This is a genomic window from Aeromonas sp. DSM 116730, assembly GCF_046581335.1.
Classification (GTDB): Bacteria; Pseudomonadota; Gammaproteobacteria; order Enterobacterales; family Aeromonadaceae; genus Aeromonas; species Aeromonas rivipollensis.
In genome coordinates this window covers 3,827,501-4,051,359 of sequence record NZ_CP144265.1, presented here as the reverse complement: position 1 = coordinate 4,051,359, position 223,859 = coordinate 3,827,501, and the positions used below count along the sequence as shown (strand labels likewise).

At 61.1% G+C, this 223,859-nt stretch carries 224 protein-coding genes, 7 tRNA genes and 2 pseudogenes (2 of these 233 running past the window's edge); 145 read left to right on the top strand and 88 right to left on the bottom strand.

The genetic code is table 11. The annotated features are described in order from the left end of the window. From cstA to Aeroheme_RS18650, 4 genes are all read left to right on the top strand, one after another. Positions 1-548: the 3' portion of a pyruvate/proton symporter CstA gene (gene cstA, locus Aeroheme_RS18665; protein WP_411166347.1), read on the top strand. 1,579 nt of this gene lie to the left of the window's left edge; 548 of the gene's 2,127 nt are visible here — the last part of the coding sequence; its start codon lies off the left edge, out of view; it ends in the stop codon at positions 546-548. Between the two features lie 61 nt (positions 549-609). Next, a complete protein-coding gene (locus Aeroheme_RS18660) occupies positions 610-807 on the top strand; it encodes a YbdD/YjiX family protein (RefSeq protein ID WP_025325546.1) in 198 nt (65 codons plus the stop codon). A 163-nt stretch (positions 808-970) separates the two neighbouring features. After that, complete coding sequence (locus Aeroheme_RS18655; protein ID WP_411166346.1) at positions 971-1,984, top strand: CobW family GTP-binding protein; 1,014 nt, start codon at positions 971-973, stop codon at positions 1,982-1,984. 13 nt (positions 1,985-1,997) lie between these two features. Beyond that, on the top strand, positions 1,998-2,216 hold the full coding sequence (locus tag Aeroheme_RS18650) for a DUF6500 family protein (RefSeq protein WP_411166345.1): 219 nt from the start codon (positions 1,998-2,000) through the stop codon (positions 2,214-2,216). A 77-nt stretch (positions 2,217-2,293) separates the two neighbouring features. Here Aeroheme_RS18650 and Aeroheme_RS18645 read toward each other — a convergent pair whose 3' ends face one another. After that, complete coding sequence (locus Aeroheme_RS18645; protein ID WP_411166344.1) at positions 2,294-3,688, bottom strand: PepSY-associated TM helix domain-containing protein; 1,395 nt, start codon at positions 3,686-3,688, stop codon at positions 2,294-2,296. 259 nt (positions 3,689-3,947) lie between these two features. Here Aeroheme_RS18645 and Aeroheme_RS18640 point away from each other — a divergent pair, with 259 nt between their 5' ends. Further along, positions 3,948-4,355: a hypothetical protein gene (locus Aeroheme_RS18640; RefSeq protein WP_139744103.1), complete on the top strand. Its 408-nt coding sequence runs from the start codon at positions 3,948-3,950 to the stop codon at positions 4,353-4,355. A 33-nt stretch (positions 4,356-4,388) separates the two neighbouring features. On the opposite strand, the pseudogene Aeroheme_RS18635 reads toward Aeroheme_RS18640, so the two are convergent. The 3 genes and pseudogenes from Aeroheme_RS18635 to dbpA form a co-directional block, all read right to left on the bottom strand. Next, positions 4,389-4,481: pseudogene (locus Aeroheme_RS18635) on the bottom strand (YkgJ family cysteine cluster protein); the annotation flags it as partial. 51 nt (positions 4,482-4,532) lie between these two features. After that, positions 4,533-4,823 carry a YkgJ family cysteine cluster protein gene (locus Aeroheme_RS18630; RefSeq protein ID WP_139744102.1) on the bottom strand — a complete coding sequence of 97 codons (291 nt, stop codon included), beginning with the start codon at positions 4,821-4,823 and terminating at the stop codon, positions 4,533-4,535. Between the two features lie 90 nt (positions 4,824-4,913). Beyond that, entirely contained in the window at positions 4,914-6,293 is a 1,380-nt protein-coding gene (gene dbpA / locus Aeroheme_RS18625; protein WP_411166343.1) for an ATP-dependent RNA helicase DbpA, read from the bottom strand. 531 nt (positions 6,294-6,824) lie between these two features. On the opposite strand from dbpA, the gene Aeroheme_RS18620 reads away from it, so the two are divergent. Beyond that, on the top strand, positions 6,825-8,030 hold the full coding sequence (locus tag Aeroheme_RS18620; RefSeq protein ID WP_411166342.1) for a NupC/NupG family nucleoside CNT transporter: 1,206 nt from the start codon (positions 6,825-6,827) through the stop codon (positions 8,028-8,030). Between the two features lie 215 nt (positions 8,031-8,245). On the opposite strand, the gene Aeroheme_RS18615 is transcribed toward Aeroheme_RS18620, so the two are convergent. Continuing rightward, a complete protein-coding gene (locus Aeroheme_RS18615) occupies positions 8,246-8,695 on the bottom strand; it encodes a YaiI/YqxD family protein (RefSeq protein ID WP_106885102.1) in 450 nt (149 codons plus the stop codon). Positions 8,696-8,834: 139 nt separating this feature from the next. On the opposite strand from Aeroheme_RS18615, the gene zntB reads away from it, so the two are divergent. Next, positions 8,835-9,800: a zinc transporter ZntB gene (zntB, locus tag Aeroheme_RS18610; protein WP_411166341.1), complete on the top strand. Its 966-nt coding sequence runs from the start codon at positions 8,835-8,837 to the stop codon at positions 9,798-9,800. 9 nt (positions 9,801-9,809) lie between these two features. Further along, positions 9,810-10,328, top strand: coding sequence for a mechanosensitive ion channel domain-containing protein (locus tag Aeroheme_RS18605; protein WP_139744098.1), 519 nt, complete (start codon positions 9,810-9,812; stop codon positions 10,326-10,328). Positions 10,329-10,368: 40 nt separating this feature from the next. Here Aeroheme_RS18605 and Aeroheme_RS18600 read toward each other — a convergent pair whose 3' ends face one another. The 8 genes from Aeroheme_RS18600 to Aeroheme_RS18565 all read right to left on the bottom strand — a co-directional run bounded on the left by Aeroheme_RS18600 (position 10,369) and on the right by Aeroheme_RS18565 (position 20,937). Further along, the gene (locus tag Aeroheme_RS18600; RefSeq protein ID WP_025325558.1) at positions 10,369-10,617 is read right to left on the bottom strand and encodes a hypothetical protein; all 249 of its coding nucleotides are present in this window, start codon (positions 10,615-10,617) and stop codon (positions 10,369-10,371) included. 84 nt (positions 10,618-10,701) lie between these two features. Next, a complete protein-coding gene (locus tag Aeroheme_RS18595) occupies positions 10,702-12,489 on the bottom strand; it encodes a cation:proton antiporter (RefSeq protein ID WP_411166340.1) in 1,788 nt (595 codons plus the stop codon). A gap of 124 nt (positions 12,490-12,613) precedes the next feature. Further along, a complete protein-coding gene (locus Aeroheme_RS18590) occupies positions 12,614-13,135 on the bottom strand; it encodes an MltR family transcriptional regulator (protein WP_025325560.1) in 522 nt (173 codons plus the stop codon). A gap of 114 nt (positions 13,136-13,249) precedes the next feature. Continuing rightward, entirely contained in the window at positions 13,250-14,395 is a 1,146-nt protein-coding gene (locus tag Aeroheme_RS18585; RefSeq protein ID WP_163148016.1) for a mannitol-1-phosphate 5-dehydrogenase, read from the bottom strand. 37 nt (positions 14,396-14,432) lie between these two features. Next, positions 14,433-16,361: a PTS mannitol transporter subunit IICBA gene (locus tag Aeroheme_RS18580; protein WP_411166339.1), complete on the bottom strand. Its 1,929-nt coding sequence runs from the start codon at positions 16,359-16,361 to the stop codon at positions 14,433-14,435. A gap of 673 nt (positions 16,362-17,034) precedes the next feature. Next, the gene (locus Aeroheme_RS18575) at positions 17,035-19,071 is read right to left on the bottom strand and encodes an exoribonuclease II (protein WP_234677402.1); all 2,037 of its coding nucleotides are present in this window, start codon (positions 19,069-19,071) and stop codon (positions 17,035-17,037) included. A gap of 100 nt (positions 19,072-19,171) precedes the next feature. Beyond that, positions 19,172-20,071: a LysR family transcriptional regulator ArgP gene (locus Aeroheme_RS18570; RefSeq protein ID WP_111913447.1), complete on the bottom strand. Its 900-nt coding sequence runs from the start codon at positions 20,069-20,071 to the stop codon at positions 19,172-19,174. Positions 20,072-20,310: 239 nt separating this feature from the next. After that, positions 20,311-20,937: an acyl-homoserine-lactone synthase gene (locus tag Aeroheme_RS18565; protein WP_290029443.1), complete on the bottom strand. Its 627-nt coding sequence runs from the start codon at positions 20,935-20,937 to the stop codon at positions 20,311-20,313. A gap of 64 nt (positions 20,938-21,001) precedes the next feature. Here Aeroheme_RS18565 and Aeroheme_RS18560 point away from each other — a divergent pair, with 64 nt between their 5' ends. The 3 genes from Aeroheme_RS18560 to Aeroheme_RS18550 all read left to right on the top strand — a co-directional run bounded on the left by Aeroheme_RS18560 (position 21,002) and on the right by Aeroheme_RS18550 (position 24,776). After that, positions 21,002-21,784 carry a LuxR family transcriptional regulator gene (locus Aeroheme_RS18560; protein ID WP_106885094.1) on the top strand — a complete coding sequence of 261 codons (783 nt, stop codon included), beginning with the start codon at positions 21,002-21,004 and terminating at the stop codon, positions 21,782-21,784. A gap of 264 nt (positions 21,785-22,048) precedes the next feature. Next, positions 22,049-22,669: an L-lysine exporter gene (gene lysE / locus Aeroheme_RS18555; RefSeq protein WP_106885093.1), complete on the top strand. Its 621-nt coding sequence runs from the start codon at positions 22,049-22,051 to the stop codon at positions 22,667-22,669. A 127-nt stretch (positions 22,670-22,796) separates the two neighbouring features. After that, a complete protein-coding gene (locus Aeroheme_RS18550; protein WP_411167262.1) occupies positions 22,797-24,776 on the top strand; it encodes a bifunctional 2',3'-cyclic-nucleotide 2'-phosphodiesterase/3'-nucleotidase in 1,980 nt (659 codons plus the stop codon). 64 nt (positions 24,777-24,840) lie between these two features. On the opposite strand, the gene lpxL is transcribed toward Aeroheme_RS18550, so the two are convergent. Continuing rightward, positions 24,841-25,764, bottom strand: a complete 924-nt coding sequence (lpxL, locus tag Aeroheme_RS18545; protein ID WP_411166338.1) for an LpxL/LpxP family Kdo(2)-lipid IV(A) lauroyl/palmitoleoyl acyltransferase — start codon at positions 25,762-25,764, stop codon at positions 24,841-24,843. A gap of 253 nt (positions 25,765-26,017) precedes the next feature. Between lpxL and hldE the strand changes: the two genes are divergently transcribed. Next, on the top strand, positions 26,018-27,445 hold the full coding sequence (gene hldE / locus Aeroheme_RS18540) for a bifunctional D-glycero-beta-D-manno-heptose-7-phosphate kinase/D-glycero-beta-D-manno-heptose 1-phosphate adenylyltransferase HldE (protein ID WP_106885090.1): 1,428 nt from the start codon (positions 26,018-26,020) through the stop codon (positions 27,443-27,445). Between the two features lie 109 nt (positions 27,446-27,554). On the opposite strand, the gene tolC is transcribed toward hldE, so the two are convergent. Then, on the bottom strand, positions 27,555-28,880 hold the full coding sequence (tolC, locus tag Aeroheme_RS18535; RefSeq protein ID WP_106885089.1) for an outer membrane channel protein TolC: 1,326 nt from the start codon (positions 28,878-28,880) through the stop codon (positions 27,555-27,557). A gap of 307 nt (positions 28,881-29,187) precedes the next feature. Between tolC and nudF the strand changes: the two genes are divergently transcribed. From nudF to parC, 10 genes are all read left to right on the top strand, one after another. Next, the gene (gene nudF, locus Aeroheme_RS18530; RefSeq protein WP_025325572.1) at positions 29,188-29,829 is read left to right on the top strand and encodes an ADP-ribose diphosphatase; all 642 of its coding nucleotides are present in this window, start codon (positions 29,188-29,190) and stop codon (positions 29,827-29,829) included. An 84-nt stretch (positions 29,830-29,913) separates the two neighbouring features. Continuing rightward, on the top strand, positions 29,914-30,360 hold the full coding sequence (locus tag Aeroheme_RS18525) for a DUF1249 domain-containing protein (RefSeq protein WP_025325573.1): 447 nt from the start codon (positions 29,914-29,916) through the stop codon (positions 30,358-30,360). 27 nt (positions 30,361-30,387) lie between these two features. Next, entirely contained in the window at positions 30,388-31,206 is an 819-nt protein-coding gene (cpdA, locus tag Aeroheme_RS18520; protein WP_111913459.1) for a 3',5'-cyclic-AMP phosphodiesterase, read from the top strand. Between the two features lie 13 nt (positions 31,207-31,219). Then, complete coding sequence (locus Aeroheme_RS18515) at positions 31,220-31,807, top strand: YqiA/YcfP family alpha/beta fold hydrolase (RefSeq protein WP_139744088.1); 588 nt, start codon at positions 31,220-31,222, stop codon at positions 31,805-31,807. A 2-nt stretch (positions 31,808-31,809) separates the two neighbouring features. Continuing rightward, positions 31,810-32,433 (top strand): NUDIX hydrolase, encoded by a 624-nt coding sequence (locus Aeroheme_RS18510; RefSeq protein ID WP_411166337.1) that lies wholly within the window; start codon positions 31,810-31,812, stop codon positions 32,431-32,433. A gap of 96 nt (positions 32,434-32,529) precedes the next feature. Continuing rightward, a complete protein-coding gene (locus Aeroheme_RS18505) occupies positions 32,530-32,772 on the top strand; it encodes a DUF1656 domain-containing protein (RefSeq protein ID WP_106885084.1) in 243 nt (80 codons plus the stop codon). Beyond that, complete coding sequence (locus Aeroheme_RS18500; RefSeq protein ID WP_163135731.1) at positions 32,765-33,631, top strand: HlyD family secretion protein; 867 nt, start codon at positions 32,765-32,767, stop codon at positions 33,629-33,631. The genes Aeroheme_RS18505 and Aeroheme_RS18500 overlap by 8 nt, the downstream gene beginning before the upstream one ends. A 1-nt stretch (position 33,632) precedes the next feature. After that, on the top strand, positions 33,633-35,645 hold the full coding sequence (locus Aeroheme_RS18495; protein WP_411166336.1) for an FUSC family protein: 2,013 nt from the start codon (positions 33,633-33,635) through the stop codon (positions 35,643-35,645). A gap of 261 nt (positions 35,646-35,906) precedes the next feature. Then, the gene (parE, locus tag Aeroheme_RS18490; protein WP_098982074.1) at positions 35,907-37,802 is read left to right on the top strand and encodes a DNA topoisomerase IV subunit B; all 1,896 of its coding nucleotides are present in this window, start codon (positions 35,907-35,909) and stop codon (positions 37,800-37,802) included. A gap of 160 nt (positions 37,803-37,962) precedes the next feature. Next, the gene (gene parC / locus Aeroheme_RS18485) at positions 37,963-40,257 is read left to right on the top strand and encodes a DNA topoisomerase IV subunit A (RefSeq protein WP_411166335.1); all 2,295 of its coding nucleotides are present in this window, start codon (positions 37,963-37,965) and stop codon (positions 40,255-40,257) included. Between the two features lie 31 nt (positions 40,258-40,288). Here parC and Aeroheme_RS18480 read toward each other — a convergent pair whose 3' ends face one another. Then, positions 40,289-42,046, bottom strand: a complete 1,758-nt coding sequence (locus tag Aeroheme_RS18480) for a hypothetical protein (protein WP_411166334.1) — start codon at positions 42,044-42,046, stop codon at positions 40,289-40,291. A 556-nt stretch (positions 42,047-42,602) separates the two neighbouring features. Here Aeroheme_RS18480 and Aeroheme_RS18475 point away from each other — a divergent pair. Then, complete coding sequence (locus Aeroheme_RS18475; RefSeq protein ID WP_111913395.1) at positions 42,603-42,815, top strand: hypothetical protein; 213 nt, start codon at positions 42,603-42,605, stop codon at positions 42,813-42,815. Between the two features lie 114 nt (positions 42,816-42,929). Here Aeroheme_RS18475 and Aeroheme_RS18470 read toward each other — a convergent pair whose 3' ends face one another. The 9 genes from Aeroheme_RS18470 to Aeroheme_RS18430 form a co-directional block, all read right to left on the bottom strand. Next, positions 42,930-43,727, bottom strand: a complete 798-nt coding sequence (locus Aeroheme_RS18470; protein WP_411166333.1) for a type II CAAX prenyl endopeptidase Rce1 family protein — start codon at positions 43,725-43,727, stop codon at positions 42,930-42,932. A 233-nt stretch (positions 43,728-43,960) separates the two neighbouring features. After that, the gene (locus Aeroheme_RS18465) at positions 43,961-44,404 is read right to left on the bottom strand and encodes a GNAT family N-acetyltransferase (protein WP_106885077.1); all 444 of its coding nucleotides are present in this window, start codon (positions 44,402-44,404) and stop codon (positions 43,961-43,963) included. A gap of 69 nt (positions 44,405-44,473) precedes the next feature. Further along, entirely contained in the window at positions 44,474-44,848 is a 375-nt protein-coding gene (locus tag Aeroheme_RS18460; protein ID WP_411166332.1) for a hypothetical protein, read from the bottom strand. Positions 44,849-44,919: 71 nt separating this feature from the next. Next, entirely contained in the window at positions 44,920-45,171 is a 252-nt protein-coding gene (locus tag Aeroheme_RS18455) for a hypothetical protein (RefSeq protein WP_162520044.1), read from the bottom strand. Positions 45,172-45,367: 196 nt separating this feature from the next. Next, positions 45,368-45,544: a glycine zipper 2TM domain-containing protein gene (locus Aeroheme_RS18450; protein ID WP_338888817.1), complete on the bottom strand. Its 177-nt coding sequence runs from the start codon at positions 45,542-45,544 to the stop codon at positions 45,368-45,370. A 378-nt stretch (positions 45,545-45,922) separates the two neighbouring features. Then, positions 45,923-46,825 carry a cold adaptation protein AtcC gene (atcC, locus tag Aeroheme_RS18445; protein WP_411166331.1) on the bottom strand — a complete coding sequence of 301 codons (903 nt, stop codon included), beginning with the start codon at positions 46,823-46,825 and terminating at the stop codon, positions 45,923-45,925. Between the two features lie 10 nt (positions 46,826-46,835). Further along, positions 46,836-47,597 (bottom strand): cold adaptation protein AtcB, encoded by a 762-nt coding sequence (atcB, locus tag Aeroheme_RS18440; RefSeq protein ID WP_106885072.1) that lies wholly within the window; start codon positions 47,595-47,597, stop codon positions 46,836-46,838. Between the two features lie 13 nt (positions 47,598-47,610). Beyond that, the gene (gene atcA / locus Aeroheme_RS18435) at positions 47,611-48,141 is read right to left on the bottom strand and encodes a cold adaptation protein AtcA (protein ID WP_139744075.1); all 531 of its coding nucleotides are present in this window, start codon (positions 48,139-48,141) and stop codon (positions 47,611-47,613) included. 7 nt (positions 48,142-48,148) lie between these two features. Further along, positions 48,149-48,433 carry a J domain-containing protein gene (locus tag Aeroheme_RS18430; protein WP_106885070.1) on the bottom strand — a complete coding sequence of 95 codons (285 nt, stop codon included), beginning with the start codon at positions 48,431-48,433 and terminating at the stop codon, positions 48,149-48,151. Positions 48,434-48,793: 360 nt separating this feature from the next. On the opposite strand from Aeroheme_RS18430, the gene Aeroheme_RS18425 reads away from it, so the two are divergent. Beyond that, positions 48,794-49,213 (top strand): EF-hand domain-containing protein, encoded by a 420-nt coding sequence (locus Aeroheme_RS18425; RefSeq protein WP_111913413.1) that lies wholly within the window; start codon positions 48,794-48,796, stop codon positions 49,211-49,213. Positions 49,214-49,292: 79 nt separating this feature from the next. Here the strand turns inward: Aeroheme_RS18425 and Aeroheme_RS18420 are convergent, their stop codons facing one another. From Aeroheme_RS18420 to Aeroheme_RS18405, 4 genes are read right to left on the bottom strand one after another with little or no spacing between them, the layout of a single operon-like run. Next, complete coding sequence (locus Aeroheme_RS18420; protein WP_171275363.1) at positions 49,293-49,820, bottom strand: protein disulfide oxidoreductase; 528 nt, start codon at positions 49,818-49,820, stop codon at positions 49,293-49,295. Between the two features lie 3 nt (positions 49,821-49,823). Continuing rightward, the gene (locus Aeroheme_RS18415; protein WP_005331039.1) at positions 49,824-50,555 is read right to left on the bottom strand and encodes a DsbA family protein; all 732 of its coding nucleotides are present in this window, start codon (positions 50,553-50,555) and stop codon (positions 49,824-49,826) included. Next, positions 50,552-52,594, bottom strand: coding sequence for a protein-disulfide reductase DsbD family protein (locus tag Aeroheme_RS18410; RefSeq protein ID WP_411166330.1), 2,043 nt, complete (start codon positions 52,592-52,594; stop codon positions 50,552-50,554). The genes Aeroheme_RS18415 and Aeroheme_RS18410 overlap by 4 nt, the downstream gene beginning before the upstream one ends. A gap of 50 nt (positions 52,595-52,644) precedes the next feature. Beyond that, positions 52,645-53,022 carry a hypothetical protein gene (locus tag Aeroheme_RS18405; RefSeq protein WP_234691312.1) on the bottom strand — a complete coding sequence of 126 codons (378 nt, stop codon included), beginning with the start codon at positions 53,020-53,022 and terminating at the stop codon, positions 52,645-52,647. Between the two features lie 176 nt (positions 53,023-53,198). Here Aeroheme_RS18405 and Aeroheme_RS18400 point away from each other — a divergent pair, with 176 nt between their 5' ends. The 5 genes from Aeroheme_RS18400 (at position 53,199) to pspG (ending at position 56,315) form a co-directional block, all read left to right on the top strand. Beyond that, on the top strand, positions 53,199-53,927 hold the full coding sequence (locus Aeroheme_RS18400; RefSeq protein ID WP_106885064.1) for a 1-acylglycerol-3-phosphate O-acyltransferase: 729 nt from the start codon (positions 53,199-53,201) through the stop codon (positions 53,925-53,927). Between the two features lie 114 nt (positions 53,928-54,041). Continuing rightward, positions 54,042-55,004 carry an IS1595 family transposase gene (locus Aeroheme_RS18395; protein WP_411166329.1) on the top strand — a complete coding sequence of 321 codons (963 nt, stop codon included), beginning with the start codon at positions 54,042-54,044 and terminating at the stop codon, positions 55,002-55,004. A 172-nt stretch (positions 55,005-55,176) separates the two neighbouring features. Continuing rightward, positions 55,177-55,839: a phage shock protein PspA gene (gene pspA, locus Aeroheme_RS18390; protein WP_163147997.1), complete on the top strand. Its 663-nt coding sequence runs from the start codon at positions 55,177-55,179 to the stop codon at positions 55,837-55,839. A 2-nt stretch (positions 55,840-55,841) separates the two neighbouring features. Then, positions 55,842-56,048, top strand: coding sequence for a PspC domain-containing protein (locus Aeroheme_RS18385; protein WP_005331055.1), 207 nt, complete (start codon positions 55,842-55,844; stop codon positions 56,046-56,048). 48 nt (positions 56,049-56,096) lie between these two features. Further along, a complete protein-coding gene (pspG, locus tag Aeroheme_RS18380; protein ID WP_163147996.1) occupies positions 56,097-56,315 on the top strand; it encodes an envelope stress response protein PspG in 219 nt (72 codons plus the stop codon). 56 nt (positions 56,316-56,371) lie between these two features. Here pspG and Aeroheme_RS18375 read toward each other — a convergent pair whose 3' ends face one another. Together Aeroheme_RS18375 and rarD are read right to left on the bottom strand one after the other, a co-directional pair. Then, entirely contained in the window at positions 56,372-56,716 is a 345-nt protein-coding gene (locus Aeroheme_RS18375) for a GIY-YIG nuclease family protein (RefSeq protein ID WP_411166328.1), read from the bottom strand. Further along, entirely contained in the window at positions 56,713-57,606 is an 894-nt protein-coding gene (rarD, locus tag Aeroheme_RS18370) for an EamA family transporter RarD (protein WP_408848232.1), read from the bottom strand. Before rarD ends, Aeroheme_RS18375 begins: the two co-directional genes overlap by 4 nt. A 101-nt stretch (positions 57,607-57,707) precedes the next feature. Between rarD and Aeroheme_RS18365 the strand changes: the two genes are divergently transcribed. Beyond that, on the top strand, positions 57,708-58,289 hold the full coding sequence (locus Aeroheme_RS18365; protein ID WP_411166327.1) for a uracil-DNA glycosylase family protein: 582 nt from the start codon (positions 57,708-57,710) through the stop codon (positions 58,287-58,289). Between the two features lies 1 nt (position 58,290). Here the strand turns inward: Aeroheme_RS18365 and Aeroheme_RS18360 are convergent, their stop codons facing one another. Continuing rightward, on the bottom strand, positions 58,291-59,148 hold the full coding sequence (locus tag Aeroheme_RS18360) for a DMT family transporter (RefSeq protein ID WP_005331061.1): 858 nt from the start codon (positions 59,146-59,148) through the stop codon (positions 58,291-58,293). Between the two features lie 91 nt (positions 59,149-59,239). On the opposite strand from Aeroheme_RS18360, the gene Aeroheme_RS18355 reads away from it, so the two are divergent. Beyond that, on the top strand, positions 59,240-60,130 hold the full coding sequence (locus Aeroheme_RS18355; protein WP_025325605.1) for a LysR substrate-binding domain-containing protein: 891 nt from the start codon (positions 59,240-59,242) through the stop codon (positions 60,128-60,130). Positions 60,131-60,227: 97 nt separating this feature from the next. Here the strand turns inward: Aeroheme_RS18355 and znuB are convergent, their stop codons facing one another. Together znuB and znuC are read right to left on the bottom strand one after the other, a co-directional pair. Continuing rightward, entirely contained in the window at positions 60,228-61,007 is a 780-nt protein-coding gene (gene znuB, locus Aeroheme_RS18350) for a zinc ABC transporter permease subunit ZnuB (protein ID WP_025325606.1), read from the bottom strand. 20 nt (positions 61,008-61,027) lie between these two features. Continuing rightward, complete coding sequence (gene znuC, locus Aeroheme_RS18345) at positions 61,028-61,792, bottom strand: zinc ABC transporter ATP-binding protein ZnuC (protein ID WP_025325607.1); 765 nt, start codon at positions 61,790-61,792, stop codon at positions 61,028-61,030. Positions 61,793-61,886: 94 nt separating this feature from the next. On the opposite strand from znuC, the gene znuA reads away from it, so the two are divergent. Further along, positions 61,887-62,825 carry a zinc ABC transporter substrate-binding protein ZnuA gene (gene znuA, locus Aeroheme_RS18340; RefSeq protein WP_411166326.1) on the top strand — a complete coding sequence of 313 codons (939 nt, stop codon included), beginning with the start codon at positions 61,887-61,889 and terminating at the stop codon, positions 62,823-62,825. Between the two features lie 76 nt (positions 62,826-62,901). Next, positions 62,902-63,576, top strand: coding sequence for a transglutaminase-like cysteine peptidase (locus tag Aeroheme_RS18335; RefSeq protein WP_106885056.1), 675 nt, complete (start codon positions 62,902-62,904; stop codon positions 63,574-63,576). Here Aeroheme_RS18335 and Aeroheme_RS18330 read toward each other — a convergent pair. Continuing rightward, positions 63,571-64,512, bottom strand: a complete 942-nt coding sequence (locus Aeroheme_RS18330; protein ID WP_411166325.1) for a TAXI family TRAP transporter solute-binding subunit — start codon at positions 64,510-64,512, stop codon at positions 63,571-63,573. The genes Aeroheme_RS18335 and Aeroheme_RS18330 overlap by 6 nt on opposite strands. Further along, positions 64,509-65,807: a LapD/MoxY N-terminal periplasmic domain-containing protein gene (locus Aeroheme_RS18325; RefSeq protein WP_411166324.1), complete on the bottom strand. Its 1,299-nt coding sequence runs from the start codon at positions 65,805-65,807 to the stop codon at positions 64,509-64,511. The genes Aeroheme_RS18330 and Aeroheme_RS18325 overlap by 4 nt, the downstream gene beginning before the upstream one ends. A 270-nt stretch (positions 65,808-66,077) precedes the next feature. On the opposite strand from Aeroheme_RS18325, the gene mepM reads away from it, so the two are divergent. Continuing rightward, positions 66,078-67,415 (top strand): murein DD-endopeptidase MepM, encoded by a 1,338-nt coding sequence (gene mepM, locus Aeroheme_RS18320; protein ID WP_139744064.1) that lies wholly within the window; start codon positions 66,078-66,080, stop codon positions 67,413-67,415. A 65-nt stretch (positions 67,416-67,480) separates the two neighbouring features. On the opposite strand, the gene Aeroheme_RS18315 is transcribed toward mepM, so the two are convergent. Next, the gene (locus tag Aeroheme_RS18315) at positions 67,481-68,425 is read right to left on the bottom strand and encodes a D-2-hydroxyacid dehydrogenase (protein WP_411166323.1); all 945 of its coding nucleotides are present in this window, start codon (positions 68,423-68,425) and stop codon (positions 67,481-67,483) included. 161 nt (positions 68,426-68,586) lie between these two features. Here Aeroheme_RS18315 and Aeroheme_RS18310 point away from each other — a divergent pair, with 161 nt between their 5' ends. After that, positions 68,587-69,168 (top strand): YjaG family protein, encoded by a 582-nt coding sequence (locus tag Aeroheme_RS18310; protein ID WP_106885051.1) that lies wholly within the window; start codon positions 68,587-68,589, stop codon positions 69,166-69,168. A 65-nt stretch (positions 69,169-69,233) separates the two neighbouring features. Here the strand turns inward: Aeroheme_RS18310 and Aeroheme_RS18305 are convergent, their stop codons facing one another. Further along, complete coding sequence (locus Aeroheme_RS18305; protein ID WP_025325615.1) at positions 69,234-69,713, bottom strand: MarR family winged helix-turn-helix transcriptional regulator; 480 nt, start codon at positions 69,711-69,713, stop codon at positions 69,234-69,236. A 163-nt stretch (positions 69,714-69,876) separates the two neighbouring features. Here Aeroheme_RS18305 and Aeroheme_RS18300 point away from each other — a divergent pair, with 163 nt between their 5' ends. Together Aeroheme_RS18300 and Aeroheme_RS18295 are read left to right on the top strand one after the other, a co-directional pair. After that, positions 69,877-70,404: a hypothetical protein gene (locus Aeroheme_RS18300; RefSeq protein WP_025325616.1), complete on the top strand. Its 528-nt coding sequence runs from the start codon at positions 69,877-69,879 to the stop codon at positions 70,402-70,404. A gap of 9 nt (positions 70,405-70,413) precedes the next feature. Next, positions 70,414-72,012, top strand: a complete 1,599-nt coding sequence (locus Aeroheme_RS18295) for a BCCT family transporter (RefSeq protein WP_106885050.1) — start codon at positions 70,414-70,416, stop codon at positions 72,010-72,012. A gap of 78 nt (positions 72,013-72,090) precedes the next feature. Here Aeroheme_RS18295 and mutS read toward each other — a convergent pair whose 3' ends face one another. Next, positions 72,091-74,661: a DNA mismatch repair protein MutS gene (mutS, locus tag Aeroheme_RS18290; RefSeq protein WP_411166322.1), complete on the bottom strand. Its 2,571-nt coding sequence runs from the start codon at positions 74,659-74,661 to the stop codon at positions 72,091-72,093. A 270-nt stretch (positions 74,662-74,931) separates the two neighbouring features. Then, positions 74,932-75,339 (bottom strand): Spy/CpxP family protein refolding chaperone, encoded by a 408-nt coding sequence (locus tag Aeroheme_RS18285; RefSeq protein ID WP_411166321.1) that lies wholly within the window; start codon positions 75,337-75,339, stop codon positions 74,932-74,934. A gap of 249 nt (positions 75,340-75,588) precedes the next feature. Here Aeroheme_RS18285 and pncC point away from each other — a divergent pair, with 249 nt between their 5' ends. From pncC to Aeroheme_RS18225, 12 genes are all read left to right on the top strand, one after another. Beyond that, a complete protein-coding gene (gene pncC / locus Aeroheme_RS18280) occupies positions 75,589-76,080 on the top strand; it encodes a nicotinamide-nucleotide amidase (RefSeq protein ID WP_106887795.1) in 492 nt (163 codons plus the stop codon). An 80-nt stretch (positions 76,081-76,160) separates the two neighbouring features. Beyond that, on the top strand, positions 76,161-77,222 hold the full coding sequence (gene recA / locus Aeroheme_RS18275; protein WP_106885048.1) for a recombinase RecA: 1,062 nt from the start codon (positions 76,161-76,163) through the stop codon (positions 77,220-77,222). Between the two features lie 40 nt (positions 77,223-77,262). After that, positions 77,263-77,763 carry a regulatory protein RecX gene (locus Aeroheme_RS18270; protein WP_163135674.1) on the top strand — a complete coding sequence of 167 codons (501 nt, stop codon included), beginning with the start codon at positions 77,263-77,265 and terminating at the stop codon, positions 77,761-77,763. Positions 77,764-78,039: 276 nt separating this feature from the next. After that, positions 78,040-80,664 (top strand): alanine--tRNA ligase, encoded by a 2,625-nt coding sequence (gene alaS, locus Aeroheme_RS18265; protein ID WP_307765342.1) that lies wholly within the window; start codon positions 78,040-78,042, stop codon positions 80,662-80,664. A gap of 16 nt (positions 80,665-80,680) precedes the next feature. Then, positions 80,681-81,928 carry an aspartate kinase gene (locus Aeroheme_RS18260; protein WP_139744991.1) on the top strand — a complete coding sequence of 416 codons (1,248 nt, stop codon included), beginning with the start codon at positions 80,681-80,683 and terminating at the stop codon, positions 81,926-81,928. Positions 81,929-82,021: 93 nt separating this feature from the next. Continuing rightward, the gene (csrA, locus tag Aeroheme_RS18255; RefSeq protein WP_005315760.1) at positions 82,022-82,210 is read left to right on the top strand and encodes a carbon storage regulator CsrA; all 189 of its coding nucleotides are present in this window, start codon (positions 82,022-82,024) and stop codon (positions 82,208-82,210) included. Between the two features lie 213 nt (positions 82,211-82,423). Beyond that, positions 82,424-82,516 (top strand) — tRNA-Ser (locus Aeroheme_RS18250). Positions 82,517-82,519: 3 nt separating this feature from the next. After that, positions 82,520-82,596: transfer RNA gene (locus Aeroheme_RS18245), tRNA-Arg, on the top strand. A 98-nt stretch (positions 82,597-82,694) separates the two neighbouring features. Continuing rightward, positions 82,695-82,771: transfer RNA gene (locus Aeroheme_RS18240), tRNA-Arg, on the top strand. Positions 82,772-82,797: 26 nt separating this feature from the next. Further along, positions 82,798-82,874: transfer RNA gene (locus Aeroheme_RS18235), tRNA-Arg, on the top strand. Between the two features lie 26 nt (positions 82,875-82,900). Beyond that, a tRNA-Arg gene (locus tag Aeroheme_RS18230) sits at positions 82,901-82,977 on the top strand. A gap of 25 nt (positions 82,978-83,002) precedes the next feature. Next, positions 83,003-83,079, top strand: a tRNA-Arg gene (locus Aeroheme_RS18225). 380 nt (positions 83,080-83,459) lie between these two features. Here Aeroheme_RS18225 and Aeroheme_RS18220 read toward each other — a convergent pair. From Aeroheme_RS18220 to pepA, 7 genes are all read right to left on the bottom strand, one after another. Next, a protein-coding gene (locus Aeroheme_RS18220; RefSeq protein ID WP_411166122.1) for an IS3 family transposase occupies positions 83,460-84,679 on the bottom strand; the annotation gives its coding sequence in 2 pieces (ribosomal slippage) (positions 83,460-84,331 and positions 84,331-84,679; 1,221 coding nt in all). A gap of 104 nt (positions 84,680-84,783) precedes the next feature. Beyond that, a complete protein-coding gene (gene pbpG / locus Aeroheme_RS18215) occupies positions 84,784-85,611 on the bottom strand; it encodes a D-alanyl-D-alanine endopeptidase (protein WP_106885045.1) in 828 nt (275 codons plus the stop codon). A 137-nt stretch (positions 85,612-85,748) separates the two neighbouring features. Further along, positions 85,749-86,414, bottom strand: coding sequence for a DedA family protein (locus tag Aeroheme_RS18210; RefSeq protein ID WP_106885044.1), 666 nt, complete (start codon positions 86,412-86,414; stop codon positions 85,749-85,751). Between the two features lie 18 nt (positions 86,415-86,432). After that, the gene (locus tag Aeroheme_RS18205; protein ID WP_025325627.1) at positions 86,433-87,725 is read right to left on the bottom strand and encodes a hemolysin family protein; all 1,293 of its coding nucleotides are present in this window, start codon (positions 87,723-87,725) and stop codon (positions 86,433-86,435) included. 252 nt (positions 87,726-87,977) lie between these two features. Continuing rightward, complete coding sequence (locus Aeroheme_RS18200; RefSeq protein WP_411166320.1) at positions 87,978-90,830, bottom strand: valine--tRNA ligase; 2,853 nt, start codon at positions 90,828-90,830, stop codon at positions 87,978-87,980. 65 nt (positions 90,831-90,895) lie between these two features. Further along, positions 90,896-91,351, bottom strand: a complete 456-nt coding sequence (locus tag Aeroheme_RS18195; RefSeq protein ID WP_411166319.1) for a DNA polymerase III subunit chi — start codon at positions 91,349-91,351, stop codon at positions 90,896-90,898. 249 nt (positions 91,352-91,600) lie between these two features. Then, on the bottom strand, positions 91,601-93,112 hold the full coding sequence (gene pepA / locus Aeroheme_RS18190; protein WP_041206455.1) for a leucyl aminopeptidase: 1,512 nt from the start codon (positions 93,110-93,112) through the stop codon (positions 91,601-91,603). 172 nt (positions 93,113-93,284) lie between these two features. Here pepA and lptF point away from each other — a divergent pair, with 172 nt between their 5' ends. Then, the gene (gene lptF, locus Aeroheme_RS18185) at positions 93,285-94,397 is read left to right on the top strand and encodes an LPS export ABC transporter permease LptF (protein WP_404839920.1); all 1,113 of its coding nucleotides are present in this window, start codon (positions 93,285-93,287) and stop codon (positions 94,395-94,397) included. A 135-nt stretch (positions 94,398-94,532) separates the two neighbouring features. Then, the gene (lptG, locus tag Aeroheme_RS18180) at positions 94,533-95,603 is read left to right on the top strand and encodes an LPS export ABC transporter permease LptG (protein ID WP_106885041.1); all 1,071 of its coding nucleotides are present in this window, start codon (positions 94,533-94,535) and stop codon (positions 95,601-95,603) included. 281 nt (positions 95,604-95,884) lie between these two features. Here lptG and Aeroheme_RS18175 read toward each other — a convergent pair whose 3' ends face one another. Beyond that, positions 95,885-96,403: an RDD family protein gene (locus tag Aeroheme_RS18175; protein ID WP_162520007.1), complete on the bottom strand. Its 519-nt coding sequence runs from the start codon at positions 96,401-96,403 to the stop codon at positions 95,885-95,887. A gap of 142 nt (positions 96,404-96,545) precedes the next feature. Between Aeroheme_RS18175 and Aeroheme_RS18170 the strand changes: the two genes are divergently transcribed. Continuing rightward, positions 96,546-96,630 (top strand) — tRNA-Leu (locus Aeroheme_RS18170). Positions 96,631-96,694: 64 nt separating this feature from the next. Here Aeroheme_RS18170 and Aeroheme_RS18165 read toward each other — a convergent pair. After that, positions 96,695-97,063, bottom strand: coding sequence for a VOC family protein (locus Aeroheme_RS18165; RefSeq protein WP_411166318.1), 369 nt, complete (start codon positions 97,061-97,063; stop codon positions 96,695-96,697). Positions 97,064-97,623: 560 nt separating this feature from the next. Between Aeroheme_RS18165 and amt the strand changes: the two genes are divergently transcribed. The 3 genes from amt (at position 97,624) to Aeroheme_RS18150 (ending at position 101,266) form a co-directional block, all read left to right on the top strand. Continuing rightward, complete coding sequence (gene amt / locus Aeroheme_RS18160; protein WP_139436913.1) at positions 97,624-99,051, top strand: ammonium transporter; 1,428 nt, start codon at positions 97,624-97,626, stop codon at positions 99,049-99,051. Positions 99,052-99,285: 234 nt separating this feature from the next. Continuing rightward, positions 99,286-100,635, top strand: a complete 1,350-nt coding sequence (gene rlmD, locus Aeroheme_RS18155; RefSeq protein ID WP_411166317.1) for a 23S rRNA (uracil(1939)-C(5))-methyltransferase RlmD — start codon at positions 99,286-99,288, stop codon at positions 100,633-100,635. Positions 100,636-100,756: 121 nt separating this feature from the next. After that, the gene (locus tag Aeroheme_RS18150) at positions 100,757-101,266 is read left to right on the top strand and encodes a GNAT family N-acetyltransferase (RefSeq protein WP_411167261.1); all 510 of its coding nucleotides are present in this window, start codon (positions 100,757-100,759) and stop codon (positions 101,264-101,266) included. Between the two features lie 233 nt (positions 101,267-101,499). Here Aeroheme_RS18150 and tppF read toward each other — a convergent pair whose 3' ends face one another. Beyond that, complete coding sequence (gene tppF, locus Aeroheme_RS18145; RefSeq protein WP_411167260.1) at positions 101,500-102,117, bottom strand: type IVa pilus pseudopilin TppF; 618 nt, start codon at positions 102,115-102,117, stop codon at positions 101,500-101,502. 40 nt (positions 102,118-102,157) lie between these two features. Here tppF and Aeroheme_RS18140 point away from each other — a divergent pair, with 40 nt between their 5' ends. From Aeroheme_RS18140 to deoD, 7 genes are all read left to right on the top strand, one after another. Next, positions 102,158-102,949: a TatD family hydrolase gene (locus tag Aeroheme_RS18140; protein ID WP_411166316.1), complete on the top strand. Its 792-nt coding sequence runs from the start codon at positions 102,158-102,160 to the stop codon at positions 102,947-102,949. Between the two features lie 209 nt (positions 102,950-103,158). Beyond that, positions 103,159-104,433 (top strand): NupC/NupG family nucleoside CNT transporter, encoded by a 1,275-nt coding sequence (locus tag Aeroheme_RS18135; RefSeq protein WP_106885034.1) that lies wholly within the window; start codon positions 103,159-103,161, stop codon positions 104,431-104,433. 123 nt (positions 104,434-104,556) lie between these two features. After that, a complete protein-coding gene (locus Aeroheme_RS18130; RefSeq protein WP_005332215.1) occupies positions 104,557-104,727 on the top strand; it encodes a XapX domain-containing protein in 171 nt (56 codons plus the stop codon). 390 nt (positions 104,728-105,117) lie between these two features. Continuing rightward, on the top strand, positions 105,118-105,891 hold the full coding sequence (gene deoC, locus Aeroheme_RS18125) for a deoxyribose-phosphate aldolase (RefSeq protein WP_106885033.1): 774 nt from the start codon (positions 105,118-105,120) through the stop codon (positions 105,889-105,891). Between the two features lie 83 nt (positions 105,892-105,974). Beyond that, the gene (gene deoA / locus Aeroheme_RS18120; protein WP_025325641.1) at positions 105,975-107,306 is read left to right on the top strand and encodes a thymidine phosphorylase; all 1,332 of its coding nucleotides are present in this window, start codon (positions 105,975-105,977) and stop codon (positions 107,304-107,306) included. A 14-nt stretch (positions 107,307-107,320) separates the two neighbouring features. Beyond that, positions 107,321-108,529: a phosphopentomutase gene (locus Aeroheme_RS18115; RefSeq protein WP_111912109.1), complete on the top strand. Its 1,209-nt coding sequence runs from the start codon at positions 107,321-107,323 to the stop codon at positions 108,527-108,529. Positions 108,530-108,605: 76 nt separating this feature from the next. Continuing rightward, positions 108,606-109,322 carry a purine-nucleoside phosphorylase gene (deoD, locus tag Aeroheme_RS18110; RefSeq protein ID WP_111912111.1) on the top strand — a complete coding sequence of 239 codons (717 nt, stop codon included), beginning with the start codon at positions 108,606-108,608 and terminating at the stop codon, positions 109,320-109,322. A gap of 287 nt (positions 109,323-109,609) precedes the next feature. Here deoD and Aeroheme_RS18105 read toward each other — a convergent pair whose 3' ends face one another. The 3 genes from Aeroheme_RS18105 to Aeroheme_RS18095 all read right to left on the bottom strand — a co-directional run bounded on the left by Aeroheme_RS18105 (position 109,610) and on the right by Aeroheme_RS18095 (position 113,368). Continuing rightward, positions 109,610-110,551 carry a DUF2950 domain-containing protein gene (locus tag Aeroheme_RS18105; protein WP_411166315.1) on the bottom strand — a complete coding sequence of 314 codons (942 nt, stop codon included), beginning with the start codon at positions 110,549-110,551 and terminating at the stop codon, positions 109,610-109,612. Next, complete coding sequence (locus Aeroheme_RS18100; protein ID WP_411166314.1) at positions 110,551-112,221, bottom strand: DUF3300 domain-containing protein; 1,671 nt, start codon at positions 112,219-112,221, stop codon at positions 110,551-110,553. The genes Aeroheme_RS18105 and Aeroheme_RS18100 overlap by 1 nt, the downstream gene beginning before the upstream one ends. A 508-nt stretch (positions 112,222-112,729) precedes the next feature. Then, a complete protein-coding gene (locus Aeroheme_RS18095; protein WP_411166313.1) occupies positions 112,730-113,368 on the bottom strand; it encodes an AhpA/YtjB family protein in 639 nt (212 codons plus the stop codon). Positions 113,369-113,495: 127 nt separating this feature from the next. On the opposite strand from Aeroheme_RS18095, the gene serB reads away from it, so the two are divergent. Together serB and Aeroheme_RS18085 are read left to right on the top strand one after the other, a co-directional pair. Continuing rightward, positions 113,496-114,500, top strand: coding sequence for a phosphoserine phosphatase SerB (gene serB, locus Aeroheme_RS18090; RefSeq protein ID WP_411166312.1), 1,005 nt, complete (start codon positions 113,496-113,498; stop codon positions 114,498-114,500). A gap of 29 nt (positions 114,501-114,529) precedes the next feature. Next, a complete protein-coding gene (locus Aeroheme_RS18085; protein ID WP_106885027.1) occupies positions 114,530-115,435 on the top strand; it encodes an alpha/beta fold hydrolase in 906 nt (301 codons plus the stop codon). A gap of 91 nt (positions 115,436-115,526) precedes the next feature. Here Aeroheme_RS18085 and Aeroheme_RS18080 read toward each other — a convergent pair whose 3' ends face one another. After that, on the bottom strand, positions 115,527-117,896 hold the full coding sequence (locus Aeroheme_RS18080; RefSeq protein WP_411166311.1) for a PilZ domain-containing protein: 2,370 nt from the start codon (positions 117,894-117,896) through the stop codon (positions 115,527-115,529). Between the two features lie 100 nt (positions 117,897-117,996). On the opposite strand from Aeroheme_RS18080, the gene radA reads away from it, so the two are divergent. Next, positions 117,997-119,361, top strand: a complete 1,365-nt coding sequence (radA, locus tag Aeroheme_RS18075; protein ID WP_111912119.1) for a DNA repair protein RadA — start codon at positions 117,997-117,999, stop codon at positions 119,359-119,361. Between the two features lie 60 nt (positions 119,362-119,421). On the opposite strand, the gene Aeroheme_RS18070 is transcribed toward radA, so the two are convergent. Together Aeroheme_RS18070 and rsd are read right to left on the bottom strand one after the other, a co-directional pair. Further along, positions 119,422-119,805 (bottom strand): PilZ domain-containing protein, encoded by a 384-nt coding sequence (locus Aeroheme_RS18070; protein WP_106887790.1) that lies wholly within the window; start codon positions 119,803-119,805, stop codon positions 119,422-119,424. A 110-nt stretch (positions 119,806-119,915) separates the two neighbouring features. Further along, positions 119,916-120,389 carry a sigma D regulator gene (gene rsd / locus Aeroheme_RS18065; protein WP_106885024.1) on the bottom strand — a complete coding sequence of 158 codons (474 nt, stop codon included), beginning with the start codon at positions 120,387-120,389 and terminating at the stop codon, positions 119,916-119,918. Between the two features lie 338 nt (positions 120,390-120,727). Here rsd and hupA point away from each other — a divergent pair, with 338 nt between their 5' ends. Continuing rightward, positions 120,728-121,000 (top strand): nucleoid-associated protein HU-alpha, encoded by a 273-nt coding sequence (gene hupA / locus Aeroheme_RS18060; RefSeq protein WP_005305063.1) that lies wholly within the window; start codon positions 120,728-120,730, stop codon positions 120,998-121,000. Positions 121,001-121,113: 113 nt separating this feature from the next. After that, on the top strand, positions 121,114-121,539 hold the full coding sequence (locus tag Aeroheme_RS18055) for a hypothetical protein (protein WP_106887789.1): 426 nt from the start codon (positions 121,114-121,116) through the stop codon (positions 121,537-121,539). Positions 121,540-121,613: 74 nt separating this feature from the next. Here Aeroheme_RS18055 and Aeroheme_RS18050 read toward each other — a convergent pair whose 3' ends face one another. Together Aeroheme_RS18050 and dusA are read right to left on the bottom strand one after the other, a co-directional pair. Further along, positions 121,614-121,763 carry a hypothetical protein gene (locus tag Aeroheme_RS18050; RefSeq protein ID WP_106885023.1) on the bottom strand — a complete coding sequence of 50 codons (150 nt, stop codon included), beginning with the start codon at positions 121,761-121,763 and terminating at the stop codon, positions 121,614-121,616. A 2-nt stretch (positions 121,764-121,765) separates the two neighbouring features. Next, on the bottom strand, positions 121,766-122,752 hold the full coding sequence (dusA, locus tag Aeroheme_RS18045) for a tRNA dihydrouridine(20/20a) synthase DusA (protein WP_411166310.1): 987 nt from the start codon (positions 122,750-122,752) through the stop codon (positions 121,766-121,768). A gap of 136 nt (positions 122,753-122,888) precedes the next feature. Here dusA and zur point away from each other — a divergent pair, with 136 nt between their 5' ends. From zur to Aeroheme_RS18030, 3 genes are read left to right on the top strand one after another with little or no spacing between them, the layout of a single operon-like run. Continuing rightward, positions 122,889-123,347 carry a zinc uptake transcriptional repressor Zur gene (gene zur / locus Aeroheme_RS18040; RefSeq protein WP_025325656.1) on the top strand — a complete coding sequence of 153 codons (459 nt, stop codon included), beginning with the start codon at positions 122,889-122,891 and terminating at the stop codon, positions 123,345-123,347. After that, positions 123,337-123,798: a chemotaxis protein CheX gene (locus Aeroheme_RS18035; RefSeq protein WP_025325657.1), complete on the top strand. Its 462-nt coding sequence runs from the start codon at positions 123,337-123,339 to the stop codon at positions 123,796-123,798. The genes zur and Aeroheme_RS18035 overlap by 11 nt, the downstream gene beginning before the upstream one ends. A 5-nt stretch (positions 123,799-123,803) precedes the next feature. Continuing rightward, entirely contained in the window at positions 123,804-124,031 is a 228-nt protein-coding gene (locus tag Aeroheme_RS18030; protein WP_163135628.1) for a hypothetical protein, read from the top strand. A gap of 87 nt (positions 124,032-124,118) precedes the next feature. On the opposite strand, the gene brnQ is transcribed toward Aeroheme_RS18030, so the two are convergent. Both brnQ and Aeroheme_RS18020 read right to left on the bottom strand, forming a co-directional pair. Continuing rightward, on the bottom strand, positions 124,119-125,381 hold the full coding sequence (brnQ, locus tag Aeroheme_RS18025; RefSeq protein WP_234569036.1) for a branched-chain amino acid transport system II carrier protein: 1,263 nt from the start codon (positions 125,379-125,381) through the stop codon (positions 124,119-124,121). 236 nt (positions 125,382-125,617) lie between these two features. Beyond that, positions 125,618-126,328 carry a tRNA1(Val) (adenine(37)-N6)-methyltransferase gene (locus Aeroheme_RS18020; protein ID WP_411166309.1) on the bottom strand — a complete coding sequence of 237 codons (711 nt, stop codon included), beginning with the start codon at positions 126,326-126,328 and terminating at the stop codon, positions 125,618-125,620. Between the two features lie 128 nt (positions 126,329-126,456). Between Aeroheme_RS18020 and srmB the strand changes: the two genes are divergently transcribed. Continuing rightward, positions 126,457-127,680, top strand: a complete 1,224-nt coding sequence (gene srmB, locus Aeroheme_RS18015) for an ATP-dependent RNA helicase SrmB (protein WP_106885020.1) — start codon at positions 126,457-126,459, stop codon at positions 127,678-127,680. Positions 127,681-127,863: 183 nt separating this feature from the next. On the opposite strand, the gene yaaA is transcribed toward srmB, so the two are convergent. The 3 genes from yaaA to tapT are packed head-to-tail and all read right to left on the bottom strand — an operon-like array spanning position 127,864 to position 130,840. After that, positions 127,864-128,637 (bottom strand): peroxide stress protein YaaA, encoded by a 774-nt coding sequence (gene yaaA, locus Aeroheme_RS18010; protein ID WP_408782122.1) that lies wholly within the window; start codon positions 128,635-128,637, stop codon positions 127,864-127,866. A gap of 32 nt (positions 128,638-128,669) precedes the next feature. Further along, positions 128,670-129,779 carry a PilT/PilU family type 4a pilus ATPase gene (locus Aeroheme_RS18005; protein WP_395949018.1) on the bottom strand — a complete coding sequence of 370 codons (1,110 nt, stop codon included), beginning with the start codon at positions 129,777-129,779 and terminating at the stop codon, positions 128,670-128,672. 26 nt (positions 129,780-129,805) lie between these two features. After that, positions 129,806-130,840, bottom strand: coding sequence for a type IVa pilus ATPase TapT (gene tapT / locus Aeroheme_RS18000; RefSeq protein WP_111912129.1), 1,035 nt, complete (start codon positions 130,838-130,840; stop codon positions 129,806-129,808). Between the two features lie 39 nt (positions 130,841-130,879). Here tapT and Aeroheme_RS17995 point away from each other — a divergent pair, with 39 nt between their 5' ends. The 5 genes from Aeroheme_RS17995 to Aeroheme_RS17975 all read left to right on the top strand — a co-directional run bounded on the left by Aeroheme_RS17995 (position 130,880) and on the right by Aeroheme_RS17975 (position 133,796). Then, complete coding sequence (locus Aeroheme_RS17995; protein WP_411166308.1) at positions 130,880-131,581, top strand: YggS family pyridoxal phosphate-dependent enzyme; 702 nt, start codon at positions 130,880-130,882, stop codon at positions 131,579-131,581. A gap of 83 nt (positions 131,582-131,664) precedes the next feature. Further along, entirely contained in the window at positions 131,665-132,489 is an 825-nt protein-coding gene (gene proC / locus Aeroheme_RS17990; protein ID WP_411166307.1) for a pyrroline-5-carboxylate reductase, read from the top strand. Between the two features lie 23 nt (positions 132,490-132,512). Continuing rightward, positions 132,513-133,064 (top strand): YggT family protein, encoded by a 552-nt coding sequence (locus Aeroheme_RS17985; RefSeq protein WP_025325667.1) that lies wholly within the window; start codon positions 132,513-132,515, stop codon positions 133,062-133,064. Then, positions 133,064-133,372 carry a DUF167 family protein YggU gene (yggU, locus tag Aeroheme_RS17980; RefSeq protein WP_111912133.1) on the top strand — a complete coding sequence of 103 codons (309 nt, stop codon included), beginning with the start codon at positions 133,064-133,066 and terminating at the stop codon, positions 133,370-133,372. Before Aeroheme_RS17985 ends, yggU begins: the two co-directional genes overlap by 1 nt. A 4-nt stretch (positions 133,373-133,376) precedes the next feature. Next, positions 133,377-133,796, top strand: coding sequence for a DUF4426 domain-containing protein (locus tag Aeroheme_RS17975; protein ID WP_025325669.1), 420 nt, complete (start codon positions 133,377-133,379; stop codon positions 133,794-133,796). A gap of 78 nt (positions 133,797-133,874) precedes the next feature. Here the strand turns inward: Aeroheme_RS17975 and Aeroheme_RS17970 are convergent, their stop codons facing one another. The 3 genes from Aeroheme_RS17970 to Aeroheme_RS17960 all read right to left on the bottom strand — a co-directional run bounded on the left by Aeroheme_RS17970 (position 133,875) and on the right by Aeroheme_RS17960 (position 135,621). Then, entirely contained in the window at positions 133,875-134,705 is an 831-nt protein-coding gene (locus Aeroheme_RS17970; RefSeq protein ID WP_411166306.1) for a CPBP family intramembrane glutamic endopeptidase, read from the bottom strand. Positions 134,706-134,899: 194 nt separating this feature from the next. Next, positions 134,900-135,196 carry a hypothetical protein gene (locus Aeroheme_RS17965; RefSeq protein WP_005332293.1) on the bottom strand — a complete coding sequence of 99 codons (297 nt, stop codon included), beginning with the start codon at positions 135,194-135,196 and terminating at the stop codon, positions 134,900-134,902. A gap of 50 nt (positions 135,197-135,246) precedes the next feature. Continuing rightward, complete coding sequence (locus Aeroheme_RS17960) at positions 135,247-135,621, bottom strand: YacL family protein (protein ID WP_025325672.1); 375 nt, start codon at positions 135,619-135,621, stop codon at positions 135,247-135,249. 209 nt (positions 135,622-135,830) lie between these two features. Here Aeroheme_RS17960 and Aeroheme_RS17955 point away from each other — a divergent pair. From Aeroheme_RS17955 to Aeroheme_RS17920, 8 genes and pseudogenes are all read left to right on the top strand, one after another. Then, positions 135,831-135,932 (top strand): annotated as a pseudogene (locus Aeroheme_RS17955) (sugar diacid recognition domain-containing protein); the annotation flags it as partial. Positions 135,933-135,966: 34 nt separating this feature from the next. Continuing rightward, on the top strand, positions 135,967-137,082 hold the full coding sequence (locus tag Aeroheme_RS17950; RefSeq protein WP_411166305.1) for a sugar diacid recognition domain-containing protein: 1,116 nt from the start codon (positions 135,967-135,969) through the stop codon (positions 137,080-137,082). Between the two features lie 119 nt (positions 137,083-137,201). Next, positions 137,202-138,464, top strand: coding sequence for a GntP family permease (locus Aeroheme_RS17945; protein WP_025325674.1), 1,263 nt, complete (start codon positions 137,202-137,204; stop codon positions 138,462-138,464). A gap of 9 nt (positions 138,465-138,473) precedes the next feature. Next, positions 138,474-139,607 (top strand): glycerate kinase, encoded by a 1,134-nt coding sequence (locus Aeroheme_RS17940; protein WP_106885011.1) that lies wholly within the window; start codon positions 138,474-138,476, stop codon positions 139,605-139,607. Positions 139,608-139,809: 202 nt separating this feature from the next. Next, a complete protein-coding gene (locus Aeroheme_RS17935) occupies positions 139,810-140,373 on the top strand; it encodes an NnrU family protein (protein ID WP_411166304.1) in 564 nt (187 codons plus the stop codon). 59 nt (positions 140,374-140,432) lie between these two features. Next, entirely contained in the window at positions 140,433-140,969 is a 537-nt protein-coding gene (locus Aeroheme_RS17930; RefSeq protein ID WP_025325677.1) for a glutathione peroxidase, read from the top strand. Positions 140,970-141,051: 82 nt separating this feature from the next. Continuing rightward, positions 141,052-141,987, top strand: coding sequence for a LysR family transcriptional regulator (locus tag Aeroheme_RS17925; protein WP_041204171.1), 936 nt, complete (start codon positions 141,052-141,054; stop codon positions 141,985-141,987). A 182-nt stretch (positions 141,988-142,169) separates the two neighbouring features. Further along, positions 142,170-143,366, top strand: a complete 1,197-nt coding sequence (locus tag Aeroheme_RS17920; RefSeq protein ID WP_289986423.1) for a NupC/NupG family nucleoside CNT transporter — start codon at positions 142,170-142,172, stop codon at positions 143,364-143,366. Between the two features lie 596 nt (positions 143,367-143,962). Here Aeroheme_RS17920 and Aeroheme_RS17915 read toward each other — a convergent pair. Then, on the bottom strand, positions 143,963-144,457 hold the full coding sequence (locus tag Aeroheme_RS17915) for a methylated-DNA--[protein]-cysteine S-methyltransferase (RefSeq protein WP_411166303.1): 495 nt from the start codon (positions 144,455-144,457) through the stop codon (positions 143,963-143,965). Between the two features lie 27 nt (positions 144,458-144,484). Then, the gene (gene arfB / locus Aeroheme_RS17910; protein ID WP_408752014.1) at positions 144,485-144,901 is read right to left on the bottom strand and encodes an alternative ribosome rescue aminoacyl-tRNA hydrolase ArfB; all 417 of its coding nucleotides are present in this window, start codon (positions 144,899-144,901) and stop codon (positions 144,485-144,487) included. Between the two features lie 201 nt (positions 144,902-145,102). Between arfB and glnK the strand changes: the two genes are divergently transcribed. From glnK to Aeroheme_RS17885, 5 genes are all read left to right on the top strand, one after another. Then, positions 145,103-145,441: a P-II family nitrogen regulator gene (gene glnK, locus Aeroheme_RS17905; protein ID WP_005332325.1), complete on the top strand. Its 339-nt coding sequence runs from the start codon at positions 145,103-145,105 to the stop codon at positions 145,439-145,441. 242 nt (positions 145,442-145,683) lie between these two features. Next, a complete protein-coding gene (locus tag Aeroheme_RS17900) occupies positions 145,684-146,691 on the top strand; it encodes a Fe(3+) ABC transporter substrate-binding protein (protein WP_411166302.1) in 1,008 nt (335 codons plus the stop codon). A 39-nt stretch (positions 146,692-146,730) separates the two neighbouring features. Beyond that, entirely contained in the window at positions 146,731-148,356 is a 1,626-nt protein-coding gene (locus tag Aeroheme_RS17895; RefSeq protein ID WP_411166301.1) for an ABC transporter permease, read from the top strand. Between the two features lie 234 nt (positions 148,357-148,590). Further along, complete coding sequence (locus Aeroheme_RS17890; protein ID WP_411166300.1) at positions 148,591-149,625, top strand: ABC transporter ATP-binding protein; 1,035 nt, start codon at positions 148,591-148,593, stop codon at positions 149,623-149,625. Positions 149,626-149,706: 81 nt separating this feature from the next. Continuing rightward, the gene (locus tag Aeroheme_RS17885) at positions 149,707-150,612 is read left to right on the top strand and encodes a Dyp-type peroxidase (RefSeq protein ID WP_168236390.1); all 906 of its coding nucleotides are present in this window, start codon (positions 149,707-149,709) and stop codon (positions 150,610-150,612) included. 78 nt (positions 150,613-150,690) lie between these two features. On the opposite strand, the gene argR is transcribed toward Aeroheme_RS17885, so the two are convergent. Further along, positions 150,691-151,161, bottom strand: a complete 471-nt coding sequence (gene argR, locus Aeroheme_RS17880) for a transcriptional regulator ArgR (RefSeq protein WP_005308670.1) — start codon at positions 151,159-151,161, stop codon at positions 150,691-150,693. A gap of 200 nt (positions 151,162-151,361) precedes the next feature. Between argR and Aeroheme_RS17875 the strand changes: the two genes are divergently transcribed. The 6 genes from Aeroheme_RS17875 (at position 151,362) to Aeroheme_RS17850 (ending at position 156,350) form a co-directional block, all read left to right on the top strand. Then, entirely contained in the window at positions 151,362-152,102 is a 741-nt protein-coding gene (locus Aeroheme_RS17875) for an ATP-binding cassette domain-containing protein (protein WP_106885004.1), read from the top strand. Between the two features lie 24 nt (positions 152,103-152,126). Further along, the gene (locus tag Aeroheme_RS17870; protein ID WP_025325686.1) at positions 152,127-152,864 is read left to right on the top strand and encodes a transporter substrate-binding domain-containing protein; all 738 of its coding nucleotides are present in this window, start codon (positions 152,127-152,129) and stop codon (positions 152,862-152,864) included. 3 nt (positions 152,865-152,867) lie between these two features. Further along, positions 152,868-153,518, top strand: coding sequence for an arginine ABC transporter permease ArtQ (gene artQ, locus Aeroheme_RS17865; RefSeq protein WP_025325687.1), 651 nt, complete (start codon positions 152,868-152,870; stop codon positions 153,516-153,518). A gap of 2 nt (positions 153,519-153,520) precedes the next feature. Continuing rightward, a complete protein-coding gene (gene artM, locus Aeroheme_RS17860; RefSeq protein ID WP_408752019.1) occupies positions 153,521-154,183 on the top strand; it encodes an arginine ABC transporter permease ArtM in 663 nt (220 codons plus the stop codon). Between the two features lie 242 nt (positions 154,184-154,425). Then, positions 154,426-155,361, top strand: coding sequence for a malate dehydrogenase (gene mdh, locus Aeroheme_RS17855; protein ID WP_111912157.1), 936 nt, complete (start codon positions 154,426-154,428; stop codon positions 155,359-155,361). Positions 155,362-155,771: 410 nt separating this feature from the next. After that, on the top strand, positions 155,772-156,350 hold the full coding sequence (locus Aeroheme_RS17850; RefSeq protein ID WP_234690161.1) for a tetratricopeptide repeat protein: 579 nt from the start codon (positions 155,772-155,774) through the stop codon (positions 156,348-156,350). A gap of 86 nt (positions 156,351-156,436) precedes the next feature. Here Aeroheme_RS17850 and hmpA read toward each other — a convergent pair whose 3' ends face one another. Continuing rightward, on the bottom strand, positions 156,437-157,630 hold the full coding sequence (gene hmpA, locus Aeroheme_RS17845; protein WP_408752020.1) for an NO-inducible flavohemoprotein: 1,194 nt from the start codon (positions 157,628-157,630) through the stop codon (positions 156,437-156,439). 111 nt (positions 157,631-157,741) lie between these two features. Here hmpA and Aeroheme_RS17840 point away from each other — a divergent pair, with 111 nt between their 5' ends. Then, positions 157,742-158,209 (top strand): Rrf2 family transcriptional regulator, encoded by a 468-nt coding sequence (locus Aeroheme_RS17840; RefSeq protein WP_106885000.1) that lies wholly within the window; start codon positions 157,742-157,744, stop codon positions 158,207-158,209. Between the two features lie 30 nt (positions 158,210-158,239). Here the strand turns inward: Aeroheme_RS17840 and Aeroheme_RS17835 are convergent, their stop codons facing one another. After that, entirely contained in the window at positions 158,240-159,520 is a 1,281-nt protein-coding gene (locus Aeroheme_RS17835; RefSeq protein WP_106884999.1) for an HlyC/CorC family transporter, read from the bottom strand. Between the two features lie 40 nt (positions 159,521-159,560). Continuing rightward, complete coding sequence (locus tag Aeroheme_RS17830) at positions 159,561-160,352, bottom strand: inner membrane protein YpjD (protein WP_041204421.1); 792 nt, start codon at positions 160,350-160,352, stop codon at positions 159,561-159,563. Between the two features lie 286 nt (positions 160,353-160,638). Here Aeroheme_RS17830 and ffh point away from each other — a divergent pair, with 286 nt between their 5' ends. From ffh to rplS, 5 genes are all read left to right on the top strand, one after another. Then, complete coding sequence (gene ffh, locus Aeroheme_RS17825) at positions 160,639-162,018, top strand: signal recognition particle protein (RefSeq protein ID WP_139436841.1); 1,380 nt, start codon at positions 160,639-160,641, stop codon at positions 162,016-162,018. A 179-nt stretch (positions 162,019-162,197) separates the two neighbouring features. After that, positions 162,198-162,446 (top strand): 30S ribosomal protein S16, encoded by a 249-nt coding sequence (gene rpsP, locus Aeroheme_RS17820; RefSeq protein ID WP_025325696.1) that lies wholly within the window; start codon positions 162,198-162,200, stop codon positions 162,444-162,446. Between the two features lie 24 nt (positions 162,447-162,470). Next, positions 162,471-162,992: a ribosome maturation factor RimM gene (gene rimM, locus Aeroheme_RS17815; RefSeq protein WP_005332346.1), complete on the top strand. Its 522-nt coding sequence runs from the start codon at positions 162,471-162,473 to the stop codon at positions 162,990-162,992. Between the two features lie 34 nt (positions 162,993-163,026). Further along, entirely contained in the window at positions 163,027-163,776 is a 750-nt protein-coding gene (gene trmD / locus Aeroheme_RS17810) for a tRNA (guanosine(37)-N1)-methyltransferase TrmD (RefSeq protein ID WP_011704631.1), read from the top strand. A 32-nt stretch (positions 163,777-163,808) separates the two neighbouring features. Next, the gene (gene rplS / locus Aeroheme_RS17805) at positions 163,809-164,156 is read left to right on the top strand and encodes a 50S ribosomal protein L19 (RefSeq protein WP_005313505.1); all 348 of its coding nucleotides are present in this window, start codon (positions 163,809-163,811) and stop codon (positions 164,154-164,156) included. Between the two features lie 129 nt (positions 164,157-164,285). Here the strand turns inward: rplS and Aeroheme_RS17800 are convergent, their stop codons facing one another. Together Aeroheme_RS17800 and mutH are read right to left on the bottom strand one after the other, a co-directional pair. Next, a complete protein-coding gene (locus Aeroheme_RS17800; RefSeq protein WP_005332348.1) occupies positions 164,286-164,609 on the bottom strand; it encodes an isoamylase early set domain-containing protein in 324 nt (107 codons plus the stop codon). A gap of 83 nt (positions 164,610-164,692) precedes the next feature. Continuing rightward, complete coding sequence (mutH, locus tag Aeroheme_RS17795) at positions 164,693-165,367, bottom strand: DNA mismatch repair endonuclease MutH (RefSeq protein ID WP_005332349.1); 675 nt, start codon at positions 165,365-165,367, stop codon at positions 164,693-164,695. Between the two features lie 732 nt (positions 165,368-166,099). Between mutH and rppH the strand changes: the two genes are divergently transcribed. From rppH to Aeroheme_RS17755, 8 genes are all read left to right on the top strand, one after another. After that, positions 166,100-166,627: an RNA pyrophosphohydrolase gene (gene rppH, locus Aeroheme_RS17790; protein ID WP_106884997.1), complete on the top strand. Its 528-nt coding sequence runs from the start codon at positions 166,100-166,102 to the stop codon at positions 166,625-166,627. A gap of 13 nt (positions 166,628-166,640) precedes the next feature. Then, positions 166,641-168,920, top strand: a complete 2,280-nt coding sequence (gene ptsP, locus Aeroheme_RS17785) for a phosphoenolpyruvate--protein phosphotransferase (RefSeq protein WP_106884996.1) — start codon at positions 166,641-166,643, stop codon at positions 168,918-168,920. Between the two features lie 67 nt (positions 168,921-168,987). Then, positions 168,988-169,815 (top strand): prolipoprotein diacylglyceryl transferase, encoded by an 828-nt coding sequence (lgt, locus tag Aeroheme_RS17780; RefSeq protein ID WP_041207083.1) that lies wholly within the window; start codon positions 168,988-168,990, stop codon positions 169,813-169,815. After that, on the top strand, positions 169,812-170,606 hold the full coding sequence (thyA, locus tag Aeroheme_RS17775; RefSeq protein WP_408752027.1) for a thymidylate synthase: 795 nt from the start codon (positions 169,812-169,814) through the stop codon (positions 170,604-170,606). Before lgt ends, thyA begins: the two co-directional genes overlap by 4 nt. Before the next feature lie 295 nt (positions 170,607-170,901). Continuing rightward, a complete protein-coding gene (nhaA, locus tag Aeroheme_RS17770; RefSeq protein ID WP_106884995.1) occupies positions 170,902-172,092 on the top strand; it encodes a Na+/H+ antiporter NhaA in 1,191 nt (396 codons plus the stop codon). A 20-nt stretch (positions 172,093-172,112) separates the two neighbouring features. Further along, positions 172,113-172,493 (top strand): hypothetical protein, encoded by a 381-nt coding sequence (locus Aeroheme_RS17765; RefSeq protein ID WP_411167259.1) that lies wholly within the window; start codon positions 172,113-172,115, stop codon positions 172,491-172,493. Then, positions 172,480-173,412, top strand: coding sequence for a transcriptional activator NhaR (gene nhaR / locus Aeroheme_RS17760; protein WP_005332358.1), 933 nt, complete (start codon positions 172,480-172,482; stop codon positions 173,410-173,412). The genes Aeroheme_RS17765 and nhaR overlap by 14 nt, the downstream gene beginning before the upstream one ends. A 49-nt stretch (positions 173,413-173,461) precedes the next feature. Next, positions 173,462-173,764, top strand: coding sequence for an ArsR/SmtB family transcription factor (locus tag Aeroheme_RS17755; RefSeq protein WP_106884992.1), 303 nt, complete (start codon positions 173,462-173,464; stop codon positions 173,762-173,764). 49 nt (positions 173,765-173,813) lie between these two features. Here Aeroheme_RS17755 and rpsT read toward each other — a convergent pair whose 3' ends face one another. Next, positions 173,814-174,077 carry a 30S ribosomal protein S20 gene (gene rpsT / locus Aeroheme_RS17750; protein WP_033129187.1) on the bottom strand — a complete coding sequence of 88 codons (264 nt, stop codon included), beginning with the start codon at positions 174,075-174,077 and terminating at the stop codon, positions 173,814-173,816. A 191-nt stretch (positions 174,078-174,268) separates the two neighbouring features. Between rpsT and murJ the strand changes: the two genes are divergently transcribed. From murJ to Aeroheme_RS17690, 12 genes are all read left to right on the top strand, one after another. Further along, on the top strand, positions 174,269-175,831 hold the full coding sequence (murJ, locus tag Aeroheme_RS17745; protein WP_111913481.1) for a murein biosynthesis integral membrane protein MurJ: 1,563 nt from the start codon (positions 174,269-174,271) through the stop codon (positions 175,829-175,831). 120 nt (positions 175,832-175,951) lie between these two features. Continuing rightward, positions 175,952-176,926, top strand: coding sequence for a bifunctional riboflavin kinase/FAD synthetase (gene ribF / locus Aeroheme_RS17740; protein WP_234676016.1), 975 nt, complete (start codon positions 175,952-175,954; stop codon positions 176,924-176,926). Continuing rightward, positions 176,926-179,787, top strand: coding sequence for an isoleucine--tRNA ligase (gene ileS / locus Aeroheme_RS17735; protein ID WP_411166299.1), 2,862 nt, complete (start codon positions 176,926-176,928; stop codon positions 179,785-179,787). The genes ribF and ileS overlap by 1 nt, the downstream gene beginning before the upstream one ends. Further along, positions 179,787-180,299, top strand: a complete 513-nt coding sequence (gene lspA, locus Aeroheme_RS17730) for a signal peptidase II (RefSeq protein ID WP_025325712.1) — start codon at positions 179,787-179,789, stop codon at positions 180,297-180,299. Before ileS ends, lspA begins: the two co-directional genes overlap by 1 nt. Further along, the gene (gene fkpB, locus Aeroheme_RS17725) at positions 180,296-180,748 is read left to right on the top strand and encodes an FKBP-type peptidyl-prolyl cis-trans isomerase (protein ID WP_303808367.1); all 453 of its coding nucleotides are present in this window, start codon (positions 180,296-180,298) and stop codon (positions 180,746-180,748) included. The genes lspA and fkpB overlap by 4 nt, the downstream gene beginning before the upstream one ends. 79 nt (positions 180,749-180,827) lie before the next feature. Beyond that, entirely contained in the window at positions 180,828-181,763 is a 936-nt protein-coding gene (gene ispH / locus Aeroheme_RS17720; protein ID WP_411166298.1) for a 4-hydroxy-3-methylbut-2-enyl diphosphate reductase, read from the top strand. Between the two features lie 110 nt (positions 181,764-181,873). Next, on the top strand, positions 181,874-182,281 hold the full coding sequence (gene tppA / locus Aeroheme_RS17715; protein ID WP_163135572.1) for a type IVa pilus pseudopilin TppA: 408 nt from the start codon (positions 181,874-181,876) through the stop codon (positions 182,279-182,281). A gap of 3 nt (positions 182,282-182,284) precedes the next feature. Beyond that, positions 182,285-182,848, top strand: a complete 564-nt coding sequence (gene pilV, locus Aeroheme_RS17710) for a type IV pilus modification protein PilV (protein WP_163149515.1) — start codon at positions 182,285-182,287, stop codon at positions 182,846-182,848. Then, complete coding sequence (locus Aeroheme_RS17705) at positions 182,845-183,840, top strand: PilW family protein (RefSeq protein ID WP_411166297.1); 996 nt, start codon at positions 182,845-182,847, stop codon at positions 183,838-183,840. The genes pilV and Aeroheme_RS17705 overlap by 4 nt, the downstream gene beginning before the upstream one ends. Further along, a complete protein-coding gene (gene tppD, locus Aeroheme_RS17700) occupies positions 183,837-184,280 on the top strand; it encodes a type IVa pilus pseudopilin TppD (protein WP_106884984.1) in 444 nt (147 codons plus the stop codon). The genes Aeroheme_RS17705 and tppD overlap by 4 nt, the downstream gene beginning before the upstream one ends. An 11-nt stretch (positions 184,281-184,291) precedes the next feature. After that, positions 184,292-187,870, top strand: a complete 3,579-nt coding sequence (locus Aeroheme_RS17695; RefSeq protein WP_411166296.1) for a pilus assembly protein — start codon at positions 184,292-184,294, stop codon at positions 187,868-187,870. Continuing rightward, complete coding sequence (locus Aeroheme_RS17690) at positions 187,867-188,151, top strand: TapY2 family type IVa secretion system protein (RefSeq protein ID WP_411166295.1); 285 nt, start codon at positions 187,867-187,869, stop codon at positions 188,149-188,151. Before Aeroheme_RS17695 ends, Aeroheme_RS17690 begins: the two co-directional genes overlap by 4 nt. A 13-nt stretch (positions 188,152-188,164) precedes the next feature. Here the strand turns inward: Aeroheme_RS17690 and Aeroheme_RS17685 are convergent, their stop codons facing one another. Then, on the bottom strand, positions 188,165-188,674 hold the full coding sequence (locus Aeroheme_RS17685; protein ID WP_289986588.1) for a GspH/FimT family pseudopilin: 510 nt from the start codon (positions 188,672-188,674) through the stop codon (positions 188,165-188,167). Positions 188,675-188,812: 138 nt separating this feature from the next. Here Aeroheme_RS17685 and Aeroheme_RS17680 point away from each other — a divergent pair, with 138 nt between their 5' ends. The 4 genes from Aeroheme_RS17680 to luxS all read left to right on the top strand — a co-directional run bounded on the left by Aeroheme_RS17680 (position 188,813) and on the right by luxS (position 191,965). Next, entirely contained in the window at positions 188,813-190,435 is a 1,623-nt protein-coding gene (locus Aeroheme_RS17680) for an NAD+ synthase (RefSeq protein ID WP_106884980.1), read from the top strand. Positions 190,436-190,444: 9 nt separating this feature from the next. Further along, on the top strand, positions 190,445-190,783 hold the full coding sequence (gene glnB / locus Aeroheme_RS17675) for a nitrogen regulatory protein P-II (RefSeq protein ID WP_025325723.1): 339 nt from the start codon (positions 190,445-190,447) through the stop codon (positions 190,781-190,783). 61 nt (positions 190,784-190,844) lie between these two features. Continuing rightward, positions 190,845-191,438, top strand: a complete 594-nt coding sequence (locus Aeroheme_RS17670) for a transglycosylase SLT domain-containing protein (protein WP_163149504.1) — start codon at positions 190,845-190,847, stop codon at positions 191,436-191,438. Positions 191,439-191,455: 17 nt separating this feature from the next. Next, the gene (luxS, locus tag Aeroheme_RS17665) at positions 191,456-191,965 is read left to right on the top strand and encodes an S-ribosylhomocysteine lyase (protein ID WP_106884978.1); all 510 of its coding nucleotides are present in this window, start codon (positions 191,456-191,458) and stop codon (positions 191,963-191,965) included. 60 nt (positions 191,966-192,025) lie between these two features. Here luxS and Aeroheme_RS17660 read toward each other — a convergent pair whose 3' ends face one another. Beyond that, on the bottom strand, positions 192,026-193,048 hold the full coding sequence (locus Aeroheme_RS17660; RefSeq protein WP_162520008.1) for a GGDEF domain-containing protein: 1,023 nt from the start codon (positions 193,046-193,048) through the stop codon (positions 192,026-192,028). A gap of 133 nt (positions 193,049-193,181) precedes the next feature. Between Aeroheme_RS17660 and rnr the strand changes: the two genes are divergently transcribed. The 5 genes from rnr (at position 193,182) to Aeroheme_RS17635 (ending at position 198,314) form a co-directional block, all read left to right on the top strand. Beyond that, complete coding sequence (gene rnr / locus Aeroheme_RS17655) at positions 193,182-195,548, top strand: ribonuclease R (RefSeq protein WP_106884977.1); 2,367 nt, start codon at positions 193,182-193,184, stop codon at positions 195,546-195,548. Then, positions 195,545-196,294: a 23S rRNA (guanosine(2251)-2'-O)-methyltransferase RlmB gene (gene rlmB / locus Aeroheme_RS17650; RefSeq protein WP_111913152.1), complete on the top strand. Its 750-nt coding sequence runs from the start codon at positions 195,545-195,547 to the stop codon at positions 196,292-196,294. Before rnr ends, rlmB begins: the two co-directional genes overlap by 4 nt. Before the next feature lie 7 nt (positions 196,295-196,301). Then, a complete protein-coding gene (locus Aeroheme_RS17645; protein ID WP_411166294.1) occupies positions 196,302-196,871 on the top strand; it encodes a Crp/Fnr family transcriptional regulator in 570 nt (189 codons plus the stop codon). A gap of 56 nt (positions 196,872-196,927) precedes the next feature. Then, entirely contained in the window at positions 196,928-197,380 is a 453-nt protein-coding gene (locus Aeroheme_RS17640; RefSeq protein ID WP_290029335.1) for a GNAT family N-acetyltransferase, read from the top strand. 97 nt (positions 197,381-197,477) lie between these two features. Continuing rightward, positions 197,478-198,314 (top strand): EamA family transporter, encoded by an 837-nt coding sequence (locus Aeroheme_RS17635; RefSeq protein ID WP_368169226.1) that lies wholly within the window; start codon positions 197,478-197,480, stop codon positions 198,312-198,314. Positions 198,315-198,341: 27 nt separating this feature from the next. Here Aeroheme_RS17635 and Aeroheme_RS17630 read toward each other — a convergent pair whose 3' ends face one another. Together Aeroheme_RS17630 and Aeroheme_RS17625 are read right to left on the bottom strand one after the other, a co-directional pair. After that, on the bottom strand, positions 198,342-199,190 hold the full coding sequence (locus Aeroheme_RS17630; RefSeq protein WP_411166293.1) for a hypothetical protein: 849 nt from the start codon (positions 199,188-199,190) through the stop codon (positions 198,342-198,344). 113 nt (positions 199,191-199,303) lie between these two features. Further along, on the bottom strand, positions 199,304-200,527 hold the full coding sequence (locus Aeroheme_RS17625; protein ID WP_411166292.1) for an Nramp family divalent metal transporter: 1,224 nt from the start codon (positions 200,525-200,527) through the stop codon (positions 199,304-199,306). A gap of 236 nt (positions 200,528-200,763) precedes the next feature. Here Aeroheme_RS17625 and rpsF point away from each other — a divergent pair, with 236 nt between their 5' ends. The 4 genes from rpsF (at position 200,764) to Aeroheme_RS17605 (ending at position 202,767) form a co-directional block, all read left to right on the top strand. Next, complete coding sequence (gene rpsF / locus Aeroheme_RS17620; protein WP_005331771.1) at positions 200,764-201,150, top strand: 30S ribosomal protein S6; 387 nt, start codon at positions 200,764-200,766, stop codon at positions 201,148-201,150. A gap of 32 nt (positions 201,151-201,182) precedes the next feature. After that, positions 201,183-201,413 (top strand): 30S ribosomal protein S18, encoded by a 231-nt coding sequence (gene rpsR, locus Aeroheme_RS17615; RefSeq protein ID WP_005313392.1) that lies wholly within the window; start codon positions 201,183-201,185, stop codon positions 201,411-201,413. 50 nt (positions 201,414-201,463) lie between these two features. Then, a complete protein-coding gene (gene rplI, locus Aeroheme_RS17610) occupies positions 201,464-201,910 on the top strand; it encodes a 50S ribosomal protein L9 (protein WP_005331773.1) in 447 nt (148 codons plus the stop codon). Positions 201,911-202,023: 113 nt separating this feature from the next. Further along, positions 202,024-202,767: a ferredoxin--NADP reductase gene (locus tag Aeroheme_RS17605; RefSeq protein ID WP_163156684.1), complete on the top strand. Its 744-nt coding sequence runs from the start codon at positions 202,024-202,026 to the stop codon at positions 202,765-202,767. Between the two features lie 16 nt (positions 202,768-202,783). On the opposite strand, the gene Aeroheme_RS17600 is transcribed toward Aeroheme_RS17605, so the two are convergent. The 3 genes from Aeroheme_RS17600 to Aeroheme_RS17590 all read right to left on the bottom strand — a co-directional run bounded on the left by Aeroheme_RS17600 (position 202,784) and on the right by Aeroheme_RS17590 (position 203,965). Beyond that, a complete protein-coding gene (locus Aeroheme_RS17600; RefSeq protein ID WP_163156682.1) occupies positions 202,784-202,981 on the bottom strand; it encodes a hypothetical protein in 198 nt (65 codons plus the stop codon). Between the two features lie 286 nt (positions 202,982-203,267). Further along, the gene (locus Aeroheme_RS17595; RefSeq protein ID WP_411166291.1) at positions 203,268-203,648 is read right to left on the bottom strand and encodes a hypothetical protein; all 381 of its coding nucleotides are present in this window, start codon (positions 203,646-203,648) and stop codon (positions 203,268-203,270) included. A 26-nt stretch (positions 203,649-203,674) separates the two neighbouring features. Further along, a complete protein-coding gene (locus Aeroheme_RS17590; RefSeq protein WP_171275434.1) occupies positions 203,675-203,965 on the bottom strand; it encodes a hypothetical protein in 291 nt (96 codons plus the stop codon). Between the two features lie 246 nt (positions 203,966-204,211). Between Aeroheme_RS17590 and Aeroheme_RS17585 the strand changes: the two genes are divergently transcribed. Then, entirely contained in the window at positions 204,212-205,210 is a 999-nt protein-coding gene (locus Aeroheme_RS17585) for a Preprotein translocase subunit SecY (RefSeq protein ID WP_411166290.1), read from the top strand. Positions 205,211-205,255: 45 nt separating this feature from the next. On the opposite strand, the gene Aeroheme_RS17580 is transcribed toward Aeroheme_RS17585, so the two are convergent. Further along, positions 205,256-205,423: a hypothetical protein gene (locus Aeroheme_RS17580; protein ID WP_162472074.1), complete on the bottom strand. Its 168-nt coding sequence runs from the start codon at positions 205,421-205,423 to the stop codon at positions 205,256-205,258. A gap of 56 nt (positions 205,424-205,479) precedes the next feature. Here Aeroheme_RS17580 and Aeroheme_RS17575 point away from each other — a divergent pair, with 56 nt between their 5' ends. From Aeroheme_RS17575 to gshA, 4 genes are read left to right on the top strand one after another with little or no spacing between them, the layout of a single operon-like run. Beyond that, complete coding sequence (locus tag Aeroheme_RS17575; RefSeq protein ID WP_393935107.1) at positions 205,480-206,454, top strand: NADP-dependent oxidoreductase; 975 nt, start codon at positions 205,480-205,482, stop codon at positions 206,452-206,454. Beyond that, positions 206,451-206,888 carry a YqaA family protein gene (locus tag Aeroheme_RS17570; protein WP_106884967.1) on the top strand — a complete coding sequence of 146 codons (438 nt, stop codon included), beginning with the start codon at positions 206,451-206,453 and terminating at the stop codon, positions 206,886-206,888. The genes Aeroheme_RS17575 and Aeroheme_RS17570 overlap by 4 nt, the downstream gene beginning before the upstream one ends. A 27-nt stretch (positions 206,889-206,915) precedes the next feature. Then, entirely contained in the window at positions 206,916-209,729 is a 2,814-nt protein-coding gene (locus Aeroheme_RS17565; protein ID WP_411166289.1) for a M16 family metallopeptidase, read from the top strand. A gap of 60 nt (positions 209,730-209,789) precedes the next feature. Next, positions 209,790-211,385 (top strand): glutamate--cysteine ligase, encoded by a 1,596-nt coding sequence (gshA, locus tag Aeroheme_RS17560; protein WP_411166288.1) that lies wholly within the window; start codon positions 209,790-209,792, stop codon positions 211,383-211,385. 128 nt (positions 211,386-211,513) lie between these two features. Here the strand turns inward: gshA and Aeroheme_RS17555 are convergent, their stop codons facing one another. After that, on the bottom strand, positions 211,514-212,833 hold the full coding sequence (locus Aeroheme_RS17555; protein ID WP_411166287.1) for an anaerobic C4-dicarboxylate transporter: 1,320 nt from the start codon (positions 212,831-212,833) through the stop codon (positions 211,514-211,516). Between the two features lie 128 nt (positions 212,834-212,961). Then, a complete protein-coding gene (aspA, locus tag Aeroheme_RS17550; protein WP_106884964.1) occupies positions 212,962-214,404 on the bottom strand; it encodes an aspartate ammonia-lyase in 1,443 nt (480 codons plus the stop codon). Positions 214,405-214,853: 449 nt separating this feature from the next. Between aspA and Aeroheme_RS17545 the strand changes: the two genes are divergently transcribed. Beyond that, positions 214,854-215,330, top strand: a complete 477-nt coding sequence (locus tag Aeroheme_RS17545) for an FxsA family protein (RefSeq protein ID WP_163135551.1) — start codon at positions 214,854-214,856, stop codon at positions 215,328-215,330. 37 nt (positions 215,331-215,367) lie between these two features. Here the strand turns inward: Aeroheme_RS17545 and Aeroheme_RS17540 are convergent, their stop codons facing one another. Then, positions 215,368-216,702, bottom strand: coding sequence for an MATE family efflux transporter (locus Aeroheme_RS17540; protein WP_289979134.1), 1,335 nt, complete (start codon positions 216,700-216,702; stop codon positions 215,368-215,370). A gap of 242 nt (positions 216,703-216,944) precedes the next feature. Here Aeroheme_RS17540 and Aeroheme_RS17535 point away from each other — a divergent pair, with 242 nt between their 5' ends. The 5 genes from Aeroheme_RS17535 to Aeroheme_RS17515 all read left to right on the top strand — a co-directional run bounded on the left by Aeroheme_RS17535 (position 216,945) and on the right by Aeroheme_RS17515 (position 221,713). Further along, on the top strand, positions 216,945-217,238 hold the full coding sequence (locus Aeroheme_RS17535) for a co-chaperone GroES (protein ID WP_005318973.1): 294 nt from the start codon (positions 216,945-216,947) through the stop codon (positions 217,236-217,238). Between the two features lie 43 nt (positions 217,239-217,281). Further along, the gene (gene groL / locus Aeroheme_RS17530) at positions 217,282-218,916 is read left to right on the top strand and encodes a chaperonin GroEL (protein ID WP_025325745.1); all 1,635 of its coding nucleotides are present in this window, start codon (positions 217,282-217,284) and stop codon (positions 218,914-218,916) included. A 95-nt stretch (positions 218,917-219,011) separates the two neighbouring features. Next, positions 219,012-219,509 (top strand): molybdopterin-binding oxidoreductase, encoded by a 498-nt coding sequence (locus Aeroheme_RS17525; protein ID WP_411166286.1) that lies wholly within the window; start codon positions 219,012-219,014, stop codon positions 219,507-219,509. Between the two features lie 25 nt (positions 219,510-219,534). After that, positions 219,535-221,466 carry a putative bifunctional diguanylate cyclase/phosphodiesterase gene (locus Aeroheme_RS17520; protein WP_411166285.1) on the top strand — a complete coding sequence of 644 codons (1,932 nt, stop codon included), beginning with the start codon at positions 219,535-219,537 and terminating at the stop codon, positions 221,464-221,466. A 58-nt stretch (positions 221,467-221,524) separates the two neighbouring features. Further along, a complete protein-coding gene (locus Aeroheme_RS17515) occupies positions 221,525-221,713 on the top strand; it encodes a hypothetical protein (protein WP_106884960.1) in 189 nt (62 codons plus the stop codon). Between the two features lie 72 nt (positions 221,714-221,785). On the opposite strand, the gene rluA is transcribed toward Aeroheme_RS17515, so the two are convergent. After that, on the bottom strand, positions 221,786-222,442 hold the full coding sequence (rluA, locus tag Aeroheme_RS17510) for a bifunctional tRNA pseudouridine(32) synthase/23S rRNA pseudouridine(746) synthase RluA (protein WP_368169234.1): 657 nt from the start codon (positions 222,440-222,442) through the stop codon (positions 221,786-221,788). A gap of 36 nt (positions 222,443-222,478) precedes the next feature. Continuing rightward, positions 222,479-223,859, bottom strand: the final stretch of a protein-coding gene (rapA, locus tag Aeroheme_RS17505; RefSeq protein WP_411166284.1) for an RNA polymerase-associated protein RapA. The gene runs 1,487 nt beyond the window's last position; 1,381 of the gene's 2,868 nt are visible here — the last part of the coding sequence; the start codon falls outside the window, past its right edge — the gene reads right to left on this strand; its stop codon occupies positions 222,479-222,481.

Genomic DNA, 223,859 nt, shown 5'->3' with positions numbered 1-223,859 from the left:
TGGCCTGGGGTTACTTCCTGCATCAGGGGGTGGTGGACCCGCTCGGCGGCATCAACACCCTGTGGCCGCTGTTCGGTATCGCCAACCAGATGCTGGCGGGCATGGCGCTGATGCTGTGCGCCGTGGTGCTGTTCAAGATGAAGCGTCAGGCCTATGCCTGGGTGGCCCTGCTGCCCACCAGCTGGCTGCTCATCTGCACCCTGTCGGCGGGTTGGGAGAAGACCTTCAGCGACAATCCCAAGCTCGGCTTCCTGGCCATAGCCAACAAGTTCCAGGCGATGATCGACAGTGGAACAATCCCGGCCCAGTACACCGAATTCCAGCTGGCCCAGCTGGTGTTCAACAACCGGCTGGATGCGGGGTTGACGATGTTCTTCATGCTGGTGGTGGTGGTGCTCGCCGCCTTCTCCCTGAAGACGGCCCTCAAGGCGCTGCAAAACCCGCAGCCGACCGCCAACGAGACCCCTTATCAGCCGATGCCGGCGGGCAAGGGGGCGGCTCAGCCCGAGTCTGATGACGACGGCGATCTGGCCCCCAGTCTCAAGTAAGCGAGTCAGCAGGCCGGCACCCCTGGGTGCCGGCCCTCATCGATAGCCCCAAGGAGCAAGCATGTTTGATACCCTGGCCAAGGCGGGCAAGTATCTGGGGCAGACCGCCAGGCTGATGGTGGGCGTACCCGACTACGACAACTATGTGCAGCACATGCGGCTGACCCACCCGGAGCAGACTCCTATGAGCCACGACGAGTTCTTTCGCGAACGCCAGGATGCCCGCTACGGCGGCAAGAATGGCGGGCGCTGCTGCTAATTAGGCCACCACCAGCGCGCACGCCTTGGCCTCGGCGCCGGCTGGATATAATCCCTCTTTCCACAGGACCTCAACATGACACAGGCTGTAGCGGTCACCCTTGATTGAACGGTTTTCTCGGTTTCGGCTAGATATACGATCCCCACCTCACAGGATGTCCAACATGACACAAGCTGTAGCTGTCACTCTGCTGACCGGTTTTCTCGGCGCCGGCAAGACCACCTTGCTCAACCACTTCCTGCGCCACCATGGCGATGCCTCCGTGGCCATCCTCGAGAACGAGTTTGGCGCCGCCAATATCGACGGTGCCCTGCTGGAGGGAGGCTCGGGGGTCAGCGTGGTGGAGCTCAGCAACGGCTGCGTCTGTTGCAGCGTGCGGGGTGAATTTCGGGCCGCCCTGAGCGATCTGCTGGCCCGGCGGACGGCGGGGGAGTTGCAGTTCGAGCGGCTGATCGTCGAGACCACGGGGCTCGCCGATCCCGCCCCCATCATCCAAACCTTCTTCGTTGAAGAAGCATTGCGGGATGCCCTGCGCCTCGATGCCGTCATCACCCTGGCCGACTGTGAACACATAGGTCGTCAGCTGGATGAGCATCCGGTGGCGGCGGCCCAGCTCGGCTTTGCCGACCGCATCCTGCTCACCAAGACGGATAGGGTGGACGGAGTGACCCGGGAGGCGGCCATAGCGCGAGTCCAGGGCATCAACCCCAAGGCGCAGATCATCGACATAGTACGGGGGGAGTGTCCGGCCGGGCTCTGGCTCGATCTGGATGCCTTCGCCCTCAGCGACGAGCTGAGCCTGAGCCAAGGCATCAAGATAGTGCGTGAGGGCGGTCAGGGCGTCGAGGCGTTTGCGCCCCTCTCGGCCCGGCCCCGCTCCTGGCAGGATGTCATCTCGGCCCACCTGTTCGAGGGGGGCGAGCTGGACTTGAAGAAGATAGGGGCCTTCATGGAGCAGTGCATAGAGCAGCATGGCAACGACATGTTGCGCTACAAGGGAGTGCTGGCCATCGCCGGGGAGCCGCGCCGGCTGATAGTGCAGGGGGTGCACAAGGTGGCGGGGTTCGATTACGGCTCTCCCTGGGGTGACGAGGTGCCCTGCTCGCGGCTGGTGGTGATCGGTCGCTACCTGCCCCTGGAGGCGCTGGAAGAGGGGTTCGCCCTGGCCCGGGCCTGAGGAAACATGACAGATGCGTGAATCACTCAAACAGAAAATCATCCAGGTCTGCCACAAGAAAATCGCGCAGAAGGGGGAGGCGGTTGGTGTCTCCTTCTATGCCTTTTTTGCCAACCGCAATGACGACCCCGAGTTGTTGATGGAGGCGGCGACCTGGTGGATCCAGACCCAGAGGCTCGACCACTTCGAGAAGGCGCGCAAGATCATCGCGCTGGTCGAGGCCATGAAATAGGGTGGGATGAAACAAGAAGGGCTCCTGATGAGGAGCCCTTCTTGTTTGCAGTGTGCAGCCATCGCCGCCGAGTGGCCTCAGCTGGCGGGTGCCACTGCGGTCCGGCGGGAGAAGAAGAGGCAGTCCAGCAGCCAGATGACCAGCATGGAAGCGCCCACCAGGGGGAAGCAGATCCCGAGCAGCACCAGCACGGCGATGGCGCCGCCCATGGGGGGCAACTTGGCGGGCAGGGGCGGGGCGGCGAGCCGGCCCTTGGGACGGCGGCTCCACCAGATCCAGAGCCCGCTCACCGAGCTTGCCAGCACCATCAGGCAGATGATCAGCATGACCAGCTGGTGGGGCCAGCCATAGATCTTGCCCATGTGCAGCATGACGCCGGTTTCCACCGTCTTGGCGACCGGACCGTAATCCTGCCAGCGCACGTCGGCCAGCACCTTGCCGCTGTATTGATCGATGTGCAGGGTGGCGTCGTTGCGCGGGTCATCGGCGAACAGGGCTATGGTATAGACGCCTGTGTCACCGACCGGCGGCGTGATGCTGTAACCCGGGTGAACCCCGCGCTCGGTGGCGATCTCCACTACCCGTTGCAGGGGGATACGGTGGCTGGCCATGACCATGCCGTCGTGTTCCCCGCCATGGTTCATGGCGCTGTGATCATGACTTTCCGGCACCGGCTGCGAGCTCGGCATGGGAGTGTTCTCGACGGCCCAGGGCACAGTCTGTTGATGGGCATGGTTGAGGGTGCGGGCGAGAGGGGCGGATTTGGGTACCTCGTTCCACATGGCGGCCGGGAAACGGTTCCAGACGTTGGCGAACTGATCGCCCCAGAAGCCGGTCCAGGTCATGCCGCTCAAGAGCAGCAGCAGCAGGAAACCCGCCCCCCAGAAGCCGACCACGGCGTGCAGATCGCGCCACCAGAGGCGTCCGCGCTGGTTCATTCTGGGCCAGAGGATGCCCCCTACGCCGGGTCCCTTGCGCGGCCACCACAGGTAGAGCCCGCTGACGAGCAGCACTATGCCCCAGCCGGCGGCCAGTTCGATCAGCCGATCCCCTGTGGTGCCGAGCAGCAGCTCCGCATGCAGGGCACGGGCCACCGCCTGCAGGTTCCACTTGTTGTCCATGGTGCCGAGCAGAGCGCCGCTGGCGGGATCCATGAAGAGGGTCAGCTCGCGCTCACCCTGATTGACGATGAGCTGGGCGCTCGCGTCACTGGCCACGGGGGGCAGGTATTTGCGCAGGCTGGCATCTGGCATGGCGATCTTCGCCTTGGCCAGCAGTTGATCGGCGCTCAGGGCCTGGGTGGCGGGGGCCACCTTCATCAACTCGGGGTAGAGCAGGTTGTCGAGCTGGGGCTTGTACAGGTACAGAATGCCGGTGAGGGAGAGCAGGATCAGAAAGGGGGCGACGAAGAGACCGGCATAGAAGTGCCAGCGCCAGATCCTTTGGTAATAACTCGCGTCTTGATTCTTCATCTTTGATCCTTGCGCCCAGGCTAAAGGTTTCAGTTGGTGGAATGTTTGGTCGGCGCGGATGATAGCAGCAACGTTTTATTAACTGCAACAGAACATGCTGGCTCCTCCTTCACTTCGTTGCGCACAGAAACTGTGCCATTTGGCGTCGATGTCTGTCGGTGATGGCCTGGGCTCGATGGACTTTTTGCATATAAATCCTTACCTTGTTGCAACATCAGGCGGCGTCGGCGCGGCGAAGAATTCAGGGGAGGAGGGGGACGTGCACTTGCAACCACACGGCCATTTCGAGATGCAGCGACAGGGGCAGGTGCTGATTTGCCGCCCGAGCGGCCCCTTCAATCTGGCGGGCGCCATGGCCTATGAGGCTGCCTTCAGCCAGCAGATCGCAGGATTGCGCGATGCACCCTGGGGGATCGTCGAGGTGGCGACCGAGTTCGAGGCCGCCGGTCCCGAGGTGCTGGCGCGTTTTCGTCGGCAGTTTGGCTGGTGCGCCGCCAATGGCTGCGCCTTTCTCGCGGTCGTGGTGGTGGGCGGGTTCAAACGCTATCTGGCGGATCAGGTCTTCAGTGAGTTGCCGTTCAGTACGGTGCGCTACTTCGAGCAGGAGGCGGCGGCCATCCGCTGGTTGGGGGAGCAGCTCGGCAGCGACGTCACATCGGTGAGTTGACCCGGCAGCCCGGGGTCGTCTTGTCTGCCCGTCTCATTCCAGCTTGATAAACCACTTGTCCCGCTCGTCGACGCAGTCGGGCTCGCCCATCTCGAACTCGCGGCAGATCAGCGGCCGCACCTCATAGAAGTTGCACATCGCTGATAGGGCAGCCCAGCGCGGCTTGCTACCTCTTGGTCAACTCAGCTTGATAAACCACTTGTCCCGCTCGTCGACACAGTCGGGCTCGCCCATCTCGAATTCGCGACAGATGAGGGGGCGCACCTCATAGATGCGGCACATCATGGTGTTGCGGTCGAGGGCCGCACACCAGCCATCTTCCAGCCGGCGCATCACGGGGATCTCCCCTTCCCTGTCGAGCACATAGCGATCCGGCACGCCGGTATCGGTAAAGAGCATCACTTCGAGGCGGCAGCAGCAGGCTTCGCAGTTCTGGCAGCTCACATCGGTTTGGATTGCTTGGGTCATGGTGCCTGTCTTGCCGCATGGCGGCATCGAAATATATGAAACAGGCGCCTGTCAGGCGCCTGTGGTCTGGCTAAGGGCTTGTGAAGAACCTTAGCCCAGTTTGCGGGCGCGGTAGGTGCGCCCCTTGATCTTGCCTTCCTGCAGCCGCTTGAGGGCGGCGCTCGCCACCTGACGCTTGACAGCCACGTAGGAGTACTGCTCGGAGATCTGGATCTTGCCCACATCGGCGCCAGCAATGCCACCTTCGCCGGTCAGGGCGCCCAGGATGTCACCGGCCCGCACCTTGGTCTTGCGACCCGCATCTATGGAGAGGGTCACCATCTGCGGTGCTATCGGCTTGATGTCGCGGCCAATGGTGTCGAGATCCTCCAGCGGCATCGGCGCCTGCTGGTACTCCTCGATCAGGTTGACGCGCTGGGCTTCGTTCGGCTGATAGAGGCTCAGGGCCAGGCCCTGCTGGCCGGCACGACCGGTACGACCGATGCGGTGCACATGCACTTCAGGGTCATAGGTCAGCTCGTAGTTGATGACGGCGCCCAGCTCCTTGATGTCGAGGCCCCGGGCCGCTACGTCGGTCGCGACCAGTATGGTGGCACTGCCGTTGGCAAAGCGCACCAGCACCTGATCCCGCTCCCGCTGCTCCAGATCGCCGTTCAGCGCCAGGGCCGAGAAGCCCTTGGCGGCCAGGTGATCGGCCACGTCGTTGCAGGCGCGCTTGGTGTTGCAGAACACCACGCAGGAGCTTGGCTGGTAGTGGCTGAGCAGCCAGGTGAGGGCGTCGAGGCGCTGACCGGCGGGCACTTCATACAGCTTCTGTTCGATGGCGCTGCCCTCGTGCAGGGACTCCACGCTCACCTCGACCGGGTTGCGCTGCACACCGCGGCTCATCTGGGCTATCCCCTCCGGATAAGTGGCGGAGAACAGCAGGGTCTGGCGGCGCTCGGGGGCATAGCTGATGACGCGGTTGATGTCTTCGCCAAAGCCCATGTCCAGCATGCGATCTGCCTCGTCCAGCACCAGAGTCTCCAGGCTGGAGAGCTCCAGGGTACCCTGCTCCAGATGCTTGAGAATGCGACCCGGGGTGCCGACGGCGATGTGGGCGCCGAAGCTCAGGGTGGCGGACTGAGGTGCGGTCGGGGTACCGCCACACAGGGTCACCAGCTTGACGTTCGGCAGGGCGCGGGCCAGACGACGGATCTCCTGAGCCACCTGATCCGCCAGCTCGCGGGTCGGACAGAGCACCAGGGCCTGTACGTCGACACGGTTGACGTTGAGGCGGGAGAGCAGGCCCAAGGCGAAGGCGGCTGTCTTGCCGCTGCCGGTTTTTGCCTTGGCGATCAGGTCTTTGCCTTCGAGTACCAGGGGCAGGCTCTGGGCCTGGATCGGGGTCATCTGCAGGTAACCCAGGCTGGTGAGGTTCTCTTGCAGGGCGGGGGAGAGATTGAGGCTGCTAAATTCGCTGTTGTTCACAAAAGGACTCTATTTCGGAGAAAACGGGGATGCGCGAGCGCTAAGGCCGCGCATCATACCAGAATGTGGCACCGGATGTGGCGGATTTTTGAACGCTTAAGCCGGTGCAATCTCAGGGCGGGTTCATCTGTCCCCATGGCGACAGAGAGGTGTAACCGGGGTGGCACCTGGTGAATGTTTGCAGTGGTTCGCTAATTATTTATCAGGGGTAAACGTTTTCTATCTTGGTTGATTAAATTTCCTGGATGAAATAGGTGCCGTGCATGAGAAGGAGTGTTGCGAAAATGATACTGGAATATCCATTGGCGCTGTCAGCGCAATCAGAATATTCCTATCGACATGTTTTATAAGGTGTTTTTAACTTGATGTCGCGCGATTAATATACCGTTAATGGTTAATTAATTTAAAAACGTTTGTATTATCTCGCATACATATTATTGAGTCAGATTGTGATGGCTATCTGATTTTTAAATATACGATTCTTTATGATGGCGCCGGTCAAAAATAACAATTCATTCAGGTGCTACAGGTATGGAATACGTTCACTTTGTGCTTGGACTCGTGATGGTCCTCGCGTTGGCGTTGCTGGCAAACCGCCGCAACTGGAAACAGATCAAGCTGCGCTATATCGGGCAGCTGTTGGTGGTGGAACTGGCGCTGGCCTGGTTCATGCTGAACTCCGAAGTGGGCCTGGCAGTCGTGGGTGGCTTCGCCGCCGGCTTCACCAAGCTGATGGAGTTTGCCAAGCAGGGGACCGACTTCGTGTTCGGTGGCCTGGTCAACGAAGGAGCCTTCTCCTTCTTCCTGATGGTGCTGATGCCCATCGTCTTCATCTCTGTGCTGATCGGCATACTGCAGTACATCCGCCTGCTGCCCATCGTCATTCGTGGCATAGGCACAGTGCTGGCCAAGATCAACGGCATGGGCAAGCTGGAGTCCTTCAACGCCATCAGCTCCATGATCGTCGGCCAGTCCGAGAACTTCATCGCGCTCAAGAACACCTTGCCGCACCTGAACGAGAAGCAGATGTACACCCTGGCGGCGACGGCCATGTCCACCGTCTCCATGTCCATCGTCGGTGCCTACATGCAGCTGATCGAACCGCGTTACGTGGTGGCCGCGCTGGTGCTCAACATGTTCAGCACCTTCATAGTGCTGTCGCTCATCAACCCGTACGAGCCGGACAACTCTGTCACCGACCTGAAGGCCATCGCCGAGGGTGACGAGCACCACACCCCGAAGAAAGAGAACTTCTTCGAGATGCTGGGGGAGTACATCATGGCCGGTTTCTCCGTTGCCGTGATAGTGGCCGCCATGCTGGTGGGCTTCATCGCCCTGATCGCCCTGGTCAACTACCTGTTCGAGGCGGCGTTTGGCGTCAACTTCCAGTACGTCATGGGCTACATCTTCTACCCGATCGCCTGGATCCTGGGTATCCCCAGTGGTGAGGCGCTGCAAGCCGGCTCCATCATGGCAACCAAGCTGGTGACCAACGAGTTCGTGGCCATGATGGATCTGGGCAAGATCGCCGCCGAGCTCTCACCCCGCACCGTCGGCATTCTCTCCATCTTCATGGTGTCGTTCGCCAACTTCAGCTCCATCGGCATCATCGCCGGTGCGGTGAAGGCGCTGAACGAAGAGAAGGGCAACATGGTCTCCCGTTTCGGCCTGAAGCTGGTGTACGGCTCCACTCTGGTGAGCCTGCTCTCCGCCGTGATCGCCGGTGTGATGATCTAATCGCCCCTCGCCATCACAATGACAAACCCCTGCTTCGGCAGGGGTTTGTTTTTTTGGGGCCGGTAACCACAGCAGCCAGCAGGGAGGTGAATACAAACGCCAGTCCCGATGGCAGGGCATGGTGCCTATCGGGTGGAGTTAGCCGGCTGTGATTTAAAAAAAACATCAGTATGTTGCGGCGATAAAATGCCGACAATGGTCCCGTTAGCGTCGGCTTACAACTTGCCTTTGAGCAGCCATTTGTCGAGGGCATTGGCGAAGCGCTGCTTGTCGGCGGCGTTGAAGGGGGCCGGGCCGCCGGTCTGAACCCCGGCCGAGCGCAGCTCCTCCATGAAATTGCGCATGCCGAGCCGGGCCTGGATGGTCTCGCGGGTGTAGATCTCGCCACGGGGATTGAGCGCCTCGCCGCCAGCATCGATCACCCAGGAGGCGAGGGGGATGTCGCCGGTGATCACCAGATCGCCGGGCTGAACCTGCTGGGCAATGACATGATCCGCCACATCGAATCCCTTCTCCACCTGCTGGGTCTTGATGAAGGGGGAGGGGGGGACCCGCAGCCCCTGATTGGCCACTAGCGTGGTGACGACCTGGGCGCGGTGGGCGGCGCGGTAGAGGATCTCCTTGACCGGAATGGGGCAGGCATCGGCATCGACCCAGATGGGCATGGCATGGTTTCCTGTAGTTGAAACGGGCATAAAACGAGAGCGGGCATGGTAGCACAGGCGCACCCTTCCCGGTGCGGGGCTGAGTCGGCCCCCGCTTTCGTGTAAGCTGGGGCCTGAGCATGAACGAGAAGGAGACGAGATGGATCGGGTGCCCAGTGACGTAATTTATGGTCTGACTCTGGATGGCAAGGGGGGCATGACCCCGCTTGCCACAGGCAGCGAGATCCCGGCAGCCCAGCCCAGCTGGGTGCATCTGGATTACGGCAATCCGGAGGCGGCCCGCTGGCTGTTGCAGACCTCCTTGCTCAATGACGCAGCGCGCGAATCCCTGCTCGGCCAGAGCAACAGGCCCAAGCTGGTGCGGATGGGGGAGACTGTGTTGCTGATCCTGCGTGGCATCAATCACAACAAGGATCACAGGCCCGAGGAGATGGTGGCGCTGCGCATCTACATCACCCCGGATTTCATCCTCAGCAGTCGCCGTCGCTCCCTGCTGTCGGAAAAAGATGTCTTCCAGCAGTTGGCGCTGGGGGGCGGCGCCATCTCTACCGCCGACTGGCTGGTAGAGATCTGCGATGCCCTGACCGACAGGGCGGGGGAGTTTGTCGAGGAGCTGCACGATCAGATCCTGGAGCTGGAAGAGATAGTGCTGATGCGTGAACTGCCCGCCAACGGCAGACTGGCGCGGATCCGCAAGCAGCTCATCATGATCCGCCGTTACCTCTCTCCCCAGCGGGATCTGGTGGCGCGCCTCGCCAACGAGAAGCTCACCTGGCTGGATGAGGATGACCGTCGGCGCCTGCTCGATATCGCCGATCGACTGCGCCGCTGGCTGGACGATCTGGACGCCGGGGTGGCTCGCTCCGCCGTGCTGGCGGACGAGATCAACAACCTGACGGCGGAGGCCACCAACCGCCGTGCCTACCAGATGTCGGTGATGGCGCTGATGTTCCTGCCCGCCAGCTTCCTGACCGGCCTGTTTGGCATCAACCTGGGCGGCATCCCCGGGGCCGAGAGCCCGACCGCCTTCTGGATCTTCTGCGGATCTCTGGTGGGGCTGGCGACCGGGCTGGCGGTCTGGCTCAAATATCGACGCTGGTGGTAAGGAGCGCGCATGACGACATGGGAATCCTTTGGTGTGACCCTGCTGCTGTTGCTGGGACACACCCTGATCCGCGGCCTCATTCACAAGAGCCTGATGGCGCTAGGACAGAGCCGACAGGTGAGCGAAAACCGGGTGCTCTATGTGGAGCATGTGTTCCACTTCCTGCTCGGCTGCGCCACCCTGCTGATCCTGGCAGGGGTGTGGGGGCTCGACTTCTCCCGGCTGGTGGTGCTCGCCTCCTCCTTCTTTGCCGTGCTCGGCGTCGCCATGGTGGCGCAATGGTCGATCCTCTCCAACATCACCGCCAGCATCACCATCTTCTTCGCCTTCCCCTACAAGATCGGCGACCGGATCCGCATCCTCGACAAGGATGACTCAGTCACCGGCGTCATCACCGAGATAGGCCTGTTCTACCTGCGGGTACGGGATGACAACGGCGATCTGGTGACCTACCCGGCCAACCTGATCCTGCAAAAGCCGGTCAGGCGGCTGGAGGGCAAGGAAGCCGAGCCACTGCAGCCGGAATGAGAAAAGGCTCCTTGTGGAGCCTTTTTTGCTGGCATAGGTCTCAACGCTCGAAGAAGCGATAGAGGTGCTCGACCTGGATGGGGCAATCGGCTACCAGGTGGATATGGTCGCGAGCCTCTTCGGTCGAGGAGAAACTCATCGGGCAACCCAGGGTGTCCGTCATCATGTAGAGATGGCCGTCCTGACCCCGAAACTCCACTACCCAGCCGGGGGAGATGATGTCATGCATGATCTCCGCCTCCCTGAATCTGTGCTGCTGGTGAAGCGCACGCAATTCGCTGACTGTCATGACATCCTCCTGTGACTCATGGCGCCACCCTCAAGTTTAGTCGCCCGCGGCGGTCGCAGGCCCGGATCACCGGATGGCGGTGCATCAAGCCGCCTGGGGCTCCCGTGGTGGCTGCAGGGCGATCAGCAGCTCCCCGGCCACTGGCGCCACCGGGCCTGTGACGACCCGGGGTTTTCCCCTGGCATCGACGATGAACAGGGGAATGGCGCCGGGATTGGCGTCCTGATACTGGGTCCAGTCGAAGGCCTCGCTCAGGCGGGTCGCCTTGATCTGGCCGCCCCGGCTCAGCAGGCCGCTCAGGCGGGCGAAATTCATCTCGGGCCCGAACAGATCCTGGCGTGCGCGGAAGGTGGCGCTCTCCCGGTTCGCCTTGCCGTGCTGCTCGCTGGAGCGCAGGGAGTGGACCTTTTCCTCCCCGTACAGGTGGGCAAAGTGCAGCACCCCCAGGGCGTTGTTGTGACGGTTGGGGGAAAGCGCCAGCACCGTATGTATGCTGGTGAGGGGCAGGTGCAGCTCGGCGTGTTCCGACTGGGGATTGCCGAAGTAGCAGGGCAGGCCGCTCATGCGGGCCAGCTTGCAATGTTCCCAGGCCGGATCGGAGAGGTGGACGGGGATGCCCTGATCCGCCAGCGCCCGGCCTATGGCGCGGGCCACCGAGTTGGCGCCGATCAGCAGCCAGGTATCGGGTGCTGGTTGGCGCATGCCGAGCAGCCTGGCCAATGGGGTCGCCGTCAGGCTCTGCAACACCACTGTGAAGATGATGACGGCAAACACCAGGGGCACCAGCTTGTCGGCATCTTCAATGCCGGCTTCGTGCATGCTGATGGCGAAAGAGGCGCTGACCGCCGCCGCCACTATGCCGCGGGGGGCTATCCAGGCGAGCAGGGCCCGGGCGCGCCAGGGGAGATCCGATCCCAGGGTCGAGACCAGGATGCAGAGCGGACGGGCCACGAACTGCACCACGCACAGCAGCACCAGCACCATGGGACCGAGCTGCCAGAGCTGCGCCAGATCGAGTCGGGCCGCCAGCAGGATGAAGAGGGAAGAGATGAGGATGACCGCCAGATCCTCCTTGAATGCCAGCACCTCCTCCAGATCCAGTCCCTCCTGATTGGCGAGCCAGATGCCGAACACCGTCACCGCCAGCAGGCCGGACTCGTGGCTGAGCCAGTCCGACAGGGTGAAGGTGACCAGCACCAGGGCCAGCACCCCGAACTTGTGCAGGCTGACCGGCAACCAGTCCTTGCGCATGATCAGAGTGGTGATCCAGCCGGCAACCACCCCGATCAGCGAACCCACCCCCACCGTCTTTGCCAGGGCCAGCAGGGTGTGATCGATGAGATCCCCCTGGCTGCCGAGGCGCACCGCCTCGAACACCAGTACCGCAAACAGGGCGCCGATGGGGTCGATGACTATCCCCTCCCAGCGCAGGATCTTGTCCACCTCCCGCACCGGCCGAATCACGCTGAGCATGGGAGCGACCACGGTCGGCCCTGTCACCACCAGCACGGCGCCGAGCACCATGGCGACCCGCCAGTCCAGCCCCAGCAACCAGTAGCTGGCGGCGCCTATAACGGCGAAGCTGACCAGCATGCCGGTGGAGCAGAGGTTGCGCACCACCTTGCCTATCCCCTTGAGCTCGGTCAGGTGCAGGGTCAGCGCCCCTTCAAACAAGATGATGGCGACCGAGAGCGACACCAGCGGAAACAGCAGCTCCCCCAGCAGTTGATCCGGGTCCAGTACCCCTGTCACCGGGCCGAGCAAGAGGCCGCTCAGCAGCAGGAACAGGATGGCGGGGACCCGCAGTGACCAGGCGAGCCACTGGGCGAGCAGGGAGATCAGGGCGATCCCGGCGAGAGAGAGTGCAATCATGCCAACCTCGGGTGGGTAATGGGGTTGGGAGTAGTGTAGCGGGGAAGGAGGGCAAATTGACACCCGGTAGAGGCGGCCTCGGGGAGGCCGGTATCCCGTGAGTAGCCTCAGCGGGCAGGCCTGATCAGATGGGGCTCTCTTTGTGGAGTTCGGTGACGCAGTCGGTCACCGCCAGCACCAGTGCGGAGCGCACCATCTGATCGAGCCGGTTGAGCTGCATTTGATAGAGGGGCCAGTCCTCCTCGTTGGCCGGGGGATCCTGCGGCATCATGCTGGTCTGATGGATGGCATGAAGGCGGCTTAGCAGGTCGCGGATCGGCTTGTCGCTGAAGCGATAATCCTTGGGGTCGCGCACCAGAAAATCGCGGATCTTCAGGTAGGCCTCGAGATCCTGGTAGTGCTCGAGGGAGATGAGGCCGAGGGCGAAGATGAGCTTGAGGCGCACCTCCAGCTGGCCGAGGGGGCCGCTCTGGTTGAGCAGGGGTTCGATGGCGTATTTGACGGCATACTCCTCCTGGCGGAACGCGCGCCGCATCAGGGAGTCGACCGCCTCTTCCAGGATGGTCACGACCTCGAGAAAGAAGCCGCGAGGGCCATCCTGCTCGTTGAGTCGCTCCAGTACATCATCTTCCTGGTGTGTGGTCATAGGTGCTTAAGGTCCGGCTGACTGGGAGAGAGAGTGCCTCTCTCCCGGTTTTTATCATATGGGGCGGCGTCACTCGCCATGCGCTCGGGCTGCCGGCGAGTGCGCCCCATGGGGTCACTTCAAGGTGTCATAACGGGCGACGATGGCGCGCACTATGTCGCTGCCTTCATCCAGCCCGGTCACCCGGGCCAGGGTCCTGGCCGGGCCCAGCTCCGCCAGCAGGGCCTGCAGCTCCACCGCCTGGGGATCATCGTCGTTGTGATAGTGCAGCGCCGCCGCTATGCCCTCCTGCAGGTGGTCGCTCGGCAGGCCGTACTCCAGGGTACCGAGCAGCGGCTTCACCAGCCTGTCCCCCGCCGCCAGCTTGCGCAGCGGCTGACGGCCGACCCGGTCGATTTCATCCACCAGATAGGGGTTGGCGAAGCGGGACAGGATCTTCTCTATGTAGGCGGCATGCAGGCGGGGATCGAAGCCGTAGCGTTTCACCAGCACGGCCCCGCTCTCCTCCATGGCGCGGCGCACCTTGCTGCGGATCAGCGGATCCTCGATCGCCTCCCGCACAGTGCGATAGCCCCGCAGCTTGCCGAGGTAGGCGGTGACTATGTGCCCTGTGTTGAGGGTGAACAGCTTGCGCTCGACGAAGGCCATCAGGTTGTCGGTGGGCTCCATGCCCGCCACCTGGGGCAACGCCCCCTTGAACTGGGTCTGGTCGACTATCCACTCGCTGAAGCTCTCCACCGTCACCTCCAGCGGATCATCGTTGGCCGCGGCGGGCGGCACTATGCGATCCACCGCCGAGTCGACGAAGCCGACGCAGTTGTCGAGGGTGGCATGATACGCGACCGGCAGGTACTTGAGTACCTCCTGCTTGAGGTGGCTGGTGCCGCGCACCATGTTCTCGCAGGCGATGACGTTCAGCGGGGTCAGGTTGCCGGCATCGAAGCGGGCCTGCAGCCCCTTGGCCAGGGTGCTGGCTATCTTGTCCAGTATGTTGGGGCCCACCGCCGTGGTCACCAGATCGGCGGTGATGATACGGGCTATTACCTCGTGCCCGGCCGAGCTGACGGCGGCCACGTTGCGCACCACGTCCAGCTTCTGATCCGTGCCCACCACGTGGACCTTGTACTCCTGGCGGTGATTGAGCTGATCGATCAGGGTCTCGTTGACGTCGGCGAAGGTGACCTGATGGCTGGCGTCCGCCAGCAGTTTTCCGATGAAGCCACGGCCTATGTTGCCGGCACCAAAATGCAATGTTTTCATGATATTAACCTCTATAACCAAAGACGATGAAGGACGATTAGGCAGCCTGTTCGGCCCCCAGCAGATCCAGGAACTCCTGGGGATCCTGGGTGCTGGCCAGCCGGTCGATGAGACCGGGTTCATCCAGTGCATTGGTCAGGCGGGTTATGACCTGCATGTGTTCGTCATTGCGGGCGGCGATGCCGATCACCAGGCGCGCCACCTCGTCGGCGGCTTCGCCAAAGGCGACCCCGGCCGGGTACTGGCAGATGACGATGCCGGTACGCTTCACGTGCTCCTTGGCGGCTATGGTGCCGTGGGGGACGGCGATGGACTCGCCGAGGTAGGTAGAGACCAGCTGTTCACGCTCCAGCATGGCGTTGACGTAGTCGGGCGCCACATAGCCCCGCTCCGCCAGCAGCTTGCCGGCAGCCCGGATGGCGGCCTCCTTGTTGTCAGCCTTGAGGCCCAGGTGCACGTCCTGGAGGCTCAGGGTGAAGACCTCGGCGGCCTGCGGCTCGTAGCTGTCGTCGTTGGCCGCCACCAGCAGTTGCGGGTTGGCCACGTCGTCGTTGGCGGCCCTGGCCAGGCTGAGGTTCTGCACCAGCTCCTGATAGAGGGCGTTGTCGAGGAAGTTGGAGAGGGAGATATGGTGAGCGTGGGGCGCGTGGCGGCGGGCCCGCTCGGTCAGATCCTTGTGGGTGATGACCCAGTCCACCTGATCGTCGAGCTGATCGATGGCGCGGTTGGTCACGCTGATGTTGAGCCCGGCGGCCTGCACCCGCTTGCGCAGCAGGCCGGCGCCCATGGCGCTGGAGCCCATGCCAGCATCGCAGGCGACCACTATATTGCGCACCGCAGTCAGCTTGGCACCCGGCTTCTTGGCCGCAGTGGTCTCGGGTTTGGCACCCTTCATGCTCTTCATCTTGCGGGTGGCTTCACCCAGGGCATCGGCCTCGTCGGCTTCCGGCTGCTGGGCACGGACGAACACGGCGGCGACCAGGAAGGAGACGGTGGCGGAGGCGATGATGGAGAGCAGCACCCCGATGAGGGAGGCTTTCGGCGTCATCAAGAGCACGGCGAAGATGGAGCCCGGGGAGGCCGGGGAGACCAGACCGGCGTTGAACAGGGTCAGGGTGAAGACCCCTGTCATGCCACCGGCGATCACCGCCAGAATGAGGCGCGGGTTCATCAGCACGTAGGGGAAGTAGATCTCGTGGATGCCACCGAAGAAGTGAATGATGGAGGCACCGGCAGCGGACTGCTTGGCGGCGCCACGGCCGAACACCATGTATGCCAGCAGCACCCCCAGACCCGGACCCGGGTTCGCTTCGATCAGGAAGAAGATGGAGCGACCCTGCTCGGTGGCCTGCTGGATCCCCAGCGGCGAGAAGATGCCGTGGTTGATGGCGTTGTTGAGGAAGAGGATCTTGGCCGGTTCGACGAAGATGGAAGTCAGCGGCAGCAGACCGTGGGCGACCAGGAAGTCGACGCCACCGGCCAGGGCGCCGGAGAGCACCTTGACGAAGGGACCTATGACGAAGAAGGCGAGGATGGCGCACAACATGCCGATGATGCCGGCGGAGAAGTTGTTGACCAGCATCTCGAAGCCGCTCTTGACCCGACCTTCCATCGCCTTGTCGAAGCGCTTGATGGCCCAGCCACCCAGCGGGCCGACCATCATGGCGCCCATGAACATGGGAATGTCGGTCCCCACTATGACGCCCATGGTGGTGATGGCACCGACCACGGCACCCCGCTCACCCCCGATCAGCTTGCCGCCGGTATAGCCAATCAGCAAGGGCAGCAGGTAGGTGATCATGGGGCCGACCAGCTTGGCCAAGGTTTCGTTTGGCAGCCAGCCGGTGGGGATGAAGAGGGCGGTAATGAAGCCCCAGGCGATGAAGGCGCCTATGTTGGGCATGACCATATTGGACAGGAAGCGTCCAAAATTCTGTATCTTGACTTTGGTATCCGGTGATAACATGTCGGGACCCCGTTTTAAGCCTGTGTGATTGAAAGTGGTAGTCGGGATGACGGGTTTTGCCGAACCCCCATCCCTGTCGTCTAAGCAACTTCAATCTACCAGCTTGTGATCAAATTAGGCTGAAAACGGGGTGTCTTGTGATCCAGCTCTCAAATACCCCGACCTCCCCCCTCCCTTCATGGTGATACCGATCACATTCAGGCGCTGTAGTTTGGCTACATTTCGATCTTTCTCGTCATGAACGGCTTTTTAATGTGACTCGGATCACCCTTTGTCGTTTGCGCAAACCCCATGTCAATGTGATTTCTATCACAAATCTTTCATTTGTAGCCAATTGGAGCATGCCTGGTGACGGCAATTCAGAGGATGGCGACGATGGATCTCGCATCATCATCGACTACTAATCAATGAATCAGTGGTTTTGTAACCCACTTTCAGTTTTGCTCCCCGCGCTTTCGGCCACTTGAGCGCTGTCCCGCCTCCTTTGGCAGGCCCTGATTGGCCTCCCTGGCGACCCCTGCCAATACCCGCTGCGAAAAACGGGAGTGTCGGCACAGCCACAAGCACAGGCCGACCCGGCCCATCCACACCCTCTGAGGCTGCTGCCCAGGTTGCCGTGCCCATAAAAAAAGCCCGCAATATTGCGGGCTCTTGGCGTGCAGGGGAGCGGGGCTTATTCCGCCTTGGGGGCCGCGTCGGCCGCAGCCTCGCTGCTCTCGCTTGCTGTGCTCTCGGCTGCCGGTGCTTCCGGTGCCGGACCCGGCACCAGGGCCACCGCCGGTTTGGCGATGAGGGAGCGGGTCTCTTCCACCGCCTCGCTCAGCTTCACCTCGATGATCTGGCCAAGCTCATAGACCACTTCTGTCTTGTCCAGGTAGACGCGACCGTTGTCCCAATTGCACTCCAGCCTGTCCTTGTTGTCCAGGATATGGCGGGCGGGCATGAAGACCACGGCGCCGTTCTCCTGCAGACGCAGCTTGAGGCCGGCCCGCATCACATCGATGATCTCGGCGTTGAACACCTGATCGGTACCGGCGGCGGCCTGGAGGTAACGGACATAGAGCCAGTCGCCGATATCGCGCTCCACCCTGCGGTGCAGGCGGCGGCACTCGGTCAGGTGTTCGGTCAGTTCCTGGCTCGGGCGCTCACCCGGGGTCTTGCCGGCGATGACGGCCTTGAGCAGACGATGGTTGACCATATCGCCGTACTTGCGGATCGGGGAAGTCCAGGTGGCGTAAGCATCCAGCCCCAGGCCGTAGTGGGCACCCGGCTCGGCGGACATCAGGGCATAGCTCTGGAAGCGGCGGATCTTGCCGTCCAGCCAGCGGGTGTCCAGGCTGTCGATCCAGCGGCGCAGGGCGCAGAAGCCGGTCAGGCTGGCGATCTCTTCCTTCTCGAACGGGGCCTCGGCACTCTTGAGCAGATCGATGGCGCCGTCGAGGGACTCTTCATCGAACCCTGTGTGGACGTTGAAGATGCCGTAGCCGACGCTCTTGCCCAGCACGCGACCGGCGCAGATGTTGGCGGCTATCATCGACTCTTCGATCATCCGGTTGGCGATGCGGCGCGGCTCCACATGGATGGCCAGCACGGCGCCGTTCTCACCCAGCTCGAAGTCGTAGTCGGGACGGTCCGGGAACACCAGGGCGTGCTCGGTGCGCCACTTGATACGCGCCTCCGTCATGGCCTTCATCAGCGGCAGCTGGGCCAGGACGCCGGCGTCTATGTCCAGCGCCTTGCCGTGCTCGGCCCAGTCGGAGACGTCGTCATAGTTCAGACGAGCGTGGGAGACGATGCGGGCGGCGAAGAATTCGGTCTCTTCCAGCAGCAGGCCATCCTCGGCGATCAGCAGACGTGCGCACAGGGTGTTGCGCTCCTCGCCCTCTTTCAGGGAGCAGAGCTCGTCGGATAGGGTGCGCGGTATCATGGGCACATTGCGGCCCGGCATGTAGACGGTGAAGGCGCGCTTGGCGGCTTCCTGGTCCAGCTCGCTGCCTTCGGCCACATAGGCGGTCGGATCGGCGATGGCGACCAGCAGCTCCCAGCCGTTGTCCAGTTTGCGGATGGAGAGGGCGTCATCCATGTCCTTGGTCTTGGCGCCATCTATGGTGAAGAAGGGCACCTGGGTCAGATCGCGACGGGGCAGCTCTTCCTCTTCGATGACGTTCCACTCGGGCAGGTCCGCCGGCTCGATCTGGGCCAGGTTGTGGCGCGCCAGCACCACCCACCAGGGCACGTTGTGATCGTCCTTGTCTGCGATGAGCTGGGTTATCTCGGCGGAGAAGTTGCCATCCACCAGGGCGTGACGCTTGAGGGTCGCCACCACCCAGTCCCCTTCCTTGAAGGACTTCTCGTCCAGACCCTTCTTGGCGCGGGCCTTGATGGCGTCCTTGATGAGGGGGTGATCAGGCACCACGTTGAGGCGGTCGCGGAACATCTTGACGCGGCCGACGAAGCGAACCACGGCCTGCTCCAGCAGGGCATCCGGCTCGGCCACTTCCTTCTCTTTCTCGGTACGGATCAGGGCGCTCACCCGGTCACCGTGCATCACCTTCTTCATGTAGGGAGGCGGCACGAAATAGCTGGTCTTCTCATCGACCTCCAGGAAGCCGAAGCCCCGATCGGAGGCGCGAATAACACCCTCTTTCTTGGGGATGTTTTCGCGGATTTGTTGCTTGAGCTGGGCCAGCAGCGGATTGTCTTGGAACATAAGTGAGGAACCTGAAGTGGAAAACCTGGGTGGAGACCTGATGAAGGATCGCCCAGCACTATACGTTTTTACCCCTCCAAAGCCAAGGTGAATGGCCCGCTCAGCGGGGTTGCAGTGCCCGGCGACCCTGCTCGATCAGGCGCAATGAGATCTGCTTGTGCAGCCCCCGCTCCAGCACCCAGCGGTGCCAGTAGAGGCGCTCGACCAGGTGGAGATCCGGGCTGAGATCGAGCAGCAGCCCCTGTGCGAGCTGCTGGCGGATCTGCAACTCGGGGATGAGACAGCAGGCCAGCCCCTGCTCGGCCATGGCGACGAAGGCCTCCGACGAGCGCACCGTGTGGCAGGGGTAACCGCCGGGGGCCAGGGCGAAGTGGCGGGCCATGAAGCTGACGTGCATATCGTCGCGCTGATCGAAGGCGACCGCCGGTGCCTTGGCCAGCGCCGCCGGGGTGAGCCCGTGGGGGAAGTGGCGGGCGACGAAGGCGGGGCTGGCGGTCAGCAGGTAGCGCATCTCGCCGAGTTCGTCGACGCAGCAACCGGCCAGGGCCTGCGGCTGCAGGCTGACTGCGCCGAACGCCTGGCCCTCGCGCACCTTGTCGAGGGTGCGGCTCTCGTCATCCACCAGCAGGTTCAGCTCTATGGGGTGCTGTTCCAGCAGGGGGGCCAGGGCGGGCAGAAACCAGGTGGCCAGGCTGTCGGCGTTGACGGCTATGCTGACCCGGATCGGCGCCTGGGGCTCGCTGGGGGAGAGTTCGCCCGCCAGCTCCAACTCCAGCTGGCGTACCTGACGGTAGTGGGCCAGCAGCTTCTGCCCGAGGGCCGTGGCCTGCAGGGGCTGGCTGCGGATGATCAGCGGCTCGGCAAACTGCTGCTCCAGCTGCTTGATGCGCTGGGAGATGGCGGACTGGGTGATGTGCAGACGCTGGGCGGCGCGCTCGAAGTTCTGCTCCTGCATCACGGCATCCAGTGCCAGCAGCAGCTTGTAGTCCAGCGTCTTCATCAGCATTCCTTATCAGAGAAGGGGATTGAGCAAGGATGCTACTGGAGCGGGGGAGGGAGAACAACCAGGCCCGACGGCGGGCACTGCGTGGGGGCATCCCGGGCTGTCACTGTGAGATGTGACAGTAGCGACAAAGTGAGATTCATAAGATACTCATTCGGTCCGTTTTTGCATGGGGTGGAAACGGGCCATAGCGAGAGTTTTGGTCCCGGGTGTCAGCCCGGGACTTTTTTATGGGGTCAGCTCATGCCGAGCAGCTCTCCGGCCGGGACGTACTCCCCCCGCAGGGGACGGTTGACGGCGCGCTCGAAGCGCTCGTCCAGCTGGAAGCGGATCCCGACTCCGCGCACCGCCCCCAGATCCACCGCCTGACGGTGGCCGAGCCGCTCTATGGGCAGGCCGAGGCGGCGGAAGATGCGCTCCACCGGCAGGCTGACCACGGCGACCAGCTCCCGGATCCCCTGTTCCCTGGCGAAGGCATAAACCTCGCGGAAGATGACGCAGGTCAGCTCGCTGATGCCGTTGTCGAGCGCGGGAGCGCGGCCGGCATCGATGGCAAGCCGGGTCAGCTCCCAGACATCGGCGCCGCGCGGGGGACGCTCGCCGGCGAGGGCACCGGGAAATATGCTGGGCAGCATGTAGTCCTGGGCGCAACTGAGTAGCCTGATGCAGCCGCACAGACCCTCTTCATCTTCAATCAGCACCCAGTGGGTATCGGGCTTGTCGAAGCTGTCCCGCTCCAGACCCCGGTGGGATTCCACGTCCCAACCGAGCCGATCGGAGAAGACGCGCTTGCGAAAGCGATAAAGCTCGTTTTCGACCTCCCATCTGGGGTGTTCTTTCAATTTTCCTTTGAAAACAAGCATTCATGTCTCTCCATTTCATGGTTAGGCGCTATAATCCAAGGCCTTGGCCAGGGGAGGCTAGCCTATGACACGCGACCAACTGCTTGAGTATCTGGAACATTTCACGCTGGTAACGGATGGAAACCGGCTGGCCGAGCTGATCGGCCGCTTCACCCTGGGCATGGGCTACGACTACTATCGATTTGCGCTCATCCTGCCCATGTCGATGCAAAGGCCCAAGGTGGTGTTGTTCAACCAGTGCCCGGACTCCTGGGTGCAGGCCTACACGGTGAACAACATGCTGGCCTGTGATCCCATCATCCAGCTCGCCCGCACACAGACCCTGCCCATCTACTGGAACCGGCTGGACGAGAAGGCGCGCTTCCTGCAAGAGGGGAGCATGGACGTGATGGGGCTGGCGGCGGAGTTCGGCTTGCGCAACGGCATCTCGTTTCCGCTGCACGGGGCGACGGGGGAGAACGGCATACTGTCGTTCATCACCCGGGAGCGGGCATCCAGTGACCTGCTGCTGGAGTCCTCGCCCATCCTCTCCTGGATGTCCAACTACATCTTCGAGGCGGCGATCCGGATAGTGCGCCAAAGCATGAGGGAGGAGGATCCCCAGGAGGCCCTGACGGATAGGGAGACCGAGTGCCTGTTCTGGGCCAGCGAAGGGAAGACATCGGGGGAGATCGCCTGCATCCTCGGGATCACCGAGCGCACCGTGAACTACCACCTCAACCAGGTCACCCGCAAAACGGGGTCGATGAATCGCTACCAGGCCATCGCCAAAGGGGTCAGCAGCGGTATCTTGCTGCCGAATCTGGAGCAGGTGGTGGTCACCAACTTCCCCAGACTGTTGCAGTGAATGCCGGCCTGGCGACGCTGTCCTGTCGCTCGGCATCTCCTCTGTCGCCATCACCCAGTGTCCCAAGCCGATCCCGTCGCTTTGGCGATTCTCGGGGCGGGCCCCCGGGGCCACAATTGTCAGATCCTGCAATTGACAGCCTGCCAGATGTCGTTTTTCGCCCCGCCTTATCAGTTTTTTGAATGCATCAGAAAATGAATGAATTTCTCTGATTACACGCCTCCCCTTATAGTGCCCCCAGATCTCCCACACAAAGGTTTGTCCATGTTTGCGACCACACTGCAGGGCTTTACCCTCGGCCTTGCCATGATCATCCCCATAGGTGCCCAGAATGCCTTCGTGCTGAGCCGAGGCATTCACCGCAACCACCATCTGCTGACGGCGACCCTCTGCTGCCTGTGCGATCTCGTGCTGATCGGCATAGGGGTGTTTGGCGGTGCCAACCTGCTGGCGGCCAGCCCCATCGGACTGGCGCTGCTGACCTGGGGCGGCGTGCTGTTTCTCGGCTGGTTCGGGGTGCGTTCCCTGCGCAGTGCCTGGCGCGGGCAGGGGGCGGCCCTGGCGGACTCTCCCCAGCTGATGGGGGTCAAGAGCGTGCTGGCCATGACGCTAGGGGTGACCCTGCTCAACCCCCACGTCTATCTGGATACCCTGATGCTGCTCGGCTCCTTCGGCAGCCAGTTTGCCGAGGATCTGCGGCCCGCCTTCGCCGCAGGGGCCATGCTGGCCTCTCTGGTGTGGTTCTACGGGCTGGCCTTCGGGGCGGCGGCACTTTCTCCCTGGCTTGCCCGGAGCAGGGTGCAGCAAGTCATTGATATGGTTGTCGGTATCATAATGCTGGTGCTGGCGGTCAAGCTGGCAAGCGGGGCTCTGCTGGCCTCATAAGGCTATTTTTGTGCCGGGCTTCATAAAAATGAGTCCCGGTGTCATCTGCTGACATATTCGTCTGTTAAATTCCCGGCGCTGGTAAAGCGTTACTCATAATAAAAGGGAAAAGACAGTGAATAACTCCATGAAGCTGGGGGCAATCGCCGCCATCGTGCTGCTGACCGCCTGCAGCAATGAAAATGACAGCAAGGCGCAGCCGGGGACAGTCTCCCTGCGCCTGATCCAGACCTCCGACATCCACTCCAACGTGCTGGGGTATGACTACTACCAGAACAAGGAAGACCGCAAGTTCGGCCTCTCCCGCACCGCCCTGCTGATCCGAGCCGCCCGCGCCGAAAACCCCAACAACCTGTTGCTCGACAACGGTGACCTGATCCAGGGCACGCCGCTGGCGGACTACATCTTCGAGCAGTCCGGTGCCGGTTACCTCGAGAAGCAGGCCCACCCTGTGTTCAAGGCGATGAACGAGCTGGGGTATGACGCGGGCAACCTCGGCAACCACGAGTTCAACTACGGCCTGGATTACCTCGGCAAGGTGCTGGCGGGGGCCGAGTTCCCCTATGTGAACGCCAACGTGTTCGAGGCGGGCGCCTTCAAGCGCGACGCCAAGGGACAGATTGACTGGAGCGGCAACAAGTTCACCCCTTATCTGCTGCTGGAGCGCCAGGTGACGGATGACAAGGGCCAGTCACAGACAGTCAAGGTCGGCATCCTGGGTCTGACGCCGCCCCAGGTGCTGCAGTGGGACAAGCGCCATCTGGAAGGCAAGGTGGTGGTGGCCGACATGGTCGAGACCGCCAACCACTATGTGCCCGAGCTGCGCGCCAAGGGCGCCGATCTGGTGATGGTGGTGGCCCACACCGGCATCAATGCCAACAGCTACGAGGCCATGATGGAGAACTCCGCCTGGCACCTGGCCAAGGTGAAGGGGATAGATGCCCTGATGCTGGGTCACGCCCACAAGAACTTCCCCGGCGACTTCCCGGACCTGCCCGAGGTGGACAACAAGGCCGGCACCCTGAGCGGTATTCCGACCGTGATGCCCGGCTACTGGGGCAACCACCTCGGCATCATAGATCTCAAGCTGGAGCAGGTGGATGGCAAGTGGCAGGTGAAGCAGAGCCAGGCCAGCCTGCGCAAGATAGATTCAAGCGAAGGCAGCGCCGTGGATCAGCGGGTGGTGGATCTGGTGCAGGCGGATCACGACGCCACCAACCAGTGGCTGGACGAGCCGCTGGGCAAGATCACCTCTCCCATTCACAGCTTCTTCGCCCTGGTGCAGGACGACCCTTCGGTGCAGCTGGTAAGCGATGCCCAGCGTCAGCACGCCGAGCAGCTGCAACGAGACGGTCTGCTCAAGGAGTCCTACCCCATACTGTCGGTGGCAGCCCCCTTCCGCGGCGGGCGCAACGGCATCAATGACTTCACCTATGTGGCCCAGGGGAACATCTCCCTGCGCAACGTCTCCGATCTCTACATCTATCCGAACACCCTGCAGGTGGTCGAGGTGAACGGGGCCACCGTCAAGGAGTGGCTGGAGATGAGCGCCGGCCAGTTCAACCAGATAGACACCGGCAAGACAGAGGTGCAGTGGCTGGTGAACGAAAGCTTCCCGACCTACAACTTCGATGTGATCGACGGTGTGAGCTACGAGGTGGACATCACCCAGCCGGCCCGTTACAGCAAGGAGGGGCTCAAGGTGAGCGACGGTCAGCGCATCAGCGGCCTTACCTTCAACGGCCAGCCGGTGGATCCGACCCAGAAGTTCTACGTGGTGACCAACAACTACCGCGCCAGCGGCGGCGGTCACTTCCCGGGCATAGATGGCAGCAATATCGTCCACGAAGATCCCTTCGAGACGCGGGAGATCATCGCCCAGTACCTCAAGTCCCAGTCTGCTGCCAACCCGGCGGGCTTCAGCCCGGCGGCCAATAACAACTGGCACATGAAGGCGCTGCCAGTGGGGGTTGACGTGCGGCTCTACTCCTCGCCGAGCGATGAGGCCAAGGCCCTGGCGGGGGCGGATCTTGAGTACAAGTCCACCCTGGCGATGGACGACGCCAAACATCCCGGTTACGCCATCTACCGCCTGATCCGCCAGTAATGGTGGTGAACCTCAGATAGCAAAAGCCCTCGTCATGCGAGGGCTTTTTCATTGGGAAGGGGCCTTAGTAGAAACCCGCGTCGTCTGGGCTGGGACGGGTCTTGAAGCGGCGATGCAGCCACATGTACTGCTCCGGGGCCTTGCGCACGGCGGCCTCAATCTCGCGGTTGGCGCGGGCGGCATCGACCAGGTCGTCGCCGCTCGGGTAGCCTTCCAGCGGCGACCCTATGTGCAGGGTGTAGCCCTCCTGGGTACGGATGTTGTAGCAGGGCAGGGTGACTGTGTTCTTGACCCTGGCCAGGGTGGCGGTGCCGGTGATGGTGGCCGCCTGCTCCACCGCGAAGTAGGGCACGAAGACACTGGCGTGGCTGCCGTAGTCGTGATCAGGCGCATACCAGAGGGCGTCGCCGTTGCGCAGCGCCTTGATCATCCCCTTCACGTCCATGCGATCCACCAGGTACTTGTTGGAGGCGCAGCGACCGTGGTACTGGGCGTACTCCAGCACCGGATTGGTGTTGGGGCGATAGACGCCGACCCCGGGCCGCACCAGGCCGAAGCAGCGGGCATTGAGCTCCAGCGTCAGGAAGTGGCAGGAGAGCAGCAGCATGCCCTGACCCTTTTCGATGGCGTCGATGACATGCTCTTCCCCTTCCACCTTCATCAGGCGGCGCATCCGCCAATCTGGCCAGAACCAGGCCATGCCCACCTCGAAGATGGCGCAGCCCACGCTCTCGAAGTTCTGTTTGAGCAGGGTTTCCCGCTGATCCCGACTGAGCTCGGGCATTGCCAGCTCCAGGTTGCGACGGGCAATCTTGACGCGGGATTTCAACACCTTGCGGGCCAGGGTGCCGAGCTGGCGACCCAGCCACATCTGGCTGCGCCAGGGCAGCAGTACCAGCAACCAGAGCAGGCACAGACCGAACCAGCTGCCCCAGTAACGGGGATGGAACAGACGGGGTTCGAGGCGGGGAGCATGTTCTTGGGCCATGAAGAGTCTCTTGTTCACAAAGGCAAAGGAGGGAGCCCAGCCGACACGGGGGGATCGGTGCCCGTGGATAGGCTGTCACTCGCAATCTGGGGATTCTATCCGAAAAACGGGGGCGGGTGCGAATCGCCATCACCTGGTCAGAGGGGTCAGACGGGATGCGCCTTGGCGGGCATGGCTGTGCTTTTTTCACGTCCCGGAAAAGAGTGTGATAAAATCGGCCGCTGAAATTTTCAGGTTTTGAGAGCCGATACAGATGAAAATCACCCTGCCCGAGTTTGAGAAAGCCCGCGTTCTGGTCGTTGGCGATGTCATGTTGGATCGCTATTGGCATGGCCCCACCGGCCGCATCTCCCCCGAGGCGCCGGTGCCCGTGGTCAAGGTCGAGCACATCGAGGAGCGCCCGGGTGGCGCCGCCAACGTGGCCCTGAACTCTGCCGCCCTGGGTGCCCAGGCCGTGTTGCTCGGGCTGACCGGTCAGGATGAGGCCGCCGATGCCCTGGCCGGCCAGATGGCAGGGGTCAAGGTCGCCTGTGATTTCGTTCGTCTGACCGACTACCCGACCATCACCAAGCTGCGGGTGCTGTCCCGCAACCAGCAACTGCTGCGCCTCGATTTCGAAGAGGCCTTCCACGACGTGGACGCCAGCCTGCTGATGGGCAAGGTGGAGCAGGCGCTGCCGGGGGCCGATGTGATGATCCTCTCCGACTACGGCAAGGGCGCCTTGAACGACGTGCCTGGCATGATTGCCCGCGCCCGCGCCGCCGGCATCCCTGTGCTGGTGGATCCCAAGGGGACGGATTTCGAGAAGTATCGCGGCGCTACCCTGCTGACCCCCAACATGTCCGAGTTCGAGGCCGTGGTGGGCAAGGTGAAGAGCGAAGAGGAGCTGGTCGCCAAGGGGCTGGAGCTGGTCAAGCGCTTCGAGCTGGACGCCCTGCTGGTGACCCGTTCCGAGAACGGCATGACCCTGATCCGCGAAGGGCAGCCCGAGCTGCACCTGCCGGCTCAGGCTCACGAGGTCTATGACGTGACCGGTGCCGGCGATACCGTCATCTCCACCCTGGCGACGTCGCTTGCCGCCGGCATGAGCCTGGACGAGGCCTGTGCCCTGGCCAACACAGCAGCCGGCATAGTGGTGGGCAAGCTGGGTACCTCCACAGTGAGCCCGGTGGAACTGGCCAACGCCCTCTACACCGAGCAGGAGACCGGCTTTGGCGTCATGTCCGAGGCCCAGCTCAAGGTGGCCGTGCAGGCCGCCCGCCTGCGCGGCGAGAAGGTGGTGATGACCAACGGCTGCTTCGACATCCTGCATGCGGGCCACGTCTCCTACCTGGCCAATGCGGGCAAGCTGGGGGATCGCCTGATAGTCGCGGTCAACACCGATGAGTCCGTGCGCCGCCTCAAGGGGCCGGGCCGTCCGGTCAACCCCACCGAGCGCCGCATGACGGTGCTGGCGGCCCTGGGTGCCGTGGATTGGGTGGTGCCCTTCGGTGAGGACACGCCCCAGCGACTGATCGCCGAGATCCTGCCAGACCTCTTGGTCAAGGGGGGCGACTACAAGCCCGAAGAGATCGCCGGCTATGCCGAAGTGACCGCCAACGGTGGCGAGGTGCGGGTGCTGAACTTCGAGGACGGCTGCTCCACCAGCGAGATCATCAAGACCATACGCGAGCGCGGCTGAGCACATCCGGCCTCGGCCGGATGTGCCTGACCACTCGCTCCTGGCGAGCGGCAAGCAGGCAGCAAAAAGGCGACCCTAAGGTCGCCTTTTTTCATGCCGTGAATCCGGCTCAGGACTTCTTGGTGACCTGGGCGGCGGGCATCAGGCCCTGGTTCACGTCTTCCAGATCCTTCTGCTCCAGTATGCCGGCGGCCTGCTTGAGGGAGAGGATGCTGAGGATGTAGTTGTAACGGGCCTCGGAGAGTTTCTGCTTGGCCTGGTACAGCTTGCGGGTGGAGTCCAGCACGTCGACTATGGTCCGGGTACCCACTTCATAACCGGCCTCGGTCGCCTTCAGGGCGCTGTCGGCGGAGATGACGGACTGGCTGTAGGCGCGCACCGAGCCGATGCTGGCGTTCACGTTGTTATAGGAGGAACGCACTGTGCTCTGCACCGAGCGGAAGCTGCGCTCCAGCTGCTCGCTGGCGGCCACGTAGTTGAACTGGGCCTGCTTGACCTGGGAGGTGGTGGCGCCCCCGGTGTAGAGCGGCAGGTTGAAGTTCAGACCGATGTTGCCCTGATTGCTGTTGCTCTCGGGGTTGCGGATCTCGTCCTTGTAGTCGTTGTAACCGGCGGTGAGGCCGGCGCCCAGATCCAGGGTCGGCTCATGGCCCGTCTTGGCCAGATCGATCTGCTCCTTGGCGATGTCCTTGCCGATGCGGGCGCTGTGCAGCTCAAGGTTCTTGTCCAGGGCCAGCTCCAGCCACTTGTCGGAGTTGAACGGGGTCTTCTGCGGGGCGAAACGCTCGGTGTTGAGCACGTCCAGCTGGCGATGATCGATGCCGGTCAGCTCGCGCAGGCTCTCGTAGCTGTTGTCCAGGGTGTTCTCGGCATTGATCTCGTCTGCCAGCGCCTGATCGCGCTCGGCCTCGGCTTCATGCACGTCCGTGATGGCGGTCAGGCCCACTTCGAAGCGCTGCTGGGTCTGTTCCAGTTGACGCTCTACCGCGGTCTTGTTGGCACGGACGAACTCCAGGGTATCCATCGCTTTGAGCACGTCGAAATAGGCCTGAGCGGTACGCAGCATCAGGTTCTGGTACTCGAGGTTGTAGGCCACGTCGGACTGGGTGGCGCTCTTCTCGGTCAGGTCCAGGTTGACCCAGTTGCTGCGACGATAGACGGACTGATCCAGGGTGACGCTGCCGCTGGCACCGCTGTTGGTCTGGGTATCGTCCTTGTTCTGCAGGTAGTTCAGGCCGGCGCCCAGATTGATCTGTGGCAAGAGAGCGGCGCGGGATTCGTTGATCTTCTCGAAGGCTTGGTCCCGCTTGGCCTTGGATTCCAGCAGCTGGGTATCCTTGATCTGGGCTTGCTGGTAGATTTCGAGCAGGTTTTCGGCATGAGCGGCACTGCTCACACCCAGCATCACCATGACTGACAAGAGTGTTCTTTTCATATGATAGTTTTAACCTTATTTATCAACCCAAAACTGTCCGCTGGATGAAGGAGGGGATTGTCACCGACCAAGCTTGATTTCAGCTTAACCACTCTACTACAAGCAGATTTCATTGCGAACTGTCTCTTTTCCAGCGACAGAAACGTCAAGAGTCAGGGCGAGTTTTCTCGGCCACGCGCCTAGCCAAATGTCCTGTGGCTGCTAAAATCCATCCCTCATCGTCGGCGAGAGCGAGTGAATGAATGTTCATTCATGCCCCCGAATATTATGGTCAAACCAAGCCAAGTCAAGCTGGTAGGAGTCTCGTATGTCACAGCAAGCCTTGCCTCAAACCAGTCACTATTCCGGTGATGATGTGAAAATCATCGATAAATCATCTGGATACAACGGCTTTTTCAAAGTGAACGTCTATCGCCTGCAACACAGGTTATTTGCCGGTGGCTGGAATGAGCCCATAGTCCGCGAGCTGTTCGAGCGGGGCCATGCGGCCGCGCTGCTGCCTTATGATCCCGTGCGCGACCAGATAGTGCTGGTGGAGCAGTTCCGCATCGGAGCCATCGAGACCAGCCCCACTCCCTGGCTGCTGGAGCTGGTGGCCGGCATCATAGATGAAGGGGAGACAGCAGAAGCCGTGGTGCGCCGCGAGGCGGTGGAAGAGGCGGGCATCGAGGTGGGTCGCTGCGAGCATGCCATCAGCTACCTGGTGAGCCCGGGTGGCAGCACAGAGCGTATCGAGGTCTATGTGGGGGAGGTGGATGCCAGCCAGGCGGCGGGGATCCACGGTCTGGCGGAAGAGGGTGAAGACATCCGGGTGCACGTGGTGAGCCGCGAGCAGGCCTACGCCTGGCTCAAGGAGGGGCGCATCGACAATGCCGCCTCCGTCATCGCCCTGCAATGGTTGGCCCTCAATCATGGCGAGCTGCAGGCCCGCTGGCTGGCGGGGCGCTAAGGTGGTGCTTGTGCACGCCAGGTGCCATGTGCCTCCTGCCTGCGAGGTCAACTCGCCATGGACCCTGATTGATGGAGTTGCGATATGCCATTAGTCCAGAGCCCGATGAAGCGTTATGTGCCTGATCTGATGTCCTTGCAGCGCACCTGCGAGGTCAATTACATGGCCTTGATGAAGCTGCTGCCCCCCGGCGGCAGCGTGGGGGCCGAGCGCCGTTATCAGGTGGGCAACGGCCTGCAGTTCCAGCTCACCGTCAGCGAAGAGAGCCGCTTCACCAGTCAGGTGATCCTGGCCCAGCACAATCCCGAGTTGCCGAGCTACTTGCAGGCTCGTATAGAGATTCGTTTGTATCACGATGTGCGGATGGCGGAAGTGTGTGCGGCGCAACAGATTTCAATGTTGCAACCACGTTATGATTATCCCAATAAAAAAATGCACCACAGGGATGAAAAAGAGCAGGTAAATCTATTCTTGGCCGATTGGCTAAGATTTTGTCTCAAACATGGCACCAGCCTGATCAACATCCTCTAGTCGAACCCATAAAAAAGAAGCGTGATTTTGGAAACAGAGCTACCTCAGGCGCCGGACGGCAGTGTGCGCCTGTTACAGATTACCGATACCCATCTCTTCGCCAGTGCAGAGGGACGACTGCTGGCCGTGCGAACCGCAGAGAGCCTGGCCGCCGTGCTGGAGCAGGTGCAGGCCAACGCGCATCCGTTCGATCTGATCCTCGCCACCGGGGATCTGTCCCAGGATCACAGCCCGGAATCCTATCAGCGGTTCGCCTCCATGATGGCCCCGCTGGCGCGCCCCATCTACTGGTTGCCCGGCAACCACGATGACGGCCCCCTGATGACGGAGTACCTCCATGCCGCCGGGATCAGCGAAGCCAAGCAGCTGGTGGGAGACCACTGGCAGGTGATCCTGCTCGATACCCAGGTGCGCGGCAAACCCCATGGGGTGCTCGGCGATCACCAGCTGGCGGCGCTGGACAGCGCCCTGCGTCAGCATCCCGAGCGCCACGCCCTCATCGCCCTGCACCATCAGGCGGTGCCGGTGGGCTGCGCCTGGCTGGATCAGCACAATCTCAAGAATGCCGACGATCTCTTCGCCGTGCTGGCCCGCCATCCCCAGCAGAAGACCATCTTGTTCGGCCATGTGCATCAGGAGTTTGACGAGGTGCACCAGGGGGTGAGGCTGATCGCCAGCCCCTCCACCTGCATCCAGTTCAAGCCGCTCTCCGACGGTTTCGCCCTGGACGAGTCCGGCCCGGGCTGGCGTTATCTCACCCTGCATCCGGATGGCCGCATTGCCAGCCAGGTGTGGCGGTTGCCGGTGGGGCAGTTCGTGCCCGACCCCAACGCCACCGGGTATTGAGGAGTCCGCCATCATGACCCCGGTTCTGCTCTATCTGCACGGTTTCAACTCATCGCCCGGCTCGGCCAAGGCGCAGCAGATGGCTGCCTGGGTGGCCGAGCACAGGCCCGACATCGAAGTGCTTATCCCGGCCCAGCCCAATACCCCGGCGGCGGCCTGGGAGGCCATCGAAGCCGTCATTGCCGAGGCCAGGGCTCGCCATGATGGCCGCCTCAGGCTAGGTGCCGTGGGCAGCTCCCTCGGCGGCTTTATGGCGACCCGGGTGAGCGAGCTGCATGGCTGCCGCGCGGCGCTGATCAATCCGGCGGTGCGCCCCCATGAACTGCTCTGCGACTACCTGGGCCACCAGGTCAATCCCTATACCGACGAGCGCTACGAGCTGCTGCCGACCCACATGGACGAGCTGCGGGCGCTGGCGGTGCCGGTGAGCGCCCCCGAGCGGCTCTGGATCCTGCAACAGCAGGAGGATGAGGTGCTCGACTATCGCAAGGCCTTGAGGGAATACGAGTTTGCCCGCCTCTCCCTGGAGTGCGGCGGCAACCACGCCTTCGTCGGCTTCGAGCGCTATCCCGCCCAGATAGTGCGCTTCCTCGGGCTCTAGCCGTGCAACCGCCGTTGGCCGCCTTTCTGGAACAGGTGCTGGCCACGGCCCAGGCCGGGCTCACCTACTCCCAAGATCCCTTCGATATCGCCCGCTTCGAGGCGCTGCGAAACGCGGCTGCCACGCTTGTCGCCAGCCAGAGCGAGCTGGATCCCGAGGCCATCGCCCACTGGATTGCTCTGGACAGCGGTTATCCCACCCCCAAGCTGGATGTGCGGGCGCTGATCCTGGATGACGCGGGCCGGCTGCTGCTGGTGCAGGAGCGCAGCGACGGACTCTGGACCCTGCCCGGGGGCTGGTGCGACATAGGCGACTCGCCAGCGGGCGCAGTGGTGCGCGAGCTGGTTGAAGAGACGGGCCTTGAGTGCCGCGCTCTGCAACTGCTGGCCCTGTTCGACAAGCTCAAACACCCCCATCCCCCGCAACTGCCCCATGCCCACAAGGCCTTCTTCCTGTGCGAGGTGACGGGCGGAGCGCTGCTCACCGAGACTGACGAGACCCTAGGCGCGGCCTATTTCCCCATCGACGCCCTACCTCCGCTCTCCCGCCACCGGGTGGTGGAGTCCCAGTTGCGCAGCCTTCACGACCATGTGCGGCAGGGACGGCGTCATACCCTGTTTGACTGACAGAGGTGACGGCATGGTGTCATCTGCTTCTGTAGCCGCCGAAATGGCTGTGTTAACCTTGGTCAGCCTGCGCTCTGGCGGGCCATTCTCCTCCTCTTGCCAACCGGGAGCCTGCCCGTGACGACTGCTTCAGCGCTGCCGGATCTGATCCTGGGGGCCTCGCTCTACTTTCCCCCCCTGTTCAAGGCGGTGCTGCTCGGCCTGCTCGGCTGGTTGCCGGTGCACCACCTGCTGAGAGACTGGCTCTACGGCGGGGACGTCTGGCACCCTCTTCTGATGGATCTCTCCCTGTTTATCCTCGCCGTCAGTGGCGCACTCTGGATACTGCTACATGGCTAAATCTCCCCTGGCAACCCTCAAATACTTCTCCACCCTGCTGGTGTGCGCCCTGGCGCTGGTGTCGCTCTGGTGGTTGTGGAACTACTACATGCAGGGCCCCTGGACCCGGGATGGCAAAGTGCGGGCCGAGCTGGTCAGCATCACCCCCGAGGTGTCGGGCAAGATAGTCAGCATCTGGATCAAGGACAACCAGCTGGTGAAGAAGGGGGAGACCCTGTTCAGCCTGGATCCCGTGCCCTACCGGATTGCCCTGGACAACGCCAACGCGGCGCTGGCCAAGGCGAAATCGGATCTCGACAAGGCGGAGCACGAGGCCAGGCGTCGCCAGGGACTGTCCCGCACCGTCATCTCCGCCGAGGCGGTCGACGAGTCCAGGCTCAATGCCCAGGCGATGAAGGCGGCCTATCAGGTGGCCCAGGCCAATCTGGAGCAGGCCAGATGGTCGCTCGCGCGAACCGAGGTGCACGCCGCCAGCGACGGTTACATCACCAACCTGCAGGCCAGGGTCGGCAACTACGCCAGCGCCGGGGTGCCCCTGGTGGCCCTGGTAGACATCCACTCCTTCTACGTGCAGGGCTATTTCGAAGAGACCAAGCTCAGGCACATAGCGCCGGGCAAGCCGGCGCGCATGGTGCTCTACAGCGGTGAGCAGGCGCTCAAGGGGGAGGTGGAAAGCATAGGGCGCGCCATTCACGATCAGAGCCTGGAGGGGAGCCAGGGGCTGCTGCTCGACGTCAAGCCTAACGTGCCCTGGGTGCGGCTGGCCCAGCGGGTGCCGGTGCGGATCCGTCTGCTGGATGTGCCGCCCGAGCTTGCCCTGATCGCGGGCACCACCTGCACCATCACCATAGGGGAATAGGGTGGCAGGCCGGGAACGCTGGCGCCAGACACCCTGGGGCCAGGCCAATGAGGGCCAGTGGCGCTATGCCCTGCGCAACAGCCTGGCCATGTGCCTGTCGCTCTGGCTGGCGTTTGTGCTGCAACTGGATGCTCCCTACTGGGCCATGACCTCGGCCGCCGTGGTGAGCTTTCCCACCGTCGGCGGCGTCATCAGCAAGAGCCTGGGACGGGTGGTGGGCAGCCTCATCGGCGCCATGGCGGCCGTGATGATCACCGGCCTTGGCATCAGCGATCCCTGGCTGTTCAGCTTCCTTATCGCGCTCTGGCTGGGCCTTTGCACCTACATCTCCAACCACTATCAGAACAACGTCTCCTACGCCTTCGCCCTGGCGGGCTACACCGCGGCCATCATCGCCTTCTCCTGCGTCAACGTGACCGAGACGGAGCACATCTTCGACATCGCCCAGGCCAGGGTGAGCGAGGTGATAGTGGGCATCCTCTGCGGCGGTCTGATGATGATGATTCTGCCGAGCCTCTCGGATGGAGAGACACTGCTGGCGTCCCTTGGCAAGAGTCAGGCCCGGCTGCGGGAGCATGCCCAGCTGCTGTGGCTGGGGGAGGCGGGGGCCGATGTGCGCGGCGCCCACGAGGGGATCATCGGCCAGATCCTCACCATGAACGTGCTGCGCATTCAGGCGGTGTGGAGTCACCACCGGCTGCGCCGCCACAACCGGCTGCTCAACTTCCTGTTGCACCGCCAGCTGCGGATGGTCAGCCTGATCTCCGGGGTGCGCCGCATGCTGCAACACTGGCCGCAGCCGCCGGACGGGTTGACCCCCCTGCTAACCTCGGTGATCCGCGCGCTGGGCGAGCCCGATTGCGACAAATACCGCATCGCCCGCCTGCTGGCCCCCTTCGTGGCCGAGTCGGGCAGCGATTTTCGCCGCCGCACCTTCTGGCTGCGCCTGCGCCATTTTTGCTGGAGCTATCTGGAGTGCCAGCGCTGGCTCGGCCGGCTGGTGCCCTATGACGGCCAGGAGTGGCCCACGCCGCCGCACCACAGCTCGCTCACCCGTTACAACGACAGCGTCGAGGCGGCCTATAACGGCGGTCGCACCTTCCTCTGCGTGGTGCTGGGCTGCGCCTTCTGGATCAACACCCAGTGGGAGTCGGGCGCCTCGGCCCTGACCCTGCTGTCCATCTGTTGCGTGCTCTATTCGGCCACCCCGACGCCGACCAAGGGAACCCAGACCATGCTGCAGGCCATCCTGCTGCTGAGCCTGGTCTGCTTCGCGGTCAAGTTCGGCCTGATGATCCGCATCGACGACTTCTGGCTGTTCTGCGCCCTGCTGTTCCCCGCGCTCATCACCATGCAGCTGATCAAGTTGCAGCGCCCCTCGTCGGCGGCGCTCTGGGGCCAGCTCATAGTGCTGCTCGGCTCCTTCCTCGCCATCACCAACCCGCCGAGCTACGACTATCAAGCCTTCGTCAACGACAGCATCGGCAAGGTGCTGGGGGTCATGGTGGCGGGACTGGCGTTCCAGATCCTCAGGCCCAGCTCGGACAGGCGCAAGAGCCGCCGCCTCATCCGCTCCCTGCGCCGCCACTTCATCGATCAGCTGGCCGCCAGGCCCCGGCAGAGCGAGAGCCAGTTTGAATCCCTCATCTATCACTGCATCAGCCAGCTCGGTCAGGGGCAGGATCAGGGCGCCCGGCTCTGGGTGCTGCGCTGGGGCGTGGTGCTGCTCAACTGCAGCCACATCGTCTGGCAACTGCGCCAGTGGCGGGGCAGGGAGCCGGCACTCTATCTGGTGCGGGACGCCTGCGTGCGCTGTCTTGAGGGGATCCTCACCGAGCAGGGGGTGCAACATGGCTCCCTCCATCAGACCCTGGCCGAGCTGGATCGCATCAGCCTCGGCCTGGCCGATCACCCCGAGCCCTCGGCCCGGGAGCTGGCGGGCCTGGTGTGGCGACTCCATTGCTCCCTCTCCCCCCTGTTGCAGGCGCAGCCTTCGGCCCTGGCGCCCGCCTGATCCCTCTCGTCCTTGTTGCAGGCGCAGCCCATGGCCCTGGCGCCTGCCTGATCCCTCTCGTCCTTGTTGCAGGCGCAACCCATGGCCCTGGCGCCCGCCTGATCCCTCTCGTCCTTGTTGCAGGTGCAGCCCAAGGCACTGACACCCGCCTGATCCCGCGGGGCCATAGCCTCTCTGGATCACCCTTTGCCACCGCCCTATTTGTCCAAGACCCTCCCAGCGAGTAAGATTCCCTCCAAACGTCAATTCGCAAGGCCCTCCATGTCCACTCAATACAATGCGGATGCCATTGAGGTCCTCAATGGCCTCGAACCGGTGCGTCGCCGCCCCGGCATGTACACAGACACCACCAGGCCCAATCACCTCGGCCAGGAGGTCATCGACAACAGCGTCGATGAGGCGCTGGCGGGCCATGCCCGCACCCTGGAGGTGATCCTGCACGAGGACCAGTCTCTCGAGGTGATCGATGACGGCCGTGGCATGCCGGTCGACATTCACCCGGAGGAGGGGGTCTCGGGGGTGGAGCTGATCCTCTGCAAGCTGCACGCGGGGGGCAAGTTCTCCAACAAGAACTACCAGTTCTCCGGCGGTCTGCACGGGGTGGGTATTTCGGTGGTGAACGCCCTCTCCGATCGGGTCGAGGTGACGGTGCGCCGGGACGGTCAGGTCTATGACATCGCCTTCGAGCGTGGCGACAAGGTGCAGGAGCTCACCATCACAGGCACCTGCGGGCGCCGCAACACCGGCACCCGGGTGCGCTTCTGGCCAGAGGCGCGCTATTTCGACTCGCCCCGCTTCTCTGTCAGCAAGCTCGAGCATCTGCTTAAGGCCAAGGCCGTGCTCTGCCCCGGCCTCACCATCAAGTTCCTCGACAAGAACACCGGCATCAAGCTGGAGTGGTGCTACGAAGATGGCCTCAAGGATTACCTCGTTGATGCGGTCAAGCAGTTCACCTGCCTGCCGGAGCAGCCCTTCGTCGGCGCCTTCAGCACGGAGCAATCGGCGGTGGACTGGGCCCTGTGCTGGTTGCCGGAGGGGGGGGAATGCCTCGCCGAATCCTATGTGAACCTGATCCCCACTGCGCTCGGCGGCACCCATGTCAACGGCCTGCGTCAGGGCCTGCTGGACGCCATGCGGGAGTTCTGCGAGTTCCGCAACCTGTTGCCCCGCGGGGTCAAGCTCACCCCGGAAGACATCTGGGATCGCTGCGCCTACATCCTCTCGGTCAAGATGCAGGATCCCCAGTTTGCCGGTCAGACCAAGGAGCGGCTGTCGTCCCGCCAGAGCTCGGCCTTCGTGTCGGGTGTGGTGAAGGATGCCTTCAGCCTTTACTTAAACAGCAACACCGAGCTGGCGGAGCAGATCGCCGAGATCTGTATCAGCAGCGCCCAGCGCCGGATGCGCGCCGCCAAGACTGTGGTGCGCAAGAAGATAACGCAAGGCCCGGCCCTGCCCGGCAAGCTCACCGACTGCAACTGCGCCGACCCCATGCAGGGCGAATTGTTCCTGGTGGAGGGTGACTCCGCGGGCGGCAGCGCCAAGCAGGCGCGGGACCGTGAATTCCAGGCCATCATGCCCCTTCGCGGCAAGATCCTGAACACCTGGGAGGTGGAGGCCGGTCAGGTGCTCGCCTCCCAGGAAGTGCACGACATCTCTGTGGCCATAGGCCTGGATCCGGACTCGGAAGATCTCTCCGGCCTGCGCTACGGCAAGGTGTGCATACTGGCGGATGCGGACTCGGACGGTCTGCATATCGCCACCTTGCTCTGCGCCCTCTTTGTTAAACATTTCAGAACCCTGGTCAACAAGGGCCACGTCTATGTGGCCATGCCGCCGCTCTACCGGATCGACATCGGCAAGGAGGTCTTCTATGCCCTCGACGAGGACGAGAAGAACGGCGTGCTGCAACGGGTCGAGGCCGAGAAGAAGAAGGGCAAGGTGATGGTGACCCGATTCAAGGGGCTGGGTGAGATGAACCCGAAACAGCTGCGGGAAACCACCATGGATCCCAATACCCGCCGCCTGGTGCAGCTCACCATGGGCGAGCTGGAGGAGGGGGACGAGACCCTGCAGCTGATGGACATGCTGCTGGCCAAGAAGCGTGCCCCGGATCGCCGGGAGTGGCTGGAAGAGAAGGGCAACCTCGCCATCATCTAAGCCGTCGGCTGGCCCTGTGCGGGCCAGCAAGCATTTAGCCGGAGTCGCCCTGTGGCGGCTCCCGAACCGAAAGAGATAATCACATGAGTGATGCTATCGAGCTCAGTCTGTTGGATGAAGTAGAGCGCCAACCAGCTCCCGAACCGAAAGAGATAATCACATGAGTGATGCTATCGAGCTCAGTCTGGACGGGGTAGAGCGCCAGCCCATGCGCGCCTTTACCGAACAGGCTTACTTGAACTACTCCATGTACGTCATCATGGATCGGGCCCTGCCCCATATCGGCGATGGCCTCAAGCCCGTGCAGCGGCGCATCATCTACGCCATGAGCGAGCTGGGGCTGTCCGCGCTCTCCAAGCACAAGAAGTCCGCCCGTACCGTGGGTGACGTGCTGGGTAAGTACCATCCCCACGGCGACAGCGCCTGTTATGAAGCCATGGTGCTGATGGCCCAGCCCTTCTCCTACCGCTACCCGCTGGTGGACGGTCAGGGCAACTGGGGTGCGCCGGACGATCCCAAATCCTTCGCCGCCATGCGTTACACAGAGGCGCGGCTGTCGCGCTTCTCCGAGCTGCTGCTCTCCGAGCTCGGCCAAGGCACTGTGGAGTGGACGCCGAACTTCGACGGCACCATGAAGGAACCCGTGGTGCTGCCCGCCCGCCTGCCTCACATACTGCTCAACGGGGTGACCGGCATAGCGGTGGGCATGGCGACCGACATTCCGCCCCACAACGCGCGGGAAGTGGCCCTTGCCTGTGCCGAGCTGCTGGACAACCCCAATGCGGGGCTGGATGTGCTGATGACGCATATTCAGGGGCCGGACTACCCGACCAATGCCGAGATCATCACCCCGCGCGATGACATCCGCAAAATCTACGAGACCGGCAAGGGCTCCATCAAGCAGCGGGCGGTGTGGAGCGAGGAGGATGGCGACATCGTCATCACGGCGCTGCCCCATCAGGCCTCGGGCGCCAAGATCATGGAGCAGATCGCCGCCCAGATGGTGGCGAAGAAGCTGCCCATGGTCACCGATCTGCGGGACGAGTCGGATCACGAGAACCCGACCCGTCTGGTGATCATCCCCCGCTCCAACCGGGTGGATGTAGAGGGGCTGATGGCCCACCTGTTCGCCACCACGGATCTGGAGAAGAACTATCGCGTCAACCTCAATATCCTGGGGCTGGACAACAGACCCCAGGTGAAGACCCTCAAGATGATCCTCTCCGAGTGGATCGTCTTCCGTCGCGAGACGGTGCGTCGCCGTCTGCAATATCGTCTCGACAAGGTGCTGGCTCGCCTGCACATCCTCGAAGGCTTGCTGGTCGCCTACCTCAACATCGACGAGGTGATCGAGATCATCCGCACCGAGGATGAGCCGGGCAAGGTGATGGTGGAGCGCTTCAACATCAGCGAGACCCAGGCCGAGGCGATCCTGGAGCTGAAACTGCGCCATCTGGCCAAGCTCGAAGAGTTCAAGCTGCGCGCCGAGCAGGAAGAGCTGGCGCTGGAGCGCGACAAACTCGAACTGATCCTGGGCTCGGAGCGTCGCCTCAACACCCTGCTCAAGAAAGAGCTGCTGGCGGATGCCGAGAAGTACGGCGACGATCGCCGCACCCCGCTGGTGGAGCGTGCCACCGCCGTGGCCCTGACCGAGAAGGAATTGACCCCGAGCGAGCCGGTGACCGTCATCCTGTCCGACAAGGGCTGGGTGCGGGCCGCCAAGGGCCATGACGTAGACGTGGCCGGGCTCTCCTACAAGGCGGGGGATGGCTATCTGGCCCACGCCTGCGGGCGCAGCAACCAGCAGGCGGTCTTCCTCTCTAGCCTGGGCCGCACCTATTCGCTGGAGGCGCACACCCTGCCTTCCGCCCGCAGTCAGGGGGAGCCGCTCACCGGCCGCTTCGCCCTGGGGGCGGGGGAAGAGGTGCGCCATCTGGTGATGGGCAATGAGGGCGAACCCTACCTCATCGCCAGTGACGCCGGTTATGGCTTCGTCTGCAAATATGACGACCTGATTGGCAAGAACAAGAACGGCAAGGCGCTGCTGACGGTGCCGGAAGGGGGCCTGGTGATGGCGCCCCAGAAGATTGGCTCGCCAGAGACCGATCTCTGCATGGCCATCTCCAACGAGGGGCGCATGCTGCTGTTCCCGCTCAGCACACTGCCGGTGCTCGGAAAGGGCAAGGGCAACAAGCTCATCAGCATTCCGTCGGCGCGGGTCAAGGCGCGGGAAGAGTTTATGGTGATGGCCGCCATTATCCCGCAGGGGCAATATGTCACCCTGTTCGCCGGCAAGCGCAAGCTGACCCTCAAACCCTCGGATCTGGACTACTACCGCGGCGAGCGCGGCCGCCGTGGCGCCAAGCTGCCAAGAGGCTTGCAGCGAGTGGACAGGATAGAGATTGAACCCGTGGCCGGAGTCGAACCGGTCGCGGAGGAAAATCAGGAAGGGTAATTAATAAGAAAGGGCGCGAAAGCGCCCTTCTTTATACATTGTACATCTGTTCTATAAGCTCATTAGTGAATCTCTGATCTTTTTTAGACAATGTGTCGCCAAGCGATTTATATGTCATTTTAGTCAGGATAAATGCCTGTTCAATACTTAATATTTTCTGTGAGTCAGAGGCTAAATCAATAATTTTTCTGATCACATGGTCTAAATAGTTGTGTATGTTTTCAATCAGCATTTCAATGTAGCTAGGTGTTGTTCCACTATGAACAATCATATTTCTTGCGCGATAAATTCGGCGAATTTGCCAACCGATTCTTATTGTATGTGATTCCAATCCATTGAGCATATTTTTAGGGCTTGAGTAAACATGCTCTAGATATTCAAATCGGTCCTTTAACAGATGAAAGTCATTAAATGAATTTTTAAATTCATTTCTTAATTCTTGATATTCATCTATAGCAAGTAGCTTGGCTAACTTTACAACCTGATTTTCGCCAGAAACTTGCTTTAAAATTCTCTTTGTTTGCCCTCTATTCCAATTAAATAGATCGCTAGTTAATCTAGCCACAAGTGTTTGATAATAACTTAAGTTTAGGAATGGTATGGTGCTATTAACTATGTGCTCAATGCTGGATATTTTTTCATCATTGCATGCTGGGATTATCGATTCTAAAGAAATCCATAGATTTAGCATTTGGTTTTCATTGGAATCACTTTTAAGTGCTAGAGAGTGAAGTTCTGCAGAGCGAGCAAAAATATTGAATGAATTTTTCTCAAGCCCAAACTCTGACAGAAAGCGATTTGCTTGTTGTGCGGCTCTGGATTTTTTTTGGTCTATGCATTTATGCATAGCATTAATGCTTACCCTAGAGCGGTTAACTATTTTATCTGTATCATCAATGATCAAGCAGTCGCTAGCCCAATTAAGTTGTTCCTTATGATGGAATAATCCAAAAATGGTACTTAATGTATCTAAAATTTTTTCAGCTTTACTTTTTGCGGAGTGTATATCTCTTGCTTTTATATCATCAACACATATGAAAACTTCATCTGTACCTTTGGTGAAGGAGTGATTAGTTAGATCTATATCTAAATTATCTATGGTTTCAATTATCTTTACTTTAAAGGTAGATAATGAGTCGCTATATAACTCTATATCTGATTTTGCTCTATAGATTAGGCGATATGACTTAACTTTATGAGAGAACATTTCAATGAAGTCGTTTATCGCTTCATTACTAGATATTCTGTTTTTGTCGTAGTGGAAAAATTTCTTTGTTGTTTCTGCAATAAACTCTGAACTATAACCAATATTCAGTAAAGTTGTTGCATAGCTTCTGGCTAATGAGCGGATAAGAGAAAAGTTCTTTTGTTCCTTGATCGCTTGGATAAGAAGATCTTCATTTTTCTTCTTATACTTCTTAAGGTAAATCTGCCGAAGGATGAGCTCTATAACTATTTTCTTATCATCAGATTTTTGTTTTGGGTCTAACAAAACTGAATTTATTTGTTTCAATTCTAGTGATAATAAAGATTTTACGACGTGATCTTTTGATAAATTTTCACATAACTCATCAATTACATGCTGTAAATTTGGTTGTTTTATATTCCCTTTGTTTATCTCCTCAATTACTTCTAATGCCTCCTCGCATAATAGACTGGTATTCATTGCAGAGGGTTTATACGTATCTAGAGAAAAATCGAAAAAAAGCTCATCAAACATTTGAGCGAAAAATAATAAGTTTTCTGTGTTTTTAATATCATCCCACTTATCTGTCTTTCGATATTTCATATTATGCCTAACCCACTGTTTTCCGAGAGGTATTGTTATTGTAAAGGCCCGGTAGGTTGGGCAAAATTGTAGGTTGGTGCTGAGTGTACAAAGCCCAACATTTTCAATCCAATGCAATTACTGGTAGCCTACCAGAACCAAATGGTTTCTTGTTGTGATCAGTATCGACCTTTGTCCAAGCCAAGTAAGTAGGGGGCAATGAACAACGTGAATTGCACCGCAATTTATATCCCGCTTGCTGCCGGTGCAATGCGCTGCGCTTATTGCACCCTACGTTAATGGCTTACTTCCCCTCATCCCTGATCCTTCTCCCGCAAGGGGAGAAGGGGGCGTGTAGGATGGCGTCAGGGATATGGAGGGCCGTAGGTTTGATTAGCGAAGCGTAATCAGACGATCGCGTAAACCGGTTGCAGCTGTTTTGCAGGCAACCTCTCTTCTTGTCCCTTTTCCACTCACCACGGTGCCGATGGTGCGGACGATTACGCTGCGCTAATCGACCCTACTCCTCCCCACTCGCTAAGCTTAAAGAAGACAGCACAGTGCCAGGAGGCCAGACATGGAAACGGAGAAAGCCATAGGGCTTATCGAGGCCCACGGGGCCTTTCACGGGGATCACTACAGCTTCAACAGCGACGAGTTCGTGCAGTGGTGTCAGCAGGATGCCCACCAGACCCTCAGCCTGGAGCAGGCCAATCACGAGCTTGCCCCCTTCTGCATCCGGGTCGGCTATGCAGAGCCGAGCAGGTCGTGGCGTTACTATCTCACCTGATGCCCATCCGACGCAGGCAAAGGCGAGGCAAGGGCCTCGCCTTTTCTATGGGCAATGGAAAAAGGAGCCGGCAAGGCTCCTTTCCTGTGATCATGCCCCGGTCTGTTGCCGGTCTTATATGCCGGCCTGGCCACCACGCAGCAGCACCATGACGGTAAACAGCAGCCAGTCATTGATGATGTGTGCGCCGGTCGATACCCAGATATTTTTGGTGATGATGTAGCCACTGAGCAGCACTATGCGGGCCGTCCCAATCACCAGAAAGCATTGCAGAAAATTCCAGTCATAAGTGGGCAGGTGCATGGCCCCGAAGATAAGGGCTGTGCAGAGCCAGGCGGTGAGCATCGCTCGCTTGCGGCTCAGGCTGAGCTTAGTGTGACAAAACCAGAGGATGGCCAGAAAAGGCAGTATGGAGACCACCTCCTCGCCGAAGAGCTGGGGCGCCGTTTTTACATAAAAGAGGATGCGCGCCGTATTGGAGGCCTCTGCCAGCATGGCGTTGACCGGGTTTTCACTCATCTTGAACAGGTGCTGCAGTACCAGTGCAACGGCGACCGAGACCAGAATGTTGACGCCGGCAATCGCCAGCATCAAGAGGACATCCCGCCCCGTCGGTGTTCGAAACAGCGATCGCCATGCCTTCCCCGCCACCATGGCGAGCACGGCCAGGGGGATGAGAGGAAACAGGATGGCGGGGACAAAGCCGCCCGCCGTGGTTTTATAAAACCCTATGTGCGCCGTCAGCACGGCAAAACCCAGCACCACCCCCAGCAGGATCAGCACCCAGCTGCGGCCAGACAAGGTATTCGGGGGCTGGCGATAGAAGGGGAAGTCTCCGGCACTCTTGCGCTCGAAACCAAAGCTATCGCCGTCGTTCAATACCGGCCTTGCTGCAGATTGATGCTCACCCATGCTGACCCCCGATAGTTCATTCAGTTGGCATGGAGACAACCCTACACCAAGTGGGGCACCCGAGTAGTCACGCCAGCCTCTTTATTTAACGGCCGATCATCAAGCTGTTATTGCGGAGCACCTGCCTTCCTGGCAGCCACTATTCTGCGGACACCCAATCTTTTCCCCCTCTTTGCCTGTGGCGACGGGAGCTGCGCCATGGTCGATGAGGCTGAGTCGCTCAACCCTGCTCGCTAAACCCGCTGGGTGTAGTGATCAAAGGCGACAACCTTTTGATATCCCTCCGATTCGTAGAGGGCTTTTGCGGGCAGATTGGATACGGCTGTGGCCAGTTTGACCGTCAGTGCGTCCGTCTCCCTGGCAAAGGTCGCTACCTGTTTTAGCAAGGCTCTCGCGACTCCTTGCTGGCGGGCCGATGCTGCGACAAACAGATCGTTGAGATACCACATCCGCTTCATCGCAACGGATGAGAAGGCGGGATAAAGCTGGGCAAAGCCAATGGCTTCACCCGTCTCACCGCGAGCCAGAAAGATAACAGACTCACTTTTGGCAAGACGTTCGGCAATGAAGGCGGCTGCGGCCATGGGCGCCGGAGCCTGTCCATAGAATTGGCGATAGGCATCAAACAAGAGGGTGAGATCGTCGATATCAACGGAGGTTGCCTGGTGAATATGCATCTAATGTCCTTATCAGTGCTCAAGAGCCGGCAGGGCGCAATAAACAAGGTGAATCGCACCGCCGAACTATTAATTATTGAAATTCCAGGCGATGGGTAGCTCAAGGTCGAAGACAAGCTCATCCCCTTCCAGGCGAAAAGGCACGCTAGTCTGGTGCTGGTCATATTCGTTGATGATGAGGCAGCTCTCGGCGAAGTTGGACTCGTAGTTGAGGTGGGCCAGCCCCTTGCTGCCATCTTCATCGAGTTCGATGCTCAGCACCCGCAGCGGGTTCTGCTGGCTCAGGTTGACTCTGGTGTCCCCCACATCCACTAGCCGCTCCAGCAGGGGGAAGAAGTCCTGCTTGTGGTGCTCTATTGCCCCGGCTATGGCCTGCTCCAACTCGGCCTGAGTGGCAAAGGGGCCCGCCAGCTGATATCGGGTCTGGATCCGCTCCTGGGTCATCTTGGTCTCCTTCTCGCTTGTGCCCGATCCGGGCCTGTCGGTCACACCTTATCAGATATGGATGCAGAGCATCAGGCGGGGATGCGGCCGCTGCGCACCAGCGCCCGGCGGATGTTCTTGCACATCTTGCCGAAGCGGTTTAGCTCGTCGAAGCTGGGCGCAATGCCGCGCTGGATCTGATATTGCCAGTAGCAGAGATCCGTATCCACCAGCTCCATCAGCTTCTTGGGGCAGCCGATGCAGCTGTTGTCGGGCCCGCATTTGAAGGTATCTGGCTGATAGAGCGGGAATTCTTGCTTCACGGCGTCGATGATCTGCTGCATGGCGGTGATCCTGTCGGGTTTTCTGCTCACGGCGCTCCCCTGCGGTCGGTATGAGGGGGCCATTATATTCCTGACAAAATGTGGGCCAATGACGCTGAGGAGGTAGTTGGCGCCACCCGGCTGGCATTGGGGGTCATGAGTCCAGGCAGAACAGCGCCCGACGGATCGGGCGCTGGATGAGAAGGGAGGGGGAGACCTATTTCTTGATCTCGTGGCCGATGACGCCACCGACGACGGCACCACCTATGGTGCCGGCCGCGCTGCCTCCGGTCAGGACGGAGCCGCCGACGGCACCTATGCCGGCACCCACGGCGGTACTCTTGCCCTGTTGCGACATGCCGGAGCAGGCTGCCAGGCCAATCAGCAGGGCCATTGCCACCGCCCCTCGTGTCAAACCATGGAGCTTGTTCATGGGGTTACCTCTTGATGTTGTGCAATGCGCCTGGGGTATGCGGCAAACCATCCCGGTGGGGTTGCCGATCCCGACCCGGACCCCGACGCATCAGCCCGGATAGTGGTTGGTTCAGGGGGCGCCAGGGCGCAGGGGATGACGCGCCAGGGGGCCGTATATCGGTCGGCGCGACCTGCGCCTGTTCGTGATGGGGGCATCTTCCCTCACCCCGGCAGGGGCGTCTGTACGCTAGCACTTATAGGGGCACTTTTTATTGGCGGCGCCTGTTCGGGGGCGCAGAGATGACAACGCCCGGCGAGCCGGGCGTTGGGGGACAAGTTCTCAAGGCAGACAAGCGCCCTAGAAGTCGTGGTAGAGGGGCCAGCCGAGCAGGGGGTGCCTGAGGCCGGCGCGCATCTCGACGTTGTCGAGCTTCTCCGGCGAGGCGTTCTCCCTTTGCTGCTGCTGGTACTGGCGCACAAACCCCAGGGTGTGCAGCAGGTTGGGCACGAAGCCCGGGCTCAGCTCCTGGCGCAGGGCGGCGGCCATGTCGGCGGGCAGCTCGGTGAGCATGAGGGCAAGCTGGGTGGTCAGATGCGCGGTGTCGTACCAGGCCTCGTCGAGCTCAATCTCCCGCCCAAGTCGGCGCTTGAGATCCTGCTTCACCTTGAGGGGCGCGGCGCCGCTGCCCTTGCCGCAGAGGATGCGGTAGAGCAGGGCCTCGGCCAGCTTGTCTTCCATAGTGGGGTGATCGCTCTCGCAGGCGAAGAAGTGCTGATCGATGAGCCCCATCAGGCGGACCTTGTTGTGCTCGGTCAGTGCCTTCTCGTACTCCAGCCACCCTTGCCACTCCTCCACATCGGGAGGGCTCGAGATCTTGTCCAGCAGACGGGCATCCACGTCCCCGTAGAGGCTGTTGCCGGTCTGCCTGGGGCTGACGGAGATGAGCATGGACCAGCCCTTCTGGAACGGCTTGATGGGGCCTTCCGGTGCCTGCAGCAGGGCCAGCGCCCGGGCCGTGTCGCGCCCGGAGAGCTCCTGCAACCCTAAGCTCACCACGCCGATGACGTCGTGGGCGGCCTGCTCCAGCAGGTGCATCTTGTACTTGTTGTAGTACTTGTCGGCGAATTTCAGGCTCATCAGCACCGCCTTGCCCTTGATGGCGGCAAGTTGCTGGGCGCTCAGGAGTTCACGCTCGGCGCCAAAGCGCAGCACCTGGGTGAGGAAGGGGCCTTCGTTGGCCTCGCGGATGACTAGTTGCATAGGGCTCTCCTCAATCCAGGAAGCTGAACATGTCGTCCACTTCGTCGTACTCGTCGCTGACCTGGTTCTTCTCCTTGGCCTGCATCACCAGCTCGTTGGCGAACTTGTTGATGATCCCCTCCCAGGTGGCGTTCTCACTGCGCAGCAGCGACTTGATGGCTTTCTCCACCTCGGGAGCCTGCTCGCGGATCAGCATCAAGAGGCTTCTCGGATCATCCAGCGGGTAGTCGTGGGCATCCTCGCTCTGCTGGCGCTCGCTGTAGGCGAGGGACTCCTCGAGATCTTCCTCTTCGGCGTGCAGGCCATCGCTATAGCCCTCTTCATCCTCGTAGCGATCGCCACGGTAGAACTCGATGAAGGGGATGGCGAGATAGAAGAGCCCGGCGGGATCCTCGGCGATGCACTCCAGGATCTCGCGCTGCTTGGCCTCGCTGTCCTGGGTGCGGATCAGGTAGTTGAGGAAGTCGAAGGTGTGCTGTTGCAGCTCCTCGGCATTGTTCTTGATGGCCTCCTCCCAGTAGAGAGGCTGCTGGCAGACGATGTCGCGGATCCGCTCCGGGGTCATCAGCTCGGAGATGATGGACGGGAAGGAGATGTCGTGCTGGCCGTTGATCTGGGTCAGGGTGACGATATCAATGTTTTCAATGACTTCGGCCAGTTGCTCGTCGGACATCGTCTTGGCGATCAGCTCGAACTTTTCGCTGGCCTGCTTGGGCTCGACCACGGCCAGCTCTTTGATCTCGATGGCGGTAATTTCTATCAGACTGTTCATGCTTTGCCTCAAATTAGAAACGCACTTCGTCGTACATGTCCTGATCGTCTTCTTCGCCATCACCGCCATGATAGTCGGCGTCGGCATCTTCCCCGTCGTCATCTTCGTCGTCGCGTAGATCAAAGTCGTCATCGGCACGACGGCCACCGCGGGGCTGGGGGTTGTCCAGCAGGTAGAGAACGGCGCAGGCTTCGATCAGCTGATCTTCGCTCTGGGCCCGTACCGCCTTGACCAGCGGCAGATCGGCGTTGTTGAAGGCCACCGACACCTTGAACTCGTCCCATGAGGGTTGTACGTCGTCGGCGAGCCACCTGGCCCACTGCGGCTTCGCCTTGGGCGGGAACTGCACCCGGCCATAGAGGGCCAGCGGCAGGTATTCGGGCATGAACTCCAGCATGCTGATGTCGGCCAGCAGCAGGGCCTTCATCTTGCCGGTGAACTGCTCGAGTGCCTTGGGCTGATCCTGATCCCGGTAGGATTCGATGTTCTCGCTGGCATCACTTTGCAGAGCCTTGAGTCGAGCCTGGTCCCATTTTTTTTGCATAGCGCCCTCAGGGGTAGAATTGGTCCCACATCTCCTGCATGGCAGCAGCGGGATCGGTCACGATGACGTTGTTGAAATCCTTGATAAAAGCGGCTCTCGCCTTGGGATCGGAAAGCACCTCGTAGGCCTTCTTCACCTGATGCAGCTTGATGGCTGCCTGCTCTCGCTCTTCATCCGTCGCCCCGAGCAGCTTGTCGGGGTGGTACTGGTTAGACAGCCGTCGATAGGCTTTCTTGATGTCGTTTTCACTGGCGTTGGACTTGACGCCCAGCACCCGAAAGTAGTTGTTCATGGCAGATCCTGCATCACTGGCATCATCAGAGTCACAATGCTGGCGCCTGATGGGGCTTGGGGAACCAGGCACGGTAAAAACCCGTCATTTTAACGGAAACCACCGGCCACCGCCATGAATAGGACGCGATATGGCAGCGACCCGGGGCGAACGGGGAGCCCGGTCGTCATTAAGCGGCTTGCCAGCCCGTCTGGCGTGGGGCCCCTGCATGGGGACTACACTGACAGAGGGTATCCGTGACGGGCGACAGTGCGCCCATGCCGGTACCAAATCGCCGGACGTGCATGTGACAAGGGACCTGCCCTGGCGATCCTCATCAGGCCTCGACAAGATCGCGGCCACCAAAAGGAATTAACCGCCATGTTCAAACTTTATCTTCTGCCTCTGGTACTGCTGGGCGGCCTCGCCATCGCCGCCGATGAGAGCCTCGATGAGCCGCTGGTGCTGCTCAAGGGGGATGTCACCAAGGCCCAGTTTATGGAGAGAGCCGAGCAGCGCTTCGCCCGGCAAGACAGCAACGGCGATGGCACCCTGTCGGTCGCCGAGAAAGAGGCCGCCATGGCCAAGATGCAAGAGGCGATGAAGCAATCGGGCAAGGCCATGCCGGGCAAGATGGGCAACATGAGGCCGATGCAGGATACGACCAAGGCGCAGTTCATCCAGCGCCATGAGAGCCTCTTCACCCGCCTGGACAAGAACGCTGACGGCGTGATCGACGAAGCCGAGCGGGCCAGCGTCAAGGCCCGGATCGGGCAGGGGGCCATGTCACCGGCGCAATAGAGGGCGCATCAGCAAGCTCGGCCTTCAGATAAAAAAAGAGCCCGGTAGTCATACCGGGCTCTGCTCATTGTGATGGGGCTCAAGCCAGCCAGCTGGCCCACAGCAGCCGCAGCTGCAAGCCCCAGCGACTGCTCCAGCCGGTGGTGCTGCTCACCACCTTGCCCTCCTTGATGATGAGGAAGCTGGGGGTGACGCTCACCTGCCAGCGGGCGGCGAGCGCCCCCTGCTCATCGTTGTGGGTGGGGAAGGTCAGCCCCTTCCTGGCCATGCCCTGTTGCAACCTGGCGTCGTCGCCGGAGCGCAGCGCCACCGTCAGCAGGTTACCGCCGTCTTGCCAGAGCTGCTCCACCGTCGGGGTAGTGAAGCGGCAGACGGCGCACCAGCTGGCCCAGTAGTAGACCAGCAGCGGCCTGTCCCGGCTCATGGCCTGCAGGTCGGCCTGGGTGCCATCTTGCAGGGTCAGCACAGGCAGTGGGCTCCCCTCAGGCAGCGCCGGGCTGCGCCACAGATCCAGCAGGGTCGAGATGATCAGGGCAAACAGCAGCAGCCAGAGTGCCTCCTTGCCCCAGCGTCGCCAGCGGGGTCTGGGGGTGACTGTCTCGGTCATTGGTTACCCCAGTTTCGCCAGTTCAGTTTTCACAAGCTGCTCGAGCTGCTCATAGGGAAGCGCGCCCGGCACCAGCTGGTTGCCGATAAGCGTCGCCGGTGTGCCCTGCACGCCCAGCAAGGTGCCGATGCGCAGGCTATTGCGCAGCTCCTCGGTGGCCTTGCCCTCAGGCTTGAGCGCCACATTGCCGGTGGCCGCCAGCGCCTTGTTGATGTCCGCCTCGGTCAGCATGCCCTGCTTGCTCATCAGCTTGTCGTGCAGGGCGAGGAAGCGGGCCGGATCCTGCTGCCACAGGGTCAGGCTGTACTGGGCCGCCTTGGCGGAGGTCTGTCCCTTGAACGGCAGCAGCTTGATCACCAGCCCCAGATCGTTCGGATAGGCCTTGAGCAGCTTGGCCACCGCGGGGTCGAACTGCTTGCAGTAGGGGCAGTTGTAGTCGGTGAAGAGCACCAGGGTCAGCTTGGGGTTCTTGGCCCCCAGGCGCGGACTGGTGGCGCTGTTGAACAGCACGTCTTTGTTGCCCTTGATGAAGTCGCCGAGCTGGGCCGCCTGATCGGCGGCGTTCTGTTTCTCCCAGGATTCGGCCGCCTCATCCAGGATCTTCGGATTCTGGACCAGGGTCTCGCGGATGAGCTCCTTGATGCGGGCCTCCTGCTCCGGGGTGAAGGGGGCGGCGTGCAGGGCCGGGGTCAAGAGTGTGCCCAGCAGGGTCAGGGCGAGCAGGGTCGGTTTCATTTGGTTTCTCCTTGAGAGGGGGCAATACCGGCTTGCGCCAGGGTGGCAAGCAGGGTCGATCGGTCCAGCAGGGGGGAGAGGATCTCGCCATCCGTCAGGCCGGGCCCGTAGATCTGGTTGAAGGGAATGGCCACGCTGCCGCGCTGGCGCAGGAAGCTGGCGATGCTATCGGAGGGGCGGCTCCAGTCCCCGCGCAGGGCCACCACATCGGGGGCGCTCAGGGCCTGTTGCACGTCATCTCGCAGCAGTACGTTGAATTTGTTGGCTTTGCAGGTGATGCACCAGTCGGCGGTCACATCGATGAAGACTCGCTTGTTCTGGGCCAGTGCCAGCGTGATGGCCTGCTCGGAGAGCGGCTGCCAGTCGACCCTGTCCTGCTGGGGCTTGCCGTCCAGGGTGAAGGCGCCGCCGAGCAGCAGGGCCCCGCCCAGCAGGCAGCCCAGTGCCAGCCCCAGGGTCAGCGCCCGTATGCCGTGGCGCCACACCACGGCCAGCAGCAGGGCCGTCAGCATCAGCGCCATCAGGATCAGCATCCAGAAGGGGCCGACGTGGTTGCCGAGCAGGCTGAGCAGCCAGAGGCTGGAGCCCAGCATCATCAGGCCGAGCAGGGTGCGCAGGCGCCCCATCCAGCGGCCCGGCTTCGGCAGCCAGAGTGCGAGGCGGGGGACGGCAGCGATGAGCAGCCAGGGCAGGCTCATGCCCAGACCCAGCGCGGTAAAGATGAGCCAGAGCTGACCCAGCGGCGCCCCGAGGGCAAAGGCGACCGCAGTGCCGAGGAAGGGTGCGGAGCAGGGGGTTGCCAGCAGGGTGGCAAAGCAGCCCTGCAGGAAGTGACCCCCCAGGCCCTGGCCGCCGCTGGTGGCCAGGCGGGTATTGAGGTTGCTCGGCAGCCGCAGCTCGAACAGCCCCAGCAGATTGGCGCAGAACAGCGCCGTCACCACCACCATGAAGCCGATAAACCAGACGCTCTGGAACTGGATGCCCCAGCCGACCGCCCCCTGGGTGGCGCGCAGCAGTGTGCTCATCAGCGCCAGCGCCCAGAAGGAGACCAGGATGCCGGCACTGGCCGCCAGGAATTGCAGGCGCACCGGGCGGCGCTCCCGGCTCTCGAGTTGCAGCACGGATCCCAGCTTGAGGGCCAGCACCGGCAACACGCAGGGCATCAGGTTGAGGATGAGCCCCCCCAGCAGCGCGGCCCCCAGCAACCAGAGCAGCGAACGGCCGCCGCTCGGCAGGGTCAGGGGCTCACCTATGCGGACCTCGCTCTGCCAGGCCTGCTCGCCGCTCGCCAGTACCAACCCGAGTGGCTGATGACGGATATCGGGGGCATCCCCCTGCCAGCCATCGCTGACCGGAATGCGGGCGATCAGGGTGTTGCCCTGCACCTCCAGGCTGGGCTCGCCAAATTCGACCCCCTCCAGGCGCTGGAGGAATACTTGGGGATCCTGCCAGCCCTGGGGGTTGTCTGCGGTCAGTTGCAACTGGTTCTGCCGGTAGCCCGCCTTGAGGGTCACAGTGTCCGGCATGGCCTGCGGCTGGGTGCTCATCGCCTTCGCATAGGCAAGGTCGAACCCCTCAGGGGCAGCGCCGTCCAGCGCGAGGGTGAAGGGGTAGTCGGTCAGGATGCAGACGTTGCTGCAGGTCGAGAGGCGCAGGGTGCCCGTCAGTGCCTCGCCGCCGCTGCGGGTGAGGCTGATGGGCAGGCTGACGTCCCCCTGGTAGCCCTGGGTCGAGATGCCGCTGACGTCGAACCGTCTGGGCACTGGCCAGTGCCACTGCGCCGCCGGCTGGGGCTGATCCCAGAGGATCTCGGGGGCTATGCCGCCCTCACCCGGGTTCTGCCAATAGGTTTTCCAGCCGGATTCAAGCTGCAGGTTGAGTAGCACCCGGGGGGCTGCGGGATCCCGGGTATCAGCTTGCAGCCGCACCTTGGCGTGATCGTTCTGGGGGCTGGTGAGCCAGCCGGTGTCGCTGGCCAATCCCATGGATTGCCACAGCAGACCGCTCAGCAACAGGGCGGTCTTGATGATGTTTGACATGTGTTTGTCTCTTGAAAATGAAAGTCAGGGTGGAGAAAACCGCCGCAGACTCATTCCCGCCAGACGCAGAGGGTGAGGTGCAGTCGCCGTTCGGGAGGCGAGATGTTGATGGGAGGAGGAAGCGCAGGGGAGCGGCGCGACAGGGGCGCCAGCAGGGCAATCACGAAGGCGATGGCAAAGAAGATCTGCTCGGCGCAGAGCAGATTGGCGGCACTGAGCCACTTGCCGTTGAGCTGGCAACTGCTGGGCTGGGGCGTCGCGGCTTGCCCCTCGTTTGCATCGGCGCTGGACGAGGAGAGGGGGAGCATCTGGCAGCTCAGGGCCTGGTCGAGCTGTGCCAGCCTGGCCAGCGGCTGGGCCGCACAGTTGAGCACCAGGATGCAGACCAGCAGCAGGAGTCTTGTCGCCACGCGTTGTCGCAAAATCATGCTCGTCCTACCCTGTTGAATGGGGCATATCCTATCGATCAATGGTGGCGTGAGCAAGCCAGCGGGATTCGATGCGACCACATGCTCCATCTGGGGTGGTCGGTTCTGTCTGGCGAACGCTTGTTCGCTAAAAGGGGGACCAGTATACTGCGCCGAGTCAAATTCCGAGGTGTTCGATGCTCAAACTTGCCCGTGTGCTGCTGCTTACCCTGCTGCTCATCTTCTGGTTCGTGTTTGGTCTGTTGCTCTGTCTGGTGCGACCGCGCCACCCCAACAACGTCTATGTTTTCGCCCGCATGTACCATGCCGTCTGCCCGCTCATCGGGCTCAAGGTCCGGGTCACCATTCCGGACGAGGTCAAGTCGGCGGGGCCTGCCGTCTATGTCTGCAATCACCAGAGCAACTTCGACATCTTCACCGTGACCGGTGCCGTGCGCCCTGGCGTGGTGGCGGTGGGCAAGAAGAGCCTGCTGTGGCTGCCCTTCTTCGGCCTCATCTTCTGGCTTTCCGGCAACGTGCTGATCGACAGATCCAACCGCTCCCGCGCCATCGGCACCATAGGCCAGGTGGTGGATCGCATCAAGCACCACGGCACCTCCATCTGGATGTTCCCGGAAGGGACCCGCTCCCAGGGCCGCGGTCTGCTGCCGTTCAAGGCCGGCGCCTTCCACACCGCCGTCCAGGCCGAAGTGCCCGTGGTGCCTATCGTCTGCTCCAGCTACTTCGGTCAGGTTGACCTGAACCGCTGGGACAACGGCGAGGTGCTGCTGGAGATGCTGCCCCCCCTGTGCAGCAAGGAGCACGGCGCCGCCGGCATCCGCGATCTGTCGGATACCTGCCGGGCCAAGATGGAAGCCAAGCTGGCGGAGCTGGATGGCAAGCTGGGCCATCGCCCGGCCGCCTGAGGTTTGAGCCCAACTGAATGAAGGGAGCAGCCGGCTCCCTTTTTTATGGCGCTGTCCCAGTTATGTGTTGAAAGGCTAACCTTGAAGTAGGTCATCACCTTGAGGGCCTCCATCATGGATACCCAAGCCTTTCAACATCTACTCTCTCTCTTCCCACAGCTCACCTTGCGCCAGCGTCGCCTCGCGCAACATGAACTCACCGCTCCTCACCCCATCACCTCTTTAGCCACCCAACTCCCCCCTTGCCAATGTTGCCCTCACTGCCAGGCCGAGGCCGCGCAGTTGGCTCCTTGGGGCTGGAGTCGAGGGCTGCGTCGCTATCGCTGCAAGCAGTGTCTGCGTACCAGCTCCGTTCTCACCAAGACGCCACTGGCCCGGCTTCGCAAGGCACAGTGCTGGGAAGACTATGCCCAGGCCCTCATTGACGGGCTGACCGTGCGACAGGCTGCCGTCCGCTGCGGGGTCTGTAAAAACACCGCCTTCTTGTGGCGTCACCGCTTCCTGAAAGCCATGGCGAGTCACCAGGCGGCACGGGAAGGGGGTATCGTCGAGGTTGATGAGACTTTCTTCCTGGAGTCGTTTAAAGGACAACGTGGTTTGCCCCGCCCGGCCCGCCACCGCGGGGGCAAAGGCCGTACCCGAGGCACAGGGTCGGATTACATCCCGGTGATGGTGGTTCAGGACCGGGCTGGCCACCATGCGGATTTTCAGTTGGAGAAAATGAATGCCGAGACGGTGATAGCGGTTTTGACACCCCTTGTCTCGCCAGATGCGGTGTTGTGTAGCGACGGCGCCGGGGTGTATGCCAGTTTCAGCAAAGCGCAGGGAGTGACCCATCAGGTCGTGCACAATCGTCAAGGCGAGCGCGTGATTGGCGCGTACCACATTCAGCATGTAAACGGATATCACCGTCGGTTGAAAGAGTGGATGGAGCGGTTCCATGGGGTAGCTACCCACTATCTGAGGAATTATCTGGGTTGGCGAAGGATGTTGGAGCGCTACGGGCGAGAAGTGAATATCCCACGTTGCTTGCAGGAGGCGCTGGGGCGCCCCATGCAACACGTAATTGGGACATAGCCTTTTTTATTGGTTAAAATCACCACTATGTTGGCCATTTTTACCAACTCATGGCCTTGAGATGACAACGTCGAATCTCCATCTATCTGTAAAACAACAATAAATTATCTTGGCACGGCTCTTGTAATGCCATGGGAAGAGATAGCCATCCCCATGAACAAGGAGCCAGACCATGAGCGTATTCAGCCGCCTGACTGACGTGATCAATGCCAACCTGCACAGCCTGCTCGACAAGAGTGAAGAGCCGGAGAAGATGCTGCGTCTGATGATCGAAGAGATGGAGCAGGTGCAGATAGAGATGAGAACCCAGGCTGCCCGCGTCATCGCCGAACAGAAACAGCTGGAGCGCCATCAGCAGGCGCTGCGCCACCAGATCCAGGAGTGGTCTGCCAAGGCCGAGCTCGCCATCCAGAAGGGACGTGAGGATCTGGCCCGTGCCGCCCTCACGGAGAAGCTGGCCGAGGTCAAGAAGTGCGAGCAACTGGAGCAGGACAAGGCCCGGGTAGCCGAGGTGCTGGCCCAGCTCACCGCCGACAGCGAGCGGCTGGCGACCAAGCTGACCGAGGCCCGCGAGAAGCAGAAGATGCTGACCCTGCGCGAACAGACTGCCCACAGCCGGATCCGTGCCCGCGCCCAGGTGGACAACCAGCGCATGCATGAGCTGATGGCCCGCTTCGACGGCTTTCAGGGCCGGGTCGATCAGCTGGAAGCCCAGCTGGAGGCGGCTACTCTGGGGCAGAATCCCTCGCTGGAGGCCCAGTTCCGCGAGCTGGAGTTGAACGATGAGATTGAGCGCGAGCTGGCTCGCCTGAAAAGCCGGAAGGCGGAGGCATAACCATGAGTCCCTGGCCCAAAGATCTGGCCCATCGCAAGCTGACCGGGGTCTGTGCCGGTCTGGCCAACGGGCTTGGGATCTCGAGGGTGACGGTGCGGGTGCTGGCCTTGCTGGCGCTTATCCTGATGCCGCCCCTGGCCCTGGCCCTCTATCTGCTGGCGGTGCTGGTCATGCCGCCCCGTCGTGAATTGAAACGCTGGCTGGACTGATCCCCGCATCAGAGCCGCCGGCCACTGCAAGCCTGTGAGGAGCACAACATGCTGGAATTTATCGTCTTGATGCTGGTGCTGGTGACCATGGCGCTGACCGGTTTTACCGTGCTGGCCATGCTGCTGGTAAGCGGGGTCTTCGTGCTGTTTGGCGCCCTGGCCGGCATGTTTGCCCTCATCATCAAGCTGGCGCCCTGGTTGCTGCTGGTGCTGGCGGTGTGCTGGTTGCTCAGCCACAGGCGCAAGCAGTCGAACACCTACCGTTAAACCTCCCTGACCCTTTACGGCCACCCTTTTGGGTGGCCTTTTTTATGGCGGCTGGTTCAGGGGGCCGGATTGATGGGGGCCGCGGCGGTGCTCAGCCAGGGTAGGCTCCAGTCGTGCCAGAGTTCGGGGTCGAGTACCAGGCGCTCCTTGAATGCCTTGCTCTGCTGCTTGAGGCGATACTCGAGGCGCAGCGCCTCGCCCTTGTCTGCCACCCCCTGGCGCCACACCAGGGTCAGCGGCCCCTTGCCACGCAGGGCGCGGGCGCCCTTGCCGCTCTGGTGCTGGTGCAGGCGCCGCTCGGGATCCGTGCTGATCCCCGCATAGAGCGAGCCCGCGCCGGTGCGCACCAGATAGATAAACCAGCGGGGGGACGGTGTATCGGCCACTATGGTCATGCTCATGTCTTGCGCCATTCGACCCCGCCGCGCCTGAGCAGGTGCAGGGGCAACAGGCTCACCAGCAGGCCGGCCCAGACGAAGGCGAAGCCCACCGACTTCACCGGATCCGGGATCTCGCCAAACCAGAAGATGGCGAGCAGGAAGGCGAGGCTCGGCTCTATGTATTGCAGCAGCCCCACTGTGCTCATGCGGGTGCGTGCCACTGCGTAGCAGAACAGCCCCACCGGCAGCAGGGTCGCGGGGGCTGTGCCCATCAGCAGCAGCTTGTCGGCCCAGTCCCCGGCCATGAACTGGCTTATCCCGTGCAGCCCCAGCCAGGCGAGGATCAGCAGGGCGACCGGAAGCTGGGCCAGGGACTCGAGATAGAGGCTGACACCGGCATCGTGGCGCACCTTCTTCTTGATGAGGCCGTAGAAGGCGAAGTTGGCCCCCATGATCAGGGAGAACCAGGGCAGCTCGCCGTAGGAGAACAGCATGTAGGCCAGCCCCGCCAGGGCCAGGGCGACCGCCAGATGCTTCTGGGGGGTGAGCCGCTCCTTGAGGAAGATCACGGCGAAGGCGATGTTGAACAGCGGCGTCATGAAGAAGGCGAGGCTGGTGGCCAGCACCTGGCCCGTGGTCAGGCACCAGGTGAACATACACCAGCTGATGGACATGACGGGGCCCGCCAGCAGGATGAGGCCAAGCTGGCGGGGCTCGCTGCGCAGGCGTGCCCAGGGGACCCGCGCCCCGAGCAGCAGGAAGAGGCCGCCCAGCAGGATGACAGACCAGAGTACCCGGTGGGAGAGCAACTCCCACATGTTGATCTCGGGCATGAACTGGTAATAGAGGGGCAGCATGCCCCAGAGCACGAAGGAGAGGGCCGCACTGCCGGGGCCCAGCCAGTTCTTCATCGCTTTCCGTTTATTAAATTAAACAAATGTGGCCGCATGATAAGTATCTGCCGCCGGTTCCACAAGCGGGATCCTGCCGGAAACTCTGTTACCATCAGGCCATGAACCGACTCGACCTGCTGTTTGAACAGATCCGGGCCTGCCGCCTGTGCGAGGCCCACCTGCCGCTAGGGCCAAGGCCGGTGATCCGCGGCAGCGAGCGTGCTCGCCTGCTGATCATTGGTCAGGCGCCCGGTACCCGCGTCCATGCCAGCGGCATCCCCTGGGATGATCCCTCCGGCGATCGGCTGCGCCACTGGCTCGGGGTGGACAAGGCCACCTTCTACGACGAGTCCAGCATCGCCATCATGCCGATGGGGCTCTGTTACCCCGGCAAAGGCAAGTCGGGGGATCTGCCGCCCAGACCCGAGTGCGCGCCCACCTGGCACGACAAGGTGCTGATGCTGTTGCCCAACATAGAGCTGACCCTGCTGATCGGGCAGTATGCCCAGCGCCACTATCTGCGTGAGGCGGGCAAGGATTCGCTTACCGAGACGGTGCGCAACTGGGCTGACTATGGCCCGGCCTGGTTGCCGTTGCCGCACCCTTCCCCCCGCAACACCTTCTGGCTCAAGAAGAATCCCTGGTTCGAGCAGGCCGTGATCCCCCATCTGCAGCAGAGGGTTGCCCCCTTGCTGCTCTGATTCAGACCGCCGGCTCGGCCAGCGGTTTTGACTTGCCGCGCGCCATGGCGACCAGCGGCAGTATGATGCACAGGCACCCCAGCAGCAGCGGCAGACCCGGTTGCTCGTCAAACAACCAGACCCCGATGGCGACCGCCATCAGCAGGCCCGTGTATTCCGCCGAGGCGATCTTGCTCGCCTCCGCCTTGCGATAGGCCACCACGCACAAGCCCGCATAGACCATGATCAGCGCCGAGGAGCCGAAGGCGGGCCACCACATCTGCCACTGCCAGGCTCCCCCTTCCCACCAGGCCAGCGCCAGTATGATGGGCATGCTCAGCACGTTGGTGAAGAACAGGGTCTGGGCTATGGGCTGCTTGAGGGGGATCCGCTTGATCAGCAGGTTGTTGACCGCCATGGAGAGCGCCACCCCGAGCGCCGCCAGGGCCGCCCAGTTCACCTCGGTCGGGCGCAGCACTATCAGCACACCGATGAAACCCACCAGGGCCGTCAACACCTTCTGGCGCGACAGCGCTTCCCCTGCTAGCCAGACCGCGAGCGGCACCATCAGCAGCGGGGCCGCATAGAAGAGGGCGTTGGCGGTGGCCAGCGGCAAGCGGGTGAGGGCGACCACCATCAGGCAGACGCCGATCGCCCAGATGTGAGCCCGCAGCAGGTGCCACTTGATGGCTACCGGCGGGTTGCGCCGCCAGGACCAGAGCAGCCAGGGTGCCAGCAGGAGGGCGGCGGAGAGCTGGCGGAAGAAGACGAACTGGAACACAGGCTGGCTCGGCTCCAGCACCTTGACCAGCGCATCGGAGAAGACCGCCACCATGTTGCCCAGCACCAGATAGAGGATGCCGATCCCGACTGCGTTCATACCACCTCCCACGTTAGATGAGGGAAGGGTAGTCTGACGCCCGTTATCCAGTAAAATGATAAAAAATCACCATCCATGAGAATTTTGGATAATGAAGCTACCTCCCCTGCGCGCCGTTCAATACTTCGAGGCGGTTGCCCGCCTGCTCAGCTTCTCCCGTGCGGCCCTGGAGCTCAATGTCAGCCAGAGCGCGGTCAGCCACCAGATCCGCCTGCTGGAGGACTTTCTGGGGGAGCGTCTGCTGCTGCGCCAGGGGCGCCTGCTGTCACTGACCGCCCAGGGGGAGAGCTATTTCGAGGGGATCTCCGCCGGGCTCGGCCAGATAGCCCAGAGCAGCGAACAGCTGCGCGGTGGCGGCGAGATGCGGCTGCGGCTCGCAGTCTACAGCTCGTTCGCGGTGAAGTGGCTGATCCCCAGGCTGGCCGGGCTGCGCCAGCTCTACCCCGAGCTGGATCTCAGCCTCGAGATGGTGGCGGAAGATCCCGAACTCTCCGATCGGGTGGCGGACTGCTTCATTACCGTCTCTCCCCACGGGCGCGGCTATTGCCACGATCTCATCTATCGGGAGCGGCTCTTTCCGGTCTGCAGCCGTCGCCTGTTGCAGCAGGTGGAGGGGGAGTGGCCTGCCGCCATCTGGCAGTTGCCGTTGCTCTCGGTGCAGTCCATCTACAAGGCGCGGGGGGAGGATTGGCAGCGCTGGGCCAAGGCGGGGGGGCTGGTCATTCCGGACGAGGCGCGGATGCACCACTTCAGTCATGTGCTGCTGGCGATGGAGGCGGCGGCCTGGGATCAGGGGGTGGCGTTTGTGAACGATTACATGCTGCGACCGGACGACCCCCAGTTGGTGGCCTTGCCGGTACACCAGCTGGAGACGGGGGATGCCTTCTACTTCACCTGCAAGCGATCCCGGGCCCATGAGCCCGCCATCAGTAGGCTGCGCCAGTGGCTGATGATGGAGACGCGCCAGAGCATGCCGCTCTAGCCGGTGGGCTGCCGGCTCAGGATAAACAAAGGGCAGGGGATGAACGAGGGGCCGAGATTCGGAGTGGCCTGATAACTAGGATCAGGCCACTCCAGGCTCAGGCTTTCTTGAACTGACTCAGGATAAAGAGGCTGGTGGCGCAGACCACGACCGAGGGGCCTGCGGGGGTGTCCTGGTACCAGGAGAGGGTCAGGCCCCCCAGCACGGCGAGACAGCCGATCAGGGCCGCGAAGCCGGCCATCTGCTCCGGCGTCTGGCTGAAGCGGCGGGCGGTGGCGGCGGGAATGATCAGCAAGGATGTGATGATCAGCGCCCCGACAAACTTCATGGCCACGGCTATCACCAGGCCTATCAGCAGCATCAGCACGCAGCGCAGCACATCGACCCGCACCCCTTCCACTCGCGCCAGCTCCTCCGAGATGGTCATGGAGAGCAGGGGATCCCACAGCCGCCACAGGGTGAGCAGCACCAGGGCGCCGCCGCCGTAGATCCAGAGCAGATCCATGGGCTGTACCGAGAGCAGGTCGCCGAACAGGTAGGCCATCAGATCCACCCGCACGTTGTCCATGAAGCTCAAGGTGACCAGGCCAAGGGAGAGGGCGCTGTGGGCCAGGATGCCGAGCAGGGTATCGGTCGCCACCTGCTGGTTGCGGCTCATGATCACCAGCAGCATGGCCATGGCGAGGCAGCAGACCACCACCGCCAGGGTAAGATCCACCTGCAGCAGTATGCCGAGGGCGATGCCGAACAGGCAGGCGTGGGAGAGGGTGTCGCCGAAGTAGGCCATCTTGCGCCACACCACGAAGCTGCCGAGGGGCCCGGCCAGCAGGGCGATGCCGAGGCCGGCCGCGAGGGCATATAACAGAAAGCTGTCCACTTGAATGTCCTTAACTGCGCTTATGGATTGCGAGACGGCAGGCGGATGACGGGGACCTGCGGCTCATGATGATGGTGTTCGCCGTCGCAGTGATGATGGTGGGTATAGACCGCCAGCACCTCCCGCTCCGGGCGTCCGAACAGGCGGGCAAATTCGGGGTGGCGTGCCACGCTCTCCGGCTCGCCGTGGCAGCAGACGTGGCGATTGAGGCAGATCACCTCGTGGGTGCTGGCCATCACCAGGTGCAGATCGTGGGAGACCATCAATACGGCGCAGTTGAACTCGGCCGCGAGCTGGCTGATGAGGGCGTAAAGCTCGATCTGGCCCGTGATATCCACCCCCTGGACCGGTTCGTCCAGCACCAGCAGCTCGGGCTTGACCAGCAGGGCGCGGGCCAGCAGCACTCGCTGCATCTCGCCGCCGGAGAGTTTCTGCATCCGGTTGTCCAGCAGCTCCTGGGCGCCGACCCGCTCCAGCGCTTCCTCGATGGAGAGGCGGCTGTTCTTGCCGAGCTGGAGGAAGCGGCGCACCGTCAGTGGCAGGGTGGGATCCAGATAGAGGCGCTGGGGAACATAGCCGACCCGCAGATCACGACGACGAATGATCTTGCCGGAGTCCGGGTTGAGCAGGCCCAGCACCAGCTTGCTCAGAGTGCTCTTGCCCGCCCCGTTGGGGCCGACTAGTGTGGTGATTTTGCCTTTGTTCAGGGTAAAGGAGACCTTGTCGAGCACGGACCGTCCGTCAAACGACAGACAGACCTCTTTCAGCTCCACCAGTTGGGTCATGACAGCTCCGGGGTTTACAGCCTGTGAGAGTTATAATATAACAGCGACGTTGGTTTGTTATATTATCACACACTCACTCCATGACGAGACCTCTATGCGAATTCTTACTCTGATCACTGCGCTGCTGGCGGTGAGTCTGCCTGTCCGCGCCCTCGAGGTGCTGACCACCATCAAGCCCCTGGGTTTTATCGCGGCGGCCATCACGGATGGCGTGAGCGAGCCCAAAGTCTTGCTGCCAACCGGCGCCTCTCCCCACGACTTCTCCCTGCGTCCTTCCGATATTCGCAGCATCAATGACGCCGATCTGGTGGTGTGGGTCGGCCCCGAGCTGGAAGGTTTCATGGCCAAGCCGCTGGCCGATCATCCCCACAAGCTGACCCTGACCCAGGTTCCGGGGATGCCGCTGTTCAACTACGCGACTCAGGGCAGCCAGGATCCCGCTCATCATGACGACCACGACCATGATCACGCCGCCCATGGGCACGATGACCATGATGAAGGTCATGAGGGGCATCACCACGAGGGGGTGGATCCCCATATCTGGCTGGGGCCGACCCATGCCAAGGTGATTGCCAAGGCGATCGCGACCGAGCTTGCCAAGCAGGATCCGGCCAATCAGGCCCGTTATGCCGCCAACCTTGCCGCATTCGATGCCAAGGTGGACGCCAAGGACAAGGTGATCGCCGAACAGATGAAGGCGGTGAACCAGAAGGGCTATTTCGTGTTTCACGAGGCCTATGGTTACTGGGAGCGTCACTACGGCATGAGCTCCAAGGGTCACTTCACCGTGAGCCCGGAGCGTCGCCCCGGCGCCAAGACGTTGGTGGAGATCCGCAAGGCGCTTGAAGAGAAGCAGGCGAGCTGCATCTATGCCGAGCCGCAATTCTCGCCTGCGGTGATCGAATCGGTCGCCCGCAACACAGGCGCCAAGGTGTTGCTGCTGGATGAAGTGGGTGAGCAGGTGACGCTCGGTCCCGATGCTTATCCGCACTTCATGCAACAGCTGGCCGACGCCTTCGCCCAGTGCCGCTGAGTCATCCCAGACTCGCCCTATGGGGCGGCCGCGGCCAACTATACTGACCTCCAGCGTCTGATATGGAGCGTCAGTTATGAAATTATTGCTTGTCCCCACCTGCACCCTGGCACTGTTCTGTGCCAGCGTGCAGGCCTCCCGCCTGTCCGAGCACATTGCCAGCCCCGAGCTGAAGGCAAAAATGCAGGAAGTCTATGGCGCCAGGGCTATCCAGCGCGCCGAGGCCTTTTCACGCCTGCTCGCGCCCAGAGCGGGCACCACGGATCAGCAGAAGCTGGAACTGGTCAATAACTACTTCAACAATCTGACCTACAGCGAGGATCCCAGGCTTTGGGGGGACGAGGACTACTGGGCCAATCCACTGGAATTCATCGGTGCCAGAGGGGGTGACTGCGAGGATTACAGCATCTCCAAGTACTACACCCTGATGGAGCTCGGCGTCGACGAGAAGAAACTGCGGCTGGCCTATGTGAAGGCGATCCGCTACAACCAGTTTCACATGGTGACGCTCTATTTCCCGACGACCAAGTCCGACCCTCTGGTGCTGGACAACATCAATGGTCGCATCCTGCCCGGCAGCAAGCGCAATGACCTGCAACCCGTGTACAGCTTCGACGCCAAGAGCATCTGGGTCATGAAGTCACGTCGTGAGGGGACCCTGGCCGGGAGTGCCGATCGCCTGACCCAATGGAAGTCGATGCAGAGCCGCTTCTCCAGCGAACATCTACGTGCCCCCCGCCGCCAGCTATAGCTTGCCTGCGGCCTTCAACTCCTCGAAATACCTTGCCGCCCCCGGATGTTGCGGGGCGTTCAGCACAGGACCAATCTTGTTGCGCGCCTTGTGGAACAGGTTGGCATAGCCATAGGTCTGCTCGTTGAAACTGGTCTGCTGGCTCAGCATAGCCTTGGTCAGGCGATAGGCGTCTTCATCCGGCGTGGCGGCATTGGTCACCAGGGTGGCGGCGATGGCAAAGGTGGGGGTGGCTTTCAGGTTGCCGGGATAGATGCGGGCCGGTACCTGGCTACGCTGGTAGAATTTGACGCCTTGCAGCAGTTGATCCCGAGTCGCACCTTCGATGGCCATGAAACGGATGGCGCAGCGCTTGGATGTCTCCAGCACGATCCGGTTCGGGTGCCCCATCACCAACCCATAGGCATCGATCTGTTTGCTGCACAAGGCTTCGGACAGATTGGCCACGCTCTTCAGATCGAGATCCTGTTCCTTTGCCCCCAAGACGTTGAACAGTGCCAGCGCCGTCTGGCGAGTGCCCGAACTCTTGAGTCCCATGTCGATGGGGGCCAGTTTGAGTTGCTCCAGGGTGGTGATGTCGCCATCGGCCCGCACCACTATGGTGAAAGGCTCAGCATGGGTGGCAAAGAGGGTTCTCAATTCGGGCTGGGGTTGCTTGGCGAAGGGTCCCGTGCCCTGGCTGGCCTGATAGAGCCAGTCAGACTGGACGAGGGCGTAGGGGATCTCTTTGGCTTGCAACTGCCGCAGATTCTCGATGGAGCCCGAACTGGCCTGCGGTTTGCATTGCAGTGTGGGGTCGCTCTTGTAAGCCAGTCGGCAGAACTCCTTGATGACCTGGTAATAGATACCCTGTTCTCCCCCCGTGCCTATGGTCATGGACACCGCATGCGAGCCGGGCTGCCACAACAGGGCAAGCAATAGGATAGGGATTCTCATGATGCCTCCTGGCTGGCATAGCCATCGATGCCCCAACTGCGCAGGGTATCCGTGTCGTTGATGTCGCCAGCTTCCGCCAGCAGGGTATAGCCGGAGGCATGCAGACACTGGGAAAGCAGGTTCCAGTAGAGGGGGGCCTGGGTCAGCTGGCAGCTGATGAAGACCGGCTTGATGGGGTCTAGCTTCGTCAGGTTGTCGTTGTTCATGGGCACATTGCTGAATGCCATCTCGACCCCCTGAGCCTGAAGCGCCCCCAGGCGCTCCTCGGCCAGAGGAGGGAAGCTTGCCAGATCCCAGCGCCAGTCTAGGGTCTTGCCCCTGGCGCTGGCCAGGGAGGAGGCGAACTGTGCCCAGTCGGGATGATTGAGCAGGCTGAGGGGGAGCTGTAGCCCTTCCGTCTTCTGGGTCAGCCAGTCGTTGAGCAGCGCCCGGATCTCATCCGGCGAGCTGTCCGTGGTAGGTGGGGTCTGGGGCAGTAGGCGGCTATAGAGGCGGATGTTTCCCTGAGTGGAGAAAAAGTGTTGCAGATACATGCCGTTGGCGATGTCGGTCAGCCCCGCGAGTTTCTGATGGGCCAGCAGGCTGTCATGTTTGCCGAGCTGGGTGATCTTGAGTCTTTGCTGCAGCAGATCCCGCTTGCGCTCGGAGACCAGCTGGTTGATGGAGACCACGACCTCCTGCAACTCGCGAAGCCATGGGGTAGGCAGATTGCCGCTGAACTGGCGTTTGCGGATCTGCACCAGTTGCAGGCTGACTTGTTCGAGGGGGCGCAGCAGGCGGCCGCATACCCAGGTGATCACCAGAGTGAATACCAGCAGCCCCGCGAGCAGTGCCAGTCCGGTGCGGCTGATGGCGTTCCAGAGGTGTTGGTAGGCGTATCCCTCGTGGCCTTCGAGGATGAGGGTGCCTAGAATGCGCCAGCCATCGGTGAGCTCCTGCTCGATCTTGACAGGTGGCATGTGGACGACAGCGGGCAGCCAGCTGGGGATATTTTGCTGGGCCGTGTGGAAGACTTTCTGGAACAGCAACTGGCCATCGGGATCCAGCAGCGTGACCGAGCTGACGAAGCCGCCATCGAACATGGCGTTGACTATGGTTTCCGCCAGCACCTTGTCATCGTTGAGCAGGGTGCCTTGCAGTACCAGACCCAGGGCCGTGATGGCCGTCTCCAGGTTGGCCGACATCTGATCGAGGATGGACTGCCGTACCGTGGTGATCTCCAGCATGAGCAGCAGAATGGCACCAATGGTGAACAGGATCAGGATGATTACATTTAACAATCTTGCCAATGACATACCCACTCCCTGGAAATGTTTTTGCAACATCTGATGGTCCGGGGGTGAACGCAACCGGACTTGGTTCTTAAAAATAGAAAAAAATGGCTGAAAAAGGCGATCATTTCTGCCCATGCAGGAAGGTTATGCATAAAATGTGAGTTTCGTGCATATCGCGATGAACTTTTTGTAAGTATTTAGGTCTAAAACCCAGATATTCGGTTTTCATAATAAAAAATCATAAAAACAGACCCACAACTACCACCCTTAGATCTAATAACAGGATAGCGGATGAAACGTCTCCGTCCCTTGGTAGCACAGGCTGCCAATTGGGAACCCCCGGTTCCCCGCAAACATTTTTACGCCATGCTATTGCTCACGGCCATGACGCTGTCAGCGGTAGCCGTATTGCCAGCTCCAGGTGACATCCTTGAGCGGCCATTGCGTCTGGAGTTGCCCATTGCCACCACTGGCACGGCAACCAACGAAGACAATACGGATTTTAACGACATCCCGGATCACGAACTGGTGGAAGCCGCGGCGCCGGAAGATGACATTCCGGCCGATGCCACGCCCCAGTGGCAGGATTACCGGGTACGCAACGGCGAGAACCTGACCACCATCTTCAACAATCTCGGCCTCTCCACCACCACCCTCTACAAGGTGCTGGATGCGGATGCCAAGAACAATCTGGCCCGCCTCAAGCCTGGCCAGACCATAGAGTTGCTGATCGATCAGGACAACATACTGCAGCAGCTGAAGATCCGCCTGAACATCAAGCAGACTCTGGTGCTGGAGCGTACCGACGACACTTACAGCGCCAACATGCTCAATGAAGAGGTGCAGTGGCAGCAGAAGAGTTATGACGGCGTCATCAATGGCAGCTTCTACGTCAGCGCCCGCAACGCGGGGATCCCGGCCAACCACATCCAGAAGATTGCCAACCTGTTCCAGTGGCGCCTGAATTTCGCCAAGGATTTACAAAAAGGCGACAAGTTCAAGGTGTTGGTGAGACAGGAGACGGTGGAGGGCAAGAGCACGGGCAACACCCAGCTGCTGGGCGTCGAAGTGTTCAGCCAGGGCAAGGCGGTATCGGCCTGGCTGTCGGAAGATGGCAACTATTATGACGGTCAGGCGAACAGCCTGGAGCGCGGCTTCCGCCGGTATCCGACCCATAGTCGCTATCGGGTCAGCTCCAACTTCAACCCGGCCCGACGCCACCCCATTACCGGCCAGGTCCGCCCCCATGAGGGGACTGACTTCGCCCTGCCGGTGGGGACGCCCGTGATGGCGACCGGTGACGGTGTCGTGCTCAAGGCGACCCGCCACCCCCTCGCGGGCACCTATGTGGTGATAAAGCACGGCCGCACCCTGATGACTCGCTATCTGCACCTGAGCAAGTTGCTGGTCAAACCCGGTCAGAAGGTGAAGATGGGGGACAAGATAGCGCTCTCCGGCAACACGGGCCGCTCTACCGGTGCCCATCTGCACTACGAGGTGCGAGTCAACAACCGCCCGGTGGATCCCATGAAGGTCAAGCTGCCGATGGCGGAGCCGCTCTCCGGCAAGGACAAGCGCCAGTTCCTTGCCAAGGTGAAGAGCTATCGCAAGGAGATGGAGGCGGGTTGAGCCCCTCTCTGCGTATACAAAAAGGCCCCGCCAATCTGGCGGGGCCTTTTTGCTGGTGGTTGGGCTCAGTAACCCTTGTCGAAGTCGATGCGGCCATCGAGTTGCTGGCCGTCGATGAAGCGGATGTAGTTGCGGATAAAGATCTGGGCCACATCTTCCGGGAAGCTGTAGGCACTGTTGTGGGGGGTGATGATGAGATTGGGCTGATGCCAGAGCGGGCTGTCAGCGGGCAGGGGCTCCTGCTCGAACACATCCAGCACCGCAGTGCCCAGCTTGCCGCCGCGCAATGCCGCCAGCAGATCCCCTTCATGGACCGCATTGCCCCGGCCGACGTTGAAGAAGATGGCCCCCGGCTTGCATTGGTTGAAGCGATCGGCGGTGAACAGATGGCGGGTCTCGCGGGTCGCCGGCAGTACGCTGACGATGACGTCGGCCTGGGCCAGCATCTTGTTCAGCGTCGGCAGCTGATACACCTGATCGAAGCCGGCGCGCTCATTGCCACTGTGGCTGATGCCGAGCACCCGCATGCCGAAGTGCTTGGCGGTGTGGGCTATGTGCTGGCCTATGCTGCCGGTGCCCAGGATCAGCATGGTGCGCCCCTTGAGCCCCTGATAGGGATGGCTCTGCCACAGTCGCTGTTGCTGCTGTTCGCGGTAGAGCGGCAACTGGCGCGACAGGTTGAGCAGGTGGCCGAACACATACTCGCTCATCAGCGGCCCGAAGATGCCGCGCACATTGGTGAGCAGGTAGTCGCGGCGGCAGCTGGCATCCAGCAGCACGTCGACCCCGGCGTAGGTGGACTGGAGCCAGCTCAGCCTGTCGGCCTTGGCCAGCAGGGGTCTGGCCCGTGCCGGTTCTGCCATCAGGATATGGGCATCACCGATCATCTTCTCGGCATCGCTCTGGTTGTCGGCCCGCAGTATGTGCAGATGGGGAAGGCGGGCGGCCTTGAGCAGGCGCTCATAGTGGTTGTTGTCCTGGCTGAGCAGAAGCAGGGTACGTTGGCTCATACTCTTGTTCCTTATCATGTTTGCGGCACGGCGGAGGAGGGGTCTGTCCTCATCTTACCCCAGTTGATCGGGCAAGATAGTCGACCAGGGCGCTTTTTCGTTTTCGCCACGCCCCTCGTGGGCTACAATCTGCCCCACATTTTGCAAAGGATCCGACTCCAGTGTTTGGTGACAAGTTTTATAAGCGACTGGCCGAGCTGCAGCCTTGGCAGCAGACCGTCTACACCCTGGCGCTGGCAGAGCGCATGTACCCCAACTATGTGCTGTTTACCCAGGCAGCCGGTTTCGGGGATGCGAAGGCGTTTCGCCACGCGCTGGATCAGATGTGGAACTACCTCACCGTGAAGGGATCCCGCGTCAATCTTGGGGCCATCCTGGAGGCGTTCGAGGTCTATATTCCCGAGCCTGGCAAGTTTGAATCCTACGGGGCCTACCCGGCGCTGGATGCCTGCGTGGCGCTGGGCTGTGCCTACAACTCGGTGATCTGCCGGGTGGGGGAAGAAGCCATGGATGCCAGCCACGCTTCGGTCGGTACAGTGGCGGGTTTCATCGAGATGCTGGAAGAGCGGGATCTCAGTGACGAAGAGCTCTACGAGCACGAATACATCGAGGCAGAACTGGAGTTCCAGGTCGAGCTGCTCAAGCAGGTCGCCCATGAGCGCGACAGCGATCGCATCCTGGCCATCCGCACCTTTGCGGCCCAGGGTGGCGTCTCCAACATAGGCATCAGCCTGGAAGAGTGATCTCCCCGCACGCTTCCCATAAAAAAAGCTCCCATTCGGGAGCTTTTTTTATGGCCGTCGTTTGTTCAGGCGCGCTCTTCGGTGAGCGGTCTGACGCTTAGCACGGGAGCCGCGTCTATGCCGTCGGCATTCATCATGGCCGAGATCCGTTGCAGGGAGGAGAGCAGCAGTCCCTGCTCCCAGTTCTCCAGGGCCTGGAAGCGCTGGATGAAGCTCTCCTGCAGCGGGGTGGGGGCCTGGGCGAGCAGGGCGCGACCCGCGTCAGTCAGTGTCGCATGCACCTTGCGCTTGTCGGTTTCGCTGCGGATGCGCTGCACCAGCTGGCGGCTCTCTAGCCTGTCCATGATGGTGGTCGCGGTGGCCTGGCTCATGTTGGTGTGATCGGCGAGCTGGCGCATGGAGATCTGGCCAAGCTCGTTGATCCCCTTGAGCAGCAGGAGCTGCGGCGACGTCAGCCCGGCCTCCTTGATCAGGCGCTTGGAGTGCATGTCGATGGCACGGATGATCTGGCGCAGAGCAATCAGCACTTCATCATGTTTTTCCATGGAGTCGGGGTCATCGCAGGGCAGTGGAGAGGCGCAAAATTCTCCGCCTAATCCCCAACAAGGTCAATATGGCTTTTGGTGTAATCATTTCTGCTCTAATGAATTTTATGTTAGGTTATTGGACAATTGCCGCATTTAAACCCGATATTTGAGGAGTGACATCATGAATGACGACCTGGATATCAAGTCCCTGGTTGCCGACCTTCGCGTGGTCAGGGTCCGCTATGAACTGCCAGATACCTCGGCTTTCGTGCGTTATCAGCCCGCCTATGACGAGGATCCCAACAACCTGCAAGTGCATCACTACGATGGTGAGCTGCCGCTCTCCTGCAGCGACACAGGTTCTTTCAGTCTAAAGGAGTTGGTGAACGAATTGCGCTACGCCTATGTGCTGGTGCACCTCTTCCCCGACGAGAGTGCCATGAACTTCTACCTGGCCGGTCTGGACAATGGCCTGGCCCAGCTCGAGTTCATCGGCGGCTCCTATGACTTCAACCGGCTCTGGATCACCAGCGGGGTCTCCAGTCTGGGGGTGCCCATGGCCATCTTCCTCGGCAAGCGTCACGCCGTGAACGGCCAGCCTTCGGTCACCCTGGTGGATCACCGCGAGCGGGTGGCGGGTCGACTGGTCTATCGCGCCATCGGTGGTGCGGGGGATCACGTGGGTGAAGATTTTTTCAACAATGACTAAGGAGGCCCGATGAGAGCAACCAAAGGGCTATTGAAAGGCCTCAATCCCACCATGGCCATGACGGCCCTCACCGTCGTGACCCTGTTCCTGTTGTTTGGCGTGTTTGACCCGGATACCGCGGGAACCTGGTTCACCGGCGCCAAGGACACCATCATTGCCGGCTTCAAGTGGTACTACATTCTGGTGGTTGCCCTGTTCCTGTTCTTCGCCGTCTACCTGATGTTCAGCCGTTTTGGCAGCATTCGACTGGGCGACGACGACCAGGTACCGGAGTTCGGCTACTTCGCCTGGTTCTCCATGTTGTTCAGCGCCGGCATGGGCATAGGCCTAGTGTTCTGGAGCATAGCCGAGCCCATGTATCACCTGCAGGGCAACCCCTTCGTCACCGAAGGGATGACGCCGGAAGCAGCCCAGATCGCCATGCGCCTCACCTTCTTCCACTGGGGTCTGCACCCCTGGGCCATCTATGTGATCGTCGGCCTGTCGCTGGCCTTCTTCAGCTACCGTCGCAAGTTGCCGCTGGCCATTCGCTCCGTGCTCTACCCTATTCTCGGCGAGCGGATCTACGGCTTCTGGGGCCACGCCGCCGACGTGCTGGCGGTGTTCGGCACAGTGTTCGGGGTGGCCACCTCCCTGGGGCTTGGTGTCTCCCAGATGAACACCGGCCTCAACCAGATGTTCGGCATGGAAGTCTCCCAGCACAGCCAGCTCTGGCTCATCGGTGGCATCAGTCTGATCGCCACCCTGTCGGCCATCTCAGGCGTGGGGCGCGGGGTGAAGATCCTCTCCGAACTCAACATCTGGCTCAGCGCCTTCATCCTCGCCCTCTTCCTGGTGCTGGGGCCGACCACCTATATCCTCAACGCCTATGTGCAGAACATCGGCGATTACCTGCAAAACATCGTCAAACTGAGCTTCTGGACCAACACCGAAGCCAACGGCACCTCGGCCTGGCAATCGAGCTGGACCGCCTTCTACTGGGGCTGGTGGATAGCCTGGGCCCCCTTCGTCGGCATGTTCATCGCCCGCATCTCCAAGGGGCGCACCATTCGTGAGTTCGTGCTCGGCGTGCTGCTGGTGCCCTCCCTGCTCGGCATGTTCTGGCTCACTGTGTTCGGCGGTACCGCCATGCATCTGGAGCTGTTCGGCGGCGGTGGCGTGGTGGCGGCGGTCAACCAGGACGTGACCCTGGCGCTCTACAAGACAGTGGAGCTGCTGCACTGGGAGACCTTCGGCTGGATTGCGAAAGGGGTGCTGACCCTGCTGATCTGCACCTACTTCATCACCTCCAGCGACTCGGGCACGCTGGTCATCACCACCCTGCTCTCCATCGGCGATCAGGATCCCCCCGTGCTGCACCGCGCCATCTGGGGGCTGGGTCAGGGGCTGGTGGCGGCCATTCTGCTGGTATCTGGCGGCCTGGCGGCCTTGCAGGCGGCCAGCATCATAGCCGCGCTGCCGTTCTCGCTGATCATGCTGGCCATGTGCTATTCGCTGATGCAGGGGCTCAAGCAGGAGAGTCAGCACCAGTTCGAATACCGGCAGAAGCTCAAGCGCCATCCCGGCTCGGTCAATCTGAGCCTGCTGGATCGCATAGGTCCGGGCTGATGGCCCAGTACCATTGAGGCAAAACGAAGGGGAACCGCGAGGCTCCCCTTTTTCATTGCCTGTGTCCCGGTGTTGCCGTCAGAGCATCTGCTTGAGGCGATAGAGTAGGTCCAGCGCCTGACGGGGGCTCAGCTCGTCCGGGCGCACCGCTGCCAGCTCTTCCACCACAGGATGGGGTTGTGGGGCCAGGGTCACCGGGGCCGGGCGGCTTTCACCGGCTGCGACCGGAGTGGCGCTTTCCAGCTCGTGCAGTTTGTGACGGGCCTGATGGATCACCGATTTTGGCACCCCCGCCAGCGCAGCCACTTGCAGACCGTAGGAGCGGCTGGCCGCCCCTTCCTGCACCGCATGCATAAAGGCGATGGTGTCACCGTGCTCGACTGCGTCCAGATGGACGTTGGCCAGCCCCGCCATCAGCTCCGGCAGCCGGGTCAGCTCGAAGTAGTGGGTGGCGAACAGGGTGTAGGCGCCGATCTTGCTCGCCAGCTGTTCGGCGCAGGCCCAGGCGAGCGAGAGGCCGTCGTAGGTGCTGGTGCCGCGGCCAATCTCGTCCATCAACACCAGACTGCGGGCGGTGGCGTTGTTGAGGATATTGGCGGTTTCGGTCATCTCCACCATAAAGGTGGAGCGGCCGGAGGCCAGATCATCTGACGCCCCGATCCGGGTGAAGATACGATCTATGGGGCCGATGCGGGCGCTGTCGGCAGGCACGAAGGCACCGATATGAGCCAGCAGCACGATCAGCGCGGTCTGACGCATGTAGGTAGATTTACCCCCCATGTTGGGGCCCGTGATGATCAGCATCCGGCGATCCCGCTCCAGCCGGATGGGGTTGGCGATAAAGGGATCGCTCATCACCTGTTCAACGACCGGATGGCGGCCCGCCTCGATCAGGATCTGATCCTCATCGATCAAGGTGGGGCAGCGGTAGTCGAGGGTCTCGGCCCGCTCCGCCAGATTGGCCAGCACGTCCAGCTCCGCCAGCGCGGCAGCGGACTCCTGCAGATCGCCGAGGTGGGGCAGCAGGGCGTCGAGCAGCTCTTCGTAGAGCCGCTTCTCCAGCGCCAGCGCCTGAGCCTGGGCGGTGAGCACCTTGTCCTCGTATTTCTTCAGCTCATCGATGATGTAACGTTCATTGTTCTTGAGCGTCTGACGGCGGATGTAGTGAGCCGGCACCAGATGGCTGTTGGCGCGGCTCACCTCGATATAGAAGCCGTGCACCTTGTTGTAACCCACCTTGAGGGTGTTGATGCCGGTCAGCAGCTTCTCCCGCTCCTCGATGCGGGCGAGGCTGGCGGTGGCGCCGTTGGCCAGATCCCGCAGCTCGTCCAGCTCCTGGTTAAAGCCGTCACGGATGACGCCACCATCGCGGATCAGCACAGGTGGTACTTCCATCACGGCGCGCTCCAGCAGGTCGAGCAGCTCGGGGAAGGTGCTGGCGCGCTCGGCCAGCTGCTGCACCGCTTCGTGCTCGTTATCCGCCAGCAGGCGCTGCAACTCGGGCTGCTGGGCGAATGCCTGACGCAGGCGGGTGAGGTCGCGCGGGCGGGCCGAGCGCAGGGCGAGACGGGCCAGCACCCGCTCCACATCCCCCACCTGACGCAGCAGGTTGCCCAGCTCGTCGTAGAGGTTCTGCTCGATGAGCTCCTTGATGGTGCTCTGGCGGCCTTTGAGGATCACCCGATCGCGGATCGGCTGGTGGATCCAGCGCTTGAGCAACCGGCTGCCCATGGGGGTGGCGGTGCGATCCAGCACATCGCTCAGGGTATTCTCATAGCCCCCCGCCAGGTTCTGGGTCAGCTCCAGATTGCGGCGGGTGGCGGCATCCATGATGACCGCATGATCGGGCTGCTCGAGGCGCACGCTGCGGATATGGGGCAGGGCGGTGCGCTGGGTGTCCTTGACGTACTGCATCAGGCAGCCAGCGGCGCACAGGGCGGTCTCGCTCTGCTCGACCCCAAAGCCCACCAGATCCTGGGTGCCGAACTGCTGGCAGAGCAGCTTGCGGGCTGTGCCCAGCTCAAACTCCCACTCCGGGCGACGGCGCAGGCCGCGGCGACCCTCGACGTGGCGCAGGAACTCGAAGGACTCCGGGTAGAGCAGCTCCGCCGGGTTGGTGCGTTGCAGCTCCGCTAGTAAAGTCTCTTCCTTGTCGAACTGGTTGATGAAGAAGCGGCCTGAGCCTATGTCCATGGTGCCGTAGCCGAAGCGGCGGCCATCGTGGTAGACGGCGGCGATCAGGTTGTCCTGTCGCTCCGAGAGCAGCGCCTCGTCGGATACTGTGCCCGGGGTGATGATGCGAATGACCTTGCGCTCCACCGGCCCCTTGCTGGTGGCGGGATCCCCCACCTGCTCGCAGATGGCGGCGGATTCACCGAGCTGCACCAGCTTGGCCAGATAGCCCTCGATGGCGTGATAGGGGACGCCCGCCATGGGAATGGGGCTGCCCGCGGACTGGCCGCGCTTGGTCAGGGAGATGTCGAGCAGTTGGGACGCCTTGCGGGCATCGTCATAGAACAGCTCGTAGAAGTCGCCCATCCGGTAGAACAGCAGGATCTCCGGGTTCTCGGCCTTGAGGCCAAGATACTGCTGCATCATGGGGGTGTGGGCGCTCAGGTTGGCGCTGGTGGCTTGGTGCTGTGCTGTCATGTTCTATTCCAGAAGGTGCTCTTGCGGGCAAGCGTCTGCCGTAATGGGTCTGAATCTGGTGGCCATTCTACATGCTCGGGCCGAGATGGTGAGGGGTTATCTCGCTTTGGGGAAGGCAGTCCTGAGGTTTCAGGGGCCGGGTGGCGTTGGCAGGCCGTCACCGGGATCAGAAGCGAAGAGGGGCGGGGGTGCGAGGCGTGGAGGGGGGGGAGGGGCAAGATCCCCGCCATCAGCGCGGGGATTTGGCGTCACAGAAACGGGAGCCGTCTCTCAATACATGGCTTCGTTGCCACTGAGCATCTCGTGCAGCTTGGTTTTCTGCTCCGGGGTCAGCACCTTGCTGACTTCGAACAGGTAATGGGCACGGTAGTAGCGGGCCTCGGCCTGCACGCTGCTGATGGTCTGCAGCTGCTTCTTGGCGGCCGCCTCGTCCCACTTGCCGGTCTTGATCATGTTGATGATGACGTCCTGACCGATGGCGTCGAGCTTGACCGAACCGAGTTCCTTGGCCGCCTTCTCACGCAGGCTCTTGATCTGCTCAACCTGTGCGTTGGAGAGGTTCAGCTCTTGCGCCAGGGTGGTTTCGCTCTGCAGCTCGGGGGCGCTCTCGGCAGCGAAGGTGTTGGTGGCAAAACAGATCGCCAGGGCAGTCATGGCGACTTTAAATTGATGCTTCATCTGCTTTCTCCAGTATCCAAAAAGATAGAAACCGCATAGATGGCGGTGCCTGCTGATTATAGGAAGCCCCCATGTACTGGAGCTTAAGCGTTGGCGACTTGCCGCTGTGGCGCATTTGCGTCTAATGTCCGGCAGGGCCATGCCGGTCGGTCGCTGACGCAGCCGGCCCCGGGTCGGTTGCTCGCGATTCGGGGCGACTGCATAATGACCCCCATGTTTCCCCCGCAAGGGGCCAGAGAGGGCATGATGATGGGGCTTGAGGCAGAGATCGACCGTTTATCCCGGGAGCTCGGCGAGGCATTGCAGGCTCGAGGCTGGTTCGCCGCCACGGCGGAGTCCTGTACCGGGGGCGGCGTTGCCACGGCCATCACGGATATTGCGGGCAGCTCAGGCTGGTTCGATCGCGGCTTTGTCACCTACACCAACGAGGCCAAGCAGCAGATGCTGGGGGTGAGCATCGACAGCCTGCTGCGCCATGGCGCCGTCAGCGAGGCCGTGGTGCTGGAGATGGCCAGAGGGGGCCTGGCCCGTTCCGATGCAGGGATCTGCGTTGCCATCAGCGGCATCGCCGGACCCGGTGGCGGCAGTGACGACAAGCCGGTCGGCACCGTCTGGTTCGCCTGGGCGGATCGCACGGGTCGCCATCAATCCCTGCTCGCCCGCTTCGATGGCGACCGCCATCAGGTGCGCCAGCAGGCGGTCAGACAGGCCTTGTCCGGACTGCTGGCCCTGCTCAGATAAATTGGGCTTGATACTGTATGCATAAACAGTATACTTAGCCCAACTTCACTTCTACATCACGATTCCCAGCGGAGATTGGCATGGATCAGAACAAACAGAAGGCACTGGCGGCTGCGCTGGGCCAGATCGAAAAGCAGTTTGGCAAAGGCTCCATCATGCGTCTGGGCGACAGCAAGACCATGGACATCGAAGCCATCTCCACCGGCTCCCTCTCCCTGGACGTGGCGCTGGGCATCGGCGGTCTGCCGTGCGGTCGTATCGTCGAGATCTACGGCCCGGAATCGTCAGGTAAAACCACCCTCACCCTGCAGGTGATCGCGGAAGCCCAGAAGAAAGGCAAGACCTGTGCCTTCGTCGATGCGGAACACGCACTCGATCCTATTTATGCTGCCAAGCTGGGAGTCAACGTCGACGACCTGCTGATCTCCCAGCCGGATACAGGTGAGCAGGCGCTGGAAATCTGCGACATGCTGGTGCGCTCCAACGCCGTTGACGTCATCATCGTCGACTCGGTGGCAGCCCTGACGCCGAAAGCGGAAATCGAAGGCGAGATGGGTGACTCCCACGTCGGCCTGCAGGCCCGCCTGATGTCCCAGGCCCTGCGCAAGCTGACCGCTAACATCAAGAACGCCAACTGCCTGTGCATCTTCATCAACCAGATCCGGATGAAGATCGGCGTCATGTTCGGTAGCCCCGAGACCACCACAGGTGGTAACGCGCTCAAGTTCTACGCCTCCGTCCGTCTGGATATCCGTCGCATCGGCGCCATCAAGGACGGCGACGAAGTGGTCGGTAACGAGACCCGTGTCAAGGTGGTCAAGAACAAGGTGGCCCCGCCCTTCAAGCAGGCCGAGTTCCAGATCTTCTACGGTGCCGGTATCTCCAAAGAGGGCGAGCTGGTTGATCTGGGCGTCAAGCACAAGCTGATCGACAAGGCCGGTGCCTGGTACAGCTACAACGGCGAGAAGATCGGTCAGGGCAAGGCCAACGTGATGAAGTTGTTCGCCGAGAACAAGGTGATGGCTGCCGAGGTGGAAGCCCGCCTGCGTGAGCTGCTGCTCTCCGGTGCCGTGCCGGTCGAGAAGCCGGTGGCCGCGGTCGCCGAAGAGTTTGAAGACGAAAGCGAACAAGAGTTCGAATAAGGAATAAGGAAGGCCGGGTTAATACCCGGCCTTGTCATTTATGGTCGATGAATCCTCCCCCGAACCCGTTGAACTCTCCTTTGAAGAACTGTTTGCCGCCGCCCGCGCCTTTGCCATGCGCAGTCTGGCTCGCCGTGAGAGCGCCGAGTCCGAGCTGGCCAAGCGGCTACGGCTGCAGGGCTTCAATGAAGAGGTGATCGAGGCGGTTGTCGAGTATTGCCGCGGCTACAACTGGGTCAATGACGATCGTTACGGCGCCATGGCGGTGCGGGCCGGTGCGACCAAGGGGCATGGTCCCATCAAGATCCGCTTCGATCTGCGCCGCAAGGGGCTGGACGATATGCAGATAGACGCCGCATTCGATCAGCCGGAGCTGGATTGGTTCGAGCTGGCGTTCGCCCTGCTGGAGCGGCGTGCCAGAGTCGCCGATCTGGGGGATTTCAAGCTGCGGATGAAATGGCTCAAGTACCTGCTTGGGCGGGGCTTTACCCAGGATCAGGCGCGTTACGCCATCTCGGCATTGCAGCAGGGGGAGGAATAAAAGGCCGGTGCTGGGCATGGGCCGTGGCGTGTTCCTGAGATGCGTGCAGATAAGAGAGGGCCTTTTCCCTGTTTTATCCTGTTTCAAATGGCCGCGGCGCCATGATCCGCCACTCAGCCGACTCCCCTTTCGGCCTGCTCCTGTACGGCGTCCTGCCGCTGCCCCGTCCATTGGGGGCTTTTTCACCCGTGACGGGCCCGCGCGTTTTACTTTACCCCGCAGAAAACTTACATTATTGCGATTAAAAGTCCGTATCCGAATCAAGCAGGATTTTCCATGTATATGTCCACGTCAGAGTTACGCGCAGCGTTTCTCGAGTATTTCCGCTCCCAGGGGCACCAGGTTGTCTCCTCCAGCTCGCTGGTGCCGCACAACGATCCGACCTTGCTGTTCACCAACGCAGGGATGAACCAGTTCAAGGACGTGTTCCTTGGCGCAGAGAAGCGTGCCTACAACCGCGCGACCACGGCCCAGCGCTGTGTACGGGCCGGCGGCAAGCACAATGACCTGGAAAACGTCGGCTATACCGCTCGTCACCACACCTTCTTCGAGATGCTGGGCAACTTCAGCTTCGGTGACTACTTCAAGCAGGACGCCATCCGTTTTGCCTGGGAATTCCTGACCGGTACCCTCAAGCTGCCCAAAGAGCGCCTGCTGGTGACCGTCTATGAAACGGACGACGAAGCTTTCAACATCTGGGCAAACGAGATCGGCGTGCCGGTCGAGCGCATAGTGCGCATCGGCGACAACAAGGGTGCCGCCTTTGCCTCAGATAACTTCTGGCAGATGGGTGATACCGGTCCCTGCGGCCCCTGCACCGAGATCTTCTACGACCACGGCGATCACCTCTGGGGTGGCCCTCCCGGCTCACCGGAGGAAGACGGCGACCGTTTCATCGAGATCTGGAACGTGGTCTTCATGCAGTTCAACCGTCAGGCTGACGGCACCATGGAGCCGCTGCCCCGTCCGTCCGTGGACACCGGCATGGGCCTGGAGCGTATCTCCGCCATCATGCAGGGGGTGCACTCCAACTACGAGATCGACATCTTCCAGGCGCTGATCAAGAAGGCCGCCGAGATCGTCGGCACCGAGGATCTGAGCAACCAGTCCCTGCGCGTCATCGCCGACCATATCCGCTCCTGCGCCTTCCTGGTGGCTGACGGCGTCATGCCCTCCAACGAAGGCCGTGGCTATGTGCTGCGTCGCATCATCCGCCGCGCCGTGCGCCACGGTCGCAAGCTGGGTGCCACCGAGATCTTCTTCTACAAGCTGGCCGCCGAGCTGGCGGTGCAGATGAAGGACGTGGCTGCCGAACTCATCGCCCAGTTGCCGCTGGTCGAGCGCGTGCTGCGCATCGAGGAAGAGCAGTTCGTCCGTACCCTGGACAGGGGCCTGCTGCTGCTCGAAGAGGTGCTGGCAAACCTGGGCGATGCCAAGGTCATCCCGGGCGAGGTGGTGTTCAAGCTGTATGACACCTACGGCTTCCCGGCGGACTTGACCGCCGACGTGGTCCGCGAGCGCGAGATCGGTATCGACGAGGAAGGCTTCAAGGCCGAGATGGAGAAGCAGCGCGCCCGTGCGAAGGAGGCCTCCAGCTTCGGCGTGAACTACAACGAGGTGTTGAAACTCGATTTCGAGACCCCATTTACCGGTTACAAGCAGCTGAGCCAAACGACTCAGGTGGTCGGCATCTACAAGGATGCTGTCGAAGTGAGTGGGCTGATCGCCGGTGAAGAAGCGGTGATCGTGCTGGCCGAGACCCCCTTCTACGCCGAATCCGGTGGCCAGGTGGGCGACAGCGGCATTCTGAAAGTGGATGACGGCATCTTCGCCGTGACCGACACCCAGTATGCGGGCAATGCCATCATTCACAAGGGCTATATGGAGCTGGGTACCCTGGAGAAGGGCGCCGAGGTGGAAGCCGTGGTCGACGGGGAGCGCCGTCAGGCCGTGGCCCTCAACCACTCTGTCACTCACCTGCTGCACGCGGCCCTGCGCCAGGCGCTGGGTGATCACGTGACCCAGAAGGGCTCCCTGGTCGGGGCGGAGCGCATGCGCTTCGACTTCTCCCACTTCGAAGGCCTGACCATGGCGACCATTCGCCGAGTCGAGGAGCTGGTCAACGCCCAGATCCGTGCCAACCACGATGTCGTCACCCAGGTGATGGATCTGGAAGCGGCCAAATCCGCTGGCGCCATGGCGCTGTTTGGCGAGAAGTACGAAGACGACGTGCGTGTCGTGCGCATGGGTGATTACTCCACCGAGCTGTGTGGCGGTACTCACGCCAAGCGTACCGGTGACATCGGCTTCTTCAAGATCATCGCCGAGAGCGGTGTTGCCGCCGGGGTGCGCCGCATCGAAGCGGTGACCGGCAAGGGCGCCATTGATTTCATGCACCAGCTGGCAGAGCAGTTTGAAGAAGCTGCGGCCCTGGTGAAAGGGGACCAGTTCTCCATCGGCAGCAAGGTGCGCCAGCTGTTGGACAAGTCCCGGATGATGGAGCGCGAGCTGGAGCAGCTCAAGGCCAAGCTGGCCGCTCAGGCTGGCAGCGACCTGCTGAGCCAGGTCATCGAGATCAAGGGCCAGAAGGTGCTGATCGCGGCGCTGGACGGGGCCGATCCCAAGTCCCTTCGCGGCATGCTGGACGAGCTGAAGAACCGGATGAAGTCCGGTGTCGTACTGCTGGCAACCAGCAGCGAGGACAAGGTCAACCTGATCGCCGGCGTGACCAGCGATCTGACCGCCAAGGTGAAGGCCGGCGAGCTGGTCAACCTGGTGGCCCAGCAGGTGGGTGGCAAGGGCGGTGGTCGTCCTGACATGGCCCAGGCGGGTGGTACCCAGCCTGATGCGGTGCCGGCGGCCCTGCAATCCGTTCACTCCTGGCTGGAAGAGCGCCTGTAAACGGGCGAGGTGATCTGTGGCACTCTATGTACAGAAGTACGGCGGCACCTCGGTCGGCACGCTGGAGCGGATCGAGGCGGTAGCTGATCGTGTTCAGCTGAGCCGCGCCCAGGGGCATGATGTGGTGGTGGTCGTGTCCGCCATGTCGGGCGAAACAAACCGGTTGCTGGGCATGGCCCAGCAGCTGGATCCGGATGCCAACCGGCGCGAGATGGATGTGCTGGTCTCGACCGGTGAACAGGTCACCATAGCGCTGCTGGCCATCGCGTTGAACAAACGGGGTTGTCCTGCGGTCTCAATGACCGGTGATCAGGTTCGTATCCACACCGATTCCGCCCATGGCAAGGCGCGTATCACCCAGATCGACACCGGGCAGGTTCAGGCCGAGCTGGGTGCGGGCAAGGTGGTGGTGATCGCCGGCTTCCAGGGCCGTGATGAACACAACGCCATCACCACCCTGGGGCGAGGTGGTTCGGACACCACGGCGGTTGCCGTGGCGGCGGCCATCAAGGCCGATGAATGCCAGATCTTTACCGATGTGGATGGGGTCTATACCACGGATCCGCGCATCGAGCCCAAGGCACGCCGCCTCTCCACCATCACCTTCGAGGAGATGCTGGAAATGGCGAGTCTGGGGGCCAAGGTGCTGCAGATCCGTTCGGTGGAATTCGCGGGCAAGTACCGCGTACCGCTGCGGGTGCTGTCGAGTTTTGTCGACGGAGAGGGAACCTTAATCACATATGGAGGTGAGAGAATGGAAGCACCCCTGGTATCCGGCATTGCGTTCAATCGCAACGAGGCCAGCCTGACCATTCTGGGTGTGCCGGACAGGCCGACGGTGGCCGCGCAGATCCTGAATCCGATCAGCGACGCCAACATAGATGTCGACATGATAGTGCAGAACACCATGGGGGATGGCACCGCCGACTTCACCTTCACGGTGAATCGCGATGACTATCGCCGGGCTCGCGCCTTGCTGGAGGAGACCGCCACCCTGTTGGGGGCAGCCTGCGTGCAGGGCAACGGGGAGATCGCCAAGGTCTCCATCGTCGGGGTCGGCATGTGGAATCATCCCGGGGTCGCGCGCACCATGTTCAAGGTATTGGGCGAGGAGGGGATCAACATGCAGTTGATCTCCACTTCTGAAATCAAGATATCCGTGGTGATTGACGAGAAGTACCTGGAGCTGGCCGTGCGTTCGTTGCACTCAGCGTTCGGGCTGGATAATGAGCCTCATGAGCAGCCCTTGGGGAACAATCCCTGATTGATTTAGTTTCAACCATTTACCATATCGGTATCTTTGTAAGATAATGGCGCATATCGATATAAATACAAAACAGGATACAGGAGCAAGCGAATGCTTATTTTGACTCGTCGTGTAGGGGAAACCCTGATGATCGGTGACGAAGTGACTGTCACCGTGCTGGGCGTTAAGGGTAACCAGGTTCGTATCGGTGTGAACGCACCCAAAGAGGTCTCCGTACACCGCGAAGAGATCTACATGCGGATACAGGCCGAGAAAGTACCGGGCCAACCGAATTTCTAAGCCATCCCATTGGCAGCTTCAAGGCGACATCTCAGGTGTCGCCTTTTGTTTTTCCGGGCCCTGCAAATCGTCTTGCAGGGCCCGAAAGCAGGGGGTAAGTGTCGATATTGCTTGAATATTCCACGCTTTGACCAAATGCTGAGCGAACACGCTGTTTTCTCCAAAAAAGTGTTTGACTAAAAATCCCTGTGAAGTATTATCAGCCCCGCAAACGGAGAGGTGGCCGAGAGGCTGAAGGCGCTCCCCTGCTAAGGGAGTATGCGGCTTATACCCGCATCGGGGGTTCGAATCCCCCCTTCTCCGCCATTTGCGCCCGTAGCTCAGCTGGATAGAGTACCTGGCTACGAACCAGGTGGTCAGAGGTTCGAATCCTCTCGGGCGCACCATATTCGACTCATGATGAGTCATGTATCGACCGTCAGCAGGTTGGTACGCTAGAAAAGGCTTACTGTTGAGTAAGCTTTTTTTATCGCTTTAAATCAGGGCGCCCGTAGCTCAGCTGGATAGAGTACCTGGCTACGAACCAGGTGGTCAGAGGTTCGAATCCTCTCGGGCGCACCATTTAAAGTGAAATCAACGATTTATGAGCGCCCGTAGCTCAGCTGGATAGAGTACCTGGCTACGAACCAGGTGGTCAGAGGTTCGAATCCTCTCGGGCGCACCATTTTAGGCAGTACCAAACGTTTGTGAGCGCCCGTAGCTCAGCTGGATAGAGTACCTGGCTACGAACCAGGTGGTCAGAGGTTCGAATCCTCTCGGGCGCACCATTTTAGCAGTACCAAAAGTTGATGAGCGCCCGTAGCTCAGCTGGATAGAGTACCTGGCTACGAACCAGGTGGTCAGAGGTTCGAATCCTCTCGGGCGCACCATACAGATAGCCTCGACGTCAGTCGGGGCTGTTTTTTTATGGGCGCTATTCCCCCGGCCGTGGGGCTCTGCTGCCCTGATGGCGGTTGATGTGCCGCCGCATTGAACGACGCTTGCCGTTCCCGCCACATCACTCTCCGTCGTCGTCCTATCTTCTCCCCGATCCCTATCAGGCTCTGCTACTCGGCGTCTTGTCATCCCCGCCCAATGTCACCTCCAGCCACACACAGGCGCTGCTGCAGGCACGCTCTGTGCCCGCGGGCATCACGAGGGCGGCATGGACCCAGGTTCTGGACGTTGAACGCCTTGGCGGCCGGCAGGGGCCTTTGGCGGTGTCTAGTCCTGAAATAGGTTTACACATTTTCGTCTAGCTTCACGTGACTCAGAACCCCCGATGCACCGCATCGGGGGTTCTGTATTTCAAGGCATGATGCGGTCGCTCCAGGTTGTAAATATCCACTGCCTCACGCACCATCTCCCGCGCTTGCGCCAGGTCCTGCGGGCTTTGCAACAACAACTCCCCTTTCAATATCCCGTTCACCCGCTCCGCCAACGCATTCTGGTAACAGTCATAGCCATCCGTCATCGAGCATTTCACCCCGTACCGTTCATGTAATGACTGATACAGCCCAGAGCAATACTGCACGCCGCGGTCCGAGTGATGGATAAGCTCCCCGCCGCCACGCCGTTGCTTCAGTGCTTTCTTGAATGCCATCGCCACCGCCTCGGCGTGCATCCCTTCGTGCACGTGATGACCCACTATCTTGCGTGAGTACGCATCCGTCACCAGGCTCAGGTACAGCGGCCCGCTCCTGGCTGGCAGATAGGTGATGTCGGCGACCCAGACCTGCTCCGGAGCCACCGGCGTGACCTGCTCTGGCCCCGCCTTGAGCAAGTTGGGATGACGGTAGAAACGGTGAAAACTGTGGGTGGTCTTGTGATACGCCCGCCTGGGCTGCACCAGCAGGCGGTGCTCGGCCAATATCTGAAACAGCCTGTCCCGCCCGACCTTGAGCCCGCCATCATCCTGACCTTGAAGCAGATAATGCAGCTTGCGGGTGCCGACCCGTGGCTGGCGTAACCGTACCTGACGCACGAAGCGCACCACCTGCAACCCCTGTGCATGGCGCACGTCTGCAACCCGATTGCGCTTGTAGTAAGCCTGACGGCTTATCCCCAGAAACAGGCAAGCCCTGACGATGGTCAGCCTCTCGACTTGCCGCTGCGAGAGGACTTGCCGGGTCGCTTTTTTACGATGGAGACGCCGTAGTCGTTCTTCAGGACATCGACGACGGCCTCAAAGAACTGGGCCTTCTGGCTCATCAGCGCCAGCTGCTGTTCGAGCTCCTTGATGCGCTGTTCGGGTGTCTGGTTGTCGGGGTCAGGCATGGTGATGCTCCTGCCGGCGCGCACAGAAGCCCCCTGGCTCCAATCTTGCCGACCATGTTTACGCAACCATACCAGAACGGTGGAGCGGCCCTGAATGCCGTATCGGGCTTGTGCCTGCTGGCAGGTGAGCTCGCCTTTTTCAATCTGCTCGACCAGTGCCAGTTTAAAAGTCAGCGAGTAATCGCGCTGTGTCCGTTTCACACCTTGTCCCATCGGGCTCTCCATTTATGTGGGGGAAAGGTGTAAACCATATTCAGGACGGGACACAGGCAACAAAAAAGGATGCCGAGGCATCCTTTTTTGTTTGAATCGTTCACTCAGCTCTTCAGCCATTTGCGAATGCGGTTGGCATCGCCGATCGGGGTGCGTTTGCCCACAGAGTTGAGCAGCACTATGGCGAGCTCCTGACGGTCAGGCTTGGCGCGCATCAGCAGGCAGCGACCCGCCTCGTCGGTGTAGCCGGTCTTGGAGAGGCGCACGTCCCAGTCCGGGTTCTTCACCAGGGGATTGGTGTTGTTGAACATCAGGCTGTAGGCCGGCGTGCTGAAGCGCATCTCCTTGTTGGTGTCCTGGGTGAACTGGCGGATCAGCGGCTGGCGATAGGCGGCTGTGATGAGCTTGGCGAGATCCCGGGCGGTGGAGACGTTGCGAGTCGACAGACCGGTGGAGTCGTAGAATCGGCTGTTGCGCATACCGAGTTGCCTGGCCTTGTTGTTCATGGCGCGAATGAAGGCCGAGCGGCCACCCGGGTAGTGGCGGGCGAGGGCAGAGGCCATGCGATTCTCGGAGGACATCAGCGCCAGGTGTAGGGCATCGCGACGGCTCACCTTGGTACCGAAACGGACCCGGGAGTAGGTGTGCTTGATGTTGTCCCTGTCGTTCTGATCTATGGTCAGGGTCTGATTGAGGTTCTGGCGGGCATCCAGCACCACCAGTGCCGTCATCAGCTTGGTGAGGGAGGCGATGGGGCGCACCTGGGCAGGGTTCTTCTGATAGAGGGTCTTGCCCGTGTTGATGTCCATGACCAGGGCACTGCCCGACTTGATTTGCAGTTTGGCCGGGTTGGGCGCCGCCAGGGCTGCCTGCGATCCGAGCAGTCCTATCAATCCACATACCAGCGCGATTGCGCGAATCCGACACCCCATACAACCGACTCCATCCACAGCGAAAAAAGGCGCTAGATTCACTCATTTTTGCCCTCTCTTTACAAGAGCGGGAGGGCGGAATTCGTCACTATTTTCCATAAAAAAGGGCCGCCTGCCGGCGACCCCTGTGATTTCTCTCAATCCCTAGAGATGTGGACCTTGCGTCTGCTCAGCCAGCGCCAGACCAGCGCTATCAAGCCGCCCACCAGCAGCACCAGCGGCAGGCAGAGGATGATGCTGAGGAACTGAGACTCATACTGCGCGGCCAGCTTGGTGTGGCTCAGGTAGTAACCCAGACCCACCAGGGGGCAGATCCACATGATGGAGCTGATGAGGTTCACCACCAGGAAGCGACCCTGGGGTATCTCGTTGGCGCCGACGATGTAGGGATAGGCGGTGCGCACGAAGGCGATGTAGCGGGCGGTGATCAGGGTGATGATGCCGTACTTGTTGAGCAGGTAGTGCACCTTCTCCTTGTGCTTCTCATCCAGGTGGGACATCAGCCTGTGGTACATCTGGGTGTGGCCGAGGAAGCGCCCCTGCATGTAGCCGAGCCAGGTGCCGACGAAGGTGGCCAGGATCAGCAGTGGGACGACAGCGAGCGGCAGTACCCCCTGATAGATGAGCACGCCGGTCAGGATCAGCAGGGTGTCACCGGGCAGGAAGGCGGTCGGGATGAAGCCATTTTCCAGCACCAGGAAGGTCAGCAGGACTATGTAGACCATGAAGACCATGTTGGGGTCGGACAGGGTCGCCAGATCCTGATTAATGAAGGCGTGAGCCAGGTGGTAAAACTGCTCCATACATGCAAACTCCGCAGGTTAGCTGGGTTGGTCGGTCAAAGGCATGGCAAGCACCTTGTCGATGCGCAGGCCGTCCATATCCACGATTTCCAGTTGCCACTGTTCCAGGGTGACCAGGTCTCCGGTCTGGGGAAGGCGGCCAAGGAGCAGCATGATAAGCCCTCCGAGGGTGTGATAGTGATGTTTTTCTTCTTCCGGCAGGCGAACCAGTTCCAGACAGTCCTTCAATTCCGGCAGCGGGATCAGGCCGTCGAGCAGCCAGCTGCCATCGGCACGCTGGAAGGCCCAGTTGTCCTCCCCGTCTTCCTGCTGGAAGTCGCCCGCCAGCGTCTCCAGCAGATCCTGCTGGGTGACCAGCCCCTGCAGCTCGCCGTATTCATCCACCACCAGCACCATGTGCTCGGCGTGGGCGCGGAAGTGGTTGAGCAGCTCCAGGCCGTTGAGGGTCTCCGGCAGCAGGCTGCCGTCCTGGGTGAGGGCCGCCAGATCGATGGGCTCCCCCTTGATGTAGGCGTGCAGCACCTTGCTGACGTTGAGTATGCCCACCAGATCAGAGAGGCTGCCGTCGCAGACCGGGAAGAAGCTGTGGCGATACTCCACCAGGCGCTGCAGGTTGGTCTCCAGCGGCAGGGAGAGATCCAGGTAGCGGATGTCGCTGCGGGGCACCATCAGGGAGGAGAGGCTGCGTTCGTCGAGGCGGAACACATTGCGCAGCATGGTGTGTTCGTGGTCTTCGATCACGCCGGCTTCGGAGCCCTCTACCAGCATGGCGTGGATCTCCTCCTGGGTGACGTTGTTGCTGTTGTTCTGATCGACCCGCAGCAGGCGCAGGCTGGCGTGGGTGGAGGCGGACAGCAGCCAGACGAAGGGACGGGTCAGGGTCGCCAGCCAGAGCATGGGGCGGGCCACCAGACAGGCGATGCGCTCGGCACTGAGCTGACCGAGGCGCTTGGGCACCAGTTCCCCCACGACGATGGAGAGGTAGGTCACCAGCACCACGACAATCACGGTGGCGAGCAGGCTGCTGCTCTTGGGAGACAGCCCCCACTCCTGCAACCACTGCGCGAAGGGCTGGGCCAGCAGGGACTCACCGTAGATGCCGTTGAGCAGGCCTATGCTGGTGATGCCGATCTGGACGGCGGAGAGGAAATGGGTCGGATTCTCCCCCAGCTTGAGGGCTATGGCGGCAGAGCGGCTCCCCTCGCTGGCCATCTTGCTGAGACGGGCCTTGCGTGCGGTGACGATGGCGATTTCCGACATGGCGAAGACGCCATTGAGCAAAATCAATCCAAGCAGGATCAATATTTCCATACTGCAGCAGCACTCCCGGTAGAAAAGATCGCTGGCAGTGTAATGAATTTGCGGGCGATGCGCTTGTGAAAGGAAGTGATTTGGCCCGTGAATTTTTCAATTTGATGGGGAGAAAAGCGCAGAAAAATGGCATCGGCCGCTGGCGGGTCCCGCTCCCGGTAACTGGTGCCAGGTCCCCTGATGCCGATCCTCCGGGGGCGGAAAATGAAAAGCCCCCGATAGACGGGGGCTTTTTGGACTGGCGATGGGCACTTAGAGCGCCGCGATCTCGGCCTGCTGGGCTTCCAGCTTGGTCAGCTGGAGACGGTAATCTTCCAGCTTCTCGCGCTCCTTGGCGATGACGGCGTCCGGCGCCTTGGCCACGAAGGCCTCGTTGCCGAGCTTGCCTTCGATACGGCCGCACTCACCGACCAGACGGGCAACCTCTTTGGCCAGACGGGCCAGTTCGGCCTCCTTGTCGATGAGACCCGCCATGGGGATCATCAGCTCGGTGGCACCGATCAGCTTCTTCACCGACAGGGGGGCCACTTCGCCGTCCGCCAGCACGCGGATGGACTCCAGACGGGCCAGGGACTTGAGGAAGGCCTCGTTGTCACCGGCGCGCTGGCTATCCTTGCCATCGCACTTGAGCAGCACGTTGAGGGCGACGCTCGGCGCCACGTTCATCTCGGCGCGGATGTTGCGGATGCCGACGATGAACTCCTTCACCCACTCCTGATCCGCCATGGCGGCATCGTCTACCTTGGCGGCATCGAATTGGGGGAAGGCCTGCAGCATTATGGTGTCGGCGTTGACACCGGCCAGCGGGGCCACCGACTTCCAGATGGTTTCGGTGATGAAGGGGATGATGGGGTGCGCCAGACGCAGCAGGGTCTCCAGCACGGTCACCAGGGTGTGACGGGTGGCACGCTGCTCGGCCTCTGAGCCCTTGCCCAGCACCGGCTTGGTCAGCTCCAGATACCAGTCGCAGAACTGGTTCCAGATAAATTCGTACAGCACACCGGCCGCGATATCGAAGCGGTAGGTATCGAGCGCGGTACGGAAGTCACGTATGGCCACCTGCAGCTGGGACTGGATCCAGCGATCCGCCAGGCTGAACTGCATCTCGCCGCCGTGCAGACCACAATCCTGATCTTCGGTGTTCATCAGCACGTAGCGGGAGGCGTTCCACAGCTTGTTGCAGAAGTTGTTGTAGCCGTCCAGGCGCTTCATGTCCCAGTTGATGTCACGACCTGTGCTGGCCAGCGCCGCCAGGGTGAAGCGCAGGGCGTCGGTGCCGTGGGCCTCTATCCCTTCCGGGAACTGCTTGGCGGTGCGCTTGCCGATCTTCTCGGCCATCTGCGGTTGCATCATGTTGCCGGTGCGCTTCTCCAGCAGATCTTCCAGCGAGATGCCGTCGATCATGTCGAGGGGATCCAGCACGTTGCCCTTGGACTTGGACATCTTCTGGCCTTCTTCGTCACGGATCAGGCCGGTGATGTAGACGGTCTTGAACGGGACCTGCGGCTGGCCGTTTTCGTCCTTGATGAAGTGCATGGTCATCATGATCATCCGGGCAATCCAGAAGAAGATGATGTCGAAGCCGCTCATCAGCACGTCGGTCGGGTGGAAGGTCTTGAGCGCCTCTGTGTTGTTCGGCCAGCCCAGGGTGGAGAAGGTCCACAGGGCGGAGCTGAACCAGGTGTCGAGCACGTCTTCGTCCTGACGCAGGGTGGTCACGGACGGGATGCTGTGCTTGGCACGCACTTCCGCCTCGTCACGGCCCACGTAGACGTTGCCGGCGTCGTCATACCAGGCCGGGATGCGGTGACCCCACCACAGCTGACGGGAGACGCACCAGTCCTGAATGTCGCGCATCCAGGAGAAGTACATGTTCTCGTACTGCTTGGGCACGAACTGGATGCGGCCATCTTCCACCGCCTCAATGGCGGTCTTGGCCATGGGTGCCACGCGCACGTACCACTGGTCGGTCAGCATGGGCTCGATGGGCACGCCGCCGCGATCGCCGTAGGGCTGCTGCAGCACGTGATCCTTGATTTCGGCCAGGAGGCCCAGCTCGTCCAGCTTGGCGACTATGGCCTTGCGGGCGGCGAAGCGCTCCATGCCGGCGAACTCGCTCGGCAGGGCGGCGTCGTAGGCGGTGCTGGGGTTGCCGTTGGTGTCGACCACTTCTGCCTCGGCGCGCACGTGGGCGTCCAGGGTGAAGATGTTGATCATCGGCAGGTTGTGGCGCTTGCCCACTTCGTTGTCGTTGAAGTCGTGGGCCGGGGTGATCTTCACGCAGCCGGTGCCCTTCTCCATGTCGGCGTGTTCGTCGGCGACTATGGGGATCAGACGGTTCACCAGCGGCAGCAGTATGTGCTGGCCGATCAGCGCCTTGTAGCGCGGGTCTTCCGGGTTCACTGCGACCGCGGTGTCACCCAGCATTGTCTCCGGACGGGTGGTGGCGACGATCAGGTGATCCTGGCCTTCGGCGGTCTTGGCGCCGTTGGCCAGGGGGTAGCGCAGGTGCCACATGTGGCCCTTGATCTCGCGGTTTTCCACTTCCAGATCGGAGATGGCGGTGTTGAGCTTGGGATCCCAGTTCACCAGACGCTTGCCACGGTACATCAGGCCATCTTCATAGAGACGCACGAAGACTTCCTGCACGGCCGCCGAGAGACCCTCATCCATGGTGAAACGCTCGCGCTCCCAGTCCACGGAGTCGCCGAGGCGGCGCATCTGGCGGGTGATGGTGCCGCCGGACTCTTCCTTCCACTGCCAGATCTTGTCGATGAAGGCATCACGGCCGTAGTCGTGACGGGTCTTGCCCTCTTCGGCGGCGATCTTGCGCTCAACCACCATCTGGGTGGCGATACCGGCGTGGTCTGTGCCCGCCTGCCACAGGGTGTTCTTGCCCTGCATGCGGTTGTAGCGGATCAGGGTGTCCATCAGGGTCTGCTGGAAGGCGTGACCCATGTGCAGGCTGCCGGTGACGTTCGGCGGCGGGATCATGATGCAGAAGGAGTCTTTGCTGGTGTCGCCGTGGGGCTTGAAGTAACCCTGGGCTTCCCAGTGCTGATAGAGCGCCTGTTCGATGGCGTTGTGATTAAAAGTCTTTTCCATGGTCTCGCCGTATTCTGGATGGATGGAGTCTGGTGTTGATTCGTCGTGGATCGAGGGTGGCGCAGTCAGGGCTGCGCCGGATCCGGTGCGGCAAGGACGGGCTGATCCCTCATTTCGAGGGTATGGCCCGCCTGGCGATAGTGCTTGTAGCGCTCGCGGGCTTGCTGCTTTTGCGTTTCGTCAGTGGGGACAAAATCTACCACTTGAGCGAAGTGTCCTGCAAACAAAGGTGTCTGCTCGGCCAGGTTGATGAGGCGGGCATAGCGCCGTTTCGGCGGCTGATGGCCTATCTCCACCGGGGCCTGGCCGCTCTCCCCCTGCAACTGGTGCGGCACGAAACGATCCGGTGGCAGTTGCCACAACAGCTCGTCCAGGCGCAGGGCCTGGGCCTCGTCGTTGCAAAACAGATAGAGGTGGCCGGCACTCCAGCTATCGGCCGCAAGCTGGCAGGCGAGCCGTTCGACCGCAGACGCCTGCGCGTCGTCCGGCTCACTCATCAGGTAAAAGGTCACTTGGCTCATCAGGTTGGTCCCGTTTGGCTGTGACGGACAGCGATTGGCCGTCTGCGGGGAGCCGTGCCAGGCACGCTCTTCCCGGATTCTCTCAATGAAACAAGGAAGAGGCAGGCCTCTTCCTTGTGGTACCACTCCCCTGATGCGGGCATCCGAAGAGAGGGGTTACTCCTTGTCTTCGACATCCGCCACGCCGGCTCGATTGAGCAGGAAAATGCTGGCTCGGCAGGGGCAACGGACTGTCGGGCAAGGATGGTTTTACTCTTTATCCTCAACGTCTGCCACGCCAGCTCGATTGAGCAGGAACTGGGTCAGCAGGGGCACGGGGCGACCGGTGGAGCCTTTATCCTTGCCGCTCTTCCAGGCGGTCCCTGCGATGTCGAGGTGAGCCCAGTTGTACTTCTTGGTGAAGCGCGACAGGAAGGCGGCGGCCGTGATGGTGCCGGCCGGACGGCCGCCGATGTTGGCCATGTCGGCGAACGGGCTCTCCAGCTGCTCCTGATACTCGTCGAACAGCGGCAGGCGCCAGGCGCGATCGCCGGCCTGCTCGGAGGCGTTGAGCAGCTCGTGGGCCAGGGGGTTGTGGTTGGCCAGCAGGCCCGAGGTGTGGTGACCCAGGGCTATGATGCAGGCGCCAGTCAGGGTCGCTACGTCGATCACGGTTTCGGGATCGTAGCGATCCACATAGGTGAGGGCATCACACAGCACCAGGCGGCCCTCGGCGTCGGTGTTGAGCACCTCGACGGTCTGGCCGGACATGGTGGTGAGGATGTCACCCGGGCGATAGGCGTTGCCGCCCGGCATGTTCTCGCAGCCCGCCAGCACGCCGATGACGTTGATGGGCAACTGCAACTGGGCCAGGGCGTGCATGGTGCCGAGCACGGAGGCGGCGCCGCCCATGTCGTACTTCATCTCGTCCATGCCGTCTGCCGGCTTGATGGAGATGCCGCCCGAATCGAAGGTCAGCCCCTTGCCCACCAGCACTATGGGCTTGGCATCGGCGTTGCCCTTGTACTCTATGATGGCCATCATGGCTTCGTTCTCGGAGCCGCGGGCCACCGCCAGGTAGGAGTTCATGCCGAGTTCGGCCATCTCCTGCTCGCCTATCACCTTGGTGGTGATGTTGTCATAGGCATCCGCCAGACGGCGGGCCTGGGAGGCGAGGTAGGCCGGATTGCAGACGTTGGGCGGCATGTTCGCCACGTCGCGGCAGATGCGCACCCCTTTGGCCACGGCCAGGCCGTGGGTGATGGCGCGCTCGCCTATGGTCAGTTCCCGACGCGTCGGCACGTTGAAGACCAGCTTGCGCAACGGGCGGCGCGGCTCGGCCTTGTTGGTCTTGAACTGATCGAAGCTGTAGAGGCCCGCCTTGGTGGTTTCCACCGCCTGACGCACCTTCCAGTAGGTATCCCGGCCCTTGACGTGCAGCTCGGTCAGGAAGCAGACGGCTTCCATGGACCCGGTCTCGTTGAGGGTGGTGATGGTCTTGTTGATGATCTGCTTGTACTGGCGTTCGTCGAGTTCCCGCTCCTTGCCGCAACCGACCAGCAGTACGCGCTCGCTGAGCACGCCCGGTACTTGATGCAGCAACAGCATCTGGCCTGGTTTGCCTTCCAGATCGCCGCGGCGCAGCAGCGAGCTGAGGTAGCCGTCGCTGATCTTGTCCAGCTGTTCGGCAACCGGAGAGAGGCGGCGAGGCTCAAAAACGCCGACCACGACGCAGGCGCTGCGTTGCTTCTCAGGACTGCCACTCTTTACACTGAACTCCATGGAATCTCCTACATCCTAAAGACAAAAGGCACCATTTATTGAATAATGCGGTGCTTGTTGGGGTATCAGAGGCGGAGCGAACAGCCACAGGCTCCGCAGTTCAAACTGGTAAAAATCCAATATAGGGCCCTATTTTTCAGGCATTCGACTAAAAACACAAGTTTACTTGGGAATGACTGTGATCGTTTTCCGATATTTGTTCAGGGAGACCCTGAAAACCCAGCTGGCGGTGCTGTTCGTACTGCTGCTTATCTTCGTCAGCCAGCAATTTATCCAGATCATTGGCGACGCCGCCGATGGCGAGGTGCCGACGCGCCTGGTTTCCACCCTGCTGCTGCTCAACCTGCCGAATATGGCCCTGTTGATGCTGCCTATCAGTCTGTTTTTAGCCATTCTGTTTGCTCACGGTCGTCTGTACGCGGAAAGCGAGATGACGGTGATGCATGCGGTGGGCTTCAGCCACCGCTTCGTGATGGGCAGCGCCCTGCTGCTGGCCTTGCTGACGGCCGCCGTGGCGGCCTTCAACACCGGCTGGATAGCCCCTCAGGCCAAGGAGCGCGAGTATCAGGTGATCGACGAGTTCAAGGCCGATCCGGGCATCTCCTTCCTGCAGGCCGGTCGTTTCATGGAGCTCGACAAGGGGCGCCTGGTGGCCTACATCCAGGATCTGAACGACAAGGGTTCCGAGCTGCAGAAGATCTTCGTGCTGCAGCGGGCCGAAGGGGGCTCGCCCCCTTCAGTGGTGGTGGCCAACGAGGGACAGGTGACGGCCGACAGCAACGGCTTGCAGTGGCTGACCCTGAAGGATGGCTCCCGCTACGAGGGCCAGTTCACCGGCAAGCAGTTCCAGGTCTCCGAGTTCAGCGAATACAGCCTGGTGATCCGTCAGCAGGAGATGGAGCGATCCAACCGCAAGGCGGCGGCCAAGCCGACCCTGGAGTTGCTCGGCACCCAGGACAACCAGCTGATGGCCGAGCTGCAGTGGCGCCTGTCGCTGCCCTTCTCCATCCTGGTGCTCACCTTCCTGGTGGTGCCATTGGCCCGGGTCAACCCCCGCCAGGGGCGTTATGCCAAGCTGCTGCCGGCCATACTGCTCTATCTCTCCTATTTCCTGCTGCTCAGTGCCGCTCGTTCGGCCATCGACAGCGGGCGTCTGCCCCACTGGCCCGGCATGTTCCTGGTGCCGCTGATTTATCTGCTGCTGATCGGGGTGCCGCTCAACCTGCAGGGCACCAGCTGGTGGAACGGGGTCAAGGGCCACTTTTTCAAAGGCAAGTCAGCATGATGCTGCAACCTGGGAGTTTCTGCTGATGTTCGGCATTCTCGATAGTTATGACAGTCGGGTCATTTTTGATGCCGATCTGGTGCACCGCATTGCAGGAGAAATCAGCATGAAGCTACAAGATAGGGGTCTCGGCTGATGTTCGGCATTCTCGATAGATACATCGGTCGGGTCATCTTCATGTCGATCCTGCTGTGCGAACTGACCCTGGTCGGGCTGGCGGCGCTCATCAAATATGTGGAGCAGCTCAGGGCCGTGGGGGAGGGCAACTACGACATGCTCAACGCCCTCTACTTCGTGCTGCTCTCCATGCCCAAGGAGGCGGTGCTCTTCTTCCCCCTGGCGGCCTTGCTGGGGGGCCTCATTGGCCTCGGCCAGCTGGCGACCAGCTCCGAGCTGGTGGTGATGCAGGCATCGGGCCGCTCCAAGATCAGCATCGTCATGGCGGCGCTCAAGACGGCCATCCCCCTGATGCTGCTGGTCGGCCTGATGGGCGAATACGTGGCCCCGGCCGCCAAGCGGATGGCGGATGACATCAAGGCGGGCGCCATGTCGGAAGGGCGGCTGACCGTCTCGGCCTACGGTGTCTGGGCGCGGGATGGCAACAACTTCGTCAACATCAACGGGGTGCGCAACGACGGCGCCCTGACCGGCATCACCCTGTATCGTTTCACCCCGTCTCGCAACCTGATCGACGTGGTCCAGGCGCAGGAGGGGGTGTTCGAGCAGCATCACTGGCTGCTCAAGCAGGTGCACATCACCCGTTTCGACGATCCCAAGCAGATCCTGGACGAGAAACATGCCGAGATGGCGTGGCAGTCCGAGCTGACCCCCAAACAGCTGGGGGTGGTGAGCATAGACCCCGAGAACTTGCCTATCTCGGGACTGCGGGACTACATCGGCTATCTGGATGCCAACAAGCAGGATGCCGGGCGCTACAAGCTGGAGATGTGGCGCAAGCTGCTGTCGCCGCTCTCCGTGGTGGCCATGATTTTGCTCGCCTCCTCCTTCATCTTCGGCCCGCTGCGCTCGGTGAGCATGGGGGCCCGGATGCTGATGGGGATCATGACTGGCTTCGCCGTCTATGTGAGCGATCGGGTATTCGGCCCCGTCAGCCTGGTGTATGCGGTGCCACCCATCCTTGCGGCCATAGCCCCCAGTCTGCTGTTTGGCGGCATCTCCTTCTACATCCTGAGCCGCAAGCAGTAGTGAGAGAAGGAGAAGTGCGGCGGTGCCAGCCCTATGCTGGCGGCCATAGCCCCCAGTCTGCTGTTTGGCGGCATCTCTTTCTATATCCTGAGCCGCAAGCAGTAGCGAGAGAAGGAGAAGTGCGGCGGTGCCAACCCTATGCTGGCGGCCATAGCCCCCAGTCTGCTGTTTGGCGGCATCTCCTTCTATATCCTGAGCCGCAAGCAGTAGCGGCCTGTATTGGCCAACAAGAAGGGCACCCAGTGGGTGCCCTTCTTGTTTCTCATCTCGTACTCACTGGGTCACTTGTTCAGCTGCTCCAGGTTCTCCTGCTTGCTCAGCACCACCACTTCACACTCGGCCCAGATGTCCTGGAAGGCGCGGGGCCGCTCGCGATTGAACACGCACATCAGGTTGCCGAGGCCGAAGGCCGAGGTCGCGAGCCGGATCAGGGCCTGGGTGATGCGAATGTTGCTGCCGTCCAGATTCTGGATGCGCAGGCGCCAGGCACGCATGCCTATGGTCTGGCCGGCACGGGTCCAGAACCAGGTGTAGAAGCCGCAGATCACCAGGGCGAGCCAGGCGCTGTAGAGGGGGCTGGTCAGCAGCCAGGCCGCATCCTTGCCCTCGGGGACTGTCGCCATCCCGGTGGCCAGCAGCAGGTAGGCTACCCCCATGCCGATGAAGCCGGCGATGATCAGCAAGGCGATGACCACCAGGTAGTCATAGAGCAGGGCACCCAGGCGCCGCAGCAGGCCGGCCGAAGGGTGCTGGTGCTGGGGGGGAGGCTGGAGAGAGGAGGGGGTCTTGCGCTTGGCCATGATGATTATTCCATTAATATGATGCGGGCATTCTATGTAACTGGCCGAACATCGGCAAGGCGTTGAATAATTGAGCAAACGGTGGCCGCGCAAGAAAAACACCTTGCATGCCAAAACGCCATTCGTATAATCCCTCGCAGTTGCCCGGGTGGCGAAATCGGTAGACGCAGCGGATTCAAAATCCGCCGTTGCAAGACGTGTCGGTTCGAGTCCGACCCCGGGCACCATCAGATTCCATGACAAAAGGCCATCCTCGCGGATGGCCTTTTGTTTTTCTGCGCTCGCGGCCCTTCAGTCGATATTTTGTGCGATGCGCCACAGCACGCCTGAGGGGTCGTACAGGCAGAACTCCTTCATGCGCCAGGGCTGGGTGGCGATCTCGGTCACCCTGACGCCGTAGTGAGAGGCGACCTGGCTCGCCTCCACCTGGGCCCGCCAGGCGGTCAGGTCCTCCACCAGGATATGCATCATGAAGTGCTCGGCCAGCGCCTCGTGGTAATAGTCCTGCAGCAGGAAGCTCACCTCCCCGAAATGGAAGTAGGCCACCCCGTCGCCGTCGGAGGCCAGGGTGAACCCGAGATTCTGATAGAACTGCCTGGAGAGGCTGAAGTCGCGGGCAGGCACGAATGCCTTTATTTCGGTCACGGTGAGATTGGGCATGGGTTCCTCGTTCGGGTGACAGGGCAAACCTGGTTGCGCCAGTATGGCCCGGAAGATCGGGCGCAGGCCAGATCAGGCGCTGCATCCCCCTCTGTGATCCCCTCCTTCCTCTCGGATGGGTGAGCTCCCCCCTCTGTTATCATTTGATTATTTAATGCAAACGCATCTTTCATTTGTTCAATAAATGATCTCGAGGGCAAAACGGGTCAGCCGGGCCCCTATTGTCCCGGGATCCTCCCCGTTTGGCATGCCCAGGTGCCATCTTGGTGCAGTTGCCCGGCGCTGCACAGCCGAAGTGCGCCCCCCTTACTGATAGTGGGCAGGATGCGCCAATATGGTGCATTAAATCGCGCAATCAAAGTCAACCAATTGAAAGTAAAGGATTATATTTTTTGGCCTGCTTTATGCTTTAGATAAGCCAGGTCGCCATGAAGAGCCCGCCGAGTCATGCCCGAGGGGGTGGGCAAGCTGGATGTGACGATGCGTGCAAGTGGCCAAGTTTGACATTCATATCAGGAAATGGACCCGGCCTGGCGCCGGGACGACAAGGAGAGGGCTGTATGTTCAAGAGACTCGTAATGACTGGCCTGCTGGCGCTGAGCGCCACCATGGCTGCCCCAGGTTGGGCTGAAGAAGTGGCCGCGCAGGCCGAGGTGGTGCAGGCTGCCGCGACCGTGACCATCAACAAGGGGGACAACACCTGGCTGATGCTGGCGTCCGCCCTGGTGATCCTGATGTCCATCCCGGGGCTGGCCCTGTTCTACGGTGGCCTGGTGCGTGCCAAGAACATGCTGAGCGTGCTGATGCAGGTGTTCACCCTGTTCTGCCTTATCACTGTGCTCTGGGTCATCTACGGCTATTCGCTGACCTTCACCGAGGGCGGGGCCTTCTACGGCTCCTTCGACAAGCTGCTGCTGGTCGGGGTGACACCTGAGTCGATCGCCGCCACCTTCAGCAAGGGGGTGGGGATCAGCGAGTTCATCTATGTGGTGTTCCAGGGGGCCTTTGCCGCCATCACCTGCGGGCTCATCGTCGGTGCCTTCGCCGAGCGGATGAAGTTCTCGGCCGTGCTGCTGTTCGCCGTGATCTGGTTCACCTTCGCCTACATTCCGATGGCGCACATGGTGTGGTACTGGGCCGGTCCGGATGCCTACACGGATGCCGCGGCCGCCGAGGCGGCCGGTGCCACCGCAGGCTATCTGTTCCAGCACGGCGCCCTCGATTTCGCCGGCGGCACTGTGGTGCACATCAACGCGGCGGTCGCCGGTCTGGTCGGTGCCTTCATGGTCGGCAAGCGGGTTGGCTACGGTCGTGATCCCATGGCCCCCCACAGCCTGACCATGACCATGATAGGGGCCGCCCTGCTCTGGTTCGGCTGGTTCGGCTTCAACGCCGGCTCCGCGCTGGAAGCCAACGGTACGGCCGCCCTGGCCTTCGTCAACACCTGGCTGGCGCCGGCGGGTGCCGCGCTCTCCTGGACCTTGGCCGAATGGGTGATGAAGGGTCGTCCTTCCCTGCTGGGCGCCGTGTCCGGTGCGGTAGCGGGCCTGGTGGCCATCACTCCCGCCGCCGGTTTCGTCGGTGTCGGTGGTGCCCTCATCATAGGTCTGCTGAGCGGCGTGGCCGGTCTGTGGGGCGTGCATGGTCTCAAGCGCCTGCTGGGGGCCGATGACAGCCTGGACGTGTTCGGCCTGCACGGAGTGTGCGGCATCCTGGGGGCCGTGCTGACCGGGGTGTTCGCCAGCCCGGATCTGGGTGGCACCGGGGTGTGGGACTATGTGACCAATCAGGTGGCCGAGGGCTACTCCATCCTGACCCAGGTGAAGATCCAGGTCATAGGTGTGCTGGTGACGGTGGCATGGACTGCCCTGGTCTCCGCCGTGGCCTACAAGCTGGTGGATCTGCTGATTGGCCTGCGGGTCAAGGAAGATGCCGAACGGGAAGGGCTGGACGTCACCAGTCATGGGGAGAAAGCCTACAGCCTGTGATCCCCTCAGGCTACCGTTGACCACCTGCCGCCGGCCTTGTCCGGCGGTTTTTTTATGGCGACCCATGAGGCGCCCCCCATCCAGAGTTCCCAGATTCCACCCGTTGTTATTTCCTTCAAGGGGTGTTTTATGCCTGCAATTTGGCCGGATCTCCGCTAAACTCTGCCACCCTTTATTTGGGGTAGCCGGGTTAGCCCTGCTTCCACCCTTTCTTCTATGCCTTCGGAGCCGCTCATGCCGTTAGTGGGACACCAACATCAGATCGATATTCAGGAACTGACCGACAAGGGGGATGGCAAGGGTCGCCTGTTCGATCGCCCCCTGTTTGTCGAGGGTCTGCTGCCCGGTGAGCAGGCGCTGGTCGAGTTGACCGAGGTCAAGCCGAACTACCTGCACGGCAAGCTGGTCGAGCTGACCCAGCCATCCGCCGACAGGGTTCCCGACTTCTGCCCCAACACAGAATGCGGCGGCTGTCAGGTGCGCCCGCTGGCCTATCCGGCCCAGCTCAAGCTGAAACAATCCCTGGTGCAGAGCGCGCTGGAGCAGGTCGGGCTGGGTGAGACCCAGGTCAACACCATCCTCGGCATGGACAGCCCGTTCGCCTACCGCAACAAGGCGCAGTACGCCGTGCGTGGCAGCGAGGCGGGGGCCGAAATAGGCTTCTACCGCAAGCACTCTCATGATCTCATCACCGCCGACGACTGCGCGGTGCAGGACTCCCTGCATGTGGAGCTCAATGCCCGGGTGCGTGGCTGGATGCGCGCGCACGACATCGCCGCCTATGACGAGGTGGCCCACACCGGCTGCGTGCGCAACCTGATGACCCGCAAGGGCTTCAAGAGCGGCGAGCTGATGGTGGTGCTGGTGACCCTGGGTGAGCTGCCCTTCGAGGCCGAACTGCTGGCTATCTTAAGCGATCTGCCCATTACCACCTTGGTGCAGAACATCAATGACGAGCGCACCAACCGCATCCTGGGAACGAGCAACCGCGTGCTGCTGGGGGAAGGGGTGATCCGCGACAAGATCCACGAGCTCGCGTTCGAGATCTCGCCCCTCTCCTTCTTCCAGAACAACCCGAGCCAGACCGATGTGCTCTACTCCAAGGCGCTGGAATACAGCGAGCTGACCGGCAACGAGACTGTGTTCGACATCTATTGCGGCATAGGCACCATCTCCCTGTTCCTGGCTGGCAAGGCCGCCAAGGTGGTGGGCATCGAGTCGGTGGAGAGTGCCATCAGCGATGCCCGCCGCAACGCCGCCCTGAACGGCATAGAGCACACCGAATTCCACGTGGGCAAGGCCGAGCAACTGATGCCCGAGCTGCACGCCCAGGGCGTGACCGCCGATGTGGTGGTGCTGGATCCGCCCCGCAAGGGTTGTGACAAGGCGGTGCTGCAGACCCTGGTCGCCATGGCGCCGCGCCGCCTGGTCTATGTCTCCTGCAACCCCCAGACCCTGGCCCGGGATCTCGCCTGGCTGGTCAAGCAGGGCTTCGTGCTGGACGAGGTGCAGCCGGTGGACATGTTCCCGCACTCCATGCACGTGGAAGCAGTCGCCCGCCTGAGCTTGCCAGCGAAAGACTGAGCGGGCTGCTGCGCCATGAGGGCATGACATTAGCCAGATGGCTCTGATAAAACGACTCCCGTTGGAGTCGTTTTTTTATGGCCGTGTACCGGCATGACAACCAGGCAGGGAGAGCAGGGTGATGATTCGTTTGGCGGATGTGGAGGATGCAGCGGCGCTGGATCACTTCTTTGGGCGGCTGGATCGGGAGACCCGCTTCATGCTCCATGAGGCGGGGGAGCGCGCCTCAAATATCGAGGGGCAGCGCCAGCGGCTCGAGGCCATGGCGGCGACCCCCAATCAGGCCATGTGGCTGCTGGTGCTGGCCGGGGAGGTGCAAGGGTTTGCCGTGCTCATCGGAGGCGGCCTGGCGCGCAACCGCCACTGCGCCTTGGTGGTGATGGGATTGCGGTCGAGTGCGCGCGGCCAGGGCTGGGGCGAGCGGCTGCTGCGTACCCTGATCGCGAGCGCGCCGGATTGCGGCATCAGCAGACTGGAGCTGGGGGTGATGGCCCATAACGAGGTGGCTCATTCACTTTATCGCAAGTGCGGTTTCCGGGATGAGGGGCTGCGGCGGCAGGCGTATCGGATGGACGAGGGCTATGTCGACGAGATCAGCATGGGGCTGCTATTGCCGTTCATGGCCCCATGACGCCGCTGGGCCCGTGAGGCTGGTCCGGCGCGCGCGATTGGGGCAGGCTGTATCGGGAGAATAATAGAGACGAGGAGGGCCCATGAAGGGGATGTTGCTGCGTTGGCTGGCTCGCTACGATGCCTGGTGTCAGGAGTGGGGCCTGGTGCCCGAGAACCGGCGCTGCTGCGCGCCGGTGCGTTATGACGAAGACGAGCAGGAGGAGCCGACGTCGGAGGGCGATGCCTCGCCACTCAATCAAAATTGCGCGTCACGGCCCCGGTAACGCTGTTGTACTCAAATCCCAACCCGTCCGGATAAGCGGGGAAGCGGCCGATGGAGTCGCGCAGGGTATAGCGGCAGTTGCTGTGTTCTAGGCCTCCAGCCTCTGTTTGATCGTATGCAGGGATGAGTTGCGAAATATAATCTGGTTCGGCACCTATTTTATCTTCATCCGCCACTGTTTGTTCTGTATCGAGTAGTCCGGTGAAGAGAAGCTCGCAGTCTGCTCTGCTGTTGACAGATATTTCATTGCTTTTTCCGCCAGGGAAAATGGTGTCAATCCCCATACCAGGTCGATTTTCATCGGTCCCTACTGGCCAGCCATAGTGGTTGATGTCGAGATCCTGCTTGCCCATGCCGCTAAAGTTATAGAGTGCCAGCGGCTCCCCCTTCACCTTGACCGCCCAGCCCGCATGGGCGAGTTGCACGGCGCTGGCAAAACTGCCCGCGGTCGCCGAGACGCTGCTCTTGAGCGCATCGTCCTGAATGTTGATGAAGCGGGGCAGGGCGGTGACAGCCAGTATGGCCAGCACCACGATGACCAGCACCAGTTCTAGCAGGGTAAAGCCGTGGGAAAGGTGTTTTGGCATGGAATCAACCCATTGAGTACGACGAACAGGTAAGCGCGACATGGAACTGATAGACACCCACTGCCACCTCGATTTTCCGGTCTTCGATACCGATCGGGAGGCATTGCTGGCCCAGTGGCGCCAGCTGGGGGTGGGGGAGTATATCATCCCCGCCGTGGGAGAGGAAAACTGGGGGCGTGTGATGGCGCTGGCCGAGCGTCATCATGACATTCGTTATGGTCTGGGGGTACATCCCTGGTATGTGGGGGCCCAGACGGAGGGGGTGCTGACAAGGCTGGAGGCCCTGCTGGCGGGCAAGCCCCGGGGGCTGGTGGCTATCGGCGAATGCGGGCTGGACTTGCGCACCCAGGTGCCCCAGGAGGGGCAGCTTGAGCTGTTCGAGGCGCAAGTGAGGTTGGCCATGGCCCATGATCTGCCTCTCATAGTCCACTCGGTGCGGGCCAACGACACTGTTGCCAAGATCCTGCGGCGCTTCAAACCGGCGAGGGGGGGCGTGATCCACGCCTTCAGCGGCTCCCTGCATCAGGCCGAGGCGTTCTGGCAGCTGGGTTTCAGGCTGGGAATAGGAGGGGTCATCAGCTATGAGCGGGCCAACAAGACCCGGGAGGCGATCCGCGTCATGCCGCTGGAGGCCCTGCTGCTGGAAACCGACGCCCCCGACATGCCGCTACAGGGGCGCCAGGGGGAGATCAACACCCCGGCCAGCCTGCCGACCATAGCCCGGCTGTTGGCGCAATTACGGCAGCAACCGCTGGCGGATGTTATTTCGGTGTTACATGAATCCACTCTACGGCTTTTCCCGCGGCCGACCACGAATTTAACAGATGATTAACGCCCGATGCCGGTGTGATAAAAAACAGGACCCATAAAAATCGTTTGCGGTCTAATTAAACGACGTTCAGCCCATTTCAGGCTTATAAAATGTGACCAGTATTCTATTTTGTCGCACCGTAATTAGTATAATGCGCACCCTTGATTAGCGGCTTTAATACACAAAACGTTAACAAGCTGGCAGGTGCTACTAAAGAGGAAGTGTTAATAATGAATCTGATAATGGGTCTGGTAGGGATGGCGACGCTCATCCTTATCGCGGTGCTGTTCTCCAGCAATCGCAAGGCAATCAAAATTCGTACCGTGGGCGGTGCCTTCGCCATTCAGGCAGGTCTGGGTGCCTTCGTGCTGTATGTCCCGGTTGGTCGGGATATTCTGGTGAGCGTGTCCGATGCCGTCTCCAGCGTCATCGGTTATGGTCAGAACGGTATCGAATTCCTGTTCGGTGGTCTGGTCAGCAACAAGATGTTCGAAGTGTTCGGTGGCGGTGGTTTCATCTTCGCCTTCCGTGTACTGCCCGTCATCATCTTCTTCTCTTCCCTGATCGCGGTTCTTTATTACCTCGGCATCATGCAGTGGGTCATCAAGCTGCTGGGTGGTGGTCTGCAGAAGGTGCTGGGTACCTCCCGTACCGAATCCCTGTCTGCCACTGCCAACATCTTCGTCGGCCAGACTGAAGCCCCGCTGGTGGTGCGTCCCTTCATCTCCAAGATGACCGACTCCGAGCTGTTCGCCGTCATGTGTGGTGGCCTGGCCTCCGTTGCCGGCTCCGTGCTGGCCGGTTACGCCTCCATGGGCGTCAAGATGGAATACCTGATCGCCGCCTCCTTCATGGCTGCCCCGGGTGGTCTGCTGTTCGCCAAGCTGCTGGTACCGGAAACCGAGACCCCGAGCTACGACGAGAACTCCGCCGATGGCGAGCTGGACGACAAGCCGGCCAACGTGATCGACGCCGCCGCTGCCGGTGCCTCCGCCGGTCTGCAACTGGCCCTGAACGTGGGTGCCATGCTGCTGGCCTTCATCGGCCTCATCGCCATGATCAACGGCATCTTCTCCGGCGTGGGTGGCTGGTTCGGCATGCCTGAGCTCTCCCTGGAGCTGCTGCTGGGCTGGCTGTTCTCCCCGCTGGCCTTCCTGATCGGTGTGCCCTGGAGCGAAGCCGTGGTGGCCGGTTCCTTCATCGGTCAGAAGCTGGTGGTGAACGAGTTCGTGGCTTACCTGAACTTCGCCCCCTACCTGAAGGATGAAGTGCTGATCAACGGCGTGGCCATGTCCGACCACACCAAGGCCATCATCTCCTTTGCCCTGTGTGGCTTCGCCAACCTGTCCTCCGTTGCCATCCTGCTGGGTGGTCTGGGTTCCATGGCACCGAACCGTCGCGGCACCATAGCGCGCTTCGGCCTGAAGGCCGTGCTGGCCGGCTCTCTGTCCAACCTGATGTCTGCCACCATCGCAGGCTTCTTCCTGGCACTGACAGCCATGTAATGCTTGTCTGACAGACAAGTTGAAACGAGCGCCACAGCGAAAAGCTGTGGCGTTCTCGTTTGGGGCGGTGACAACCGTTTTCCTTTCTAGACTAATAATAAAATGAGTCAAATCGGAGGTTTTATGAATGAAGTGCTACTGGCGATTGCTGCCGGCTTTATCGTTGGCGTGTTGTTTTCTTTCCTCAAGTTGCCGATCCCGGCACCTCCCGTACTGTCCGGGGTAATGGGGATTGTGGGGGTCTATCTGGGGGGGATTGCCTACTCCTGGATCCTGACCCGCTTCTTCTCTTAAGCACCTTCCAGTGCTGGATTTGCCGGGTGTGAGGTACCTCTGAAATTGGCAAATCCGGCTTGCAAACACGGGGTATCTCGGCTGAAATAGGCGATGCCAGCAGGGTGCTGGCATTGACTAATGCCCACATGAGGTGGGTGTTGGCGGTCAAATGGAATTGATTGGGAAGTCGGGTCTGCGGTTGTCGGCCTTTCTCAAGTCTTCATGGAACCAAGTCCGCACTTTTGTAAGAAAGTGACAGGGCTCTTGCCTTATTTGCAGCCGTATTGCCTGTGCATTTGCGCTGTAATTCCATATCCCTTTCGCCTGGGATCTTCGTTTGCCGATCCTCTGTGTTCGGTGGCGGCGGATCGCGGCTGAGGGGACTTATCGAGACTTTGGAGACATAGCATGACTGATCTGAAACTGGCCGCCCAACGCGCCCTGAACCTGATGGACCTGACCACCCTGAACGATGACGACACCGATCAGAAGGTCATCGACCTGTGCCGCAAGGCCAAGTCTCCGGCCGGCCTCACCGCCGCCGTCTGCATCTATCCCCGTTTCATCCCTATTGCTCGCAAGACCCTGCGTGAGATCGGCGCCGCCGACGTGCGCATCGCCACCGTGACCAACTTCCCTCACGGCAACGACGACATCGAGATCGCCGTGGCCGAGACCCGCGCCGCCGTCGCCTACGGTGCCGATGAAGTGGACGTGGTGTTCCCCTACCGCGCCTTCATGGCCGGCAATGAACAGGTCGGCTTCAGCCTGGTCAAAGCTTGTAAGGAAGCCTGTGGTGACAAGGCGCTGCTGAAAGTGATCATCGAGACCGGTGAGCTGAAAGAAGAAGCGCTGATCCGTCGTGCCTCCGAGATCTCCATCGATGCCGGTGCCGACTTCATCAAGACCTCCACCGGCAAGGTGCCGGTCAATGCGACCCCGGAAGCGGCCCGCATCATGATGGAAGTGATCAAGGCCAAGAACCCGAAGGTGGGCTTCAAGCCTGCTGGTGGCGTGAAAGACGCAGCCGTTGCCGGTCAGTACCTGGCCATGGCCGAAGAGATACTGGGCAAGGACTGGGTCTCCCCGCGCACCTTCCGCTTCGGCGCCTCCAGCCTGCTGGCCAGCCTGCTGGCGACCCTGGGCCACGGCGACAAGCCGGCCAATACCAGCGGTTACTAAGCGGTGACAGGGGGCGGCCTGCCGCCCCCTCTTCGGATCCTGTTCGGTCTGTGTTCGTGCAAGGCGCACGGAGGGAATGAAAGATGTTTTTGCCTCAAGAAATTATTCGCAAGAAGCGCAACGGTGAAGCGCTCAGTACCCAAGAGATTCAATTCTTCGTCCAGGGCATTACCAACAACAGCATAGGCGAAGGGCAGATCGCGGCCCTGGCCATGGCGGTCTACTTCAAGGACATGACCATGGATGAGCGGGTCGCCCTGACCTGCGCCATGCGCGACTCCGGCATGGTGCTGACCTGGGATCACCTGAACCTGGGTGGCCCCATAGTCGACAAGCACTCCACCGGTGGCGTGGGTGATGTGGTCTCCCTGATGCTGGGCCCCATGGTCGCCGCCTGCGGCGGCTTCGTGCCCATGATCTCCGGCCGTGGCCTGGGCCACACCGGCGGCACCCTGGACAAGCTGGACGCCATTCCCGGCTACCAGACCTCGGTCGACAACGATCGCTTCCTGAAGGTGGTGAAAGAGGCGGGCGTGGCCATCATAGGCCAGACCGGCGATCTGGCCCCGGCCGACAAGCGTATCTATGCGGTACGGGACATCACCGCTACCGTCGAATCCATCGCCATGATCACCGGCTCCATCCTCTCCAAGAAGCTCGCCTCCGGGCTCGAAGCCCTGGTGATGGATGTGAAAGTGGGCTCCGGCGCCTTCATGCCGACCTTCGAAGCGTCCGAAGAGCTGGCCAAGAGCATAGTGGCCGTGGCCAACGGTGCCGGTTGCCGTACCTCTGCGCTGCTGACCGACATGAACCAGGTGCTGGCCTCCAGCGCCGGCAACGCCGTGGAAGTGCGCGAGGCGGTACGCTACCTGACCGGAGAGTATCGCAACCCGCGCATCCACGAAGTGACCATGGCGCTCTGTGCCGAGATGCTGATCTCCGCCAAGCTTGCGAGCGACGAGCAGGACGCCCGTGCCAAGCTGCAGGCAGTGCTGGACAACGGCAAGGCCGCCGAGATCTTCGGTCGCATGGTGACCGGCCTCGGTGGTCCGGCGGACTTCATGGAGCGTTACGACGCTTATCTGCCCAAGGCCGGCATAGTGCGCCCCGTGTATGCGGCGCAGAGCGGTTTCGTGACCGCCATGGATACCCGTGAACTGGGTCTGGCCGTGGTCGCCATGGGCGGTGGTCGCCGCGCCGCCGGGGACAAACTCGATTATGCGGTCGGTCTGACCGACTTTATCCGCCTGGGGCAGAGCGTCGAGGCTGACAAGCCGCTCGCGCTGATCCACGCTCAGACAGAAGCTCAATTTGCCGAGGCCGCCCGCATGGTGCAGGCAGCCGTCAAGATCGGTGACACCCGACCAGAGGCACTGCCCGAGGTTTACCGTCGCATCGGTCTGGCCGATTTGTAACAAGGGGAAGACCCATGAAACGTACCTTTATTCTGATGATGGACTCCTTCGGTATTGGCGCTGCCGCCGATGCCGAGAAGTTCGGAGATGTGGGCGCCAACACCCTTGGCCATATCGCCAAGGCCTGCGCCGCCGGTGAGATTGAAGGCCGTGGCGCCCTCAACCTGCCCAACCTCAACAAGCTGGGCCTGGGCCACGCAGGGGAGCAGGCTTCCGGCTACTTCCCGGCAGGCTTGCAGAAAGATATCGAGGTGGTCGGTGCCTATGGCTTCGCCCAGGAGCTCTCCTCCGGCAAGGACACCCCGTCCGGTCACTGGGAGATCGCCGGTGTGCCCGTCCTGTTCGAGTGGGGCTACTTCCACGATCACCACAACAGCTTCCCCCAGGAGCTGCTGGACGCCATCGTCGAGAAGGCGGGTCTGCCGGGTTACCTCGGCAACTGCCACGCCTCCGGCACCCAGGTGCTTGACGATCTGGGCGAAGAGCATATGCGGACCGGCAAGCCTATTCTCTACACCTCTGCCGACTCCGTGTTCCAGATCGCCTGCCACGAAGAGACCTACGGCCTCGAGAAGCTCTACGAGCTGTGCCACATAGTGCGCGAGCTGCTGGAGCCCTACAACATAGGCCGCGTCATCGCGCGTCCGTTCGTGGGCAGCGGCAAGGGCAACTTCAAGCGCACCGGCAACCGTCACGACTACTCGGTGCTGCCGCCGGCGCCGACCGTGCTGGACTACATGAAGGATGCGGGTGGCCAGGTGGTCTCCATCGGCAAGATCGCCGACATCTATGCCCAGCAGGGCATCACCAAGCAGGTGAAGGGCACAGGCCTGACCGAGCTGTGGGACAGAACCCTGGAAGAGGTGAAAGCGGCCGGTGACAACACCATAGTCTTCACCAACTTCGTGGACTTCGACTCCTCCTACGGCCACCGCCGTGACGTCAAAGGCTACGCCGATGCGCTGGAGTATTTCGACTCCCGCCTGCCGGAGCTGTTCGAGATACTGCAAGATGGCGATGTGGTGGTGCTGACCGCCGACCACGGCTGCGATCCGACTTGGAGCGGCACCGACCACACCCGTGAATACATTCCTGTGCTGTTCTACGGCAAACCGGTCAAGGCCGGTTCCGTCGGTCGTCGCGAGACCTTCGCCGACATCGGCCAGAGCATTGCGGCCTACCACGGTCTGCCCAAGCTGCAATACGGTACCAGTTTCCTGTAACTGACCCGCCCGCCACTTCGGCGGCGGGCAATTTTAAAAACAATAAAACTCAACCTAGTGTGAAGGAATCAAGAGAATGGCAACTCCTCATATCAATGCAAAAGATGGCGCCTTTGCTGACACAGTGCTGATGCCGGGCGACCCCCTGCGTGCCAAGTACATCGCCGAGACCTTCCTGGAGAACGTCGAGCAGGTGTGTGACGTGCGTAGCATGCTCGGCTTCACCGGTACCTACAAGGGCCGTCGCATCTCCGTCATGGGCCACGGCATGGGCATCCCGTCCTGCTCCATCTATGCCAAGGAGCTGATCACCGACTACGGCGTGAAGACCCTGATCCGCGTGGGCTCCTGTGGTGCCGTGCGTGAAGACGTCAAACTGCGTGACGTGGTGATCGGCATGGGTGCCTGCACCGACTCCAAGGTCAACCGTCTGCGCTTCAAGGATCACGACTTCGCCGCCATCGCCGACTTCGACCTGGTTGCCAATGCCGTGCAAGCCGCCAAGAACAAGGGCACTCCGGTGCGCGTGGGCAACATCTTCTCCGCCGACCTGTTCTACACCCCGGACCCCTCCATGTTCGACGTTATGGAAAAATACGGCATCCTGGGTGTCGAGATGGAAGCCGCCGGTATCTACGGCGTGGCCGCAGAGTACGGTGCCAAGGCACTGACCATCTGCACCGTCTCCGACCATATCCGTACCGGCGAGCAGACCACCTCCGAAGAGCGTCAGCTGACCTTCAACGACATGATCGAAATCGCGCTGGACTCCGTCCTGCTGGGTGACAAGTAATCCCCATTCACATCATGCAAAACGGCGACCTCGGGTCGCCGTTTTTTTATGCTTCATTTGGGGAGTCAGCCCGGAGGGCCGGGTGTGCCGTCTATCCTTTCTGGTTGCGCACCGCGAGATCAGTACCATGAAACCAATGCATATCCTGACTCAGCTGATCTTCATTCTGATGCCGAACATAGCGTGGGCCAGCGAGGGGCGGCTGGCCCCGCATCACCTCCTCTGATCTCAATCACGCCGCTCTGGGCCCATGCTATTCGCCAAGATTCGATGGTAGATAAAGAGCCCTAATCACCCTCTTCGCTAACCACCAGCGACCAGCTCTCATCGGGATCGAACAGCTGGATCGCCTCAACGGCAGTTGCTGTGTCTGCCCCCAGATCCTTTTGATAAACCCGCCCCTCATGATTCACCATGAAGGTCATCACCCCACTGTTGGCATAATCGGCCGGCCAGGCGATCAGGGCGACACCGTCTCTTAACAGCCCGTCGACAAAGTACTCTTTACTCCCCCCATTGGCCGCAGCTCCTTGGGCATACAGGATACGGTAGTAGTAGCCATGATAGGGTGTGCGTTGACCGACCACGGCCTTGTAGCCCTCTGCGGCTGCACTGACGACCTCCTCTCCGGCCGGGCTTGCTGGATCACCCTCGCCCACAGGCCAATAGAGTCCATTTTGTTGTCCTGCATCACTGCGTAGTTTGGCCGCAAAGAGTCCCGCGGTTTGACCATCATGCCCCATGGCGGCGTACTCTATCTGCGCGTCGATAAAGCCGCGGCACACCGCAATCGCCCCCAACTCATTCCGACCGATGCGGCGATAGGCGATCTCTTTGGCACCTGCGGCGCCATCGAGATACCACTTGCCATCTGCGGCCACGAGGGGGATGGGCAGTGGCCAATCCGACTCCCCCACGACCAGGATCATTTTATCCTTACCTTCGGCCACCAGTTGGTGCTTGTTCTTGAAGCTCGCGACGAAGGCGGTGCGATCATTGGCATCGGCCACCTCATCCCCCGAGGTGATGGCCTCCTCACTATTTTCGCCGAGCAACAGCGTCAGTGCGGTGACATCGTTCCGCTCCAGGGCCGTGATCAGGGCCTGCACCGCCTCATCCGGAGTGGCGAAGGTGCGTTGCGCCATGGCGCTTGCGTCGCAGGCAACGGTCAGGGCCAGCAGGGCCAACCCCCATGAGGGGGCCCAACTCCATTTCAACAAACGCTTCATTATCGCGTACTCCGTCTGGGTTGAGTGTTGCGCCCGGCATGCGCGCTACTAGCCACACTTTCACGCCCACGATGGCTGGCGGCGCGCTCGGTTCTGCCCGAATTCTGCACCCCTTGGAAGGCACTCTTTGAGGCAGCAGGCGCTCTGCGTGTCGCCGTCTGTGTTGCGCTCTTGCTGTGGGTAGCGCGTGGCTGGACATAGCCGCGATCACGCGCCCCTGCGGTCTGCGGAGTGATTTGCTGCCGCTTGACCTTGTCTCCTGCGTAGTTGCCCTGGCGCGGCGTGCGTTGGGCCACATTCGCCTCCCTGCTCACCTGTCTAGCATCGCGTGTTGCCTTGGCAGTTTCGCTTTTGGGCTGGCGGTTGGCTCCCGCATAGCTCCCCTTCGGCGCTGTTGCGCGAGCCTCCCTGTTCACCTCATTGACTGCGCGTGGTGCGCCGGCGTATTCGTTTTTAGGTTGGCGATTGGCCCCCGCATAAGTCCCCTTAGGTGTGGCATCTCGTCGGCCCCCTGCCTCGTTATTCAGCGAGCGTGGCTCCAGGGTAGCCAGCTCAGCACGCTGGGGGCGCGCCGCCGTGATGGGACTGTCGGCTTGGCGCAGGTAGTTATTGGGGCCGCGCTCAAACTTGTTGAAGTAATCGTTCCCCTTGGCATTGATATAAATATTGTTGTTGGATCCCCGCTGATAGTTGGCCGGACGGTTGTAGCCATTGGCGGGACGAAAACCATTGCCATAGTTGGGGTTATAACGATAGGGAGCGTAACCACCGGGATAATCGGATCCCCACCGCGGGTAATAATAATCTCCCTCATCATCATCGTCGTTGAAGACCTCGTTGACCAACATGCCCGCACCAAAGGCGAGCAAGCCCGTCACGACCATATCACCGCGGTCGTACTCATCCTCGTCATCATCATTTTCTACCACTGTCGTGGTCGTTGCCGCAGGCACGGTCGTTGTCGTGGTTGCTGTGGTCACTGGTGCTGAGGTCGGCCCGGCAGCTGGCGCGCTATAGACGGCGGTTGGGTCGTATTGCGGGACGTAAACGACGTCAGGGTTGGCAGGCGCAATGGTGACGATCTGCTGATTGTTCTGCTCATCCTTGGCCACTTTCATTTGTTCCGAGTCTTTCAGGTTGCCCACCTCCAGCGCCTGTTGACGCAGGCGCTGAACGGCTGCCAGCACGCCCGGTTCATCGGCCAGGAAGGCGCTGCCCAGCTCAGTCGTCCACTCCATCTTCAGGCACATCATGTCCATGACGGTCGGGAAGTGCATCAGCGACATGGTGGGCGGCGTAAAGCCCAGCGGCGCAATGGCGGCGGTCAGCTCTTTCCCTTTGAGATTGGGGTGGGCGACCAGCCAGTTGCCGGCATCGAGCACCTCTTGCGGATTGGTGGCGCTGGCCAGCACCTGAGCCAATACCGCATCAGGGTAAAGGGCTACGGGCGCAAGCAGGGTCTCGAGCGCCTCTGGGGTATATTTCGATGCTTGTGTGTTAATCGGCTGAGGCTGCGCTTGCGGTGCGACCGCAGCGCTGGCTGTGCTGGCGGCCGCGCTGGGCTGGACGCTTTGCGCGACGGGGGGGGGCTCCTCTTTGCATGCCGCCAATACCGTGCTGAGGGCGATCACGGCCGCCAACGCGCTACGGCGAAATAGGGGTTGCTTCATGATCTTGCTTCCTTCTGCTGGAGTGGCTGATGCGCCTCTTGCCTGATGATTTCCACACATGTTGTATCTCAATGCATTCAATGCGGGCGTTTCATACCGAAAACATAAACCACTAATCGAGATCACACCCAAAACCGGCTGGAAAGGCGTGAAAAATTCGTTTGCTCCTGTCCCAAGCTACCCCTGAACACCTTAACGTGACCAAAATCAGATGGACAAACCTGAGAAGTGAAGGACTATGGGATACCGCCTTCGGTGGCGCTAGAGATTCAATCAATGCACTTGGGGATGGAGAGGATCTAGGCGCAGCACAATGGGACTGCGGATGCAGCGCAAATGGCTGGACAGGCTGGTCAAGGAACTGCGGCATGAAGTGATCGTGGATCGCCACTTGGTCAACGAGCGCTTCAGCGACGACGGCGGAACCAAGCGACTCGAAACTCTGCTCGATCAGCTACTCGAACCGCTGGGGGTAATAACAAGAGCAAGGCGTTTCGCGAACGGCGCCTTATTCGATGCCGGGCGGCGGGGCGTTGTCGGCGGAGGCCTGGCTCTGCACAGCTCTCTTCTTGTGCTTGCGGACCCGCATGTAGTTGCGGCGCACCCCGTAGGAGATGAGCAGGCCAGCCAGCAGCATCACCAGCAGCATCAGTCGCTGTTTCTCCTGACTCACCTTGAGATGGGTATCCTGCGCGGCGAGCAGCCGTTGCTCCTCCAGGGTGATCCTCAGGTAGCCCAGGGTCAGGTTTCCCTCCTGGATCTCCTGCACGAACTGGGTGCGCCCCTTGCCCTGCTCCGGCAGTGACTTGTTGTCGGTGCCGATGGGCAACAGGTTCTCGAGGGGAACGGCCTGATCCGACTGGGCGAGGGGGATGCCGCGGGCGTCGTAGAGGGTGACGTCGAGGATGTCGGGCTCGGCGGCCAGATCCTGTGCCAGGCGCTCCAGCTCGCTCTCCTTGTCCTCCTTGATCCAGCGTCGCATGTCCCGTGCGGCGTAGGCGACCAGCGCCTGGGCCCTATCCCGCACCGCGCTGTGCAATGCGGCCTGGCTTGCTCCCTGCATGTGGATCATCAGCACCAGCACCCAGAGACCGAGCAGGATCCCCGCTGCCAGGCTGATAACACGTTTGATGGGGAGATGACGCACAGCGCTGAGCCTCTTGGGGGGAATGGACAATGATGGCGGGATCTTGGCGCTTGCCTGTACAAAAAGCAATACGCTACTCTGGGCCCGCATGATGAACCCCATGATCTCCAAGGAAGGCGTCTCTCTTATGTTGTTGTCCCAACTCCCCCGCTCCCCGCACGACTGGTCCCAGGCTCTGTGCGGTGCTCCCTGCTGGCAGCTCTCCCCCGAAGCCCTGTTGCCCGCGGCCAGTGCCCATGACAGCGCCTGGCTGGTGTTGTTTGGCAAGGCGCTAGGTGCCTGCCACCTGACACAGGTGGCGACGCTGCTGGCAGACCATAGGGTCGAGGCCAGCCTCTATCCCGTGGGGGAGCAGGCCGGAGTGCCCCTGCTGCTGCTCGGCGCTAGCCGTTTCTCCCCCGAGCTGGTGCTGGCCCTCAAGGGGCAGGAGTGGGATATAGATGCCTGCCATCTCGCCACCTTGCCCACCCTGGGGGCACCCGGGCTGCTGGTGATGGACATGGATTCCACCGCGATCCAGATCGAGTGCATCGACGAGATCGCCCGCCTGGCGGGTGTGGGTGAGCAGGTGGCGGCCGTGACGGCGGCGGCCATGCAGGGCAAGCTGGAGTTTGCCGACAGCCTGCGCAGCCGGGTCGCCCTGCTGAAGGGCGCCCCTGTCGCCATTCTCGATGAGGTGGCGGCCGCCATGCCCTGGATGCCCGGCTTGCAGCTGATGGTCGACACCCTCAAGCAGGCGGGCTGGACAGTGGCGATCGCCTCCGGCGGCTTTACCCGTTTCGCAGGCGAACTGCAGCAGGCGCTGGGGCTGGACGCCATCTTTGCCAACGAGCTGGCGGTGGAGGGGGGCGTGCTGACCGGCCAGGTGAGCAGTCCCATAGTGGATGCCGCCGCCAAGGCCGAGGCGCTGCTGCAACTGGCGCGGGATCATGGGATCCCCGCTGCCCAGACGGTGGCGGTCGGCGATGGCGCCAACGATCTCAAGATGATGGGGGTGGCAGGGCTCGGCATCGCCATTCACGCCAAACCATTGGTGCGGGCCCAGGCGGCGGCCACCCTCAATCATCATGATCTGGAAGGGGTGCTCTGCCTGCTCGGCGCGCTCGCCTGCCGCGACAGGCGCTGGAGTTGAAACCCGCTCAAGGAGGAGCAGAGAACAAGATGGAACTGTTGCAACAATCCCTGTTTGTCCCCTGTGGCGAACATAGGCTCCATGTGCGCCATATCCAGCCCGGTGTCGCCGTCCATGCCGATCCCATCCTGATGGTGCACGGCGCCATCGAGAACGGGCGTATCTTCTACACCGAATCCGGCAAGGGGCTGGCCTGTTTTCTGGCCAGACACGGCTATCAGGTGTACGTGGCCGATCTGCGTGGCCGAGGCCAGAGCACCCCGGCCATCGCCGAGCGTGCCGGCCACGGCCAGCATGAGTTGATCACCGAGGATCTGCCCGCACTGCAGCACTGGGTGGCGGCGCGCCATCCCGCGGCCAGGGTGCATTGGATGGCCCACTCCTGGGGCGGGGTCATCATGGCCTCGACCCTGGTGCGCTTCCCCGAGCTGGCGGATCAGATAGCGAGCCTGGTGTTCTTCGGCACCAAGCGGGGGGTCTCGGTGCAGAGCCCCGAGCGCTGGCTGAAGGTGGACCTGATCTGGAACCGGCTGGCGCCCTGGCTGGCGCGCCGCCAGGGTTTTCTGGCTGCCCGCAAGTTGAAGATAGGGGCCGATGATGAGCCCTTGCGTTACCTGCAGGAGACCATTCCCTGGGTGAAATGCGGGCCCTGGCAGGATCCCCACGACGGCTTTGCCTATGACGAGGCCGCCGCCAGGGTGAGCTGGCCACCGCTCTGGATGATCTCGGCCAAGGCGGACAAGGTGCTGGGTCACCCCACAGACGTGCGCCGCTTCAGTGCCGAGATGGGGTCGGCGACCCGCCACACCCGCCTCGGCCGGGATAACGGCAACCGGCTCGATTATGATCACATCAACATGCTGACGGCGCCCCAGGCCCAGGAGGATCACTTCCCCGAGATCCTCGCCTGGCTGCTCAACCCCCAGGCGGCCTGAGCGCTCGCTGAAACGGGCAGCCATCTGCCCGCCACCGGCCCCTGATGCCGACACCTGACGGGTGAGGGCACCAGGGGCTGGCCTCTCTGGGCTACTTCGCCGGGGACTTGATGCCGAGCCGGAACAGGGTGGCCTCTGTGGTATCGGTCAGCTCACCGACCCCCACCACGCTCCACAGCTCCTCTTCCAGCTGCTTGGCCTTGTGAATGGCGAACTTGGCGATGTAGTCCAGCTCGCCCGCGATGAAGCTGGTGTCGGGGCGACCGGTGCGGGAGATGCCGACCAGCACCGAATAGAACTCGCCCTGCTGCAGGGCCAGCTCGATGAAGCGGCGCTTCGCCTCCGGCGAGGAAAAGCTGCTGGCCAGGTGGCTGCGAAACAGGGGAGCCCCGCCCTGGGAGTGCAGGCTGGCGATGTAGACCTCTTCCTCCTCAGGCTTGTCTTCCCGCGCCATGGTGCGCAAGGGGTTGAGCAGCACCGTCTTGAGCAGGGCCCCCTGGAACAGGGGGTAGAGGTTCAGCTGCTTCTCCTGCCCGGCGCAGGCCTGCAACAGGCGGGAGAGGCTGCGCGGTCGGGGAGCCATGCCCACGGCGGCAGGTCTTGCGGCTGCCTTGAGCTTGTTGACATAGACCGGCGAGTTGAACAGGTGGTGGGTATAGAGGTTGCGCAGCGCCCGTGCCATGCCGCGGTAGCGCTTGTGCTCCCGGGTGGTCTTGAGCTTGTTCTGGTTGCTCTCGATCAGCAGGCTGAAGAACTGATGGCCTATGTGGCGCTCCGCCGTGCCTTCGATGCACAGATGCAGCACGGTACGGCTCAAATTGAGGCTGACCAGCCGGTAGGGCAGGCGCTGCAAGTCCATGGTCTTGGCGAGCTCCTGCAATCTGGGCAGGGCGACAGTGACTGTTTCCCCCTTCTCCCCCTCGAATGCCTCCTCCAGCTCGATCTGCATGCCATGGGCCGAGATGTCACGGGTCCAGCCGATCCAGGCGCGGTCCTTGTGCCTGAGCACTATCGCCGTCTTGTGAACGTAGCGGGCCTCCTTGCGCAGTTGCACATAGTGCAGCGTCTCTATCTCGAAGGGGGCCGCCTGGGTGTCGTGGCCGAAGCGTTGCAAGGCGTTGGCATTGGGCTGCTGGCTGTCGTAGTGGAATTCGCTGCGCTGGTGGTCCAGCCCTATCTCCTGCAGCAGGCCGACATAGCCTATCTGGCCGAGGCGCTCGCGCAGCAGCATGTCTTGCAACTGGTGCGACTCCCCCTGCTGACTGTCGAGGTCGGCTTCGCTCAGGGTGCAGGCCTCCAGGCTGAACTTGTAGACGCGCCAGCTGGGACGACGGGCCCCGACCTGGAAGAAGAGGGCGGCCAGGCCGCTCTGCTGCAACTCTTCGCGGGTGGCGGAGAAGAAGTAGAGGTGACTGCGCACCGAGTGGGTGAAGCTGTAGATCAGGGTCTCGCGCAGTCCCCCTTTGGCGGGCAACAGGGAGGGCATGCGCGCCGCCGTGAAGAGGCTGGCGAGCATGTCGCGGTTCTTGGCGTCGCGCCAGTACTCGAGGATGTGCTGGTTGTTCTCGGTGCGCAGGGCGATCTCGAGGCCCGGGGTGTCGCCCTTGCCGAAGTAGAGCGGCATGCCGGTCATGCGCGGCAGGTAGAACTGCTCGTATCCCTTGATGATGGCGGCCGACAGCAGGTAGTCGACGCTGACCCGATAGCGACTGCGGTTGCGCTCGATGAAGTCGCGCAGGAACTCGTCGAAGGCGGGATGCTCGCCGCTCTTCACCAGCCGTAGCCAGAATTTCCCCTCTTTTTGCTCCTGCCCCAGGATCTGGTAGCTGATCGGCTGGTGCAGTATGGGGAGGGGGTTCTCGCGCTCCAGTCCGGTGAAGAAGACCTCGATGTGGTCGCCGGTCTGGTAGTCGGGCAGATAGGGAACCGAGACCCGGATCCCGCCGAGGGAGAGATCCGAGCTCTTGGCCAGCAGCTTCTCTCCGTTCGCCAGCCTGAGCACCATGGGGGAGCTGAAGTGCATCCGCTCCTCCTGCCGACCGTAGTGGCTGGCGAAGGGGATGGCGTTGACATCGAAGGGGCTGAACGGGCTGACGGGCAGGGAGAGGCTCTCGCTGCGCCCCTGATTGAGCTTGTACCAGGCTTGCAGCGCCTCGTAGACCCCGAGTGTGTAGCTGTCCCGGTAGAGATAGCACTGGGACTGGAACTGCTCGACGGCCTCGGCGGGCATGAAGTGGGTCACCCCTTCAAACTCGTGCACCTGGCAGAGGGCTCCCAGTTCGTTGCGCATGTCGATCACGCGCCGACAGGGGGTGCACTTGCGCTTGAGCTCCATCTTCAGCAGGAAGCGGCCGTTGGTATTCTCGTTCTGGGTCAGGCGGTTGAAGATCTCGTCGAAGTCCTTTTCCCGGAGCAGGGGGACAAGTTGTTCTATCAGGTGTAGTGGTTGTTCTGAATCCATGTATTCCTGCCGCGGAAAGTCACTTTTCCGATTCTGGGTTTGATCTGCCGGTCGCAAACCAGTATATCAAGCAGGAATTCATCCTGTCCCCGAGTTATCCATGGCCAAAAACAAAACCGCCTATGTTTGTTCCGAATGTGGCGCCGACTTCACCCGCTGGCAAGGTCAGTGCAGCGAGTGCAAGGAGTGGAACACCATCACCGAGGTCCGGCTGGGTGTCACCACCCCCGGCAAGAGTGCCCGCTACACAGGTTATGCCGGCGCCGTCGGCAGCCAGGTGCAGACCCTGGCCGAAGTTGCGACCACAGAGATCCCCCGCTTCAGCTCGGGCTTCAAGGAGCTGGATCGGGTGCTCGGCGGCGGTGTGGTGCCGGGCTCGGCCATCCTCATCGGCGGCAACCCGGGGGCGGGCAAATCGACCCTGCTGCTGCAGACCATGTGCGGTCTGGCGCAGCGGATGAAGACCCTGTATGTGACCGGGGAGGAGTCCCTGCAACAGGTGGCGATGCGAGCCAGCCGGCTGGGCTTGCCCACCGACAAGCTGCGCATGCTGTCGGAAACCAGCGTGGAGCAGATCTGCATCATTGCCCAGCAGGAGCAGCCGCAGATCATGGTCATCGACTCCATCCAGGTGATGCATGTGGCGGATGTGCAGTCATCCCCCGGCTCCGTCTCCCAGGTGCGCGAATCTGCGGCCCTGCTCACCCGCTACGCCAAGCAGAATCATGTCGCCATCTTCATGGTGGGCCATGTCACCAAGGACGGCACCCTGGCCGGACCCAAGGTGCTGGAGCACTGTGTCGACTGCTCCGTGCTGCTGGATGGCGCCCACGACTCGCGCTTTCGGACCCTGCGCTCCCACAAGAACCGCTTCGGCGCGGTCAACGAGCTTGGCGTTTTCGCCATGACGGGGCAGGGGATGAAGGAGGTGAGCAACCCCTCCGCCATCTTCCTGAGCCGTGGTGACGAGCAGGCCCCCGGCTCCATCGTCATGGTGATCTGGGAGGGGACGCGCCCGCTGCTGGTGGAGTTGCAGGCGCTGGTGGACTACTCCCAGGTTTCCAACCCGCGCCGGGTGGCGGTGGGGATGGATCACAACCGTCTCGCCATGCTGCTGGCGGTGCTGCATCGTCACGGTGGCTTGCAGATGGCGGATCAGGATGTTTTCATCAACGTGGTCGGCGGGGTCAAGGTCGAGGAGACCAGTGCGGATCTGGCGCTGCTGCTGGCCATGGTCTCCAGCTTCCGGGATCAGCCCTTGCCCAAGGATCTGGTGGTGTTCGGCGAGGTGGGGCTGTCTGGGGAGATCCGGCCCGTGCCCTCCGGCCAGGAGCGGTTGCAGGAGGCGGCCAAGCACGGTTTCCGCCGCGCCATAGTGCCTCACGCCAACGCGCCCAAGCACCCCATCGAGGGGATGGAAGTGGTGCCGGTGAAGAAGCTGTCCGATGCCCTCGAGGCCTTGTAACAGCGTAAAGGAGCACAAAAAAGGAGCCTGTGAGGCTCCTTTTTCATTGATGACGGCGGATCAGGAGGGGGGATTGTGCTCCCTGTGCTCTTGCAGCAACTGCTCCAGCTCGCGATACAGCAGCTGCTCCTCACCTATGTTCAGTTCTATCATCCGCTTGAGGTGAGTGGCGCTGTCGATGTCGATGTGGTGGCAGTAGAAGCCCAGCTTCTTGCTGGCCTCGTGGGTCAGTTCGACCTGCATCTTGATCTCGATGTCACTGCCGCCCAGCATGAAACAGATCTCGTACTCCTTGTCGTCGCTGCCGACCCAATCCTCGGGCCTGATGAGCAGGGCGCCCTGCAGGGAGACATCCACCAGCTGGGTACGCCACTGGTGCACCCCCTGCGTCAGCTTGGCGGCGGTCAAATAGAAGATTCGGGTAAAGTGGCGGCGCTCGGCCATGTTCATCTCCGGTCTGCGTGCGAGCACAGTGCTAACCATCCATGCCCAGAGTGTAATCTAGCCGGCGCATCAGGATGTTGAACTGGCTCCGATATTGAGCATCAGACTCGCTAGCGGCTGAGGGATTCGACCACCTGAAGCGCCTTGACCAGCCTGTCCTCCTGCTTGAATCTGTCCTCCAGCACCGGACCCAGCTGATTCAGATCTTCATCGAGCTGCAACAGCTGAGCCTCGTCGGCATTGCTGTATTTGTCGTTGAACTCCAGGGCAAACTCGGTGCAGGCGCGGATATGGGGATAGATGCGTTTGGCCAGTTCCAGCTTGTCACCGCTGGCTTGCTCGAAGGCGGTGACCACGTGGTTGTAGATCTCGAAATGACCGGCGCTGACGTAGTCGACCAGCTGCTCGCAGAAGCGTTGCAGTTCGACATGACCGGGAAGGGAGCGTTGCTTGGACTTGGTGGGCATGAGCCCGGCCAGCCGCATGTACTCGACCAGCAATGCCTGCCTGGCATCCAGCCAGTCATCGATTGCCCTGTGCTTGCCTGCCAACGCGCGCTTGGTTTGTTCCAGTTCAGTTAACATAGTCCCTCCATGGGCATGGCATGAAGCGCGATGGCTGCAGGCCTTCGGTCATTCTCAGCGACTGACGACACTCCTATAACTAGGGAAAATCCTGTTGACCGTCAATAGGAGTGTGGGGATATTGTTACATCAGGCGGGGGTTTGCATACAAGTCTCCGTCGGTTTCTGGTCCCGTGTCGCTTGTCAGGATGACGCAGGGGCGAGATATGTGACTATTTCCGCAGATCTTGATGAAAACCCCAGCATTCAAGCCAATCCGGCTGATAAAGCCTTTGCCTGAGTGTTTTTTTTTGAATAGAGTGGCCCGGTGCTAAATGCCCGATCATAAAGGAAATGTTATGAACAAAGCTCAACTTGTCGATGCAATTGCCGCCAAAGCAGACCTGAGCAAAGCTCAGGCCAAAGTTGCTCTGGAAGAGATCATCAATGGTATTACCCAGAGCCTGAAAGAGGGCGATGCCGTTCAGTTGGTGGGTTTTGGTACCTTCAAGGTCAACCATCGCGCGGGCCGCACCGGTCGCAACCCGCAAACTGGTAAAGAGATCCAGATTGCAGCCGCCAATGTGCCGTCCTTTGTGGCAGGCAAGGCGCTGAAAGACGCCGTCAAGTAATCGCGTAAAGTAATCAAATGAAACCCGGCACCTGCCGGGTTTTTTCTTGCCATCTTCGTTAAAATTTGTTTCAGATACACTCAGGATATGGCATGCGCTGTAGTGAGGTGGATATGGAACAGAAGAATGCCATCCGGCAGGTGGCCGTGCCCTGGGCACCCTCCCGCCAACTTCCCCCCGGCCTGGTTGTGGCCGAACTGCATCAGGATATCTGGAGTGACAATCTGACGGTTGTGTTGGGGCGTGCCCGCAGCATAGATCTGCCGCCGCAGCCGCTGTGCCGGGTCAGTTTCCGCCATATCTTCGCCGTAAGGGTGATGGAGGATTGCGATCTGGCGGAAGGGCGGGACAGCCACGTCATCGAGGAGCAGATCCAGCTGATCACGCCGTCCCGCTTCGCCAGCTGGTTCCATCAGGAGTCCGATGGTCTGCACCTGGACGAGGACTTGCAGCACTATCGCATCTCGACCTGGGATTACTGCGCCGACGTGCTGACCTCCTCCCCTCCGGAATTGCAGTTTGTGGCGCTGGAGGAGTGAGCGGGCGCCACCATCCCGATAAAAAAGCCGGAACATCGCTGTTCCGGCTTTTTCTTGCCTGAGGGCCGACGGGGTCAGCCGAGCAACTGCTCCCTGTGCAGACCGAGCACTATCAGGAGCCCGAGCAGGTAGAAGGCGCTGAGCTTGATGCCGAGGATGGCCAGCATGCCGGCACAGAGGCGAACCAGCGCCTTGTGCAGCCAGGAACCGGTGAAGCGATACATGTTTACTCCACCGACTCGGTCGGGGCGAATTCGGGCACCTTGGCCATGGCATCCAGCACCACCTGGATGCCGGCCCCGGGTTTGCAGGCGTTCTCGCTCAGGTGGCGGCGCCAGGCGCGGGCCCCCTGCATGTTCTGGAACAGGCCCAGCATATGACGGGTCATGTGGGAGAGGTAGTTGCCCTTGGCCAGCTCCTGCTCCATGTAGGGCAGCATCATGCGCACCACTTCGTGGCGGCTCGGCACCTCGCCCCCCAGACCGAATACCCGACTGTCGACCTCGGTCAGGATATAGGGGTTCTGGTACGCCTCGCGCCCCATCATGACCCCGTCCACCTGCTGCAGGTGCTCCAGGGTCTGCTCGAGGGAGTTGACCCCGCCGTTGAGGGCTATGGTCAGCTCGGGATAGTCCTGCTTGACCTGATAGACGCGCGGGTAGTCCAGCGGCGGGATCTCGCGGTTCTCTTTCGGGCTCAGACCGCTCAGCCAGGCCTTGCGGGCGTGGACGATGAAGGTTTCGCAGCCGGCATCGCGCACCTGCTCGATGAAGGCCTGCAAGAATTCGTAGGAGTCCTGATCATCGATGCCGATGCGGGTCTTCACTGTCACCGGAATGCCCACCACATCGCGCATCGCCTTGACGCAGTCGGCCACCAGGGTGGGCTCCCCCATCAGACAGGCGCCGAAACGGCCGTTCTGGACGCGATCGGAGGGGCAACCCACGTTGAGGTTGATCTCGTCATAGCCGCGCTCCTCGGCCAGCTTGGCACAACGGGCCAGGTCCGCCGGATTGCTGCCACCCAGCTGCAGGGCGAGGGGATGTTCCTGCTCGCTGTAACCCAGATAGTCCCCTTTGCCATGGATGATGGCGCCCGTGGTCACCATCTCGGTATAGAGCAGTGTCTGGCGGGTCATCAGACGGTGGAAATAACGGCAATGCCGATCGGTCCAGTCCAGCATGGGGGCGATGGAGAAGCGCTGCGCCTGCATAAAAATCATCCGGGTTGGCAAAATAAGGGGCCGGATTCTACCACAAGGTGAGACAGCCTCAGAAAATGAATTTTGTCGCCGCGCACAGGGGGCCCTGTGATAGTATCCGGCTAATTGACAGGGTATCTGCGTGATCATGAATCAAGACCTACTTCTACAACGAGCGGAACGTCTCTGCGACCAGCGGGGGATCCGTTTCACCCCGACCCGGCGCCAGGTGTTCCGGCTGCTTGCCGCCCATGGCAATGCCATCAGCGCCTACGATCTGCTGGCCCAGTTGCAGCAGACCGAGGCACATGCCAAACCCCCCACCGTCTACCGGGCGCTCGACTTTCTGCTCGAGCAGGGGTTCGCCCACAAGGTGGAGTCGCTCAACGCCTTCATCTTCTGCTGCCACTTTGACCATGCCCACCCCATGCAGCTGCTGATCTGCGATCGCTGCAAGGAGGTGGTGGAGCTGCACGATCCGGCCATCGACAGCGCCTTTTCCGAGCAGGCTCACCAGCATGGTTTTACTATTACCAACAAGACCATAGAGGCCCATGGTCAATGTGCTCGTTGCTCTGACACCCTAGGAAGTGAAGATGAAGGCTGATTTTGTAAACCCGTTCCTGCTCTCCCTGCTCAATGTGCTCTCCACCATGGCACAGCTGGAGCTCAAACCCGGCGCGCCCAAGCGCAAGACGGACGAGCTGGCGCGGGGGGATGTCTCCGGCCTCATCGGCATGGTGGGTCCGCAGACCCGGGGATCGCTCTCCATCAGCTTCGAGAAGGGGCTGGCGCTGGAGATCATGCGCCGCATGCTGGGGGAGGCACCGGCCACCATCAACGAAGAGGTGACCGACATGGTGGGCGAGATCACCAACATGGTGACCGGCGGCGCCAAGCGCATGCTGGGGGAGAAGGGCTATGAGTTCGACATGGCGACCCCCATCATAGTCTCCGGCCCCAATCACACCATCACCCACAGGGCTGACGGTGCCAAGATCATGATGCCGTTCGATTCCGAATACGGCCGTGCCACCATAGAGATCTGCTTCGAGTAACCGCCATGTGGACGATGCTGAAATGGACTGTCATCTGTGGGGTGCTGCTGCTTATCCTGTCGGATATCCAGATCAGCACCTCCCTCTACAAGTACGAAGACAACAGCGTGCAGATCAACTTCCCGCGCTGGCAGAGTGAGCAGCCCTGGGGCAGCCTGCGCTGGCATGCCGGCCAGGTCGAGAGCCACTGGTACGGCCTGGCCGGCAAACCCAAGCCGGCATCCGTGCTCTGAGCACAAACCCGATTTGCCATGCACAGTTGCAAAAATGAAAGAGGCCAGCGAAAGCTGGCCTCTTTTTTATGTCGTTGGGGATTAGGATCAGGCGGCTTCGGCGGCCAGCTTGTCACCACCGCGCACCAGGGTGCCCAGGCCGCAGGCCAGCAGGGTAGGCAGCAACCAGGCCAGGCCCTTGTCGAACAGCGGCAGGAAGGCGAACGCATCCATCTTCATGCCGGCGGCTCCCAGACCGTCCAGGCAGCCGAACAGGAAGGCAACCAGCAGCACGGAGCGGAACACCAGGCGGGGACGCCCGAAGTAACCCTTCAGGAAGGTGACCAGCACCAGGGCCACGGCCACCGGATAGATGGCGACCAGCACAGGGATGGAGAGGCTGATGAGCTGGCTCAGACCGACGTTGGCCACCACGGCACAGACGACACCCAGCAGTACCACCAGCTTCTGGTAGCTCACGCCGGTGAGATTGTGGAAGAAGTCGGAGCAGGCGGAGATAAGGCCCACGGCCGTGGTGAAGCAGGCCAGGGTGATGATGGCTGCCAGGATGAACTGACCCGGCTGGCCGAACAGGCTCAGCACGTAGGCGTTGACGATGGCGCCGCCATTGCTGACGTCGGTGGCGACACCGGCCGCGGTGTTACCCAGCTGGAACAGGGAGACATAGACCACGGACAGGCCGATGGCGGAGATGATGCCGGCGATGGCCAGGTACTTGAACTGGCTCTGATAGTCGTGAATGCCTTTCTTGCGCAGCAGATCGACGATCAGGGCGCCAAACATCAGGGACGCCAGGGTATCCATGGTGTTGTAGCCTTCCAGGATCCCTTTCACCAGGGGGCTGTGCTGATAGTCGCCGGACGCGGCGGGCATGGTGCCCTGCGGCGCGACGAAGACGCCGACGGCCAGGGTCAGCAGCAGCAGCATCAGCACCGGGGTCAGGTATTTGCCGATGGCATCCATCAGCTTGCCCTGATTGAGGGAGACCAGGATGGCGATCCCGAAGAAGACCACGGTGTAGGCGGCCAGACCGGATTGACCCATGTCGCCGAGGAAGGGCTTGAGACCCATCTCGTAGGCCACCAGGCCGGTACGGGGAGCGGCAAAGGCCGGGCCTATGATGATGTAGATGGCGACGGCCAGCGCGGTGGCGACGCCTGTGGGCAGCAACTTGGTCATGCCGGCCCAGCCGTTACCGGCCTTGGCGACGGCGAGAATGGTGATGAGGGGCAGGCCCACGGCGGTCACCAGGAAGCCCAGCATGGCCAGGGAGAGGTGCTCACCCGCCATGTAACCGGCCAGGGGCGGGAAGATGATGTTGCCTGCGCCCAGATAGAAGGCGAAGGTCATGAAGCCCAATCCGAGTACATCGGACAATGTGAGTGATTTCGTCAAGTTCAACCTCGTCTGTCTTGTAAACTATTGCTTGTTATAGTTTTTTATTGGTCAGTGACCGGCGTTGTTCAGGGGTAAAAAAAAGGAGCCCCGCTGCTTTTTTCATCGCCACCAGTGGTTTGAGCTGGTCTTGAGCGGGCGCTCGTTTGCTAGTCAGCATAATGATGTGAAAAAATAGTTCAAGGCGAAATTTACATCTTCAAATAGAAGGGGTGGGTTAGTTGGATGTATCTGTCGGAATAGCCTCCAGCAGTAGAATGGATCACAATTTCACCCTGCTCACACCTGCTTAATCCTCTGCCAAGTAGCAATAAAACGCGATTTGCCTCTTTCCCCTCCCTGGTGATAACAGCTGTATAACAAAGGCTGTACAGATCATAATCTGCCGAGATGCATAAAATTTCATCTGCCATGGCGGTGGGAAACACCAGTGCCAGTCGTCCATTCTGACTCAGCAGACGACGGCTTGCCGCCAGCAGCGCATGGGGATCGAGCGCGCCAGTGTGACGGGCTAGCGCCCTGGCCGGATCGCTAAATACCTGGCCTGCCACGAAATAGGGAGGGTTGGAGACGATGAGATCGTAAGGAGCCGCCTGATAATCCTGAATGGCGCTCTCTATGATGCTGACCCGGGTGGCCCAGGGGGAGGCCGCCACGTTATCCCTGGCCTGGTCCGCTGCATCCTTATCCAGCTCCACCCCGTCGATCCGGCAGTCGTTCGTGCTGCGCTGTGCCAGCATCAGGGCGATCAGGCCGCTGCCGGTGCCGATATCGAGTACCCGGTGCGCCTGTTCGACTGGCGCCCAGGCCCCCAGCAGGATGCCGTCGGTGCCCACCTTCATGGCACAGCGGTCATGGTCGATGTGAAATTGTTTGAAGGTAAAACCGCTGCTACGTCCCATCTGACCCTCGTTGCTCGTCTGCCATGGCGAAAATGGTCGGCGATTATAGCGGCTAAGCCACAGTCGCCATAGGAGCCGGCGGCATAATCGCCTATAATCTGCCGCTTCCTTAATGACCGAGTATTGCCATGAGCCAGTCCTTTGATGATTTCGACCTGAATCCAGCCCTCAACCGGGCCTTGGCCGAGATGGGTTTCACCCGCCCCACCACCATTCAGCAGATGGTGCTGGAGCCAGCCCTGGACGGCCGCGATATTCTGGCATCAGCTCCGACCGGTACCGGCAAGACAGCCGCCTTCCTGCTGCCCGCCATGCAGCACCTGCTGGACTTCCCGCGTCGCAAGCCGGGCCCGTGCCGCATGCTGATCCTGACCCCGACCCGCGAGCTGGCGCTGCAGGTCAGTGCCCATGCCAGGGCGCTGGCGGTGCACACCCACCTCAGCATCGAGACCATCATCGGCGGCGTCAGCCATGAAGAGCAGCTGCCAGCCCTGACCAAGACCACCGACATAGTCGTGGCAACCCCGGGTCGCCTGCTGGAGTACATAGAAAAGGAAGAGTTCGAGAGCCACGACATCGAGGTGCTGGTGCTGGATGAAGCGGACCGCATGCTGGACATGGGCTTCATCAAGGATGTGAACCGGATCGTGGCCGAGGCGCGTTACCGCAAGCACACGATGCTCTTCTCCGCCACCCTGGAAGGGGCCGGTCTCGAGAAGTTCGCGAGCGAGATCCTCAAAGATCCGGTGGAGCTGCATGCAGAGCCGCCCCGCAGCGAGCGCCGCCCCATCACCCAGTGGGTGCACCTGGCCGATGACGCCGCCCACAAGCTGGCGCTGCTGATCCACATTCTGAAGGATCCCCAGACCCAGAAGGCCATCGTCTTCGTCAAGACCCGCGAGCGGCTGGCGGAGCTCTCCGGCCAGTTGCAGGCTGCCGGTGTCTCCTGTGCCTGGATCCGTGGCGAGATGGAGCAGAGCAAGCGCGTCGAGTCGATCCGCAAGTTCCATGAAGGGGAGGTGCCCTTCCTCATCGCCACCGATGTAGCCGCCCGGGGCATCGACCTGCCCAACGTCAGCCACGTCATCAACTACGACATGCCCTACGGCACCGACGTCTACGTCCACCGTATCGGCCGTACCGGTCGTGCCGGCAACCGTGGCTGCGCCATCAGCCTGGTAGAAGCCCACGACATGGCCATGGTGGCCAAGATAGAGCGCTACACCGAGGAGCGCCTCAAGCGCCGGGTGATCGATGAGCTGCGCCCGAGACACAAGGAGGCGCGGGTGCCGGTGAAGAAGAAAAAGCCGAAGGATGGCAAGAAAAAGAGCGCCAAGAAGAAAAAGAAGTAATGCCCAATTGACGCTGCAACGGCCATCCTCGGATGGCCGTTTTGCTGCCTGTCACCCGGGCCTGTGGAGATCAGCGCGCAGAAAAAAGCCGACGCATGAACGTCGGCCAACAAAAAGTGCTTACAACAGAGGATTCATAGGTTCAGACCCGGGGATCCCGAACTTGGTTCCCTCCATTTGTAATTAATTTTCAGCGCGCTTGAACATCAGGGTGCGATCGTCTGATTCTTCTGGCACGAAATAGTAGCCAGCCTCATTGAACCCGGTCAGCTGGGTCACCTCGGTCAGCCTGTGCTTGATGATGTGGCGGGCCATCATGCCGCGGGCCTTCTTGGCGTAGAAGCTGATGATCTTGAACTGGCCATTCTTCTCGTCCTTGAACACCGGAGTCACTATGCGGCCCTTCAGGGCGCCCGGGCGAACCGACTTGAAGTATTCGTCAGACGCCAGATTGATCAGCACCTCGCTGCCCTGTGCGGCCAGCACCTTGTTCAGGTGCTCTGTGATGATGTCACCCCAGAACTGATAGAGATCCTTGCCGCGCTCGTTGTCGAGGCGGATCCCCATCTCCAGCCGGTAGGGCATCATCAGATCCAGCGGTCGCAACACCCCGTAGAGGCCGGACAGCATGCGCAGGTGTGCCTGGGCAAAGTCGAGGTCGGCCTCGCTGAAATCCTCAACGGCCAGTCCGGTGTAGACGTCACCCTTGAAGGCCAGCAGCGCCTGGCGGGCATTGCTCGGGGTGAAATTCGGCTGCCACTGGGCAAAACGGGCGGCGTTGAGTCCCGCCAGCTTGTCGCTGATCTTCATCAGGCTGGCGATCTGATCCGGGGCCAGCTGCCTGGCCCTGTGGATCAGCCGGGCGGAGTGATCCAGCAGCTCGGGCAGGGTGAAACGGGAGGTCACCAGCGGCGACTCGTAATCCAGCGTCTTGGCCGGGGAAACCACAATCAGCATAACTGTCCTTTACTAGCGGTGACGCACGCCCCTCATTCATCCAGGGTCACGTTGTCGAGTGTGCCTGCACCCAGCTGCTCGCGACCCGACAGCTTGATCAGCAGTCGCAGGTCGTTGGCGGAGTCGGCATGGGCAAGGGCCTCACTGTAGCCAATTTGGCCGGCGCAGAACAGGGCGAACAGCGCCTGATCGAAGGTCTGCATGCCGAGTTCGCCGGATTTGGTCATCACCTCCTTGAGCCTGTGCACCTCTCCCTTGCGGACTATGTCGGTGATGAGCGGGGTGTTGAGCAGTATCTCGAAGGCGGCGACACGGCGCTGCCCGTGAAGGGAGGGCAGCAGTTGCTGTGCGACTATGGCGCGCAGGTTGAAGGAGAGATCGAACAGGAACTGGCGATGCTTCTCCTGCGGCACCAGATGGAGGATGCGATCCAGCGCCTGGTTGGCATTGTTGGCGTGCAGGGTGGCGAGACAGAGGTGGCCCGTCTCGGCAAACTGGATGGCCAGCTCCATGGTCTCCTGGGTGCGGATCTCGCCTATGAGGATGACGTCCGGCGCCTGGCGCATGGAATTCTTGAGGGCCACGTTGAATGATTCGGTGTCTATCCCCACCTCCCGCTGGGTCACCAGGCAGCGCCCATGCTGGTGGACGAACTCCACCGGATCCTCCACCGTCAGTATGTGGCCGTCGCCGTGCTGGTTGCGGTAGCCTATCATGGCCGCCTGGGTGGTGGACTTGCCGGCCCCTGTGGCGCCGACGAACAGCACCAGGCCGCGCTTGGCCATGGCGACCTCCTGGAGTATGAGGGGCAGCGTCAGTTCCTCGAAGGTGGGAATGCGGGTCTCGATGCGGCGCAGCACCATGCCCGGCAGATCCTGCTGCCAGAAGGCGCTGACCCGAAATCGCCCCAGCCCCTCGCGGTGAATGGCGTAGTTGGCCTCCCGGGTGTGCAGGTAGCGCTCGAAGTGCGCCTCGTCCAGGCTCTCCCTGACCAGCGCCAGTGCCCCCTGCTTGTCCAGCGGGCTCCCCCCGAGTGGCGCCAGACGCCCGTTGACCTTGAGGGTGGGAGGGGCATCGACAGTGATGAAGAGATCCGAGCCCTTTTGTTCAACCAGTGCAGCGAGCAGAACATCCATGTTCATAGCGACTCCTTGGGTGTGAAAGCGTCTTAAATGCTGTTGGGATCGGCCGCCTTGGCCTTGGCGTCCAGGGCGGCAACCACGCCCCGGTTGACCAGCTGCTTGAGGCTCTGATCCATGGTCTGCATGCCGTGGGTCATCCCGGTCTGGATGATGGAGTAGAGCTGGGCGACCTTGTCTTCCCGGATCAGGTTTCGCACCGCCGGGATTCCCAGCATGATCTCGTGGGCCGCCACCCGGCCGCCGCCGATACGCTTGAGCAGGGTCTGGGAGATGACAGCCCGCAGGGACTCGGAGAGCATGGATCTCACCATGTCCTTCTCCGAGCCGGGGAAGACGTCGATGATCCTGTCTATGGTCTTGGCTGCCGACGAGGTGTGCAGGGTGCCGAACACCAGATGGCCCGTCTCCGCCGCCGTCATGGCCAGGCGTATGGTCTCCAGATCGCGCATTTCCCCCACCAGTATGATGTCCGGATCTTCACGCAGGGCCGAGCGCAGGGCGTTGGCGAAACTCTTGGTGTCGCGATGCACCTCGCGCTGGTTGACCAGGCAGCGCTTGTTCTCGTGCACGAACTCGATGGGATCCTCGATGGTGAGGATGTGGTGGTGGAAGTTGTCGTTGATGTAATCGACCATGGCCGCCAGGGTGGTGGACTTGCCCGAACCGGTCGGGCCCGTGACCAGCACCAGGCCGCGGGGAAACTCCGCTATCTTGCGAAACATCTCCGGCGCCCCCAGATCTTCCAGGGTCAGGACTGTGCTCGGTATGGTACGAAACACGGCGCCAGAGCCCCGGGACTGCTGGAAGGCGTTGACCCGGAAGCGCGCCATGCCGGGCACCTCGAAGGAGAAGTCCACCTCGAAATTCTCCTCCAGCTCCTTGCGCTGGTGGTCGTTCATGATGTCGTAGATGAGGGCGTGCACTTCACGGTGATCCAGGGCGGGCAAATTGATCTTGCGAACCTCCCCATCAACCCTGATCATCGGGGGAACCCCGGCCGAGAGGTGTAGATCCGAGGCCTTATGCTTTACACTGAAAGCCAATAACTCTGTGATATCCATAGATTTATTATTCTCCCATCACAAGATCACGAACGAAATATGAGCCAGATTGCCCAGCACCTGCTTCAGGTAAAGGAACGTATTGTACAGGCCGCCAGGCGAGTTGGCCGTGGCGCCGATCATATCCAGCTGCTTGCGGTCAGCAAGACAAAACCGCTTGAAGACATCCAGGCCGCCTATACCGCCGGTCAGCGCCGCTTTGGCGAATCCTATGCCCAGGAGGCCGCGCTCAAGATAGATACCCTGCGTGAGCAGGCGGCCTGCCAAGACATAGAGTGGCACTTTATCGGCCCGCTGCAATCGAACAAATCCAGGCTGGTGGCGGAGCGATTCGATTGGGTGCAAAGTGTCGATCGTGACAAACTCATCGAGCGCCTCAACAACCAGCGTCCAGCCGGGTTGGCACCGCTAAATGTCTGTCTGCAAATCAATATTAGCGGAGAGAGCAGCAAATCCGGTACGTCGGAGCAAGAGATTTTCCGGCTGGCCGCCCTGGTTGACCAGAGCGAGCGACTGGTGCTGCGTGGCCTGATGGCCATCCCGGAGCACACCAGCGACGAGGCGGTTCTGGCCGCGCAGATGCGGCGCATGCAGGCTCTGTTCACCGAGCTTGCGCAACAATACCCGAGCGTCGACACCCTTTCGATGGGCATGACCGAGGATCTCGAGGCCGCCGTCGCCCATGGCAGCACCATGGTCCGGGTCGGCACCGCCATCTTCGGTGCCCGCGATTATTCATAAACAGAAGCACGGGGTGCAGCCTGCCCTCGCCTTCGTCGGCGCAGGCGAACCGCCGTGTTGGCAGCCAATAACAGGAGTGTTTGATGCAACATAGAACCCTCGCCTTCATCGGGGCGGGAAACATGAGCCGCAGCATCATTGCCGGTCTGATCCAGGCCGGTTATCCGGCCGAACGGATCACCGCCGCCAATCCCAGCCGGCCCAAGCTGGACCAGCTGGCTGACCAGTTCGGCATCCGCATCACCCAGAACAACGCCGAGGCGGCCCGTGAGGCCGAGGTCATAGTGCTGGCGGTCAAACCCCAGCTGATGGCGGCCATGCTGGAGGCGCTGGTGGCCGAGCTGGGCTCCCTTGAAGGCAAGCTGCTCGTCTCCATCGCCGCCGGCATCAAGGTCGAGCGGTTGCAGGAGATGGTGGGGGGACATGCCCGCATCATCCGCACCATGCCCAATACTCCTTCCCTGCTGGGATTGGGGATGACGGGCCTCTATGCCCCGACCGGCATAGCGCAGGTGGATCGCGACTTCGCCGAGCAGATGATGCAGGCCGTCGGCAAGACCCTCTGGGTCGCGCAGGAGAGCGGCATCAACGGCGTCATCGCCGCGGCGGGCAGTGCCCCGGCCTACTTCTTCCTGTTCATGCAGGGGATTGCCGAGGAGGCAGAAGCCATGGGCTTCACTCCCGAGCAGGCCCGTCTGCTGGTGCAGCAGACCGCCCTGGGCGCCGCCGCCATGGTGGAGCAGAACCCCGAGCTCTCCCTGCAGGTCCTGCGCGAGCAGGTCACCAGCAAGGGCGGCACCACGGCCGAGGCCGTCAAGACATTCCAGGAGCAGGGGCTGAAGCCGCTGACCGCTCGTGCCATGCAGGCGGCCGTCACCCGGGCCGCCGAGATGGAAACCCTTTTCTGAACCTTTTGTAGCAAGGAGCCCGGATGAACACGGCTTACTTTTTGATTAACACGATTTTTGATCTCTACCTCATGGTGGTGCTGCTGCGAGTCTGGTTGCAGTGGGCCCGCGCCGATTTCTACAACCCCATGAGCCAGATGGTGGTCAAGGTGACCAACCCCCTGGTGATCCCGCTGCGCCGCATCATCCCCGGCTTCGGCGGGCTGGATATGGCCTCGGTGTTGCTGGCGCTCATCATCGCCTTCGCCAAGCTGGCGCTGCTCAAGAGCATGAACGTGCTGCTGACCGACTGGCTGACCCTCAGCCTGTTTGCCGTGCTTACCATTCTGAAGAAGACAGGCTCGATGATCTTCTGGGTGCTGCTGATCCGCGCCATCCTGAGCTGGGTCAGCCAGGGTCGCAACCCCATCGAGTACGTGATGCATCAGCTGACCGAACCCTTCCTGGCTCCTATCCGCCGCATACTGCCGGCGCTGGGTGGCCTGGATCTCTCCGTGCTGGTCGCCTTCATCGCGCTGCAGGCCATAAACTATCTGTTGGGGGATCTGTTCGGTCAGCTGTGGTGGATGATCTGATGCCAGCCGTCCTGCTGGAAGGGGACGCGCTGATACTGCACCTGATGATCCAGCCCAAGGCGAGCCGGGATCAGATCGTCGGCTTGCACGGGGACGAGCTGAAAGTGGCCATCACGGCGCCGCCGGTGGATGGTCAGGCGAACAGCCATCTGATCAAGTATCTAGCCAAGCAGTGCAAGGTGGCCAAGGGGCAGGTCCGCATAGTGCGGGGGGAGCTGGGACGGCACAAGACGGTCGCCATAGAGGCACCGAGGCAGATCCCCGCCGAGATCGCCGCCCTGCTGGAGAGTGGAACAGGAGAAGGATGACATCATGAAAACAGTCTGGATGAGCTGCCTGCTGGCGCTCTTGATGACGCTGCCGGTGCGGGCCGAGCAGATGAAGGAGCTGGGCCCCTGGCAGGTTCACTACAGCGCCTTCAACTCCAGCTTCCTCACCCCTGAGGTGGCCAAGGCCTATGGCCTGGAGCGCAGCCGCTACAACGGCATCGTCAACATTGCGGTGCAGAACAAGCAAGGGGTGGCTCAGGCGGTGGGCATCAGCGGCGAGGCCAAGAACCTCACCGGCACCATACGTACCCTGAGCTTCCAGGAGGTGAAGGAGGGTGACTCCATTTACTACCTGGCGGTGCTGCCCTACCGGAACGAGGACACCTACCAGTTTACCCTGAAGATCATGGGGGAGGGGCAGCAGCAGACGCTGACCTTCCAGCAGACCTTCTACGTCGACTAGCTGTCCGGATGCGATGAAAATGCCCCGAACCCTCAGGTTCGGGGCATTTTTTTATCCGGCGAGAGCCTGCCTCCGCATTTAGCGGCTGGCCAGCGGGTAGGTGAACAGGGCCAAGTGGGCGAAGTTGAACAGGAAGTGCAGCAGTATGGCGACGCTCAGGCGGCCGCTGAGCTGGAATGCCAGGCCGTAGCATGCTCCCGCCAGGGCGGCAAACAGCACCAGCAGCGGACCACCGGCCAGGTGCGCGGATCCGAACAGCAGGCTGGCGACCAGGAGACCGAGCCAGGGCTTGCTGCGACTCGCCACCCCTTGCTGGATCAGGCCGCGAAACAGCGCCTCTTCCGCCACGCAGGTGAACAGCAGGTTGTTGAAGGCGAACAGCCACCACCAGTGGGGCAGCCCCACTTCGGGCTTGAGGGCCCCCAGCAGCCAGGCGGTGATCAGCAGGGCCGCCAGCGGCAGTATGAGCAGGGTCAGCGGTCGCCAGCGCATCGCGCCGCCCGGGCCGAGCAGGGCGGGCCAGGCTAGCAGCAGGCCGAAGAAGATGAGCGGCTTGTCCAGATTCAGGTAGAGGGTGAAAGGGACGCTGGCGGGGCCGGCCTGTACCCGATCCAGCACCTTGAGGTTGTCAAAGCCAGGCACCAGGTGCAGCGTCAGGGCCATGGCCCACAGCAGCACCAGCGTCAGTGCGACGCCACGCCAGGGTTGGGGCAGGCGGGGCCTGCGCCAGGCCAGCAAGAGACCGGCCAGGCTGACCAGTGCGGCGACGGGGCTGAGTCGTTCCAGCCAGAGGGCGGTCAGCAGGGCGACCCCCAGCAGGATCAGACCGCTCCTCTGCTTGCGGGCCAGGCAGAGCAGCACGGCCAGTCCCAGAGCGAGCCAGATGAGGGTGTCAGGGAGTGGTAACATTGAGTCTCCTTGTGGGTTCCAAGGGGCGCACCTTAACCAGCCTCTGTCTCTCGCACAAGGCGCAATGGACTGGTCGGAGCCCTGGCGTGCTCCTTCTTGCCGATGGTTCTGGCCGGTCTGGACAATAAAAAAGCCGGAGCAAAGGCTCCGGCTTTGGGGTAGATGGTGGCCCGGATGAAGGGGCCCAAGCCAGATTAACGGCCGGATTCGGCGATGACGCGGGCTATGATGTCGGCGCGCTTGGTCGCTTCCAGCTCGCCCAGGGCGATGAGGCCGGCCTTGAAGATGACGTTCTTCGGCAGGCTGACGTCGTCCAGGGTGGTGATGGCTTCGACGTGCAGACCGTTCAGGCGGCTGGCATCGCGCGGGCTCAGGTTGACCTGGGTATTCATCACCTGCTTGCCTTTCTTCTTGGCAGGCACGGCGGCTTTCTGGCTGGATTCCTGTTCTTCGTCTTCCGGCAGTTCGTCATCAAAATCGTAAATGGACATAGTAAATCCTGTTGGGTTGCAAGGGGCATGCTCGCCCGAAATGTGGGTATTCAGCCCATATCCTCGTTGCGGATAAAGGCGCGCCAGGAGCCGAGCACCTGGGCAAAGTCTTCCAGTCCGCACATGGCCAGCTGCTCATCATCGTAGTAGGCGAGATCGTCGAGATCCTCATCCAGCTCGATATTGAGGACGTTGGCTTTCACCTCGGCCTCCTCAGGGGTGAGCAGCAGCGAATAGTCACCGCCGTGACGCCTGTACTCCGTGCGGGTTCGATTGGAGAGCTGGTCGATGATGGAGAAGAGCTCGTCGAGGGTCTCCTCATCCTTGCCAACTTCATCGATCAGCCACTGACCTATGGCCTCATGGCCCATGGAGAACCGGGCGCGATAGCCACCGAACGGGTCGCGGCGAAATTCATAGTCCATAGCGGAGTCCCTATCGGAAGGGTGGAGCCACCACAACACGGAGCGGCGTGACGCCGGATCCATGATCCAGGGTGGGGCACAGATAGCGTAAAGTGGCCTATTCTAGCGATCCCCCCCGCGCTTGTCTTGATGATGTGGGATCTTTAACGGGTCTATCCCCCAGATCCAGGCCACCCGGGGACCCTGTCAACGAATGGTATGGAGAGGCAATGCAGCTCAATGACACCCTTGCCCGTCAGATAGTGAGCCGGGCGAAGAAGATATTGTCGTTCTCGGTCAAGGTGATGGACGAAAGGGGCCTTATCATCGCCTCCGGCAACCCTCTGCTATCTATCCGGAGATGTTATGCAGCTCAATGACACCCTTGCTCGTCAGATAGTGAGCCGGGCGATGAAGATACTGTCGTTCTCGGTCAACGTGATGGACGAGCGCGGCCTTATCATCGCCTCCGGCAACCCGGAGCGGCTCCATCAACGTCACGAGGGGGCCGTGCTGGCGCTGACCGAGAATCGGGTGGTGGAGATAAGCGAAGCGACCGCCCAGCAGCTCAAGGGGGTGAGGCCCGGCATCAACCTGCCCATCGCCTATCAGGGGGAGTTGCTCGGGGTCATCGGCATCTCGGGGGATCCGGAGGAAGTGCGTGCTTACGCCGAGCTGGTGCGGATGACGGCCGAGCTCATTCTGGAGCAGGCGGCGCTCACCGAGCAGTTGCAGTGGGACAAGCGCCACAAGGAGGAGCTGGTGCTGCAGCTCATCCGCGGCGAGGGGCGGGCCGATCAGTTGCAGCAGGCGGCCCACTTCCTCGATCTCGATCTGGCCCAGCCTCGCGTCGTCGCCGTGCTGGCGCTGGAGGAGGCGGATCCCGCCCGGCTGCGGGAGCTGGTGCACTTGCTGGAGAATCCGGAGCGGGACAACCTGGTGGCCATCAACGGCCTGGACGAGATAGTGGTGCTCAAGCCGGCCCAGCTCAGCGACGGCATCTGGCAATCGGCGCAGGAGCGCAGTCGCATCAAGCAGCTGCTGGCCCGCATACCCCATTTCAAGGTGCGCATCGGGGTGGGTGATTACTTCGCCGGTACGGGCGGATTGGCGCGCTCCTACCAGACCGCCCGCGACACCCTGCGCCGAGGCATGAGCCAGGCGCCGCGCAAGCAGGCCTACTTCTTCGAGGATTACCGCCTGCCGGTGTTGCTCGGGAGCCTGGCGGACTCCTGGCAGGCGGATCAGCTGCGGGCCCCCCTGCTCAGGCTGGCAAAGGAGGATGCAAAGGGAACGCTGCAAAAGACACTGCGCCAATATTTCTTGCAGGATTGTGATCTGCATCCCTGTGCCGAAACGCTCTTCATCCACCCCAATACCCTGCGCTATCGCCTGACCCGGATAGAGCAGATAACGGGTTTAAGTTTCAACAAGTTAGATGACAAGTTCCTGCTCTATCTCGGGCTCAATCTCGACGGCTGATTTGTTCATGTGAACAAAAATAAAGGCTCCTGAAGCACAAGCTTTGGCTTTTCAACCAAAGCATTCCGGACGGGGATCACCATAATGGCCACCACTTACTTCCACTCAAGGTGCCCGTCATGATCCCTGTATCCGCGCTCGGTGCTCTCGCTGCGCTCTCCATCGCCATCTTCCTCATTCTGAAGAAGGTGCCGCCCGCCTACGGCATGATAGTCGGTGCCCTGGCCGGTGGCCTGATCGGCGGCGCCGACCTGACCCAGACCGTCGCCCTGATGATCGGCGGCGCCCAGGGGATCACCACGGCCGTGATGCGGATCCTGGCGGCCGGTGTGCTGGCAGGCGTCTTGATCGAATCGGGGGCCGCCACCACAATCGCCGAGACCATAGTCCGCAAGCTCGGCGAGACCCGTGCCCTGCTGGCGCTGGCGCTGGCCACCCTGATCCTGACCGCGGTCGGCGTCTTCGTGGACGTGGCCGTCATCACTGTCGCCCCCATAGCGCTTGCCATCGCCCGTCGCGCCGATCTCTCCAAGGCCGCCATACTGCTGGCCATGATAGGGGGCGGCAAGGCGGGCAACGTCATGTCCCCCAACCCGAATGCCATAGCCGCGTCCGACGCCTTCCATCTGCCCCTCACCTCAGTGATGGCGGCTGGCATCATCCCGGGCCTGTTCGGTCTGGTGATGGCCTACTGGCTCGCCAAGCGCCTCAACAAACGGGGCAGCAAGGTCGCGGCCGACGAGGTGGTGAACTTTGACGGTGGCAAGCTGCCCGGCTTCTTCGCCGCCATCAGCGCCCCCCTGGTCGCCATACTGCTGCTGGCCCTGCGCCCTGTGGCCGGCATAGTCGTGGATCCCCTCATCGCCCTGCCCCTCGGCGGCCTGGTCGGCGCCCTGATGATGGGCAAGTTCAGCAAGGTGAACCAGTTTGCCGTCTCCGGCCTCGCTCGTATGGCGCCGGTCGCCATCATGCTGCTGGGGACGGGTACCCTGGCGGGCATCATAGCCAACTCGGGTCTGAAGGATGTGCTGATCAGCGGCCTGACCGCCTCCGGCTTGCCCTCCTACCTGCTGGCCCCCATCTCAGGTGCCCTGATGTCGCTGGCGACCGCCTCGACCACGGCCGGTACAGTGGTGGCCTCCAACGTGTTCAGCTCCACCCTGATCGAGCTGGGTATCAGCAGTCTGGCGGGGGCCGCCATGATCCATGCCGGAGCCACCGTATTTGACCACATGCCCCACGGCTCCTTCTTCCATGCCACCGGTGGCAGCGTCCACATGGGGGTGGGTGAGCGCCTCAAGCTCATCCCGTACGAAACCGCGGTCGGTCTGACCATTGCAACTGTCTCCACCCTGATGTTTGGCGTGTTTGGCCTCGCCTAAGGAATTGATATGAAAATTGTTATTGCCCCCGATTCATTCAAGGAGAGTCTGAGCGCCATGGCGGTGGCCGATGCCATCGAGGCCGGTTTCAAGCTGGTGCTGCCGGATGCCACCTATGTCAAATTGCCCATGGCTGATGGCGGCGAGGGCACAGTGCAGTCCCTGGTGGATGCCACAGGTGGTCACATACTGCCGGTCGAGGTGACCGCGCCCCTTGGCAACAAGGTGCAGGGTTTCGTCGGTCTACTGGGTGATGGCAAGCGTGCCGTCATCGAGATGGCGGCGGCCTCCGGTATCCATCTGGTGGCACCGGAGCAGCGCAATCCGCTGCTCACCTCCAGCTTCGGCACTGGCGAGCTGATCCTGGCCGCGCTGGAGATGGGGGTCACTCACCTCATCCTCGGCATCGGTGGCAGTGCCACCAACGACGGCGGTGCCGGCATGATCCAGGCGCTCGGCGGCAAACTCTTGAAAGAAGATGGCACCCCCATAGCCCTGGGTGGTGCAGGTCTCGCCGAGCTTGCCACCATAGATCTGAGCGGGCTGGATCCTCGCCTGACCGGCCTCACCATCGAGGTGGCCTGCGATGTGAACAACCCGCTGTGCGGCCCGAAAGGCGCCTCCGCCGTGTTCGGCCCGCAGAAGGGGGCGACCCCCGAGATGGTGGCCCAGCTGGACGCCAATCTGGCCCACTACGCCGACTGCATCGAGCAGGCCCTCGGCAAGCAGGTGAAGGAACTGCCGGGGGCGGGCGCCGCCGGTGGCATGGGCGCCGCCCTGGTCGGCCTGCTCGGGGCCGAGCTCAAGCCCGGCATCCAGATAGTGATCGAAGCCTTGAAGCTGGCCGATGAAGTAGCCGACGCGGATCTCGTCATCACAGGGGAAGGGCGCATCGACAGCCAGACTATCCACGGCAAGACGCCAATCGGTGTCGCACGCTGCGCCAAGCAGTTTGGCAAGCCGGTGATCGGCATCGCCGGCTGCCTCACCGACGATTGCGGCGTTGTCCATGACCATGGCATCGACGCCGTGTTCGCCGTGGTCAACCGGGCCATGTCCCTGCCGGAGGCGATCGCAACCGCCACCACCAACCTGCAGCTCACGGCTCGCAACGTCGCCGCCCTCTATCTGCTGCGTCGTTAACCCTCTTCTGGCCGGTGCCCGTCACCGGCCACACCCAGCCCCGTGTAGCGGATGTGGTTGCTCGCCTGAGGGCGGACCCTCTGACGCACCTTGCCGATCCCAGGATCGGCTTTTTTATTATCCTGCTGTCTTTTATATGGTTTTTGTATTCTGCCAGGGGCCTTTGCGGCATAGTGATCCCCCATAGTACAAGGAGCAACCCATGATCTTGCTGACCCTGGGGGTACTGCTATTTACCCTGATCCATCTCTATCCCTGCTTCGCCGCAGCGCACCGTGCCCGAATGCGCGATCGGCTGGGGGAGAACCGCTACAAGGGACTCTTCTCGCTGCTGGTGTTCGTCGCCATCGGCTGCATCCTCGCCGGCTGGCGCAGCGCCAGCCCTATGCCGCTCTACTTCCCGCCCGCCTGGGGGCCCATGCTGGTGATGGCGTTTATGCCGGTTGCGCTGATCCTGCTGTGCGCAGGGCAGGGGGCCAACCACCTGAGGCGGTGGCTGGTACACCCCCAACTGCTCGGCACCCTGCTCTGGGCCTGCGCCCATATGGCGGTCAACAGCGAGGCACGCTCCCTGGTGCTGTTCGGGGGGCTAGGCGCCTGGGCGCTGGTCAGCATCGTCTGGATTTCGGTGCGGGACTGGCGCACCAAGCCGAGACCGGCGGCCACCTGGCAGGGGACGGGGATCAGCGTGGGCGCCGGTCTGGCGCTCACGGCCCTGCTCATCTTCTGGGGCCACGGCTGGTTGACCGGGATCCCGCTGCACTGATCTCTGAACCTTGTTCGGGGTTCTCGCGTATGATGGAGAAAACCCGAGGAGTCACGTCAATGAAATGGTTCACCCTGCTGCTGTTGCTCGGATCTGGCGCGGCATCTGCTGCCTGTCCCGACTACTTCAATGTGGAGATGCGGGAGCTCAACAACACCCAGCGTCACAACCTCTGCCAGCTGACCGAGGGCAAGGTGGTGCTGGTGGTCAATACAGCTTCTTATTGTGGTTACAGCGGCCAGTTCCGGGATCTGGAGGCGCTCTATCAGAGCTACAAGGACAAGGGGCTGATGGTGCTGGGGTTCCCCTCCAACGACTTCTGGCAGGAGGCGGGCAATGAGAACAAGACCGCCGAGGTGTGTCGCCGGGATTACGGTGTGACCTTCCCCATGTTCAACCGGGTCTCGGTGCGTGGCGCCGATGCGGTGCCCCTGTTCAAGGGGCTGGCGGCCGCCGCCGATGGGGATGCGCCCAACTGGAACTTCCACAAATACCTGGTGGGCCGCGATGGCAAGTTGATTGCCAGCTATGGCGCCAATCAGAATCCGGCCGATGATCCCCTCAAGGAGCAGCTGATCCAGGCGCTGGGACGCTGACCCTACCCCCTGGCGGGCGGCTCTGGAATAATGGGGGCCCGCCACTCACTCTGGTTATTCCGTGCTGCAACGTCTTCCCCAAATGGTGATCTTCGATGCCCTGGTCCGCGAGCAGGGCATCTCTGCCGCCGCGCGGCGGCTCGGGGTATCCAAGTCCCACATCAGCAAGCAGCTGGCCCAGCTTGAGACCGAGCTCGGGGCCCAACTGGTGCAACGCACCACCCGCCGCTTCTCCCTGACCGAACTCGGTCAGGAGTATGCCCGTCACTGCCGCGCCCTGGTGGCGGTGGCCCTGGAGGCGGACTCCATGGTGGCGGAGCGACGCGGCAAGGTGAGCGGCGTGCTGCACCTGGGGGTGGGCCAGTCTTTCGGCCGCTTGCACGTGATCCCGCGGCTCAAGGCATTCCAGGCGCGCTACCCCGATCTGGAGCTGGAAGTCTCCCTGTTCGATCACAGAACCAACCTGGTGGATGAGGGGCTGGATCTCTGGATAACTACCTACGAGGACAAGCCCGAGGGGCTGGTGGGGCAGCGGCTGGCGGACATCGGCTTCGTGCTGGTGGCCTCGCCGGACTATCTGCTGAGCCACGGCACCCCGCTGCACCCCAGGGATCTGGCCAGGCACAACTGCATCACCTACCAGAGCCGGGAGCGGCGCTACCACGAGTGGTCGTTTCGCCAGGGCAAGGAGCGCCAGACGGTGCAGGTGGCCGGCAACTACAGGGTGGATCTGGCGGAGGCGGTGCGGGATGCCGCCCTGGCCGGGCTCGGCATTGCCTATGTTGCCAACTACCTGCTGGACAAGGAGCTGCAATCCGGTCAGCTCATTCCCCTGCTGCCCCAGTGGCGCCCGAATCAGAAGATGGCGGTGCACGCCGTCTATGCCAGGCGCGAGCACCTGGATCCCAAGATCCGCCTCTTCATCGACTTCCTCAAGGAGAGCTTCGGCCCCGAACCCTATTGGGCGCAGCGGCTGGCCCCCTGGCTTGGGGGCAGATTGTCCGGTGTGGAGGAATAATCGTTTCCATACAAGAACACTGACTTTCGCCTGATACCAAACACGAGCCAAATCAGCCAGTTGGCGCAACCGATATCGTGCAAACGTTTTTGCTAACAGGGCTGTAACCAGGTGGGCTTGCAGTGATGGGGGGAGGGGAGCAGAATCCGCGCCCATCTTTAATCCCACTAGATGGAATCCCTATGATCGCCCTGCTCGGCATCTTGAGTATCCTGGCGCTAGCCGCACTCTGCTCTGATAATCGTCGTCGTATCCCGTTGAGAACAGTGGGTCTCGCCCTCTGCCTGCAAGTCCTCTTCGCCGCCCTGGTGCTCTGGCTGCCCGCCGGTCAGAGCGTGCTCAACGGCGTCAGTGAGAGCGTCAGCAGCGTGATCGGCTACGGTCAGGAGGGGATTGCCTTCCTGTTCGGCGACCTGGCCAAGTTCAAGCTGGGCTTCATCTTCGCGTTCAACGTGCTGCCGGTCATCATCTTCTTCTCCGCAGTGATCGCCATCCTCTACCACATAGGCCTGATGCCGCGGGTCATCGCCCTGCTGGGAGGTGGCCTGCAGAAGCTGCTGGGCACCGGCCGTGCCGAGAGTCTCTCCGCCACCGCCAACATCTTCGTCGGCATGGTGGAGGCGCCTCTGGTGGTCAAGCCTTACCTCTCCAAGATGTCTGACTCCCAGTTCTTCGCGGTGATGAGCTGCGGTCTCGCCTCAGTGGCCGGTGGCACCCTGGTGGGCTATGCCAGCATAGGGGTCGAGCTGAAATACCTGATCGCCGCCGCCTTCATGTCGGCGCCTGCCGGTCTGGCCATGGCCAAGATCCTGGTGCCGCCCGGTGCCGATGAGGTGGATCACCATCAGGACGTGGAGATCCCCCGCGCCACCAACGTGATCGAAGCGGCGGCCGATGGCGCCATGTCCGGCCTCAATATCGCTGTGGCGGTGGGTGCGACCCTGCTGGCCTTCGTCGGCGTGATCGCCATGCTCAACGGCCTGCTGGGCTGGGCCGGTGATCTGGTGGGGCTGGATCTGAGCTTCCAGATCATCCTGGGCTGGCTGTTCGCCCCCGTCTCCTGGCTGATCGGCGTGCCCTGGGATCAGGCCCAGGCGGCCGGGGCGCTTATCGGCACCAAGATTGTCATCAACGAGTTCGTCGCCTTCATCGCCCTGGTGCAGGATCAGACGCTGAACGAGTCGAGCAAGGCCATAGTCACCTTCGCCCTGTGCGGTTTCGCCAACATCTCCTCCATGGCGATCCTCATCGGCGGCCTGGGGGCCATGGTGCCGGAGCGCAAGTCCTTCATCGCCCGTTACGGCATGCGCGCCATCCTGGCGGGGGTGCTGGCAAACCTGATGAGCGCTTCGCTCGCGGGTCTGTTCCTCGCCCTCTGAGTGGCCTCGAGGTTAGCACCTTCAGATCAAAGCCCGCTTCGGCGGGCTTTCTTGTGGCCGTTGTCGGGCAAAAAAAAAAGCGCCTCAGAGGAGGCGCGGGGAAAAAGACAGATTGGAAGCGTCACATGGGTGCCACTTGAATGAGGGATGAGCCGTGCCATCCAAGTGTGGGTACATCATGCCTTTCCCAGTCTGAAGCCCTTCTGAGGCGATTCTTCATACTATGTTCATTTTGCTAAACGCCCGGCGGCGTCAGCTCGAAGCCTCTGTTCTCCAGATCCAGCGCCAGCAACCAGTGTTGTGAACGGATGCCGCTGGTTAACCAGGGGTCAGGGAGTCAGCGCGAAGTTGTCGACAGTCTGTTGTTCCAGCGCCAGCAACCAGCGTTGTGAACGGGATGTCGCTGGCTAACCAGGGGTCAGGGAGTCAGCGTGAAGTTGTCGACAGTCCGTTGTTCCAGCGCCAGCAACCAGTGTTGTGAACGGGATGCCACCGGCTAACCAGGGGTCAGGGAGTCAGCGTGAAGTGGCCGACAGTCTGTTGCTCCAGCGCCAGCAACCAGTGTTGTGAACGGGATGCCGCCGGCTAACCAAGGGTCAGGGAGTCAGCGTGAAGTGGTCGACAGTCTGTTGTTCCAGCGCCAGCAACCAGCGTTTGATGGGAATGCCGCCGGCGTACCCCGTCAGCGCGCCGCTGCTGCCTATCACTCGGTGGCAGGGCACTATGATGCTGAGCGGGTTGCGGCCGTTGGCCGCCCCGACGGCCCGCACCGCCTTGGGGTTGCCGATGGCCTGGGCTATCTCGAGGTAGCTGACGGTCTCGCCGTAGGGGATGTCGCACAGGGCGCGCCACACCGACTGCTGGAAGGGGGTGCCTCTGGCGGCGAGCGGCAGCGTGAAGCGCCGCAGCCGGCCGGCAAAATAGGTCTCGAACTGTTCGAGGTAGGGGGCCAGGGCCACATCGTCCCGCTGCCACTGCGCTCTGGGCGTCACCGGCTGTTCCCCTCGCACGAACTCCACGAAGCGCAGGCCATCCTGGTCGATGGCGACCAGCAGGGGGCCTTGGGCGCTGTCACAAAAACTGTATCTCATGAGTCTCTTTTCCTCGGCCTGAACGGCTCACTCCATCCCGGGCTTGCCACGGGCCGACTTGATCTCGCCCTTGCGCTTCTTGGCGTCGACCCGCTTGCGCTGGGAGCTGCGGGTCGGCTTGGTGGCATGGCGGGCCTTGGGGCGCCAGGCGGCCTTTTTCAGCAGCTCGGTCAGGCGGCTCATGGCCTCCTTGCGGTTCATGTCCTGGCTGCGGTGGGTCTCGACCCTGATCTGGATGAAGCCATCGTGGACCCGGCTGTCGCTCAGCTTCTCCAGCCCCTCCTTGTAGAGATCCGGCAGGCTGGGGGAGCCGCGATAATCGAAGCGTAGCCAGACGGCGGAGTCCGTCTTGTTGACGTGCTGGCCCCCGGCACCCTGGGCGCGCATGGTCTGAAACTGCAGCTCATGCCAGGGAATGATCACGCTGTTGGAGATGACTAACATGGGGTGATGCTCTCATTTGGTGCATCAAGGGAGTCTGGTGCAGCTTGGTGCCTCATTATGGGGCGAGATGCGCTTCCTTGGTGATCCTGGGCCGAAACGGCTCAAGGGTTAATGGCTATCTTTATGAAAATAAACAATAAAAATACTTGGCACAAGAATTGATGACCCATTCGTGACATACCATGGATTGGGAGCAACCAGATGAAGCTGATTACTGCGATTATCAAACCTTTCAAGTTGGACGACGTGCGCGAGGCCATCGCCAACTTGGGGGTCGAGGGTCTGACCGTGTCCGAGGTCAAGGGCTTCGGTCGCCAGAAGGGGCACACCGAATTATACCGGGGTGCCGAGTACCAGGTCGACTTCCTGCCGAAGGTAAAGCTGGAGATCGCCACCGCCGACGAGAACGTGGAAGGGGTGATCGAGGCTATCTGCAAGGCGGCTTATACCGGCAAGATAGGGGACGGCAAGATTTTCGTCTATGACCTGCTGCAGGCAGTGCGCATCCGTACCGGCGAGAGCGACGACGAGGCGCTGTGATGCCGCGCCAGGGCCCCGGCCACTGAGCCGACCGGGTTGATCGCTCAGGCCCTGCCGGACCGATAGCAAAAGAGAATGCGTGATCATGGAGAGACTGGGTGGGATTCCATCCGGTCTTTTTGTTTTGGCGACGATTAAATATGTGGCCTTACCTCTGCAAACCGCCTTGATCCTCTCATCCCGATTCATGCAGAATGCAAACGAAAATAGTTATCACTATATGCACAGACAAGGAATGGATGATGAAAATGAAGATGTTGGCGCTGCTGTTCTCCTCGCTGATCGCCCAGTCGGCCTTTGCCGCCGCTGAAGTGAATGTCTACTCCAATCGGCAGGATGAGCTGATCAAGCCCATCATCCAGCAGTTCGAGAAAGAGACCGGGATCAAGGTCAACGTGGTGTTTGCCAAAGAGGGGCTGAACGAGCGCCTGGAGCGCGAAGGCAAGCTCTCCCCGGCGGATCTGATGCTGACCGTCGACATCAGTCGTCTGACCGATCTGGTGGACAAGGATCTGGTGCAGCCGGTGGACAGCAAGACGCTGCAGGAGAACATCCCCTCCATCTACCGCGATCCGGACAACAAGTGGTTCGCCCTGACCACCCGGGTGCGCGCCATCTACTCCAGCAAGGATCGTCTCGGCAAGCTCGACACCATCCGCTACGAAGACCTGGTCAAGCCTGAATTCAAAGGAAAAATTTGTACCCGCAGCGGCAAGCACGAGTACAATGTGGCGCTGGTTTCGTCCATGATTGCCCATCACGGCATGGCGGACACCAAGACCTGGCTGGAAGGGGTCAAGGCCAACCTGGCGCGCAAGCCGCAAGGCAACGACCGGGATCAGGTCAAGGCGATCAAGGACGGTATCTGTAATGTCTCCCTCGGCAACAGCTACTACCTGGGCGCCATGCTGAAAGATCCGGCGCAGAAATCCTGGGCCGAGGCGGTTTACATCAACTTCCCGAACCAGACTGATCGCGGTGCCCACGTCAACGTGAGCGGCGTGGCCATGACCAAGTACGCCAAGAACAAGGAAGCCGCCCAGAAGCTGATGGAGTTCCTCTCTGGCGATACCGCCCAGCACATGTATGCGGACGTGAATGCCGAGTATCCGGTCAAGGCCGGGGTCGAGCCTTCCGCCATGGTCAAGTCCTGGGGCAGTTTCAAGTCTGACCCCATGCCGGTCAGCGACTATGCCAAGCACCGCAAGGACGCCTTGCAGCTGCTGGATGAAGTGAAATTCGACTTGTAATCAGATGGGGCCTAAGGCCCCATCAATCGCTGTGGTCTCATGAAAAATTTTGGATGGATTGCCGGCAGCTGGGCCACCGCCCTGCTGCTGGGTTTACCGGTGCTTGCCCTCATCTTCTCTGCCTTCTCGGCAGACGGAGACCTGTTTCGCCACCTCGCCGATACAGTGCTGCTCGATTACCTTGGCAACACCTCAGGGCTGGTGCTGGGGGTAGTGCTGCTCAGCCTGCTGTTCGGGGTGCCCACCGCCTGGCTGGTCGCCATGTGCCAGGTGCCGGGGCGCCGCGCCCTGCAGTGGGCGCTGATGCTGCCCATGGCCATGCCCTCCTACATAGTGGCTTACGTCTATACCGACCTGCTCGACTACTCAGGCCCGCTGCAGGCGGGCCTGAGATCCCTGTTTGACTGGCAGAGCCCGGCCGATTACTGGTTCCCGGCCATCCGCTCCCTCGGCGGTGCCGCCTGGGTGCTGGCGCTGGTGCTCTTCCCCTATGTCTATCTGCTGGCGCGCGCCTCCTTCCTGGAGCAGTCGGTCAGCCTGATCCACTCCAGCCGATTGCTCGGTTGCACCCCCTGGCAGAGCTTTCGTCGCCTCAGCCTGCCCCTGGCTCGTCCCGCCATCATGGTGGGGGCGTCGCTGGTGGCAATGGAGACACTGGCGGACTTCGCCACCGTCCACTTCTTTGCCATCAACACCCTGACGACGGCCATTTACGACACCTGGCTCGGCTATGGCAGCCTGGCCACAGCCGCCCGGCTCTCCTGCCTGATGCTGCTGGCTGTGGTGCTGCTCATCGCCCTGGAGCGCCGCTCCCGCCAGCGTCAGCAGGTGTTCCAGAAGTCGATGGGCCATGAGCAGCCCCTGCGCTACCCCCTCAAGGGGGCCAGCCGTCTGCTGGCCGGGCTCTGGTGCTGGGGGCTGGTGCTGGCCGGTTTCGGCCTGCCGTTCGTCATACTGCTGGACTACGGGGTGCGCTACTTCGAGTTGTCGTGGACGCCGGAGTTTGTGCGCTTCGCCGGCAACAGCTTGGCTATCTCGGCACTGACAGCCCTGCTCGCCATGGCCATAGCCCTGCTGCTCGGCTTCTTCCGCCGCCTCGATGGCGGCACCCGCAGCCTGCTGCCCCTGCGCATCGCCGCCACCGGCTATGCCATGCCGGGCACAGTGCTGGCCATCGGGGTGCTGGTGCCGCTGACGGCGCTGGATTTTGGTCTCAACGATCTGGCCGAGTGGCTCGGGATGCAGGGGCCAGGCCTGCTGCTGACCGGCACCCTCACCGCCATCGTATTCGGCTACCTGGTGCGCTTCGTGGCCATCGCCATCGGCTCGGTGGAGAGCAGCATGGGCAAGGTCTCCCCCAGCCTCGACATGGCGGCCCGCTCCCTGGGGCAGGGGACGGGGGGCATGCTGCGCCGGGTGCATCTGCCCCTGGTGAGACGCGGCCTCTTTGCCGGTGCCATGCTGGTGTTCATCGAATCCATGAAGGAGCTGCCCGCGGCTTTGCTGCTGCGGCCGTTCAACTTCGAGACCCTGGCCACCCACGTCTACCAGTTCGTCTCGGACGAGATGCTGGAGCGGGGAGCGCTCGGCGCCATCGTCATAGTGCTGGTGGGGCTGGTGCCGCTTATCTGGGTCAACCGCAGCCTGGACAGCCCGGGGCATTGAGTCGCCACATCGGCCAATGAAATTGCATGCGGTGTGCTTGACCGAAAGGCAGCGCACCGCCAGAAACGAGAGGAAGTCTGTCTTGTCTTGCTTGCAAGTAGAGAAGGTAAGCTGCCGTTATAACGGCCAGAACGTGCTGGAACAGCTCTCCCTGACGGTGGCCGACAACGGGATCGTCTGCCTGAGCTTGGTAGCGAGTGGCTGCGCTGAATTTAACACGAGAGGAACCGAGTCGTGTCTTGCTTGCAAGTAGAGAAGGTAAGCTGCCGTTATAACGGCCAGAACGTGCTGGAACAGCTCTCCCTGACGGTGGCCGACAACGAGATCGTCTGCCTGCTTGGAGCGAGTGGCTGTGGCAAGACCACGCTGCTCAAGGCGGTCGCCGGCCTGCTGCCGCTGGCGGAAGGCAGCATTCGTCTGGGGGATACCCTGCTGGATGGGCCCGGCGTGACGGTGTCGCCTGAGCGTCGCCACATCGGCATGATCTTTCAGGATTACGCCCTCTTCCCCCATCTGACGGTGGCCGAGAACATCGGCTTCGGGCTGACTCGGGTGCCTCGCGACAGCCGCCAGCAGCAGATCGAGGAGGCGCTGACCCTGGTCAATCTGCAGGGGCTGGGGGATCGCTATCCCCATCAGCTCTCCGGTGGCCAGCAGCAGCGGGTCGCCATCGCCCGCGCTTTGGTCTGCAAGCCGCGGCTGATGCTGCTGGACGAGCCCTTCTCCAACATCGACACCCAGGTGAGGATGAAGCTGATCCTGGAGATCCGCGCCCTGCTCAAGCGTCAGGGAATCGGCGCCATCTTCGTCAGCCACAGCAAGGAGGAGGCGTTCGCCTTCGCCGATCGGCTGGCGCTGTTCCGGGCCGGTCATATCGAGCAGGTGGGCCAGCCGGAGCAGCTCTATCGCCGCCCCGAGAACCGCTTCGTGGCGGAGTTTCTCGGCGGGGTCAACTATCTGGCGGTCGAGGTGGTGGACAGCCACTGCGTGCAGACAGCGCTCGGGGTCATCTGTGGCCATGAACCACACGGTCGCTCCCCGGGAGAGCGGCTGCAGCTGATGCTCAGGCCCCAGCAGCTGGTGTTGACGGCCGCCGCTGATGGCGACTTGCTGGTGCGGGAGCAGCAGTTCCTCGGCCATCACTGCCGGGTGCTGGTGGAGTGCGCCGGTCAGGTGCTGGAGGCCAGCATAGGGGAGCCTCTCGAAGGGGAGAGGGCGCGGGTGACCGTGGCCCCCCATGCCCTGGTGCTGTTCGAACAGATGCCCTGATAGTGATGTGAAATCAAGGAATTGACCCGGTTCCGGTTTATAATCGCGCCACGCCCATAGCCAATGTCTTTGGAGAGAGAAATGAAAGCCCAAGCCGGGATCTGCGCAGAGCCGAATCTGCATGCCCTCTATCTGATGTTCAATCGCACCGGTGACGGTGCCGAGCTGGCGGCCCGTCTGGCCAAGCTGCCGGTTCTGTGGGATGCGGTGAGTGCCGATTTCCCCGACGCCGGTTTCAGCGGTCTGGTCGCCGTCGGTGCCGAGGGCTGGGATGCCATCTACCCTGCCGCCCGTCCGCCCCAGTTCCGTGGCTTCATGGCGCAGTCTGCCAACGGCCAGGAGGCCCCGAATACCCCGTTCGATCTCTTCGTGCAGTTGCGTGCCGATCGGGTCGACGTGCTCCATCACGCCGGGCAGCGGGTGATGGCGCTGCTGGCCGGACTGGTGGAGCTGGCCGAAGAGGTGCGTGGTTTCCGCAATCTGGATTGCCGCGACCTGACCGGTTTCGTCGACGGCACCGAGAACCCCCAGGATGAGCACAGGGCCGAGGTGGCACTGCTGGAGGGGGGCGAGTTTGCCGGCGGATCCTATGTTCATGTCCAGCGCTGGGTGCATGCCATGAGCGACTGGGAGAAGCTGGCCCTGAAGGAGCAGGAAGACATCATTGGCCGTACCAAGGCAGACAACATCGAGTACGAGTCGGCCGACAAGCCGCTGACCTCCCACATCAAGCGGGTCAACCTCAAGACCCCGAAGGGGGAGTCCATGGAGATACTGCGCCAGAGCATGCCCTGGGGCACCATGACCGAGCAGGGGCTCTACTTCATCTCCTGCTGCCGCACCCCGCAGCACTTCAACGCCATGCTGGCCAGCATGTACAAGGGGGAGGGCAGCCACTTCGATCACCTGCTGCGCTTCACCAGGGCGGTGACAGGGGCCGCCTTCTTTGCCCCCTCCATCGATTTTCTGGTCGCCCAGGGTAAGTAACGACTTGCCGATCGTGCAGAAACAAAAATCCCGGCCTTGGCCGGGATTTTTCGTTCGGGTGGCGCGAGCGCGCCCCGATCAGGGGGTCTGTTCGAACAGCTCGAGGGCGGAGAGGTAGAGCTCTTCGATGTCGGTGTCGCTGGTCGGGGTGATGAAGATGGTGTCATCACCGGCTATGGTGCCGAGGATACCTTCGGCCTTGCCGAGGGAGTCGAGCAGGCGGGCGATCAGCTGGGCCGCACCCGGGCTGGTGTGGATCACCACCAGGGCGCCGTTGTGGTCGACATCCAGTACCAGATTCTTGAGCGGGCTGGAGGTGGTGGGCACACCCAGCTCCACCGGCAGGCAGTAGACCATCTCCATCTTGGCGTTGCGGGTGCGAACGGCGCCGAAGCGGCTCAGCATGCGCGAGACCTTGGACTGGTTGATGTTCTCAAAGCCCATCTCTTGCAGGGCAGTGACTATCTCTGCCTGGGAGCCAAAGCGCTCCTCTTTCAGCAAGGCTTTAAAGGCCTTGGCCAGTTTTTCTTGCTTGTCGTTATGTTTCATCTTGGACTCACGAATGAGGGAGGTGACCGCCTGTCACGCTCAGGCGGCAGATACGAACAGCGCTGCTATTTTGCATTCATATGCCTGTTTTGGCAAGGAAGCGGCGCTTGTTCTGCATATTGATTCAAATATAGCTTGCATCAACTTATGCTGGCGCTAGAATCAGGACGAAATTTTGAAAACTTATTCAATTGGGCTGTATGGGTATCGAATTAATCGGCATCGAAAAATCCTGGCACAAGGTGCCGGTACTGCAACAGGTCAGCTTCCGGACTGCACCCGGCGAGACCTTGGTATTGCTGGGCCCGAGCGGTGCGGGCAAGAGTTCGCTGCTGCGGATGATGAACCTGCTGGACACCCCGGATGCGGGTGTGCTGCGCATTGCTGACAGTGAATTTTCTTTCCCGTCCAGCCTCTCTGCCGCGGAATTCAACCGTCAGGCCCAGGCCTTGCGCCGCAAGGTGGGTATGGTGTTCCAGCAGTACAATCTGTGGCCCCATCTCACAGTGATGGAGAACCTGATTGAAGCCCCCATCAAGGTGCTTGGCATGAGCCGCGAGGCCGCCATCGAGAAGGGCGCCTACCTGTTGGCCCAGTTGCAGCTGGCCGACAAGCGGGATGCCTGGCCTGCGCGCCTCTCCGGCGGTCAGCAGCAGCGGGTGGCCATAGCCCGTACCCTGATGATGGATCCCCAGGTGCTGCTGTTCGATGAACCGACCGCGGCGCTCGATCCTGAAATAACCAAAGAGGTGGCGGAGATCATCCGCACCCTGAGCCAGACCGGCATCACCCAGGTAGTGGTGACCCACGAGGTGGAGTTCGCCCGCAAGGTGGCCAGTCAGGTGATTTATCTGGAGAAGGGGCGGATCATCGAATCCGGCACCGCCGCCATCTTCCAATCTCCGCAAACCAGCCGGTTTGCCGAATTCTTGATGCATTGATACTGAATCGATAAGGAAGCTGTCATGAAAAAGAGTCTGTTGCTGGTTGCTGCCATGGGTCTGCTGAGCACCTCGGTGCTGGCCAAGGAGATCAAGTTCGCCACCGAGGCCACCTATGCGCCGTTCGAATACCTGGATGACAAGAACGAATTCCAGGGCTTTGACATCGATCTGGCTCGCGCCGTCTGCGAGCAGGCCAAGCTGGAGTGCAGCTTCCACAACCAGGCCTTCGACAGCCTGATCCCCAGCCTCAAGTTCCGTCGCTATGACGCCGTCATCGCCGCCATGGACGTGACCCCGGAGCGGGCCGCCCAGGTCGACTTCTCCGACATCTATTACGAGAACTCGGCGGTATTCGTGGCCAAGAAGGGTGCCTTCAAGGGGCCTGAAGAGCTGGTGGACAAGACGGTCGGCGTGCAGAACGGCACCTCCCACCAGTCCTACCTGGTGGACAACTGGGTGAGCAAGGGTCTGCTGACCGTGCCCTACGCCAGCTACCAGAGCGCCTTCCTCGACATGATGAACGGCCGTACCGACGGCGTCTTCGCCGACACCGCCGTCGCCGCCGACTGGCTCAAGCAGCACAAGGAGTACGCTGTCATCGGCACGCCTGTGACCGACGCCAAGTACTTTGGTACCGGCTTTGGCATCGCTGTGGCCAAGGGCAACCAGGAGCTGCTGACTCAGCTGAACAAGGGGCTGGCCGAGATCAAGGCCAACGGCACCTATCAGAAGATCTATGACAAGTACTTCGCGCAGTAAGCCATGCTGAGCCTGTTGTTGGATGCAGCCTGGATGACCCTGGGGCTGGCCTTGGCATCACTGGTCGGAGGCATGGTGCTTGCGCTGGCGTTCAGCGCCGCCGAGCTCAGCAAGCGCAGTTGGCTGGTGTGGCCTGTGGCCACGCTGACCACGCTCATTCGTGGTTTGCCCGAGCTGCTGGTGGTGCTGTTCATCTACTTTGGCTCGACCCAGGTGCTCTTCCTCATCACCGGCGAGTATGTGGAGTTCAGCCCCTTCGCCTGCGGCGTGCTGGCGCTCTCCCTGCTGTTTGCGAGCTACGCCACCCAGACCCTGCGGGCGGCGCTCAATGCGGTGCCCGCCGGGCAACGGCTGGCGGCGCTGGCGCTGGGCCTTGGCAAGAGCCACATCTTCTTTCGCATCGTGCTGCCCCAGGCCTGGCGCCATGCCTTGCCGGGCCTCGGTAACCAGTGGCTGGTGTTGCTGAAAGACACCGCGCTGGTGTCGCTTATCGGGGTGAACGAGATGATGCGTCAGGCCCAGATGGCCTCGGCCAGCACCTATGAACCCTTCACCTGGTATGCCGCTGCGGCCCTCATCTACCTGGCCATCAGCCTGGTGAGTGAATTTGGCTTGAAGCAGGCGTCCCGCTATACCCGCCGTTACGGAGGCTGATCATGCAGGATTACCTGATGACCCTGCTGGGGGGGCTGGCCATCACCCTGCAGCTCACCGCGCTCAGCCTGCTGCTCGGCGTGCTGATGGCGGCTGGCATGACCTGGGTGCTGGAGCGCCGCATTCCGGTGGCGACCCAGCTGGTGCAACTGTGGGTGCTGATCTTTACCGGCACGCCGCTGCTCATCCAGATCTTCCTCATCTATTACGGGCCGGGTCAGTTTGAATGGCTCAAGGCCGGGCCGCTCTGGCCGCTGCTCAAGCAACCCTGGTTCTGCGCCGTGCTGGCGCTTGGCTTCAACACCGCTGCCTACTCCACCCGGCTGTTCAAGGGGGCGCTCGATGCCATCCCCGCCGGTGAGGTGGAAGCCTGCCGGGCGCTCGGTTTCTCGGCCGGCCAGACCCTGTGGATGAAGGCGCGTCACGCCGCCCGTCGGCTGGTGCCCGCCTACTCCAACGAGGTGATCCTGGTGCTCAAGGGCAGTTCCCTCGCCAGCACCATCACCATCATGGACATCATGGGGCTGGCCCAGCGTCTCAACGCCCAGACCTATGACACCCTGGCGGTGTTCACCGTGGCCGGGGGCCTCTACCTGACCATGAATGGTTTGTTAACAATTGGTTTCCGCTGGTGCGAGAAGCGAGCACTGGCATTCCAGTCCTGAAGCAGTCGTATTTACCTCTTAATGGTGAGGGAGGCACAGGAAATCTGTGTCTTTCCTCCCATTTATCGCATATTCCTCTCCGCTTTCGTCGCCGCTTGTTCCCTGGCTCACAGAACCCGTGATTACAACTGTTATCAGATTGTTTTTTAGCAGGGGATCCTTTAAGGTGAGGCGCACAATAAGAAACAGCGTTAACCCAACTAGAAACAACCTTAAACCTACGCTTAGACATGGAGTTGATCATGAAAGTTGCCGTTCTGGGTGCCGCCGGTGGCATCGGCCAAGCCCTTGCTCTGCTGTTGAAAAATCGCCTGCCTGCCGGTTCCGAGTTGAGCCTGTATGACATTGCCCCGGTCACTCCGGGCGTGGCGGCGGACCTGAGCCATATCCCGACTGACGTGAAAGTAAAAGGTTTCTGCGGTGAAGATCCGAGCCCTGCTCTGGTCGGCGCCGATGTCGTGCTGATCTCTGCCGGCGTGGCGCGCAAGCCCGGCATGGATCGTTCCGATCTGTTCAACATCAACGCCGGTATCGTCAAGAACCTGGTGGAGAAGTGTGCCGTTACCTGCCCCAAGGCACTGATCGGCATCATCACCAACCCGGTCAACACCACGGTCGCCATCGCCGCCGAAGTGTTGAAGAAGGCCGGTGTCTATGACAAGCGTCGCCTGTTCGGCGTGACCACCCTGGACGTCATCCGTGGCGAGACCTTCGTGGCCGAGGCCAAGGGCCTGAACATCGACAAGATCCGCGTCAACGTGATCGGTGGCCACAGTGGCGTGACCATTCTGCCGCTGCTGTCCCAGATCGAAGGGGCCAGCTTCACCGCAGAAGAAGCGGCTGCCATGACCAAGCGCATCCAGAATGCCGGTACCGAAGTGGTGGAAGCCAAGGCCGGTGGCGGTTCTGCCACTCTCTCCATGGGTCAGGCAGCCTGCCGTTTCGGCCTGTCGCTCATCAAGGGTCTGCAGGGTGAAGCCAACGTCATCGAGTGCGCCTATGTGGAAGGCAATGGCGAGCACGCCACCTTCTTCGCGCAGCCGGTCCTGCTGGGCAAGAACGGTGTCGAGAGCGTGCTGGACTACGGCAAGCTGAGCGCCTTCGAGCAAGAGTCCATGGACAGCATGCTGGCTACCCTGAAGGCAGATATCCAGCTGGGTGTCGACTTCGTCAAATAAGCCGCAGCGTCGATCATGAGGGGAGCCCAGGCTCCCCTTTGTCATTTCCGGGGTTTGCCATGGCGGACTAAGGAGATGGACCCGGCTGCCGATAAAGAGGGCAGCAGGAGATCCCTATGATGAAACCCAGTACCCTCATCGGCCTCGTCGGTCTGTGCAGCCTCCCCTTGCAGGGAGCCGAGCCGGTATCCGCGGCCGCGCCAACCCAGTCGGTGGCGGCCACCTCCTTCCCGGTGCCCTCGGCGGCCTTGCCATCGAGCGCACCAGCGCCGGTTGCGCCAGCGACCCCGGCCACTGCAGCTGTACCGGCAGCCGCGGTGCCTGCTGGTGATCCGGCCCCTGTGCTGTCGACCGTTGCAGCACCTGCCCCCGTGGTATCAGCCCCGGCGGCAGCGCCGCTACCCAAGGCGGTGAATCCTGGCTCCCTGGTCACCGCAGATCTGCAGGCGGTGCCGCTCTATCGCCAGGACGAACTGCTCAACTGGATAGAGCAGGGACGTCATCTGACCCGGGTGAAGCAGGACAGGTGCCAGCTGACCCAGGACATAGAGGCGCGCGCCTCTGTGATGAAGATCCCGGCCTATCAGTTCCTGTGGGGGGACATGCTGGCCTGGGGCGTCTGCATCAAGCCGGACGCCCAGGTCGGGGTGCAATACATGTGGGAGGCGGCCAATCAGGGCCTGGCCCCGGCACTGGAGCAGCTGGGGCGCTATTACTGGAAAGGCATCCTGGTCCAGAAGGATCTGGTGCGGGCCGAGACCCTGATGCGGGAGGCCGCCAGCCTGGGTTTCCAGCGGGCCCAGATAGAGTGGGTCGAGATGCTGCTGCAGGGCATGGGCAGTCCGCTGGATTACGAAGAGGCCTACCACTGGCTGCACGGCGCCGTCATCGGCGACAAGGCGACCCACCAGAAGGCGGCGAGCCTGCTGAGCCGGCTTGGCAATCGCATGCCCGCCAATGCCATCGCCCGCGCCAAGGCGATGCACTAAGCCCGGCAAACCAGGTCACTGGATACAACAAGGCCCACGAACCTGCGTTCGTGGGCCTTGTGCATTTCTCCGGGCAGGCGGCGGGATCAGAGATCCTGATGGGGGCCGAATACCTCGTAGTGCATTCTGTCTGCGGGGACGCCCAGGGCCAGCAACTGGGTCTTGATCGCTTTCATGAAGCCCAGAGGACCGCAGAAGTAGTAGTGGGCCTTGGCCGGGATGAGGTCCGTGACCTGTTCCAGCGCCATGGTGCCGCTGAAGTCGTAGTCCTTCCCCTGCACGTCCTGCTCGGCAGGCACCCTGTACCAGACCCGGCTCTGCAAGCTGGCGTGCTGGCGGCTCTTGGCCTGGATCTCTTCCTTGAAGGCGTGCTGGGTGCCATGCTCGCAGGCATGGAGCCAGCGGATTTCAGTTCCCGCTTGTTCGGCCAGCAACTGGTTGAGCATGCTCAGCATGGGGGTCAGGCCCACACCGGCGGAGAGCAGCACCACTGGGGTGGCCGTCTCGGTCTGCAGGAAGAAGTCCCCCGCCGGCGGCATCAGCGCCACCTCGTCACCGACATGAAGCTTGTCATGCAGCAGGTTGGAGGCCTGGCCCTGGGGCTCGCGTTTGACGCTGATGCGGTAGTCGCGGCCATTGGGGGCATCGGAGAGGGAGTATTGACGGATCTCCTGATGCTCCAGCGACGGGTGATTGAGCCTGATGCTGATATATTGCCCCGGCTTGAAGCGCAGCACGGGCTTGCCGTCGACGGGCGCCAGCACGAAGGAGGTGACAAGCTCGCTCTCCTGGCGCTTCTCCTTGATGAGGAAGGGGCGGGCCCCTTGCCAACCACCGAGCTCGCTCGCCTTCTCCCGGTAGAGCTCCCCCTCCCGACCTATGAAGATGTCGGCCAGCACGCCATAGGCCTTGCCCCAGGCCTCCAGCACCTCGTCCGTCACCGCACTGCCACCCATTTCTTTGAGCGTGGCCAAGAGATGACTACCCACAATGTGATATTGTTCCGGCTGGATCAGGAAACCCGTGTGCTTGTGGGCGATGCGTTCCACGGCTCCGGTCAGGGCCCCCAGGTTGTCGATATTCCTGGCGTAGGCCGCCACGGCACTGAACAGAGCCAGGGGCTGACCGCCACTGCGCTGATGGGCCAGGTTGAACACATCCTTCAATTCGGGGTTGTGGTTGAACATGCGCTGGTAGAAGTGCTGGGTGAGGGCAGGCCCCGCCGATTCGAGCAAAGGAATGGTGCTCTTGATGACGGCGATGGTGGCTTGGTCTAACATAGGAGGTCCTTTCTAATTGAACATCTGGAATGTCACTTAATAAGTTGCATCCTAAATGTTTAATTGATCTGGATCAATCATCAATTCTTTGCGCTATGCGCCACAGGCACTATGAGACTAACAAGCTATACCGATTTTGGATTGAGAGCCCTGCTCTATCTGGCCACCTTGCCGGAGGGGGAATTGTCGAGCGTGGCCAAGGTGTCTGCCTTGTATGACGTCTCTCGCAATCACATGGTGAAGGTGGTGAACCAGCTGGTGAAGCTGGGTTATCTGCAGTCCCAGCGTGGCAAGAATGGCGGGATCCGCATGGCCTGTTCCCCTGAGAGCGTGAACATAGGCCAGGTGATCCGGGCGCTGGAAGGCAACCTGGACGGCATCGACTGCAACTCGCCGGTGTGCCACATCGTCTCTGTCTGTCTGCTCAAGAGTGCCTTGAAGGAGGCGATGAACGCCTTCCTCGCGGTGATGGACGGCTATACGCTGCAAGACCTGCTGGCCAACCGCGACGAGCTGCAGCAGGTGTTCGGCGAGTTGATCCCGACTCTGGTGCTGGAGCCGGATGACGAGAACGAGTGAGACGAAAAGGCTGCCATCGGCAGCCTTTTTTCAATCCTCGTAACCTGACTCGTTCCGATAGAGATGTGGCATGATCCTCGCCATCTTCACCATGTTGTTCTCGACTTCGATGATCTCGATGGGATAGCCCGCCAGCCTGACGCTGATGTTGGGCTGGGGGATCTCCTCCAGGTACTCCAGGATCACCCCGTTGAGGGTGCGCGGGCCGTCGATGGGCAGGTGCCAGTGCATCTCCTTGTTCAGCTCGCGGATGCTGGCGGAGCCTTCCACCAGGAAGGAGCCGTCCGGCTGGGGGTGGATCTCGTCGCTTGGCGCCGGGGCCATGGAGGTGGTGAAGTCGCCCACTATCTCTTCCAGGATGTCATCCAGGGTGATCAGCCCCTGAATATCGCCATACTCGTCGACAATCAGCCCGATCCTCTCCTTGTTGCGCTGGAACTTGGCCAACTGCACGTTGAGCGGCGTGCCCTGTGGAATGAAGTAGATGGGATCGACTTCCCGCAGCAGGCTGGACTTGCTGAACTGGTCTCTGGCGACCAGCCTGAGGGCGTCACGAGAGTGTAAAAATCCGACGACGTCGTCGATATTGTCGCGATAGAGCAGGATCTTGGTATGGGCGCAGTGAGCCAGCTGGCGCAATATGCTCTTCCAGTCGTCATTGATGTCGATGGCAGAGATCTCGCTGCGCGGCACCATGATGTTTTCCACCGTCATCTTGTCCAGATCCAGAATGCTGATCAGCATCTCCTGATGGCGCTGGGGGATGAGGCTGCCCGCCTCGTTGACTATGGTGCGCAGCTCTTCGGTGTTGAGGGAGTCATCCTTGCGATGTTCCAGTCGCAGCAACTTGAGCAAGAGGTTGGTGATGCTGTTGATGAGCCAGACCAGGGGGGCGAAAGGCACCATCAGCCCCTTGAGGACCCAGGAGGCGGGATAGGCGATGCGTTCGGGAAACATGGCCGCCAGTGTCTTGGGAGTGACTTCCCCGAATACCAGCACCACCAGGGTGAGGCCGAAGGTAGCAACGGCGACGCCGATGTCCCCGAACAGCCGGATGCAGACTATGGTGGCGATGGCGGAGGCCAGGATGTTGACCAGGTTGTTGCCGATGAGGATGAGGCCAAGCAGGCGGTCCGGTCGGGCCAGCAGCTTTTCGACCCGACGGGCCGCCTTGTGCTTGGTTTGGGCCAGATGCCGCAACTTGTAGCGGTTGAGGGACATCAGACCGGTTTCAGAACTGGAGAAGAAGGCTGACAAAACAATCAAGATAACGAGAACAATCAGTAATGTGCTCGTTGAGATACTGTCCAAGAAGGGCTCCTGTTGGGATGGTTTTGGGGTGGCTGAACCGTCAGCTCAGCAAGACTTCCTTGACGAAGCGGCTGCCAAAGTAGGCCAGGGTCAGGATGACGCTGCCGATGAGGCTCAGCATGATGACCTTGCGACCACGCCAGCCACGGGTGTGGTGACCCCACAGCAGCAAGGCATAGACGCACCAGGCCAGGATCGAGAGGATGGCCTTGTGGGATTTGCCCTGGGCGAACATGTCTTCCAGGAAGAACAGGCCCGAGGCGATGGAGAGCGTCAGCAGCAAGAGGCCCGCGGAGATGAGCTGGAACAGCCGCTTCTCCACCGTCATCAGGGGCGGCATGGCGGGCAGATGGCTGATCTTTCTGGACTTTAGCTGCCGATCCAGACAGGCAAGCTGGAGCGCAAACAGGCAGGCGATCATCAGCACCGAATAGGCCATCAAGGCGAGCCCTATGTGCAGCAGCAGTTGGGGGTGAGCTTCCAGATGGGTGATGTAGCGACCCGGTATGAGGGCGCTGGCGGCGAGCAGCAAGGCCGAGAAGCTGTAGACCACGGGCAGCAGGATCCAGCCGTTGAAGCGGCGGGTGACGCAGGTCATGAAGCAGCTGATGATGAGGCTGACCAAGGACGCGACGTTCAACATGCTGAGATTCTGGCCGGAATGGGTGGCCAGCACCTCGCTTCCCACCGCCACGCCATGGGCGGTCAGGGCCAGGCCGACACAGGCAAACAGCGACACCTGCCCGACGGGCTTGGCGCTGAGCAGCAGGTGCAGAGAGGCGATGATGGCCAGCAGGTAAAACGCCAGGGCCAGAACAGAGATCACGATCATAACCAGGTCGTTGTCGAACAAGCTTTTATGGATAAGAGGGGCAGTATACCTTGCACAAGATATGCTCGCCAGTTGTGCCAGGGGCTAACTGCCCATATATAAGTAGCAGCTGACGGCCCCGTGCGGCGAATAATCGTCCTCCGGCGTTGACTGGGGTATAATGCCCTCCATTTATTACACCCGCTCATTCGATGGCGGGTCACCGCCGCAAGCGGTGAGTAATCGTCCTCACAGTGCTGACTGGGGTATAATGCCCCCATTGTTACGCCAAGAATCGGAATGCGTCATGTTTGAGAATTTGACTGAACGACTCTCGCGCACCCTGCGCAATGTCAGTGGCCGTGGCCGGCTGACCGAAGAGAACATCAAGGATACCTTGCGTGAAGTGCGCATGGCGCTGCTCGAGGCGGACGTGGCTCTGCCGGTGGTGCGTGACTTCGTTGCCCGCGTGAAAGAGCGTGCCGTCGGCCAGGAAGTGGCCAAGTCCCTGAGCCCGGGCCAAGCCTTCATCAAGATAGTGCATGGCGAGCTGGTCTCCGTCATGGGGGAGGCGAACGAGCAGCTCAATCTGGCCGCTCAGCCGCCGGCCATCATACTGATGGCGGGCCTGCAGGGGGCCGGTAAGACCACGACTGTGGGCAAACTCGCCAAGCTGCTCAAAGAGCGCCACAAGAAGAAGGTGCTGGTCGTCAGTGCCGACGTCTATCGCCCCGCGGCGATCAAGCAGCTCGAGACCCTGGCCAACGACATCAGCGTCGACTTCTTCCCGAGCGATGTGACCCAGAAGCCGGTGGCGATCGCCACCGCTGCCATCGATCAGGCGCGCAAGAAATTCTATGACGTGGTGATCGTCGATACCGCCGGTCGTCTGCACGTGGACACCGAGATGATGGCGGAGATCCAGGATCTTCACGCCACCATCAAGCCGGTCGAGACCCTGTTCGTGGTGGATGCCATGACTGGTCAGGATGCCGCCAATACCGCCAAGGCGTTCAACGAAGCGCTGCCGCTCACCGGCGTCATCCTCACCAAGGCGGACGGCGACGCCCGCGGGGGTGCCGCCCTGTCGGTGCGCCACATCACCGGCAAGCCGGTCAAGTTCATCGGTATGGGCGAGAAGACCGACGCCCTTGAGCCCTTCCACCCGGACCGACTCGCGTCCCGTATCCTCGGCATGGGCGATGTGCTGTCGCTTATCGAGGAAGTTGAGCGCACCGTCGACAAGGAGAAAGCCGCCAAGCTGGCCAGCAAGGTCAAGAGCGGCAAGGGTTTCGATCTGGAAGATTTCCGCGAGCAGCTGGCCCAGATGCGCAACATGGGCGGCATGATGGGCATGCTCGACAAGCTGCCCGGCATGTCCGGCCTACCGGATAACGTGAAAGATCAGATGGATGACAAGATCACAGTGCGGATGGAGGCCATCATCAGCTCCATGACGCCCAAGGAGCGTGCCCATCCCGATCTCATCAAGGGCTCCCGCAAGCGTCGCATCGCCGCGGGTTCCGGCATGCAGGTGCAGGACGTGAACAAGCTGCTCAAGCAGTTCACCGAGATGCAGCGCATGATGAAGAAGATGTCCGGCAAGGGCGGCATGCGCAAGATGATGGGCCAGATGAAGAACATGCTGCCGCCCGGATTCGGTGGTGGCGGACGCGGTCCGTTCTGATTTTCCTGCTTGTCAGGCAAAAAGGCTCACTGCGGTGAGCCTTTTTCATGCCAACTCCTGCGCAAAAAATAGCAGGCTTGGTTGCAATTATTACGAATCCAAGTAGAATTACGCGGCTTATTTTAAGCTAGGGTCTGCGTATTTGCAGGCCTTGTTCATTAGATGTTCATGAGGACGATATGGTAACCATTCGTTTACAACGTGGTGGCGCGAAAAAGCGTCCGTTCTACCAGGTAGTAGTTTCTGACAGCCGTTGCGCCCGTGACGGCCGCTTCATCGAGCGCGTTGGTTTCTTCAACCCGGTTGCTGCTGGTAACGCTGAAAAGCTGAACCTGGACCTGGCTCGTATCGAGCATTGGGTTGCTACTGGTGCCGCTGTTTCTGACCGCGTTGCCAAGCTGATCAAAGACGCTAAAAAAGCTGCTTAATCAGCCAAACGGTAAGGAGTTAAGGTGGAAAAACCTATAGTTCTGGGCACCCTGGGTACCGTCTACGGCATCAAGGGCTGGCTTAAAGTGAACTCCTTCACCGATGTTGCCGAAGCGATTTTCGATTACAACCCCTGGCTGATCAATCAGAACGGGGTGTGGCGTGAGATTCAGGTTTCGGCCTGGAAGCGTCACAACAAGGGTCTGATCTGCAAACTCGATGGTATCGATGTGCGCGAGGATGCCCTGGCATTGACCAATGTCGAGATTGGCGTAGCCGCCGATCTGTTGCCTGCGTTGCCTGAAGGTGAGTTCTACTGGCGTGACCTGATTGGTTGCTCCGTGATGACCACCAAGGGATACGACCTGGGCAAGGTGACCGAATTGATGGAAACCGGCTCCAACGATGTGTTGGTGGTTGAGGCCAATGTAAAAGATGCCTTTGGTGCAAAGGAGCGGCTGATCCCGTTCCTGGAAGAGCAGGTGATCAAGAACATTGATCTGACTGCTCGAACAATCGAAGTTGATTGGGATCCTGGTTTCTAGTTTCCCGCGCTAACACGGGTGCCGGAGGTTTCTTATGTGGATTGGGGTGATTAGCCTCTTCCCGGAAATGTTCCGAGCCATTACCGAGCACGGGGTAACGGGTCGGGCCGTCAAGAGTGGCCTGCTGCAGATTGAGTGCTGGAACCCTCGGGATTTCACCCACGACAAGCACCGTACGGTCGATGATCGTCCTTATGGTGGTGGGCCTGGGATGCTGATGATGGTTCAGCCGCTGCGTGATGCGATTCATGCAGCCAAGCAAGCGGCGGGAGACGGGGCGAAAGTCATCTATCTCTCTCCTCAGGGGCGCAAGCTGACTCAAGCGGGCGTAACCGAGTTGGCGACGAATCAGAAACTGATTCTGGTCGCCGGTCGATACGAAGGTATCGATGAACGCGTGATACAAACCGAAGTCGACGAAGAGTGGTCTATCGGGGATTACGTGTTAAGTGGTGGCGAGTTGCCTGCCATGACTCTGATCGATGCGGTTTCGCGTCTGGTCCCCGGGGTCTTGGGCGATCAGGCCAGTGCCGAGCAGGACTCCTTCACGGATGGCCTGCTGGATCATCCCCACTACACTCGGCCGGAGTTGTTGGATGGATTGGCGGTGCCCGAGGCGCTGACAAGCGGCAATCACGAAGTGATTCGGCGCTGGCGTCTCAAGCAGTCGCTCGGACGAACCTGGCAGAGAAGGCCGGAACTTATTAACAACCTAGCTCTGACTGACGAGCAAGAATCACTTCTTGCCGAGTATGTCCGCGAAGTGCGTGACAGCGTTAAGTAGAGTTTTCAGTTTATCCTAGGTAAGGAAAGACAATGAGCAAGATTATTCAGCAGCTTGAACAAGAGCAACTGCGTACCGACATCCCGGCATTTGCCCAGGGCGATACCGTACGTGTTCAAGTTCGTGTTAAAGAAGGTGGTAAAGAGCGTCTGCAGGCTTTCGAAGGCATCGTCATTGCCAAGCGTAACCGCGGTCTGCACTCTGCTTTCACCGTTCGCAAGATCTCCAACGGCGAAGGTGTTGAGCGTGTATTCCAGACTCACTCTCCGCTGATCCACAGTGTAGAACTGAAGCGTCGTGGTGATGTTCGCCGCGCCAAGCTGTACTACCTGCGCAACCTGTCCGGCAAAGCTGCTCGTATCAAAGAGAAGCTCAACTAATTCGATTCGAATTGGTGTCGGTATGTCGGCGAAAAGCTCGACAGGTAGTGAAAAGGCTCGCCAATGGCGAGCCTTTTTTGTGTCTGTAATTCGGGTATCGGTCAGAGGTGTTAGTGTTCTGGTCGTCGTCTACTGACTGACCCGCACCACAGAGTTGTCGCGCCCGAAGGGGCCGGGCACGTAGTCGTCCGCTTCCCAGTCGTTGTCATAACGGGTCTCCCCGTCCGGCTGCACCAGCTGGTAGCAATACTCGAAATGGCTGGGGCCATCGGTGGGAAGGTTGAGGGTCGCCTTGAACTCCCCGCTCTTCATTCTTTTCAATTCAATGGGTTGCCACTGGCTGAACTCCCCCAGCAGCAAGACCTGTTCGGCCTCGCCTGCGGCCTCCTTTTCCACTGCGAAGGTCACCTTGACCTCGGGGCGGGACTTGAGAAATTGCTTGTTGATCGGCATATCGACTCCTTGTCACTGACTGCGAAGAAAGTAGTGCTGGTTATTTTTATATCACTTTATGACAAGGATGTTGATAGCAATCGTCAGGCAGGCAGGGCGAAATGACGCCGAAGCAACTGGTGAGTGAAGTCAATCTTGAGGTAGAAGCCCCGTGGCAGTGTCTGGATCGGCTGGCCATTGCGGCCGATGGCGCGGGTCAGTGCCTTGCTGTTGGCCGCCTTGGGGCGGAGTTGCATGACCTGGCCGTGGCGTGCGCTGATCTGCTCCACCTCCCCCAGCACTATCATGTCCATCAGCTCCTCCCAATCCTGACGCAGCAACCTGTCTTCTTCTTCGTTCGGGCTCCACAGCAACGGCATGCCGACCCGGCGCTCACCGACGGGGATGGTGCGGCTGCCCTCCACCGGGATCCAGAGTACCCGCGACAGCTTGTTGCGCACATTGGACTCCTCCCAGCGCTGGCCACTGATCCCGATGAGGGGAGCGACGCAGACGAAGGTGGTTTCCAGCGGTTTGCCCTGAGGATCGATCGGGATCGTCTTGAGCTCTATGCCGAGATCGGGGAAGTCCTGCTCCGGTCGGCTACCCGCGCTGGCGCCCAGCTGCCACTCGATCAACTGGCCGATCCAGCCCTTGTCCCGCCGGAGATCCCGTGGCACCGGGATGCCGGCCGTCGCGGCGAGCTGAGCCAGGGTGAAGCCCGCCATGGCGTAGGCGCGCGCCAGCAATTCCTGCTCTGACTGTGGGTTGTCGGGCATGAGGGGCTCCTGTTGGCGAGAAGGGGTGGACAAGTGTGATCCTGACAGAGGATCGCTGTTTTTGTAACCGATCCTTGCCCGGCTATACACAGGGGGGGCAGGATTGTGAATTTTAATCTATGGCAATGATTTTAAAGGAATTTGACTTTTTTCTCCAGCCTGGATAACGGGAGGATCCCGGTTGCTGCGAGTTGTCCAAGGGTTTGGCCTGGCTGTTGCACATAGTTATCCACAGAAATCTTGGATAACTGACATAAAGTGGTGATACAGGGCCCGGCATCAGAAATAAATGTGAGAGCACGCCGATTTTTCTCGCCATATCGGTGCAGATAATGCGCCATCCTTGTGGATAAACTAGCCTTGATGGATCTTTGAACAGTCGAACTTGTTCACAATTGACAGCCAGGATCCTCGGGCGCAAAAGACATGGATCTTGATCCAGTCTTTAAATATTAACTGTATGTATTTAAATGAATATTTTGTTTTTATATGAATCGGGTATGATACGGCATGATTTGAAGTCGTAGTATAAAACTACTGTATATACCCGCTTGATCACAGGCTTATGCACAGTCTGGGTGGGCAACTTGCGGAGCTTGTCCTTCCGGTTTGTTTATAACTTTGCTTGAAATGCCAAGTTATTCATGAGTGGAAGATGACAGTCCCTGTTTGCCGCCACGGGGTGAATGTGGAACAATCTCTTTATAGATTCAGCCTTTATAAGGTGATCACGTGATAGATGGCGACGGATTTCGTCCCAATGTCGGCATCGTGATCTGTAACCGTGACGGGCAAGTATTGTGGGCTAAGCGCTATGGGCAGCACTCCTGGCAGTTTCCGCAGGGGGGAGTTGATGATGGTGAATCGCCGGAACAGGCCATGTATCGTGAGCTGTATGAGGAGATAGGCCTCAAGCCCGAGGATGTGACCATACTGGCGACCAGTCGCAACTGGCTGAAGTATCGCTTACCCAAACGACTCGTTCGCTGGGACAGTTCACCGGTCTGTATTGGCCAGAAGCAGAAATGGTTTTTGTTGCAGCTCGATCCTGGCAGAGAGTCCAGGATCCAGTTCGGCTGTCATGGTCACCCGGAATTTGATGATTGGCGTTGGGTCAGCTTCTGGTACCCGGTTCGTCAGGTCGTCTCCTTCAAGCGGGAAGTTTACCGCCGGGTGATGAAGGAGTTTGCCCCGCTGGCCATGCCGGTGCCGGTGGTGCAGGTTAATCGAAAGGATGGGCGGCGCAACCGCTCGCGCTAAGGAGCACAATTAGTTGCTGACGGAACTCAGACGCATCGTCGAGAGCATGGCCGAGGCCAACACCCTCGAACAGGCCTTGCAAGCATTGGTGAGCCAGACCCGGCTCGCCATGACGGTGGACTGCTGCTCCGTTTATGTCGCCGAGCCCGACATGCGCCGCTATCGACTGGCGGCCACCGATGGCCTGGCCGAGTCGGCGGTGGGCAAGGCCACCTTGCCGTTCGAGCAGGGCATAGTCGGCCTGGTGGGTCAGCGGGAAGAGCTGATCAACCTGGCCGATGCGCCTTCTCACCCCAGTTTCAAGTTCCTGCCCGATGTCGCGGAAGAGGCGTTTCGCTCCTTCCTCGGCGCCCCCATCATGCACCAGCGCCAGGTGGTGGGCATTCTGGTGGTGCAGCAGAAAGAGAGCCGGCTGTTCGATGAAGGGGAAGAGTCCTTCATGGTCACGCTGGCGGCGCAGCTGGCGGCCCGCATCGCCCAGGCCCAGGCCAAGGGCTGGTTGCAGAAGACCGACTGGAGCAAGCCGCTGCGCGGTATCGCCGGCGCCAGTGGCATCGCCATCGCCAAGGCCTGGGTGTGGCGCCCGCGCAAGGCGCTCAACAGCATCACCCCGCGCAAGGACGAGGACCACGGCAAGCAGCTGGCCCGACTGGAGCTTGCGGTGGAAGAGGTGCGCCACGATCTGGAGAGCCTGGCGCTGCGCTTTCGCGAGAGCTACAGCCAGGATTCTGTCGCCATCTTCGACATCTATCTGCACCTGCTGAACGATCCCGGCTACATCAAGCCCATCCGCAACAAGGTCGGCAAGGAGCACTGGACCGCCATCTCCGCGGTCAAGATCATCAGCGATCGGCTGATCGAGCAGTTCAAGGGGATGAAGGATCCCTACCTGCGGGAGCGCTCCACCGATGTGAAAGACATAGCCCAGCGGCTCATCAGCCGGCTGGTGCAGGACGAACCCGAGCAGCTCACCATAGGGGAGCCGGTGGTGCTGGTCGCCGACGAGGTGACCGCCACCATACTCGCCGAGATCCCGCGGGAGTTCCTGAGCGGCGTGGTCTCGCTCAAGGGGGGGACCAACTCCCATGCCGCCATCCTGGCCCGCGCCATGGGAGTGGCGGCCATCATGGGGGTGGATCTGCCCCTGGGTGACATAGGTGGTCGCACCCTGGTTGTCGACGGTTACAGCGGCGATCTCTTCATCGAGCCCAATCAGGTGATCCTGACCGAGTACCGGCAACTGCTGAGCGAGGAGCGGGCGCTCGATACCCTGGTGCGCAGTGTCGACAATCAACCCTCGGAGACGGCTGACGGCACTCCTGTCTCCTTGCTGCTCAACGCCGGCCTCAGTGCCGACACCGAGATCTCCCTCAACCATCTGGCGGACGGGGTCGGGCTCTATCGCACCGAGATCCCCTTCATGCTGCAGGACAGCTTCCCCTCCGAATGGGAGCAGACGGCGCGCTATCGCGGGATCCTGGAGACTTATCGGGATCGCCCGGTCTGCATGCGCACCCTAGACGTGGGGGGGGACAAGCAATTGCCCTATTTCCCCATAGTGGAGGAAAATCCCTTCCTTGGCTGGCGGGGGATCCGGCTCACCCTGGATCACCCCGAGTTGTTCCTGGTGCAGCTCAAGGCCATGCTGCGCGCCAGCGAAGGGCTGGACAATCTGGCCATCATGCTGCCGATGATCAGCAGCGTCAGTGAAATCAAGGCTTCCCGCCGGCTGCTGGATCAGGCCTGGCGTGAAGTGTCGGAAGAGGCGGCGAGCCGCGATGCGGTGATCCGCTACCCCAGCCTGGGGGTGATGATAGAGGTGCCCTCCGCCCTCTACATCCTGCCGGAGATGGCCCCCCTCATCGACTTCTGGTCGGTGGGCAGCAATGACCTGACCCAGTATCTGCTGGCGGTGGATCGCAACAATGCCCGGGTCGCCAGCATCTATGACGCCTTCCATCCCGCGGTGATCCGCGCCCTGCAACTGCTGGTCGATGCCTCCCATCGCTACCAGAAGCCGGTCTCTGTCTGTGGCGAGCTGGCCGGGGATCCGGTCGGCGTGCTGCTGCTGCTGGCCATGGGCTATCGCCGTTTCAGCATGAACACCCACAACATCTCCCGCATCAAGTACGTGCTGCGTCAATCCGATCTCGGCGAGCTGAAGGCGCTGATGGCCGATGGCCTCAAGCACGACAATCCCCACGTGCTCCGTGGCCTGTTTGCCCGCTACCTGGAAGAGCACGGTCTGGGCGGTTTGCTGCGCGCGGGCCACAAGACCAAGTTGCCCGATTGATATTCAGTCTTGTTCCTGCTGACGAATGATCGGAGAATGCGGCTTTTCTTATGACTGGGGCCGCGCCATGCAGCACGACGGATATTGGGTTTTCTCGCAGATTGATCCCGTAGCATTCAGTTTGGGACCACTATCGGTACGCTGGTATGGTCTCATGTATTTGTTTGGTTTTGCCTTTGCCATGTGGCTTGCGGGCCGCCGCGCCGATGCGCCCAACAGTGGCTGGACTCGCAACGAGGTCTCCGATCTGCTGTTCTACGGCTTCCTCGGGGTGATCCTGGGCGGTCGTATCGGCTATGTGCTGTTCTACAACTTCGATCTCTTCCTGGCCGATCCCACTTACCTGTTCAAGATCTGGACCGGCGGCATGTCGTTCCACGGCGGCCTGATCGGTGTCATCACCGCCATGATCTGGTTTGCCCACAAGACCAAGCGTCACTTCTTCACCGTGGCTGACTTCGTGGCGCCGCTCATTCCGTTCGGCCTCGGTGTCGGCCGCATCGGCAACTTCATGAACGGCGAGCTGTGGGGCCGGGTCACAGACGTGCCCTGGGCCATCATCTTCCCGGAGGCCGGCCCCGAGCCGCGTCACCCCTCCCAGCTCTACCAGTTCGCTCTGGAAGGTGTGGTGCTCTTCATCATACTGAACCTGTTCTGGCGCAAGAACCCACCACGGGGCGCCATCTCCGGCATGTTCCTGCTGTTCTACGGCCTGTTCCGCTTCCTGGTGGAGTTCGTACGCCAGCCTGACAGCCAGCTCGGTCTCTACTTCCAGGAGATCAGCATGGGCCAGATCCTCTCCACTCCGATGATCATCATCGGCGCCCTGATGATCTGGGTTGCCTACAAGCGTCCGCAGTTGTTCGGCAACGCGGCGAAGGAGGCAAAGCAATGAGGGCCTATCTCGACCTGATGCAGAAGATCCTGGATGAAGGCACCGTCAAATCCGATCGCACCGGCACGGGGACAGTCTCCCTGTTCGGTCATCAGATGCGCTTCAATCTGGCGGAAGGCTTCCCGCTGGTCACCACCAAGAAGTGCCACCTGCGCTCCATCATTCACGAGCTGCTGTGGTTCCTCAATGGCAACACCAACACCGCCTACCTGAAGGAGCACGGCGTCAGCATCTGGGACGAGTGGGCCGACGAGCACGGCGATCTGGGCCCTGTCTACGGTGCCCAGTGGCGCTCCTGGCCGGCGGCCGATGGTGCCGTCATCGACCAGATCCAGAAGGCGGTGGATGACATCAAGCACAACCCGGACTCGCGCCGCATCATAGTCTCCGCCTGGAACGTGGGTGAGCTGGACAAGATGGCGCTCGCCCCTTGTCACGCCTTCTTCCAGTTCTACGTGGCGGACGGCAAGCTCTCCTGCCAGCTCTACCAGCGCAGTTGCGACGTCTTCCTCGGCCTGCCGTTCAACATCGCCAGCTACGCCCTGCTGACCCACATGATGGCCCAGCAGTGCGATCTGGCCGTGGGCGACTTCGTCTGGACCGGTGGCGACGTACACCTCTACTCCAACCACATGGAGCAAACGGCGCTGCAGCTCTCCCGCGAGCCGCGTCCCTTACCGCAGCTGGTGATCAAGCGCAAGCCGGACTCCATCTTCGACTACAGGTTCGAGGACTTCGAGATCTTGGGTTATGATCCCCATCCGGGTATCAGGGCCCCTGTTGCCATCTGATCCAGTATCCGCCGTGATGGCGAGCGGCTCTCGGCGGGATCTCCCGCGTGGCGGCATTACGTTATTCCATCTGTTCGAAAGGCGCCTGCGGGCGCCTTTTTCATACCTGAACAGAATAAATATGCAAAAAAAAGAATGCTCCGTGGGCTCATGAAGGCGGGGTAAAACGTGCTTATAGCAGGCATGATTCATTTTGCCTTCGGTTTTTCCGTTGTTATTGGCAGTTAGAAACGATTTTTCATTAACTCACTCGGCCCCTAGACTGAAAAAGTACAATTTTATGGATAGTTAGACCATGAGCGATGTGTTCAAGCGATTTCTCAAACTGGAGTCAGCCTCCGGAATAATTCTGATCCTGGCCGCCCTGGTGGCCATCGGTCTGGCCAACTCTGCCCTGGCGGAGCACTATCAGAGTTTCCTCAATACCCAGGTACAGGTGCGCATTGCCGCCCTCGACATCAACAAGCCGCTGCTGCTCTGGATCAACGACGGCTTCATGGCGATCTTCTTCCTGCTGGTCGGGCTGGAAGTAAAGCGTGAGATGCTGGAGGGGGCGCTCTCATCACGGGTGCAGGCCACCTTCCCGGCCATCGCCGCCGTGGGCGGCATGCTGGCCCCTGCGCTCATCTATGCCTTCTTCAACTATGAAGACGAAGTGACCCGGGCCGGCTGGGCCATTCCGGCCGCAACCGACATCGCCTTCGCCCTCGGGGTGATGGCGCTGCTCGGCAAGCGGGTGCCGACCAGCCTCAAGGTATTCCTGCTGGCCCTGGCCATCATGGATGACCTTGGGGTCATCATCATCATCGCCCTCTTCTATACCCAGCAGCTGTCGCTGACCGCACTGGCGGTCGGCATAGTGGCGACCCTCACTCTGCTCTGGATGAATCGCCGCGGTGAGGACAGGATCGGCCTCTACATGCTGGTGGGTCTGGTGCTCTGGGTTGCAGTGCTCAAGTCCGGCGTCCATGCGACCCTGGCCGGCGTCATCGTTGGCTTCATGATCCCTATCTCCGGGAAGCGCTATGCCTCGCCGCTCAAACACCTGGAGCATGTGCTGCACCCCTGGAGTGCGTACCTGATACTGCCGTTGTTTGCCTTTGCCAACGCAGGGGTCTCCCTCGACGGGATCCAGCTGTCGGATCTGCTCAGCCCGGTGCCCATGGGCATCATACTGGGGCTCTTCATCGGCAAACCCCTCGGCATCTTCACCATCAGCTGGCTGTCGGTGAAACTCGGCATCGCCCAGCTGCCGAGCGGCGTCAACTTCAAGCAGATCTTTGCGGTCAGCATCCTGTGTGGCATCGGCTTTACCATGTCGATGTTCATCGCATCGCTGGCATTCGAGCATGGCGGACTGGACTACGGCAGCTACTCACGCCTCGGGATCCTGGTGGGATCCACCCTGGCGGCCGTGATCGGTTTTATCGCCCTGCGGATATCGCTGCCCAATCGGGAGGCGAATCAAAGCACGGAGGGGTTATGAGAAGACTCGGATGGTTAGTCATGCTGGCGAGCCCGGCAGTCTGGGCGAATAGCCTGGCTGAGTGCCAGCAGGATGCGGCGTCGGCCAGTTGCTCGGCCTATCTCAATGGGGTGGTGGACAGTGCCCTCATGCTGGGGGACAAGCAGGCCAAGGCCCGATTCGGTGAAACCTTCACCGAGCGGGCCCTCAGCAGCCGGGCCGGCGAACGAGTCAAGCAGTCCCACAAGCGTTACTGCGGGGAGCGGATGCCGGATCCGGCCCGCCTCAAGCTGACCCTGCAAGAGCAGTTCGGCGCAAACAAGGTTGACTCGATCAGCGACATGTATGACATTCTGGCGGTTGAACTCAGCTGCTACCGGAGCCCGCGCAGCGCGGGAACCCCATCGGATGTCACACCTTAATTACAACCACCTCTACTATTTTTGGATGACTCAGAAGAAGGGCTCCGTCACCCAGGCGGCGGAAGCCCTCTTCCTCACTCCCCAGACAGTCACCGGTCAGATCAAACTGCTGGAGCAGCGTCTCGGCGGCAAGCTGTTGATCCGCAAGGGGCGTTCCCTCGAGGCCACCGAACTGGGTCAGCTGGTGTTTCGCTATGCCGACAAGATGTTCAGCCTATCCTACGAGATGCTGGATATCGTCAACTACCGCAAGGAGAGCCAGATCCTGTTCGACGTCGGCATCGCCGATGCACTCTCCAAGCGCCTCGCCAGCCGGGTGCTACTCTCCGTCATCCCCAACGACGGCTCCATCCACCTGCGCTGTTTCGAATCGACCCACGAGCTGCTGCTGGAGCAACTGAGCGAGCACAAGCTAGACATGATCCTCTCCGATTGTCCGGTGGACTCCAGCCAGCACGCCGGCCTGCTCTCCAAGCGACTAGGAGGCTGTGGCGTCAGCTTCTTCTGCAAGGCGCCGCTGCCCGAAAAGCCTTTTCCTGCCTGTCTCGAGGAGCGCAAGCTGCTCATTCCGGGCCGTCGTACCGCCATGGGGCGCCAGCTGACCCAGTGGTTCGAGCAGCAGGGCATCTCTCCCAGCATCCTGGGGGAATTCGATGATGCGGCCCTGATGAAGGCGTTTGGTTTCTTCAATCAGGGTATCTTCATGGCACCGACCATCTATCGGGAGGAGATCCTGGAGGGAGAGGAGGTGATGCTGATCGGGGAGACCCAGGATCTGATGGAGGAGTACTACGTCATCTTTGCCGAGCGGATGATCCAGCATCCGGCGGTGAAGCGGGTGTGCGAGAGTGATTTCTCCTTCCTCTTTGCCGGTCAGGAGGATTTCACCACCATTCAGCCGGCGACCCTGTCATTTTAAATCGACGGGGCAGAGGGTATGATTCCTGTCTTGCAGGGGAGGGAATGCGATGCAGTTGGAAGAGATGGAGGCGAATGCCGGACGTGCGGTCACCCTGCTCAAGGCGCTGGCCAATGAACGGCGCTTGTTCATTCTGTGCCAGTTATTGGAGAGAGAGCTATCGGTGGGGGAACTCAACGAGGTGCTTGGACTGAGTCAATCGGCCCTGTCACAGCATCTGGCTGTGCTGCGGCGCGATGAGCTGGTGGCGACGCGAAAAGAGGCCCAGACGGTCTACTATTCGCTGCGCAGCCATGAGGTACGCGAGATGATTGGATTGTTGCACAGGCTGTATTGTAGCGAACCCAAATAAAAAACCGGCACTAAGGCCGGTTTTTTTAGCTTTGTTCAGCCGAAGCTGATTAAGCCATAGCTTTGATCTGGGCAGACAGGCGGCTCTTGTGACGAGCAGCTTTGTTCTTGTGGATCAGGCCTTTGGTCGCCATACGATCCATGATCGGCTGAGCAACAGCGAAAGCTGCAGTGGCAGCAGCTTTGTCGCCAGAAGCGATGGCAGCAATTACTTTCTTCAGATAGGTACGGGTCATTGAACGACGGCTGGCGTTGTGTTGACGACGTTTCTCTGACTGAATCGCGCGCTTCTTAGCAGATTTGATATTAGCCAAGGTAAAACTCCTAAAACTGTCTTAGCGAGTGTATTGAAAAGGCCCGGAAATATGCCTTCTCAACCACATATTGTCAAATGATTTGTGCAAATAAACACCGCCCCCCGGTGGTGTGTCAGTTGGGAGGCGGTTAAACTGTCGGCCGATTCTAGCAGCATTCTTTCCATTCTGACAGTTCCAGAGGCCTCGTCTTGAGTAAGAAATTGATCAAATCCGGCATGATAGTGTCCGCAATGACGCTGGTGTCCCGTGTGATGGGCTTGGTGCGCGATGTGGTCATCGCCAATCTGCTCGGTGCCGGGGTGGCCGCAGACGTCTTCTTCTTCGCCAACCGCATTCCCAACTTCTTGCGCCGGCTGTTCGCCGAAGGGGCTTTCAACCAGGCCTTCGTGCCGGTGATGACGGAGTACAAGAAAAACGGTGACGAGCAGGCCGTGCGAGAGCTGCTGGCCGCAGTGGCGGGCACCCTTGGGGGCATAGTCACCATAGTCACCCTGCTCGGTGTGCTGGGCTCGGGGGTGCTGACGGCCCTGTTCGGCTGGGGCTGGTTCTGGGACTGGCTGCACGGCGGCCCGGCGGCCGAGAAGTTCGAGCTGGCCAGCCTGATGCTCAAGATTACCTTCCCCTATCTCTGGTTCATCACCTTCACCGCCATGGCCGGGGCCATTCTCAACACCTTTGGTCGCTTCGCCGTCTCCTCCTTCACGCCGGTGTTCCTCAACCTCACCATGATAGCGGCGGCCTGGTGGATAGCCCCGTTGCTGGAGCGGCCCGAGATCGCGCTGGCGATCGGCGTCTTCCTCGGCGGCTTGGTGCAGTTTCTGTTCCAGTACCCCTTCCTGCGCCAGATCAACATGCTGGTGTGGCCCAAGTGGGGTTGGCACCATCCTGGTGTGGTGAAGATCCGCACCCTGATGATACCGGCGCTGTTCGGCGTCTCGGTCAGCCAGATCAATCTGCTGATCAACACCATGCTGGCCTCCTTCCTGGCGACCGGTGCCATCAGCTATCTCTACTACTCGGATCGCCTGCTGGAGTTCCCCCTCGGCCTGTTCGCGGTCGCCATCAGCACAGTGATCCTGCCAGCGCTGGCCAAGAAGCATGTGGATGCGGATCCGGCCGACTTCTCCCGTACCATGGACTGGGGGGTGCGCATGGTGATGCTGCTCGGCCTGCCCGCCATGGTGGGGATTGCCGTATTGCGCGAGCCCATACTGCGAGTGCTCTTCATGCGCGGGGAGTTCGGCATGCACGAGGTGGCAATGTCCAGCGCCAGCCTGCTGGCATCCACCACAGGGCTGCTCTCCCTGATGCTGATCAAGGTGCTGGCCCCCGGCTACTATGCCCGCCAGGACACCAGGACCCCGGTACGGATCGGCATCATGGCCATGGTGGCCAACATGGTGTGCAACCTCATCTTCATCTATCCGCTTGGCTATGTGGGGCTGGCGCTCGCCACCGCCTGCTCCGGCACCCTGAATGCGGCCCTGCTGTTCAAGGGGTTGTATCAGCAGGCGGTCTATCGCCCTTCCCGCAACACGGGCGTGTTCTGCCTCAAGCTGCTGGTGGCGACCGTGCTGATGGGGGGCGTGCTTGGCTATCTGTCACCGGATCTCGCCCAGTGGGGAGCCTGGAGCATGGGCAAAGCCAGTCTGGAGCTGACCTTGCTGCTCTGCCTTGGGGGCGCCTTGTATGGAATAGTCCTGTTGGTGCTGGGGGTCAGGCCAAGACACCTGAAATCGGGTCAGCAATGAGGCTGATGATGCCCGTGTTCCGGGTCAGATACCTGAAATCGGCTCAACAGCAGGGCTGACCCTGCCTGCTGCCTGATATATAATCCGCCGATTTCCATGGCAGCAACGCACAAGGCACTGATGGAACTCATTCGCGGCATTCACAATATCAAGCCCCATCATCGGGGCTGTGTATTGACCATAGGCAACTTCGATGGGGTTCATCAGGGCCACCATGCGGTGCTGGCCCGACTGCAGGAGAAAGCCGCCCAGCTTGGCCTGCCCGCCTGCGTCATGCTGTTCGAGCCACAGCCCCTTGAGCTGTTTGCGGGGGACGCCGCTCCTGCCCGTCTCAGCCGTTGGCGGGAGAAGTACGAAGCCCTCAAGGGGATGCAGATAGATCGCATGCTCTGTGTGCGGTTCACGCACCGCTTCGCCGAGCAGGCCGCCAGCAGCTTCATCGAGCAGTTGCTGGTGGAGAAACTCGGCGTGCACTACCTGGTGGTGGGCGATGATTTTCGCTTCGGCAAGGGGCGGGAGGGGGACTTCCACCTGCTGGAGGAGGCGGGTCATCGCTTCGGCTTCGAGGTGATCAGCACCCAGAGCTTCCAGGTCGAGCGCCAGCGGGTCAGCAGCACGCTAGTGCGCGAGGCCTTGAAGGCGGGGCGGATGGCGGAGGTGGAGCTGATGCTCGGCCGTCCCTATGCCATCAGTGGTCGGGTGGCCCACGGCGACAAGCTGGGGCGCACCATAGGTTTTCCTACCGCCAATCTCGCGCTCAAACGGCAGGTGATCCCGGTCGGTGGCGTGTTCGCGGTGGAAGTGTTATGTTCCGGCAAGACCTTCCCCGGTGTCGCCAATGTGGGTGTACGGCCGACCTTGAGCGGTACACAAGCCAGATTGGAAGTACATCTATTTGATTTTTCTGGTGATCTATACGGTCAGCAGGTCAAGGTGCTGCTTCGCCACAAGCTGCGCGAAGAGCAGAAGTTTGCCTCTTTCACCGCCTTGAAAGAGCAGATCGAACGAGATGCCCTGGCGGCCCGAGCCTGGTTCGGGCTGCCACCATTCAATTTACCCAGCACTCTTTTAGAAAAGAAGGGAACCCAGGACTGATGAGCGACTATAAACACACCCTGAATCTGCCGGAAACCGAGTTTCCGATGCGTGGCGATCTGGCCAAGCGCGAACCCAACATGCTCAAGCGTTGGTACGATCAGGATCTTTACGGCGCCATTCGCCGCGCCAAAGCGGGCAAGCCTTCCTTCATTCTGCATGATGGCCCTCCCTACGCGAACGGCAGCATTCACATCGGTCACTCGGTCAACAAGATCCTCAAAGACATCATCATCAAGTCCAAGGGCCTCTCCGGCTTCGATTCCCCCTATGTGCCGGGCTGGGATTGCCACGGTCTGCCCATAGAGCTGAAGGTGGAAGGCATGGTCGGCAAGCCGGGGGAGAAGGTCTCCGCCGCCGAGTTCCGCGCCGAGTGCCGCAAATACGCCAAGACCCAGATCGAAGCGCAGAAGACCGACTTCATCCGTCTGGGCGTGCTGGGTGACTGGGAACACCCCTACCTGACCATGGACTTTGGCACCGAAGCCAACATCATCCGCTCCATGGCCAAGATCGTCGCCAATGGTCACCTGCACAAGGGTTCCAAGCCGGTGCACTGGTGTACCGACTGCGGCTCCGCCCTGGCGGAAGCCGAAGTGGAGTACTACGACAAGAATTCCCCCTCCATCGATGTGCGCTTCAAGGCCGTCGACGAGGCGACAGTGGCTGCCAAGTTCGACTGCCCCGAAGGTCACACCGGCCGTGGCCCGCTCTCTGCCGTGATCTGGACCACCACCCCCTGGACCCTGCCGGCCAACCGTGCCATCGCCATGCACGCCGATCTGGACTACGCCCTGGTACAGGTGGAGGGTGACAACCCCGAGCGCCTGATCCTGGCCGCCGAGCTGGTCAAGGATGTGATGGACAGAGCCGGTATCGAGAAATTCCACAACCTGGGCTATGCCAAGGGTGCGGCGCTCGAGCTGCTGCGCTTCAACCACCCCTTCTACAGCTTCGACGTGCCTGTGGTGCTGGGTGACCACGTCACCCTGGATGCCGGTACCGGCGCCGTGCACACCGCCCCTGGCCACGGTCAGGAAGACTTCGTGGTCGGTCAAAAGTACGGTCTGGAAGTGGCCAACCCGGTTGGCAGCAACGGCGTCTACCTGCCGGATACCGAACTGTTTGCCGGCCAGCACGTGTTCAAGGCCAATGCGGCCGTGGTCGAGGTGCTGACCGAGCGTGGTGCCCTGCTGCACCACAAGGTGTTCAACCACTCCTACCCCCATTGCTGGCGTCACAAGACCCCGATCATCTTCCGTGCCACCCCCCAGTGGTTCATCAGCATGGAGCAGAAGGGATTGCGCAAGCGCGCGCTGGAAGAGATAGAGCGCATCGAGAAAGATGGCATCGCCCAGCACGGCCAGAGCGGTTGGGTACCGGCATGGGGCAAGAACCGTATCCAGGCGATGGTTGAGAACCGTCCTGACTGGTGTATCTCCCGTCAGCGTACCTGGGGCGTGCCCATCTCCCTGTTCGTTCACAAGGAGACTCAGGCGCTGCACCCTGAATCCGTGCGCCTGATGGAAGAGGTGGCCAAGCGGGTCGAACAGTCCGGCATCCAGGCCTGGTGGGATCTGGACAAGGCCGAGCTGCTGGGCAGCGACGCCGACCTGTACGACAAGGTGCCCGACACCCTGGACGTCTGGTTCGACTCAGGATCGACCCACTCCTCAGTGGTCGATGCCCGCCCCGAGTTCAATGGCAACCCGGCCGACATGTATCTGGAAGGTTCTGACCAGCACCGCGGCTGGTTCATGTCCTCCCTGATGATCGGCGTGGCCATGAAAGACAAGGCTCCCTACAACCAGGTGCTGACTCACGGCTTCACCGTGGATGGTCAGGGCCGCAAGATGTCCAAGTCCATCGGCAACGTGGTCAGTCCGCAGGACGTAATGAACAAGCTGGGCGCCGACATCCTGCGCCTGTGGGTAGCGAGCACCGACTACACCGGTGAGATGACAGTCTCCGACGAGATCCTCAAGCGCTCCGCCGATGCATATCGCCGTATTCGCAACACAGCCCGCTTCCTGCTGGCCAACCTGAACGGCTTCAATCCGGCGACCGACATGGTGGCGCCTGCCGACATGGTGGTGGTGGATCGTTGGGCCGTGGGCCGTGCCAAGGCGGTACAGGCCGAGATCATGGCGGCGTTCGATGAGTACAATTTCCACGGTGTGACCCAGAAGCTGATGCAGTTCTGCTCCATCGAGATGGGCTCCTTCTACCTGGATGTGATCAAGGACAGGCAGTACACCGCCAAGGCGGACAGCCTGGCTCGTCGCTCCTGCCAGACCGCCCTCTATCACATCGCCGAGGCCATGGTGCGCTGGATGGCGCCCATCATGAGCTTCACCGCCGACGAAATCTGGGCTCTGCTGCCGGGTGAGCGCGGTGAGTTCGTGTTCACCGAAGAGTGGTACGACGGCCTGTTCGGGCTGGAAGCGGGTGAAGTGCTGAACGACGATTTCTGGGCTGAGATCCTCACAGTGCGCGGTGAAGTGAACAAGGCACTGGAAGCCGCCCGTGGCGAGAAGCGCATCGGTGGCTCCCTGCAGGCCGAACTGACCCTGTTCGCCAAACCCGAGCTGGCTAAGCGCCTGAATGCTTTGGCCGATGAGCTGCGCTTCGTGCTGCTCACCTCCAAGGCCAAGGTGGTGGTGGCTGGCACAGCACCGGAAGGTGCCGTTGCGACCGAGCGCGATGATCTGTGGCTGAACGTGGCCCAGTCTGCCGCCGCCAAGTGCGACCGCTGCTGGCACCATGTGGAAGACGTGGGCACCATAGCCGGTCACGAAGAGATCTGTGGCCGCTGCGTCACCAACGTCGAGGGTGACGGCGAAACGCGTCAATTTGCCTGATGAACATGACCAATAACGCTCTTCATAACAAAACGGGCCTGCGTTGGCTGTGGCTGGCGGTGCTGGCTTTCGTACTGGACCAGGCGAGCAAGCTCGCCGTGGTCAAGTTGCTGCCGTTTGGCTATCCGGGGGTGGAGATCACCCCCTTCTTCAACCTGGTGCACGTCTACAACAAGGGCGCAGCGTTCAGCTTCCTGGCCGATCAGGGGGGCTGGCAGCGCTGGTTCTTCGCGGTCTTGGCGTTTGCCATCTGTGGGCTGCTGACACACTGGCTGCGAAAGCAGTCGGTCACCCAGCGCTGGAGCGGCATCGCCTATTCGCTCATCATCGGCGGAGCCCTTGGCAACGTCTTTGATCGCCTGGTGCTGGGCCACGTAGTCGATTTTCTCGACTTCTACTGGCAGCGCTCCCATTGGCCTGCATTCAACCTGGCGGACAGCTTTATCTTCATCGGCGCAGCCATGATAGTGCTGGAAGGCTTCCGGTCCGAAAAACAGAAGGAGGCGGCATGAGCCAGGCCATAGGCGCTGACAGCAGCGTACTGTTCCACTTCTCCATCAAGCTGGAAGACGGCTCTGTGGCCGACAGCACGGCGCTGCACGGCAAACCGGCCCGCCTGCGGATGGGGGACGGCAGCCTGACATCGAGCTTCGAGCAGTGTCTGCTGGGGCTGCAACAGGGGGAGGCCAAGAGCTTCACGCTGGCGCCTGAGCAGGCGTTCGGTCACTCCAATCCCGACAACATCTACCATCTGGACAGAGCCAAGTTCGGTGCCGATGTGGAGCCCAAGATTGGCACCATCATCCTCTTCGACCAGCCCAATGGCAGCGAGCTGCCGGGCATCATACGGGCGGTGGAAGGGATGTCGGTGACGGTCGATTTCAACCACCCGCTGGCGGGTCACACCGTCACCTTCGAGGTGGAGATCCTGGGCGTGGATGACGAGGAAAAGGTGAGCTGATGGATATTTTGCTGGCTAACCCACGTGGTTTCTGTCGTGTTGATGTCGATTACGCCATCGGCATGAGTGAGGTGCTCTGATGGATATACTGCTGGCTAATCCCCGTGGCTTTTGCGCCGGTGTCGACCGTGCCATCAGCATAGTCGAGAGTGCATTGGAGAAATTCGGTGCCCCCATCTATGTCCGTCACGAGGTGGTGCACAACCGCTATGTGGTGAACAAGCTGAAAGAGGCGGGAGCCGTGTTCGTCGAGGAGCTCGACGAGGTGCCGGATGACAGCATCGTCATCTTCTCCGCCCACGGCGTTGCCAAGACGGTGCGCGAGATGGCCAAGTCCCGTGCCCTCAAGGTGTTCGATGCCACCTGTCCGCTGGTGACCAAGGTGCACATGGAGGTCCATCGAGCCAGCCGCAAGGGCTCCGAGGCCGTGCTCATTGGTCACGCCGGTCACCCCGAGGTGATCGGGACCATGGGGCAGTACGAGAATCCGGAAGGGGGCATGTATCTGGTGGAAACGCCGGAGGACGTGGCCAGGCTCAAGGTGAAGAACCCGGACGATCTCTGCTTCGTTACTCAGACTACGCTCAGCGTGGACGAGACCTCGGACGTTATCGATGCCTTGCGCCAACACTTCCCGAAAATTCAGGGACCGCGCAAGGATGACATCTGTTATGCCACCCAGAACCGTCAGGATGCGGTGCGGGAGATGGCGGGGCTGGTGGATGCCATGCTGGTAGTCGGTTCTCGCAACTCCTCCAACTCCAACCGCCTGCGAGAGCTGGCCGAGAAGGTGGGGGCGCGAGCCTACCTCATCGACGATGCCACCATGATCGAACCGGGCTGGCTGGACGGTGTGGATCGTATCGGGGTGACGGCGGGAGCCTCTGCTCCCGATGTGCTGGTTCAGAATGTCATCGCCCGTCTGCGCGAGCTGGGGGGCAAGATAGTGACCGAACACCCGGGTCGCGAAGAGAACGTGGTCTTCGAGGTGCCGCCAGAGCTTAGAATCATTTGAATGTGGCCAGGATGGCCTAAGAATAAAGAGTGATGTTTCTGATGCCGGATTTGTTGTTGCGACCTATCCGGCATTAGACTAACAAGACCGCCAGTCACCAAGGATGGGATATGATTGGGTTCTATCGAGGCTTTTCCCTCATTGAATTGATGATTGTCGTCGCCATTGTGGCGATTCTTGGCACCATTGCTTATCCCTCATATCAGCGCTATCTGCTGGCCAGCCACCGTATTGATGCCAAAAAGATGCTGTTGGATGCCGCCAACAGACAAGAAACCTATTTTATGGACTTCAATAGGTACGCCTCCTCCGCTGCCGACCTGAATATCACTGACAACTCCGAGTCCGGCTTCTACCATCTGGTCATCTCTGCCGGCACCAATACGTTCATTCTCTTTGCCACGGCTTCCGGCGCACAAGGCTCCGATAGTGACTGCATCATCTTCTCCATCGATCAGGATGGCACCAGAAGCGCTACCCGACTCGGCGATACCGCCAACGACGCCTGCTGGGACTAGCCGATGAAACTTCAACGCCGTCGCCAGATGACCGGATTCAGCCTGCTGGAGGTGATGATAGCCGCAGTGGTGCTCTCCTTTGGTCTGCTGGGGCTGGTTGGCATGCAGGCCACGGCCAAATTCTCCGGCTATGAGGCCCGCCAGCGCACCATTGCTAATTGGCTGGCAAATGACCTCGTTGAGCGCGCCAGGATCAACCAGGACAGCTGGACTGCCCAGGGCACGACAGTCGTATCAGGCAACACTATCCTGAACATGCCGAGTTGTGCCAACAGCAATGGCACCATGTCGGATTGCAGTCGCAGTGAACGGCAGGCGCTGGATCTCTTCTATTGGCAGCAGTCCCTGCTTGGCTCCGCCGTGTCCGGTGCCGCCTCATCTCTGCAGGCTCCAGTCGGCTGCGTGATCCGCGGGGCCAACAACAGCCTGACAGTGGGGATCTTCTGGCGCGGCCGGGAGTCTCTGTCTGATGGCGCCGATGCGGTTACCGCTGTGCGCAACAGTTGTGGGCTTGGGAATGCCGCAGATCGGCAGAGGCGTCAGTTCGTGCTGACGACCACCTTATGAATGCCCGTGGCTTTACTCTGGTCGAGTGGCTGATCGCCATGCTGATCGGAGTATTTCTGATTGGTGGTGGCCTGAGCATCTTCGTAGCCTCCCGTGCCACCACTGAAGATGCCTTCGATCAGAGCGAGTTGCAGGAAAATGGCCGCATCGCCATGCGTCTGCTCACCCAGGACCTGAAATGGGCTGGCTTTTGGGGGGACTATACGGGTTCTCCCATGGCCGTGGGGCAGGGGGTTACGCTGAGTGCTGGGTCTAGTGTGCTTGCCGCAAATGATTGTCTGGACAATCTTGGGCGAGGCAGCCTGCCACCCAGTGTGGGAACAAATCGGGGGATCTGGGTCGCAGGGGTGGACAACAGCAGGGCGATTACGGGAGGGGCTTTTGCTTGTATACCCGTGGCTTCGCGTATCGCCAATACGGATGTCATCAGCATCAAGCGGCTGATTGGTCTTCCGCTGGCGGATGCCGCCGCGACTGGCAATCGTTTTTATCTCGCCACGACGACCCAGGCCGCCCAGATGTTCAAGGGGGGAGAAACGGTCCCCGCTATGACGCCGGAGCGTCAGCTCTGGGAGTATCAGCACTTTATCTATTACCTTTCTCCCAATGCAGCAGGCAACCCTGAATTGAGAAAGCGTTACCTGACCGCAAATGGCGGATCGGTATTGATCTCCGGCCCCATGGCCGAAGGAATTGAACGGATGACGGTGCTGTTTGGTGTCGACGACAGCCCGGTGCCGGATGGTGAAATTGACCGTTATGTCGCGACCGCGAATGTAACTGAACAGGAATGGAGTGAAGGTCGGGTCGTGGCGGCACGCATCTTTATTCTGGTGCGCTCACTGCAAGCATCCAGCAGTTATGTGAATAACAATGTTTATCAGGTTGGCAGCACCAGCATATCAGGCAATGGAGATGGCTTCCGTCGTCTGTTGCTGGAATCCAGCGTATCGTTGCGCAATCCTGCGGTAATAGTGGGAGGTGGAGCATGAGATCCCAGCGCGGTGTGGCTCTGATCGTCGCCCTGATAATTTTGCTGCCTCTTACCCTGATTGCCGTGGTAGTGATGCAATCTTCGGGGCAAGACCTCAAGATGGCAGGCTCGTCCGCCAGCTTCCGACAGGCGGAGCATCGGCTCGAAGGCATCATCGAAGCGGCGATGCAGAGCAACAACATATCGACTGTGATTGCCGGCATGGGCGCCACTCTGGGGGCCAGTGCGGCGATCAGCGTCAATAGCAGCAATGCTTCGGCGGCTGTCGCTCTTACTAATCGTATCGAAACCGTGTGCAAGCGAAAGATTGACGCCAGCAGCAGCAATGTGATTCCTGCGTGCAAGTATGTCGAGCTGCAGGCCAATGTGAATTATGGCAAATATGTTCGCCCGTTGACTTGGATTGCGGGTGTAGAACAACCACTGCTCACAGAATAGGAGCGAAGGATATGTGGTTACGACAACTGGGAGTAATTTTATGCTGGTGTAGCCTTGTATTGTCGGTGACCTCGACAAGGGCTGATGACACCGAGCTTTTTATTTATGATTTCAACAAGGCCGGTGACTTTCGCCCCAAGGTGCTGCTGATATTCGATAACTCCGGCAGTATGGCTGACACCATGGAGCAGATCAAAGAGGTCTATAACCCTGCTACCGTGTATCCTGCATTGAGCAATGATCCGGACTCTAACAATAGTAAAAAGTACATTTACTATTCAACCGATGGCAGTATTCCTGCTATTAACACCAGCAGGCGATTCTCCGACAAGCTGAATGCTTGTGCGACTTCAAAAACTCCATTGTCGAATATTGGTTATTTTCAGTCGCAAATGTGGAGTTATGAGGTTACGAATGGTAACCCACCAGGAAGAGGGCGGGGTGAATGGAATTCACTCAGCGGTGATCAAGAGAACAATATCAATCTGGTAGATTGCAAGCAGGATATTACAGCAAGCAACCCGGCCAACCCCTACAGCGGAAGCTGGACGGTTGGGGCTGGTTATCCAGTAGACAAGGACAGTAGTAGAAGCGGCGAGTGGTTTTATACGGCCAATAAAAATAATGCCGTCAATGCCAGTAATACTGCTGTGACCATTTATTCTGCCAATTATATTCGCTGGTATCATGGCCCAACCGGATACTCAGAGGAATCTCGACTCCGCATTGCCAAGGATGCAGTGAAAGGCTTGATATCATCCACACCTGGGGTGGACTTTGGTCTGGCGGTATTTAATAGAAACAATGACACTGATAATAATGGCGGGCGTATTGTCAGAGACATATTAGGCAGTGAGATTACACTGGCAAATGGCAAGACGGGGGAGCAGGATCTGTTGGATCGGGTCGAAGCCCTGACTGCCAGCACCAACACACCGTTATGTGAGACGTTGAGTGAGGCATATCAATTCTTTGGGGGCAAAAGCGTTGTGTATGGACTGCAAGGTAGCCCGAGAGATACTACAGCCGAGAGTCCGACTGGTACCTATGAGGCACCCTATGATAACTGCTCAAATAACGGTTATGTCATCTATATCACCGATGGCGAGCCGACCCAGGATACTTCTTCAGATACCCTTGTGCAGGAGCTAATCAAGACCCTGAGCACGGATGAAAAAGCGGCCTATGGGACTGTGGTTTCTTATGGTTCTGGAAGAAACAGAGAAAACAGCTATCTGGCTGCCTTGGCCGGTTATATGAAGCACAAGGATGTCAATGCTGTTTCACCAGGGACCCAGACTGTGACCACCTTTACTGTCGGATTTGGTGATGAGGCTATCTCGGGGGCGGGTAATCTGCTGGCGGAGACGGCCAGGCGGGGAGGTGGTGAGTACTACCCAGCGACCGATGCCTCAGCCTTGACCGATGCGCTAAAGGCCTCTTTGCTAGCGATCCTGCGCATCAATACCTCCTTGGTGTCACCTGCGATTGCCAGTAACAACTTTGACCGGACTCGCAGCCTTAACAATATCTATTACGCTATGTTTGAGCCGGATGACGGACCCAGATGGCGGGGCAATCTGAAGAAACTGGTATTTTCCCCGGACGGTTATGTTGCGGATAGTCGAGGGCTGCCCGCTATCAAGTTTGATGGCACCATCATCGACAGCGCCCAGACCTTCTGGTCATCAGGTCGTGATGGCAACAAGGTGGCTGAAGGTGGGGCACAAGAGATGCTGGCGGAAAAAAGCACCCGCAGTCTCTATGTCATCAATAATGCCCAGAGCCGGCTCGATGCGCTGACCAAGGCCAATCTGGTGACGCAGGCGGGCAGTGAGGCGGCGCTCATGACTTTCATGCAGGCAGGCAGTACGACAGAACTCGATTCCCTGATCGACTGGACCAAGGGGTTGGATGTCGACGACGAAGATTTTGATACATCAACCCTGATCCGCGCGCATATCATGGGCGATCCCCTGCACTCCCGGCCCCTGGTGCTGAACTATGGCCCGCAATCCGGTAATCCTGCCGATGCGCCTGATTTGCGGATCTTGTTTGGGACCAATGCGGGCTTCCTTCATATGTTCAAGGATATGGGCAGCACCATAGACGAGAGTTGGGCCGCCATCCCCTATGAGTTCTTGCCCAATCAGAGGGCATTGCGTATCAACGCCGAATCTGCGGATCATATTTATGGTGTTGACTCCTCTCCTGTCGCCCTCATCAAAGATGCCAATCGCAATGGGGTGTTGAAATCGTCCGAGAATGACTTCGTTTGGGTATTCACTGGATTGAGAAGCGGTGGAAAGGCCTATTACGCCTTTGATATCTCCAGCCCCAATACGCCGACGCTGAAATGGCGCCTGAACTCCCAAACGACGGGCTTCAGCGAGCTGGGTTTGACTTGGTCGGTGCCTGAGGTTGCCTTTGTGCCGGGGGTCACCACACCAGTCCTGATCTTTGCTGGCGGCTATGACGTGAACAAGAGTGCCCAGGGGCTGGGGGCGAATGACAGCACGGGGAGGGGGATCTATATCGTCAACGCCGAGACAGGGGCCTTGGTGTTCAGTGCGACCCCGGCAGCCACCTCAACCACCAATCTCCAGGTAACGGGGATGGCTGACAGCATGCCTGGCTCGGTGGCGACTCTGGATAGCGATGGTGATGGCAAGACTGACCGCATCTATGCAGGGGATACCGGAGGTAATATCTGGCGGATGGATCTCCCGAATGCCACCAAATCAGATTGGCGGGTATTCAAATTTGCCAGTCTGGGATCTGACAGCACTCAGGCCGCCGATCGCCGCTTCTTTACGCAACCTATAGTGGTGCGCACCATCAACAAGGAAGTGACACGTACAGTGGTGGGGGGGAATACTGTCTATTCCTACCAGGATCGCCCCTTTGATGCTGTGCTGATCGGCAGTGGTGATCGCAATCGGCCCTCCTCGGAAGCGACAGTCCGCAATGGTTATTTCATGTTGCGTGACTATGACGTCATGCCCCGTGCAACTACTGCGCAGGCCAGAGATCCCATCCTGATTACCGATCTCTATGACGTGACCTCAGACCCCCTGTCGGCACAGACGACCAGTGATGATGTTCTGGCGACCAAGGCGGGAATCACCACCGCCAAAGGTTGGGTCAACTGGTTGAACGAACCCGGCGAGAAGTCCATGGGGGCGGGTGTGGTGTTGCAGGGCAAACTTTACTTCACCTCGTTCCTGCCGCAGGTGCAGTCCTTCCAGCAATGCACCATTCAGTCTATAGGTGCGGCGCGCCAGTACATGGTGGACATGCACTATGGCAGCTCCTTCCGTTATGTGGTCGATCTCGATGGCAATGAAACGCCGGAACGCTACGTGGAAGTGCAAAACAAGGTGGCGGATGATCTGGTGGTGCATGCAGGGGATGATGCCAAGGTCCGTATCATTGGAGGAGGTGTTGGGGAGGAGGTGATTCTCAAGGACGAGGGTGACGGTGAGCCGGAGCGCTGTACTGGTGCCGGGGAGTGCAACCAGGGCGCGGAAGAGGCGGAAATGGACATGTCGCCCAAGAAAATTTACCTGTATGAAGGAGAGGCGCAATGAAACCACTGAGCACGGTGTTGGCCCTGAGCCTGTTGTTATCGGGAGCGGCGCTGGCGGAGGACATGAAGTGTTACGCCGAGCTGGCGAATGGACAGCGAGTCGTGTTGCATGGTCCTGTGACGGATACTTCTCCTCAGGCTGTACACGAGAAATTCAAGAAGAGAGGGTATGAGGTCGATGGGGCAGTACAGTCGGTGAAGACACTGCTGGAGTGCCGCCCGCTGGGGGAGAAGTTTCAGTCAAAAGAGGGACAGCAGCAGGACGCCAGCCAGTTACGCTAGTGAGCCGACATTTTTAGGGGCAGACGTTGGCCTGGGTTGACTGGCTGGAGCGCCCCGATTGGGCAATGACCAAGTTGACTTGGGCATTGCCTGAGCGGCAGAGGCTGATAGTGGCATTACTGCCGAGGCTGGTGCCATCCGGGCTGAAGGTGGTGGAAATCCGGTTATTGGAGATTGTCAGTGTTCCGGCAAATGCAGTGGTTCTGGCCAGAAATTGATCGCTGTTATTCAGGATGTTGTCTGCCGGAGCATCATTATCGACGAATACAAGCAATTGAGTCGGGTTGGCAGTGACGCAGTTGTCGCTGGCATTGGCCAGGCAGGCGGTGACTGATTGCTGGTTGTCGATGGCTTGACTGCGGGCAAAGCGCAGGTATTTCAGGAGCGTGCGTGATTCAAATCGCAAGCTGTTCTCGCTGAGCAGACTCGACATGGCCGGTGCCCCAATCCCGAGCAAGATGACCCCGAGACTGACCGCTATCATCAGTTCCAGCAGAGTGAATCCTTTCACATCCTTGATCATGGCAAATATCTCCCTCGATTAGTTACATCTTATCTCCAGACAGCCAGAACACCAGCGCAAAGGCCAAGTGTTGAGCTGGCACAGCCAGCCCCTTTTCTTTATCATTCCCCATCATTTTCGAATTCAAGATGCATCGCCATGGCAAAAGCCCTCTCTCTGATGCTTGCCCAGTTAAATCTGACGGTAGGCGCTATCGAAGATAACTGTGACAAGGTGCTGGCTGCCGCCGCAGAGGCCGACCAGCAAGGAGCCGATCTGCTGGTCTGCTCCGAGCTGGCGCTGACCGGCTACCCGCCTGAAGATCTGCTGCTGCGCAGCGATCTGATGATCCGTGTGGAGGCGGCCCTGGCTCGTGTCGCGGCCTGGCAGGGTCGTTGCGCCATTCTGGTGGGCCACCCCTGGCGTGAAGGAGAGGCGCTCTACAACGCAGCTTCCCTCTATGAGCAGGGCAAGCTCATCGCCCGCTACTTCAAGCAGGATCTGCCCAACTACGGGGTGTTCGACGAGAAGCGTTACTTCACCGCGGCGAGCGATACCTGCGTAGTGTCGTTCCGTGGCCACCAGTTGGGGCTGCTTATCTGCGAAGATCTGTGGCAACCGGGCCCGGCACTCGCGGCAAAGGCGGCCGGTGCCGAGCTGCTGCTCACCATCAATGCCTCCCCTTATGATCAGGAGAAACCCTGGATCCGCCGCGAGCTGATGGCCGAGCGCTGCGAGCAGACCGGTTTGCCACTGGTTTACCTCAATCAGGTCTGTGGTCAGGATGAACTGATCTTCGATGGTTGCTCCAAGGTGTTCAACGGTCAGAGCGAGCTGACTCACAAGCTGGCTCCCTTTGCCGAAGAGCTTGCTCTGGTGCGCTTTGTCGACGGCCAGCCGCTGAAAGAGCGGGAACCCGCAGCGCCACTGGAGCCCCTAGCCGAGACCTATCAGGCGCTGGTGCTGGCGGTGCATGACTACGTCACCAAGAACGGCTTCCAGGGGGCTGTGCTGGGCCTCTCCGGTGGCATCGACTCCGCCCTGACGCTCGCCATCGCGGCCGATGCCATAGGTGCGGACAAGGTGCAGGCGGTGATGATGCCGTTCCGCTACACAGCCCAGATGAGCGTGGAAGATGCCAAGGAACAGGCAGAGCGGATGGGGGTCGAGTTCAACATCATCTCCATCGAGCCCATGTTCGAAGGTTTCATGACCCAGCTGGCGCCGCTGTTCGAGGGAACCGCCCGGGATACCACCGAAGAGAACCTGCAGGCCCGCTGCCGTGGCGTGCTCTTGATGGCACTCTCCAACAAGCGTCGCCGCATCGTATTGACCACCGGCAACAAGAGCGAGATGGCGGTCGGCTATGCCACCCTGTATGGTGACATGGCGGGCGGCTTTGACGTGCTCAAGGACGTACCCAAGACGCTGGTCTTCAAGCTGTGCGAATATCGCAACTCGGTCGACTACGTGATCCCGCAGCGGGTCATCGATCGTCCCCCTTCGGCAGAGCTGGCACCGGATCAGGTGGATCAGGACAGCCTGCCTCCCTACGACATTCTGGACGCCATCCTCAAGCGCTATGTGGAAGAAGACGCCTCGGTCGCCGACATGGTGGCGGAGGGCTTCGAAGAAGCCGTGGTGCGCAAGGTGATCCGTCTGGTGGATCTCAACGAGTACAAGCGCCGTCAGGCTGCCGTCGGGCCCCGCATCACGGCTCGCAACTTTGGTAAGGATCGCCGCTACCCCATTACGTCCGGGTTCGGTAAACAGAACTGGTAAGGAGTCACCATGAAGAAGATTGAAGCCATCATCAAACCGTTCAAGCTGGACGATGTGCGCGAAGCCCTGGCCGAGATCGGCATCAACGGCATGACGGTATCCGAAGTCAAAGGCTTCGGGCGCCAGAAGGGCCACACCGAGCTCTACCGCGGTGCCGAGTACATGGTCGACTTCCTGCCCAAGGTGAAAGTAGAGCTGGTGGTGCAGGACGAAGAGCTCGATGCCTGCCTGGAAGCGATCCAGAACACTGCTCGCACCGGCAAGATCGGTGATGGCAAGATCTTCGTCTGCGAGGTGGAGCGGGTGATCCGCATCCGTACCGGCGAAGAGAACGAAGACGCGATTTGATGTGATGGATGTGCCTCGAAACGACCAAGAACACGACGATGTAACCCCCTTGATCTCCGGGATGCGTCTCGTGGTGGCGGCAGGCCTGCTGATGGCACTGACGGCTTGCAGCTCCCGGCCACCGGCCCAGCCGGAAAACCTGTGCCAGATCTTTCGGGAGAAGCCGGAGTGGCACAAGGCGGCACTCAAGATGAACGAGAAGTGGGGGACCCCGGTGCACGTGGTGATGGCCATGATGTATCAGGAGTCCTCCTTCGTGCACGATGCCCAGCCGCCGATGCAATACTTCCTCTTCATCCCGACCGGGCGTGCCAGCTCTGCCTATGGCTACGCCCAGGTCAAGGATGAGACTTGGGATGATTACCAGCGTGAGACCGGCAACGGCTGGAGCGATCGCGACGACTTCGCCGACGCCATCGATTTCATGGGCTGGTACACTAACAAGGCGCAGCGGCTCAACGGCACCTCCAAGTGGGATGCCTATGGCCAGTATCTCAACTATCACGAAGGCTGGGGTGGCTACCGGCGTGGCAGCTACCGCAGCAAAGGGTGGCTGATGAAGGTCTCCCGCAAGGTGGAGGCCCGTGCCCAACGCTACGGCGCCCAGTATCGACAATGCAAGGATCGGCTCCCCAGCGGGGGCTGGTTCTCGTAACCAATCAGGAGTCAGAAATGCCATTATTGGACAGTTTTACCGTCGACCATACCCGCATGGCAGCCCCGGCAGTCCGGGTGGCCAAGACCATGCAGACCCCGAGCAAGGACACCATTACCGTGTTCGATCTGCGCTTCTGCGTGCCGAACCAGGAGATCCTCTCCGAGCGCGGCATCCACACCCTCGAGCATCTGTTTGCTGGTTTCATGCGTGATCACCTGAACGGCAACGGGGTCGAAATTATCGACATCTCCCCCATGGGCTGCCGTACCGGCTTCTACATGAGCCTGATCGGCGCGCCGGACGAGGCTCGCGTGGGTGCGGCCTGGCAGGCTGCCATGAGCGATGTGCTGACAGTGCAGGAGCAGGGGAAGATCCCCGAGCTGAACGAATACCAGTGCGGTACCTACAGCATGCACTCCCTGGAAGAGGCCCATGCCATCGCCCGCCACGTGCTGGAGCGCGGCATCGGCGTCAACCACAACGATGAGCTGGCGCTGCCGGAAGAGAAGCTGAAAAGCCTCTGAGCCGACGCGGTAAAGTTGAAAAGGCCGGTCATTGACCGGCCTTTTTTGTGTCTGATGTGCTCAGGAGGGGAGCGGCATCACCCGGTTGCGACCGAGCTCCTTGGCCTTGTAGAGCAGCTTGTCGGTGCGCTCTATCAGGGCGTCCGCCGTCTCCTGGCCATTGTATTCCCCCACACCGAAGGAGGCGGTGATGTGATCGATGCGCCGGCCCGATTTGCGATCCAGCAGCGACATCCGCTCTATGACCCGGCGCAGGCTCTCCGCCATCTGGCGGGTCAGTGCCAGAGCCCGGCCCGGCACCAGCAGGGCAAACTCTTCCCCCCCGAGCCGATAGGCAGTGATACCCTCCTTGCTGACTTCCCGCAGCCGCTTGCCGACGATGCGCAGCACCTGATCCCCCAGCAGGTGGCCATATTCGTCGTTGAAATTCTTGAAACGATCGATGTCGGTCATGATCAACGAGAAGGGCTGCTTGTTGCGGATCAGGCTGTCCATCTCCAGATCGAAGGCGCGGCGGTTGAGCAGGGAGGTGAGCGCGTCCTCGGTGGCCATCTTGCGCGTCTCGTTCAGCGCCGCCTTTAGCTCCTTGATCTCCTTCTCGGCGCTGCTGAGCTGGTTGCGAAAGTGCAGGGTGGACATGCGCACGTCCCGCGACTCGCGTACCAGCTCCCGCAAGATGGCCATGGTGTCGTCCAGGCTCAGCCCCTCGTCATCGATGAGGCTCAGCTTGTCGAAGCTCTTGTCGAGCATCGCCTGGAACTGGCCAGTGTCGACCAGCGCATCCTGCATGGAGTGGCCGAGCTCGTTGGCCATGGCGACCAGATTGAGCTTCATCGTCTCCATCTGCTGTTCGTCCTGGCTGGCCAGATGCTGGTGATAGAGACGCTCACAGGTGGTGAGGGAGAAGGTACCCTGCAGTTTTATGGCGTGATCGACGGCGTTGTTCAGCTCGGGCATGGCGCCGGAGACGTAGTTGTACCAGAGGTGGTAATTGTTCGGGGTGGTGGGGATTTGATACTTGATCATCAGGGGGACCGCCTGTTTCAAATAGGCGGCCGATTGGGCGAACGAGTCCTTGCTCATGAGTTCCGAGTCTCACATACCTGCAAACTTTGCCCAGTATGACAGAGAGATTGGGCAAAAGGCAGTCGATGGATGCCATTAGCTCCCCCCTTCGATATAATGTCTGCGTTACTACCTACCCTAAGGCCTGCTTATGTCTCAAAAAGATCCTTTCCTCCAACGCGAGGCCGAAAAATACGATAACCCCATCGCCAGCCGCGAGATGCTGCTGGAGCTTATCCGTGGTCATGAGAAACCCATGTCCCGGGAGGAGTTGGCCAAGGTCCTCAAGCTGACCGACGAAGAGCCGTTGGAAGCCTTGCGCCGTCGTCTGCGCGCCATGGAGCGCGATGGGCAACTGGTATTCACTCGCAACCAATGTTACGCCCTGCCGGATCGTCTGAATCTGGTGAAAGGCTATGTGCTCGGCCACAAAGATGGATTCGGTTTTCTGCGCCCCGAGGGTGGTGGATCGGATCTCTTCCTGAACAACCGCGAGATGCAGCGGCTGATGCACGGCGACTACGTGCTGGTGCAGCCCACCGAGATCGACCGCAAGGGTCGTCAGGAAGCGCGTCTGGTACGCCTGCTCAAGGCCCGCGAGGCTGACATCGTCGGCCGCTACTTCGTCGAGAACGGGGTTGGCTTCGTGGTGCCGGATGATAGCCGCATCGGTCAGGACATCATCATCCCGGAAGGGGAGAACAAGGGTGCCCGCCAGAGCCAGGTGGTGGTCGTTCGCATCACCCAGCGCGCCACCTCCCGCATCAATGCGGTCGGTACAGTGCTGGACGTGCTGGGCGAGAACATGGCACCGGGCATGGAAATTGAAATTGCCCTGCGCACCCACGGCATCCCGCACACTTGGCCGGAAGAGGTGACCAAGGAGGTTGCCGGTCTGGGCGAGCAGGTGCCGGAGAAGGCCAAAGAGGGTCGCATCGATCTGCGCGCCCTGCCGCTGGTCACCATAGACGGGGAAGATGCCCGCGACTTCGATGACGCCGTCTTCTGTGAAGCCAAGCGCGGTGGCGGCTGGCGCCTGTGGGTAGCCATCGCGGACGTCTCCGCCTATGTGAAGCCCGGTACGGCGCTGGATGCCGAAGCCTATCAGCGCGGCAACTCCGTCTACTTCCCCGAGTTCGTGGTGCCCATGCTGCCGGAGGTGCTCTCCAACGGCCTCTGCTCCCTGAACCCGCAGGTTGACCGCCTCTGCATGGTGTGCGAGATGACCATCTCCGCCGCCGGCCGCATGTCCGGTTACAAGTTCTACGAAGCCGTGATGAACTCCCACGCCCGCATGACCTACAGCAAGGTGGCGGGGATCCTGGATGGCGAGCCCAAGCTGCGTCAGCAGTACGAGCCGCTGGTGGGTCACATCGAGGAGCTCAACAACCTCTACAAGGCGCTCAAGCACGCCCGTCACCAGCGTGGCGCCGTGGAGTTCGAGAGCGAAGAGACCCGCTTCATCTTCAACGCCCAGCGCAAGATCGACCAGATAGTGCCGCTGGTGCGCAACGATGCCCACAAGATCATCGAAGAGTGCATGATCCAGGCGAACGTGGCCGCGGCCCGTTACATCGAGAAGAACGAAGCCTCTGCCCTGTTCCGGGTGCACGACCGCCCAGGCGAAGAGCGTCTGACCGGTTTCCGTGACTTCCTGGCCGAACTGGGTCTGGAGCTCAAGGGTGGCCTCGAGCCAGAGCCGAAAGACTTTGCCGAGCTGGCCGCCAAGTTTGAAGGGCGCCCGGATGCGGAGCTGCTCTCCACCATGCTGCTGCGCTCCATGCGCCAGGCGGTCTATCAGGCCGACAACATAGGTCACTTCGGTCTGGCCCTGAAGTCCTATGCGCACTTCACCTCGCCGATCCGTCGTTACCCCGACCTCATTCTGCACCGCGCTATCAAGTACCAGACGGCCAAGGAGCAGCAGGGCAACCTGCGCCACAAGTGGACGCCAAGCGGTGGTTACCACTACCAGCTGGAAGAAGTGGATCCCATGGGCGAGCACTGCTCCATGACAGAGCGCCGTGCCGACGATGCGACCCGCGACGTGGCCGACTGGCTCAAGTGCGAGTACATGCTGGATCACGTGGGTGACGACTTCGACGGCGTCATCGCCAGCGTCACCGGCTTTGGCTTCTTCGTGCGCCTGGCGGATATCCACATCGACGGTCTGGTGCACGTCAGTACCCTCACCAACGACTACTACCAGTTTGATCCCCTGCACATGCAGCTGATCGGCGAGAACTTCCGCCGTCGCTACCGTCTGGGTGACAAGGTGCGTGTCAAGGTGATGGGCGTGAACCTGGACGATCGCAAGATCGACTTCGTGATGGTGGAAGCGCCGCTGACCGGCAAGGATGGCAAAGAGGTGGTGCGCAAGCCCGCCAAGGGTGGTCAACGTCACGATAAACGCAAAGAGAGCAAGGATAGCGGCAAATCCGACAAGGGTGGCCGTGCCAAGCCCAGCAACAGACGACCGAGCAAGAAGGCTCGCGACAAGACCAAGAGCACTAAATGAGTACAGAACTGATCTACGGCATTCACGCTGTATCCGCGCTGCTTGAGCGCACCCCGGAGCGTTTCATCGAGGTATGGGCCCTCAAGGGCCGTGATGACGACCGGCTGCAACCCTTGCTGACCGAGCTGGAATCCCTCGGCATCAAGGTGCAGAGCGTGAACCGCAAGACGCTCGATGATAAAGCCGAGGGCAACAATCACCAGGGCATCATGGCCAAGGTGATAGAGGCGCCCAAGCTGGCCGAGCACGACCTGGCCAGCCTGCTGGACAGCCTGGCCGATCAAAAGGCCCAGCCTTTCCTGCTGGTGCTCGATGGGGTGACTGACCCGCACAACCTCGGCGCCTGCCTGCGCAGCGCCGATGCGGCCGGGGTCCATGCGGTGATAGTGCCGCGGGACAAGGCCACCGGCCTGACCTCCATAGTGCGCAAGGTCGCCTGTGGCGCCGCCGAAGTGGTGCCGCTCATTCAGGTCACCAACCTGGCGCGCACCCTGCGCGAGTTGCAGGAGCGCGGTGTCTGGATCGTCGGCACCGCCGGCGAGGCGGATCACGACCTCTATCAGGCCAAGCTGACCGGCCCCATGGCGCTGGTGATGGGCGCCGAAGGCAAGGGGATGCGTCGCCTGACCCGCGAACATTGCGACGAACTGGTGAGCATCCCGATGGCGGGGGCCGTATCCAGCCTCAACGTCTCGGTGGCGAGTGGCGTCTGCCTGTTCGAAGCCGTGCGTCAGCGCCGCAGCTAACGCCGTGATGACGGACAGACCTCCCTTTTGTTGGGATAGGGTCACAGATGAGCAGGAGGCCATGCGCCTCCTCTCTTTTGTCCGGCCCTTGCGGCTGGCCCCAAAAACCTGTCTCTGGCATGCCGGTGACAACCCGGATCTGCTGGTCAGGGTGGAGCAGGGGTTGCTGCGGGCCAAGGTGGTGCTGGCGGATGGGCGTGAGTACATCAAGGAGTTCTACTGGGAGGGGGATGAGTTTCTCGACTTCCATCACCTGCTCAGTGGTGAACCCGCCCGCTACAGCGTGGAGGCGCTGGAGCCCTGCCGGTTGCAGCTGTTCCAGCTGGCCGACCTGCGCCAGCTCTCCTGCTGGTCCGCCTGGTATCAGCACCTGCTGGCGGTGCAGCTGCGTATCAAGGAGGAGAAGGAGTTGCTGCTGTTGACCGAGAGCCCCCAGGCCCGCTACCAGCACTTCCTGCAGTGCTTCCCGGCCCTGGATGCCAGGGTGCCGGATCACCAGATCGCCGCCTATCTGGGGATCACCCCTATCAGCTTGAGCCGCATTCGCAAACGGCTTAAAAGTCTTAACCAAGGTTAATGCCGCCCTGGCGGTGCTCACCTATGCTGGCGGGCCTAACCGATAAGGAGTCGCCGATGAACTGGATCCTGAAACCCTGGTCTGAACTGACCACGGACGAGTTGTACGAGTTGCTGGCCCTGCGGGCCGAGGTGTTCGTGGTGGAGCAGAGCTGCCCCTTCCAGGATCTGGACGGGCTGGATCGCCGCGAAGGAGTCTGGCATCTGCAGGGCTATGAGGGAGAGCATCTGGCGGCCTATGCCAGGATCATGGCCCCCGGCATCGGCGACGACAATGGCGCCGCCATAGGCCGGGTGGTCACCTCCCCCCAGTCGAGAGGGGGCGGTCTGGGTCACAGCTTGATCGGCGAGGCGGTGACCGCCTGCACGGCCCGCTGGCCGGCGCACAGCATCTGGCTCGGTGCCCAGGCTCACCTGCAGGGCTTCTATGGCCAGCACGGTTTCGTGGCGGAAGGGGAGGGCTATCTCGAAGACGACATCCCTCATATGGGGATGCGCAAAGCCCCCTGAGTTGATGGCAAGTCCAGGGAGCCTTCATGAGCTGGCTCCCATATTGCTGCGACGCAAACGGGTATGATCTCACACCCTTGTTGATTGGAACCCCGTCGTGACTCTCTCCATCTTCGCGGCCATCTTGCTGGCCGCCTTGTTGCACGCCCTCTGGAATGCGCTGGCCAAGCGCCAGGCCGAGGGGCGTGTCAGCGTGCTGCTGGTCTCCCTCTGCTCCGGCCTCTTCTCCCTGCCTTTCCTGCCGCTGGTAGGGTGGCCGGCCCAAGTCGAATATCCCTGGTTGGCGCTTTCCATCCTGTTGCACTGCGGTTATTGCCTCTTTCTCGGCCGAGCCTACCGCTTGGGGGAGTTTGGCCAGATCTATCCGCTGGCCCGTGGCAGCGCCCCTCTGGTGACACTGCTGCTCGGTGCCTTGCTGCTGGGGGAGGTGCCCGGTGTCGTGGCTGTGGTGGGGGCCATGGTGCTGGTGGGCGGAGTCTTGTTGATGGCCTGGCGTGGCGGCATCAGGCTGGCGCCTGCGGCCCTGTGCGCCGTGCTGATCACTGCGCTGTTTACCGCCGCCTATACCCTGTCTGACGGGGTCGGGGCCCGCTCTGCGGGGGAGCCGATACGCTACACCCTCTGGCTCTTTACCCTGACGGCCCTGGTGATGCCGCTGCTGATGAGATGGCAGAGCCGCACCGCCTTGCGCAGCCTGACCCGGGCAGAGTGGTATTCAGGCGCCCTGGGAGGAGCCCTCTCGCTGCTCGCCTATGGCATCGTCATCTGGGCCATGACCCGGGCCCCCATCGGGCTGGTGGCGGCGCTGCGCGAGAGCAGCGTGCTGTTTGCCGTGCTGCTCTCCTGGCTCTGGCTGGGGGAGCGGCTGGGGCGGGTCAGGCTGATGGCGGCCTTGGTGATCCTCTGCGGCATACTGTTGATCCGGCTCGGCTGATGAGGCGAAGCCGGGTCGGCCGTTGATTCAGGGGGTGACTTCGGAGAGCAGGCTGAACCCCTCCTCTGCGGTGACGAGCCGCACCCTGACCTGACCCAGCTCCGCCAGAGTGCTGGCATGGGTGCCTCCACAGGGGATGGTCAGCTCTTGCCCTTCCAGGGTGCAGTGCCAGTAACGAGAATCGATGATGGCCTCACCTGCTCGCGAGCGGCGGATCTCGCCCCCCGCAGCCAGCCAGTCGGCGAGTTGCAGGTTGACCTTTGCTTCTATCAGCGCCAAATCCGCCAGCAGTGCCTCGCCGTTGACCCCCTTCTTGCGCAGGCTCTTGCCGATGCGGTATTGCTCCCGAGAGCCCATGGGCTCGACGCGCGAGCTCTGGATGGCGAGGCGGTCGAAGTCGGGCTGATCCAGCGCGTCGCGCTCGCTCACCTCCTTGCGCCAGTAAGGAACGAGCGCCCGGTTAAGGGCCAGCGCCACCAGATGGCAGCCGCTGTGGCCCAGGCTCAAGACATGGCGGGCATCCTTGTCCACCTGCAGTTCCACCCGGCTGCCAAGGGTCAGGGGGTGGCCGCCTGCCAGGGGATGTACCACTACGAAGGCCCAGCCCTCGGCGCCCCGCTTGACCGGAATATCCTGATCCACGAACAGCCTTCCTTCCGGGCTGATGGCCCCCATCCGGCAGGGGCCCACGGCCGCCTCGCCACCATCCCAGCGCACAGTGCCCACATCGCCCGGCTGATCGGGCCAGAGGTGGCTCTGGGGGTGGAAGGGGGTGAGGTCGGTGACCAGCAGGCTGGGTTGCCCCTGATCGTGATAGACGACGTTGGCCTGTTCCTGATGATGGCCCAGCACGAAGCTGACTCGGGTATGTTCCATGGCAAGGCTCCCGCAACGAGAAAAAGAGAAGAGAAAGCGGCAGCATACGCCAAAGCGGGGACCGGCTCATTAACCTCTGTTAACGAGCCGGTCCCAAGATGGCGGAGTGAGCACTAGATCATGGTGACCAGCAGATAGGCGTTGAGGCCGATCACCAGGGCGACTATGAGGCGACCGACTGCCTGGGTCAGTGGATGGTTGCGATGCTCTCCCATCAGGGTGCGATCGCCGGTCAGGATCAGCAGCGGAATCAGTGCCAGCGCTATGCCAAAGCTCAGAATGACCTGGCTCAGCACCAGGATCTCGGTGGTGTTGAGCCCCATGGCGATCACCACGAAGGCGGGGGCCATGGTGATGGCCCGGCGCAGCCAGAGCGGTATGGTGAAGCGCACGAAGCCCTGCATCACCACCTGGCCTGCCAGGGTCCCGACCACTGTGGAGCTGATGCCGGACGCGACCAGGGAGAGGCCGAACAGGGTGGCGGCAGCCTGACCCAGCAAGGGAGTGAGTGTCTGGTAGGCCGTTTCCAGCTCAGCCACCTGCTGGTGGCCCGAGTCGTGGAAGGCCGCGGCGGCCATGGCCATCATGGCCAGGTTGACGAAGCCGGCTATGGTCATGGCGATGGCCACATCGACTCGGGTGCTGTGCAGCCGCTGGGAAAGGGTTCCCTGATCCTGGGTGTGCTGGGTCAGCGCCGAGTGGAGGTAGATGACGTGGGGCATCACTGTCGCCCCCAGCACGCCGGCGGCAAGATAGACAGCATCGCCGTTGGGCAGGCCGGGGAAGAGTGCCCCTTCCAGCAGACTCGGCAGATGGGGGCGCGAGAAGATCAGCTCGACTATGTAGGCGGCGGCCACGAACAGTAGCAGACCGCCCACCACGAATTCCAGCGGCTTCTGGCCGCGGGATTGCAGTATGAGAATGCCCCAGGTGACCACGGCCGTGATGCAGGCCCCTTCCAGCAGGGTCACCCCGAACAGCAGCTTGAAGCCCACCGCAGCGCCAATGAACTCGGCGAGATCCGTGGCCATGGCGATGATCTCCGCCTGTACCCAGTAGGCCCAGACCGCCGGTTTGGGCAGGCGGTCGCGGATGTGCTCCGCCAGGTTCTTGCCGGTGACTATGCCGAGCTTGGCGGAGAGGGTCTGCACTACCATGGCCATCAGGTTGGCCCAGACCACCACCCACAGCAGTTGATAACCGAAGGTGGATCCGGCCTGGATGTTGGTGGCGAAGTTGCCAGGATCTATATAGCCGATGGCGGCGATGAAGGCGGGGCCAAGCAGGGTCAGCTTGAATTTGCGGGCCGGGATGGCCGTGGTCAATGCGGGTTGCATGGTGTCACCCTCCATAAGAGTATGGAGATAGCATAGATCTAAATGATAATTGTTATCAATTGAAGTTTTGCATCAGGGTCATCGACAAAAACATCTGTCGACGCCAGTTGCAGTGGGAGATGTGATTTCGTACAATACGCCGCCCTAGAAAGCAGCGTCTAAACACCACTATGTTCCTTGCCTCCGAGGTCTGGCTGCACCTGGGCGGAGGCTGAATTAATCCGTAAGGAGCTAAAATGCGTCATTACGAAATCGTCTTCATGGTTCATCCGGACCAGAGCGAGCAAGTACCTGGCATGATCGAGCGTTACACCGGCGCTATCACCACCGCTGGTGGCACCATTCATCGCCTGGAAGATTGGGGCCGTCGTCAACTGGCTTACCCGATCGACAAGCTGCACAAGGCTCACTATGTTCTGATGAACGTAGAAGCTGAGCAGGCCGTTATCGACGAACTGGAAACCAACTTCCGCTTCAACGATGCCGTTATCCGCAACATGATCATGCGCACCAAGCACGCCGTGACTGAAGTTTCTCCGATGGCCAAGGCCAAGGAAGAGCGCTTCACCCGTCGTGACGACGAGCGCCGCGAAGATGCTGTTGAAGCGTCTTCCGAAGAGTAATTCTTAGATCACCGCATTAGAGGATAAAGGCCATGGCACGTTATTTCCGTCGTCGTAAGTTCTGCCGCTTCACCGCCGAGAACGTTACCGAGATCGACTACAAAGATATCGTTACTCTGAAAAACTACGTCACTGAATCTGGCAAGATCGTACCGAGCCGTATCACCGGTACCCGCGCCAAGTATCAGCGTCAGCTGGCACGCGCCATCAAGCGTGCTCGTTACCTGGCTCTGCTGCCGTACACCGATCTGCACAACAAGTAAGAATCGGTCCGGCACTTAAGCCTAACTCAACTTTATATAGAGGAAAGGTAATGCAAGTTATCCTGCTCGACAAAATCGCCAAACTGGGCGGTCTGGGTGATCAAGTCGCTGTTAAAGCTGGCTACGCCCGTAACTATCTGATCCCGCAAGGCAAAGCCGTTATGGCTACCAAGGCCAACATCGAGACCTTCGATGCTCGCCGTGCTGAACTGGAAGCCAAGCTGGCTGCCGGTAAAGCTGCCGCTGAAGAGCGCGCTGCCAAGCTGGGTGAACTGGCTGCCGTTGTCATCGCCTCCAAGTCTGGCGACGAAGGCAAGCTGTTCGGTTCCATCGGTACCCGTGACGTGGCTGAAGCCATCACTGCTGCCGGCGTCGCCGTTGCCAAGAGCGAAGTCCGTATGGGCAACGTTCTGCGTAACACCGGCGAGTACGAAGTTGTTGTTCAGCTGCACGCTGACGTCAAGGCAACCGTACAGATCCAGGTTGTTGCTCTGTAATAGCGATTCGCTTTGCAGAAAAAACCCGCGCACATGCGCGGGTTTTTTTCTTTTTGAATCAAGAGGGGATCAAGGGGTAGAGTGAGGTTCTGTTCTTTTGGAGGAGAACCTTTATGGCAGCCTGGGTCGAAGGTCGGGTACTCGAGCGCATCGAGTGGACGCCCACCCTGTTTTCCTTGCGCATAGCGGCGGATCTCGCCCCCTACAAGGCGGGGCAATTTACCAAGCTGGCCCTGCAACGGGGCGAGCAGCGGATCCAGCGCGCCTATTCCTTCGTCAATCCCCCCTCAGCCCCCTATCACGAATTCTATCTGGTGGAGATCCCGGACGGCGAACTGACTCCCGCCCTCGGAGCCTTGCAATTGGGAGATACCTTGCTGGTTCAGTCCCAGGCCACGGGTTTCCTGACCCTGGACGAGCTCCCGCCGGGACGGGATCTCTGGCTGCTCTCCACCGGCACGGCCATAGGTCCCTTCCTCGCCATGCTGGCGGAGGGGGAGGCATTCGAGCGTTTCGAGAATCTGGTGCTGGTACAGGGGGTGCGCAAGGGGGAGGAGCTCACCTATCAGGGCCTGATTACCAGCCTGGTCGAGCAGTATGGGCCCCGTTTTCACTATGTGCCCTTCGTCAGCCGCGAACCCTGGCCCGGTGCGCTGCCTGGTCGGATCCCGGCGGCCATCGCCAGCGGCGAGCTGCAGGCCAGGGTCGGGCTCGCCTTCTCGGCCGAGCATAGCCAGGTGATGATCTGCGGCAACCCCGCCATGGTGAAGGAGACGCAGCTAACCCTGCTGGATCTGGGTCTTGCCAAGAACCTGCGCCGGGCCCCCGGCAACATCAGCGTGGAAAATTACTGGTAGACGCCAGCAGGGGCGGTCAGCGGCCGACCTTGTCACCGTCGCGTTTGCCAGAGCTCTCGGTGCAGGCGTTATTGCCCTGTGGCGGCCGTCTCGCTCCCTGTGCTTCCTGGCGGGCACCGGGATCCTGGGCGGCGCTGCGCCGGGCAAGAGGGGCTTCAAATGCGGCGCCGCTGTTCAGTAACCGGGCGAGCAGATGGGAGATGGTATTGCGCATGATGGCCTCGATGACGGCTGGAGGAGAGGCAGTCTATCGCCGCCAGCCTTAACCGGGGCGGAACAGGATCCTGGCATCATCGTTGTGAATATTGTCAGGAATGGGCGGTGAACGTTCGTGAAATGGCCTGGTTCATACTTTTTTGCCAAGGGTATCAAGGTGTTCCATTGAGCCTGGGTTGGCAGAATGGCAGTTGCCTGTTCCCGGGGCTCGTGAGCCGAGCGTAGGATATGGCGGCCACCGCCTGCACAGGTGGCCGCATTCAGGGGCCGGGGCCCCTGAACCATCACTTGTTTTTGCCTTTCCCGTTTCCCTTGTCCTTGCTCTTCCCGTTGCCGTGATTGTCCCAGTCGTCCTTGTCGTGGCCCTTGCCCGGGTTGTTGCCGCTGTGGATGCTGCGGTTGTAGTGGTCGCGATACTTGCCATCCATGTTGTCACAATTGAGCTTGATGCGGCTGCTGCGGGTGCTGACATCCAGGCAGTTGTCCTGCCACCAGCCATACTCCTTGTCGTCCCAATCCAGGCTGATCTGGCCTCGATCGGTGGAGATCTTGACGTCGTCGTTGTTCTTGGAGGGAGGGGCCGCAAAGGCGACGCCCTGGGCCATCAGCAGAGCGCACAGCAGGGTGCTCCTGTGCATGATGGCACTGCGCTTGAAGTGGGTCATATCAGAGATGCTCCTGGGGGGACGGGTTACTCTTCCTGGCTGGTCGGGATCTGGTTGCTGCTGGGGGGCTGGTTGCGGAGCGCCTCATCATCCAGATTGAGCTTCACGCCCTTGCAATCGGGTGAGGTCTCCTCACCGACCCCCAGATCCAGACAGCCGGTCTGCGACCAGTCAAATTGCGTGTCATTCCAGTCCAGTTTGAAGGTGAGCTCGTCAACGGAGAAAGTTTGATTCCCCTGCTCCTGAGCCTGGACCGATGAGGTGGAGGTGCCGGCAACCAGAAGAAGGGAGAGCAGCAGCTTAGTCGTTCTGTTCATGATGGCCTCGGATAATGGCAATAGGGAGTCAGTGTAGCGCGCCGGGCTGAACCCGGGCACAACGAAACATGCCCTTCAAGTCTGAGGTGGATTGTAGCGGTTTTCTGCTGCCGATTTGTCCGTTTTGGTCGCACTATGGACAGCTGGTTATCCATATGAAGGAATTCAGGTATTTGCCCTTCTCTCCGACCGCCTGCTGACTATAATCGGCAGCCAACTTTTCCTGCACGGCACTCCCTCTTCATCATGACCACACAGGCTCCTGCCGCATTGCGCTATCCCAAGGGCTGGTTCGCACTGACCACGGTGTACAGTTTTACCGGGTTGGCCATTCTGGCCTCCATCGTCTTCTCCCTGCTGCTGTTTCTCTCCATCGACGACAACCCGCTGATGAAATGGCTGTTTGGCGGCCTGGCCATCATCTTCGAGCTGGGCAAGTTCTATGTCTGGTATGAATACGGCGAGTGCAAGGCGCGCCGCGATATCGGCGGTGCCTTCTGGTCGCTGCTGTTTTACAGCGTGCTGGCCGCCATCTCCATAGGTGGCAGCATAGGCGGCATCAACAGCGCCACCAACACCATACTGAGCCAGCAGGCACGCCACGAGCGGGAGATTGCCCGTTTCGACGAGCAGATCGCCAGCATAGAGCGGCAGATCCAGCTCAACGAGGAGGCTGCGCGCAAGTACATAGAGATGGCGCGTATCTCCAGCGGCGTGAGCGGATTGCAGCAGGCCAACACCCGGCTCAGGCTGAAGCAGGATGAGCTGCGCCAGGAGCGCGACGCCAAGCCTGTCAATGAGCAGTCCTCCATGCTGGGGCTGATGAGCAGCCTGGCGGATGGGGTGGGCATGAGCATCAGCCAGGTGCAGTTCCTGCTGGTCTGCTTCCTCTCGGTCTTGCTGGATGCGTTCGGTGCCTTTTTCGTCAGCCTGATCGGCGAGGAGAACCGCTTCCGCCGTCAATGGCAGTGGCTGCGGGCGCGAGAGCAGGCCGAAGCGCGCCAGATCGAATCAGCCGTCGCCACTCCCATGGTGGTGAGCAGACCCGAGCCCGCACCGGCCGTGGTGGCCCAGGTGCGCAGCGCGCTGGAGAGCGGCGAGCTCAAGTGCAGCAAGCGCAAGGTGGCAGAGGCCCTCTCCCTGTCGCTGGAAGAGGTGGACCGTGTGTTCCACCATCTGCTGGCAGAGGGGGTGCTGGGGCAGGGCAGCAATCGCCACTATCACCTCAGTTCACAGGCGGGTTGAGATCCGGGCCACCTCAGGGTGGCCTTTTTGTTGCCGCAGGCGGCGTCAGTGGGTGAGCACCATCATCAGGCTGAAGAAGGCGGCGAGCCCCCCACCTATGCCGATGATCCAGTAAAACCCCTTGGCCCCCTGCTTGAGCGGGATGCGGAAGTAGAGCAGAAACGCCCACCACCCCAGGGCCAGCAACAGAGGAATAAGAAACATTCGAGCCATGGTGTCCTCGCTGTTATTCTGTTGATCCTTGATCAATCAACAGGATGGATTGTGCAATGACGCAGCTACAGATTACCGCATTCGGCGACCCCTCGGTACTTCGGCTCAACCCCTCCCTCGACAAGGTGCCCGCCGAGGGGGAAGTCCGGGTGCGCATCTGCTTTGCGGGGGTCAACCCCATAGATGCCAAGACCCGGGCCGGCCTCGGCTGGGCGGCGGCCCAGAACAAGGACAAGCTGCCCTGGACCCCGGGTTATGACGTCTCCGGCGTGGTGGAGAAGGTCGGCCCCAATGTCACCACCCTGGTGGAAGGGGATAAGGTGTGCGGCATGGTGGGCTTTCCCCTGACGGCCGGTGGCTATGCGGAGTCTGTGGTGGCGCGCGAAGACGAGCTGGTCAAGCTCGACGGGGTCAGCCTCAAGCAAGGGGCGGCACTGCCGCTGGCGGGCCTCACCGCCTGGCAGGGACTGTTCGAGCATGGAGCCCTCAAGGGCGGTCAGCGGGTGCTGATCCTGGCCGGTGCCGGTGGCGTGGGCCATCTGGCGGTGCAGTTTGCCGCCGCCTACGGGACCCAGGTGGTGGTCACGGCAGGGCCTGACAACCACAGCTTCCTGCACGGGCTCGGGGCCAGCCAGATGGTGGATTACCACGACGCTGACTGGCCTTCACAGGTGGTGGCCGGCGGCCCGGTGGATCTGGTGCTGGATCTGGTGGGAGGCGAGAGCGGCAAGGCGGCGCTGGCCTGCGTCAAACCGGGTGGCCGCCTGGTGACTGTGCCCACCATCACGGCCCAGCAGATCAAGGAGGCGGGGGCCGAGGCGGGCATTGAGGTGCTCGGCATGCTGGTGCACCCCGATCAGAAGCAACTGACCCAGGTGCTGATGCTGCTGCGTCAGGGGGATGTGCATATCACCATCTCCGGCGAGTACCCGCTGGGGGAAGGGGCGCTGGCCCATCAGGCCATCGAGGGCGGCCATGTGCGGGGCAAGCTGCTGCTGCGCATGCCTGCCGCCGACGGCCAGCCCGGATGAACGACATTGCCGAGATGGGGCTGGGCTGGCTGTTTCTGAGCGCCTTCACCTCGGCCACCCTGCTGCCCGGCAGCTCGGAAGTGCTGCTGGGGGCCATGGCCACCCGGGGAGAGTGGAGCATGGCCAGTCTGCTGCTCTGGGCGACGCTGGGCAACACCCTGGGCTCCATGACCACCTGGTGGCTCGGCCGACTCGCCACATCGAAGAAAAAACCGGAAGATTTTCAAGGCCGTGGGGAACAAAAGGCGCTCACCTGGCTCAAACAACATGGTCACTGGTGCCTGCTGCTCGCCTGGACGCCGGTGATCGGCGATGGCCTCTGCCTGCTGGCCGGTTGGCTTCGCTTCTCCTTCTGGCGCTCTCTCATCCTGATCGGGCTCGGCAAATTGTTTCGTTATGCCCTGGTGTTTCTGCTGGCCAGCCAGATCTTCTAGCCCATTTTTGTCACTCACGAGGTAACCGTGAACAAACTCATTCCATTAAGCATTCTCCTGGGATTTTCCCTGCCCGCACTGGCAGCGCCCACCCTGGTGTCCGAGCAGGTCAAGCAGGAAGGCAAGCTCGGCATTCCCTATCAGATGTACAAGCTGGACAACGGCCTGACCGTGATCCTGGCGCCGGACAAGTCTGACCCTCTGGTGCACCTGGATATCACCTATCACGTGGGATCGTCCCGCGAAACGGTCGGCAAGTCGGGGTTTGCCCACTTCTTCGAGCACATGATGTTCCAGGGCTCCAAGCACGTTGGCGATCAGGAGCACATGCGGATCATCAACGAGGCCGGTGGCGAGATGAACGGCACCACCAACAAGGACAGGACCAACTATTTCGAGACGGTACCGGCCAACCAGCTGGAGAAGGTGCTCTGGTTGGAGGCGGATCGCATGGGCTTCCTGCTCGATGCGGTGAGCCAGAAGAAGTTCGAGATCCAGCGCGCCACCGTCAAGAACGAGCGGGCCCAGCGCATCGACAACCAGCCCTATGGCCTGCTGAGCGAGAAGGTGGGGGAGGCGCTCTATCCGCGCACCCATCCCTACTCCTGGCAGCCCATCGGCTATGTGGAGGATCTGGACAGGGTCGATGTGAATGACCTCAAGCAGTTCTTCCTGCGCTGGTATGGTCCAAACAACGCCACTCTCACCCTGGGCGGCGATTTCGACACCAAGCAGGCGCTGGCCTGGATTGAGCAGTACTTCGGCCCCATCCCCCGTGGTCCCGAGGTGGCCGAGCCGACGCCGGAGCCTGCGACCCTGCCCGAGACCCGCTATGTGACGCTGGAAGACAAGGTGCACCTGCCGCTGCTCTACATCAGCTATCCGACCGTCTCCCTCGGCGACCCCCAGGAGCCGGCGCTGGACATCTTTGCCGACGTGCTCGGCGGCTCCGCCAGCTCCATGCTCTATCAGTCCCTGGTCAAGACCGGCAAGGCCATCGAGGTGGGGGCGTCTCACTCCTGCGAGGAGCTGGCCTGTACCCTGGCGGTCTACGCCTACCCTAACCCGGCGGTGGATGGCAGCCTCAAGACCCTCAAGGGGGAAGTGGACAAGGTGATCGGCGAGTTTGCCGGTCGCGGCATCAAGCCAGAGGATCTGGAGAAAGCCATCAGCAGCTATCGCGCCTCGGCCATCTGGGGGCTGGACAGCGTGTCCGGCAAGGTGAGCCAGCTCGCCATGGGTCAGGTGCTGGCTCAGGATCCCAACTATGTGTTCAAGAACCTGGATGCCATAGGTCAGGTGAACGCCCAGCAGGTCAAGGCGGCCTACGACAAGTTCATCGCGAACAAGCCCTCGGTGGTGTTGAGCGTGGTGCCCAAGGGCAAGACCCAGTGGCAGGCGGGCACGCCTAACTTCACCCCGGCCAAGCGCGAGCTGCCGGATTACAGCCAGCATGGGGAGCCGTTGGCCCAGCAAACGGTCAAGGACAGCTTCGACCGCAGCGTGGAGCCCAAGACGGCGGAGGCGGTCAGCGTCAAGGTGCCGGCCATCTGGCATGGCAAGCTGGACAAGGGCATCGAGATCATCGGCACCCAGAGTGACGAGATCCCGGCCGTCTCCATCATGATTGCCCTGCCAGGCGGCATCCGGGCCGAGGGCAAGGGCGAGCTGGGGCTGGCCAGCCTCACCGCCGCCATGCTGGGGCAGGGGACGGCGCGCCTCTCCGAGGCCGAGCTCAGCGACGAGCTGCAAAAGCTCGGCGCCAGCATCAGCGTCTCGACCGCCCAGTACAACAACCTCATCACCATCAGCAGCCTGACCGACAAGCTGCCCCAGACGCTGGCACTGGTGCGCGAGGTGCTGCTGCAACCCGGCCTGCGGGAGGCGGACTTCGAGCGGCTCAAGGCGCAGATGCTGCAAGGCATGAAGCAGAGCGAGCAGCAGCCCGAGTGGCTGGCGGGGCAGGCGTTCCGTGAGCTGGTCTACGGCGAGCAGAACCGCCTCGGTCAGCCGACCGACGGGGTGCTGACCGATGTCGAGAAGCTGACCCTGGCGGACGTGAAGCGCTTCTATCACACCTACTACAACCCGACCAATGCCAAGGTGGTGGTGACCGGGGATGTGACCCAGCAACAGGTCGAACAGCAGCTCGGCTTCCTCACCCAGTGGCAGGGGCCTGCCCCTACCCTGGGGGATCTCAAGCTCAAGGGGGAGCAGGCCAAGCCGGGCATCTACCTGGTGGACAAGCCGGGGGCGCCCCAGTCGGTGATCCGCATCGGCCGCCGTGCCATGCCGTTTGACACCACCGGGGACTACTTCGTCGCCAACCTGATGAACTTCAACCTGGGGGGCAACTTCAACAGCCGCATCAACCTCAACCTGCGGGAAGACAAGGGCTACACCTATGGTGCCAGCTCGGGCTTCCAGGCGAACCGCGAGGCCGGCATCTTCGCCACCGGTGCCAACGTGCGCACCGATGCCACCGCGGATGCCATCCGCCAGTTCCTCAAGGAGATGGATGGCTACCGGGCGAGCGGGCCCACCCCGGTGGAGCTGGCCTATATGCGCAGCGCCGTCTCCCAGCAGGATGCGCTCTCCTACGAGACCCTCGGTCAGAAGGCGGGCTTCCTGCTGCAGATGATCATGTATGGGCTGAAGCCGGACTATGTGCAGGCCCAGAACCAGCTGATCAAAACGGTGTCGCCTGAGACGCTAAAAGCCAGTGCGGCACGCTGGCTCGACCCGGCCGACATGGTGATTGTGGTGGTGGGGGACAAGCAAAAGCTTGAAAAACCCTTGAGCGAGCTTCATCTTCCCATCTATCCGCTGCAACTGCCCTGAGGGGCGTTGCAAAAAAATGAGCGCCGCCCCAGGTGGGGCGGCCATACATGAGCCGTGAATATGACTACTACTAGCTTGTCGCTCACCGAGTTGCTGACCGCGCTGGGCACCCCGGATCGGGTGGCCGCCCTCAAGGGGATCCGGCGCGGGATCGAACGTGAATGTCTGCGCATCACCCCGGAAGGGACCCTGGCCCAGACCGATCACCCCAGAGGCCTGGGGTCGGCCCTGACCCATGCCAACATCACCACCGACTACTCCGAGAGCCTGCTGGAGTTCATCACCCCGGCGACCGACTCCATCGAGAGCCTGATCGAGCAGCTTGGCGACATCCATCGCCACGCCATTCATCACCTGGGGGATGAGCGGATCTGGCCCCTCTCCATGCCCTGCTTCGTCGGCGACGAGGAGAGCATACGGCTGGCCCAGTACGGCAGCTCCAACATAGGCCGGATGAAGACCCTCTATCGCCAGGGCTTGAAGAACCGTTACGGCAGCCTGATGCAGGTGATCGCCGGCGTGCACTTCAACTTCTCCATGCCGGACAGCTTCTGGTGCGAGTGGCAGGATCTGGTGGGCGAGGGGTGCTGCAGCCAGCGCTTCATCTCCGACAAGTACATGGGACTGATCCGCAACGTCTATCGCTTCGGCTGGCTGGTGCCCTATCTGTTCGGTGCCTCCCCGGCCATCTGCGACTCCTTCCTCAAGGGGCGCAAGAGCAGCCTGCCGTTCCAGAAGATTGGCAAGGGGACCCTCTATCTGCCCTATGCCACCGCCCTGCGTCTGTCCGATCTCGGTTACACCAACAGCGCCCAGGCGGGGCTCAAGATCAGCCATGACAACCTGCCCGCTTACGTGAGCAGCCTGCGCCGTGCCATCAACACCCATGATCCCGAGTTCGCCAAGATAGGGGTCAAGGTGAACGGCGAGTACCGCCAGCTCAACGACAACGTGCTGCAGCTGGAGAACGAGCTGTACGCCCCGATCCGGCCCAAGCGCACCCCGCGCAGCGGCGAGAAGCCCTCGGATGCGCTGGAGCAGCGCGGCATCGAATACATAGAGCTGCGCACAGTGGACGTCAATCCCTTCACGCCGTTCGGCATAGAGGTGGATCAGATCCGCTTCTTCGATCTGTTCCTGGTCTGGTGCCTGCTGCGCCCGTCTCCCGTGCTGGATGACGAGGAGATAGCCCGCAACCGTCGCAACCAGAACAAGGTGGTGTTGGAAGGGCGCCGTCCCGGTCTTGAACTGGAAGACGAGCAGGGTCATGCCATCGGTCTCAAGGAGTACGGGCTCAAGCTGTTCGACGAGCTGGCCCAGGTCGCCGAGCTGCTGGATCGCTGCTGTGGTCGCAACCGTTACCGGGAAACGCTGGCCATGCACCGCGAGAAGCTGCTCAACCCCGAGCTGACCTACTCCGCCCGCCTGCTCAAGCAGTTGCTGGAAAGCGGCCAGGACAACGGCTGCTTCGGCGATGCCCTGGCGAGCCGTTACCGGGAAGAGATGCTGAGTGGTGAGCTGCAGTACTGGGATGAGGCCTACTTCGCCGGCGAGGCGCGGGACTCCCTGGCCAAGCAGCGGGAGCGGGAGCGCGGTGACAGCCTGTCGTTCGACGACTTCCTCGCCGACTACTTCGGTACCCGGCAGACCACCTGAGTGCCTGCCCCTGATGACGAGAGCCGCTCCCTTGAGCGGCTTTTTTCATGGGCGTTCGGGGGCCATTCGCGGCGGCCGGACATAAAAAAACGGCCCCGAAGGGCCGTTTGGCAAGGAGTTGCTCGCTATCAGAGGATGAGACCGCCGAAGAAGAAGCCCAGCGCCACTGCCATGGCGATGGTGGCCACGCCCGGGATGAAGAAGGGGTGGTTGAACACCGCCTTGCCAATCCGGGTGGAGCCGGTGTCGTCCATCTCGACCGCCGCCAGCAGGGTCGGATAGGTCGGCAGCACGAACAGGGCGCTCACGGCGGCGAAGGAGGCGATGGCCGCCAGCGGGCTGACGCCCAGTGCCAGTGCGGCCGGCATCAGTGCCTTGGTGGTGGCACCCTGGGAGTAGAGCAGCATGGAGGAGAAGAACAGCACCACGGCCAGCAGCCAGCTGTACTGGCTCAGCAGATCGCCGGCGAACGCCTGGATCTCGACCATGTTGCCCTTCACGAAGACGTTGCCGAGCCAGGCCACACCCAGTACGCAGATACAGGCGGACATACCGGACTTGAAGGTCGGCATGTTGGTGATCTGGGCGGCGTCCAGCTTGCAGAACAGCACCATCAGGGTGGCGGCGGAGAGCATGATGCCCATGATGGCGCCATCGCGGGGGATGGGCGGACTGGCGATCAGGCCCACGTTGCCGGAGATGGCGGTGGCATAGGCCATAACGGCGATGATGGCGACGACGAAGATGCCGACGGAGAGCTTGGCGTAAGGCTTGAGCTCCACCTTGCTGGTGCCGCGCAGCTTGATCAGGCCCTTGGCCTTGCGCTCCAGGTAGACTTCATCCTGCTCCAGCGGCTTGCCCAGCATGTTGGCCACGAAGGCCCCCAGCAGACAGGCGATGAAGCTGGACGGGATGCAGATGGCCAGCAGGGTCAGGTAGTCGACACCGAGCGGCTCCAGCATGCCGGAGAAGGCGACCACGGCTGCCGAGATGGGGGAGGCTGTGATGGCGATCTGGGAGGCAACGACCGCGATGGAGAGCGGACGGGAGGGGCGAATGCCCTGCTCCTTGGCCACTTCTGCGATCACCGGCAGGGTGGAGAAGGCGGTGTGGCCGGTACCGGCCAGCATGGTCATCAGGTAGGTGACGACGGGGGCGGCGAAGGTGATGTGCTTGGGATTCTTGCGCAGTGCCTTCTCTGCCAGGTGCACCAGGTAGTCCATCCCGCCAGCGAGCTGCATGCAGGCGATGGCGCAGATGACGGACGCGATGATCATGATCACGTCCCAGGGGAGGTAGGCAACCAGCTGATCGCTCGGGATGGGCATGCCCAGACCCCAGGTCAGTACCAGCACCCCCAGACCACCGGCAAAGCCGATGCCGATGCTGCCTATCCGGGCCCCCAGATAGATAGCGGCGAGCACCACAAGTAACTCGATTCCAATCATAGCGAACACTCCATTTTCCAGTTTTTTTAGGTTTTATTAGGCAGAAAGCCAATTCCCGACGGGACTAGCAGGAGGCCGCTCGGGAACTGACTCTATGGGGCCGGGATATACCCGGCCCAGGATTCCGGTTATACGGTGGCTTCGCGGGTGTAACGCTTGGCCTTGTATTGCGGATTCATCAGGTTCTCGATGGAGAGGATCTCGTCCAGTTGCTCGGCGGTCAGCAGGCCGCGCTCAAGCACGACTTCGCGGACGTTCTTGCCGGTCTGGGCGCAGATCTTGCCGACGATGTCACCTTCGTGGTGACCGATGAAGGGGTTCAGGTAGGTCACGATGCCGATGGAGTTCAGCACGTGGTTCATGCAGATTTCCGGGTTGGCGGTGATGCCTTCCACGCACTTCTCGCGCAGGGAGATGCAGGCTTTTTCCATCAGGCTCAGGGATTCGAACATGGCCTGACCAATCACCGGCTCCATGACGTTCAGCTGCAGCTGACCGGCTTCGGCGGCGAAGGTGATGGTGACGTCGTTGCCGAACACCTTGAAGCAGGACTGGTTGACCACTTCCGGGATGACGGGGTTGACCTTGGCCGGCATGATGGAGGAGCCCGCCTGCATTTCCGGCAGGTTGATCTCTTTGAGCGCGGTACGCGGGCCAGAGGAGAGCAGACGCAAGTCATTACAGATCTTGGACATTTTCATGGCCAGACGCTTGATGGCGCCGTGCAGCATCACATAGGCGCCGCAGTCGGAGGTCGCTTCGATCAGATCCTCTGCCGGCACATAGGCACGACCGGTGATCTCGGCCAGACGCTTGATGGCCAGGGCGGAGTACTCGGGCGGGGTGTTCAGGCCGGTACCTATGGCGGTGGCGCCCAGGTTCACTTCCAGCAGCAGCTCCTGGCAACGCTTGATGGACTTGATCTCTTCGCGCAGGGTGACGGCGAAGGCGTGGAACTCCTGACCCAGGGTCATGGGGACAGCATCCTGCAGCTGGGTACGGCCCATCTTCAGGATGCTCTTGAATTCGGCAGCCTTGGCATCGAAGGCAGCGATCAGCGCTTCCAGGGCATGCAGGGTGGTGTCTGTGCTGTTGACCACGGCCACGCGGAAACCGGTCGGGTAGGCGTCGTTGGTGGACTGGCACTTGTTGACGTGATCGTTGGGGTTGATGACGTCGTAACGGCCCTTCTCCAGACCCATCAACTCGAGTGCTATGTTGGCCAGCACTTCGTTGGTGTTCATGTTGACGGAGGTACCGGCGCCGCCCTGATAGACATCGACCGGGAACTGGTCGAAGCATTTGCCGGTGTTCAGCATCAGGTCACAGGCTTCGATGATCTTGTCAGCGATTTCGGGACGTATGGTGCCCAGCTCACCGTTGGCCAGTGCGGCGGCCTTCTTGGTCAGCACCATGCCACGGACAAATTCGGGAACGTCAGAAATCTTCTGAGTGCTGATCTTGAAGTTCTCGACGGCGCGCAGGGTATGCACACCGTAATAGAGATCGTTGGAAACTTCTTTGGTGCCCAGCAGGTCTTCTTCAATGCGGACGTTCTTGATGTCGCTCATTGTAATGCCTCAGAAATCAGATAAATGGAAACGATCCTCACCGAGTGGTCGCGACTTCCTTACGCACATTTCATCCTGAAGCACCACACATCGGGTGGGGCAGTGGGGAACCAGTGGCTCCCCTGTGCAATGACTGGGATAGATCTTACCTCAATTGAGGTATCTGATATTAGACTTGGATCACTAAATTTGAGGCAACCCCAAATATCTTGTGGTCATTAAACAGATATTGCAATTGAGCGATTAACTTTGACAGAACAATCACTTCAATCACAGTTGGGCGACCAAATATTTCTCCCGAACCCGGGTTGTCTGACGCCGCGGACTTGAAAAACCGCCAGGGCTCCCCATTTTAGTGACAAGAGACCTGCGCGATGGCGAGTTGGCATGGGCCATACTCCGCTGACTGCGCGATGGCAGGTTCATTTATTCACCGCACTGAGGTTGCTATGGGCAAGTTGTTACTGTTGTTGGTTGGCCTGGTATTGCTGGAGCTCACCGTGATGATAGAGGTGGGCTCGGTAATTGGTGCCTTGCCGACCGTGGGCCTGCTGGTGCTGACCGCAGTGCTGGGCTCTTCCCTGGTGCGCAGCGAGGGGATCAAGACCCTGTTCAGCGCCCAGCAGAAGATGCAGCAGGGCGAGATGCCGGGCCGCGAGGTGATGGGGGGCATGATGCTGGCGCTTGCCGGTCTGCTGCTGATCATTCCGGGTTTCGTGACCGACTTCTTCGGCATCCTGCTGCTGCAGCCCTGGCTGCGCAACCGGCTGGCCGACAAGCTGGTGGGCAGCAGCCAGTTCAGGATGCAGATGGGAGGCTTCCAGGGGCAGCAACCGCCGTTCGAGGCGCGCCCTGGCGAGGGGCAGCCGGATCGGGCCAAGGGTGGCGGAACCACAATTGAAGGTGAATTCGAACGCAAGGAGTGAGTGAACGGAGTCGGCCGCCATATCGGGGCCCTCGCCGTCAGGGGTGGACCTGATGGCAGAGCCCCTCAAACCTGCGGTGGGCATAGCCCCAGGCCAGCAGCCCCGCCGCCAGGTTTGCCAGCAATATCCCCAGATAGATCCCCTGCTCTCCCCCCAGCTTTGCCCCCAGCCAGGCCCCTGGCAGCAAGAAGACAAACAGCCGCATGCCGTTGAAGACGAATGACACCGTCGAGGCTCTGACCCCGTTGAGGGCCGAGGCCAGCAACATCACCATGCCCTGAAAACCGTAGCCGATGGGCACCAGATGCAGGTAGAGCACGATCAGCCGAACGACCTGAGGGTGATCGCTGAACAGGTTGGCGATGAGGGGGGCCAGCAGCCAGACGAGGCCGTAGATGGCGAGCTGGAACAGCAGGGCGAACCGCATGCAGAGCAGCAGGGCGGCCCTGGCCCTTGCCGGATTGCCCGCCCCGCAGTTCTGCGAGACGAAGGGGGCCAACACGGAAGAGAGCGCCATCATCACGATCAGCAGCAGCGCCTCCACCCTGGAGGCGGCCCCATAGGCGGCCACCACCTCGGTACCCAGGCCGGCGAAGATGACCATCAGCACGGCGTTGGCCAGCGGATTGAGCATGTTGGTGAAGGAGGCGGGCACCGCCACCTGCAGCAGGGCGCGCCAGTGGGCCAGCAGCCGCGGGCGAGGGGAGAGGCGCCATGACAGCAGTTGCTCCCGCTTGCGCAGTATGTGCAGGCTGACCAGCATGGCCATCAGCCAGGAGATCGAGGTAGCGATGGCGGCGCCGCGAATGCCCCATTCGGGGAAAGGGCCGGGCCCGAAGATGAGCAGGGGATCCAGCACCCCGTTGACCAGACCGGCCACCCCCATCACCAGGCTGGGGGTCTTGGTATCCCCTGTTGTCCGGATGGCGGCATTGCCGACCATGGGGATGACCAGCATGGGCACGGTCAGATACCAGATCAGCATGTAGTCATGGATGAGGGAAATGAGCTCGGCGCTGGCGCCCAGCAAGGTAAAGAGGGGCTTTATGGTCAAGGCCCCCAGCACGGCGAGCAGGGTCACCAGGATGACGGCGAGGAACAGGCAGTCGGTGGTGATGCGGGCGGCCTCGTCGTGACGGCCCTGGCCCAGGGCATGACCGAGCAGGGCGCACAGTCCCGCTCCCAGCCCCATGGTGAGGGAGGTGACCACGAAGGTGACCGGAAAGGTGAAGCTGATGGCGGCGAGCGCTTGGGTGCCCAGCATGCCGATGAAGAAGGTATCGACAAGGTTGAAGGCGAGGATGGCAACGATGCCGAGGATCATGGGGCCCGTCATGCGCAGCAGCACTGGCGTCATGGGCTCGGTCAGCATGGGATTGGGTCGGCTCAAGGCTGGGTCTCTATGTGCTCTGGGCCTAAATGCTGGCCGCGTCCATCCGCCTTCCTGATTGGGGGTGGGTGATCCATCGAAGATACTCATAGTACGTGAAAATATTTTTTTTGTATTTGCCCTTGAAGGGCTACCCAAATTGCCCCAGATCAGGGGCATAACAAATTTGGCCGACTGCGGCCATTCCTCAAGCAACACAGAGACTCATTTTGGGAGAGTTATCGATGAAAATTCGTCCACTGCACGACCGCGTCATCATCAAGCGCATCGAAGCTGAAGCCAAATCCGCTGGCGGCATCGTCTTGACTGGCACTGCGGCCCAGAAGTCCACCCGTGGTGAAGTTCTTGCCGTGGGGACTGGCCGAATTCTGGACAATGGCGATGTCAAAGCCCTCGCCGTCAAGGTGGGTGACAAGGTGATCTTCAACGAAGGCTACGGCGTGAAGACCGAGAAGCTGGATGGCCAGGACGTGCTGATCCTGTCCGAGACCGACATCCTGGCGATTGTCGAAGCGTAATCACTTCCCCCCTTTTCCCGAATTGATTTAAGGACTGAAGAACATGGCAGCTAAAGAAGTTAAGTTTGGCAACGAAGCCCGCATCAAGATGCTGGAAGGCGTCAACATCCTGGCCGACGCCGTCAAGGTGACCCTGGGCCCGAAAGGCCGCAACGTGGTACTGGACAAGTCCTTTGGTGCCCCGACCATCACCAAGGATGGCGTTTCCGTTGCCCGCGAGATCGAGCTGGAAGACAAGTTCCAGAACATGGGCGCCCAGATGGTCAAGGAAGTCGCTTCCAAGGCCAACGACGCCGCCGGTGACGGTACCACCACTGCCACCGTACTGGCGCAAGCCATCGTCAACGAAGGCCTGAAGGCCGTCGCTGCCGGCATGAACCCCATGGATCTGAAGCGCGGTATCGACAAGGCCGTCGTGGCCGCCGTCGCCGAGCTGCAGGCCCTGTCCCAGCCCTGCGCCGACAACAACGCCATCGCTCAGGTCGGTACCATCTCCGCCAACTCCGACGAGAAAGTGGGTGCACTGATCGCCGAAGCCATGGACAAGGTCGGCCGTGACGGCGTGATCACCGTAGAAGACGGTCAGGGTCTGGAAGACGAGCTGGCTGTCGTCGAAGGCATGCAGTTCGACCGTGGCTACCTCTCCCCCTACTTCATCAACAAGCCGGAAACCGGCTCCGTCGAGCTGGATGACCCCTTCATCCTGCTGGTGGACAAGAAGATCTCCAACATCCGCGAAATGCTGCCGGTGCTGGAAGGCGTGGCCAAGGCGGGCAAACCGCTGATCATCGTGGCCGAAGACGTGGAAGGTGAAGCGCTGGCGACCCTGGTTGTCAACACCATGCGCGGCATCGTGAAAGTCGCCGCCGTCAAGGCGCCGGGCTTCGGCGACCGTCGCAAGGCCATGCTGCAGGATATCGCCATCCTGACCGGTGGTACCGTGATCTCCGAAGAAGTGGGCATGGAGCTGGAAAAAGCGACCCTGGAAGATCTGGGCCGTGCCAAGCGCATCGTCATCACCAAAGAGAACACCACCATCATCGATGGCGTGGGTGATGCCGCCCTGATCGAGAGCCGCGTGGCTCAGATCCGTCAGCAGATCGAAGATACCTCTTCCGACTATGACCGTGAGAAGCTGCAAGAGCGCGTGGCCAAGCTGGCTGGCGGTGTTGCCGTGATCAAGGTTGGCGCTGCCACCGAAGTCGAGATGAAAGAGAAGAAAGCCCGTGTTGACGATGCCCTGCACGCCACTCGCGCTGCCGTAGAAGAGGGCGTGGTTGCCGGTGGTGGTGTGGCGCTGGTGCGCGTAGCTGCCAAGCTGGCCTCCCTGCGTGGTGACAACGAAGACCAGAACGTGGGTATCAAGGTCGCCCTGCGCGCCATGGAAGCACCGCTGCGTCAGATCGTCATCAACGCCGGTGAAGAAGCCTCCGTCATTGCCAACGCCGTGAAGAACGGTGAAGGTAATTTCGGCTACAACGCCTACACCGAACAGTACGGTGACATGCTGGCCATGGGCATCCTGGATCCGACCAAGGTGACCCGTTCTGCCCTGCAGTTCGCCTCTTCCATCGCCGGCCTGATGATCACCACAGAGTGCATGATCTCCGAGCTGCCGAAGAAAGATACCCCTGCCATGCCTGATATGGGTGGCATGGGCGGTATGGGTATGATGTAATTCCGTCATAGTCATCAAACGGCTCGCTTTTGCGGGCCGTTTTTTTTAGTGCTACTAAGCTGAAGTTGTTGATAGTGAAATGATCTGAGGTAAGCATGCGAACATTAGGCCTGATCCCATTACTGTTCTCCCTTGTCGTCCCCACCATGGCATTGGCCGCTCCCGAAGGGCCCGTGATCCTCAAGGTGACGGGGAATCTGGATCCCGCCGACCCGAGTGATGGTGAGGTTGCCTTCGACATGGCCATGATCCAGGCCCTGCCACAGCATGAGATAGTGACGAGCAATCCCTGGGTGGACAAACCGCACAAATACGTGGGACCCAAGCTGGCGGATGTGCTGACGGCGGTGAAGGCCAGCGGCAAGAGCATCACGCTCACCGCCTTGAATAGTTTCCAGATCCGGATCAACTGGGATAAGGTCAGGCAATACGATCCCATCTTGGCCTGGCAGGATGATGGGGTGACCATGCGGGTACGTGACAAAGGGCCGCTCTGGTTTATCCTGCCGCTGGATCAGCATCCCGAACTCAAGCGATCCGAGTTCACCGACATGATGATCTGGCAACTGAGCGCAATCGATATTCAGCAGTAAAGACGGTGACTTGCGGGAGTACTGGGTGAAAGCGAAGACCAGGGCCTGGCCCTTACTCGGCGTTCTTTATCTATCCATTCTGTTATTCACGGGTAGCACGCTGTATTGCCTGGTGCAGATACAAAATGCGACCCGGGTGATGGAAAAGTATACCTATGACGTCTCCTGGGCATTGATGCAGTTGCAGCTCGAGCTGGGGCGCTTTATCAATGCCGTCGAGATTTACCACTACGGCGGCATCGACCATGAAACCCTGCTGCTGCGCTACGACATCCTGTGGAGCCGCACCCCTATATTACTGAGCGGCCAACTGCGCAAGAGTCTGGCGGACAATCCGAAGACGCTGCGGCTGGTCCAGCTGACCGAAAGCAATATCCGCAAGCTGGAGCCGGAGCTGACCAGGCTGAAGCCGGGGATGCCGGACTACCAGCAGATCATGATGACCCTTGCGCCCTTGCAGGAGCCGCTCTCTTACTCTCTCGCCTCCATGATGCAGAAGAACATCAACGTCTATTCGGGCAATGACAAGCGCTTCGGCCAGCTGCGCGATGCCCTGTTGTTCATGGTGTTGGGCCTGGTGATATCCGTCATTCTGCTCAGCGCTCTGTTGGTGCGTGAAGCCAGGCGTCATTTCAGAACGGCCCGGGTCGATCCGCTGACCGGACTGGCCAACAGGCTGGCCCTGCTGGAGAAGATGGAGTCCTATGTCAGCCGTGATACTCCCTTTGGTCTGATACTGATCGACATCAACGATTTTCGGGACATCAACAGCAAGTTTGGCTACAGCACAGGTGACATACTGCTGCAGGAGCTGGCGAAGCGGCTTAGTGCCCTGTGTGAAAACGGCGAGTGGGTGGCGCGTCTCGGGGGCGATCAGCTCGCCATGCTGCAACGGGACAGCAGCGACCTGCGTCAGGTCAGGGAGCTGGTGGCGAGGGTGCTCCATGCCATCAAGCAAGACATCATCATCGACAGCTACCCCTTCCGGCTGGAGGTGGGGATAGGTATCGCTTTCTTCCCGATGGACAGCAAGCTGACTCAGGAGCTGCTCAGTCGGGCCGAGCAGGCGCTGTTCCACAGTCGCAAGACCCATGTCCCTTATGTCATCTATGACAACTCGCTGCTCAATGAAACGGCGCGGCGCAAGCATCTGGCAAGCGACATGGTGATGGCGCTGGAGCACAATGCCCTGGAGCTCTATTACCAACCCATAGTCAACCTGGAAAGCGGTCGCTGCGAGGCGGTGGAGGCACTGCTGAGGTGGCGTCATCCCGAGCTTGGCTTTATCCCGCCCAACGAGGTGATCCAAGTGGCGGAAGAGTTCCAGCTTGCCGAGAAGCTGGGGAGTTGGGTGCTGAACACGGCGTGCGAGCAGCTCCACCAGTGGCAGCACCTGGGCTTGGTCGATCTGCAGATGTGCGTCAACATCTCCCCTGGCATGTATCAGCGCAACCTGTTGAAGCTGGTGGCCAAGGCGTTGATGGAACACCATATTCCCGCATCCTGCCTGGTACTGGAAGTGACGGAAGACACCACAATGCGCGAGGTGAAGAACTCGCTGCAGCTGATGCAGGATCTCAGTCAGCAGGGGGTTCACCTGGCGTTGGATGACTTCGGGACCGGTTACTCATCTCTTAGCTATCTGCAGAAGCTGCCGGTGAGCAAGGTGAAGATAGACAGATCCTTCATCCAGGGCATAGACACCTCCATAGAGGCGGCCGAGCTGGTGGCCAACATCTGCCGCATGGGCTCCATGCTGGGCAAGAAGCTGGTGTGTGAAGGCATCGAGACCCAGGGGCAGCTTGACGTGCTGCGTTCATTGACCGACATCCATCTCTACGGACAAGGCTATCTGTTCAGCCGCCCGGAACAGGCGTCCAAGGCCTATCAAACCCTGCTGGAGATGGAGGAGCGCTGGCTGGCACGGCGTGCGCCGAACAAGGCATACCTGCTCTGAACGATATGGCTCATGTCTGCCACGTTCTGGCCGATAGTGTTTAGGCAGGAGGTACACAATGGATATTTCTAGCTCTGCAAATGCGTCGTTTGGTTCTGCACTGATGGTGGCCAGCCTGGCCAAGAAGCAGCAGACCCAGGAGGGCGAGTCGGCTTTGAAACTGCTGGCAACAGCAGCTCAGTCCGCTCCGGCAGCGCCGACATCGGCCAGCGCTTCCCTCGGAAGCAGGATCGATATTCGCGTCTGACCCTAATGAAAAAGCCCCCATCTCGCGATGGGGGCTTTTTTATCTCTGCGATTTGCTTCGCATCCCTTCGGATCAGAGCTGGAAGGGGGCCGGGGCTTCGAAGGTCATCCGCTCGCCGCTGCGAGGGTGGCTGATGGTCAGCATGGCCGCATGCAGGTAGAGATGGGGGGCCGCCGCCAGTGCATCCGGATGGGCATAGAGGTTGTCACCCAGAATCGGGTGCCCCAGCTCCAGCATATGGACGCGCAGCTGATGGGAGCGACCCGTGATAGGGGTCAGCTTGATCAGGCTGTTGCCGTTCTCCACCTTCAGCTTTTCCCACAGAGTCAGGGCGTGACGTCCCTCCTCAAAGTCAACCTTCTGTTTCGGGCGGTTGGGCCAGTCGACGCAGAGCGGCAGGTCGACCTGACCCGAGTCTGCCTCCGGCTCGCCCCACACCCAGGCGAGGTAGTGCTTCTCGGTTTCCCGCTCGCGAAATTGTCGGCTCAGCTCCCGATGGGAATTGGGATTGAGGGGAATGACAATGACGCCAGTGGTGGACATGTCGAGGCGATGAGCTGCCGCCGCCTTGGGGTGCTGCTGTTTCACCCGATGCAGGACGCTGTCTTCATTCTCGGGGCCGCGCCCGGGGACGCTCAGCAGGCCAGTGGGCTTGTTGACCACCATGATGTCCTTGTCCTTGAACAGGATATCGAGCCAGGGTTCCAGAGGCGGTGAGTATTCAAACATAAATGTCTCGCATCAGAAGGTGGGGGCAAGCCCCCATCAGTTATGGGTGACCACGATAAAGCGGATTGCGTCCAGCTTGAGTTGGGTCTGATCGATCAGGTGGTGCAATTCTGCCTGCAGATTGCGCAGATAATCCAGTTCGCTGTCGCGCACGTTCGGGTTGACCGCCTTGAGCGCTTCCAGACGATCCAGATCCTGCTGCAGGGTCTGCGCCATCTGGGCGCGGGCCTTGTCGACAATCCCGGCTTTCAGCTCTTCGGCAATGGCCTGGCCCTTGCCAATCAGACCGTGGATCACCGGCTGGGATGCAGTCACGAGCTTGCTGCCGAGGTGGCGATTGACCGGAGTCAGCTGACGGTTGAAGGCATCGAACGCCACTTTCTCACCCAGATTCTGGCCGTTCTTGTCCATCAGCAGACGGATTGGCGTCGGCGGCATGAAGCGGTAGAGCTGGGGATGGGCCGCAGATTCGGCAACGAAGATCAGCTCAAGCAGGATGGAGCCGATGGGCAGCGCCTTGTTCTTGAGCAGTGCTACCGAGGTGGCACCGATCTCGGAGCCCAGGATCAGGTCGATACCGCCGCGCATCATGGGGTGATCCCAGGAGAGCAGCGCCATGTCATCCCGCGACAGGGCGGTGTTGCGATCGAAGGTGATGGTCATGCCATCTTGCGGCAGGCCCGGGAAGCTGGAGACCAGCATGTGATCCCCGGGGGTCAGCACCAGCGCGTTCTCGCCACGGTCATCCTGATTGACGCCGATCTCGTCGAACATCTTGAGGGCGAAGGAGATCATGGCGGTGTCGTCATCTTCGGCGGCCAGCTTGTCGACCAGCTGCTGGGCGGCGGCGCCACCGCTGGAGTGGATCTCCAGCAGGCGATCGCGGCCCTGTTCCAGCCGGGCCTTGAGCGGCTCGTGCAGTTCGCGGGTCTTGACCAGCAGGGCGTCGAGGGCCGCCTGATCGCCGGTGTTGGCGGCCAGCAGCTCGAACAGCTCTTCACGTACCGCTTCGAATACCGGGCGGGCAGTCGGGCAGGTCTGCTCGAACGCGTCCAGGCCGTCGTGATACCACAGCTGCAGGGCGCGCTGGGCAGTCCCTTCCAGATAGGGAACGTGGATCTCGACGGTATTCTGCTGACCGATACGGTCCAGTCGGCCGATACGCTGTTCCAGCAGGTCCGGGTTGAGAGGCAGATCGAACAGCACCAGATGGCTGGCAAACTGGAAGTTGCGACCCTCTGAGCCGATCTCGGAGCAGAGCAGCACCTGAGCGCCACCATCCTCTTGCGCGAAATAGGCGGAGGCCTTGTCCCGCTCGAGGATGGACATCCCTTCATGGAATACAGTGCCGCGGATCCCTTCACGGGTACGCAGCGCCTCTTCCAGCGCGATGGCGGTGGCCGCTTCGGAGCAGATC

Bases quoted from the DNA above. Each gene is read 5' to 3' on its own strand.
- Aeroheme_RS18660 (WP_025325546.1), top strand. From the start codon at position 610: ATGTTTGATACCCTGGCCAAGGCGGGCAAGTATCTGGGGCAGACCGCC.
- Aeroheme_RS18655 (WP_411166346.1), top strand. From the start codon at position 971: ATGACACAAGCTGTAGCTGTCACTCTGCTGACCGGTTTTCTCGGCGCC.
- Aeroheme_RS18650 (WP_411166345.1), top strand. From the start codon at position 1,998: ATGCGTGAATCACTCAAACAGAAAATCATCCAGGTCTGCCACAAGAAA.
- Aeroheme_RS18645 (WP_411166344.1), bottom strand. From the start codon at position 3,688: ATGAAGAATCAAGACGCGAGTTATTACCAAAGGATCTGGCGCTGGCAC.
- Aeroheme_RS18630 (WP_139744102.1), bottom strand. From the start codon at position 4,823: ATGACCCAAGCAATCCAAACCGATGTGAGCTGCCAGAACTGCGAAGCC.
- Aeroheme_RS18620 (WP_411166342.1), top strand. From the start codon at position 6,825: ATGGAATACGTTCACTTTGTGCTTGGACTCGTGATGGTCCTCGCGTTG.
- Aeroheme_RS18615 (WP_106885102.1), bottom strand. From the start codon at position 8,695: ATGCCCATCTGGGTCGATGCCGATGCCTGCCCCATTCCGGTCAAGGAG.
- zntB (WP_411166341.1), top strand. From the start codon at position 8,835: ATGGATCGGGTGCCCAGTGACGTAATTTATGGTCTGACTCTGGATGGC.
- Aeroheme_RS18605 (WP_139744098.1), top strand. From the start codon at position 9,810: ATGACGACATGGGAATCCTTTGGTGTGACCCTGCTGCTGTTGCTGGGA.
- Aeroheme_RS18600 (WP_025325558.1), bottom strand. From the start codon at position 10,617: ATGACAGTCAGCGAATTGCGTGCGCTTCACCAGCAGCACAGATTCAGG.
- Aeroheme_RS18595 (WP_411166340.1), bottom strand. From the start codon at position 12,489: ATGATTGCACTCTCTCTCGCCGGGATCGCCCTGATCTCCCTGCTCGCC.
- Aeroheme_RS18590 (WP_025325560.1), bottom strand. From the start codon at position 13,135: ATGACCACACACCAGGAAGATGATGTACTGGAGCGACTCAACGAGCAG.
- Aeroheme_RS18585 (WP_163148016.1), bottom strand. From the start codon at position 14,395: ATGAAAACATTGCATTTTGGTGCCGGCAACATAGGCCGTGGCTTCATC.
- Aeroheme_RS18580 (WP_411166339.1), bottom strand. From the start codon at position 16,361: ATGTTATCACCGGATACCAAAGTCAAGATACAGAATTTTGGACGCTTC.
- Aeroheme_RS18575 (WP_234677402.1), bottom strand. From the start codon at position 19,071: ATGTTCCAAGACAATCCGCTGCTGGCCCAGCTCAAGCAACAAATCCGC.
- Aeroheme_RS18570 (WP_111913447.1), bottom strand. From the start codon at position 20,071: ATGAAGACGCTGGACTACAAGCTGCTGCTGGCACTGGATGCCGTGATG.
- Aeroheme_RS18565 (WP_290029443.1), bottom strand. From the start codon at position 20,937: ATGCTTGTTTTCAAAGGAAAATTGAAAGAACACCCCAGATGGGAGGTC.
- Aeroheme_RS18560 (WP_106885094.1), top strand. From the start codon at position 21,002: ATGACACGCGACCAACTGCTTGAGTATCTGGAACATTTCACGCTGGTA.
- lysE (WP_106885093.1), top strand. From the start codon at position 22,049: ATGTTTGCGACCACACTGCAGGGCTTTACCCTCGGCCTTGCCATGATC.
- Aeroheme_RS18550 (WP_411167262.1), top strand. From the start codon at position 22,797: ATGAAGCTGGGGGCAATCGCCGCCATCGTGCTGCTGACCGCCTGCAGC.
- lpxL (WP_411166338.1), bottom strand. From the start codon at position 25,764: ATGGCCCAAGAACATGCTCCCCGCCTCGAACCCCGTCTGTTCCATCCC.
- hldE (WP_106885090.1), top strand. From the start codon at position 26,018: ATGAAAATCACCCTGCCCGAGTTTGAGAAAGCCCGCGTTCTGGTCGTT.
- tolC (WP_106885089.1), bottom strand. From the start codon at position 28,880: ATGAAAAGAACACTCTTGTCAGTCATGGTGATGCTGGGTGTGAGCAGT.
- nudF (WP_025325572.1), top strand. From the start codon at position 29,188: ATGTCACAGCAAGCCTTGCCTCAAACCAGTCACTATTCCGGTGATGAT.
- Aeroheme_RS18525 (WP_025325573.1), top strand. From the start codon at position 29,914: ATGCCATTAGTCCAGAGCCCGATGAAGCGTTATGTGCCTGATCTGATG.
- Aeroheme_RS18515 (WP_139744088.1), top strand. From the start codon at position 31,220: ATGACCCCGGTTCTGCTCTATCTGCACGGTTTCAACTCATCGCCCGGC.
- Aeroheme_RS18500 (WP_163135731.1), top strand. From the start codon at position 32,765: ATGGCTAAATCTCCCCTGGCAACCCTCAAATACTTCTCCACCCTGCTG.
- parE (WP_098982074.1), top strand. From the start codon at position 35,907: ATGTCCACTCAATACAATGCGGATGCCATTGAGGTCCTCAATGGCCTC.
- parC (WP_411166335.1), top strand. From the start codon at position 37,963: ATGAGTGATGCTATCGAGCTCAGTCTGGACGGGGTAGAGCGCCAGCCC.
- Aeroheme_RS18480 (WP_411166334.1), bottom strand. From the start codon at position 42,046: ATGAAATATCGAAAGACAGATAAGTGGGATGATATTAAAAACACAGAA.
- Aeroheme_RS18475 (WP_111913395.1), top strand. From the start codon at position 42,603: ATGGAAACGGAGAAAGCCATAGGGCTTATCGAGGCCCACGGGGCCTTT.
- Aeroheme_RS18470 (WP_411166333.1), bottom strand. From the start codon at position 43,727: ATGGGTGAGCATCAATCTGCAGCAAGGCCGGTATTGAACGACGGCGAT.
- Aeroheme_RS18465 (WP_106885077.1), bottom strand. From the start codon at position 44,404: ATGCATATTCACCAGGCAACCTCCGTTGATATCGACGATCTCACCCTC.
- Aeroheme_RS18460 (WP_411166332.1), bottom strand. From the start codon at position 44,848: ATGACCCAGGAGCGGATCCAGACCCGATATCAGCTGGCGGGCCCCTTT.
- Aeroheme_RS18455 (WP_162520044.1), bottom strand. From the start codon at position 45,171: ATGCAGCAGATCATCGACGCCGTGAAGCAAGAATTCCCGCTCTATCAG.
- Aeroheme_RS18450 (WP_338888817.1), bottom strand. From the start codon at position 45,544: ATGGCCCTGCTGATTGGCCTGGCAGCCTGCTCCGGCATGTCGCAACAG.
- atcC (WP_411166331.1), bottom strand. From the start codon at position 46,825: ATGCAACTAGTCATCCGCGAGGCCAACGAAGGCCCCTTCCTCACCCAG.
- atcB (WP_106885072.1), bottom strand. From the start codon at position 47,597: ATGAACAGTCTGATAGAAATTACCGCCATCGAGATCAAAGAGCTGGCC.
- atcA (WP_139744075.1), bottom strand. From the start codon at position 48,141: ATGCAAAAAAAATGGGACCAGGCTCGACTCAAGGCTCTGCAAAGTGAT.
- Aeroheme_RS18430 (WP_106885070.1), bottom strand. From the start codon at position 48,433: ATGAACAACTACTTTCGGGTGCTGGGCGTCAAGTCCAACGCCAGTGAA.
- Aeroheme_RS18425 (WP_111913413.1), top strand. From the start codon at position 48,794: ATGTTCAAACTTTATCTTCTGCCTCTGGTACTGCTGGGCGGCCTCGCC.
- Aeroheme_RS18420 (WP_171275363.1), bottom strand. From the start codon at position 49,820: ATGACCGAGACAGTCACCCCCAGACCCCGCTGGCGACGCTGGGGCAAG.
- Aeroheme_RS18415 (WP_005331039.1), bottom strand. From the start codon at position 50,555: ATGAAACCGACCCTGCTCGCCCTGACCCTGCTGGGCACACTCTTGACC.
- Aeroheme_RS18410 (WP_411166330.1), bottom strand. From the start codon at position 52,594: ATGTCAAACATCATCAAGACCGCCCTGTTGCTGAGCGGTCTGCTGTGG.
- Aeroheme_RS18405 (WP_234691312.1), bottom strand. From the start codon at position 53,022: ATGATTTTGCGACAACGCGTGGCGACAAGACTCCTGCTGCTGGTCTGC.
- Aeroheme_RS18400 (WP_106885064.1), top strand. From the start codon at position 53,199: ATGCTCAAACTTGCCCGTGTGCTGCTGCTTACCCTGCTGCTCATCTTC.
- Aeroheme_RS18395 (WP_411166329.1), top strand. From the start codon at position 54,042: ATGGATACCCAAGCCTTTCAACATCTACTCTCTCTCTTCCCACAGCTC.
- pspA (WP_163147997.1), top strand. From the start codon at position 55,177: ATGAGCGTATTCAGCCGCCTGACTGACGTGATCAATGCCAACCTGCAC.
- Aeroheme_RS18385 (WP_005331055.1), top strand. From the start codon at position 55,842: ATGAGTCCCTGGCCCAAAGATCTGGCCCATCGCAAGCTGACCGGGGTC.
- pspG (WP_163147996.1), top strand. From the start codon at position 56,097: ATGCTGGAATTTATCGTCTTGATGCTGGTGCTGGTGACCATGGCGCTG.
- Aeroheme_RS18375 (WP_411166328.1), bottom strand. From the start codon at position 56,716: ATGAGCATGACCATAGTGGCCGATACACCGTCCCCCCGCTGGTTTATC.
- rarD (WP_408848232.1), bottom strand. From the start codon at position 57,606: ATGAAGAACTGGCTGGGCCCCGGCAGTGCGGCCCTCTCCTTCGTGCTC.
- Aeroheme_RS18365 (WP_411166327.1), top strand. From the start codon at position 57,708: ATGAACCGACTCGACCTGCTGTTTGAACAGATCCGGGCCTGCCGCCTG.
- Aeroheme_RS18360 (WP_005331061.1), bottom strand. From the start codon at position 59,148: ATGAACGCAGTCGGGATCGGCATCCTCTATCTGGTGCTGGGCAACATG.
- Aeroheme_RS18355 (WP_025325605.1), top strand. From the start codon at position 59,240: ATGAAGCTACCTCCCCTGCGCGCCGTTCAATACTTCGAGGCGGTTGCC.
- znuC (WP_025325607.1), bottom strand. From the start codon at position 61,792: ATGACCCAACTGGTGGAGCTGAAAGAGGTCTGTCTGTCGTTTGACGGA.
- znuA (WP_411166326.1), top strand. From the start codon at position 61,887: ATGCGAATTCTTACTCTGATCACTGCGCTGCTGGCGGTGAGTCTGCCT.
- Aeroheme_RS18335 (WP_106885056.1), top strand. From the start codon at position 62,902: ATGAAATTATTGCTTGTCCCCACCTGCACCCTGGCACTGTTCTGTGCC.
- Aeroheme_RS18330 (WP_411166325.1), bottom strand. From the start codon at position 64,512: ATGAGAATCCCTATCCTATTGCTTGCCCTGTTGTGGCAGCCCGGCTCG.
- Aeroheme_RS18325 (WP_411166324.1), bottom strand. From the start codon at position 65,807: ATGTCATTGGCAAGATTGTTAAATGTAATCATCCTGATCCTGTTCACC.
- mepM (WP_139744064.1), top strand. From the start codon at position 66,078: ATGAAACGTCTCCGTCCCTTGGTAGCACAGGCTGCCAATTGGGAACCC.
- Aeroheme_RS18315 (WP_411166323.1), bottom strand. From the start codon at position 68,425: ATGAGCCAACGTACCCTGCTTCTGCTCAGCCAGGACAACAACCACTAT.
- Aeroheme_RS18305 (WP_025325615.1), bottom strand. From the start codon at position 69,713: ATGGAAAAACATGATGAAGTGCTGATTGCTCTGCGCCAGATCATCCGT.
- Aeroheme_RS18300 (WP_025325616.1), top strand. From the start codon at position 69,877: ATGAATGACGACCTGGATATCAAGTCCCTGGTTGCCGACCTTCGCGTG.
- Aeroheme_RS18295 (WP_106885050.1), top strand. From the start codon at position 70,414: ATGAGAGCAACCAAAGGGCTATTGAAAGGCCTCAATCCCACCATGGCC.
- mutS (WP_411166322.1), bottom strand. From the start codon at position 74,661: ATGACAGCACAGCACCAAGCCACCAGCGCCAACCTGAGCGCCCACACC.
- Aeroheme_RS18285 (WP_411166321.1), bottom strand. From the start codon at position 75,339: ATGAAGCATCAATTTAAAGTCGCCATGACTGCCCTGGCGATCTGTTTT.
- pncC (WP_106887795.1), top strand. From the start codon at position 75,589: ATGGGGCTTGAGGCAGAGATCGACCGTTTATCCCGGGAGCTCGGCGAG.
- recA (WP_106885048.1), top strand. From the start codon at position 76,161: ATGGATCAGAACAAACAGAAGGCACTGGCGGCTGCGCTGGGCCAGATC.
- Aeroheme_RS18270 (WP_163135674.1), top strand. From the start codon at position 77,263: ATGGTCGATGAATCCTCCCCCGAACCCGTTGAACTCTCCTTTGAAGAA.
- alaS (WP_307765342.1), top strand. From the start codon at position 78,040: ATGTATATGTCCACGTCAGAGTTACGCGCAGCGTTTCTCGAGTATTTC.
- csrA (WP_005315760.1), top strand. From the start codon at position 82,022: ATGCTTATTTTGACTCGTCGTGTAGGGGAAACCCTGATGATCGGTGAC.
- pbpG (WP_106885045.1), bottom strand. From the start codon at position 85,611: ATGGGGTGTCGGATTCGCGCAATCGCGCTGGTATGTGGATTGATAGGA.
- Aeroheme_RS18210 (WP_106885044.1), bottom strand. From the start codon at position 86,414: ATGGAGCAGTTTTACCACCTGGCTCACGCCTTCATTAATCAGGATCTG.
- Aeroheme_RS18205 (WP_025325627.1), bottom strand. From the start codon at position 87,725: ATGGAAATATTGATCCTGCTTGGATTGATTTTGCTCAATGGCGTCTTC.
- Aeroheme_RS18200 (WP_411166320.1), bottom strand. From the start codon at position 90,830: ATGGAAAAGACTTTTAATCACAACGCCATCGAACAGGCGCTCTATCAG.
- Aeroheme_RS18195 (WP_411166319.1), bottom strand. From the start codon at position 91,351: ATGAGCCAAGTGACCTTTTACCTGATGAGTGAGCCGGACGACGCGCAG.
- pepA (WP_041206455.1), bottom strand. From the start codon at position 93,112: ATGGAGTTCAGTGTAAAGAGTGGCAGTCCTGAGAAGCAACGCAGCGCC.
- lptF (WP_404839920.1), top strand. From the start codon at position 93,285: ATGACTGTGATCGTTTTCCGATATTTGTTCAGGGAGACCCTGAAAACC.
- lptG (WP_106885041.1), top strand. From the start codon at position 94,533: ATGTTCGGCATTCTCGATAGATACATCGGTCGGGTCATCTTCATGTCG.
- Aeroheme_RS18175 (WP_162520007.1), bottom strand. From the start codon at position 96,403: ATGGCCAAGCGCAAGACCCCCTCCTCTCTCCAGCCTCCCCCCCAGCAC.
- Aeroheme_RS18165 (WP_411166318.1), bottom strand. From the start codon at position 97,063: ATGCCCAATCTCACCGTGACCGAAATAAAGGCATTCGTGCCTGCCCGC.
- amt (WP_139436913.1), top strand. From the start codon at position 97,624: ATGTTCAAGAGACTCGTAATGACTGGCCTGCTGGCGCTGAGCGCCACC.
- rlmD (WP_411166317.1), top strand. From the start codon at position 99,286: ATGCCGTTAGTGGGACACCAACATCAGATCGATATTCAGGAACTGACC.
- Aeroheme_RS18150 (WP_411167261.1), top strand. From the start codon at position 100,757: ATGATTCGTTTGGCGGATGTGGAGGATGCAGCGGCGCTGGATCACTTC.
- tppF (WP_411167260.1), bottom strand. From the start codon at position 102,117: ATGCCAAAACACCTTTCCCACGGCTTTACCCTGCTAGAACTGGTGCTG.
- Aeroheme_RS18140 (WP_411166316.1), top strand. From the start codon at position 102,158: ATGGAACTGATAGACACCCACTGCCACCTCGATTTTCCGGTCTTCGAT.
- Aeroheme_RS18135 (WP_106885034.1), top strand. From the start codon at position 103,159: ATGAATCTGATAATGGGTCTGGTAGGGATGGCGACGCTCATCCTTATC.
- Aeroheme_RS18130 (WP_005332215.1), top strand. From the start codon at position 104,557: ATGAATGAAGTGCTACTGGCGATTGCTGCCGGCTTTATCGTTGGCGTG.
- deoC (WP_106885033.1), top strand. From the start codon at position 105,118: ATGACTGATCTGAAACTGGCCGCCCAACGCGCCCTGAACCTGATGGAC.
- deoA (WP_025325641.1), top strand. From the start codon at position 105,975: ATGTTTTTGCCTCAAGAAATTATTCGCAAGAAGCGCAACGGTGAAGCG.
- Aeroheme_RS18115 (WP_111912109.1), top strand. From the start codon at position 107,321: ATGAAACGTACCTTTATTCTGATGATGGACTCCTTCGGTATTGGCGCT.
- deoD (WP_111912111.1), top strand. From the start codon at position 108,606: ATGGCAACTCCTCATATCAATGCAAAAGATGGCGCCTTTGCTGACACA.
- Aeroheme_RS18105 (WP_411166315.1), bottom strand. From the start codon at position 110,551: ATGAAGCGTTTGTTGAAATGGAGTTGGGCCCCCTCATGGGGGTTGGCC.
- Aeroheme_RS18100 (WP_411166314.1), bottom strand. From the start codon at position 112,221: ATGAAGCAACCCCTATTTCGCCGTAGCGCGTTGGCGGCCGTGATCGCC.
- serB (WP_411166312.1), top strand. From the start codon at position 113,496: ATGTTGTTGTCCCAACTCCCCCGCTCCCCGCACGACTGGTCCCAGGCT.
- Aeroheme_RS18085 (WP_106885027.1), top strand. From the start codon at position 114,530: ATGGAACTGTTGCAACAATCCCTGTTTGTCCCCTGTGGCGAACATAGG.
- Aeroheme_RS18080 (WP_411166311.1), bottom strand. From the start codon at position 117,896: ATGGATTCAGAACAACCACTACACCTGATAGAACAACTTGTCCCCCTG.
- radA (WP_111912119.1), top strand. From the start codon at position 117,997: ATGGCCAAAAACAAAACCGCCTATGTTTGTTCCGAATGTGGCGCCGAC.
- Aeroheme_RS18070 (WP_106887790.1), bottom strand. From the start codon at position 119,805: ATGGCCGAGCGCCGCCACTTTACCCGAATCTTCTATTTGACCGCCGCC.
- rsd (WP_106885024.1), bottom strand. From the start codon at position 120,389: ATGTTAACTGAACTGGAACAAACCAAGCGCGCGTTGGCAGGCAAGCAC.
- hupA (WP_005305063.1), top strand. From the start codon at position 120,728: ATGAACAAAGCTCAACTTGTCGATGCAATTGCCGCCAAAGCAGACCTG.
- Aeroheme_RS18055 (WP_106887789.1), top strand. From the start codon at position 121,114: ATGGAACAGAAGAATGCCATCCGGCAGGTGGCCGTGCCCTGGGCACCC.
- Aeroheme_RS18050 (WP_106885023.1), bottom strand. From the start codon at position 121,763: ATGTATCGCTTCACCGGTTCCTGGCTGCACAAGGCGCTGGTTCGCCTC.
- dusA (WP_411166310.1), bottom strand. From the start codon at position 122,752: ATGCAGGCGCAGCGCTTCTCCATCGCCCCCATGCTGGACTGGACCGAT.
- zur (WP_025325656.1), top strand. From the start codon at position 122,889: ATGAATCAAGACCTACTTCTACAACGAGCGGAACGTCTCTGCGACCAG.
- Aeroheme_RS18035 (WP_025325657.1), top strand. From the start codon at position 123,337: ATGAAGGCTGATTTTGTAAACCCGTTCCTGCTCTCCCTGCTCAATGTG.
- Aeroheme_RS18030 (WP_163135628.1), top strand. From the start codon at position 123,804: ATGTGGACGATGCTGAAATGGACTGTCATCTGTGGGGTGCTGCTGCTT.
- brnQ (WP_234569036.1), bottom strand. From the start codon at position 125,381: ATGACCTTCGCCTTCTATCTGGGCGCAGGCAACATCATCTTCCCGCCC.
- Aeroheme_RS18020 (WP_411166309.1), bottom strand. From the start codon at position 126,328: ATGGGACGTAGCAGCGGTTTTACCTTCAAACAATTTCACATCGACCAT.
- srmB (WP_106885020.1), top strand. From the start codon at position 126,457: ATGAGCCAGTCCTTTGATGATTTCGACCTGAATCCAGCCCTCAACCGG.
- yaaA (WP_408782122.1), bottom strand. From the start codon at position 128,637: ATGCTGATTGTGGTTTCCCCGGCCAAGACGCTGGATTACGAGTCGCCG.
- Aeroheme_RS18005 (WP_395949018.1), bottom strand. From the start codon at position 129,779: ATGAACATGGATGTTCTGCTCGCTGCACTGGTTGAACAAAAGGGCTCG.
- tapT (WP_111912129.1), bottom strand. From the start codon at position 130,840: ATGGATATCACAGAGTTATTGGCTTTCAGTGTAAAGCATAAGGCCTCG.
- Aeroheme_RS17995 (WP_411166308.1), top strand. From the start codon at position 130,880: ATGAGCCAGATTGCCCAGCACCTGCTTCAGGTAAAGGAACGTATTGTA.
- proC (WP_411166307.1), top strand. From the start codon at position 131,665: ATGCAACATAGAACCCTCGCCTTCATCGGGGCGGGAAACATGAGCCGC.
- Aeroheme_RS17985 (WP_025325667.1), top strand. From the start codon at position 132,513: ATGAACACGGCTTACTTTTTGATTAACACGATTTTTGATCTCTACCTC.
- yggU (WP_111912133.1), top strand. From the start codon at position 133,064: ATGCCAGCCGTCCTGCTGGAAGGGGACGCGCTGATACTGCACCTGATG.
- Aeroheme_RS17975 (WP_025325669.1), top strand. From the start codon at position 133,377: ATGAAAACAGTCTGGATGAGCTGCCTGCTGGCGCTCTTGATGACGCTG.
- Aeroheme_RS17970 (WP_411166306.1), bottom strand. From the start codon at position 134,705: ATGTTACCACTCCCTGACACCCTCATCTGGCTCGCTCTGGGACTGGCC.
- Aeroheme_RS17965 (WP_005332293.1), bottom strand. From the start codon at position 135,196: ATGTCCATTTACGATTTTGATGACGAACTGCCGGAAGACGAAGAACAG.
- Aeroheme_RS17960 (WP_025325672.1), bottom strand. From the start codon at position 135,621: ATGGACTATGAATTTCGCCGCGACCCGTTCGGTGGCTATCGCGCCCGG.
- Aeroheme_RS17950 (WP_411166305.1), top strand. From the start codon at position 135,967: ATGCAGCTCAATGACACCCTTGCTCGTCAGATAGTGAGCCGGGCGATG.
- Aeroheme_RS17945 (WP_025325674.1), top strand. From the start codon at position 137,202: ATGATCCCTGTATCCGCGCTCGGTGCTCTCGCTGCGCTCTCCATCGCC.
- Aeroheme_RS17940 (WP_106885011.1), top strand. From the start codon at position 138,474: ATGAAAATTGTTATTGCCCCCGATTCATTCAAGGAGAGTCTGAGCGCC.
- Aeroheme_RS17935 (WP_411166304.1), top strand. From the start codon at position 139,810: ATGATCTTGCTGACCCTGGGGGTACTGCTATTTACCCTGATCCATCTC.
- Aeroheme_RS17930 (WP_025325677.1), top strand. From the start codon at position 140,433: ATGAAATGGTTCACCCTGCTGCTGTTGCTCGGATCTGGCGCGGCATCT.
- Aeroheme_RS17925 (WP_041204171.1), top strand. From the start codon at position 141,052: ATGGTGATCTTCGATGCCCTGGTCCGCGAGCAGGGCATCTCTGCCGCC.
- Aeroheme_RS17920 (WP_289986423.1), top strand. From the start codon at position 142,170: ATGATCGCCCTGCTCGGCATCTTGAGTATCCTGGCGCTAGCCGCACTC.
- Aeroheme_RS17915 (WP_411166303.1), bottom strand. From the start codon at position 144,457: ATGAGATACAGTTTTTGTGACAGCGCCCAAGGCCCCCTGCTGGTCGCC.
- arfB (WP_408752014.1), bottom strand. From the start codon at position 144,901: ATGTTAGTCATCTCCAACAGCGTGATCATTCCCTGGCATGAGCTGCAG.
- glnK (WP_005332325.1), top strand. From the start codon at position 145,103: ATGAAGCTGATTACTGCGATTATCAAACCTTTCAAGTTGGACGACGTG.
- Aeroheme_RS17900 (WP_411166302.1), top strand. From the start codon at position 145,684: ATGAAAATGAAGATGTTGGCGCTGCTGTTCTCCTCGCTGATCGCCCAG.
- Aeroheme_RS17895 (WP_411166301.1), top strand. From the start codon at position 146,731: ATGAAAAATTTTGGATGGATTGCCGGCAGCTGGGCCACCGCCCTGCTG.
- Aeroheme_RS17885 (WP_168236390.1), top strand. From the start codon at position 149,707: ATGAAAGCCCAAGCCGGGATCTGCGCAGAGCCGAATCTGCATGCCCTC.
- argR (WP_005308670.1), bottom strand. From the start codon at position 151,161: ATGAAACATAACGACAAGCAAGAAAAACTGGCCAAGGCCTTTAAAGCC.
- Aeroheme_RS17875 (WP_106885004.1), top strand. From the start codon at position 151,362: ATGGGTATCGAATTAATCGGCATCGAAAAATCCTGGCACAAGGTGCCG.
- Aeroheme_RS17870 (WP_025325686.1), top strand. From the start codon at position 152,127: ATGAAAAAGAGTCTGTTGCTGGTTGCTGCCATGGGTCTGCTGAGCACC.
- artQ (WP_025325687.1), top strand. From the start codon at position 152,868: ATGCTGAGCCTGTTGTTGGATGCAGCCTGGATGACCCTGGGGCTGGCC.
- artM (WP_408752019.1), top strand. From the start codon at position 153,521: ATGCAGGATTACCTGATGACCCTGCTGGGGGGGCTGGCCATCACCCTG.
- mdh (WP_111912157.1), top strand. From the start codon at position 154,426: ATGAAAGTTGCCGTTCTGGGTGCCGCCGGTGGCATCGGCCAAGCCCTT.
- hmpA (WP_408752020.1), bottom strand. From the start codon at position 157,630: ATGTTAGACCAAGCCACCATCGCCGTCATCAAGAGCACCATTCCTTTG.
- Aeroheme_RS17840 (WP_106885000.1), top strand. From the start codon at position 157,742: ATGAGACTAACAAGCTATACCGATTTTGGATTGAGAGCCCTGCTCTAT.
- Aeroheme_RS17830 (WP_041204421.1), bottom strand. From the start codon at position 160,352: ATGATCGTGATCTCTGTTCTGGCCCTGGCGTTTTACCTGCTGGCCATC.
- ffh (WP_139436841.1), top strand. From the start codon at position 160,639: ATGTTTGAGAATTTGACTGAACGACTCTCGCGCACCCTGCGCAATGTC.
- rpsP (WP_025325696.1), top strand. From the start codon at position 162,198: ATGGTAACCATTCGTTTACAACGTGGTGGCGCGAAAAAGCGTCCGTTC.
- trmD (WP_011704631.1), top strand. From the start codon at position 163,027: ATGTGGATTGGGGTGATTAGCCTCTTCCCGGAAATGTTCCGAGCCATT.
- rplS (WP_005313505.1), top strand. From the start codon at position 163,809: ATGAGCAAGATTATTCAGCAGCTTGAACAAGAGCAACTGCGTACCGAC.
- Aeroheme_RS17800 (WP_005332348.1), bottom strand. From the start codon at position 164,609: ATGCCGATCAACAAGCAATTTCTCAAGTCCCGCCCCGAGGTCAAGGTG.
- mutH (WP_005332349.1), bottom strand. From the start codon at position 165,367: ATGCCCGACAACCCACAGTCAGAGCAGGAATTGCTGGCGCGCGCCTAC.
- lgt (WP_041207083.1), top strand. From the start codon at position 168,988: ATGCAGCACGACGGATATTGGGTTTTCTCGCAGATTGATCCCGTAGCA.
- thyA (WP_408752027.1), top strand. From the start codon at position 169,812: ATGAGGGCCTATCTCGACCTGATGCAGAAGATCCTGGATGAAGGCACC.
- nhaA (WP_106884995.1), top strand. From the start codon at position 170,902: ATGAGCGATGTGTTCAAGCGATTTCTCAAACTGGAGTCAGCCTCCGGA.
- Aeroheme_RS17765 (WP_411167259.1), top strand. From the start codon at position 172,113: ATGCTGGCGAGCCCGGCAGTCTGGGCGAATAGCCTGGCTGAGTGCCAG.
- nhaR (WP_005332358.1), top strand. From the start codon at position 172,480: ATGTCACACCTTAATTACAACCACCTCTACTATTTTTGGATGACTCAG.
- Aeroheme_RS17755 (WP_106884992.1), top strand. From the start codon at position 173,462: ATGCAGTTGGAAGAGATGGAGGCGAATGCCGGACGTGCGGTCACCCTG.
- ribF (WP_234676016.1), top strand. From the start codon at position 175,952: ATGGAACTCATTCGCGGCATTCACAATATCAAGCCCCATCATCGGGGC.
- ileS (WP_411166299.1), top strand. From the start codon at position 176,926: ATGAGCGACTATAAACACACCCTGAATCTGCCGGAAACCGAGTTTCCG.
- lspA (WP_025325712.1), top strand. From the start codon at position 179,787: ATGAACATGACCAATAACGCTCTTCATAACAAAACGGGCCTGCGTTGG.
- fkpB (WP_303808367.1), top strand. From the start codon at position 180,296: ATGAGCCAGGCCATAGGCGCTGACAGCAGCGTACTGTTCCACTTCTCC.
- ispH (WP_411166298.1), top strand. From the start codon at position 180,828: ATGGATATACTGCTGGCTAATCCCCGTGGCTTTTGCGCCGGTGTCGAC.
- tppA (WP_163135572.1), top strand. From the start codon at position 181,874: ATGATTGGGTTCTATCGAGGCTTTTCCCTCATTGAATTGATGATTGTC.
- pilV (WP_163149515.1), top strand. From the start codon at position 182,285: ATGAAACTTCAACGCCGTCGCCAGATGACCGGATTCAGCCTGCTGGAG.
- Aeroheme_RS17705 (WP_411166297.1), top strand. From the start codon at position 182,845: ATGAATGCCCGTGGCTTTACTCTGGTCGAGTGGCTGATCGCCATGCTG.
- tppD (WP_106884984.1), top strand. From the start codon at position 183,837: ATGAGATCCCAGCGCGGTGTGGCTCTGATCGTCGCCCTGATAATTTTG.
- Aeroheme_RS17695 (WP_411166296.1), top strand. From the start codon at position 184,292: ATGTGGTTACGACAACTGGGAGTAATTTTATGCTGGTGTAGCCTTGTA.
- Aeroheme_RS17690 (WP_411166295.1), top strand. From the start codon at position 187,867: ATGAAACCACTGAGCACGGTGTTGGCCCTGAGCCTGTTGTTATCGGGA.
- Aeroheme_RS17685 (WP_289986588.1), bottom strand. From the start codon at position 188,674: ATGATCAAGGATGTGAAAGGATTCACTCTGCTGGAACTGATGATAGCG.
- Aeroheme_RS17680 (WP_106884980.1), top strand. From the start codon at position 188,813: ATGGCAAAAGCCCTCTCTCTGATGCTTGCCCAGTTAAATCTGACGGTA.
- glnB (WP_025325723.1), top strand. From the start codon at position 190,445: ATGAAGAAGATTGAAGCCATCATCAAACCGTTCAAGCTGGACGATGTG.
- Aeroheme_RS17670 (WP_163149504.1), top strand. From the start codon at position 190,845: ATGCGTCTCGTGGTGGCGGCAGGCCTGCTGATGGCACTGACGGCTTGC.
- luxS (WP_106884978.1), top strand. From the start codon at position 191,456: ATGCCATTATTGGACAGTTTTACCGTCGACCATACCCGCATGGCAGCC.
- Aeroheme_RS17660 (WP_162520008.1), bottom strand. From the start codon at position 193,048: ATGAGCAAGGACTCGTTCGCCCAATCGGCCGCCTATTTGAAACAGGCG.
- rnr (WP_106884977.1), top strand. From the start codon at position 193,182: ATGTCTCAAAAAGATCCTTTCCTCCAACGCGAGGCCGAAAAATACGAT.
- rlmB (WP_111913152.1), top strand. From the start codon at position 195,545: ATGAGTACAGAACTGATCTACGGCATTCACGCTGTATCCGCGCTGCTT.
- Aeroheme_RS17645 (WP_411166294.1), top strand. From the start codon at position 196,302: ATGACGGACAGACCTCCCTTTTGTTGGGATAGGGTCACAGATGAGCAG.
- Aeroheme_RS17640 (WP_290029335.1), top strand. From the start codon at position 196,928: ATGAACTGGATCCTGAAACCCTGGTCTGAACTGACCACGGACGAGTTG.
- Aeroheme_RS17630 (WP_411166293.1), bottom strand. From the start codon at position 199,190: ATGGAACATACCCGAGTCAGCTTCGTGCTGGGCCATCATCAGGAACAG.
- Aeroheme_RS17625 (WP_411166292.1), bottom strand. From the start codon at position 200,527: ATGCAACCCGCATTGACCACGGCCATCCCGGCCCGCAAATTCAAGCTG.
- rpsF (WP_005331771.1), top strand. From the start codon at position 200,764: ATGCGTCATTACGAAATCGTCTTCATGGTTCATCCGGACCAGAGCGAG.
- rpsR (WP_005313392.1), top strand. From the start codon at position 201,183: ATGGCACGTTATTTCCGTCGTCGTAAGTTCTGCCGCTTCACCGCCGAG.
- rplI (WP_005331773.1), top strand. From the start codon at position 201,464: ATGCAAGTTATCCTGCTCGACAAAATCGCCAAACTGGGCGGTCTGGGT.
- Aeroheme_RS17605 (WP_163156684.1), top strand. From the start codon at position 202,024: ATGGCAGCCTGGGTCGAAGGTCGGGTACTCGAGCGCATCGAGTGGACG.
- Aeroheme_RS17600 (WP_163156682.1), bottom strand. From the start codon at position 202,981: ATGCGCAATACCATCTCCCATCTGCTCGCCCGGTTACTGAACAGCGGC.
- Aeroheme_RS17595 (WP_411166291.1), bottom strand. From the start codon at position 203,648: ATGACCCACTTCAAGCGCAGTGCCATCATGCACAGGAGCACCCTGCTG.
- Aeroheme_RS17590 (WP_171275434.1), bottom strand. From the start codon at position 203,965: ATGAACAGAACGACTAAGCTGCTGCTCTCCCTTCTTCTGGTTGCCGGC.
- Aeroheme_RS17585 (WP_411166290.1), top strand. From the start codon at position 204,212: ATGACCACACAGGCTCCTGCCGCATTGCGCTATCCCAAGGGCTGGTTC.
- Aeroheme_RS17580 (WP_162472074.1), bottom strand. From the start codon at position 205,423: ATGGCTCGAATGTTTCTTATTCCTCTGTTGCTGGCCCTGGGGTGGTGG.
- Aeroheme_RS17575 (WP_393935107.1), top strand. From the start codon at position 205,480: ATGACGCAGCTACAGATTACCGCATTCGGCGACCCCTCGGTACTTCGG.
- Aeroheme_RS17570 (WP_106884967.1), top strand. From the start codon at position 206,451: ATGAACGACATTGCCGAGATGGGGCTGGGCTGGCTGTTTCTGAGCGCC.
- gshA (WP_411166288.1), top strand. From the start codon at position 209,790: ATGACTACTACTAGCTTGTCGCTCACCGAGTTGCTGACCGCGCTGGGC.
- Aeroheme_RS17555 (WP_411166287.1), bottom strand. From the start codon at position 212,833: ATGATTGGAATCGAGTTACTTGTGGTGCTCGCCGCTATCTATCTGGGG.
- aspA (WP_106884964.1), bottom strand. From the start codon at position 214,404: ATGAGCGACATCAAGAACGTCCGCATTGAAGAAGACCTGCTGGGCACC.
- Aeroheme_RS17545 (WP_163135551.1), top strand. From the start codon at position 214,854: ATGGGCAAGTTGTTACTGTTGTTGGTTGGCCTGGTATTGCTGGAGCTC.
- Aeroheme_RS17540 (WP_289979134.1), bottom strand. From the start codon at position 216,702: ATGCTGACCGAGCCCATGACGCCAGTGCTGCTGCGCATGACGGGCCCC.
- Aeroheme_RS17535 (WP_005318973.1), top strand. From the start codon at position 216,945: ATGAAAATTCGTCCACTGCACGACCGCGTCATCATCAAGCGCATCGAA.
- groL (WP_025325745.1), top strand. From the start codon at position 217,282: ATGGCAGCTAAAGAAGTTAAGTTTGGCAACGAAGCCCGCATCAAGATG.
- Aeroheme_RS17525 (WP_411166286.1), top strand. From the start codon at position 219,012: ATGCGAACATTAGGCCTGATCCCATTACTGTTCTCCCTTGTCGTCCCC.
- Aeroheme_RS17515 (WP_106884960.1), top strand. From the start codon at position 221,525: ATGGATATTTCTAGCTCTGCAAATGCGTCGTTTGGTTCTGCACTGATG.
- rluA (WP_368169234.1), bottom strand. From the start codon at position 222,442: ATGTTTGAATACTCACCGCCTCTGGAACCCTGGCTCGATATCCTGTTC.